Raw genomic sequence first — 230,686 nt, forward strand, 5'->3', positions numbered from 1 at the left:
CGACCGGGACGACCCGCTGTTCCTGTCGCTGGAGGTGGTCGGGGCGCACCACCCGTATCCACGACTCGACCACTTCGGCTACCTCGGTCTGACGAAGGAGACCGAGGACTGGCTCGGCGAACATGTTCCCGAGTCCGTCATCGCGCACTTGGTCGAGCGGCCCGAACCGCCGGCGCCGGGCGGCGACGATCCGTCGTCCGTCGCACAGGAGCACGTCCTCGCCGTGGCGCGGGGACTGAGACGCCCCGACGCGGGACATCGGCTGCTGCTGGCACCCATGCCGGTGGCCTTCGGTCCCGGACGCGGCTCGGGCATCGCCTACTCCTGCGACCCGGCCACGGGCGCCGCCGGGCTGCACGGCGGCTATCGGGTCGGCGCGGCCGGCGCCGAGTTCCTTGCGGACGGCGGGCAGGACCTGGACACCGACGCGCCTCACCAGCCGTGGGCAGGTCAACTCGCCGCCGTGGTGGGCGAGGAGGCTGAGCGGCGCCGGTTCCCGGTGCGCGTCGCGTTCACGGTGGAGCCGGGCCGTTTGTGGATCATGTCGGTCAACGAGGCACCCCTCGTGGGCCCCGCGCTGGTTCGGGCGCTTGCGTCACTGGTGCGTGCTCGCACCCTCACCGCGGACAGCGCCGTAGGCCTCATCGGCGAGACCATGTTCACCGAGGTGGCGGCGGCGCCCGTGACCACGGCGGGGATGCCGCTCGCCGCCCGGGGACTGGGGGTGTCGCCCGGAGTGGCCGGCGGTGTGTCGGTCTTCGACCCGGCCGACGCCGTCGCGGAGCAGGCCGCCGGGCGCCCCGCCGTCCTGGTGCTCGTCGAGTCACGCCCGGAGGATCTTGACGGACTGCTCGCGTCGTGCGCCGTGGTCACCGAACGAGGTGGGCGCACCGCACATGCCGCCGTGGTGACGCGGAGCCTGGGCATCCCCTGCGTCACTGCGCTCCGCGACTGCTCGGTCGACCGCGCCGCGCGAACCCTCGTCCTCGCCGACGGGCGCCGGGTCCCGGCCGGTACCTGGATCACCGTGAACGGCACCGCCGGCACGGTCCACTTCGGCGCGGCAGCACCGAGCGGGGCGTACTGCGAAGCCCAGGAGGACCTGAACTGGCTGGTACGGTCGGCCACCGCCCAGGGCTCCCTCGAGCTGCGCGTCAACGCCGACAGCGCCGACGACACGGAGCGTGGCATACGCGGCGGCGCCCGCGGCGTCGGTCTGTGCCGGGTGGAACATATGTTCCTCGGGGAGCGCAAGGCACTGCTCGAACGCGTGCTACTGCACTCAAGAGGGCCTGGCTCGAGGGAGGACATGGCGGCACTCGCCCGCGTGCTGCGGGACGAGTTCGCCCACGTACTGCGCGCGGCGGACGGACTTCCCGTCGCGGTACGTCTACTGGACCCACCGCGCCACGAGTTCCTGCCCGACCTGCCGGACCTCGCCGTGCGCGCATACCGGGAACAGGCCGGGGGCGACGGCGCCGAGGCGACCGAACTGCTCCGCACCGTCCGCGCGTTGCACGAGCACAACCCGATGCTCGGGGTCCGGGGTGTCCGCCTGGCACTCACCGCGCCGGAGCTGGCCGTTGCGCAGGTACGCGCGCTACTGGAGGCAGCCGCCCTGCTACGCGCCCAGGGCGCCGACCCACGTCCGGAACTACTCATTCCGATGGTTGCCATGCCGGGTGAGATCCGCGCCGTCCGCGGGCTCGTGGCGGAGGCGCGAGCGCAATTGGGCGCGGCCGGTGACATCGCGCTCCCGGTGGGCGCCATGGTGGAGACGCCGAGGGCCGCCCTGCTCGCTGGAAAGCTCGCCGGAAGCGCGGACTTCCTCTCCCTCGGGACGAACGATCTGACCGCACTCACCTGGGGACTGTCGCGCGACGACGCGGAACGCGAGGTGATCCCGCTGTACCAGGAGCTCGGAATGATGTCTGATTCACCGTTCTGCGAGCTGCTGGAGGACGGTGTGGGGGAATTGCTCCGATGCGCGGTGGAGAGGGCGCGAGAAGTCAAGCCCGAGATACCCATAGGGGTGTGCGGAGAGCAGGCGGGTGAGAGCGCCGCCGCCAGATTCCTGGCAGGTATCGGCGTCGATTATCTCTCGTGCTCTCCGGGGCGGATATCGGCGACCCGGTTCGCCGTGATCCGCGCCGGGAAGACCGACCGCAAAGCGGAACGATCAATTACATAAAAAATTCCCCGTACAGGTGCCACACTCTTCCGCTCAGCCATATGTCACTCTATGATGACTCCATGGATAATACAGGACCGGCCCACGGCGAATCGGGCCTCCCGCCGGAAAGCCGGCAGGACATCGAAGAACTGGAGTTCTCACCTCTTGAGCCGGAAGAGGCAGCGGCTCTGGATGACCGTCTCTACCTGCTGGGATGTCGTACCAATACAGTACGCAACGGCTGAATCAGGATCAGTGCGAAATCAGGTCAATCGCTGCGCGGGCACCGATACCGGGCGGCGATTGACTATCTTGTGCGCAGGGACTTGTGGTGCTGGATCCGAGTGGGCGGCAGCCCGGGTGGGATCCGCTTCCATGCCTCTCGAGAGGTATTTCTGAATGGCTGGCGACAGGACTGTGAGATGTGTTCAGAGCGCGACTCTTGATCGATTCCTCGCAGTGCATCGCGACCTCATGGGAAGGTGGCCATGGGAACGCTGCCTGATTCCACGCCCGGTTGAGGCAAGAATTCAAGGATTCCGCGACGGTATTCGCTCCTGGCGCGCCCGGGGAGTCACCACACTACCCTCCTTCATCCCAGAGTCGGAAACCGTCGGAGACATTCCGAAACTCGCATCCGAGGAACTCAGACCGGGTGCCGAAGCAGTGGCAGAAGCACTGAACTCAGCGGAATCTCATATACGGGACCCCCTGGCGGAATGGGTGGAGCGCAGAAATACAACCATCGCGGAATTCGAGAAACAATGCGAGGTGAACGGTGTTGCCGCCCGTCTGCACACCGCCCTCGGCACCTCTCCGCCCCCCGAACCTTTTCCGGTATATCTCGTCCCGTTCGCACCGACATCGCCGGGCGTGGGATTTCTGTCGGACGCCGGCGGGCCCGTCTGCGCCTACATCGACTGCCGCAGATTCACCGGAGCCGCGTTCGCGGACGGTGTGCTGACGCTGCTCGGCTGGGCGTTGCTTGCCCGGGTAACCCAAGGCCACGGCCTGGTGGCTGACCTTGCACGCAGGCTCCCCGGCACTGATCCGTACACGCGCAGGCTGCGCGCCGTACTCGCGAAGATCCTGGTGGAGATCACGGCCGGTGAGCTGGTCGACAGCAGCGGAAGAACGCGCCGGCCCGGCGTCGACGTCCTCGGCACGGCATGGCGGTATCCGCGTCTCTTCTGCGCCGCCGCCCGGCAGTGGCGCCCCTATCTGGACGGCCTGCTGCCCAGGGACACCGCACTCGACGCGATGGCGCGGGAGATCGGCGGCTGGCAGCCGCGCTGGTATGTGGACGAGGTCGACGCCTCGTCCCTGGCGGCCGACTTCTACCTTCTGGAATGGCTCACCGCCGAGGGAGACGACGGTGCGCGGCGGGAACTCGCATCGTGGACGCCACGGCTTGCCCAGTATCTCGCCGCGCAGTTGGACCTCATCATCGGCATGGAACTCTGCCACTACGAACGCGCGCACGGCGGCGGAAACGACCCCATGGCGGCATTTCTCGCGCTGGTCTCCGAACAGCGCAGCGAAATCGCGTGGGTCGAGGGGCGCGCGGAACTCGGCGGAAGCCGCGCCCTGGAACTCGCCGAGGCCGCGTTCGACGGCCCCGGCGGCGAGTTCGGCGGCCAGGCGTGGGCGCCCGTGGCCGCCACCCTTCGCCGCTATGTCCTCCGTGAGATCTCGCCCGCCGTCCTCATCGACCAGTGCTTCACCATGCAGCACAACAACGGCCCGCTTTTCGACAAGTTCTTCGACACCGGCCGCGTCCTCCAGGTGCTCGACGCGCAGGCAGCCGGCGAACTCGGCTTCCTCGCCGAGCACGCTTCTCCCGCGGTGCGCAGGCGCTGGCGTGCACACGACGAGGCGAAACTCGTGCAGCACGACCCGCGATGGCTGGGTTCCGCCGCCCTGTCACCACCAAGCCCGTACACCCAGTCGCAGGCCGGCGAGCAGACGGCCAAGGACGCCATGTCCCTGCGGACCTACCGCATCCACGTGCTGGACACGGAGCCCGGGACGCTGGGGTGCGGCAGCCGTGAGGAGGAGGCCGGCCTGCGGCGGGAGGAGGACACCCCGCCACTCGCCGACCCGGTCGCGACGCGTTCACGCCGACAGCAGCGCTCGAAGAAGACGAAACTCCCGCTGACACGCTTCGAGTCGGTCCGCGCGATCCTCCGGACGTCCGCGGGCGAACTCCGACTGGATCTGTGGCCCGACACCGCGCCGTACACCGTCGACAACTTCGTCCGTCTGGCCCGAGGGCAGCGCCCGTGGAAGGACCCCCTGACGAATCTGCCCGGCGTCGGCCTCTTCTACGAGGGAACCTCCTTCCATCGCCGGGTCCCCGGGTTCGTCATCCAGGCCGGAGACCGCAGCGGCACCGGTGCGAACGGGCCCGGGTACCGGATTCCGGACGAGATATCCAAGACCCTCAGCTTCGACCGCCCCTTCCTCGTGGCCATGGCAAACTTCGGGCCGAGCAGTGCCGGCTCGCAGTTCTTCATCACCCTGACCCCGGCGCCGCATCTCGACGGCAACTACGCCCAGTTCGGCGAGATCACCCACGAGGCCTCGCGTGCGAGGGCGCTGCGCATCGCGGAGGAGCCAGAGCCGGTCCGGCTGGAGTCCGTCACTGTGTTCACCACTGCGCCCGCCCCCGAGCCCGTACAGCGTCCGGCCTTCGACGCCACGCCCCCAGCCGCCTCCCTCACGTCCGGCGTCTGTGGGACCGACGGCCCGTAACCGCCGTGCCTTCTTCGCCACAGAACCGAGCCGCTCCGCTCACACGCGCCGCCCCGCGGCACCCGACCGCGTGACACTGCGCCTGCCGAATATTTCATCCGTGCAGGTCAGGCTGCGTGCTGGTACTCGTGGATTACTCCGTCGAGGCGGTCTCGGCGGCGTATGTCCAGACGGTTGATTCGCTCCGGATCGTTGATCGGTTCGGGAACCTGTAGCGCTCCAAAATTCCTCGTTGTGGGCTGACCTGGGGTTTCGTTAGATCCCTACGCTGCCCTGTGATACTCGTTGATCATGCCGCCGAGCACTTTTCGTCTGCGGATCGGCGCCTCCAGCGACCTGTTCCGAAGCTCGTCGAAGATGGGGGGTCGTTGTCTGCGGGACTGGTGTGGTCTGTGTTGGTTGTAGTGGTCGGTGTACTGGCTGAGCACTGACTGCAGGTGTTGGCTGTTGTAGATCAGCATCCGGTCGGTGCACTCGGCCCGTACGGTGCGCACCCACCGCTCGGCATAGCAGTTCGCTCGTGGTGTGCGCGGGGGAGTCTTGACTACTTTGATGCCTTCGTCGGTGAGGACCTCGTCGAAGGCGTCAGTGAACTTGGTGTCTCGGTCGCGGATGAGGAAGCTGAAGGAGCCGATCCGGTCTCCGAGGCTCATGGCAAGGTTCCGGGCTTGCTGAGCGGTCCACGTTCCACTCGGGTTGGCGGTCACGCCCAGTATGTGTACGCGCCGGGTTCTCACCTCCATGACGAACAGCACGTACAGCCGTTTCAGCAGGACCGTGTCGACGTGGAAAAAGTCGCAGGCCAGCAGTCCTTCGGCCTGAGTGCGCAGGAATGTGCGCCAGGAGGTGTCCTGTGCCCGCGGGGCGGCGCCATGCTGCCGGGCTCGCAGGATCCGTCGCACGGTGGACTCGCTGACCCTGTACCCGAGGCCGACCAGTTCACCGTGCACTCTGCGGTATCCCCAACGCGGATTCTCCCGCGCCAGCCGGCACACGAGGTCCTGAACGTCCCGGCTGACTCCACGGCGGCCAGGCCTGTGCGGGTAGGTCCACGTACGCGTGACCAGCCGACGATGCCAGGCCAGCAACGTGCCCGGCGTCACCAGCCGGTGGGATCGCAGCGCTGTAGGCAGCACCCGGGCCAAAGACGACAGGATCGCCCGGTCGGACCAGTCCGGCTTCGGGCGATCGACCTGCCGCCGCAACACCGCCACCTCATGCCGCAGCACCATGAGCTCCGCGTCTCTCGACGCCTGGCTACGCGCCAGCAGCATCATCCAGCCGAAAACTCGGATCGTGATCAGATACAAGAAACGAAACAGCACAGATCCGGATCTTCCCGCAACCCGGCCACCCACTCAAATCACAGGTCAGCACCACTGTGATGAGTTCTGGAGCGGTACAGGTGGTGGAGCGCTGCGGAGCAGGATCGATTCCGGCGGCGCGCAGGGTCTCTCCGATGGTGGGAGCTGCGAAGCTGATGCCGAGAGTGGCGAGTTCGCCGTGGGTCCGTCGGTAGCTCCGGTTCGGGTTCTCTTTCGCGAGCCGCAGGGCCAGAAGCCGGATGGAGCGCACGGTCCTTGGTCGTCCGGTGCGTTCGGGGCGTGAGCGGGCTGCATGATGACGCTTTACGAGGGCGCGGTGCCAGGGCAGCACGGGGAGCCAGCAGTCGCGTCCTGTGCAGGGTTTGTCTGGGCAGACGGTGGAGTACGGCGGCGAGGAACGCGCGGTCTTCGGGTGTGAAGTACGGCCGGGCGGTACCGAGCTGCCGTGCAAGGACTGCGAGCTGGTGCCGTAGAGCGAAGATCTCCACATCCTTGTCCCGATCGCTCATCGGCAACAGCCGCAGCACGGCGAAAGCGTTCGTGACCGCCAGATAGATCAAGTGTAGTAACACGACCGAACGCCGTGCCGGAGTTGAGCTGGCGCAAACGGTCGATCAGCCCTCTTGGGGACCCCATTGTTCAGCCAGGCTCTTTCACCAGCACGGATTGACCTAGCGGTATCGCACACGGTGATCCCCTAGTTTACCAGATCAATCTGGCCTGCCGTGACCTTCGGTGGGAGGGAGGCCTTCTTCGTCTGCTCAAGGGTGATGGCGGATTTTGTCATTGAGACCACCACTCGTGCTAATCAAGCTCGGTTGGCTCTTCCTGCTGGTTGATGAGCAAGCTCGCCGGTACACCCTTCGTGTTGACCGTTCAGTTTCGGCCAGAGTGGGGGATGTCCGGACCAAATCCGGCACATCTCTGCCTTGTCGCAGTCAAGATCGGCACAATACTGACGTGCCCGCTTACACGGAATTGACCCTCAATGACGGCGCAGTTGTCCGGATGGAGTTGGCCTCAGTCGGCGAACCGATGGAGGACTGCGCGGCCGGAGGGACGGACCTGCCGGAAGAGTTTGGCAGGGAGGCGCCGGTGAGTGCCGCCCAGGGACGGATGGCCACTCTCGCCAGGGACACGGTGCGGACTGTCCTCAGCCCGCTCGGGCCTCTCCTCCAAGAGGTTCACGATTCGATCACCACCATTCATGAGCCACCAGACGAGATCAGCGTTCAGTTCGGCGTCCAACTCGGCCAGGATCTGAAGATCGGCATCGTGGGCGCCCACGGCCAGGCCGCACTGACCGTCTCGGCGACGTGGCGGACGGATCGATCGCAGGGCTGACTAATGGGATGGTTCCGGTCAGGCGACACTCCGACCCCTGTTGTCTCCGTGCTGCGACATCGAGGGCCCAGGGCTGCGGGAGCCGCCGCTCTCATCTCTCGCAACAGGGTTCTCACGTGCGCCCATGTGGTAAATGACGCGTTGGGACGGGCCGAGCTTCTCAGCGCGGAACGTCCGCCCGCCATGGATATCGTCCTTATGTTTCACCATGGTCAGGAGGCACCTCAGCAGCGCACCGCCCGGGTGTCGTTGTGGATACCGCCGAACAACGGCTCTCCCTCACCCGGTGGAGATCTGGCTGTCCTAGAACTCACCGGAGTCGCTCCGGAATGGCTCACTCCCATCAGCTGGAGCGAGATGGTCGAAGGGCAGTCGTTGCGCGCCTGGCACGGCAGCGGGCAGCGCATCACCTACGCCGACACCGAGGTGAAACTGTGCGATGGGCAGGTGGCCTACCTTGATGCGTCACTGAGTGGCGCTGCTATCGGGCCGGGTTACAGCGGTGGCCCTTTGTGGTCGCGAGACCATGCCGTCGTCGTGGGCTTGGTGGTGGCGCACGTTCTGCCGAACGGAGGTACCTTTGGCGGCCAGCAGACGGTGCGACGCAGCCGCGCCATGCCGTGGCAGGCGGTGCGCAAGGAGCTGGTCAGGGCCGGGGTACCAGACTTACTCCGGGACTTCTCGAACCGCCCTTCGACAGCAGCATCGGGGGCCGAGGAGGAGCTGCTACCTCTGTTGTGGACGCTGCTCGCGGACCCCGCCGTGCGTGCGGACCATGCCCGTGTGCTGGCCCGGCACCTGGGTTATGCAGTCCCCGACGACAATTCGGTGCCGTCGGTCCTGGAGCTTGCGACCCTATTGACGACGCACCGCCGGGCGCTGGCAACCCTGAGCGAGTCCCTGGCACCGGGCCTGGCGGACGAGACGGCTCGGGCAGCGCTGAACCGTCTTCTCGTACGCGCCAGGGTTTGGGGGGTTGCTTCGCTCCTGTCGGTGAGTGAGCATCAAAGACTTCTGACCGCGTTGCGGGATATCGGCGAAAGGGATCCCGTGCTCATTCCGCGGGCGGCGCGTGAAGTCCTGCGCTTCACTCCGCTGCCCGAGGTTCTGCACGCGGCCCGGATCTCCGTTTCCGACATCGCACCTGCAGTGGCGGCGTTGGAGGTTACGACGGACAGCGGCCCGGTGCCGGCCGACACACCACAGGTGCCTGCCTTGCTGTATCTCGTCGAGTGTGTCGCCGCAGCCGTGGGCGGTCACGAAAGGGCCGGGTTGAGAGAATGGAGCGGGCGGGTTGCCGGCCGGCTCGGCATTCACCCTTCGGCACTTGCACAGCGTCGGACAGACGCAGACCGTTGGGCGTCACACCGGCCCGCGCTGGCCTTCCGCGTACAGATGGAGCTGTACCGCGACCACCACGATCCGGATGACCGGTTCCGTTGCAAACTGTGGCTTCTTCGCCGGGGCAGCCCGCCGACCCCGCTGCCTTCCTCGGAGGGCGCGCCGATCACGGCCGAGGAGGTGGCGATGCTGCTGCGGGAGACGATCGACGGCATTCGGGCGGAGTCGGATCAGCCGGACCCGGTTCCGCGTGTCGACGTCGTGGTGAACCGGGCCTGGCTGCACCTGCCCGTCGACGAGTGGAATCCGGGGCCGCAGAACACGTTTGTTCCGGGCCTGCCGATCGGTGTCGCCTTCCAGCTCACGCTCAGCTGCCCGGAGATGAGTGAACTGGTGCGCACCCGGCAGGGGGAGCAGCACCGGCGGTGGACGAGCGGGGACGGAACACCGCTCATCGTCGACCGCGACTTCACGCCCGAGCGGCTCGCCCTCCAGCTGCAGCACAGTCACCGCGATACGGCTCAGGTCGTTCTGCACGGGACACGCGCCGAGCGCACACGACTGCTCGAACTGTGCCTCGCGCTGGGCGTCCCGGTGGTGTTGTGGGACCGTGCGGCCGAAACGTACGACCATGCTGACCGGCTCGATGCGGTGCAGCCCACCGGATCCCTGCGCGATCTGCCCGAGCGCGTCCGATGTTTCAGGGGACAGGCCTGCGACGACTCCTTCCAGCATGAGGCCCGGCCATCGCTGGTGTGGGAGGAACCGGCCTCGGCACCCCCGGGCGGGCTGCGACTGCTGGACCCTCTAGAAGGAAGAACCCCCACGTGACGGCGACAGACATCCCAACGGACACCTCAGACGACGATTGGCGGCTGTTCCGTGGTGACGGCAGGACACGCCATGTGAGCTTTCCCGAAGCCCCCTCGTGGCGCCGCTTCACCTCATCCCGCGAAAGCGGCCCCCGGCCGGCGCCCTACCTCATCGGCGCAGCCGAAGTCGATGTGGTGAACGCCGCCCTCCACTTGCGCCGGCCTCTCCTGGTGACGGGCTTCCCGGGTACCGGCAAGTCCTCCCTGGCACACGCCATCGCTCACGAACTGGATATCGGCCCGGTTCTGCACTGGCCGATCAACAGTCGCTCAGCCCTGCAGGACGCCCTGTACCGGTACGACGCAGTCGGCCGGTTGCGTGAGGCGAACCTGCGCCGAGGCCGGCAACAGACGGAGCCGGGAATCGGCAACTACGTGCGACTGGGGCCCTTGGGCACCGCGCTGGTACCCAGTAACCGGCCCAGAGTGCTACTCGTCGACGAGCTGGACAAGGGAGATGTGGATCTTCCCAACGACCTGCTGACCGTCTTCGAAGAGGGCCAGTTCGAAGTGCCGGAACTCGCCAGGCTGCCGGAGGACGAGTCCACTGTCGAGGTGCTGACCGACGACCCGGACGACCGGATTCCGGTAGTACGAGGCCGGGTACGTTGTGCTGAGTTTCCCGTTGTGATCATCACCAGCAACGGAGAGCGGGAATTCCCTCCGGCGTTCCTTCGTCGCTGCATCCGGCTCGATCTGCCCGAGCCGAACGAGGAGCGACTGCGTGACATCGTCGAGGCTCATCTGGGAACCGCGGCCCTGGCGGACATCGACGACCTGGTGCGAGAGTTCCTGGGCCGGCGCGCACCGGGTGAGCTGGCCACCGACCAGCTTCTGAACGCGGTCTTCCTTCGCAAGGGCGGAGTCGATCTGGAAGTGAGCGGGCTCCTGGACGCGGTACTACACCGGCTCGGCAGGATGGTGTAGCAACGTGCCGGGGCGTCTGCGGCGCGTGCTGGCCGACTGCGGAGTCGACCTCTCCGACGAAGAACTGCTCGACGTCCTCTGGCTGGCCAGGCGCCTGCCAGTACACAACGAGGCGCCCGTGGCGCGGGCTCTGCAACGGTTGCGCTCTGCACACAAGGTCCGCGACGATGAGGATCCGTCTTCCTCAGTGGACGGTGGCCGGACGCTCCGGCATCCAGAATCGGAAGATTCCCAGCAGCCCGGCGAGTCGCTGCACGCTTCCGGTCTACATGACGCCACGGGTACTGATGGGCGGGATCGTGCGCAACAAAATGCCATGTCCGTGCGGGTACCCGAGGGCAAGTCCCTCGGGGCGTACGAGCTCCGGCTGGGTAGAGCGCTGCGTCCGCTCAAGCAGGAACTGCCCGACCTCCACAAATTGGAACTCGACGAGGGCCGGACCGTCACAGCCATGGCTGAGACGGGAGTGCCCGACCTCGTGCTGCGCCCCGCGCGCACCCGATGGCTCTCTCTCGTCCTGCTCGTGGACGATGGCGTCTCCATGCTGCTCTGGCAGCGTCTGGCTGCCGAGCTGCGAGCCCTATTCGAGCACAGCGGAGCGTTCCGCGGCCTGCGCGTGTATGGTCTGGACAGCCGGAGCATGGCGGCCCCCAGACTACGCAAACGCCCCTACAGCGAAGGTGACGCGGTTCTTCCCCCTTCCGTAGTGAGTGACCCCACAGGAGACACACTCGTCCTTGTCGTGAGCGACGGTGTCGGTGCGGCCTGGCAGGACGGACGCATGCACAAGACGCTCCGAACCTGGGCACTGCGGGGGCCCACCGCGAACGTCCACGCCCTGCCCACCCGCCTGTGGAAGGGATCGGGCATCCAGACACAGCAATGGCAGGTGACCACGCGGCGCAGGGGCGGGTCGACCAGCGCCTGGCGAGTGGCTGACCCGACGTTGCCTCCCCATGTGGTGGCCTTCGAGAGCGTCCCGGTGCCTGTAGTGGCACCCGAGCCCGCCGCGGTGGGTCACTGGGCTCGCCTGATCGCCTCGCCTGGCACCACGACCGTGCTCTCGCTGCTGGCGGACGGCGCAAGGCCTCCGTCACGTTCTTACGCCGACACACGCCAGGCCGATACAAAGGAAGCCGTGCTCCGGTTCCGCCACGCGGCGTCACCGGAAGCCTATCGGCTGGCAGCTCATCTTGCGGCCATTGCACCGACACCGGTGCCCGTCATGCGTCTGATGCAGGCAGCACTGGGCCCGCCGACTGACGTCGGACACCTCGCAGAGGTCCTGCTCGGCGGGCTGATGCGGCGTGCTGACGAGGCTGGTCCTGTCCGTCCGGCCCGGCACCGCCTCTTCGACTTCGACGAAGAGGCCCGACCGGTCCTGCTGGGGACGGTGCCTGGGCACGAACTTCTGCGCACCATCCGGACCACGATGAGCCAGCTCGGCCACCTGGTCGGCCGCTCACCTGATTTCCCCGCATGGCTCGTCCACCCTGACGGTCCAGACCAGCTCAGCGACAGAAGCCGCCCCTTCACATGGTTGGAGTCCCGACTGCTGGCCCGGCTGGGGGTCGGGCCCTCGATCCCCCAGCCCCCGGAGGAGCCCGAAATCCTACCGGAGGAACAGCCCGCCACGCCGAAGGAGAACGTCCGCAACCTCTTGGAGAAGCTTCAGCTGCACTCTCCGACACCGACAATCTCACTCAAACTATTGGCGGGTCGGTACCAGTTGCTGGAGGTGCTGGGGCGCGGCGGCATGGGCGAGGTGTGGCGGGCGCGGGACGAGGAGTTGGGCCGCGTGGTCGCCGTCAAGTGCCTCAAGCCGTTGACGCCGCAGCAGGACCGGGCGTCCGCCCGGGGGATGCTGGAGCGATTCCACCGTGAGGCACGGGTGGCCGCATCGCTGCACCATCGCGGGGTAACCGTCGTGCACGACTTCGGCGAGGACGAGGGCGTGCTGTACATCGTCATGGAGCTGCTGGACGGTCGTAACCTCCAGCAGCTCATGTGGGAACACGAAAAGCGTCAGCTGCCGGTGGTGGAAGTCGAAGACATCGCTGACCAGGTGGCCGCCGCCCTCGCCTACACCCATGATCAGGGCATCGTGCACCGCGACCTGAAGCCTGCCAACATCGTGCGACTGTCCAATGGCACCGTGAAGCTTTGCGACTTCGGCATCGCGCGCTTCGCGCAGGACGTAGGTTTCACAGGCCGGCTCACCGGCTCCGGCATCGCCGTGGGCACCCCGAATTACATGTCGCCCGAGCAGGTCGGCGGGGGTGAGGTAGACCATCGCAGTGACCTGTACTCGCTGGGCTGTGTGCTGTACGAGATTGCCACCGGAGCACCGCCGTTCGATGGTCAGAACGCTTGGGCGGTGCTTATTGGACACCGCGACACACCGCCCGAGCCGCCCCGCCGACGCCGCGAGGGACTGCCCGCCTACCTGGAGCGGGTCATACTCGACCTCCTTGCGAAAACCCCGGCTGACCGCCCGCAGGACGCCGGCGAGTTGTCCCGCCGGATTCGCGCGGGCCGTGCCCCGAGGAGGCAGTATCATGCGCCTGCGCCGCAAGGTGGACGCATCGTGGCTGCTGTGCCCATCGTCGGCGCCGGAGACTCAGGTCTTCCGCATTGGACGGCCGGTATGTCCGCCGGCCCTATGGCTAATACGGGTAGCCATATCACTCAGTCAACCACACGCTCCGGCGCCTCCAACCCAGCGGCGGGACACCAACTCTCCGCCCGAGTTGCGCTGCTCGCCTCCCGGCATGAGGATGGACTACGTCTGGGCCGCCTCGGCCGCTGGTCGGAGGCGGCCGAAGTCCACGGCACGGTCGTCGTGGAACGGGCCCGTCTATTCGGCCTCGATCATCCGGACACTCTTGTCAGCCGATATGAACTTGCCTTCTGCCTTAGCCGCGTCGGACGCCCCTCCGAGGCTCTGCGTGAGTACGCCGAGGTGGCCGCCAGCCGTGCTCGGGTCCTTGGTGAGGACCATCCCGACACTCTTGCAGCCCTGCAAGAGGCTGCGTTCGAGCTGGGCCAGCTCGGCCGCCACGACGAGGCGCACCAGATGTACACCGCCGTCGTCGCCGCCCGTGAGCGCACTGCCGGGCCCGACCACCCCGACACCCTGCGCTGTCGCCACAACCTCGCGTTCAACCTGAGCCGCCTCGGCCGGTTGGACGAGGCGTACCACATGGGCGCTGAGGTGGCCGAGGCTCGCGCCCGGATCCTGGGACCGGACCACCCGGACACTCTGACAACTCGTTACGAAACCGCCTACCTCCTCGGGATTTTGCAACGCTGGGAAGACGCCTTGCGTCTTTATCGTGAGATCAGTGAGGCTCGGGCCCGGATCCTGGGACCGGACCACCCGGATACACTCGCAGCGCGTTACGAAATCGGCATCAGCCTCGGTCGCCTCGGCAGCAGCGCCGAGGCTTTGGAGGTCTACCGCACTCTGACCGAGGACCGCATCCGGATAGAAGGACCTGGCGGGCCCGAGACGCTACGTGCTCGGCACGGAGCCGGCGTCAATCTCGGCCGGCTCGGACGCTGGGAGGAGGCGCTCGCAGAGGCCCGCGACGTGGCTGCAATCCGCGCCCGAGTGCTGGGCGTCGACCACCCCGATGCCCTCGTCAGCCGACGCGAGGTCGCCGTCGCGCTCGGTTGGCTCGGCCGCTGGACCGAAGCCCTGCCTGAGTACCGAGCTCTCGCCGCCGCCCGCGCCCGCTCCCTCGGCGCCGACCACCCCGACACCCTCGCCGCGCTCAACGACGAGGCCCACTGTCTGGAACAGCTGGACCGAGGCCCAGAGGCCCTCGGGTTGCTCCGCCGCGTGGCGGCATTGCGTGAACAGGACCAGACTCGGGAACAGAGAGAGGAGCGTTCGTGACGGCACGGCGCGACCAGGGTGCGCCCTTCCCGGGCTTCGGAGAAAATGCAGCTCTCCCGCTGCCCATGGCCGCGGTGACGAATGGTTGAAGTCCTGTGGGTGCCGGAAATTGTGTCACCTCTATGCGACCTGCGTGTATTCGTGGACGAGGCCGCCGAGTCGATCGCGTCGATGGATACGGGTGTTGGTGGTGGCGGTGAGAGTTTCGGGCTCGGTGAGTCGGTCCGGTGCCCGCTGCCTGAGGGATCGGTGGGGTCTGTGCCTGTTGTAGCGCTCGGCATACTCGTTGACGACGAGGCGTAGGTGGTGTTCTCCCGTGATCAGGATGCGGTCGGTGGTCTCCAGGCGGCATGATCCGATCCAGCGTTCTGCAGTGGCGTTCATCCGGGGCACCTGCGGCAGTGTCGGAATGACCCGCACGCCGATGGCTTGGAAGACGGCGTCGAAGGTGTCGGTGAAGTAGGCACCGTGGTCTCGGATGACGAATCTGATCGACTGGGCGTGGTTGCCGAGGTCCACGAGGTAGTTGCGTGCTTGCTGGGTGATCCCGGGGCCGGTCGGGTGTCGCTGTCGCAACTGCGGCTACGGGCGTCTCCTCGTTGTTGGTGGTGCCCTTTCACCGAATCTCCAGTCGGCCTGGGGGTGGTCGGGAAGAGCGTGGCTCGCCCTTCCCGACCAATGAGCCGGTGCAGGTCGATGGTGCGTCCCGCAGTCGCGGCAGGATTTTTCCCAACCTCTGGACGACATCGAGTGCGGTGCCGCGCACGCGACGCCTTGGTGATCGTTCCGCGCCGGCCGGGAGGCACCGAGGGGACGCGCCACGGCGCCCTGCACGTCGCCGCCCGGTTATGTCGTGAAACAGAAGGTTGCCGTGGACGCGTAGGGGGTAACACCCAGAGTCCGGAAGACTCGACCGGCCCATCTCCGACCACGCGCGCCGGTACGCGTGGGTGCGGCCGGGCGCACCGGCACGGCACTCACGGCCGAGTCCGGTGCCGCAGGGTCCGGGGGCGGGAAGCGGAATGATCGAGTTGGCCAGTGTGATCAGGGATCTCCGCGAGGAGCTGGAAAGAGCGGTGGCCGCGGCGGAAGGCGCCGCGCTCCGGTTCGAGCTGGAGACGGTCGAGCTGGAGGTCTCCGTCGCCGTCGAGCGGTCCGGCGAGGCCGGCGCGCGGGCCCGGTTCTGGGTGCTGGAGGCGAATACCGGCGCCGCCGCGAGGGCCACGTCCACACAGCGCCTCACCCTGGCGCTGCGGCCGACTCTCCGGGGAGCCGACAGCCCGCCGTACGTGCGTGGCGCCGCCGCTCCCTATGAACGGTGAGCTTCACCGACGGCGGCCGCCGCGCCACCGGACTCGACCCGCACCGTCTGGTGCAGATCGTCGTCACCCAGCGCACGGGGGAACGGTGGCGTGGCTCCGGATACCAGATGACCCGGACGTCGGTGCTGACCGCGGCGCACGTGGTGGGCGACGCGGAGTCGGTACTGCTGTGCGCCCTGCCCGCGGCGGGCGGCACGGCGGCGGACCGGGGGGTGTGGACGGACGGCGCGTCGGACGTCACCGTCATGGAGGCCCCGGGCCGGGTGGTGTGGGCCGACGACGAGCTGGACATCGCCGTGGTCGAGATCCTCCCGGCGGCCGGCCCGGGCGGCTGGCGGCCGGCGGACGTCCTCCCGGTGCGGTACGCCTCCGTCGCGGCGCCCGTGGGCTGCGAGGTGCTCGGCTTTCCGCTGTTCAAGTTGCGCCCGGGCACCGTGTCCCCGCCCGGGCAGACGACGAAGGCGGTCTGGTACCGCGACACCCACCACGCCCGCGGCACCACCACCCCCTGGTCGAACCTGATCGCCCGCGAGCTGGAGATCTCCCTCGACTCGCCGGGGCCCCGCGCCGAACCCGGACGTTCCCCCTGGGAAGGCATGTCCGGGGCCGTGGTGTGGAGCGGCGGGTGCGTCATCGGCGTCGTCACCCGGCACTACGACGAGGGCCTGCACCGGCTGACGGCGAGCAAGACAGAGCGCTGGTACCGCCTTCCGCCCGATCGGATCGACACTCTCCGAAGGCTGATCGGGCTGCCCACCCGCCCCGGTGGTCTCGTGCAACTGCCTCCGCGGAATCACCCGTCCGGCTGCGGCGCGCAGCCGGAGCGGCCCGGCGCCGCGGACGCCCGCTCGGTGGCCGAGAGCCTCGCGCGCGCGGTGCGCGACCAGTGGCGCCGCGAGGAGCAGCGGCAGCGGGCGACCAGCCGGTTCCGCATCCAGGTGCGCTTCGACTGCACCCGGCGCAACGTGTTCGAGCACTGGGCCGGCATCCGCACCCCGCTCGCGGACACCCTCGTGCCGCCCAGGGAACTGGCCGACCCGCTTCCGCTGGACGGCCGGCTCGACGAGATCGTGGACGTGTACCGGTCGGTGCCGTCCGGGCGACTGGTGGTGCTGGGTGGCTTCGGCGCCGGCAAGACGGTCCTCGTGTCCCGCTTCGTCCTCAGCATGCTGCACCAGCGCGCCCCGGGCGACCGGGTGCCCGTCGTCTTCCAGGTGGGCTCCTGGGACCCGTTACGGCACTCGCTGAAGGAGTGGATGCGCAGCCGGCTGCTGCGCGACTACCCGTTCCTGGAGGCGCCCGTCGACGATGGGCGGAGCCAGGCGCTCGCGGTGCTCGACGAGGACCTGGTGCTGCCCGTCCTCGACGGCTTTGACGAGATCGGCACCGTCCTCCAGGCGACCGCGCTGCGGGAACTCAGCCGCACCGACCTCCCGCTGATGCTCACCAGCCGTCCCGACGAGTACGGCTGGGCGGCGCTCCGGGGCGTGCTCGCCCGGGCTGCCGTGATCGAACTGGAGGCGCTGACGGTCCCGGACTACGCCGACTACCTGCACTTCGCCAGTCGCCCGGTCCGCAGCGACGGCGAGCGCAGCACCGTGTGGGAGCCGGTGCTGCACCGGCTGAACGAACAGCCGCGCAGCCGTGGCGCGGAGCAGCTCGCCCAGGCACTGTCCTCACCGCTGATGGTCACCATGGCACGCACCATCTACGACGGGACGTCCGGCCGGGACCCGCAGGACATGCTCGACGAGACGCGGTTCCACTCCGCCGAGGAGCTGGAGGAGCACCTGCTCGCCGCGTTCGTCCCCGCCGTCTACGAGAACGCCCACCCCAGGCTGCCGGCGCGCCGCCGCCATCACTGGACCCCGGAACTCGCGGAACGCTGGCTCGGTTTCCTCGCCGCCCACCTGGAAGGTCTCAGTACGGAGGACCGGCGCTACCGCGACATCGCCTGGTGGGAGCTGGGCACGATCCTGCCGCGTTCCGTGCGCATTCTCGTGATCGGTTTTCTGGCAGCGCTGGCCTTCGGAGTGACCACGGGAATCGGGAACATTCCCGTGGATCTCGTCACCACCTCGCCAAGCGTCTCTTTCGCCGTGGCGCGCGGCATTCTCGTCGGATCGCTGCACGGACTGGCAGTCGGAGTAGCTTTCGGCGCCGCGTACGGATACATGTCCCGCAGTGGGCCACCGGAGCCTTCCCGCGTCTCCATCGGCTTCTTCCGGAGTGGCGGAAAGCGTCGCACGTCCGACGCGCCACGGTTTTGGATCGGCTTCGGACTGGGCGTGTCGGCGGGCGTTGTACTGGTGCTGCTCGACCGGGGGCCCGTCAGCTGGCTGGGCTACGCCGACGCGAACGACGGCGGACTTCAGGGGGCGTTCGTCTTTCCGTGCCTGCTCGGCGTCGGTGCTTGGCTGGCGCTCTCCATCGCGCACTGGGCCCTGGCGCCGGTCGACCGCCGCTCCGCCACCAGCGTGTCCGGTTCCCTGGCCACCAACCGGATGAACACCCTGTTCCACATGGTCGTCTGGATGCTGGTCATGGGGGTGCCCGCCGGGTTGGGTGCCGGCCTGCAGAGGGGGCCCCTGTGGGGATTTCTGGCCGGACTCGTCTTCGGCCTTGAGGCGGCTTTCGGGGGAGGGCTCGGATACGGGCTGAGCTTCACCGCCTGGGGGCAGTGGGTGGCACTGGTGCGTATCTGGCTGCCGTTGCGCGGAAAGGTCCCGTGGGCCGTGATGGCGTTCCTTGAGGACGCCCTTGACCGCAACGTTCTACGCCAGACCGGAGCCGTCTACCAATTCCGGCACGTGCGACTTCAGGAACACCTGAATCACGCTTATCACGCGCACCACAAAATTGGCCAAAAACGCGATGCGCGGCGGAACCAAAGGCGACGGTAATCGCGTCGCTGCACCTATCGTGAGAAGACGGGGAGAACTATGCCCGCACCGGCATCAGGGGAGGAAAGAATGAAATCAACTGTCAAAATCATCGCGGCCGCGGGCATAATGGCCGCGGTCGTCGGGGTGGCGGGGGCGGGAAGCGCACAGGCTCAGTCCGTTTCCAGTACCCTGCCGTACTCCTGCAAACTAGGTACTGACGTGCCCATCAAGGGAGTGATCCACGCGCAGTTGCCCGACCGGGCCGAGGCAGGCCGGACCACCGGGAAATCGACCATCAGCGTGGAGACGACGGTCGACGCGACTTCCGTGAGGATTCTCAAGTTGCTGGGCGTGGCGAGTGCCAAGGCCACCCTGGATACCAACATCAAAGCCACCGGGGCGGGCGGCACGCGCAGCATTCCGCTGCGGCTCACGGCCCCGGAGCGTCACCTTCCGTCGTCCGGTTCCATGCGTGTGACCGCGTCAGGCACAGTACCGGGACAGAATTTCGCCATTCCGGGCAAGGTCACCCTGCATGCCGGGGACTTCACGCTGCATGCCACCGCGGTGACGAAGAACGGCGACCAGAACGTGAACGCGCCCTGCGCGCTGAAGACCAACAACGACGTCCTGGCCTCTGTCCAGGTGAAGGCCGCGGGAAGCGGAACGTCCGGCACCGACCCGTCCTCCGCGGCGCAGACCGGTGGCGCGGGCAAGGACGATGACGCGCTGGCCGACACCGGGCAGTCCACCGCCTGGCTGCTTCCAGTGTCCGCGAGCACCGCTGCGGCTGGTGCCACCGCCGTTGTTACGGTGTGGCTGCGCCGCCGGCGCTCCGGCCAGAGCGCCTGAGCCCGGCCTGGCATTCCTGGGCGATGAGGAGTACGCGGATACAGGTGAGGCGCTCCAGGTGCCCGAGCCCATGGCCTCTCCCCATTCGGCATCGGCCAGTTGGCACGGAGCAGGTGAGCGTTGAGGAAGGCCGTGTAGTCGTGGTCGCAACCGATGGTCAGGACGGTTCGGTAGAGGCCAATGAGCAGTTTTTCGTCCGCGAGGTCGAAGGTCTGCAATCCTGACCAGACCACATGCAGCGGCAGCTCGAAGACGCCTTCACGCGGACCGTGCAGCTTCTCCAGCTGCTGGGGCAGCTGCTGTGCCTCGGGAGCCGAGCGTGGCGGGGACACCCGCGTGGTGGTTGCGGCGTCTTTTGGGGCTGGGGCCTGCGGCTGCTGGGGCTGTGTCGGCTGGTGCAGCGCGTCGCCCATCGTCAGGCGATGAGGGTACGGTGCCGGCCCGAGCCGGCACCGGCCGTATGCCGTGTGTCAGACGTGAGGCGGGGCGGCGTGGGCCGGCTGTCGCTCTGCGATCCGCGTCGGTGCCGAGCGGACCGGTGGTCCGCTGCGTCCGGGTGTCGAGAAGGACGTTCGCCAAGGGTATGACGCGTACGTATCCGGATGTCCTGCGGCAGCGCTTAGAGACCGCGTAATTGCCTCTTCCGGCGTGTGTTGGATGCAGAGCGTTGTGTAGATGTCGCTGCCGCTATGTCCGGAACATAACCGGAGCGCGGGGCGGTGGCATCTGCGGCGCACTGTATACGCGTACGGTGGTGAGTGAGGGGGCGCATCCGCGAGTAGTAGGCGAGTTGCCACCTACATGTGCGTAGTTCTGAAGTTGCCGGTCCTAAGTCGCCTTGAGTGCGCCGAGGGCGCGCTGCAGCGTTCAAGGATCGTAACAGGGAGTGACCGCAGCGCTGGGGGTCAAGGGGTCGCAGGTTCAAATCCTGTCGTCCCGACTTTTCGGACAATCGAAAGTCGCAGGTGAGGGGCCGTTTATCGACGGTCCCTCGTTGTCTTTCTCGTGCTCCCAGATGGGAGCGAGGGAGTGGGAGCGTGCTCCCACGTGTCCCTATAACTGTTTGCTCCCACTCGGGCTGCTGCACGCTTACCCGGATTCTTGCGTGCGCGTTCACATTAGCGCCCGTTTTGTGACCCCCGGCTTTCCGTCGATCGGGTGGCCTTGTGGGTATGTGCTTGCGCTCTTGCCGCTGGTCATGCGTGCTCCCAGTGGGAGCGGGGTGGGAGCGCTGGCCCTATATCCGAATTCCGCGGTATGGGACCCTGCGAATTCTTGACCACATGTCCGATTCCGAATGTTGAGTATGTCGGTTTTCGGTGGTGGCGGCTGTGGGGGGCATGGAGAAGTTGAACGCGCTTGCCGGGTGGCGCTGCGGGAGGTGGGTGGCCGCGAACCGAGTGGATGGTGTTGGAGTCGACGGCCGGTCTCGGCCGCCAACTTGCTTGCCTACTGGGAGGAAGTGATCGAGGGTCCCGCGGCGGATGCTGCCGATTCTGCGCTCGCAGTGGCCATTCATCCGGGGTACCCGAGGCGCACTCTTGATCACGCCCACGCCCATTTCCTACAGGCGGCTGCCGAGCGCGGTGTCGATGGGGAGGAAGTCTGCTGCGATCATGCCCCGGCCTGGGCGTCGAGGGAATGGCGCCAGGTCTGGCCGGAGCGATGCGGTGCCGGGTCGATGCCGCCGCGTGCAGGACCTCCCACACTGTCGAGGCTGGGATCCGGTGCCCGAGCCGAGCCATCTCGCTCTGGCTCCGCCGGTGCCCCCACCGCGGATTCTCGCCGGCCAGTCGCAGGGCCAAGATCCTGATAGCTGCTGCCGTGGGTGGCCGGCCGGTGCGCCTGCGTGCGCTGTGGTCCCACTTCGCGGCGAAGAATCGGGGGTGCCAGCTGGGCTGGGTACCGGGCGTGATCGGGAAGATCTCGCGCCAGTGACGCCGGGGTGTCAGGGTGGCGAGGGCGGCGAACCAGAAGCGATCGGCTGGCTCGTAGCTCGTAGAGTAACTGCCGGCGTAGCACCGCGTTCTCGTGCCTCAACACGAGAAGTTCAGCGTCTTTCGCCGCCTCGCCGCCTCGCCGCCTCGCCGCGAAGCAGCGCCGACGGCAGGGACAGTAACTTCCGGGTCGCCTCGTACAGCAGGGACACGATCATCAGGATATGGTGCCAGCCGACGAGCCCTCACTGCTGCCACCAGCGACGATGACTTTTCGAGCGGCATACGCACGCGCCACGGGAGTCATCACCACCGTGAACTCCACCATCTGGAGCCTGTCCGAGGCCCTGAGCACTTTGCGCCTCGTGATCGCCATGGTCGGGTCTGTCACGCTCGTGGCCGGCTGGCTGATCGTAGACGCGCACCCTGTGGCATCGATCAACAGACGCCTCGCCGGAAGGGGGAAAGGACGAGCCTCTACAACGCCTCGACAGTCATGACCGTGGGTATCGGGGTGATCGTCTGCTATGGATGCTTGATCGTCATCAACTTGGTGTCGGCGCTGTTCATTCTTAACGACCGGGTGTTCAAGTCCATGACGTGATTCCCGCTGCATGCCCCGGAGTACTGGACATCGTCCTGGTTACTTCGATCGCCACCGTGGGCGGAGCGCTGGGATCCGGCTTCGAGCGCGCGGAGGCGATTCGCGCAGCCGCCTTCTCCAAGCGCGAACAGGAGCGTCGCGACACACTCCACGACGACCATGGTGACCAGCTCTCGCAGTGAACCGATATCGGTGTAAATAGTTCCGAGGTATGCATGCCGGCCTGGTCGCTCACCACTGGCCGGAGTGCCGCTGCTACGGGCTGCATACGGCGGTTCTTCAGACCTGCCCCTCGCCCGTTGAACTAGGCAGTTTCGCTTGAATGGCGTGATCGATGGGTGCGTGGTTGTTTCGCGTCGGGGGCCGACGGAGACCCGCACGGTACGGCGCCGGAGCGCCGAAGCTCCGCCTGGCGGGCCGGCGGCGGAACCACCGTTCCACTGATCCGGGTGAGCGGCCCGCAGAGGCGTGCCGGAGCCACAGACCTCGTCGCAGCAACTTCCAAGAGTCGGGCCTTTTGCGCCGCCTCATCATCGCCGTGCTGCGGTCATGCCGCGGCACCGAGGGGAGTCATCATGAAAGCGGCAATATATGAAGGACCTCGAACGGTCACGGTGAAGGACGTACCGGACGCGAAGATCGAGCACCCCTGCGACATCATCGTCAAGATCACCTCTACCAATATCTGCGGTTCGGATCTGCACATGTACGAGGGCCGCACCTCGTTCGAGTCCGGCCGCACCCTCGGACATGAGAACATGGGCCAGGTGGTGGAGGTCGGTTCGGCCGTCCGCAAGGTCCAGGTTGGCGAGTATGTGGTCCTGCCCTTCAACATCGCCTGTGGCTTCTGCAAGCAGTGCGAGCGGGGTCTGACCAATTACTGCCTGACCATGCAGCCGGAACCGGCCCTCGCGGGAGCAGCCTACGGATTCGCCGAGATGGGCCCCTACCAGGGCGGCCAGGCGGAGCTGCTGCGCGTGCCCTACGGCGACTTCAACGCGCTGCGTCTGGGCGAGGACGGTGCCGACCGGCAGACCGACTACGTGATGCTCGCCGACATCTTCCCCACCGGCTATCACGCCACCGAGATGGCCCACGTCAAACCGGGCGACCAGACCATCGTGTTCGGGGCCGGTCCCGTCGGGCTGATGGCGACCTACTCCGCGCTCCTCAAGGGTGCCGGCCGCGTCTGGACGGCCGACCACCAGCCCGACCGGCTGCGCAAGGCGGAGGAGATCGGGGCCATCCCGATCAACACCGCCGAGCAGAACGCGGCGGAGGTCGTCAAGGAGGCCACCCTCGGTCTGGGCGCTGACAACGGCTGTGAGTGCGTCGGCTACCAGGCGCACGACTCCCAGGGACACGAGGACGCCAGCCTCACGCTCAACGGACTGATCGACTCGGTCAGGTTCACGGGCGACATCGGCGTGGTGGGCATTTTCATGCCCCAGGATCCCGGCGGCGCGGAGGCTCAGGGTGAGCTGGAGGCGCAGGGCAAGGTTCCGATCGACTTCGGGATGATGTGGTTCAAGGGCCAGCACATGGGCACCGGGCAGGCACCGGTGAAGAGGTACAACAGGGTATTGCGGGACCTGATCGCCGGCGGCAAGGCGAAGCCGAGCCTCGTCGTCTCCCACGAACTCAGCCTGGACGAGGCCCCCACCGCCTACGAGCACTTCGACGCCCGTGACGAAGGCTGGACCAAAGTCGTCCTGCACCCCGACGGACACGGCAACGGCCACAACCAGTAAGGACCCTCTGGGCCGCCGTCCGCCTGCTCCCCGGACATAGCGGGCCGACGAACGGCGTCCGGCCCGCTAGTACGCCAGCAGCGTTTCGCTGTCTGGCCTGGTCAGAGGCATCGCTGGAAGCGTAGTGGCCAGGCGGTGGGCCGGTGGCGGACTCGGTGGAAGACCCCACCAACGAGGTCACCGTGGTACTGGCCGAGGCCCGGTACGGCAGTGCCCGAAGACGGGCGACGACACGGCGGACGCAGCCTGGGCTGCGGAACTCGACGACCTCCTCCTGACCATCGGCCGCCGCTTCAGGCGCGCGGACCTGCGTGCCCGAATGCGCGCCCACGTCCGTGGCCTGCTCGGCACCGTCGGCCTCGAGAACGGCTGGCAACTGGCCGAGTACGCCGGACACCGCACTCCCGACGGCCTTCAACGCCTACTCAACGGAGCCCGCTGGAACGCCGAAGACCTCCGCGACGACCTGCACAGCTACGTTGCCCAACACCTCGGCGAGGACGACGCAGTGCTGATCATCGACGACACCGGCTTCATCAAGAAAGGCACCACCTCCGCCGGGGTGCAACGCCGGTATTCGGGCACCGCCGGCCGCACCGAGAGCTGCCAGATCGGCGTCTTCGCCGCCTACGCCACCCGCACGGGCCGCGCTCTGGTGGACCGAGAGCTCTACCTTCCCAAGTCCTGGACCAGCGACCGCGAACGCTGCCGGGCAGCGAAGATCCCCGATGAATACGACTTCGCCACCAAGGGTGACCTGGCCAAACGCCTGGTCCTACGCGCCCTGGCCTCCCCGCTCCCACTGGCCTGGGTGACGGCGGATGCCGCCCACGGACAGCGGGACGCTTCCGCCGCCTGCTGGAGCAATCCGGTATCGGCTACGTCCTGGCCGTGCCGAAGCCGCAGCAGGTCTTCGGCCCGCGGGCCGACTACGTGTTCACCCAGGCTCCCGACGGGGCATGGGAGCCGCTGTCCTGCGGAGACGGCGCCAAGGGACCGCCTCTTTACGACTGGGTGGCGGTTCATCTCCCCGCGGTGCGGGAGTTCCACTACCAAGGGAGCCAACACATTCGCCGGCGGTGGGCGTTGGGCCGGCGCAGCCGCAGCAAGCCCGACGAGATCGCCTACTACTCGGCCTACTCTCCGAGGGAAGCCATGACCATCGATCTGGTGCGGATCGCCGGGACGCGCTGGAAGATCGAGGAGTGCTTCCAGGCCGCGAAGAACGAATGCGGCCTGGATCAGTACGATCCGCCGTTACGTCGGCTGGTACCGGCACATCACCCTGGCCATGCTCGCCCTCGCCTACCTCGCCGCGATGACGGCCGAAGCGGCAGCAAGGGGGCCGCAGAAACGGTTCCGACGTCTCGCGCCTGGCCCCACTCACCGTGGCAGAGGTCCGCCGACTCCTGGCACCTCGTCTCGTCCCACACCACCTCCACGGCCCGCCGCTTCACCACCATGCTCTGAACTGGTCACACTGGCGACGAGAGCACCAGGCGATCGCCCGCCACTGCCACCACCAACGTGGAACGACCTCGTTGGTGGGGTCTTCCACCCAGTCCGCCACCGGCCCACCGCCTGGCCACTACACTTCCAGCGACGCCTTTGACCAGGCCAGATAGCGAAACGCTGCTGGAGTACTAGCCGCCCAGTCCCATGAAGCGAACGGCGTAGGCGGCCATCTGGGTGCCCTGGATCGGCAGCTGGTGCCCGGCACCGGCGACGCTGTACGTCTCGACCTGCGTGCTGCCGGAGCTGTTGTTGTACCGGGCACGGTTCCAGTTGGTGACCGGGGTGTCAGTCGACGACGGGGCCTGGCTCACCCCGAGTACGTTCGTCCACTGCTTGGTCTCTTCGCCGAGGTTGTTGTAGTTCAGGATGGTGTCGGCGGTGCCGTGCCACAGCTGCACGCGGGGGCGCGGCCCGTTGTAGCCGGGATCGCCGACATTGCGCACCAGGTCGCCCCACTGCTGCGCGGTCATGGACACCTGGCCCCCGGCGCAAGGCCCGTTCCAGCCGCGCACGGTGCCCGTGTAGAAGCAGTGGTAAGGCACGCCCATGAAAGCCGCGCCCGCCTTGAACACGTCCGGGTAGTCCGCGAGCATGACGTTGGTCATCATCCCGCCGGACGACTCACCGGTGACGTACACGGCGTTGGAGTTCCCGCCGAAGTGCTGCTCGGTGTACGTGATCATCGACATCAGCCCGACCGGGTCGCTGCCGCCGCCACGCTTCAGCGCCTGGTCGGACGAGACGTCCCAACAGCTGCCGCCGGGGTTGCTCGAGGGATAGATGACGATGAACCCATACTGGTCGGCCAGCGACCCGAAGTCGGTGCTGGAGTACATGTAGGGTCCCGAGCCCTGGCACCCGTGCAGCGCCAGCAGGATCGACGGGTTGGCCTTGACGTTGTTCGGCACGTACACGTACATCTGCAAATTGGTCGGGTTGGTGCCGAAGTTCGTGACCTGGGTCAGCGAGGCGGCGGCGGCCTGGGGCGCGGCGGGCAGGCCCACCCCGATCGCAGCGCCGACCGCTAGGAGCACGCCGAGCAGGCGGGATTTCAGGTACCGGGATCGCAGCATGGGGTCTTTTCCTCCACGGGCTGTCGTGAGCCTGCCTGGGTCCGGACATGGCGCGCTCTCTTGGGTACGCCTCGACGCAGGCGTGCGGCGCTCATGCCCTGACGTCCCTCTGCTCGTTATCGGCTTGCAAAGAGTGTGAGCGCTCACATTCTGCGGTCACGCTGTCGGCGCTGCCACACTCCTGGCGCAGACGAGTTCGGGATAATGACGCTCCCTCATTGTCTGTGACCTGTCAAGAATCCGTGGGATGTATTTCTGGTTGCGTGATGTGTGATTTGCTCGAATTAATGGTGTATGTCAAGGACTCTTGAGTGGGCAACTGCGGGTTCGATCGTCGTGCTCCGGGCAGACATCCCATGCCCTGCCGTAGATGACGCACGGTGGAACGGCTTCTGGTGCGCCCAGTGTCCAGTACGCGCTCGACGAGGCGCTCCGGGTCGGGATCTCTCCATCGGGACCGACTTGGGTGCCGACGATTATCGCGAAGTCCGTGGAGATTCCTCCGCCTTTCGCGCCTCCGGTAGCGTTGGGCGCAGCGTTCGCGGGGCTCGTACCTCATTCTTACCGTGCGCCGGGTATGGGTGCAGAAGGCGGCCATGACCTCGGTATTTCCGCTGCGGTCACCTCGCTCCATCGGCGGTCGGGCATGTCGATATTTGATCCTGTATCGACCCGTACGACCGTCGCCTGGCAGGTCTTCCCGCTCAGACGTCGCGGTTCTGCTCGCTCCTCCGGTTCCGACCCCTGAGGTCAGCGCATTGCCGGGGAATCCGCGCCCAACGGCGGAGGTCACGGGCGCTGTTCAATCCGTCATCGGATTGCAATAATCGATTCGGCATCAACTTGTGAGCGTTAACAGTCGACTCTCTCCATTCCTACGGGAGGTGCGCATGCGCACAGCCAGGTCAGCGTTGAGAGGAACCGAGGCGATCCGGGTGCCGGGGCGGTGGTCGCGGGCGGTACGGGCGGTGGTGGCCACGGCGGCAGCAGCAGCGGTGATGTTCGTGGTGGCGCCGGCATCGGCGTCGGCCCGGCCGGTGCCGGACGCCGCCGCGCAGCAGGCCGCCCTGAGCAACCCGTACGAGCGCGGCCCTGATCCCAGCGTGTCCAGTATCGAGGCGTCGCGCGGTCCGTTCGCGACCGCGCAGACGAGCGTGGCGCCGGGCAACGGGTTCAACGGCGGGGTGGTCTACTACCCGACGGACACCAGCCTGGGCACGTGGGGGGCGCTGGCGATCATGCCGGGCTACTCGGCGCTGTGCGCCGACGAGGAGGCCTGGATGGGCCCGTGGCTCTCCTCCTTCGGGTTCGTGGTGATCTGCATCGAGACCAACAGCCGCACCGACGGCGCCGACGCCCGGGCCGACGAACTGCTGGCGGGGCTGAAGTGGCTGACCGCGCAGAGCCCGGTCAAGGCGGAGGTCGACCCGGATCGGCTGTCCGTACTCGGGCACTCCGCAGGCGGAGCCGGAGCGATCATCGCGGCGGAACGGCAGCCGTCGCTGAAGGCGATGATCGGCCTCGCTCCGGGGTTCCCCGGCAACGGCCTGAGCATGGCCACCGACACGGTGCCGAGTCTGATCATCGGCGGCCAGAACGACTCGGTTGTCACCCCGTCGTACCTCAGCAACCTGTACGGCACGCTGCCGGCCACCACGCAGAGCGCTTTCGCGCAGATCGCCGGGGCGGACCACGTGTACTACACGCACCCGAACAATGTGGAGATGAAGCTGCTGATCCCGTGGTTGAAGGTGTTCGTGGACAACGACACCCGCTACACGCAGTTCCTCTGCCCGGCCCTTCCGGACCCCTCCACCATCTCGATCTACCAGCCGAAGTGCCCCTACGTGCCCTCGGGCGAGTAGACCCTCGTCGCCGACCGGGAAATGACGTGGGGTTGACCGTATGACGGTGGTGCAAAGCCTGATCAGTATCGCGAGGGCCCTCCGTACGCCACGGAGGGCCCTTGTTCCGTCCAGGCACGGTACGGGCGGGCGCTCTGGTCGCTCCCCGCCGAAGTCCTCCCGCCCCGAAGGGGCCCCTCGAGTCCCGTAGGGGATGTGACCCACGCCGGGGTGGGGGAGCGGGTACTGGCGTTCCGGAGGATTCGCCGTCGTGTCGACCGTCGACGGTGAGGGCGGCGACGTCTCTGTCGTCGACGCAGGGCGACGCCGTTCAGGTGATGTGTCCGTCTTGATGCCGGTTCAGGCAGCTGACCTGACCGTGGGGTTCGCGGACCTGGCTGGAACCGAGGGAGGCACGGTCTCCGAGTGATCATGAGGTGTCGAGTGCCTGATCACCGTGTCGGTGGCCAGCGGGAATCCGCCGGCCGCGGCCACCGACGAAAAGTCGGGTGGCCGCGTATTTCGCTACAGTCAGTGACGGTCTCTGGTGGCTCAGGCGCGTGCAGTCGTACTCGGCTGCGCTGAGGTCGTGCGGGCCCGGTTCTCACGGATCTCGTCGTGGTGGGCGGCGGCCCAGCCGACCAGGGACGTTGTAGGTGTCAAAACTACGTCCGTGCTGGTCAGGCTGCGTGTTGGTATTCGTGCAGGATGCCGCCGAGGCGGTCGCGTCATTGCGCGTTGAGACCAGTGAGCCGCGCGGGTTCGGTGATCGGTTCGGGCAAGGAGCGTAACGGTGCGGCGTTTTGAAGGCTCCGGTGGGACCGGTGCACGTTGTAGAACTGCTCGTACTCGCGCAGCGCGTGAAGAAGGTGTTTTCGGTTCCAGATGAGGGTGCGGTCGAGGAGTTCGGTCCGGCAGGTTCGCACCCAGCGTTCCATGATGGCGTTCATGCGTGGCATCCGGACGCCGGTCTGGACGACTTCGATGTCTTCGGCCTGCAGGACGGTGTCGAAGGTGGCCGGGTAGCGCGCGTCCCGGTCGCGGATCAGGAACTTCACCTTGGCGTCTGCTTCGTGGAGGTCCATGACCGTGTTCCGGGCGAGTTGGGTGACCCAGCGCGCGGTCTGGCCAGGTGAGTCGGCATGTCGATTTGTCTGCGTATCACGGTGAGTTGGTGGCGCAGCGCCAGGATCTCAGCGTCCTTGTCGCGATCGGTCACCGCCAGGAGCCGTAGCAGGGTGAACATGCTCGTCAGGGCCAGGTAGGGCAGTCGCAGCAGCACTGGATCATCCTGGCGCCGACCAGGAGCACCCGGCATCACCAAAGGCCCACCATCACCCAAAGCCCACCATCACCATCGACTGGCAAGAGCTCGCGACAGCGCTTCTACACATCCTGACCTGCGTGGATGAGGTTTCTGACACCTACACCCTTCGCGGACGACGAAGGCCGACGAGGTCCGCATCTGGGCTCCCCGCGCCGATCGCTCTCATCCTCGTCGGATGCGGGGCTTCCATCATCTGGTCTGTTGGTCGGCTGTTACGAGTCCATGGCTCGTGCCGAGCGGTGTTCCGGCTTGGGCATATGGATGCCGTTTTCGAGAGTGCGGATGACAGTGGAGACGATGCCGTGCCTCGGCAGTCCGCAGGCGTCGGCGTCCTTGTATCCGGTGTACACCAGCGACCAGAGCACACGTTGGATCCAGGCGGGAGTGACATCCGGGTCGAAGGCGCCTTCGGCTTGCCCGCGCTCGATGAGCGCGATCACCGGGTCATCCAGAGGTTCCGGTGTGTCTGCTGCGCTGCGGCCTTCCAGAACGCGCGGATCGCCGAACAGGAATACCAGCCGGTCGCCGACCGCCACCATCGCGGGGACCAGCCTGCGCATGGCCTCGACGGGGCAGCCTTGGTCGAGGGCCGCGTCGGCCACCGACTGCTGGATCGCTTCGACGGAGTCCGCAATGGCGGCGTTGATGAGCCCGGTGCGGTCGGGGAAGTAGCGGTGCAGTGTTGTGCGGCCGACGCCGGCGGCGGCGGCGATGTCCGCCAGCGTGGCGTGATAGTCGCGGCCGAGCACGGAGGCAGCCGCGCTGAGGATGGCGCGGCGCGTACGACTGCGGGTTCGTGCTCCCGCGGTCTCGGGCCCAGGTTCATTCATGCCGGTCACCGTACTACCGGGTTCTAATAAGGGACTTCGTTGGTCCTAAATGGAACATCGATGTTCCATCGTTGGTACGGTAGTTCTCGTGGTGACCCTTTGCAAGGAGGAGGAACGACGATGGCTCGCGGAGACCGGCGCCACCCCGAGAGCGTGGCCGGAGGCTGGTTCGTCGACGATCGCTGTATCGGCTGCGGAGGTTCGGTCTCGCTCGCGCCGACGCTGTTCGGGCTGGCGAGCGACGGCAAGCACTTCGTCATGACGCGCCAGCCAGCCACCGAGGAGGAGGTTCTGCAGGCGCAGCTCGCTGCCGAGGTATGCCCGTCCCGGTCAATCAGTACCGAGTCCGGCGTGACGTGGCGGCGGCACCACCCCCTGGAGATCGCGCCTGCCATCTGGCGGACGGGCTCGAACTCGCCCAAGACCGCCGGCGGCAACGCCTTTCTCGTGCAGCGCGCAGCGGGGAACCTCCTGGTTGACGCGCCGCGCTTCACCCCGGCACTGCGGGCCTGGATGGAATCGCTCGGCGGGATCGTGATGATCTTGCTGACACACCGCGATGACGTCGGCGAGGCCGATCGCTATGCCGACGCGTTCGGTGCAAAGGTGGTCATCCATGCCGCCGACGCCGACGCCGCCCCGTTCGCAGACCGGGTCCTGACGGGTGCCGACACCTGCGAGGTCGCCGCCGGCGTGCTGGCGATCCCCACCCCGGGGCACACCGAGGGCCACATCATGTACCTGACCGACGATGGCACCCTCTTCACCGGCGACTCGCTCGGCTGGGACCCCTATCGCCACGATCTCGGCGCAGAACCGTATATGTGCTGGTACTCCTGGCCCACCCAGGTCGACTCACTCCAGCGGCTCGGCGGCTACGACTTCGCGCGGGTCGTCCCCACCCACGGCACGATAAGTCCGACGCTTCAACCAGGCGACATGCGCCGACGGCTGGAGGCGCTGATCGCCCGCCTACGGCGCGACCTGGCGGACGGGTAACACACCTCGCTCACGCGGGTTCGCGCGGGAGGTGGAGGACGGAATGGGCAATCCCCGCATCGTCCGGCGATGTCAGAGCTGGTACCCGGCGGGTGCGCGCCGCCGCTGAAGCCAACCCGGGGGCCGCCTGCGGACTGGTGCCTGCGCAGTGTCGTGGTTCCTGGCTCGCCGAGGATGGGTGGTCGCTGTCCGTTCGACGTCATCGACGTCATCGACGTCCGACCGGTCGGTTGAGGAGTGTCGCTGAGGGGCCGTCATGGGCTCGGATTATCGGGCGGAGCTGTGTGCCCAGTCGGACGTCTCGACGGACACGGTCCGACACAGGCTGTTCCCCGCACTCGACGGAGGCGACGCCGCATGACAATGGACCCGCGGCTCAAGGACGTCCGCGACATCCGGACAACGCACCTCTTCGACATGGTCGTCGACCTGAACCCCCGTTTGCTCATCGGTCCGGGCCGGTTCGGCCGACGCATCCTCTTCGGCGCGGCAGGTGGCACGTTTCCACGGCCCCAGGCTGCACGGCGATCTCCTCCCCGGCGGAAGAGACTGGGCGCTGTTCGGCCCTGACGGAACGATGAGCCTGGAAATTCGCCTGACCCTACGCACCCATCACGGCGCCCTCCTACAGGGACGCTGGGTCAGGTCTCTGAGATCTTTTGACGGGGCGTCATGGGCTCCCGCACTGGACTGAACAGACCGACGAAGATCGAGTGGTACGCTCGCCGGTCTCCCGGGCCGCCACACCGCCCGACCGGCGCGGTGGGCATCGCGCGCCGGCCGTCGCGACCGATCCGCAGGCCGACCCAGACCGCCGTGCCCGGAACCGCGCGCAGGCCACGCCCACCGGAGCAGGGAGGGCGGTGTGCACGACCCCGCGCAACGGGGCCGTGCACACCGTCCGCCTGCGGTGCCGGTCAGGAGCAGGAAGCGGTGCCCGTCGCCTCAGGAGCAGGAGATCTGGGCGTCCGCCCAGTCGGCGTGATCGCTGTCGGTGCCGTCCCCGCCGTCGCTGACGGCGAGCTGGACGAACTGCCTGCCGGTGACGTCAGCGTGCAGGGCCTTCGCGCCGTCCGCGTTGCGGAGGACTCCGCTGTCGGCGACCTGGGTGCCGTCCGCGACGATCCTGAACTGGACGCTTCCCTTGCCGTTCTTCTCGTCGTCCACGCCGACCTCGGTGTCGAGGGACGAGCAGCCGCCGCCGAGGTAGTAGGTGACCGTGCCAGGCGCGTGCACGCCGAGACCCTTGGCGTAGACGGTGCCGCCGAGGGTGATCGGGTTGCCGTCACCCGGGCCGCTCTCCCCGTTGCTGCGGTCCCTCTCGACCGGGCCCCAGCCGTTCGTCGCGGACAGCCAGTCCAGGTCGCTGAGGAAACTGGTGCCGGACGGCGGTGGCGACACCACGGTGATCGTTCCGGTCAGGGGGACCGTCACTCGCCGGTCTCCGGCCGAGCTGCGGTAGGTGGCGGTGCCGGCGAGGGGATAGTTGCCGGACCCGGTGCCCTCGGGGACGGTGACCTCCCAGGGGACGCTGGCGGTGTCCCCCGTGGGCAGCACCTTTCGGGTGGTGGCACCCGTGGCCCGTACCGTCCAGCCCTGCGGGGCGGTCAGCTTGACGCTGACGTCGGCGGCGGGAAGCGTCCCGAGGTCGGTGGCGTATGTGGTGACGTCCGCGGTCTGGCCCGGCTCGATGTGGTCGGGGGCGGTGACGCCGCTGTCCAGCAGCGGCGGGGACGAGGCGAGCGCGGCGGCGGCCTTGCGTGCGTCGGCGCTGACCCGGAGCACGACGCTGCCGTGCGCGGGGACGGTCGCGGCCAGGGCACCGGCGCTCTGGTACCCGGTGTGGCGCCACAGGTCCCGCACGGCGTAGCCACCGCGCGCCGGCAGCCCCGCCGCGGTCGCGGTGGTGGCGATGCGCTGCGCCTGGTCCCCGGCGTTGAACAGCACCACCGCGCGCTCGCCACCCGCCAGTTCCTTGGTGAGCACATAGCGGTCGTTGGCAGCGGACAGCACGGTCGCCTGCTTGCCCAGCGGGTCCTGGTTGAGCGCGATGATCTCGCGGTTGCGCAGGATGTCCATCGTCGCGGGCGACGCCTTGCGCAGATCGGTGCCGATCAGCAGCGGTGCGTTCATCGCCGCCCAGAGCGAGAAGTGCGAACGGTACTCGGTGTCGGTCATGCCGCCGTTGCCGATCTCCAGCATGTCCGGGTCGTTCCAGGCACCGGGGTGCGCGAACGGCGCGAGCGGCATGTTCGTCCTGGCGATGGTGAGCATGCTGTTCCAGTTGTCGCTGATGTCGCCCGTGGTGCGCCACAGGTTGCCGACGTCGCCCGCCCACTCCCAGGGCTGGGAGGTACCCCATTCGCAGACCGAGTAGACGATCGGGTGGCCGGTGGCCCGCAACGCGTCGCCCATCGTGGTGTAGCGGCGCACGTAGTCCGCACGCGAACCGTCGCTCTGGTTGTTGCAGTTGTCGTACTTGAGGTAGTCCACGCCCCAGTCGGCGAAGGTCTGGGCGTCGGTGGTCTCGTGGCCCAGGCTGCCGGGGTATCCGGCGCACGTGGCCGTGCCTGCGTCCTCGTAGATGCCGAGCTTGAGCCCCTTGGAGTGGACGTAGTCGGCGGTGCCCTGGATGCCGTCGGGGAACTTCACCGGGTCGGGGACCAGCCGGCCCTGCGCGTCACGTTGGTGGGTCATCCAGCAGTCGTCGATGTTGACGTACGTGTACCCGGCGTCTTTGAGGCCGCTGGTCACGAAGATGTCGGCGGTTTCCTTGATGAGCTGCTCGGAGACGTTGCAGCCGAAGGCGTTCCAGTCGTTGAAGCCCATCGGCGGCGTGCGGGCGAGTCCGTTCTCGGCGGCGGCGGCCGGGGTCGCGGTGGTCGCCACCTGCGTGGTGACGGTCGCTGCCCCCAGCGCACCGGCCCACAGAGCGCCGCTGATCACGCAGGCGAGAAGCCTGCGGACGGGTCTAGGCATGCGAGGTGCCTCTCTCTCCGATCGCCCGGAGCGAGCCGGGCTGGAGGGTGGGTTCGGCCACCCATCGGGTTGGGCGGGCGTAAATTCAGAGCCAGAGATGTGAGATCTTGGGGATCATGGCGTAGGGAAACCAACTGAATGCGACACGGTTGAGCATTCTCGCTCAACGCGCCACCGTAAGAGCCCGGTTGGCAATCGACAAGTCCCATGCGCGGATCGGTCCCGGCAGCGCAGCGGTGCGGGGACTTCCCTGCGCGTCCTGCTGGAGCGGGGTCGCTGGTGGTCGTCCGTCGACGGAGGCGGGCGCAGCGGCGCCCGCACGGAGGGTGCGGCGGGCGAAGAGCGCACCTTCCTGAGGGCCGCGGAGCCCCCGGGCCGTACCCGGGGCCGGATCCGGCCGTATCCGGGGCTGTTGGGAGCCCGGGAGCCGAAGGGCGATGAGTTTCGCCGTGGTAACCGGTCTGTACCCCCGACATGCGACCAACCGCACTCCGGGAGACCACCATGACCGCCACCTACACCTTCGACGTCTTTTCCAGCCTCGACGGCTTCGGCGCCGCAGGCGGCGACTGGACCGGCTACTGGGGCAAGCAGGGCCCCGAGCTCCTCGACCACCGCCTCGCCCTGTACCGCGAGGAGCAGCGGATGGTCTTCGGGGCCACCACGTACCGGCTGTTCGTGCAGATGCTGGCCGCAAGCACCGAGGAGTCCGACGTACGTGACCCATGGGTCACACGCATGAGGAACCTGCCGGCCACGGTGGTGTCGACCACACTGGAAGGCCCCCTTGACTGGCCGGATGCGACCGTCGTGAGCGGCGACGCCGTCGACGTCATCGCTCGGCTCAAGGAGGAGTCCGATGTGCCGTTGCGCTCGCACGGCAGCCTTTCGATGAACCGGGCGCTGATGGCCGCCGGTCTGGTCGACCGCGTCCAGGTGACGCTCTTCCCTGTGATCACCGGTCGGACCGGGCTGGATCCGATCTTCCAGGGTGCGGCCGACTTCGACCTCGAGCTGATCGAGCGCAGGACGCTCGACGGCCACATCCAAGAGCTCATCTATCGGCCCACCCTGCATGTCTGAACCAGCCCTCACCCCTCCATGCACCCCCCGTCGAGCAGCGTGGCGGTGGCGGCGCGGGTGGTGCTGCTTCCGGCGGCGCGGGTGGCGCTGCTTCCGGCGGCGCCGGGGTGTCCGAGGCAGCGGACCTTGTTGGCATCGCGCGTCGCCGGAGCAAGGATGGAATCGTATGCAGGCGAGAGTTCGAGTCGGGAGCGCAGCGCATGAGCACAGTCGCCGTCACGGGGGCCACCGGGAAGACCGGTCGGGTCGTGGTCGCGGAGCTGGTCGAGCAGGGGTACGAGGTGCTTGCCGTGGACATTGCGGTGGCACCGGCCGATCGGGCGTGGGCGAAGGGACTCGGCGTGCCGCTGCTGCGTGCCGACCTCACGGACTACGGTCAGGCCGTGGACGCCTTGAGTGAAGTCCGAAGCGTCGTCCACCTGGCCAACATTCCGGCCCCCGGCCTCCTCCCTGCCGCCCACACGCTCACCACGAACACGGCGATGAACAGCAATGTCTTCCTCGCCGCCGCGCAGAACAAGCTGGACCGCGTCGTGTGGGCGTCCAGCGAGACCACCCTCGGACTGCCCTTCGATGTTCCACCGCGCTATGCCCCCGTGGACGAGGACCACTACCCCTACCCCACCTCCACCTACGCCCTGTCCAAGGTCCTGGGCGAGACCGCGGCCGAGCAGGTCTCCGGCTGGTCGGGCATTCCCTTCGTGGCCCTGCGCCTGTCCAACGTCCACCTGGTGGAGGACTACACCCTGGTGCCCGGGTACTGGTCCGACCCGCACGCGCGCAAGTGGAACCTGTGGGGTTATGTGGACGCACGCGACGTGGCGCAGGCGTGCCGGCTCGGGCTGAACGCCGCTGTCGCAGGTTCGTCCAGCTACGTCATCGCCGCCGCCGACACGATCATGGACCGCCCGTCCGTGGAACTCCTTGCCGAGGTCTTCCCCGACGTGCGGCCGGTCAGGGAGATCGGCACGTACGAGACGCTGCTCAGCGTGCGACGGGCCCGTGAGGTCCTGGGGTATGAGCCGCGGCACTCGTGGCGGGACCATGTGAACAACTGAGGCAGGTTACCCGGGGCCGCGAGCGCCGTCCCTGCCCGGCTCAGGGCGCCAGCACAACCCCGCCGAACACCTCCCCCGCGTCCATCGCGCGGTGGGCCCGCACCGCCTGGTCACCTACGACGGCTCGATCTGGGTGTTGAAGGCAACGGCGAGCGGGGTGACACCGAACGGATCGATCACCCTCGGCGCCCGCGCCCTGGGGGTCACCTTGCACAACGGCGGCGGGCTCGGCTCGGAATTCTCCTCCTGATTCTGTGCCGTTCGACACGGTCCACCGACAGCGTCCGGCGGCCGGCTCAACGCCATCCGGCGCATTCGATGCCGCGGTCCCCCGGTCGGCTCGCAGCCAGAGCACCGCCTGGGCTCAGGGACTGCCACAGGCGGTCGCCGTTGACGGTGATCTTGTCGGGGGTGGTGGTGCTCGTCATGACCCTGTCTCCTGAAGAGGTGTCGGAAACGGTGGACGGTGGCGGGTACCGGTCAGGCGGAGGCAGTGGCTACCACGAGGGCGAAACCGATCAGGACGACGCCCGTGGTCCGCTCGAGAGCACGGGGGATCCGAGGCTTCTGAAGGACTGGCCAGGCCTTGGACAGCAGGAGCACGTAGCTGCCCAGCCAGGCGACGGTGAGGCTGGTGTGGAGGAGTACGAGGAGCGTCATGGCCGAGGAGGCGGGTAGTCCGGGCGGGGACAGCGTGGGCAGCAGTCCGGTGTAGCAGATGGCGATCTTCGGATTGAGGACGTTGCTGACCAGGCCGGTCCGCCAGGGGCTCCCGGCTATGGCAGGCCCCGTGTCCGTTCTGCCGGCCGGTGCCGAGCGGCGGTGCTGCACCAGCGCCTGCGCGCCCAGGAACACTAGGTAGCTGGCGCCGAGCAGCTTGACGGCCAGGTAGGCCGCAGGTGAGGCGGCGAGCACGGGCGCGAGTCCGGCGGCGGTCAGTGCGCCCCAGAGCAGCAGCCCGGTCGCGATCCCGCCCACGGTGCGCAGCCCGTCCCCGCGACCGGCCACGAGCGCGCGTCGGGTCACCACCGCCATGTCCGGGCCGGGCGCGATGGCCAGGAGGCCGAGGACCCCGACCGCGGCCAGGAGGTGGGTCAGCACGTTCTCGGCCCCCTCCTGGTCGAGCCGGTGGAAGCGGTGGGCGGTGGAGTGATGAAGGGCAGGTGGCTCAACGCAAGGGTCTTTCCGATGTCGCGTGTTCAGTGATCGGTGGTGGCATGCGGGTTGGCGGCCGTGCCCTCGGTGCTCAGCAGCACGACGACCGAGGAGGGCCCGAGCCCCAGTGCCGTACGGCGCTCCTCGGCTCCGATGCCGGTGAGCATCGTGCGCAGACCGGCGAGCGTCGCCGCCCCGCAAGGTCCGGAAGAGACACCGGCGGTGGCCAGATCACCAGCTGCGCGGGCGCTGTCGGCGTCAGCGACGGCGACCGCTGCGTCCAGCCCGGCGCGCAGGTACGGCCAGGCGATGCTGGACGGCGTGCCGCAGTTCAGCCCGACCATGGCGGTCTCCCCTGTGGTGACGCTGACGGGTTCACCACGGGTGAGGCTTTCCAGGACGCAGGCCGCGGCCTCCGGCTCCACCGACAGCAGCGCCGGGGCATGCCCCGTGGGACGGCTCCGGTAGTGCGTGACCACGGCCTGGGCCAACGACCCCACACCCACGGGTATGGAGACGAGGTCCGGACCCTCGGCGACTCCTTCGGCCGTCAACTGCTCATCGATCTCGGCGCAGAGGGTGGAGTACCCCTCCACGGTCCACCCCGGGATCCGCTCATAGCCCGGCCAGGCGGTGTCCTGCACCAGGACCGCGTCCGGCGCGTTGGCCGCCTCGGCAGCCAGGCACACGGCGTCGTCGTACGGCCCAGGAACCTCGGTGACCTTCGCCTGTTCGGCGACGATGGCCGCGACGGCCCGCGGGTGCACACCCTGAGGGACGAAAACGTGGGCGCGCTGCCCGAGGCGGCGTGCCATGTGGGCGACCGCACGGCCGTGGTTGCCGTCGGTAGCGGTCACCAGGGTGAGCGGGGCCGGTTCCTCGCCGTTCGCCGCCTGCTCGGCAAGGGTGCGATGCACCGCCCAGGAAGCACCCAGCGCCTTGAACGCGGGCAGCCCCAGACGGCACGACTCGTCCTTGACGAAGACACGGCCGACCCCCAATTCACCTGCTGCTGCCCGGAGTTCGGTCAGCGGAGTGGGCGAGTAATCGGGCAGCGAAGAGTGGAAGCCCCGCACGTCGGCGGACGCGGGTGCACACCGCCAGGCACGGGCGGCGGGACGTACGAACCACGGCAGCGTACGGAAGGAGGAGTTCTCAGGCACACGACCAGGGTGCGTCCTTCTCCTAAAATCGGTCCAGCGAATGTTTTCGATGAATACCAATCGGAGAATCCGACCATTGAGGTCGCTCCAAGAGGCCGAGGAGAGCGGAACTGCCCATGTTCGATCTGCACCGGCTCCGCTTGCTGCGCGAGCTCAAGCACCGAGGCACCCTGGCGGCCGTCGCGGCCGCCCTCTCCTACGCCCCCTCCTCCGTCTCCCAGCAGCTCTCCCAGCTGGAGGCCGAGGTCGGCGTCCCGCTACTGGAGCCGGTCGGGCGGCGGGTGCGGCTGACCGAGCAGGCCGAGATCCTCGTCGCCCACACCGAGGCGGTCCTCGAACGACTGGAGCACGCCGAGGCAGACATCGCCACCTCGCTGACCGATCTGACCGGCACCCTGCGCGTCGCCTCGTTCCAGACCGCCGCCCTGGCCCTCGTCCCGACGGCGCTCGGCCTGCTGCGCGACCAGCACCCGCACCTGCGCGTGCACGTCACGCACATGGAACCCGAAAAGGCCCTCCCCGCCCTGCAGGCCCGCGACTTCGACCTCGTCCTCGCCGAGGAATACCCCGGCAACCCCGAGCCCCGCCCGGCCGAACTCGAACAGGTGGACCTGCTCGACGACCCCCTGCACCTCGCCGTGCCGGATACGGCCGACGCATCGGACACCGCCGGCCCGACGAGAGCTCTGCACTCACTCGCTGACCATCCCTGGGTGATGGAACCTGAAGGCACAGCCGCCCGGCACTGGGCCATGACCCTGTGCCGCAACGCCGGCTTCGAACCGGACGTACGATTCGAGACGACCGACCTCCTGCTCCACCTCCGCCTCGTCGAGCGGAAACACGCTGCCGCATTCCTGCCGGGTCTCGTCTGGGGTGAACAGCCCCCGACCGTCACCCTGCGGCAACTCCCTCGCGGCCAACGCACACGGCGCATCTTCACCCTGGTCCGCCGCGGTCGCAGCCAGCATCCCGCCATCCTCGAGTGTCGGAACGCTCTCCGTCGCGCGGTCACGCTCCGCCCCAGTCCGGTATAGGCGCCGCCTCTCATCGAGGCCCCTACGACTCAGGCTGGTCGGGAGCCGCCTCAAACGGTGCGTGGGCGGTCTCCACAGCCACACCGTCCACGGAACGACCGACGGAAGTGGTAGCGCAAGCAGTACTGGGCGTATCAGCGTCTGTGGAACTTCGCCTACGCCTGCCCACCTCAGTGGAGCAAGCTTGTTGTCTACCTGAAGGTCGCTCCCGAGCACGTCGACCTCGTTCCCGGGTCTACCCCGGAGGTGTCCGGGCTTGGCCACCACGGGACGGGCGACGTGGAGGTGCAGCACGATCAGGTTCGCCGGCACGGAGGGCTCCAAAGCCCAGACTTCCTTCGTCCTCGACGACAGGTTGCCGACCGTGCGCTGAGGGTCCACAGCCGTATGCCCCCGTGGCGACGGGGGCACCGGTCGATGTGGCCGGGGCCGCGGGAGCTGGCTGTGGGTGCCGCGGGTGGACGCCTACCGGTGACGGCCTACCGACGGCCGCCGGCGTGAACGCCTGTCGAAGGGCCTGCCCGCGAAGGCCCACCGGAGCCCACCAGGGCCTTACCAGGGAAAGGCACCGTCGGCGCCGAAGTACCCCCCGGTCGGTCCGTCCGGGCCCGGCTGCGCCATGCGGACGATGATCTCGGCGCCCTGCTCGACGGTCTGGACGCCGGTCCCCTGGTTCAGGTCGGTGCTGGTGAAGCCGGGCTCCACGGCGTTGATCCGCATCTCGGGGAAGGCCTTCGCGTACTGGAGGGTGACCATGTTGAGCGCGGTCTTCGACGCCGCGTAGGCGACGCCCGGGTACGCGTACGCCGGGGTGCCCGGGGTGGCCATCAGGGTCAGCGAGGCCAGGCCGCTGCTGACGTTGACCACGACCGGGGACGCGGAACGCCGCAGCAGCGGGAGGAAGGCGCGGGTGACGCGGACCGTGCCGAAGACGTTCGTCTCGAAGGTCTCCCGCATCACGTCGGCGGTCACCTCGGCGGCGCCGACCTCGACCCGGCCGTCCCGCATCTCCGCCTGTATGCCGGCGTTGTTGATCAGTACGTCAAGCCCTCCGCCCGCCTCGACCACCTTGACCGCTGCCACCACGGACGCGTCGTCGGTGACGTCGAGCTGCACCGCTCGGGCGCCCAGCCGCTCCGCTGCCCTTCGCCCGCGCTCGGCATCCCGGCTGCCGACGTAGACGGTGTGTCCCGCGGCGACGAGCCGGCGGGCGGTCTCGAAACCGAGACCCTTGTTCGCTCCGGTGATCAGTGTTGCTGTCATGCCTCCACGGTGCGGGTGTCGCCGCGCGGTCAGCCAGGCGTCCGGTCTTCCTGGGACTACCGGTACCAGGAAGACGCGTGCGGTGCGGTGCACAGTGGAGTCATGGGGACCACGGAGTTCGGGCAGACGGTGCGGCGCTGGCGAGAGCGGGTCTCCCCGGAGGCGGCGGGGCTGCCCGCGGGTGGCCGGCGACGCGCCGCGGGGCTGCGCCGCGAGGAGCTGGCCATGCTCGCCGGGATCTCGGTCGACTACGTCACCCGCCTCGAGCAGGGCCGGGCGATTCATCCGTCAGGGCAGGTCGTCGAGGCCCTGGGCCGGGCCCTGCGGGTGTCCGGGGCCGAGCGCGAGCACCTGTTCCACGTCGCCGGGCTGGTACCGCCGGGGCAGGGCACGGTGCCCGCCCACATCACGCCGGGCGTGCACCGGATGCTGGACCGGCTGACCGGTACGCCCGTCGCGGTCGCCGACGCGGCATGGACGCTGCTCCTGGCCAACCCGCTGTACACGGCGCTGATGGGCGAGTGGCACGGCAAGGAGCGCAACGCCGTGTGGCGCAACTTCCTCGGATCCGGCACCACCCGCGCCCGCTACACCCCGCAGTCCCGGCGCGAGCTGGAGGTCACGCAGGTCGCCGACCTGCGGGCGACGGCCCTGCGCTACCCGTCGGACCAGCCGCTGCGGCGACTGATCGCGGAACTGCGCGCGAACAGCGAACGCTTCGCCGAGCTGTGGGACGCCGGGGCGATGGGCCAGCCCGAGGCCCCCTCGCACAAGACCATCGACCACCCGCAGGTGGGCACCGTGACGCTGGACTGCGACGTGCTCACCGTCACGGGCAGCGGCCTGCGCGTCGTCATGTACACGGCCCAGCCCGACACCCAGGACGCCGAACGCCTCGCGCTCCTCTCCGTGCTCGGCACCCAGACGCTCGTCGGCTAGCCATAGGTCCACCGGCGTCTCCGGAGGCTGCCTGGGGAGGCGGCGCCCGCATCTCGCGAGCGTGCTTGTTCCGTCAGGTGATGTACCGACGGATCGGCCTGCGCCAGGCTCCCGCCATCTGGCGCCGGATGACCGCCTGGAACACCCTGAGCGCCGGCGGATCGTCACGAGTCAGGCCAGGCCGTAGTCGGCTCCATAGCCGGTGCGCCCACAGAGCCGCCTGGATCAGCTGAGACGAGTTCTTGGCGCAAGGTCCAGGTAGCAGCGCAGTCGTACACCCCGCTCGCCAACCTGCCGGATCACCTGGTTGGTCCGTAACGGCTGTCACCAGCCCCGGCAGGTCACCGCCGCGGTCGGGGCGGTCGAGCAGGCGGCCGACGCGTCGGCGCCGCCCCGATCACCGGTGAGGTTCCGGGACGGCCTTCTCCGCTGACCCGGCTCGCGTGGTCAGACCTGGCCGGAGCACGGCGGCGGGAGTCGCCGGTACGGCCGGCTGCGCCGCTGGATCGGTGATGAAGCGCGCGGCGGCGGTGCCGAGTTCGGTCAGCGGCAGCGTCACCGTCGTGAGACCGAACACGGCGCTCGCCCGGGTGCCGCCGATCCCGGCGACGGAGATGTCCTCGGGCACTCGATAGCCGTTGGTCCACAGGTGCGCGAGCGCTCCGATGGCGACCTCGTCGTTCGTGCAGATGATCGCGTCGGGGAGCCGGGCGCTCCGGGTGAGTTCGGCCATCGCGGCCTTGCCGGAGTCCTTGGTCATCCCCGAGAAGGCGACGACTCTGGGCACCGCGCCCGCCTGGAACATCGCGGAACGGTAGCCGGCCACCCGCTGTTCGGCCGCGGAGAGTCCGGGGATGCCGCCGATGCAGACGATGTCGCGGTGCCCCAGGGACAGCAGGTATTCGGTCAGACGGACCGCAGCAGTGGCGTTGTCGACGACGATCGAGGTCGAGCTGAAGCCGCGCGGCGCGAGCGCGACCACCCGGGTGCCCTGATGCACTGCCGCGTTGACCTCACGGGCGAGCTGAGCGGTGCCCGAGGCTCCTTCGATATCGCTGCCGCAGAAGACGATCCCCTGCGCACGGTGCTCGCGCAGCACGCGGAACTTCGTCCGCTCCTGCTGGGGATCGCGGTTGGCGTTGGCGATGACCGTCGAGTATCCGGCGCGGGCGGCCTCGACCTCTATTCCACGGGTCAGTTCGGCGAAGTACGGGTCCAGGATGTCGCTGGCGATGACGCCGATGATCCTGCTGCGCTGTTGTTTCAGGGCTCGGGCCGCGGCGCTGGGCATGTAGCCGAGCGTGGTCGCCGCCGCGCGCACCGCCGCCTGGATCTCCGTGGAAACGGGGTGGTGGTGCGTCGATCCGTTGAGCACCCGGGACGCGGTCGCAACGGATACGGACGCCAACTCGGCGACTTCGCGCAGGGTGGCCATGGGTCCCGTCCTTTCACAGCGGTAGCAGGGTAGACCGGGTCACCCCCGGCTCCCAACAAGACATCCCTTGACACTCTCCAGAAGTGTACCTAGCGTTCCGGCAAACGTTTTCCATCGGGTACCTCATCCCTGTTAGGCGTATGGATAACGTTCTCCGTTCGCAAACCGTTGAGGAGAGCTGAGCATGCCGGACCTTACGTCGTCATTCGATCTCGTCGTCGTCGGAGGCGGCGCCGCGGGCCTGGCGACCGCCAACCGCGCGGTCGACCTCGGAGCACGGGTCCTCCTGCTGGACAAGGCCGACGCGGTGGGAGGTTCGGCGGCGCTGTCGGCGGGGATCCTGTGGACCGCGCCCAACCGGGAGGTTCTCGACCGGATCCAGCCCGACGCCGACCCGGTCCTCGGTCCGCTCGTGGTCGAGGGGTACGAGCAGGCGGTCGCCGACGTCCGCGACGCGGGGGCGGACGTCAGCGACGAGTGGCTCGACCATCTGGAATGGGGCCGCGCCTGCAAGGTCGACATCAAGGCGCTCTTCACGGTCTGGACGCGGAAGGTGGAGTCCTCTGGGGCCGTGCTGACCGGGGTGTCGGATGTCGGTCTCGTGACCGACGACGGCGCGGTGACGGGGGTGCGGTTCCGTCATGACGGGACGCACCAGTCGATCCGGGCGCGGGGCGTGGTGCTGGCGACCGGTGGGTTCCAGGGCGACCCCGAGCTCAAGCAGATGTTCATCGGCCATGGCGCGGACGACATCGCCGTGCGCAGCAACCCGCAATCGGTGGGTGACGGCTTCCGGCTCGGCCGGTCGGTCGGAGCCGCTGCCAGCCGCCACCTGTCCGGCTTCTACGGGCACACCCTGCCGAGCCCGCTGCCGGTGAACCCTGATGTCTTCCTGCGTCTGACCCTCTACTTCTCGGCCTACGGGGTCATCGTGAACCGCCTCGGCCGCCGGTTCACCGACGAGTCCCTGGGCGACGAGGTGTCGAACCAGTTCCTCATCCGGCAGCCCGGTCACCGAGCCGTCCTGATCTGGGACGACACCGTGCAGCAGAACCGCGCTCTGGCCGTTCCGTATCCGAGCGGGATGGCGCTGGACCGGCATGCCGAGGCCAAGGCACTTGAGGCCCGCACCGCCGAGACCGGCACCCTTGCGGAACTCGTCGACACCGTCGCCACCTGGGGAGTGGACCGTGCGGCCCTCCTCACGACCCTCGACGACTACCGGCGTGCGGCCCGCGGCGAGGACGTGGCCCTGGACGCGCCGCTTCCCGAGCGGCCCAGCCCGCTCAGCACGGGGCCGTTCAGGGCGCTCGAGATCCAGCCCTGCATCACGATCCCCTTCGGCGGTCTTCGGGTCGACGGCGACTGCCGTGTGCTGGACCGGGACGACCGGCCCGTTCCCGGGCTGTTCGCGGCCGGCGCGGATGCCGGCGGCGCACAGGACCTCAGGTATGTCGGCGGGATCGTCTTCGGATTCGTCTTCGGCCGGCGAGCGGCCGACGCGGCACTGGCGCAGGTCGGCTCGCCCGAGCGGCTGGCCGTGGCGCGATGACGGCGACGTCGGCCCTGCCTCGGGCGATCACCTGGGAGGGGCCCGAGAGGCTCGGGGTACGGACGCAGGACGTGCCCCGGCTCCGGCCCGGCCAGGTCCTGGTGCGGGTCGAGGGCGTGGGCGTCTGCGGTACCGACGTGGCGGTCTGGCGCGGTGACGGGGACCGGGGCGTCCCGGGTACGGTGATCGGCCACGAGTTCGGCGGCACGGTCATGGACCGCGGCGACGGCGTCAGCGGCATCGACGTCGGAGCGCATGTCGCCGTCGATCCGAACCTGACCTGCGGACGGTGCGCGAGCTGCCGTTCCGGGGCCCGAGGGACCTGTCCGGAACGCCGCCTCATGGGGATCGACGTCGACGGCGGCCTTCAGGAGGTTCTCGCCGTCGACGCCGGCCAGCTGATCCGTGTCCCCGGTGTCGTCGATCCCCGCGCACTCGCGCTGGTCGAGCCGATCGCGGTCGGTGTGCACGCCTGTGCCCGGGCCGGCAGCGGGTCCGCAGGGCGGGTGGGGATCATCGGCGGCGGCGCGATCGGCATGGCCGCCGCCCTCCAGGCCCGTGAGCAGGGCACCGAGTGCGTGGTCCTGGAGCCGGACGCCACCCGGCGTGCGGCGATCGCCGGGTATGGAGTGGCACCGGTCACCGATCGGAGCTGGCCGTGCCGGGCGTTCGACGCGGTGATCGACACCGTGGGCTCCGCAGGCTCCGTCGCGACCGCGGTCGACGGCGCGGCCGACGGATCGACGATCTGCGTGGTCGGACTCGCCCACGGGGGTTCCATGCCGTCGTCCGAGCCGTTCGTCCGACGGGAACTGAGGCTGGCCGGATCCTTCTGCTACACCTCGGCCGATCTGGAGCGAGCCGCCCGCCTGGTGGCCCGGCACGGTCTCGACGCCCTCCCCGCCGACGTCGTCACCGGGTTCGAGAACGCGCCCCGCGTCTTCCAGTCCCTTGCCCGAGGACGGCTCGGCCGGGGCAAGACGGTCATCGTGCCCGGCAGAACCGATGGATCACGGCACTGAGCCGATGGCACTGAATCTGCAACGAAGGAGACCGCAGTGACAACGGTCCACAACGAGTCCGCGCCCCGGGAGAACAGCCCGGCGCGGGCCGCGACCGCCAGCCTGGTCGGCGGAGCGCTCGAGTACTACGACAACTACATCTACGCGCTGGCCGCGGCCCTGGTGTTCGGCCGGGTCTTCTTCCCGGAGTCCGGCTCAGGCGCCACCCTGGCGTCACTCGCGACCTTCGCGGTCTCCTATGTCGCCCGGCCCCTCGGAGCGGTCCTGCTCGGGCACCTCGGTGACCGCGTCGGCCGCAAGCAGGCCCTGGTCCTGATCCTCGTCATGATGGGCTCGTGCACCTTCCTCGTGGGGTGTCTGCCCGGGTACGGGACCATCGGCGTAGCGGCGCCGATCCTGCTGGTCGTGCTCCGCGTCCTGCAGGGTGTCTCGGTAGGCGGTGAGACGGCCGCGGCGACCACGTTCACGATCGAGGTGGCTCCCGACCACCGGCGCGGCTTCTTCACCACCTGGACGACCGGCGGCATCGTCGGCGGGTTCGTGCTGGCCAGCCTCGTCTTCATCCCGGTCTCCGCGCTCCCGGACGATCAGCTGGAGAGCTGGGGATGGCGCATTCCCTTCCTGCTCAGCCTCGTCGTCACGATCGCCGGCCTGGTCATCCGTGTGAAGCTCACCGAGCCCGAGGTGTTCCTCGAAGCCAAGGAGGAAGAGGAACTCGTCAAGACTCCGATCGTCGAGGTCCTGCGGTCGCACTGGCGCGACGTGATCAGGGTGACGTTCTGCTCCTTGGCGTTCTCCGTCGACACGGTCATCAAGGTCTTCGCCCTGTCCATGGCCACGACCGTCTACGCCATCCCGAAGAGCACCATGCTCTGGGCCCTCATCGTCAGCCACACCGCCGCACTGTTCACCCAGCCCCTGCTCGGCGTGTTGTCCGACCGGGTGGGACGCAAGCCGGTCTTCATTGGCGGGAACATCGGCTGTGCGGCAGCGCTGTTCGGGTACTTCGCCGCGATCCAGTCGGGCAGTGTCCCCTGGCTGTACGTGACCGCCTTCCTCTCCGTCGCGTGCGGTTACGCGGCCATCAACGCCTCGTATCCGTCGTTCTTCGCCGAGATGTTCCATCTGAAGGTCCGGCAGTCCGGAATGGCGATCGGCCTCCAGATCGGGCTGATCGCGGCGGGCTTCGCACCCTCGATCTACACCGCCGTCACCTCGGGCGACCCGGGGAACTGGCTTCCCGTCGCCGCCATCTCGGCCGTGATCGCCGTCATCGCGGTGATCGCGACGCTGACCGCCAAGGAGACGGCGCACACCCCGCTGGACGATCTCGGCATCCCGACCGCCCCCGGCCGCACCGCCGCCACCACCGCACACGGGAGCGCCCCCGGCCGGGCCCCGGCCAAGGACGCCAGCCGGACGGGCCTGTGACCGACGCGAAAACAGGCCTGCGACCGGACGCGAAAACAGGCCTGCGACCGACGCGAAAGCCGGCAGCCCCGTCCCAGGAACACGGAGACACCTGTGAAACTCAGCCTGAACCAGGCGACGACCCGACCGTATCCGCTCGTGGACACCGCAGAGGAGGCAAGCCGCGCCGGCATCGGGCACATCGGGCTGTGGACGGAGCCGGTCCTGGAACTCGGCGTGGCACGGACCCGGCGGCTGCTGGCCGACACCGGGCTCACCGTCAGCTCCGTGTGCCGCGTCGGGTTCGTCGCCGACAAGGAGGGCGCGGCGCTGCGTGCGGCCCTCGACGACGTCAGGCGCGCCCTCGACCTGTCCGCCGAGGTGGGCAGCCCCGTCCTGACCTTCATCGCGGGCGGTCTGCCGGCCGGTGACCGCGACGTCCGCCGGGCCGAGGGCCGGGTCCACGACGCGCTCGCCTCGCTCGTCCCGCACGCGCGGCAGAGCGGGGTCCGGCTCGCGCTGGAACCCCTGCACCCGCTGTTCGTCACCAGCCGAAGTGTCGTGACCAGCGTGGGGCAGGCGCTCCGTGTGATCGGGCAACTCCCCGCCGAGGCGGCGGGTGTCCTGGTCGACGCGTACGCGACGTTCTGGGACGCGGACATGCCCGCGGACCTGGCGGCGGCAGGCCCGCGCATCGCGGGCTACCAGGTCAACGACTTCGCCCTGCCGCTCCCCGTCCCGGAGAACATGAACGGTCGGCTGCTGCCCGGCGAAGGCGAGATCGATCTCGCCGGCCTCACCCGCCATGTGGCACGGGCGGGGTACCGGGGGCCGATCGAGGTGGAGGTCTTCAGCGACGAGCTGTGGCGACTTCCGCTCAGGACGATCGTCGCGCGGACCGTCGAGGCGTTCTCCCGAACCGTCACGAACTCCCTGGAGGAATCGCAAGCGTGACCGGCATGATCACCAGTACCACCATCGAACTCCCCGCCCCTGACGGCGGCACCCGACGCGTCGAGCTGGCCGAACCGGCGCGGCTCACGACCGCCTCCGCGCCGCCGTCCTCGCGCATCGTCTACTCCGCCGCGCACGTGGTCGCCGACCCGCTGCGGTCGAGCGCCGGTTCCCCCACCCTGATCGACTGGGAAGCCACCCTGCGCATCCGGCACCGTCTCTGGGACCTCGGTCTCGGCGTCGCCGAAAGCATGGACACAGCACAGCGCGGAACGGGACTGTCCTGCGCCTCGGCCCTGGAACTCGGCAAGCGCACCCTGGCTGAGAGCCGCTCCCGCGGCGGTGGCGCCGTGCTGGTCGGCATCTCGACCGACCAGCTCAACACGGGCCCGCACACCCTCGGCGAGATCACCGACGCCTACCTGGAACAGCTTTCCGACATCCAGGACGCCGGCGGCAGTGTGGTGCTGATGGCCAGCCGGCACCTCGCCCGTGCGGCCGGACCTCCCGAGGACTACCTCCGGGTCTACGACGCCGTGCTGAGCGCCGCCACCCGGCCCGTCGTCCTGCACTGGCTGGGCGACATGTTCGACCCGGCACTGACCGGATACTGGGGGAGCCGGTCCCCGGCGGACGCGAGCGAGACGGTTCTCTCGCTGATCTCCACCCACCGCAGCCGCATCGCCGGGATCAAGCTCTCGCTCCTCGACGAGGCCCTCGAACGCGCCTTCCGGAGAAGGCTGCCGCAGGGCGTTCGCATGTTCACGGGCGACGACTACCACTACGTCGACCTCATCGCCGGTGACGAACACGGGCACAGCGACGCCCTGCTGGGTGCGTTCGCCGCCGTGCCGAGGTTCGCCTCCGCCTCGTTCCTGCGCCTCGACGAGGGGGACGTGGACGGCTACCGCGCCCTGCTCGGTCCGACGCAGGCGCTCAGCCGGCTCGTCTTCGAGGCGCCAACCCGGTACTACAAGGTGGGTGTGGCCTGGGTGAGCTACCTGACCGGCTGGCAGGACCACTTCCGCATGGTCGCCGGGTTCGAGACCGGCCGTTCGCTCCTCCACCTCGCGGAGGTGTTCGAGGCGGCCAACCGGATCGGACTCTTCCCGGACCCCGACTTCTCGGCTGCCCGTGCAGCCGCCTATTTCCGAGGACATGGACTGTGAACGACTCGCTCAGCTCATTGCGCTGCCTGATCATCGGTGCCGCCTCCGGGATCGGCCTGGCCACCGCGGAACGTCTCCGTGGCCGCGTCGCCGGCCTGGTGGCAGCCGACCGTCCCACGGCCGATTGGAAACCCGACGGCGTAGCACGCGTCGCGATGGACGTGACCGATCCGGCGTCCGTCACCGCCGGGGTACAGGAAGCCGTCGGCGTCCTCGGCAGCCTGGACGCGGTCGTCAACACCGCAGGCGTCCTCGGCACCGTGCAGCCGTCCACCGACGAATCCCTGGAGGAGTTCCAGCGCCTCGTCGCCGTCAACCTGACGGGCGCGTTCATCGTCTCGACGGCCGTCCTCCCCCTCATGGCCGACGCTGGTTTCGGGCGTCTTGTCCACTTCTCGTCCACGGCCGGCAAGGAAGGCGTCGCCGGCATGACCGGCTACTCCGCGAGCAAGGCGGGTGTCATGGGCCTCGTGAAGGCGCTCGCCCGCGAGTACGCCGCGCGTGGCGTCACGGTGAACGCGATCGCCCCCGGCAAGATCGAGACGCCACTCATCAGTGGTCACCCACCGACCGACGCCGACCTCGCCCGCATCCCTGTCAGCAGGCTCGGTACCCCACAGGAAGCCGCGGCGCTGATCGAGTACATCGTGTCCCCCGAAGCGTCCTACACCACCGGATTCGTCTACGACCTGTCCGGCGGACGCGCGACGTGGTAACCGCCCCGAACACGGTCGGTCCGCTCATCGGGGAGTCACTGGACCCAACTCCCCGCTCGCTCACCCGTGGAAGGCGACGCCTACGCCGAGGATCGTGGCGACGGGGCGCGGTTGACCGGCCGCTGGGCGTGCGACACGGCGCCGGCCCGGTCGCCGAGGTCCGCGAGCTGGCCGAGCACTGGTTCGCGGTGCCCGCCGAGCTGGTTGAGCGGACCGCGGCGGGCGATCTCAAGGTCGGCGGCTTCACCCCCGCTGACTACCCGCTGCTCGACCTGACCGCAGAACGGACCCGCGATACCACCTCACCCGCCGCGACTACGAACGCCTCATGCACAAGCCGCCGCACGGCGCGCGTCCCGGAGAGGAGCGCGACCACGCCACCACCCTTGAGAACTACTGGAGGCACGGCGAGGGCGCCACCAAGATCCGATGGGGCACCCCCGGCGACTGGACCCGCTGCTACCGCGAACTCACGCGCCGCGTCGGCGACGATCCCGCCCGCCGCATCTGCCCACAGTGGCACCACGACACCACCGGCCTATGGCCCCGGCGACCAGAACAACCCGTAGGCGGCCACCGCATGCCCTGGAACACCAGCAACCGAGCGAAGTGCCTGCCGCCTAACTGGCCCATCCTGCGCGCCACCATCCTCCGCCGGGACAACGGCATCTGCCACGTCTGCGGCAAGCACGGCGCCGAGGCATACCTGATGGGATGGCGGTGCGACTGCCCAAAACTCTGGTGAGTGGCACAAGTCGTTCGCCGTACGCATGTCGCTGCGCTACATGCCATATGCATATGGCAGCCCTTTGCCTCCCTGCCGGACCATCCCTCTACCCGGGTGTGTTTCTGATCGCACCGTCATAGCCGCTCTGGCCGTACGTGCGGTTCCGCCGCGTTTTCACTCAGCATTCGGGCAGGTCAGGGGGTGGTCGTCGTGACCGACTTCGATGCCGGGTGGCCCAAGCCGCGCCCGCCCGCGAAGCTCGGCCCAGCCGGGCGCCGGTCGTGGCGCGAGGTCGTCGACCGCTACGAGCTGCGCCCGGACGAGTCGCGCATCCTCGGCGACGCCTGCCGTGAGGCCGACATAGTGGAACGGATCGAAGCCGAGCTGACCGACGCGCCCCTGACGGTCAAGAGGTCCATGGGGACGGCTCGTCGCTTCCCCGTTGGTCTCCGAGGTACGGCAGCACCGCTCGGTCCTCGCCGCACTGCTGAAGTTGCTCAAGCCCCGGACACCCCGGCCGACGTGCAGCGCAAACGGACCGCCGTATCGGCACAGGCGCGCGCCGCCGTGCGGGCCAGGTGGGGGCGAGTGAAGGGGGTGTGAGCCGTTGCGCTGCCGCCGTCGACGACCGTCTGTTCCTCCCGCTCGGCATCTGGGAACGCCCCGGGGGACCGGACGGCAAGGGACGGGAAGCCGACCGAGCAGCGGTGGACACCGCAGTCCGTGACGCCTTCGAGCACTTCGACGTGGCCGGTCTGTCCGCGGATGTCGACCACTGGGAAAGCTACGTCGGGCGGAGTTCTTGGCCCACACCGCCGTCGACGCAGGCCACTACCACCATCCGGTGCAATTCCACCGCTTGCGCGAGAGGCTTACCCCCGAACAGCTGCCACCCTGGCTGGCTGACCTGGTCCCGGAGCGGTTGCGGTCAGATGCGCGGGGCGGTGCCGGCCGGTTGGCGCAGGATGTCCTGGCACAGGCTCACGCAGTCGGCGCAGATCCACGCGTCGGGTCCGGCCACCAGACGGCGATCCTCGCTGCGCGGGTGCCCGCAGAAGGAACAGCGCGCCTGCCGCCGCTTGCCTCCGCGACGTGAGCGGCGGCCGAGGGCGGTGCGGGGGACGTTGATGTAACAGTGCAGCAGGCGCTTGATGTCCGCCACGTCGACCCCGAGGTCGTTCAGTACGCGTCGGCCGCGGGAGCCGGGGTTGGTGGCGATGACCGCGAGCAGTTGCGGTGTGGTCGCCACGACGGGTGCGCACGTGGGGGTGCGCTCGGTCGCCAGGTGTTCGGCGGTGGCCAGCGCCGCCTGCGCCTCGCCGGAGAACACCGTGTTGGTCGTTGGCGCCGCGGCGTCGGGGTAGGTGAAGAGGCGCCTGCTCGCCTCGCGGATCTTGTCGCGGCTGAGGCCGAGCTGTTCCAAAGTGGCGGCGGCCACGCCGTTGGTGAGCAGGCCGAGCAGTAGATGCTCGGTGCCGGCCTCGGCGAGGCGGTCGGCCTCGGCCGCTTCCAGCGCGGCGGTGAGCGCGCCCTCCAGGTCCCGGCCGCGGATCAGACCGACCGTCGGCGGGGTTTCCTCGACGCGGTCGGCGTACCGCTGGCGGGCGGCCTGGCGGGTGATGCCCAGGCGCTCCCCGATCACCGTCCAGGAGTGGCCGGCCTGGCGCACCATCCGGACGACCTGGTCGGCGGCGGCGTCCGCGCGGGTGGACACGTTCTTGCTCACCGCGACGACGGCGTCCAGCAGGGCAAGCTCGTCGCCGTCCCCGGCACGGGCATGGGCCGCTTCGATGAGCTGCTCCACAGTGGGCTCTTCACTCATGCTGACAACCGTAGATTGCGCATGAGTTGATGACAATGACCTGTTGTCACTTGGTTGCCGGGTCAGCGATGATGTTGCAGATGCGGGCCTCGGAGCAGGCGTCCGGATCCGTGCTTGCTGCACGTTCAGCCAGCGTGCGCAGGGCGATGCGGGTCTTGCGCAGCTCGGCCATCCGCTGCTCGATGTCGGCGAGACGCTGCTGGATCAGTTCACTGACGTGACCGCACGGGGCCAGTGCCCGCCGATGGACGCGGCCGGCCGCGGAGGGCAGGGCCGTCTCGCTCCGCAGGTCGGCGGGCTCCCACCGCCGTCGGATCGTGCTGACCACGGCGGCACTCGCCGCGTTGGAGCCGCACGCGCCCGAGGCGGTCATCGCCCACGAGCGGGCGCACATCCGGCAGCGGCACCACCTTGTACTGGCCTACGCCGAGGCATCTTCGGCTGCTCACCGCCCATCACAGGGGTGGCGCCCAGATGGCACGGGCCGCCCCCGGCCTCGCGGACACCGAGGAGGTCTCGAACCTTGCGCAAGGCATGGTCCGAAGCCGGGAGTCGGAGATGAGGCTCATGGCGGACATGCTCGCCGAGCGCGGTGCCCGACCGTGAGCCCGCTCGGCCTTCCGGCCCGCAGCTGACAGCCCCAACATGGGGCGGGCGCCAGGCCGTGCGCTGTGTCCTGCGCCGGCCGGCGCCCTCACCCGGCCGGGGCCCAGGCCGGAACCGTATGGCTTCCCGGAGCGGTACGGCTTGCCACCTGCGCGAGCGAATGAGGCAGGGTGGGACGCATCCGAATGCGTACTACGGTTGGGTAGTGGCCAAGGGTCCGGGAAGGTGGTCGCGGTGGCGCTGGGGTCGCTGGAGGCGGAGGTCATGCGGGTCTGCTGGGACGCGCAGGTCCCACTGACGGTCCGCGAGGCTCTGGACCGGCTCAACGCGGGCAGGTCGCAGCCGCTCGCGTACACCACCGTCATGACGGTCATGGGCCGTCTCACGGAGAAGGGCGCGCTGAGCCGGGAGCCGCGTGGCCGGCGGTACGCCTACACGCCGACGGTCGCAGACGAGGCCGCCCTCGCCGTGCAGGAGGTGCTGAAGACCCACGGGGATGCGGCCGTCACGCACTTCGCGGCGCAGGCTTCGCTCGATCCGGGCCTGCGTGCCAGGCTGCGCCAGCTGCTGGAGGACTCGCCGTGACCGATGTGGCCGATGCTGCGTCTCCGGGCGCCGGGAGCCGCGCATTGTGGGTGCTGGTGGGAGTCTCGGTGGTGATACGGGCCGCCGTCGCGTACGTGGCCTGCTGCCTGACCGCTGCGCTCATCTGGCAGGCCGTTCACCACGGGATCGGCGTGGTGCTGTCCGGTACCGCCTGGGCAGGCGCGGTATTGCTTGCCCTGTCCGCTGCGGGGACGGTGCGTTCGGCGCGGCGGCTGTGTCGAGGGCTGCGGGCCACCGGGGCCGTCGCCCGGGAGGTGAAGGCACGGTCCTTGGAGGCGAAGGCCGTGGATCCGGCCGTGTGTGACGCCGCCGTGGGCGCCGGTCTGGCCGGTCGCGTAAGGGTGATCGAGGCCGCCGCCCCGTTCGCGTTCACCTACGGTCTGCTCCGTCCCCAGGCGGTGGTGAGCAGCGGTCTTGCGGCTGTCGCCGCGCCCGGAGAGCTCTCGGCCGTGCTGGTCCACGAGTGCGCGCATGTGCGCGGCCATGACCCGCTCAAGGCCCTGGTGGCGGCCACGCTCACGGCGCGCCACTTCGCGTTCCCCCTGCTGGATCAGCTGCGCGAGACCTTTGCTGCCGACCGTGAACTGGCCGCTGACCGGCGCGCGGTGGCCCACTGCGGCACACGTGCCGTCGCGGGTGCGCTGTTGAAGGCCGCCGGGACTCCTCGGTGGGCGGCCATGGCTCCGGCCGCAGCCATGGGAGGCCGGGATCTGCTGGAAGCGCGCATCGCCCAGCTGGAGAAGGGCCGGCCCCCGCGGCCCGCGCGCCCGGCGCCGCGGCGTGTTGCGGTCACTGTCGTCGGCGTTGCGGCCTACAGCTGGGCACTTACCGGCTCCGCGGTGCTGATTGCGGCGACGCCGCTGGCCTGCATGGGGAGCTGAGCCTGAGTCGAACAACTAGCTACTACGATCACATAGTAGGTACTACGAGTGCGTAGTAGGCTGAGCGCGTCAGACCGGAACGGTAAGGAGTTGCCGTCATGACCATGACCGTCGCCAGGCAGCGAAAGGTGAGCCACCCGTTCTTCGCCCGCATCTACCCGAAGATCAACGCCGTGGCGGAGGCCCACGGGGCGATCGAACACCGTCAGGAACTGCTCGTCGAGGTGTCCGGGCTCGTCGTGGAGATCGGCGCAGGCGCCGGATCCAACTTCCGCCACTACCCGCCGGAAGTCGACCGTGTGATCGCGGTGGAACCCGAACCGCGACTGCGTGCACAGGCCGAGAGCGCGGCGACCGGCGCCTCCGTACCCGTGGAGGTCCGCGCCGGGCGAGCCGAGGAACTGCCCGTCGCCGACGGCTCGGCGGACGCGGTGGTGGCCTCGCTCGTGCTGTGCACCATCGCCGACGTTCCGAAGGCACTGGCGGAGGCCGCACGCGTCCTGCGGGCGGGCGGACGCCTCTTCTTCTACGAACACATTCGTTCGGCGGACCCCCGCTTCGCCAGGAAGCAGCGCATCGTCAACGTGGTGTGGCCCCTGCTGGGCGGCGGCTGCAACCTCACCCGGGACAGCGAACAGGCCATCAAAGACGCCGGTTTCACCATCGAGCACGCGCGGCACTTCGACTTCGTCATCAAGGGCCGCACCGCGCCCAGCGCCCCATGCGTCATCGGCGTCGCCCGCAAGGCCACGTCTGACGTCGCCTGACTGTTGACCACGGTGTTCCGCCGGGACGGCGTGAGCGATCGTGCAAGAGATCATGACTTCTCGGTCGCGATGCCCTCCGGATATTGACCACCACGACACCGCCATGCATCCGCGCGGTGGCGACTTGCTCTCCGGTCAGGGGTCGTACCCCTGAGAGCGGGGGTGAGGGTTCGCTGGCCGGTTTGAAGTAATGCGAGGAGCTGCCATTTGCCGCACCCGGGTTCGTGTCCTGGCTTCTGTTGTCCGGGCTCTGGAGGCTGCCGCAGGCGGTGAGGGCGCCGGTGGCCCGGGCGAGGAGAGTGGCCAGGGCAGTGCGCCGCGGCGTCCGCGCAAGGCGGGGTGGCGCTGGGGGCTGCTCGTGGCTGTGTGGACCTGATGTTCAGTGTGGCTCGCCCTACTGGAGTGGGACGGCAGTCCGTTTGCCGCCCCGGGCGCGCAGGTCGAGCTCGGTGCGCAGGAGCCGTACCTCCTCGCGCAGCCGGGGCGCCGCCGTGATCCGCGCGCCACTGGATCTCCCGTCGGGGCCGACCAGGACAAAACTGTGGCCGTCGCGGGAAGTGCTCGCACAGTTGTTCACGGGTACACGCCCCCGGGCGTGTCCGTGGACCGCACACCACCGTCGCGCGGAAGGCTGAAAGGATGCACGCAGTACTGCACGCCCTGTCCATTGCCGGTTCCATGACCTGGGAGATCACCTGGGCTCTGGTCCTTGGCTTTGCCCTGTCCGCGGTGGTCCAGGCGGTGGTGCGCAAGTCGACCGTCGTCTCTCTCCTCGGCGACGACCGGCCCCGCACCCTCGCTGTGGCCGCCGGTCTCGGCGCGGCCTCGTCGTCGTGCTCCTACGCCGCGGTGGCGCTGGCTCGCTCGCTGTTCCGCAAGGGAGCGGACTTCACCGCGGCGATGGCGTTCGAGATCGCGTCGACCAATCTGGTCGTCGAGCTGGGCGTGATCCTGGCCCTGTTGATGGGCTGGCAGTTCACCGCCGCTGAATTCACCGGCGGCCCCATCATGATCGTTCTGCTCGGGGTGCTCTTCCGGCTGTTTCTGCGTGACGAGCTCCTGCGGCACGCCCGTGAGCAAGCGGAACGAGGACTCGCGGGAGCGATGGAGGGCCACGCCGCAATGGACATGTCCGTGCAGGGCGAGGGGCCCTTCGTCCGTCGGCTGTTCTCCCGCGCGGGCATGACCTCAACTGCGCACGTCTTCGTCATGGAATGGGCGGCGATCCTGCGGGACCTGGTGCTCGGCCTGCTCATCGCAGGCGCCATCGCGGCCTGGGTACCGGAGGCGTTCTGGCGCACGTTCTTCTTCCACGGTCACCCGCTCGCAGCCAGGCTCTGGGGGCCTGTTGTCGGGCCACTGGTCGCGATCGCCTCGTTTGTGTGCTCGATCGGCAACGTGCCGCTCGCAGTGGTGCTGTGGAAGGGAGGGATCAGCTTCGGCGGCGTCGTGGCGTTCATCTTCGCCGACCTGCTGATCCTGCCCATCCTCACCATCTACCGGAAGTACTACGGCGCCCGGATGGCCGCCTTCCTGCTCGGCACCTTCTACGTGGCCGTGGTCATCGCCGGGTACATCGTCGAAATCGTCTTCAGCGGCCTGGGGCTGATTCCTGACCAGGCTGTTGCGAAGATCCCGACGGAGGGCGTGACCTGGAACTACACCACCTGGCTCAACATCGCCTTCCTCCTGCTGGCCGCCACCATCCTCATCCGCTTCTTCCGCACCGGCGGCATGTCCATGCTCCGCATGATGGGTGGTCCCGCCGACGCCGAGCATGCCCGGGCAGAGCACGAAGAGAGGTAACCGATCTGTTCCGGCGTGGGACCGGATGCCTGGAGTGGGGAGACGGGCGTGATGATGTGTGTCTGGCGCGACCGTTGACCGGCCTGGGCTGAGCTCAGTTGAGAGCCTGGATGACGTAGAGGGTGGCGAGGGTGCCGAGCAGGAGCCGCAGCGTGTTCTCGGGGAGGAGGGGCCGGAGGCGGGCGCCGAGGTAGCCGCCCATCAGCCCGCCGGCGCCGCATGCGATGCCGAGCCAGTAGTCGGGGTGCCACGTCGCCGGTGCCGGCGAGGGAGAGTGCTGAGTAGGCGGCGGCAGGCACCGACGACGGAGGTTGCGAACGTCGCGGCGAGCGCGGCCGGTGCGACCCGTGCGACGGGCAGGCCGCGTCCGGCGAGGAGCGGCCCCAGCAGGGAGCCTCCTCCGATTCCGTAGCTCCCGCCGACGACCCCGACCAGGAGCGCGGGGGTGGTGAGCGTCCGTGCCGATGGCACATTGGCCGCCGCAGGCCGGGCGCGGACCGGGGGAGGGCGCGGGTGCACAGCCACAGCCCGAGCAGCAGGAGGAATGCCGCAATCAGCAGCCGGAAGACAGTCGGCCCCGGGGGGCGAAGACGCGGATGACGGCGCTAGTACGACGCCGGGCAGAGTCCCAGCACCAGGCGCTGCACCAACGGCCGGTGCAGGGCGCCGCTGCGCCGGTAACGCCACAGGGCTCCTGGCCCGGCGGCGACGTTGAACAGCAGATTCGTCGGCGTGACCGCGGGGCTGGGCACACCGAAGACACTCAGCTGGACCGGGAGGAGGAACACCGCCCCTGATACACCGACAGGAGCGGTCACGGTCGCGATCAGCAGACCGGCGCCAATCCCGCCCAGCACCGGCCACCCGTCCACTTTGGCCCCCGCCCCCTGATCGTTGCACCAGTATCGGCGCATCAAGGGGCGGAGGCGTCGGCCTGCGATGGGTTGTTCACGAGCAGCAGGTACAGCCCGGTTGGCAGCCGCACGTGTCCCCGGCGGTGGACTGGCGCGGTGGCTGCTCCCGGGGTCGGTGCGCAGCAAGCCCTTGCCCTCCCAGGCGTCGCGGCCCTCCTTGAGGGCGACGGCGGCGATGGCGAGGGCGGCGATGGGGTCGGCCGGGGACCAGCCGAGGGTGGCGTTGAGGATCAGGCCGAAAGGGCGTCGAAGACCTGATCCGACATGTCGCCGAGGCTGGAGACACCAAATGATGGAACGCCTGGCTGAGATGCGATTGCAGGCGGGGGATAGGGAGGCTGCCGAAGTGCTGTACTAGGTCCTGTCGTCAAACTCGCGTCGTTGCCCGAAGGGCGGCTCGGCGGCGTCAGGTGCGTGCTCTGGGGGTCCCCCCTGCTCGAAGAGCTTGGGGGAGTGCCGGGCGCGAGTCCGCGTACTGGATGTACGTGGGCTTGTGCCCGGTGCGGCGAGAGTGCTTGCATGGCGTCGCCGAGCAGACGGGAGTTTGACGACAGGGCCTAGCGGGCTGGCGACGCCGGCGACGTCCTGGCCCTGGCGATGCCAGCGCAGCAACGTGGCAGGGCTGACAAAGAAGCTGCTCCAGCGGTCTCTGGGCAGCAGCCGGGAGAGAGCCGCCAGTATCACCCGCGGTCGCTCGGCTTCGTCTTGGCCGGCCGACTTGGCGCTGCAACACGGCGACCTCGTGCCGCAACACAAGCAGTTCGACGTCGTTCTCCGGCTGCTCAACAACCGTAGGCCTGCGAGCTTCAACAATTTCCGTACTAGGAGATAGATCCACGACCACCGCATGGACTCCGATCACCCTCGCCCAGCCGCGCTCCCGCAGAGATACGACCCAGGTCAACCGAACGAACCGGAGCTTTCACGCGGGACAGCCCCAAAGGCTTTTCCCAGGACACCGGGCCGGACAACCCATGGCCCCAGAGGCTCTCGCGCCTCGGCTCTGCCATCTCGGCTTCCCAACCCGGGCAAGCTGCACAGCCGCGATCCGCCAACTTGTCCTCCAGGGTCCCCACCCCGGTGATCGCCCGCATGCGCGGCTACAACGACAAGACCACACAACCCGGACCGCCGAAGCAGCAGCCGGAGGGGCCTGGCGTCACTACGCTCCCGGCCACCACTCACAGTGAGCCTTTTTCAACCTGACGGGGTGGTGGGGTGGTTGGCCGGGTGGGGGTCAGTGCGGAACGCGAGGAAGCTCCTGGTAGGGGCCCACTTCGTAGGCGCCGTCGGCGGAGGCGCTGGGCGCCTGACCTGCGGGGTTGCCGCCCTGCGAGGCGTAGGGCGAGGGGGCTGGTCGGCAGTGCTGACCAGCCCCGTCGGGCCGATACCGCGACGTGAGCCATGTGATGTGACGATCACTCGATAGGCTGATTGGGGGCGCGTGGGCGGGTGGTGTGGGGGTGCTCTCGGGAAGCCTGTGGGGGTTCTGCAGACTCTTCCCGGAGGGGGACTTCATGGGTTCACGACGGACCTGGGTGGTTGTCGTGGCAGCCGCGCTCACCGCGCTGGGGGTGGTGAGCACGCCGGCGTCGGCGGCGCCGGCCGCTCCCGGCAAGCAGGTGTTCACCACGCCCGGTGGGCACCGGTTTACCGTGCCGGAGGGCGTCACCAGCATCCACGTCGTCGCCATCGGTGGCGGCGGCGGTGGCGCCGGCGGCGGTGGCAACAACAAGGGCTCGCTCAGCGGCGGTGGGGGCGGCGGAGGTGGCGGCGCCGGCGCGGTCTCGTGCGACTTCCGCGTCAAGCCCGGCAACCCCGTCTACGTCGGCGTCGGCCGGGGCGGCCAGGGCGGTCGCGCCGGGAGCGGCAAGTACAGCAACGGGCAGGCCGGGAGTGCGGCCGAAGTCAGCCAGGTCATGCTCGCCGCCGGCACGGGCAGCCCCCAGTGGGCCCAGGCCACAGGGGGTCGGCCGGGGAGCGGCGGCGAGGCGTCCGGCAACTGGGAGAGCGGCTACGGCGGCTCCGGCGGGGCGCCTGCGGACGCTGGCTCCTGCCTTGGCACCAACGTGCACAAAATGACTGGTGAAGGCGGTGAGGTCGGCGGCGAGGGGTTCCGCAACGCACCCGGCTCGGGCGGCTCCGGCGGCGTAGTCACCGCTCCGCGTGAGCTGTGCCGTGGGGCAGGGTTCGGCGGCTTCGGGGGGAGGGGTGCCGGCAACTCCGGCGGCGACGCCCCCCACCAGTTGCCCGCACGCTCCGGCTCGGGCGGGAACAACGGGTGCGTGGTGCTGACCTACTGACGGCCGGCCGCGCCTGACGGCGTCTGGCACGGGAGCGCCCCCGCGGCCCTTGTGCGTGCGTGGTTCCTCGCGGAACTGCGCGCACGCGCAGGGGCCGTCTGCCTGTCGTGGCCCCCGCCGGGGTCGACGCCCGCCCTCAGGCGCCGCCCGCCGGCCGGGCTCCGCGCAGGAACTGGGTGACCGCGGTGTCGAGGAGGGTGTCGAGGCGGGTGGGGTCGACCATGCCGCCGTTGATCACGGTGGTGATGCCCAGGACGGTGGCGTAGATGATGATCCCGACGTCCTCCGGGTCGCCGCCCGCCAGTTCGCCCCGCGCCTGGCCGTGCGCGATCAGGTCGCTGATCTGCTCGAACGCCGCCCCGGCCGCCTCTGCGACCGCCGGGGACGCGCCCGGGCGGTGCTTGCCGGCGGTCATCAGGGCCGTCAGTGCGGCGTTCTCCGTGGCGAAGCGGGCGTAGGCGCGGGCGAAGGCGTGCAGCCGGGCCGGCAGGTCGCCCCCGCTCTCGCCCTCGTCCCCGCTCCCGTCCCCGCCCTCGTCGTCGATGCCGTCCACCGCCGCCCGCAGCCGCGCGCCCAGGCGGCGGAAGCCTGACTCGGCGAGGGCGTCCAGCAGGGCGCCGCGGTCGGCGAAGTGGGGGCGCGGGGCGGCGTGGCTCACGCCGACGTCGCGCGCCAGGTTCCGCAGCGAGAGCCCCTCGACCCCGTGCGCCCGCAGGCTGCGCTCCGCTGCGTCAAGGAGCTCCGCGCGGAGATTGCCGTGGTGGTACGGGCGCTTGGCGGGGGCGTCAGGCATGGGGGCAGTGAGCCTTTTTCATCGTGGGGTTGAGGTTGTGGCGATGTGGAGGGTGAGGATGGCTTGGACGATGGTGGTGATGCGGGTGGTGGAGCATCGGAGTTTTCGCAGGAGTCGCCAGGTTTTGAGGGTGGCTATGGCTTGTTCGACGAAGGCCCGGATCTTGGCCTGGGAGCGGTTGACGGCCTGCTGGTTCGCGGAGAGGTGTCTCCAGGGTCCGCGGTAGGGGACGCGGACGGTGCCGCCGGCGCCCTGGTAGCCCTTGTCGGCCCAGCAGGTGACGCCCGCCGCGGTGAGGGGCTGGGGGATGCCGTGGGTGCGGGCGGCGCGGATGTCGTGGACGGCTCCGGGCAGTGCGGGTGAGACCCAGATCAAGCGGCCGAGGGAGTCGGCGAGGACCTGGACGTTCATGCCGTGCCGGCGGTGTTTCCCGGAGTAGTAGGGGCGGTCGGCGGCCCTGCGGTCGATGGGGAGGAGGGTTCCGTCCAGCAGCATGAACCCCTTCCTCACCGCGGTGTGGACGGCGTCGTGGAGGGTGGGGGCGAGGCCGGCCAGGACCTCGACCGCTTCACGTATGTAGCGGAAGACGGTGCTGGTGCCGATGCCGAATCCCGCGGCGAGCTGGGCGTAGGTGGGGCCGTTGCGCAGGTGGGCCAGGGCAAGGAGGGCCTGGCGGCCGGCGGGCAGACGACGCCACCTGCTGCCTATGCGCCGGCGGTGCTCGCGCAGGCGCGCGGCAAGGAACCGCAGGTGCGAACTGGACAGGTCGAGCCCGGACGGGTAGGCAAGCACGCGGAAGCTCCTGGTGGAATGGGTGATCTTGGTCGTGAACCCTCCTACCAGGAGCTTCCTCACGTTCCGACACCGACCCCCACCCGGCCAACCACCCCACCACCCCGTCAGGTTGAAAAAGGCTCAGTGACCACACTCCGACACAATCCGAGGAATACCGCCAGTGCTCTGAGTCATCTCTCTCAAGATCGCTTCACCCGTCCTCGAATCGCGAGCGCCGCGAGACCCAGTAAGAGCGGCTCGGTGAAGCGGGAGGCCATCTCGATCCACGTGCCTGCATCGGTGAGATTTTGACCGCTTGAACGGAAGACGACGGAGTTCAACACGAGCTGACTGGCCTGCTCCGCCCGCTCGGCTGTCCATCGGTCAGCGAGGGGCATAGCCAGGCGTGGCTCGGATACGTCGATCTCGGTGTCTGCCTGAACAGCATGCACGGCCAGATACTGCGGTTGGTCGTCAGGCAATCCCCATCCCATGATCAGCAGGACAGTCGCCGTCATAGCCACCATGAGCCAGCTCAGGGCCCGAGATGCCCGTAGCCCGTAGCCTGACACCACCCAATAGGCGTGGAGCAATCCGCGCTCGGCGCGAGGGGTTTCTGGATCGCGGCGTCGCATCTCCATTTCTCCGTAATAGAAATCCGCTGCACCTGGTTCATGTAGAGAATCTTCGAGTGCTTTGCGCAGTTTCCGGTAGGCAGTCGCAACGTCGGCCGGCGCAGCGACCCCTTCCCCTGAAGTGTGGAGAGGATGCTGTTTCCATCCTCTGCGATTGAGCTCACCGTGCATGGGCGCAGCCCGCCAATAGTGTTCCTCGGCGAGGACTCGACGCCGTGTCCAGCGGCGCACGGGGAACCAGGCACGTCCCAGGGTGGTACCTGCCGGCGGTACATCAAACCGACACCGGCCGATCAAGGATATTTGATCCAGGTGATAGGCGCCGACCAGCGTGCACGAGCTCAGGTCGATGTCTCTCAGTACCAGAAGCGACGTGTCCACGCCGCTCAGATCGACGATCCTGACGAGGCCCTCCCCGTTCACCTGCTGACCCCCAGCCACAGAAGCAAGTTTCCCGGTAAAGGGCACGGGGTGGGTGGCGATCGTCACGGGCTGGGACAACCGGGCATCCGCGAAATCCACTGTGGCTTGGCGTAACCAGAAAACGGATGTCTCCCTGAGATGGATTCCGCGAGCGTCCATTCCCGGCGCTGCGATTTTTATTCGGATCGGACTGTGGAATGTTGTGCGCACCAGGTGAACCCGACTCGCACACGCAAACGGCCCTGTCCACTTTCCATAGAATGCGGCCCGGTTGAACCGCGCGTCTTGATAGAACCTCGCTCCGCCGAATACGGAGTTCCCCTCAAAATGCACCCGGGAGAATAATGCCTCACCGTTGAACCGGACGCCATCAAAGCGGGCTTCGCCGTCGAACCTTGCTTCACCGAAGCGGGCCATCCCGTCGAACGTGGCTGCCCGGAGCCACGCTCTGCCAGTGAACTGTGCACGCTCGAAACGCGCATCGCCGCGGAAGTGCGTTCGCCCGAAACCTGCGTAGTTATCGAACCGCGCGTTAGTGAAGGCGACGTCCTTGTTAAACTTACAACCATGGAAGAATGCCGCGCCCTTGAAATGGACACCGTCGAACTCCGCTTCTTCCTCGAATGTTGCCCCATTGAACCGAGCGGTTCCGAAGACGCTCTGAGTTCCGTCGCGCAGGTTGCTTAGCAACTGCCGGGTGAACGAGACGCCTCGGACATCTATATCCCCACCAGGTGATAGCGCCAACTGCCGTGCCTCTGTGCCGAGGTGAGCGAAGCAGCGGTCAGACGAGCCGAAAGGAGCTCCACTACAGTTGCTTTCGGCAGCACATCTAGGCCGTTTCTTTCAGATCATCGGATCGTTGGTCTGGGTGTGGCCTTAACCGACGCGCAGTGGGCGCGTATCGAGCCGTTGCTGCCGGACCGGACGCCTCGGCGGGGTGGGCGGTGGCGTGATCACCGGCAGGTGATCGACGCGATCGCGTTCAAGTACCGCACGGGTACGCCGTGGATGGACCTGCCCGAGCACTTCGGCTCGTGGAAGGGCGCTCACAACCGTCTGCGCAAGTGGGCCGCCGATGGCACCTGGGAGAAGATCTTCACCGCCCTGCTTGCCCAGGCCGACGCCGAAGGCGATCTGGACTGGGTTGTCGCGGTCGACTCCACGATCGTTCGTGCGCACCAGCACGCCGCCGGGGCCCGTCAAAAGGGGCCCCGGTCGGCGAGCCGGCAGACCATGCCCTCGGCCGCTCCCGCGGTGGACTGACCACGAAGATCCACCTTGTCGCAGACGGTCGCTGCCGGCCGCTGGCGTTCGTCATCACGCCGGGCCAGGCCGGTGACGCGCCCGCATTCGAGCAGGTCATGGCCCGGCTACGGGTGCCCAGACGGATCGGCCGCCCCAGGGTCACGCCGGACGTGGTCTTGGCCGACAAGGCGTATTCGTCCCGGGCGATCCGCCTTCATCTGCGGCGACGGAAGATCCGGGCGGTGATCCCGCAGCCGGCGGACCAGGCCGCGAACCGAAGGCGACGCGGTCGGCTCGGCGGCCGTCCCCCAACCTTCGACCGCGAGGCCTACAAGCAGCGGAACACCGTCGAGCGGTGCATCAACAAGCTCAAGCAATGGCGCGGCCTAGCCACCCGCTACGACAAGACCGCCACCATCTACCAGGCCGGACTGCACCTCGCCGCCATCTTCATCTGGTCGGCGAGGTGATCCGAAGGAAACGCCCTAGGCCATGAGGACGCAGTCATGCCCTCTGTCCTACCACTGCCGACAAGCCTCGAATCGGGCCCTGCCTACGCCGGTGTCCTGGACCCATGCCCTCACCGTCGACCTTCGAACGAACGAGTCACAGGGGCGTGGAGACGACATACCGCGAGCGATGACACACGGTCACCTGCACGCTGGACTCCTCGGAGGACTGGCGACAGTTGAATACGCTGACACATACCCGCCAGCGGCCGTGTCCCGGGATGCCAGCGGCGACCAGGTGGTCGAGGTCGACGAGGCCTCGCGCCTGTTGGACGTGCAGCTCGACGAACGCGCCGATGCGGGCGAGCCTCTGCCCCTCGAAATGCAGTTCAGTCCTGTGAGCTGCGGTGATGCGGTGCGGTCAGGCAGCGAGTCGGTATTGCTTTATCAGGCCATCGAGAACTGGTAGTCGCCGGATGCGCTGGAGCTGGAGATCGGTGACGGCGACCGGGACGGGCGATTCGCCGCTGCCCGGGGGTAGTTGCTGCCGGGACTGGTGGGGGCGGTGCTCGTTGTAGTGCCTGGTGTACGCGGTGAGTACTACGTGGGCGTGGGCCTGGTTGTAGATGAGGATTCGGTCGAGAATCTCGCGTGGCAGAGGGTGCTCACGGCCCTTTCGCAGACCGCGTTTGCTCTCAGTGCCTGGGCGGGCTGAGGTGGACATCCATGCCGTCCGCCTGGAAGAAGGCTTCGAAGGGCCGAGTGCACTTCGCGTCCCGGTCCAGGAGCAGGAAGCGCGGTGAGTGCATCCGGGAGCCCAAGCAGAGGTGTTAGCGCTCCGGCAGGAGAAGGCAGTGTTGCACTGTCAGGTCGAGAAGGCAGTGTTGCACCGTCAGGTCGAGAAGGCAGTGTTGCACCGTCAGGTCGCTCGGGTTCGTTGCGAGCCGGCCGATCGGATCTGGCTGACCGCGCTGTCGCGGTTGGTCCCTCGCGATCGCTGACCGTCCTTGGCCACGCGGCTGCGCAGCACGGCGATGGGACCATGACCAGGTTCCTGGCCAGCGCGGTGACGATCGACAGCACCATCGAGGGAGCGTCCCAGATACCGTGCGGGCTCTGGTGGAGAAGCACGCAGGGCACATCCGGAATCGTGTTTCCGAGCGGGACAGGGGTTGGAGGGCGGTCGGACGGCGGTGACCGACCGTCCAGGCCAAGGTCACGGCGAGTCCCCGCGCGTTCCTGCCACCCGACGAACCGGCCGCGCCGCGCCGTCCGGAGCGGTATCCGACGGCACGGCGCGTGACTCCAGGGCACGATCCCTACTGCGACGCCGGTCAGCGTGCCTTCCACGCGGCGGTGAACATCTCATGCAGCGGGGCCGGGGGCAGCAGTCGGCTGAAGGGGCCTTCGATCTCCTTCTTGTCGGTCACCGTGGCCATGTGGGTGTGGAGTTTCGCAGTTTCCAGCGGCAGCTCCGGGGCCTTCGGAACGGTCCATCCGCCGGGGAGGAACACGCTGCGTCCCGCACGGGAGCGCTTGGCCTCGACCACCAGGCCGTGGTCGAGCAGTTCGGCCTGCACCTTCTTGTGGTGCGTGGGCCTCCAGCCGTTCCAGGTGCGGACATTGCGGTCGGTGGGACGGGCCAGGGTGAGCAGTTGCAGGTAGAGGGCGGCGGCGTCGGTGCCGGTGCCCAGCTCGTCGGCGGCCTGCTGCACCAACTCGGGCACGCTCAGCCTCGGGTCGGCCTCGTGGCCGCCGGGCGGCACGGGGGTGTCCGCCGCGCGCGTCACCATGCGGGACAGCCCGCCGTCGTAGTACACCCGCAGGCGGTCGAGGTCGGCCCGAAGCCCGTCAAGGCCGTGGTCGCGGCAGATGCGCAGGGTGCGCTCGACGGCGTCGGCGTCGGAGAACCCGGAGGGGCGCACGAGCGGCCACTGTATGGCCTTCCTCCCGTCGACGACCAGGAGCCCGGTGTCGTAGGCCACCGGGTGAGCGGCCTCCTCGTCACGGGGTTCCTTCGGAGGTTCCACGGGGTGGGTGCGCGGACCGAACACCCCCGCCAGGTCGTGGGGCAGTCTGTGGATGCCCAGCGGCAGCAGCAGTTCGGGGGCGTCGAGCCGGGCACGCAGCCTTGCGTACAGCTCCCCGACCGCTGCCGTGGCGGGGGTGCCGACGGGGCGCTCGGTCAGCGCCCAAGCCAGCAGGGTGGCCAGTCGGGCGTAGGGGCGCCGAAAACCGTAGAGCTTCCGCCGGGAGGCGTCCGCGCTCACCTCGTAGGGCTCCACCTGACCGCGGTGGTCCGCCGCCAGGACGCAGCGCATGTCGGTGGTGGCCAGGAGCGCGGCGGGGTCGGCGAGCGCCGCCGCCTCCTGGGCCCCCTGGCCGAGGTCGTTCTCCAGCGCGACGACGGTCTCCTCGTCGACCGGGATCCCACCGCCCAGAAGTTCCCGCCACACCTCGGCCATGCGCCGTGCCGCGGCCACGGTGCCGCCCTCGGTCCACAGCTCGGCGGGATCGTCGGGGACCGCGGCCGCGAGCAGCCGGTGCCGCCCGGCCACCCCCAGCCTGGACGAGAGGTCCTCGGCCGTCTGTGCCAGCAGTTTGCTCGCCTGGAACGGCTTGGACCGCAGCATCCTGTTGTGGGCGTCGAAGTTGCTCGTGTAGTCGCTGCCGTGGTTGGCCCTGCGCGGTAGCCCGGCCAGCACCAGGGCCGCCACCGCCCGCCGCACCCCGGTGCGTTCCTGGAACGCGGCGACGGCGGCCTCGTCCAGCGGGAGCCGGCCGCGGGTGGCCAGCAGCTCCAGCAGCCGGCGCAGCCGGGCGGCGTCGTCGCGGGTGACGGTCACGGTCGTGACGTCCTCCGCCTCTTCGGGCGCGGCAGCGCTGACGGGCTGCACGAACCGGTACCGCGCCGTGGGGTCGAGTGCCTCCGTGGCCGGGGCCCCGGGGACGAGGGCCCCGCCGGCGCTGCACAGGGGTGCCAGTGCGGCGCCGGTGGCACGGCCCCGCCGCCACTCGCCCGGTGCGGCCCAGGGCTGCTCCGCCCAGACGCGCAGCAGCGCGGTCAGCGCGGCGTGGTCCTCGTCGCTGGTGAAGGCGGCGGCCGCGCGCCAGGCGACGGCGTCGATGCCGCCCAGCAGAACCGTCCAGTCGTACGGGGTGTCCGGCAGGCTGAGGCGGCGTATCCGGTCGTCGACGGCGCCGCGCAGGTACTGCCCGTCGGCGGCGAGCGCGGTCAGGGTGGCCGGCTGCCTGGTCGGCTGCGAGGGCCTGGTGACGGGCAGCAGGCCGCGCAGCGCTCCGAGCAGCGCGCTGTCGGGGACGTCTTCCGGTGCGCTCACCAGGGCCCCCGAACCAACGGTCGCGATCCTTTCGGACAGCACCCGGCGCCGGCCGAGAAGCAGGGCGGCCTGCTCGACGGCGGCCACCACGCCCTGAACGACGCGGGGTTCGGTGACGCCGGGCAGCACCTTCGCCAGCGCCGCGCGGACCGTCGCCGAGGACCCGCCTTCGGGAGCCGCTGCGGTGGACTTCTCCCCGGGAGCCGCTGCGTCCAGCAGGACCCGCACCGCGTCCCGGGAGACCGTGCGCAGTGCCCGGGACGAGTCGAGGTCACGAGGGCGCAGGAAGTGCCAGAACGCAGGCGGCGGGAACGGCGGGTGGTCGTCGGGGCTCGGGTTCCTGCGGGGGAACGGGCGCACTTCCCACAACAGGGACTGGTCGTCGGCCGCGTAGCAGGGTATGACGACGTCCGTGAGCCAGTTCCTGGTCTCGTCGAACACGGTGGCCACCAGGTCCGCGCCGCCGGCGGGCATCCGCACGATGCCCCACGGGTCCCCGTCCCGGTGGTCCGGCACTGCGCTCTCGCGGCGGTAGGAAGCGTGCCTGCCGTCTGTTCCCTCGAGCCTGTAGTGCTTCCCGCGGTGGCTGGTCCCTTCGTCCGCGTGACACACCCGGAACCCCGAGAGCCCGTCCGCGTGGCCCAGGACCGAGTCCGCCACCTCGTCGGGCAGCCCGACCAGGGTCAGCTCGTCCGCGCTCCGGACCCAGCCGTCGGGCAGGTGCGCGGTGGTGTGGAAGTCCGGGAGCGCGATCCCCGGACGGCGCTGTCCCGTGTCCGGGTCCACCTCGGCCCAGTACCGGTCCCGGCGCTGGGCGGAGTCGTCGCTGAGGTACTCCTCGCTCCACACCCGGGTGCCGTCGCTCATCTGCTGGTCGAAGTGGCCGATACCGTCGCGCTCGCCGGGGTGCAGGACGCGCTCCCCGTCGTGCCGGCCCCGGCCGTCGGCGGTCGCGAACTGGTAGCCGAGGCCGCCGTCGAGCCCGCTGGCGTACCGCCTCAGGCCCATGGTGTTCCCGGGGCGGAACACCTCGTCAGGGGTGCTGGCCCAGTAGGCGTGATGTGCTCCGTTGTACCGGCCTCCGATCCGCCAGCCGACCAGGAAATCCCCGCCGACGTGGAAGACCGTGTGGGTCTCGGCCTCCGCGGGCACCGCGACGTCGCAGGCGCCGCGGCGTCCCCGGTGGTCCACTGCGATCGCCCGGCCGCCGCCGTAGAGGGTGAGCACCGGCCATGTGCAGGTGACCCCTTCGACCTGCGCTCCCGCCGCTTCCAGCTCGGCCACGGCCTGCTCAAGGGCCGGCCAGCCCAGCTCGGCGGGGATGCCCGCGCGCAGCGTGCGCAGCAGCGGGCCGGTGAGATCCAGTCCGGCCAGCGCCTCGCCGATGCCTCGCAGTGCGGCGCTGGTGGGCGTGTCCAGCAGCGAGTCGAGCCGGGACAGCGCCTCCCTGGCGGCACCGAGTCCGCCGTGGGCAACCTGGTCGAGCTGCCGGGCGATACGGTCGCGTACGGCCTTCTCCACCCCAGCGGCCTCGGGCAGCCGCGTGACGGCCGTCCCCCGCTTCCCGGGTTCGGCGGCGCCGGCGAGCAGATGGCGCCACTCGGGGTGGGCGGCCAGTGCGGCCAGGTCACGCCGGCACCCTTCGGTCTCCAGGCGCGCCACGGCCCCGGGGTGCTCCACCGGGATCTCCAGGGCGAGACAGGCGTCCACCAGGTCGGCGTCGAGCCGCGTGCCGAGCCGCACCGGGGTGCCCTGCCCGCGCAGCCGGCCGGCCAGCCGCGGCAGCACGTCCTCGTAGAGCTCGTCCGGCATGGCCTGGCGGTAGCCTCCGCGGACCAGGCCGCGCGAGCTCGGTCGGACCACGGTGTACTCGTAGGTCTCCACGAACCGGGCCAGCCATGCGGCGAGTCCGCCGGGGGGTTCCACCCAGCCGTCGGCCATGGCGTCGACGGTGCCGCTGTCGCGCAGCAGCCGCAGGAACGCGCCGCCGATGGTCCCGGTGGGCGGGAACAGCCCGGCCAGCACGGCCTGCACGGCACGGGGCGGTGGGGACTTCGCGAACACCCGGGCGGCCCCGTTCAGAAGCGCGGCGGGGACGGTGTCGCCCTCGGCCGCGACCAGCGCCTCGCCCAGGATCCGCGCCTCCTCCTCGACTCCCAGCCCTGCGCCCCGAGCGGAGGCCCGCACCCTGCCGTGCAGATCCGGCGGTGGCGTCACCCCACCGGCGCCGCACGCCCGCAGCAACTCGGTGAACCGCTCATGGGCCGCCTCCGGTGGCAGCGCGGTCGCCAGCCACTTCTGGTGCGCGCTCACCTCCGCCCCGCTCAGGGCGCCGCAGCGGGCGAACAGCAGCGCGTTCGCCACGGCGTAGTCGGGGTCGACCGGAAGGGAGTGGGTGCGCTCGGCCTCGCGGGCCAGCGCGTACGCCTTGGCCGCATGCCGGGGGAGGCCGAGGCACAGCCGGTGGCCGACGGTGTCCCAGAACCACGGCAGATGCTCCGGTGGCAGGTCGCGCGCGGCTCGCTTCTGGTCGTCCATGAACCGGCCCGGCTTGGAGTGTGCCCTTGGAATCCCCTCACTCACCCGGGCGAGGAGTCTCTCCGCGCCGTTCTCCCCTGCGGAGGCGTGGCAGCGGACCCATTCCGGATAGAGGGTCGATGAGGCGGGGTTGGCGGGGAGCAGATCCAGCATGGCGGGAGCCTAGTGGCACGCTCTGACACGCCGGGGTCATGCCTCCGGCCATGTGCGACGTGCCGTCACGAACCGCCCCTGCGCATGCGTCGTGAAGCCCTCTGACGAAGTTGCAGAAATTTGCAGCAAGTTCTTGCTGCAATGGTGGCAGCCTGCTTTACTCGGCCGCCGATGACGGCCCGAGAGGGGACCATGGCCAGCGACACCGACACCGATGTCCTCGTCCTGGGCGGCGCAGGAGTGGACACGATCGTCCACGTTCCCGAGCTACCGCTCCCCTTCGCCGACAGCTACATGATTCGCCCCGGCATCGAGACCCGCGCGGGACAAAGCGGTGATTTTGTGGCACTCGGGCTGACCGCGCTGGGGCTGCGCACCCATCACCTCGACATGGTCGGCGATGACCACGAGGGGGACCTGGTCCGTGCCCTGCACCGCGACCAGGGCATCCCGCTCACGGCGATCCCGCAGTCCGCCGGCACCAAGCGCGCGGTCAATCTCGTCGGCCCGGACGGGCAGCGGCTGTCCTGCTACGACGGCACACGCGCCGGTGCGGACGACCGGCTGCCCGAGCAGACGGTGCGCCAACTCGCCGCGGCCAGTCGCCATGCGCACGTTGTCATCACCCATCCCTGCGCGCACGCACTGCCACGGCTGCGGGAGACCGGGCTCACGGTCTCGACCGACTTGCACAACCGGGACGGCGTCAACCCTTACCACGAGCCGTTCGCCTTGGCGGCGGACGTCGTGTTCCTGTCGGCCACCGCCCTGGCGGATCCGCAGCACGCGATGCGGGACATCGTCGCGCGTGGCCGAGCCCGGATCGTGGTCGTCACCGCGGGTGCCGCGGGTGCCTATCTGCTGTCCGCAGGAGAGCTGACGCATGTTCCCGCCATCGCGCCTCCCGCGCCGGTCGTGGACTCCAACGGCGCGGGCGACGCGTTCGCCTCCGCGTTTCTGTTCGGCTGGCTGAAGGGCGAGGACCCGCTGCGCTGCGCACTGTATGGCGTCTCCATCCCCACCAGCTCCAGGGTGTCGCCGAGCTTGCCGACCGGCGCCTGCGTGCTGCCGGCGGTGGCGCCGGGCGACTCCTCGCCGGCCGGCTGGGCGGTGCTGCTGGAGCCGGCGCCCTTCGTGGGCCCTGTGGGCCCGGCCTTGGCGCTGCCCCCGTCCGAACCCCCGCATGCCACGGGGGTGGCGGTGAGCGTGACGACTGCGGCGGCAGCCGCGATGGAACGGCGCATGACTCGCCGGACAGCCCCTGGCTGGATGGGCGGACTGCGGCACGTCGACAGGGCGAACACGTGATGAGACCGTCCTGACGCAGGTAGCCGTGATGCTGCCTGGGGCGGCTGTGACGGGCCACTGCTGCCAGGGTGCCTCCCAGGATCGCACTCCCTCCCGCCTGTCGTTCATGATCGCCTGTCGTTCGTGATCGTCGAGGGCGCGTAGATGCTGTCCGGATTGGCGAGGTGCACCGCGCTCCGGGCGGCCCGCGGAGGCCGCCGTGTCCGAGGTCGCGGTCATAGAGCTTCGTGCTCGTCGTCGCCTCCGTTGGTCCTGGGGGGCCGATCTGGACCGCTGGCCTTGACCCTGTCCGCTGAGTCACCATCCATACTGGTTTATGAGGTTATATCGCTATTACCCTGTTGGTGTGTTTCAGCGGGGGAAGACTGACACACCCGCTGCTTCGTGACGCCATTGGCGAGCCGGCGGCTCCCCGTGACGCTGAACTGTGTCGCCGATCTTGCGTGAGAGGGCGCACCGCACGAGGCAGGCTGCGCCGACCAGGGCGGAGGCGGGCCCGGGGATCGCTCCGGGCGCCAGGAGCGTGGAACGGCGGCATCACAATCAGGCCACCGATGGGCGGAACACCGACGCACGCCCCGCACATCTGTACACGGGCTTCGACGAAGGAGTACCTCATGGCCAAGGCAGTCGGGATCGACCTGGGGACCACAAACTCGGTGATCGCGACGTGGGAGGGCGGCGAGGCGACGGTGCTGCCCAACTCCGAGGGCAGCCGCACCACACCCTCCGTGGTGGCGTTCACCGATACCGGTGAGCGATTGGTTGGCCAGCTCGCCCGCCGGCAGGCGATCCTCAACCCCAAGGGCACCGTTTACTCGTCCAAGCGTTTCATCGGCCGCCGTTTCGACGAGATCCCCGAGGAGGCGAAGGCGGTCGGCTTCGACGTCGTTGCGGACGACCAGGGCAATGCCCGCTTCGATATACGCGACAAGCTGTACGCCCCGGAGGAGATCAGCGCGCTTGTGCTGCGCAAGCTTGCCGATGACGCCGGCAAGCAGCTCGGCGAGCGGGTGACCGAGGCCGTCATCACCGTGCCCGCCTACTTCAATGACGCCCAGCGCACCGCGACCAGGGATGCCGGGCGCATCGCCGGTCTTGAGGTGCTGCGCATCATCAACGAGCCGACAGCCGCCGCGCTCGCCTACGGCCTGGACAAGAAGGGACATGAGACCGTCCTCGTGTTCGACCTCGGTGGCGGCACCTTCGATGTGAGCCTTCTCGACGTCGGCGAGGGTGTGGTCGAAGTGCGGGCCACAGCTGGTGACGGCCACCTTGGCGGCGACGACTTCGACCGGCGGCTGGTGGACCACCTGGCGGATCGTTTCCAGCAGGACAACGGCATCGACCTGCGCCAGGACGCGCAGGCTTTGCAGCGCCTCTTCGAGGCTGCGGAGAAGGCCAAGACGGAGCTGAGCTCGGTCACCCAGACGCAGGTCAGCCTGCCGTTCATCACAGCGGACGCCTCCGGCCCCAAGCACCTCACCGAGACGGTGATGCGCTCCACGTTCGAGCAGATCACCCAGGACCTGCTGGAGCGGACCATGGAGCCGGTCAAGCGGGCCATGGAGGACGCCAAGATCGGCGAGAGTGATATCGGCGAGGTCATCCTCGTCGGCGGAGCCACCCGGATGCCGGCCGTGCAGAGCGTGGTGCGGCGGCTCACCGGCGGCAAGGAACCGAACATGAGCGTCAATCCGGATGAGGTCGTGGCGCTGGGCGCCGCGATCCAGGCCGGGGTGCTGAAGGGCGAGGTCAAGGACGTCCTGCTGCTCGACGTCACACCGCTGTCGCTGGGCGTGGAGACCGCGGGTGGCGTGATGACGAAGATCATCGAGCGGAACACCACGATCCCGGTGCGCCGCACCGAGACCTTCTCCACCGCCGAGGACAACCAGTCCGCCGTTGACATCGTGGTCCTGCAGGGCGAGCGCGAACTCGCCGCGGACAACCGCGTGCTCGGCAGGTTCCGCCTGGAGAACATCAGGCCGGCCTCGCGCGGCGAGCCGCAGATCGAGGTCACCTTCGACGTCGACGCGAACGGCATCGTGAATGTCGCCGCACGCGATAGGGACACCGGCGCGGAGCAGAGCATCACGATCACCGAGGGCTCCAACCTCGACCGCGGCGAGGTCGACCGGATGATCCAGGAGGCCGAGGAGCACCGTGGCGAGGACCGGGCCCTGAGGGAGGCCGTGGACGCCCGCAACGAGCTGGACGCCGCCGCCTACCAGGTCGAGCGCCAGATCAACGAGCTCGGTGACGCCGCCCCGTCCCACGAGCGGTCCCGGGCCGAGATGCTGGTCGGCGAGGCCCGTGACGCTGTCAGGGACGAGGCGCCGCTGGATCGGGTCAGGTCGCTGACCTCCGAGCTACAGCAGGTGTACGCCTCGCTCGCGGCCCATCGGTCCGGCGCCGGCGGGCAGGCCGAGGGCGGCGCGGAGCGCGGCGAGAGCGGTGCTGGTCAGGCGGACGACGACGTGATCGATGCCGACTTCGACAAGAGCTGAGGCCTCCATGTCCGCCGAGCAGGACCCCACCACGCAGGGTGAACCGCGCCGGGATCAGCCCCGGGGGCAGGAGGCTACTGCGCAGGCCGCCGGGCAGGAGCAGCCCGCCGCGCAGGAGGAACTGCCCGTGCGGCGGCCGGGAGAGCAGCCGTCCGCAGCACCGGAGCAGGAGCAGGAGCAGGAGCCGGCTGCGGCGCAGGGGGATCGGGGTGCCGAGGAGGTCGCCGAGCTCCGGGACCGATGGCATCGCGCCGTCGCCGACCTGGACAACCTCCGCAAGCGCCACGCGAAGGAGCTCCAGCAGGTGCGGGCGGAGGAGCGTGCCCGCACCGCCGCGGCGCTGCTGCCCGTCATCGACAACCTGGAACTGGCCCTCGCGCACGCCGGATCCGAACCGTCCGCCGTCCTGAAGGGTGTCGAGGCGGTGCGCGACCAGGCAGTGGAGGCGTTCGGCCGGCTCGGCTACCCGCGGTACGAGGAGACGGGTGTGCCCTTCGACCCGGCCCGGCACGAGGTCGTCGGCGTCGTGGACACCGACGATGACACGACCGAGCCGAACACCGTGGTCCAGGTCGTGCGGCCGGGCTACGGAGCGGGCGACGATCTGTTGCGTCCTGCGGCTGTCGTGGTCAGCAAGCGGCAGGAGTGACGTCCATGGCACGGGACTTCTACAGCGTTCTCGAGGTACCGCGTGACGCCGGCCAGGACGACATCCAGCAGGCCTTCCGCAGGCTGGCGCGCCGATACCACCCCGACATCAACAAGGATCCGGAGGCCGAGGAGCGTTTCAAGGAGCTCAATGAGGCCTACAGCGTGCTCTCCGACCCCGAGACACGGCGCCGCTACGACCGCTTCGGAGAGGACTTCCGGCGTGTCCCGGAGGACTACGAGGAGCGGGTTGCCGCCGGTGCGGGCGCCCGTGGCGGGGTCGGCGGCCGGCCCGGCGGCGGGGGCGTGCGCACGGGCTTCGGGGGCGGATTCGAGGGCGTGGACATCGACGACCTGTTCGGCGGGATCTTCGGCCGAGGCGCCGGACAGGGCGGGGCCTGGGGCCCCGTGCCCGGCGCCGACCAGGAGGCTGAGCTGCCGCTCAGTGTCGAGGAGGCCTACCGCGGGGGCCGCCGCTCCGTCACGCTCACCGGCCCGGAAGGGGAGCGTACCTACGAGGTCAATGTGCCCCGGGGGGTGATCGACGGACAGCGCATCCGGCTGGCCGGCGAAGGCGGACGGGGCAGCGGCGACGCCCCGTCCGGCGACCTCCATCTGCGGGTGCGTATCCGGCCGGACTCCCGGTACCGCCTGGAAGGCCGCGACGTCCACGTCGCCGTACCGGTGGCGCCGTGGGAGGCGGCACTCGGTGCCAAGGTGCCCGCTCGCACGCCCGGCGGCACTGTCAAGCTCAGCGTCCCCGCCGGTTCCTCCAGCGGTCGCCGGCTTCGGCTGCGCGGCGAGGGGATGCCCAATCCGCGCGGTCGCGACGGCGACCTGTACGCCGAGGTCCGCATCATGGTGCCGCCCGAGCCGAGTGACCGGGAGCGTGAGCTCTTCGAGGAACTGGCGGCCGCTTCCACCTTCAATCCGAGGGAGACAGGATGAGCAACCACTCGCGGCGCTCCGTCGCACTGGTGCGCGGGCGCCCCTCGAACGTCCTCGTCCGCAGGTACGCCACGATGCCCCTGGACCGGCTCAGCCTGGATGCCACCGCCAAGCGCTCCGGCCTCCATCCCGACCTCGTTCGGCGTATGGCGGCGCTCGGCGTCGTGGAGGCCACGCGCGACGCCGACGGCCGGTTGTGGTTCGGCCTCGGCGCCCCCGCCACTCTCGCCCGTGCCCAGCGGCTGCGGGCCGGACTGCAGCTCAACTACGCCTCCGTCGGACTGGTGCTCGACCTGCTGGAGCGGATCAGCCAACTGGAGGCCGAGCTGAGGCGCAGCAACGCCGGCTGCAGGAGTGATGAATCATGGATATGAACCGCCTTACCGAGAAATCGCAGGAAGCTCTCCAGCAGGCGCAGACCATCGCGGCCCGGCTCGACCAGACCGAGGTCGACGGGGAGCATCTGCTGCTCGCCCTCCTCGACCAGCCGGAGGGCCTCGTGCCCCGGCTGTGCGAGCAGGCGGGTGTGGACACCGAGGGACTGCGTACCGCGGTGTCCGGGGAACTCTCCCGCCGGCCCAAGGCGACGGGACCGGGTGCCGCACCCGGCCAGGTGTACGTCACCCAGCGACTCGCCAAGGTGCTGGACGCCGCGGAGCAGGAGGCCAAGCGGCTCAAGGACGAGTACGTGTCCGTCGAGCACCTCGTGCTGGCCCTCGCCGATGAGGGGTCGCGTACCGCGTCCGGCCGTCTGCTGAAGGAGTACGGCCTCACCAAGGACGCGTTCCTGAACGCCCTGACCCGGGTCCGCGGCAATCAACGGGTCACCTCAGCGACCCCCGAGGCCGCCTACGAGGCGTTGGAGAAGTACGGCCGCGATCTGGTCGCCGAGGCGCGCGGCGGCAGGACGGATCCGGTGATCGGCCGGGACGCCGAGATCCGCCGCGTGGTGCAGATCCTCAGCCGGAAGACCAAGAACAACCCGGTGCTGATCGGCGACCCGGGCGTCGGCAAGACGGCCATCGTGGAGGGCCTCGCCCAGCGCATCGTCCGGGGCGACGTGCCGGACGGGCTGCGCGACAAGACCATCTTCGCGCTCGACATGAGCTCACTGGTGGCCGGCGCCAAGTACCGCGGCGAGTTCGAGGAGCGCATGCAGGCCGTGCTCGGCGAGGTCAAGGGAGCCCGGGGTCGCATCCTGCTCTTCATCGACGAGCTCCACACGGTCGTCGGCGCCGGCGGCGGCCCCGAGGGCGCGATGGACGCCGGGAACATGCTCAAGCCCATGCTCGCCCGCGGCGAGCTGCACATGATCGGCGCCACCACACTGGACGAGTACCGCAAGCACATCGAGTCCGACGCCGCGCTCGAACGCCGCTTCCAGCAGGTCATGGTGGACGAGCCCAGTGTCGAGGACACCCTCTCCATCCTGCGCGGCCTGCGGGAGCGCCTGGAGGTGTTCCACGGTGTGAAGATCCAGGACACCGCCCTGGTCGCCGCCGCCACCCTCAGCCACCGCTACATCTCCGACCGGTTCCTGCCGGACAAGGCCATCGACCTCGTGGACGAGGCGTGCGCCCGGCTGCGCACCGAGATCGACTCCATGCCCGCCGAACTCGACGAGATCACCCGCCGGGTGACCCGTCTCGAGATCGAGGAGGCGGCTCTGGCAACGGAGGAGGAGCCCGCCAGCCGTCAGCGCCTCGACGACCTCAGGCGAGAGCTGGCCGATCTGCGTGCCGAGGCCGACGCCATGCACGCCCAGTGGGACGCCGAGCGCCAGGCCATCCGGCGCGTGCAGGAGCTGCGCCAGGAGCTGGAGCAGGCCCGCCGGGACGCCGAGGAGGCCGAGCGCCGCTACGACCTCAACCGCGCGGCGGAGCTGCGCTACGGCAGGATCGCGGAACTGCAGCGCCGGCTGGAGGCCGAGGAGGAGGCGCTCGCCGCCAAGCAGAGCGAGAACCGTCTCCTGCACGAGGTGGTCACAGAGGAAGAGATCGCCGAGATCGTGGCCGCCTGGACCGGCATCCCCGTGACCCGTCTGAAGGAGGGCGAGCGCGAGAAGCTGCTGCGCCTGGACGAGATCCTCACCGAGCGGGTGATCGGCCAGGAGGAGGCCGTCAGGCTGGTCAGCGACGCCGTCATCCGGGCCCGCTCCGGCATCCGCGACCCGCGCAGGCCGATCGGCTCGTTCATCTTCCTCGGCCCCACCGGCGTCGGGAAGACGGAGCTGGCCAAGGCGCTCGCAGCGGCGCTCTTCGACAGCGAGGAGAGCATCGTCCGCCTGGACATGAGCGAGTACCAGGAGCGCCACACCGTCAGCAGGCTGGTCGGCGCCCCGCCCGGATACGTCGGCTACGAGGAGGGCGGCCAGCTCACCGAGGCGGTACGCCGCAAGCCCTACTCCGTGGTCCTCCTCGACGAGATCGAAAAGGCGCACGCCGACGTGTTCAACACCCTGCTCCAGGTACTGGACGACGGCCGCATCACCGACTCCCAGGGCCATACGGTCGACTTCCGCAACACCGTCCTCATCATGACCTCCAACATCGGCTCCGCCCACCTGCTGGACGACGCGACCGCGGACGGCGAGATCAAACCGGACGCCCGTGCTCTGGTGCTGGGGGACCTGCGGAGCCACTTCCGGCCCGAGTTCCTCAACCGTGTCGACGACATCGTGTTGTTCAAGCCGCTCGCCATGGACCAGATCAAGCAGATCGTCGAGCTGCAGTTCAACGACCTGCGGCGGCGCCTGTCCGAACGGCAGATCACCGTCGAGCTCACCGAGGACGCCCGCGAACACGTCGCCCAGCAGGGCTTCGACCCCGTCTACGGTGCCCGGCCGCTGCGCCGCTACATCTCGCATGAGGTCGAGACCCTCGTCGGACGCGCCCTGATCCGCGGTGAAGTGCAGGACGGCGCGACGATCCGGGTGGACACCCAGGACGGCGAACTGAACGTCACCTATGACAGGCCCGAGCACCGGGCCCCTGTCGGTAAGGCAGCGTGAGACCAGTGGCCGACACAACGGGCAGGGTGACGGCCTGCCAGGCCTGCGGGCGGAAGAACCGGGTCTCCGCGGTGGGCGAGGGACGCCCGCGCTGTGGCAACTGCGGCGCGGAGCTGCCCTGGATCGCCGACGCCGGCGACCAGGATTTCGCGGAAATCGCCGAGCAGGCCGAGCCGATCGTCCTCGTCGACCTGTGGGCCACCTGGTGCGGGCCCTGCCGCAAGGTCAGCCCCGCGCTGGAGGAGGTCGCACGACAGATGGCCGGTCAGATCAAGCTCGTCAAGGTCGACATCGACGCGGCACCCCGCCTGGCCCAACGCTTCGAGGTGCAGGCGGTGCCGACCCTGCTCCTGCTCGATCGGGGTGAGGTGATCGGCCGGCAAGCGGGCGCCGCACCCGCAGCAGCCCTGCGCCAGTGGGTCGAGGGGACCATCGCAAGCCGGCCCGGGGCCGGGGCGACACCGCAAGGATGAAAGGGATGACGCCGATGACACTGCAAGGCGATCCGCACCTCCAGATGGTGCGACCGGTGACCCCGAACACCCCGCAGGGCTGCGAGGAGTGCCTGGCCCAGGGAACCGGCTGGGTGCATCTGAGGATGTGCCTGACCTGCGGGCACGTGGGCTGCTGCGACTCCTCGCCGGGCCGGCACGCCCGGCGGCACGCGGCCACCAGCGAGCACCCCATCGTCGAGTCCTACGAGCCCGGCGAGGACTGGCGGTGGTGCTTCATCGACGAGGCGATGGTGTGATGGGGACCGACGGTAACCGCGACCACGGCGGCCTCACCGAGACCCCGGACCGGCACGGCGCCTTCCCCCGGCTGACGCCGGAGCAGCTGGACGCACTGGCTCGGCACGGCGAGCGCCGCCGGGTCGAGGAGGGCGACGTGCTGTTCCGCGAGGGACAGCAGTGCGAGGAGTTCCTCGCCATCCTCAGCGGGCTCGTCGAGGTCGTGCACGACCTCGACGGCATGGAGCAGCGCACCGTGGCCGTCCACGGTCCGGGCCGGTTCCTGGGCGAACTGGGACTGCTTGCGGGCCAGGCGGCGTTCGACACGGCGATCGCGCGGGAGCCCGGCGAGGTGCTCGCCGTGCCGGTGCAGCGCCAGCGGTCCCTGGTCGCCGAGGACCCGGTCCTCGGCGACCTTGTGCTGCGCGCCTACCTCGGCCGGCGCTCCATGCTCATCGGCCTGGGCGCGGGCTTTCGGATCCTGGGCTCCTGCTACTCGCCCGAGACCAGGAGATTGCGCGAGTTCGCGGCCCGCAACCGGCTGCCGCACCGGTGGATCGACCTGGAGAAGGACCACGAGGCCGAGGCGCTGCTGCGGAGGTTCTCCATCCGGCCGGAGGAGACTCCCGTCGTCATCTGGAAGGGTCGTGAGGTGCTGCGCAACCCCAGCCTCACCGAACTCGCCCGGCTGATCGGCCTGCCCGCGCCCACGCCCGACATCACCCGCAGCGATCTGCTGGTGATCGGCGCCGGACCCGCCGGCCTTGCAAGCGCCGTGTACGGGGCCTCCGACGGGCTCGACACGCTGATCGTGGACGCCCTCGCCACCGGCGGCCAGGCCGCGGCCTCCTCGCGCATCGAGAACTACCTCGGCTTCCCCTCCGGGATATCCGGCGGCGAACTCATGGAGCGGTCCGTCATCCAGGCCCGCAAGTTCGGCGCGCGGATCACCGTGCCGCTGGAGGCCAGGGGCCTCGAACGCCGCGACGACCACTACGCCGTCCACTTCACCGACGGAACCCGCATCGAGGCGCGTACCGTCGTCCTCGCCCCCGGCGTGCGCTACCGCAGGCTGGCCGCGCCCGGCATCGCCCGCTTCGAGGGCATCAGCGTGTTCTACGCGGCCACGCTGCACGAGGCGCACCAGTGCGGCTCGGACCCGGTGGCCGTGGTCGGCGGCGGCAACTCCGCCGGGCAGGCCGCGCTGTTCCTCGCCGAGTACACACCCGAGGTGCGCCTGATCGTGCGCGGCGGCGCCCTGGGCAAGGACATGTCGAGGTACCTGGTGGACCAGGTGGAGCGCCATCCGAGGGTCCGGGTGCTGCTCCACCACGAGGTGCAGGAGGCGCTCGGCGATGACGTCCTGCGGTCGCTGACCCTCAGGGACAACACCACCGACCGGGTCGGGGAGGTGCCGGCCAGGGCCCTGTTCGTCTTCATCGGGGCCCGCCCGCACACCGACTGGCTCGTGGGCGCACTGGCGATGGACCGGCGCGGCTTCGTCCTGACGGGCTCCGACGCACAGGCGGCGGCCGACCCCGACATCTGGGCGGCATCGGGGCGCTCGCCGATGATGCTGGAGACCACGCTGCCGGGCGTGTTCGCGGCGGGCGACGTCAGGAGCGGGTCCGTCAAACGTGTCGCCTCGGCGGCCGGCGAGGGTGCCATGGCGACCCGGCTCGTCCACGAGCACCTGGCCGAGGAGGGCAACCTCGTCCGCACCCCCGCCACCGGGGACCGCATGCCCGGCGGCGACTCCGGCGACCACACCCGCCGGCCCGGCGGCCGGCAACCGGCGATGGGCGGCGTGGCACAGCACTGACCCACCCCTCCACGTGCCAGGCGGAGGCCTGGGGCATGACCGATGCCGATGCCGGCTGTCCCCAGGAACCGGTGCCGGGCCGGCGTCGGACGCTCAGGTCAGTTCAGGCTTGCCGAGCAGCGCCGCGTAGCCCGACGGCAGCTGGCTGATGACCTGGTTCAGCTCTCCCCCGGAGACCGCCTGCCCCAGAGTCGACAGCACGGCCTTGGCGTCCTTCTCGGCGCTCTCGGGCGAGGCGCCCTCCTGCCGGGCCAGGCGCCGGAGGAACTCCGTCACCCCGAACGACTCGGGTGTATCGCTGCGGGACCGCAGCACGACCTCGCCCAGCGGGTCTGGCAGCTGGGAGGCCAGGTCCTCCGCCTCGCCGGCCGTGATTCGCTGCCCGAACAACTGGAGCACGTCCGTCATCGCCCGCTCGGACTGCCTGCGGTCGTCGTACTTGCCGCGGTCCTGCACTTTCGCTACGAACTCATCGTATTTCATGGGGCATCGATCCTCTTCGTCGCTCAGCGTTCCCGATCGCGGCCGGGCGGGCGGTAACGGTTCTTGGTCATCCGGTTCGCCCGGGACTCCCGCACGGTCTGGCGCAGTGCGGAGCGGAACCGCCCGGGCCCCCAGGAGCGGCCGTGGACGACCTCCTTCAGCTCGTCGCGCCCGGTGCTGCCGCGCCGGTCCAGGGTGCCGGCCAGTTCCTCGACCTCCCGGTCGAGGTCCCGGTCGGCCATGGCGGCAGTGCGGCTGCTGCGGTCCCCGGTACCGATCATGCCGGGGGAGTACATGAAGCGGCCCGGCCCCGGGCGGAAGCGCCGCACACCCCGACGCTCGCGGGACAGGTTCCTGGCGCTGCGGGCCGCCACCCGCGCGGACACCTCATCCGAGGGGGCGGGCGCACCGCCTCGTTCGAAGTCCTTCTCGGCCTCCTCCGCCGTGAGCGGCACCGCGATGTTCTCCAGCGACTGCTGCTCGGCGCGCACCCCGAAGAGCACCTCCGCGATCCCGCCCAGGATCATCACCGCAGCACCGATCAGGAAGCCGATCGCCACCTGGTTGATGCTGCCGCTGTGGATCAGCTGGCCGAAGAGCATCGGGCCGCTGATACCGCCGACCGCGGTGCCGATGGCGAAGAACAGCGCGATGCACAGCGCCCGGCTCTCCATCGGGAAGACTTCGCTGACGGTAAGGTACGCCGAGCTTGCGCCCGCCGACGCAAGAAAGAAGGTGAAGCCCACCAGCCCGAAGAACTGCCAGGCGCTCAGGGTGACGTTCATCATCAGCACCGCCGTGGCGATGGCCATCAGCCCCGTGCCGACATAGCTGGCCGTGATCATGGGCTTGCGCCCGATGGTGTCGAAGAAGCGGCCGAGCAGTACCGGGCCCAGGAAGTTGCAGACTGCGAAGACGATCAGGAACTGCGGCACATGGCCGGAGTTCACTCCGAAGTACTGGCCAAGAATGGTGCCCAGGTCGAAGGTGACCGCGTTGTACATGAAGGCCTGGCCGACGAAGAGGGCGAGGCCGAGCAGGGCCCGCCTGGGATAGCGCCGCGCCGCCGTCCCCGCGATCTCCCGGAACGGGATAGCCCTGCGCTGCCGTACCCTGATCGACCAGCTCGGGCGCGGAAAATCTTCGCCGGTCTCCTCGCGCACCTCGCGCTCGATCCCGTCGACGATGCGCTCCGCCTCCGCCTCGCGGCCGTGGATGAACAGCCACCGGGGACTCTCCGGCACGCTGCGCCGGATCAGAATGATGCCGAGGCCGAGGATCCCGCCGATTCCGAAGGCGAGCCGCCAGCCCACATTGCTCGCGAGCAGCGAGGCGTTGAGGAGGAGCAACGATGCGGCGCTGCCGATCGCGGCACCCAACCAGTAACTGCCGTTGATCGCCAGGTCGACCCGGCCCCGGTTGCGGGCCGGGATGAGCTCGTCGATGGCCGAGTTGATCGCCGCGTACTCACCGCCTATGCCCGCCCCGGTGAAGAACCGCATCAGGAAGAAGTACCAGGGGGCGAAGGAGCCGGCAGTGGCCAGCGTGGCGAGGATGTACAGGCCGAGCGTCAGCATGAAGAGTTTCTTGCGCCCGAACCGGTCGGTCAGCTGGCCGAAGAAGAGCGCGCCCGCACAGGCCCCGGCGACGTAGATGCCGGCCGCGAGGCCGATGTCGGCGGCGTTCAGGTGGATACCACTGCCCGGCTCGGTCATCCGCTGGGCGACCGCCCCCACGATCGTCACCTCCAGGCCGTCCAGGACCCAGACGGTGCCGAGCCCCAGTACCACCCGCCAGTGGAACCGGGACCATGGCAGCCGATCGAGGCGCGCGGGGACGTCGGTACGGATCGTGCGCAGTTCTGAAGTCTCTGACATGGGTATCACCCCGATCACTGGACGGGTGTGCGCCACCTGAGTGGGCTCCGCGGCCGCTTGCCGTGGGCAGCCCGGGGTACCTGCCTACACTCGTGATTGATGCTCCGCTGCCGCCTTCTCGGCCACCGCTACCGCTTCTTCAGCGTGGGGAACTCGCTGGAGTGGCGGTGCGCCCGCGGCTGCGGGGCCGAGGGCAGTAAGAAGTACGCGTCCGCGCAGGACGCAGACCGCTACGCCCGGGCCTTCGACCTGGAGGACCGCGCCGATCTAGGCCGGCGAGCACCGCTCGTCGGGCTGTTCCCGCTGCGTCTGTGGCGGGCGCTGCGGTCCCGCAGACAGCAGTCCTGAGGCCACGCGCGCCGGCCCGGGGCGGGGAGCGAGCTCTCGCCCCGGGCCGCCGTCCACAGGCCCGGACTATTACAGCAGCAGGTGAAACAGGTCGAAGACGTGCTCCCACTGCGGGGTCAGCGGATGCCGGCGCTCCGGGTCCACCGTCCGCAGGGCACGAGCCAGCGCGACGCTCAACCCACCCGCCAGGTCAGGAAGCCGCGCATTGGTCTCCTCGCTCGCCGACAGCTCCAGCGCAGGCCGGGCCGTCAGCTCCTCGAGCAGCGGCCGCAGCTCGATGTCCTGATCGATCTTGTGGAAGTCGCGGATGCACTCCTGGAGGCCCTTGGTGACGGGCAGGTCCTGCGGCTCGATCAGATCCCGGCCGTTTGCCTTCGCCCTGGTGGCGCCGATGAGGAAGAAGTCGTAGATCTTGTCGTTGACGAAGTCGTTGTAGGCCTTGACGTCGTTCTTGTCGACGGTCAGGCCCGCTGCCTCACGGAAGAAGCGCTCGAACCTGTGCACGCCCATCACGGGCATCGCGATCACCTCCGGCGAAGCATCCACGGGTCGGTTCTGATCGCCAACCGCCTCCTGCGGACGGCGAGCCCCTGCTCTCCTGGTGATCGCGGTGGGGAGGGCCTCGCCACGACCATGGCCTCCACTATGGACGAGCCCCTCGGGCCCCGCACGTCGGGCTCGGAACCGGGCCCGTCCCCGGCATCAGCCGCCACCGTCTACAGCTCACGCACTCCGAGACGCCCGCTGTCCGCGGCGGAGATTCATGCCCTGGTCACCGAGGTCCGACGAGTACTGCGGCCGGGCGGCTCCTACGTCTACACCGTGCGTCACACCGGGGACGCGCACTACCAAGCCGGTACCAGGCACGGTGACGACACCTGGGAGCACGGCGGCTTCGCCGTCCACTTCTTCCCCCGCGCTCTGGTCGACGACCTCGCTTCAGGGCTGGACGCTCGAGGAAGTCCACGCGTTCGGGGAAGGCAGCCTCCCGCGGCGCCTCTGGCGAGGCACGCAAACCGCCCCCGGCGGACCTGCCGGCACGGCGCGCGAAAACCCACGCCGCCCGTCAGCCGGATACCAGTCGGCGAAGTCAGCATCCGTGCAGACCATCCAGCGATCATGTACCCACATCGCCGCCGTGCCACGAGGATTGCCGGCCCGCGCTATCCGCACCGTCAACGGCGGAATCACCCGCCCAACCCCGGACCTGTTGCCGCTGCTGCCACCGCCGACCGCCGACACCGCCCACTCCCACCAGAGCAGCGTCACAAAAACATCAGCGCGGGCTTCGTAGGTGATCTTCACCCCACCGGGCGAAGATCGCCAACAGCATTCTGACCTGCGGACAGCGGCGTTTTAAGTGGTGTCCAGTGCCTGCGTTGGTGAGGCGTCGGACTATCACATGGGTCATGGCCCGGTAGACGCGGGAGGACGAGGACGTGGTGGTGGTGCTCATAGCCGCGGACCAGACGCTGGCGCAGCAGCGGGATCGCCCGGCAGCGCGCGGCACTGTACAACGTAGCCACAGTACCCACCCTCTACATTGGGATCGCCTGCCTGTACGCCGCGCTATACGTTCTCGTCATTCTCACGGCGGTGTTCGTACTCACCCCGGAAGGGCTGAGCCCCGTGATCCGACACCGATCCGCGCACCGGTTGTTACCTGTCCCTGGCGCGGCTCATCACGTCCATGGGCGCGCTGGGCGTCGGACTTGAGGAAGAAAGCGCGGTCCGTAAGTCGGCCTGCGGTGAGCGCCAGCGGCAGAGCCAGCGCCAGGACGCCGATTGGCCGGGAGCCGGCTGAGCCACTCCCGATTGGCACGGAGATGCAGGAGCGACCCGACCCACGAGGAGGCAACGATGGATCCCAGCGTGTCTTCCAGGGAGTGTGTTCTGGTACTCGACGCCGGCTCCTCAAGTCTGCACATCACCCTGTTCGGGGCGGACAACACACCGATCGCCAGTCACGACGCCGAGAGACCGCCAGGGCCCGAAACGATGGAGGAGTTGCGCGGCTTCCTGGCCACCGTGCCCACGCCATCGGCCGTAGGACATCGCCTCGTCCACGGTGGCCCGCGTCTGACGGAGCACACTCTGATCGACGGACCGGTGCGTGCGTTGCTGGAGGAGGCCGCGCCTCTGTCACCTCTGCACATGCGCCCCGCACTCGCCGTAGTGGACGCTGCCGGTGTGCTACTGCCGGACATTCCCCACGTCGCCTGTTTCGATACGGCCTTCCACGCGGAGCTGCCTCCCGCCGCTTATGAGTACGCCATCCCTGAGCAGTGGCGCGTGCAGTACGGGTTGCGCCGCTACGGCTTCCACGGTCTCTCCTACAGCTGGTCCCTGGCGCGCACTGCCGACGTGCTGGACCGCCCCTCCGGCGCCCTCCACGTCGTTATCGCCCACCTCGGCGGTGGCTGCTCGGCCTGCGCCGTGCGCAACGGCCGCAGCGTGGACACGACCATGGGACTGACTCCGTTGGAGGGGCTGGTGATGAGCCGTCGCAGCGGCAGCATCGATCCGGGAGCCCTTGTGTGGCTGCAACGTCAACACGGACTGAGCGCGAAGGAGATCGAGGAGGCGCTCCAACGGCACTCCGGTCTTCTCGGCCTCTCGGGCACCTCAGGGGACACGCGCGACCTCGTGCGCGCGCGTGCCGAAGGAGACGCGTCCGCCCAGGGCGCTCTGGCCGCCTTCGTCCACAGCTGCTGCCGCGGCATCGCAGCGATGGCTGCCTCGTTGGACCACCTCGACGCTCTGGTCTTCACCGGCGAAATCGGCGAGGATCAGCCCGAGGTGCGCGAGGAAATCTGCACGCGCCTGTCCGTCCTGGGAGTACGCGGCGGGCTGTCCGTCCCCTCGGAGCAGGAGCTGCGCGAAGTCGGAGCACGCAGGATCGACGCACCGGGCACGGGAGCGCCGATCATCGTGGTCACCACCGGGGAGACTCAGCAGATCGCCGCGGAAACGCGCCGCGCCCTTATCCGCCGTTAGAACTGCGGCAGGATGGCGGCCAGGGTAGCGGGAAGAATGGCCTCCAGGCCCTCCCACTCGCCGCTGGCGACGTACTGCTGAGCGCCTTGAGGACCGTACTTGCCAGTGCTTCCGAGGGGTTCCACCGATCGTGGTAGACGTCCCGCAGCAACGTCGGCAGCTGTGCGCCGAATGGACGCACTCCTCCACCGTCAAGCGATCCCGAACCGGGTGCAGCACCGCGCGCAGGGCGGCGTAAGACTGCTTCCGGCGGGCCCTGGCCGCCCGGGGCCCCACGATCCGGTAACGCCGAACGGCGCGGACCTTCCGTACTCGCAGAAACTCCTGTTCGGAGTCTTCCGTCAATGGAGAATGCTCACAGCGCGCGCGATCACGAGGAGTGAGGTCACCAAGGCGGCGATAGCCTGCATGCCCATCATCACCTTGGCACGAGTGGACAGCGGCATGGTGTCCGTAGGACTGAAGGCAGTCGAGTTCGTCACGGAGACGTACAGGTAATCGATCAGGACGGGCATCCAGTCCGAGGTGGCGCTTGCGCCGTCCGCGACTTCCTGAACCGCGTCGTCGTCCTCGTCCTGGGGGAAACGGAAGTCCGCCAACGGCAGGTCGCCGCGCCGGGCCTGGGTGCGGATGACGGGGCCGCCCCGGTCCAGTTCCCAGTACGCCAGACCGAAGACGATGATGTTGGTGAGCCAGACCTGCAACGCGGCCACCAACAAGGCGCGCCCGTCCTTCACTCCCGCATAGACCAGGTCGTGGATCAAGATGCCGAGTGCGACCAGATTGCTGGCGGCGATGACCAGCACGAGCGTCAGGGACAGGACACGGAATACCTTGCTCGTCCGTGTCAACCGTTTGGGGTTGACCGCGATGAGCGGTACAAGCAGCAACATCTCCAGAGCAGGCAGCACATAGCGCGGTGCGACCAGCAGTCGTTGCGGAAGGCCCACGTAGAGGGCGATTGCGGAGAGGATCGCGATCACACCGGGCAAGCGGGCCTCTCCCCGGCGCTCGTGCCGGGGACGCCTGGTCCGGGCATAAGCGAGCCTGTGCATCATCGCCTGCGTCCCTTTCGTCGGCCGTTGCCCGCTGTAGCTCGTCTTCCCTCAGGTGCGGTAACCGGTGGCTCAGAGGCTCGACGGAACCGGCGGGCTCGCCCCCCGAACCGGCAGGAAGCCCGGCCGGCTACCCCGGTCACGCATCGGCCGTACGGCCGCAGACTGGGGCAGCGGCCTGGGGGCACCGCAGTCGCCCCGCCCCGTCAGCTCGCCGCCTCCGGCCTCGATTCCGTGTACCCCTTCAACCGCTTCGCGACCTCCGTCGGGCATTCCGGATCGCCCATCCGGACGGCATCGAGCCGCAGCCGCTCAGGCTGAACAGGCAGCGCCGAGGCTGTGGCCACTGGCTCCGCCGGGTGGCTCGCGCCCGCCGGAGGCGACGCCGCAAGGAGGCGGTAAGGCCATCGACGACGCAACGAAAGCGACGGGCATCACCCAACCCAGCGGTACGGGTACGCGAAGGCAATCGCGCCAGCGCAGGTCGGAATACCGCAACATGTGGATAAGTGCTCTCCACCAGTCCAGGGGATGTCGCGCTGGAGGCCGCCGGATTACGGTGTGGGACGTAGTTCGAGGTTGCGGCTGGGGCCGTGCCATTCCAGGCAGAGCACGGTGGCGTCGTCGGCCGGCCGCCCGTCGTGGTGGTCGAGTACGGCGCGCATCAGGCGTCGCAGGGTTTCGGGAGCGGTCAGGCCGTCCGCATGGTGGCGGATGACCAACTCGATGAAGCTCGCCAGGCCGAACTCACGGCCACGGGAGTCGCGGGCCTCGGTGACGCCGTCCGTGTAGAGCAGAACACGGTCTGCCGGCTCCAGCTGCTCACGGCACACGGTGGCCGCAATGCCCAGTTCGGTGCCCCGCGGGTGCGCGGGTGGGCACTGGAGCGTGGTGACCCATCGGCCGCCCCTGATCAGCACAGGCGGGGGATGGCCATAGTTGGTCCAGGACAGCACCCCGGTGGTGGCGTCGAGGACGGCGAGGACGGCGGTGACGTACGTGTCGTGGCCGAAATGCTCGACCAGGACATCCTCGACCTTCTCGCCGGTGGTGAGCAGGTCCGCATCCTGGCGGCGCTGGTTGCGGCAGGCGGCCACCGCCAGGTTCGCCGTCAGCCCGGCGCGGCTGTCGTGCCCCATGGCGTCGAAGATGGCGAGGTGTACTTGGTGACCGGCGGCCGCATGGTCGAAGGCGTCCCCGCCGATCGCGTAGGCGGGCTCCATCGCCGCGGTGAGCACGACGTCGCGATTGGCGAACGACCGCGGGGGCATGAGGTTCCACTGCATCTCGGCGGCCACGGTCATCGCCTCGGTGCGCAGCAGGCGGGCATAGGAGTCGCTGTGCGGCCGCTTACTTACCAGCAGCAGACCCACCAGCGAAGCCAGTGCGTTGGCGCTGTCTGACCCGAGGCCGTCGGCAAGGTCGACCCGCAGCACGCCCAGTCGCTCGGTGCCGTTCAGGATGGGCACCCACCATCTGCGCGTCTGCCTGTCCTCGTCCGGCAGGGGGCGGGTGTCGGCGAACGCCCGGCCCGGCAAGGTCCTGTCGACGTCGTAGACCTCACCTCCGTCGCCGGCGGCGTGCCCTCGGCCGGTGACCTCCCTCAGCACCTGCTGGCGCAGGTCGGCGAGGAAGATCCGTGCATCGTCCATCCCGGCCCGTGCGGCATGTCCGGCCACCAGATCAGGTAGCTGAACGAAACTGCTCAGATGGCCGGCGCTGAGCATCTCGGTGAGCATGTGCAGCTCATGTTCGTGCCCAGCCACTGCAACCACCTCCGTCCCGCCAGCCATGGCCTGATGCCTCTACCACCCAGCCTCGCACCCGGGCCCGGGCGGCGCCTCCGCCGCAAGCCGCGTCGGCGACCTTGGGGTCTCCGCCTTCGGCGGCCGGGGTCCAGGTAGCTAGTGGAGGGCGGCGCTGAGGGCGGGTTCGCGCCGCTGCGGCACTCACCCAGGCGATTGCTCCTTGCTTCCTCGCAAAGGTTGAGCAGCAGTTTCCGAGACGCGATTCGCCTGAATGGCCGAGTCTCCGGCGATGATCACCCCGTTCAGCGGCAAAACGTGCCATTAGACTGATGGACTGATATGGCTCATGCCAATGGTATTTCGTTGTGCGATGATCTACATAAGTGCATCATCCACTACGGGATCGTTGTGGAGTTCATGAATACAACGAACGGTATGTCAGCTGCATTGCAGCATGAGTTCGACGAATCCTCTCAGCGGTCCCCCTTGGCTCTACAGGTCTTGGATACCGAGCTACGGCTTATGTGGTCCAACACCGCTGCCCGTGCCATTCATGCATTCCGATCAGACGCTCAAGGCCATCGCATCCGGGAGTGGGCAGGCGCTTTCTACTCCCAGCAGCTCAAAGCGATGTTGCGGGGTGTTTTGGCGAGCGGGGTACCGAAGATCGATGTCCAGTTGAGGGGACGAACCGACGCTGACTCCCGGGAGGTGGTGGTTTCGGCCTCATGGTTCCGGCTAACGGACGCTTCTGGCCGCGTGCTGGGGCTGGTGGCCCAGCTGGTGGACGTGACCGCACGGGACCGTGCGCGCGCCGCTCGCGATCTGCTCCGGCGGGCGCATGCCCGCGTCGGCACCACACTTGACATCTTCAGCACGGCTCAGGAGTTCGCCGACACCATGGTTCCCGACCTGGCAGACACCGTGGTCGTGGATCTCCTGGACTCCGTGCTCCGCGGCGAGGCCCCGCCCGCCGGCGCACCGCTGGGAGAACATCTCGTGCGATGCGTGGGTCACCAGTCCGTCGCCCACGGAACGGTCGCGGTCGGTGAGGCGACAAGGTTGACTTCCTCCAGCCCCTACGCCCAAGACCTGGCAGACCTACAGCCGCGATTGGTGCCTCGTCCGGAGGCTGATCCCGGACGGTTGGAGCACGTCCCAAGCGCCGGCCCCGCGCTGGGCGCTGATGCGCACTCGCTGATGGTGGTGCCGCTGACTGCACGCGGCGTGACCCTGGGGATGGCCCGCTTCTACCGGTCCAATAACCCCGAGCCTTTCGACCATGAGGATCTGGAACTGGCTGCCGATCTCGTCGGTCATACCGCACTATGCCTGGACAACGCCAGGCTCTACACACGTGAACGGTCGATCGTCCGCCTCCTCCAACTCGGTTTGCAGCCTGCCGAGGTGCCAGCCCATGCTGCGGCGGAGATTGCCCGCAGCTACCGGCCCGCCGGCTCCGGCGCGGACTGGTTCGACGTCATTCCGCTGCCGAGTTCGCGGATCGCATTTGTCGTCGGCAGCACGGCCGGTCGCGGCATCCGCGCTGCCGCCGCCATCGGCGAGATGCGAGCGGCGATCAGTGCCCTGGCCACCTTGGACTTGCTGCCAGATGAGCTCCTCGAACGTCTTTACGCCTTGGCTGTTCGCTTCGACGAGGATCAACCGAGCCGTCCCGAGGACGAGGTGGGGGATTACCTCTCGGGAGCCACCTGCCTGTACGTCATTTACGATCCCGTCTCCCGCCAGTGCAGCCTGGCCAGTGCCGGGCACCCACCACCCGTCCTTGCCCACCCGGATGGGCGAGTAGCGTTCGCCGACATGCCGGTCGGCTCACCGTTGGGACGCGGCACCGCGAGATACCGAGCGACTGAGATCGAGTTGCCTGAAGGCTGCATCATCAGCCTGTTCAACACCACAGTGCCGGCTTCAGAAGGGATCGAGCCTGAGGAGCAATTGTCTCGGATCACCGCCGCATTGCAGCCTCGTAGCCGTCCGCTGAAAGAGCTATGCGAAGCCGTCCTGTCTGCCCTTACACCCGACCGCCCCACGAACGACGCCGCCCTTTTGATGGCACGGACACGCGTTCTGGGTTCTGACCAAGTCGCCTCTTGGCCCCTTCCCAACGACCCTGCGGCTGTCGCTGAAGCGCGCGCCCATGTCGAGCGCCAACTGACGGCATGGGAGCTCGGTGACTTGATGTTCACCGCTGTCCTGGTGGCCAGTGAACTCGTCACCAACGCCGTCCGGTACTCCGCCGACCCCATCAGGCTTCGCTTGATCAGAAACCAGTCCCTGGTCTGCGAAGTCACCGACGGCAGTACCGCCGCCCCCAGTTTGAGGCATGCCGAAGAGGAGGACGAGGGGGGACGCGGCCTCTACATCGTCGCGCAGTTCACGACGCGGTGGGGTATTCGACCCGAACGCCACGGGAAAACGATCTGGGCTGAGCTGGAAACGCCGGAAGCCACAGGCGAGGAAGGCCCGCAGGGATCGGGCATTGCCCGGGAAGACGGCGGCGATAACGATGCAGCCCTGCGGGACCAGAGACAGCGCGTCAGTGAGCAGTGACCACCCAGCCCCGGCCGCCGCCCCTCCAGAAGCGGGAGAGGGAGATCACCGCACAGGCCGAGGCGTTGATCGGCACGGCTGGGTCGGTGAGCAGCGCCCGCAGGGCGCGGGCGGGGTTCGCGTGTGTTGGTGGCGCAGCCGTCATCACGCCGTCCCGGTCAGATAGAGCCATGTGGTCGGCGCGACGACGCCGTCGACCGTGAGACCGTGGCCTGATTGGAAGTCGACGACGGCGTTGTAGGTGAGCGAGCCGAATTGGCCGTCGACGGTCAAGGCAGCGCCGTGCTTGTTGAGCTGGTGCTGGACGCCGCTCACCGCCTTGTTGGTGTCGCCTTGACGCACCGTGGCGATCAGGTCCGGCCAGCTGTCGGGGCTTACGCTTCCGGTGGGGCTCAGCCCGTTGGCCTGCTGGAAGCTCTTGACGCTCGCCTCGGTGGCGGGACCGAAGATGCCGTCGGCGGTGGTGGCGAAGCCGTGATGGGTGAGCAGGAACTGGATGGTGTACACGTCGGTTCCCTGGGCGCCTGGGCTCACGGTGGGCCAGGTGACGCTGCCCTGGTCCGGGTGCGGCTTGTAGAAGAAGCTGTACAGGCGGTCGCCCGACACGCCAGAGGCGAAGCCCATGTGCAGTTGGGCGGGGGAGACGCCCAGTCGGATGGCGAGACCTTCGGGTTCACGGTAGTTGAGTGAGTATCCGGCCTCCGTCTTTGACCGCTGTACTACCTGCTGGGTCGGCATGTGCACCGTCGTCAGATAGGTGTCGCCGCGCCCGGACGGCGGGTTGTCGCCGCTCTCGCTGGTGTAGTGGGTGCCGGTCATCTGGTAGAGGTAGTCGCCGAGCACGGCCAGACCCTGGGGGGTTTCGGTGTCGGCGATGCCGATACGCGGCAGATCGTAGGTGGGGCTCAGATCGCCCGACTTGGCCTGGTCCAGATCCAGAACGCGGTAGCGGTAGTTGCCCTCGTCGAGCATGTACTGCACCACCAGCCGGCCGCTGGAGACATCAATGGCGGGCCGGTTACTGGTCGAGCCGGGCATGACGTAGATCTTGTCCGCCAAGCTGCTGTCCAGGACCTGCCCGTTGGAGAAGGGGAAGCGGGCGACAGCCCGGCCGTAGCCGGTCTCCGGATTGGCGTCCGCCTCGGTCCAGATGTACGAGGTGTCGCCCTCGGGTTCGACGCCCATGGAGGCCCCATGGCCGAAGCCGCGCAGATACATGTGGCCCAGCACGCTGCCGCTGAGCGACAGCTTCGTAAGGCACATGTCGCCTCGGGCACTGCGCTCGGTCCCGGAGACGACGCCCGGTTCGCCCGGGAGCTGAATCCCGCCTTCCATCAACTGCACCGCGTAGATGCAGAGGTGGACGTCGTCGAAGGCGAAGGACTGCAAAATCGTATTGTTGAAGAGCCTCTTCTCGCGAATGTACTCTTTGGACGCCACGTTGAGATCGAACGGGTCGGTCAAGCCCGCCGACGCGGAGGGTGCCGCGGCCGACGCGGTGGTACCACCCGCCCAGGTGCCCGCCGTGGCGAGGCCAGCCGCCGCGGCGAGCATGAAGGATCTTCGGTTCAACACGTTGGACTCCCTGCCTCATCTGTCATTCGGGCCGCGAACACATCAGCAGCAGTACATGCCTTCGCGTGGCTCGTGTGTAACTCGTTTTCGGCCATCAAACGACCGTGACTCCGTGCCCGACGCTGCGCCTTCCGCATCTTGCTGTCGCACCTCCCGAGCCGGCCGCGGTGCATAACGACATCCTGAAGGTCCTCGTCGCAGCCGTCCGCCAAGCCGGCGTCGACTTCGGCACCACCCAGAGTGCAACCATCCAGAGCGCAACCATCACGCTGATGTACTCCCGGGCCCGGGCCGCCGGATACGGGACGGTGGGCGTTCCTCACGGGCCCGTCCACGTCAGGCGAACCACGGCCCAGGGGAACGGCTGGTTCGCGACGCTGAACAGGTGCGGGTGCCGATTATCCCGTCCGCCCAGGTCAAGCAGCATGTTCGTACTTGCGGAGCGGGATCCGAAGCAGCAGGTCAAACCGGGCGACATGGTTTCCGGCTCCCCGCACCCTTGGCCGTCGCCGACGGCGGCTGCGCAGACACCGCAGCCTTCCCGGCCCGGCTTTCGAAAAGTTTCGGATGAAGAGCGGAAATTCTTTCGGCGAGAGTATTGACGATCCATCTCCAGTGGCTCAATCATCTCTGTCTGGGAAGCCGACCGTACTTCGAAATTTCGAACGACATCGACCCTGGGCAATCCGTATTGCACGGCAGATCCACGCACCACAGCACCTGCGCCACCCCGTTTCGTTCCGGTGAGGTTCGCACCAACGCATCCTGGCTCTTCGCGCAAGTGGAGAGGTACGCGATGCCGCGCGGCGGCCCCCGGCTGAGCCGCGATGGAGTATCCCCGTGCCTGTGTCGAACACGGCCACCGCCGTACGTCACCCGACGGCCGACCGGGTGCGGCTTGTGCCGGTTGAGACCGTCCCGGTCCCATGACCGTGGTGTCCGGTGACTCCGTGTTGCCCGGGCTTCGGCCCACCCCGTCCGTCTGCCGAGTGCGAGCGGACGATGCAATCCCTCGCGCTTCAGTCCTTTCGTGATCCCTACCTTGGAGGCATAGTCATGACCTCGTTTGCCCGTCTCAGACCCGCACCCCGGCGGAAAGCCCGCGGCCTGCTGTTGGCGTCGTTCGTCGCCCTCGGTGCCGTCGCCGCACTCATCACGCCGCCGAGCGCACAGGCCGCCGAGAGCACGCTCGGCGCCGCGGCGGCGCAGAGCGGCCGCTACTTCGGCACCGCCATCGCCTCGGGCAGGCTGAACGACTCGACGTACACGTCGATCGCCGGCCGCGAGTTCAACATGGTGACGGCCGAGAACGAGATGAAGATCGACGCCACCGAGCCCTACCAGAATCAGTTCAACTTCAGCGCCGGTGACACCGTCTACAACTGGGCGGTCCAGCACGGAATGCAGGTGCGCGGCCACACCCTGGCCTGGCACTCCCAGCAGCCCAGCTGGATGCAGAACATGAGCGGCAGCTCGCTGCGCTCGGCGATGATCAACCACATCAACGGCGTCATGTCCCACTACAAGGGCAAGATCGCCATGTGGGACGTCGTGAACGAGGCCTTCTCCGACGACGGCTCGGGAGGCCGGCGCGACTCCAACCTGCAGCGCACCGGCAATGACTGGATCGAGGTCGCCTTCAAAACCGCGCGTCAGGCCGACCCGAACGCCAAGCTCTGCTACAACGACTACAACATCGAGAACTGGTCCTGGGCCAAGACCCAGGGCGTGTACAACATGGTCAAGGACTTCAAGTCGCGCGGTGTACCCATCGACTGCGTCGGCTTCCAGTCGCACTTCAACAGCGGCAGCCCCTACAACAGCAACTTCCGCACCACCCTGCAGAGCTTCGCCGCCCTCGGCGTCGACGTGGCCATCACCGAACTCGACATCCAGGGCGCCTCGGCCAGTACCTACGCCAACGTGACCAACGACTGCCTGGCCGTCTCGCGCTGCCTGGGCATCACCGTCTGGGGCGTGCGCGACAGCGACTCCTGGCGGTCGCAGGACACGCCGCTGCTGTTCAACAACGACGGCAGCAAGAAGGCTGCCTACACCTCCGTCCTCAATGCGCTCAACGGCGGCTCGACCACGACGCCCCCCGGGGATTCCGGTGGGATCAAGGGCGTCGCTTCAGGCCGCTGCCTGGACGTGCCGAACTCCAGTACCACTGACGGCACCCAGGTCCAGCTGTACGACTGCAATGGCGGCACCAACCAGCAGTGGGAGCAGACCTCCAACGGCGAACTCAAGGTCTATGGCAACAAGTGCCTGGACGCCGCCGGCACAGGCAACGGCGCCAAGGTCCAGATCTACAGCTGCTGGGGCGGCGACAACCAGAAATGGACCGTCAACTCCAACGGATCCATCGTCGGCGTCCAGTCCGGCCTCTGCCTCGACGCCGTCGGAACAGGTACCGCCAATGGCACCCTGATCCAGCTCTACTCCTGCTCGGGCGGCAGCAACCAGAGCTGGACCCTCAGCTGATCGGGCCTGCCGCAGACGAATAGGGGCATGGATGAAGACCTACGGTGAGACTTCTCCCGCCCCTCCACGAAAACAGCGTTGATGGTCCAGGGTCGCCGCCTTGCCGGCGGCGACCCTGGCGGTCGGCATGCTCGCTGCGGTGAGTCCGGCGCCCGTCGAGGCGGTGACGTTGGACTGAGCTTGCTCCTGTGCCGCTCGAAAAGTCGTCGCTGTAGCTCGCGCTGTCATCGTTCAGCCAGGCCCTTCACCAGCGCGGATGGGCTTTTCCGCAGGCACGGCGCTCGATCCGGCAGGGCGGGACCTCAGGGCGTGCGGCATTACAGGCGCCGGGGGGCGGTGTCTTCAGAGGGATTGTGCCGGCCAGTCCAGTAGTCGGGCGCCGATGACGGCGGTCTGTAGCGTGTAGCGGTGCACGGGGTCGGCAGGGTTCGAGCCGGTGAGCTTCTGGATGCGTTCCAGGCGGTAGGTGAGGGCGCGCACGCTCAGTGACAGTCGACGGGCTGCTTCCGCTGCCACGCAGCCGGAGTCGAAGTAGGCGGTGAGGGTGTCCAGAAAGGGCTGAGCGCCGCCGCGGGCCTCGCGCAGCGGGCCGAGGGCGCTGTGCACCAGGTCTGCCATGGCCTGCCGGTCACGGGTGAGGACGGGGTAGACGAGCAGGTCGGCGGAGTGCAGGACCGGATCGTCGAGTTCCAGGCGTTCGGCCAGGTCGAGGGCGTTCAGGGCCTCCTCATAGGACTGCACGACGCCGGCCGCGCCGGGGTGCGGGCGGCCGATTGCCACCTGTCCGCCGCTGGTGGCGGCGAACGCCTGTTTGGCGAAGTGCGCCAGGATGTCGTCCTGGTCGCCGGGGGCGACGCAGACGAGCCGGCCGTCCTTGGTGGTGAGCAGGATGCTGCGGTCGCCGAAACGGCTGATCATCGCCTGTTCGACTTCCCGGGGCACGGCGTCTCCTTCGCCATGGGCGCTCCTGCCGCGGGCCACGGCGACCGCGTGCTCGTACGACAGGCGCAGTCCGTACCGTTCCGCGCGCTGGGCCAGGAGTCCCAGGTCGCTGCGGCCGTACAGCAGGTCGTCGATGAACTCGCGGCGGGCGGCTTCCTCCTGGCGTACGGCGTGCCGTTGGGCCCGCTCGTAGCCTTCGGTGAACGCGTCGACGGCTTGGGCCGCGGCGGCCAGCACGCTGTCCACGAGGGCGGGACTGCCGGTCGGCCAGTGTGCTCGAGTGGCCGCGAAGTGCGCGCCGACGAGAGCGCGCAGCCCGAGCCCTGCTTCCGCGGCCTGCTCGCCCAGGACTCGACGTGAGTCGAGTTCGTCCCGGGTGAGGCGGCGGCCCGTCGCGGAGGCCTCCGCGAGGATGCGGGCATACCCCTCCAGGTACTCATCGGATATGTCTCGCCCCGCCATGCACACTCCCGGATGCCGTGCAGCACTCTTGACGCATTTCTAGCGCATACGCCGGGGAGGCGAGACCTCGCGGCGCAACGACCTTGCCGGAAACCCGCAACACGCCGATGCTGACGGGGCAAGTGAGTCCCGGTCGCCCTCAACGGCGCGATGCACCCCCCGTCGGGCAGAAAAGCGCTCATGCCGTTGCGGGCGCGATCGGTAGACCGCCGCCCAAGCACGGGCGCGACCGTCGCACTATGCCGGAATCCGGCAGTCTTCATGCCTTCTATGTGCTCGCAAAGAACATGTCAGTGCGGCGTAAAAATCATGTACTGTTCCCAGCGGTGTGCCGGGAAGCCTGGTCGGCGATCTTGACAGAAGTCTCTTCGCCGGACCGGAGGTCGTGCCCATGGTGCTCGTCGTCGTCTTCGGGGTAGCGCTGCTTGTCGCGGTGCTGCTGTCGGGCCTCGCGGCCCGGACCGTCCTGTCGACCTCGTTTCTCTTCCTGCTCGGTGGAGCGCTCGTCAGCGACGGGTTCCTCGGGCTGATCCACATCACGCCCGACAGCGAGATCGTGTCCATGACGGCCGACCTGGCGCTGTTCGCGGTGCTGTTCACCGACGGGATGCATGTGTCCTTCCCGAAGCTGCGCGAGAACTGGAAGCACCCGGCTCGCGCGCTCGGGCTCGGCATGCCGCTGGCGTTCGCCGGTATGGGACTGGTCGCTCACTTCCTGGTGGGTCTTGACTGGACGACGTCCTTCCTCGTCGGCGCTGTACTGGCCCCCACCGATCCGGTCTTCGCCTCGGCGATCGTCGGACGCAAGGACGTTCCGGCGAAGCTGCGGCAGCTCTTGAACGTGGAGAGCGGTATCAACGACGGGCTGGCCCTGCCGGTCGTCCTCATCCTGATTGCCGCGGTCGGTCCGGCCTCCGGGCATGCCGAGGACTCGCTGGCGAGGATCGCACTGGAGCTGGTCCTCGGGCTGGTCTTCGGAGGCGTGCTGCCTCTGGTGGTGATCGGACTCGTGCGGTTCCGGTTGCTTGGTGCCGAGGCCAGGCTCCAGCCGCTGCTGCCCCTTGCGGTGGGCGTGATCCTCTACGCGATGTGCCACCTCACCCATGCCAACCCGTACCTGGCGGCGTTCTCCGCAGGTGCCGTGCTCGCCGCCCGCTCCCCGGAGGGCCGGGACGCCTTCGAACCGCTCGGGGAGGCGCTGGCGGAGCTCGCCAAGTTCGCCGGTCTGCTGGTGTTCGGCGCCCTGCTGACACCGCGATTGTTCGGTGACCTGTCCTGGGGCGGCTATGTCGCGGTCGCTCTCGCCATCGTGCTGATCCGCCCGGTTTCCCTGCTGCTCTCGCTGCTCGGTGCGCGGCTGCCGCGTCAGGAGAAGCTGGTGGCGGCGTGGTTCGGCCCGAAAGGCTTCGCCTCGGTGGTGTACGGGCTGCTGGTGCTACAGGCCGGCATTCCGCAGGGCGAGCAGGCGTTCACCCTCATCGCCGTGTGCATCGCCTTCTCGATCGTCGCGCACAGCTCCACCGACGTGCCGATAGCCCGCCTCTTCCACGTCGGCGACCTCGCCGGTGTGGACGGCGGTGACACCGCACGGCGAGCCGCCGCGGAGGTGGGTCATGCCTCCGCTGTGTGAGCCTGCCGGGTCCGGTCCGCACGCGCCCACCGGCCGGCCCCGGTGACGGGGCATGCGGCACCCGCCGGTCCACACCGTCGTCACCGGCTCAGGCCGTCACGTCCGGCGGGCGCGAGGCGATCACCGTCCGTCCCGGAACAGCACATGGGAGGAACATGAACGACTGGCAGAGCTGGGCGGCGGTCGTCGTCTTCGTCGTCACCTACGGTCTGATCATCAGCGAGAAGATCCACCGCGTGGCGGCGGCGCTCGGCGGCGCCGCGCTGATGCTGGCGATCCGTGCGACGGACGACAAGTCGGCCTTCTTCTCCGAACACAGCGGCATCGACTGGAACGTCATCTTCCTGCTGATGGGGATGATGATGATCGTCGGGGTGCTCAAGAGGACCGGCCTGTTCGAGTACCTGGCGATCTGGGCCGTGAAACGGGCGCGGGCCAGGCCCTACCGGGTGATGGTCATGCTCGTCGTCATCACCGCCCTGGCTTCGGCGCTGCTGGACAACGTCACCACCGTCCTGCTCATCGCCCCGGTGACCCTGCTGGTGTGCGAGCGCCTCGCGCTGCCCGCGGCGCCGTTCCTGATCGCGGAGGTGATGGCCTCCAACATCGGTGGTCTCTCGACCCTGGTCGGTGACCCGCCCAACATCATCATCGCCAGCCGGGCCGGCCTGACCTTCAACGACTTCCTGGTGCACCTCGCTCCGCTGTCCGCGGCCCTGATCGTGGTGCTGATCGTCCTGTGCCGCTTCCTGTTCCGCAGATCCTTCGGCTATGACGAGACCCGGGCCGAGGAGGTCATGGCGCTTCAGGAGCGCGAGGCGATCAGGGATCCCCGGCTCCTCCTCCAGGGTCTGGCGGTGCTTGCCCTGGTGGTCGTCGGCTTCGTGCTCCACCCGGTCCTGCACTACGAGCCCAGTGTCGTCGCCCTGCTCGGCGCGGGACTGCTCATCGCGGTCTCCACCGCGCAGACCAGCGAGGTCCTCACCGAGGTCGAGTGGCCCACCCTGGCCTTCTTCGCCGGGCTTTTCATCATGATCGGCGGTCTGATCGAGACCGGTGTCATCGGTGAGGTCTCGCGGGTCCTCGCCGACGCCATCGGCGATCAGGAACTCGGCGGCTCCATGCTGCTGCTGGGGGCGTCGGCGGTGCTCTCCGGGATCGTGGACAACATCCCCTACGTCGCCACCATGGCCCCGATCACCAGCGACCTGGTGCAGAACATGGGCGGCGGAGCCGATCACGCCATGTGGTGGGCGCTGGCCATCGGGGCGGACCTCGGCGGCAACGCCACCGCCATCGGGGCCAGCGCCAACGTGGTCGTCCTCGGTATCGCCGAACGCAACCGGCAGCCCATCTCCTTCTGGCACTTCACCAAGTACGGTCTGGTGGTCACCGCCGTCACCGTGGCGATCTCGGCCGGTTACATGTGGCTGCGCTACTTCGCCCTCGCATGACGGGCAGCCCCGGTGGCAGCCTGCGGCGGGACGCGTGGCGTATGTTCCGCGTCAACGATCTCGCCCTCACCCCTTTCGGTACACGAAACTGGTATCAGGTTCGTCTTTCATCTGATGAGGAGCCCGCCGTGCGTGCTCGTGACCTGGCGGTCGGATACAAGATGGTGAGCGTCGACAGCGACGTCATGGATGCGGCCCGGCTGATGGCCGACCGTAATCTGCCGGGCCTGCTGGTGGTCGACGAGCGCGGTGGGCCCCAGGCGGTGCTGCCCGCGTCCCAGGTGGTCAAGGCACTGGTGCCCGGCTACGTGATCGAGGATCCGACGCTTGCGGCCGTCGTGGACGAGAAGCACGCCGACCGGTTGTGCCGGGCTCTGGCAGGCCGCCGCGTCGGGGACTTCCTGCCCCGCGAAGCGACACCGCCGCCGGTCGTCGACCCGGACGACACCGCCTTGGAGGTGGCTGCCCTGATGGCGCGGGTGCACAGCCCCCTGGTGGCGGTCGCCGAGAAGAACGGGACCGGACCGGACCGGCGGAAACCGGAAAGCGGCCGCCTGCTGGGTGTGATCACGGCTTCGCATCTTCTGCAGGAGCTGCTGCGTGCCGGAGGGGCGTTGGACAAGGACTGACCGGGCCTTGGTCATCTGCGGTGGTCGTTGCCCGGGCCCGGTCCGTCCTGCCCCCGGTTCCGGAGGGCGCCGCGTCCGCAACGAAACGCCGTCTCGCCGTGCTGTACGTCCTGCCCTTCGCCAGGATGGTCGCGGTCGCCGCCGTCGATGTCGCCGTGGGCCGGTCGGGTGGGGTTCCTGCCGCTTGGTGACACTCGGGCCGGCCTTCGCCCCGCTCGTGGGCAGCTGGCGGCGCACCCTGTGCGTCGGCGGACGGCGCTGCTGCTCTGCACCGGACTCGGCCTGTACGACCATCTGCTCGGTGCTCGGCGTGGCTCAAGCCCGTGCCTCGGGGCCCGTCGGCCCCGCGATGCGTTCTTCGTGGCAAACCGGCATACGAGTCGGGCGGGATTCTGCCGGGATCCGGCAATGCGCCCCGGCGGGCTGAACAGGAAGGATGAGTGCGGGGGACGCGAGGAGCGGTCCTGGTGAGGGATGCCGACGGGGCACCTCACCAGGACCCGGGCTTCTGCCGCGGACCCCGTTGCCGGGTGACGAGGAGCCAGGGGGTGGGTATGCGCGCTTTTCCCGTAGCAGCGGAAGACCCTCCCACCATCTTGTCCGCCGCCGTCCGCGCCATGATCCGGCCGCTGCCCGCCCACCGCGCCGCCGCTTCGGTGCCGTCGCGGCCTGCCAGGATCGCAGGCTGGGCCGGTGACGGTCCGGGGCGGGGGCCTCACGATACCGACGGCCCCGCCTGGCGCCTGCCGCCCGGGCCGGGCCGCAGGCAACCGACCGGAGCGCGCCGCAGGGCCGTCTGAAGCACTGGCCGCAGGGCCGTCTGAAGCGCTGTCCGAGCCGCACCCCCGAGCCGTCGCACGGGTCGTCTCGCCCTCTTTGTCTTTGTATCATCACATTCACGCCTCAAGGACGTATGTCTATGGATGCCGTCACCGTGGGCATCGGCGCACTCGTCGCTGGTGTCCTGCTCGTCGCGATCGTCTCGTTGCTCGTCGTCTCCCGGCTGCTGCGCAAGGTGGAGCAGGGCAAGGCGCTGATCGTCTCCAAGCTGCGCAAGGTCGATGTGAGCTTCACCGGGCAGGTCGTGCTGCCGGTGCTGCACAAAGCCGAGGTGATGGACATCTCGGTGAAGACCATCGAGATCACCCGGGCCGGCCGGGAGGGGCTGATCTGCCGGGACAACATCCGTGCGGACATCCGTATCTCGTTCTTCGTCCGGGTCAACAAGACCGCCCCGGACGTCATCAAGGTCGCTCAGGCCGTCGGGACCGCACGCGCCAGTGACCAGGCCACGCTGCAGGAACTGTTCCACGCGAAGTTCTCCGAGGCGCTGAAGACCGTCGGCAAGCAGATGGACTTCACCGACCTGTACACCAAGCGCGAGGAACTGCGCTTCCAGATCATCGAACTCATCGGCGTCGACCTCAACGGCTACCACCTGGAGGACGCCGCCATCGACTACCTGGAGCAGACGCCGCTGACCCAGCTCGACCCGGCGAACGTCCTGGACGCCCAGGGAATCCGGAAGATCACCGAACTCACGGCCGACCAGCATGTGCGCACCAACGAAGTGCAGCGCACCGAGGAGAAGGAGATCACCCGGCAGAACGTCGATGCCCGCGAGGCCATCCTGGAGCTGGAGCGCCGCCAGGCCGACGCGGAGATCAAGCAGAAGCGGGAGATCGACACCGTGCGGGCCAGGGAGGAGGCCGAGACGGCGCGGGTGGTGGAGGAGGAGCGGCTGCGGGCCCAGGGCGCGTTCCTGAAGACCGAGGAGCAGCTCGGTGTGCAGCGGGAGAACCAGGAACGCGAGGTCGCCGTCGCGCAGAAGAACCGCGAGCGCGTCATCGCCGTCGAGAACGAGCGCATCGAGAAGGACCGGCTGCTGGAGGTCATCGCGCGGGACCGCGAGACCGAACTGACGCGCATCGCCGCCAACAGAGAGGTCGAGGCGGAGAAGCGGGAGATCGCGGAGGTCATCCGCGAGCGGGTCGCCGTCGACCGCACGGTCGCCGAGCAGGAGGAGTCCATCAAGAAACTGCGCGCCGTCGAGGAGGCCGAGCGGCAGCGGCAGGCTGTGATCATCGCCGCCGAGGCCGAGGCGCAGGAGAAACTCGTCAAGGACATCAAGGCCGCCGAGGCCGCCGAGCAGGCAGCCACCCACCGGGCGGCCGAGGAACTCACCCTGGCCGAGGCACGGCTCAAGGCGTCCGACCTTCACGCCCGGGCGAAGCTGCGCCTTGCCGAGGGTGCGCAGGCCGAGGCCGCCGCCGAAGGACTCGCGGCCGTCCAGGTCCGCGACAAGGAGGCCGAGGTCATCGAGAAGGCCGGGCGTGCCGAGGCCGAGGCCACGGGGGCACGGATGCGCGCGGAGGCGGAAGGCACCGAGGCCCGACTGCGGGCCGAAGCGGAGGGCGCGCGGGCCAAGGCGCTCGCCGAAGCGGAGGCCGTCGGCAGCCGGCTGAAGGCCGAGTCGGCGGGCCTGACCGAGAAGGCCGCCGCGATGGCGGCCCTGGACGACGCCTCGCGCGGACACGAGGAGTACCGGCTGCGCCTGGAGGCCGAGAAGGACATCCGGCTCGCCGGCCTCGATGTGCAGAGGCAGGTCGCCGAGGCGCAGGCCACCGTGCTCGCGACCGGTCTGGAGAACGCCGACATCAACATCGTCGGCGGGGAGTCCGTCTTCTTCGACCGGCTGGTGTCCTCGATCGCGCTCGGCAGCGGCGTGGACGGCTTCATCGAGCACTCGAAGACCGCGCAGGTGCTCGCGAAGCCCTGGCTGGACGGTACGCGGAACATCGCCGACGACCTGGGCCGTGTCCTGGGCTCGATGTCCACAGCCGATGTGCAGAACCTGACCGTCTCCGCGCTGCTGATGCGCCTGATGCAGCACGACCCGGCCGACGCCGGCCGGCTACAGCAACTGCTGGACAAGGCGGGCGAGCTGGGTCTGGCCGACACCCCGCTCGCCGCGGTGAACGGCAGCGCCACGGTCTGACCGGCCGGCGTGATCCGGCTGCTGCCGCGCAGGGGACGGCAGCAGCCGGATCACGCACCCTGACGTGTGGAAGAGGGAACCATGACAACCGGCCCGGACACCGGTGTGCACCACGGGCTCGACGTGGGCACCTACGAGGTACTGCGCGACCGGCTCGCCGCGCAGGCCGCCGAACTCACCCGGCGCACCGAGGCGCTGAACACCCGGCGCGGGGCGGAGTTCGGCACACCGCGGCTCGAACTCACCGCCGCCGGACAGCTGTGCACCGAGTCGGCCTGCGTGCCCCGCGCCGTCGTCGCTGTCGGCGAGGGGCTGCTGCTCGGATACAACGCGGAGTCCGGCGACGCGCCGGAGGCGACCGCCGGTGACGTCTTCGCCCTTTACGACCGCTCGCTGAACCGGCTGCCCGAGGATGCCGCACCCGGTCTGCTGGACGACCCGGACTTCGTGCGGGAACTCACCGCGCTGTACCGCTACTACCGCCAGACGCGCCTGCTCGGGCTGCGGAGGGCCGGCGACAGGCTGCTGGCCCTCTTCCAGACGGGGGAGAGAGCCGATGACATCCGGGTCCTGCGATGGGCGCTCCGGGCGGACGGCGCGGCTTCGTTCCTGGACGCCCGCGGTGAACGGGACGACGTCCTCCCGCCGGCGCACGACATCAAGTGGACGGTGACGACCAGGGAAGACCACATCCCCGGCCGGCACCCGCACGTCTGCGTCCAGGACGAGGTCTTCGTCGACACCCTCGAAGGCACTCTCACCGTCAAGGCCGAGAACGACACGGGAACGGGCCAAGGTGTCTACGCCGAGCCGGTCGACGATCCCCTCCAGTCCCTCGCCGACGCCGACATCGCCCACGCACGCGCCGGCGCCACCCTGATCCTGCTGCGCGTCCGCCCGTACCACGAGGACACCGACCGATACCTGGTGTTCCACACACTCACCCGCACCGTCGTGCGCCTCGACGGCATCGGGCAGTCCTGCCGCCTGCTGCCCGAGGGACAGGGGATCGTCTTCCCCGGCGGTTACTGCCTCGCCGACGGCACCCACAAGGTCTTCGAACTGGACAGCCGCGGCCTGGAGTTCGAATGCACGGTGCGTTCCCCCCATGGCGAGGACGTGCTCTTCGCCTACCGTGCCCGCGCTCAGGGCCGCAGCCTGCTGCTGTCCTACAACACGATCCGCAAGGAGATGGCCGCCCCGCTGTCCTGCCACGGCTGGGCGCTGTCCGGCGACGGGACACTGACCGTGCTGCGCACGGTGGGCGACGAGGCCGCCCGCGTGCACCCGGCGCAGATCTGGCGTTCCCCCTACGTGTCCGAGACCCACGCCGCGGCGACGCCCACCGGCACGGGGGCGCTCGCGCGCGTCGGCAACGCCGACCTCGTCCGCGGCATCTCCGACTGCCTGTCCGTCGCGGGCACGGTGGCCGGGATGGCGCCCTCGACGCAGCTGTACGAGGGGCTCGTCGCCGACTGCGTCCGCGTCGCCGACTCCTACCACTGGCTCGGCGACGCCGATCTCGGCGACCTGCGCACCCCTCTGGACGGTGTGCGGGACACGGCCGAGCAGGTGACGGCCGAGTTCGCGGCCGTGCAGTCCCTCACCCGGCAGGCGGCCGAAGCACTCGAAGAGGCCACGGCGGGCCGGGCTGCGCTCACCCGGCGGCTGCGCGGCGAGGTTCCGCACTCCGCCATCGCCTGGATCACCGGGCTCACGGACCTGCGTCGCACCCTCGGGCACCTGCTGACGCTGAAAGAGATGCGGTATGCGGACACCGCACGGATCGACGAGGCAGCCGCGGAGACCGAGGCGGACCTGGCCTCCTTCGGGCAGCGCGCGGTCGCCTTCCTCGCCCGCGAGGACGCCTTCGCCGACCATCACGCGGACATCGAACAGCTCACCGCCCGGGCCGCCGAGATCGCCACCACGGCCGAGGCGGCGCCCCTTCTCGCCCGGCTCGACGCGCTCTCCGAGAGCCTGGAAACCGTCACGGAGATCGTCACGGGGCTCGACACGCAGGACGCCACTGTCCGCACCGGCATCCTGGAACGGATCTCCCAGACCGTCGGTGCCCTGGCCCGTGCCAGGGCCACCCTGGGCGCCCGCCGCCGTGCTCTCCTGGAGCAGGAGGGCCGGGCCGCCTTCGCGGCGGAGTTCTCGCTGTTCGGCCAGGCCGTCAGCAACGCCCTCGCCACCGCCGACACCCCGCAGCGCTGCGACGACCGGCTCGCGCAGCTGCTCGTGCAACTGGAGAACCTGGAGTCGCGCTTCGCCGAGTTCGACGACTTCGGCACCGAGCTCGCGGACAAGCGCACCGAGGTCCACGAGGCGTTCTCCGCCCGCAGGCAGACCCTCGCCGACGCCCGTGCCCGCCGCGTCGAACGGCTCGCGGACGCGGCGGACCGCGTGCTCCGGACGGTCTCCGGCCGTGCGGCCTCGCTCACCGACACCGAAGCGGTCACCACCTACTTCACCTCCGACCCCCTGGTCGCCAAGGTCCGCCGCACCGCGGACGAACTGCGCGATCTCGGAGACCGGGGCCGCGCCGAGGAGCTGACGGGCCGCCTCGAGGCCGCCCGCCGGGAAGCCGCACGCGCGCTGCGCGACCGCACCGACATGTATGCCGACGGCGGTAGGACCCTGCTCCTTGGCCGACACCGCTTCGCCGTCAACGCCGAGCCGCTGGACGTGGCCCTGGTCCCGGACGGCGAGGGCCTGGCCTTCGCGGTGACCGGCACCGACTACCGCGCCCCGATGACCGCACCGGACGCCGCCGCCTTCCACCGCTACCGGGACCGCCCGCTGCCCTCCGAGTCACCCGGCGTGTACCGGGCGGAGCATCTCGCCGCCTGCCTGCTCGACGAGCACGGGTCCGCCGCGCTGGCCGCAGCCGACCTTCCCGACCTGGTGCGCCGGACCGCCCAGGCACGGTACGACGAGGGCTACGAGCGGGGGGTCCACGACCACGACGCCACCGCGATCCTCACCGCGCTGCTCCGGCTGCACGAGGCCGCGGGCCCGCTGCGCCACGAGCCCGCGGCCCGCGCCACCGGCCAGCTGTTCTGGGCGCACGGGACCACCGCCGAGACCCGGCAGACGTGGCGGCGGCGCGCGGTGTCCCTCGCCCGCGCACGGGACACCTTCGGACCGACCGCGGAGATCGACGAGCTACGGGCCCAGCTGGCGGAGGCGATCACCGCGTGGGCGGGGGTGCCTGACGCACCGGCGGACGGCGGCGCTGCCGCAGCTGCGCCACGGACGGGTACGGGCGCGGCCCACCCCGTGCACGGCGCGACGGGTGGCGGACCAGCCGGGCACGCCGCGGCCGCCGCGTACCTCTTCGAGGAACTGACCAGTGGTCCCGACGGTTTCGTCCTCAGCGCAGCTGCCAGGACACTGCTCGACGCCTTCCGTGATGCGGTGGGCACGCCGGCGTACGACGACGACCTCGCCGCCCTCGACGAGCTGCCCGCACGCAAACAGCTCGTGGCGGCATGGCTGTCCTCGTACTGTGCCTTCCTCGGCCGGCACATCGCTCCCCAGGACCTGGCCGAGGCGGTGGCCGCAGAACTCTGCCCTGATCTGCCGCGCCATGTGTCGGACGCCGACCTGACGGAGACCGTCGACGGACTGCTCGGCACCCACCCCCGCATCGTCCAGGGGGAACTCACCCTCCGCATCGACGAGTTCCTGGCCCGCACCGAAGCCTTCCGGGCCCACGACGTGCCCGACCACCGCGCCTGGCAGCACCGCCGTACCGTCCTGGTGGCGGCCGAGCGCGACCGGCTCCACCTGGACACCCACCGGCCACGGGTCATGTCCGCCTTCGTGCGGACCAGGCTGATCGACGAGGTGTATCTCCCGCTGATCGGCGACAGCCTCGCCAAGCAGCTCGGCACCACGGGCGACGCGGGGCGCCCCGGCACCGGCGGCCTGCTGCTGCTCATCTCGCCACCCGGCTACGGCAAGACCACGCTCATGGAGTACGTCGCCGACCGTCTGGGCCTGCTGCTGGTGAAGGTCAGCGGTCCCGCCCTCGGCCACGCGGCGACCTCGCTCGATCCCGCCGACGCCCCGAACGCCACCGCCCGCCACGAGATCGAGAAGATCAACTTCGCGCTCGCGGCGGGCTCCAACACCCTGCTGTACCTGGACGACATCCAGCACACCTCCGCCGAACTGCTCCAGAAGTTCATCCCGCTGTGCGACGCCACGCGGCGCGTCGAGGGAGTCCTGAACGGCGAGCCGCACACCTTCGACCTGCACGGCAAGCGCTTCGCGGTCTGCATGGCGGGCAACCCCCACACCGAGTCCGGCAGCCGCTTCCACGTCCCCGACATGCTCGCCAACCGCGCCGACATCTGGAACCTCGGCTCCGTCCTGGCCGGCAAGGACAGCACGTTCGCACGGAGCTTCGTCGAATGCGCGCTGTCCGCGAACCCGGTCCTCGCGCCGCTCGCCGAACGGGACCGCGCGGACCTGGACCTGCTGATCCGCCTCGCCGAGGACGACCCCACGGCCCACGCCGACCGGCTCTCCCACCCCTACGCCCGCGCCGAACTGGAACGCACTCTCGCGGTCCTGCGCCATGTGCTCACCGCGCGCGCCACGGTCCTCGCCGTCAACGCCGCCTACCTCGCCTCCGCCGCGCAGAGCGACACCACACGCACCGAACCGCCCTTCCTGCTCCAGGGCTCCTACCGCAACCTGAACAAGATCACCCAGCGCATCCAGCCGGTCATGAACGACGCCGAACTGGCAGCCGTGGTCGACGACCACTACACGGCCGAGGCACAGACCCTGACCACCGCCGCCGAGGCCAACCTCCTCAAACTGGCCGAACTGCGCGGCACACCGACCGACCGGCAAGAAGCCCGCTGGACCCAGGTGAAAGCCGCCTACGTGCGCTCGCAGACGGGCGGCGAGCCAGCAGAGGACGAACAACTCACCCCCGCCCGGGCCGCCGACCCCGCCCACCCACGGAAGACGTCCCTCGTGGCCGCCCTCGGCCTGCTCGCCGACCGGGTCGCCGCCGTCGAATCGGCGATCACACGCGCCACCGACCCGCGCACCCTGCTGACCGTGCCGCGAGCCCGAACATGTCCCGAACCAGAGGAGCAGAAGTGATCTACTTCCTGATACCCGCCACCATCGCTGTCCTGATCATCGCGATGGGCACCGCCGTCCTGATCCGTCGCGACCGGCGACGCATGGCGGGCGACTCAGCAACCATGCGCGTCGAAGCAGCCGCCACACGCGGCATTCGAGACACCCGGCGCCGCGCTCGCGCCCACCAGCTGCGCTTCCTGCGCGAACGCGAATGACGCGGCGCACGGCACGGCTGGCTGCGGCGGTCCGCGGCGCCGCGCTCCAAGGGGTCAGGGCCGGTGCGCCGGAGGACCGCCCGGCTCGGTCATCGGCGCACTCGCTCCGGTACCCCCGGACACCGACCCGGCGTCCGCATCCCCTGCCGCCCGCTTGCGATCGGGTGACCACGCGGACAGCCGGGGCCAGGGCCAGCGCCTGCGCTTTCGTTGGCTGCGGTGACGGCGACGCGGGCGGTGAGTGGTGCGTCAGACGTTCACGCCGAAGTCGGCGGCGATGCCGGCCAGGCCGGAGGCGTATCCCTGGCCGACCGCACGGAACTTCCACTCCGCCCCATGCCGGTACAGCTCGCCGAAGACCATCGCGGTCTCGGTCGACGCGTCCTCGGACAGGTCGTAGCGTGCGATCTCCTGGCCCTGCGCCTGGTTCACGATCCGGATGAAGGCGTTGCGGACCTGACCGAAGCTCTGGCCACGGTTGTCGGCGTCGTGAATGGAGACCGGGAAGACGATCTTGTCGACCTCGGAGGGTACGGCAGCGAGGTCCACCTTGATGCTCTCGTCGTCCCCCTCGCCCTCTCCTGTGAGGTTGTCGCCCGTGTGCTCGACCGAACCGTCCGGACTCGTCAGGTTGTTGTAGAAGACGAAATGCCGGTCGGACAGGACCTTGCCGGATGCGTCGAGGAGAAGCGCGGAAGCGTCGAGGTCGTAGTCGGCGCCCGTCGTGGTGCGTACGTCCCAGCCCAGCCCGACCAGAACGGCCGTCAAGCCCGGGGCTTCCTTGCTCAGCGAGACATTGCCACCTTTGGACAGGGTGACTCCCATGCCATCTCCTCCTCGGAACCTGTCCGGAACAAGCTTGCCTGTGCAGGCACGACGTGATGACTCTACATCACTGTAGAAAGATGTGAGGGTTGAAGGAAGGTTGAAGGAAGGGAGCAGGGCCTGTCGAACCATCCGTGCAGAGGAGGGAATTGCTTCGACCGCGTGGCTGAGCGGGTTGTGTACTGCGCGTGATCGGCGGCGTCGTGCCGGAAGTCCCTACGATGTACTGCTCATGAACGTCATGCAGTGGGTGGGAAGGGAGAGCGGGTGTGACGCACCAGCGGCAGCGACCTCGGCGCCGGGGACAGGGTGAGCTGGAAGGGCTGGTCCTGTCGGCCCTGCGCGAGACGGACACTCCGGCGACCGCGGGCTGGGTGCAGGAGCGGCTCGGCGGTGACCTCGCTTACACGACGGTGATCACCATCCTGACGCGGCTGTTGGCCAAGGGTGCGGTGGCCCGGGAGCGTGCAGGCCGGTCCTTCGCCTGGACGCCGGTGTCCGACCAGGCGGGACTCGCCGCTTACAAGATGCGCAAGCTGCTGGACGGCGAGAGCGATCGGGAAGCGGTCCTCGCCAGCTTCGTCACCTCGCTGGACCCGGACGACGAACGCCTGCTGAGGGATCTGCTGAGCCAGGCGACCACCGAGGGAGAAGACTGAAGCCGCATGGGGGTGTTCGTCTTTCTTCCGCTGGTCCTGCCGCTCACGGCGTGGCCGATCGCCCGACTGGCCGAGCAGCACCTGCATCCCCGGACCGCGACGCGGCTGCTGACCGGTCTTGCGGGGGCCATGGCAGTGTGCAGCTTCGTGTGCCTGGGGCTGCTGATGGTGGTGGGCACCGCCCAACTGCCGGGCAACCCGCTGCCCGACGGCTGGTCCGATCCGGAGGTACGCGAGGCGGTGCCCTGCGACGAGGTCGCCGGCCGGGCGGCCGTACCGGCCCTGCTCGCGGTGGCCGCCGCCTGCGGAGCGACCCTGTGGCGCCATTGGCGGGTGCGTCGTGCGGCCCATCGGGCGCTGGCCGGCCTGCCGGACAGGGAAGTGGCCGTGCTGCCGGGCGAAGAACCCTACGCGTACGCGCTGCCCGGCAGAGCCCGGGACCGGATCGTGGTGACGGCGGCCCTGCTGCACCGTCTCGAACCGGCCGAGCGTCGTGCCCTGTTCGCCCACGAGCGCGCGCACCTGTCCGCCCGACACCATCGCGTCCTGCTGGTGGTGCGACTGGCCGCGCTGGCCAATCCGTTCCTGCACCCGCTGCGTGCGGCCGTGTCGTACACGACGGAGCGGTGGGCGGACGAGGAAGCGGCCGAGACTGTCGGCAGCCGCCGCACCGTGGCCCGTGCGATCGGCAAGGCCGCGCTGGTCGCCGGCGGTGCTCCTGTGCCCACGCTTGCGGGACTGGCCGTGCCCGGGCCCGTGCCGCGCCGAGTGGCCGCCCTCCTCGCGCCGGCACCCAGTGCGCGTACCTGGCCGTCCGCGTTCACGGCCGTGGGTATGGCCGCGTGGACGGCGGCTGTCGGCACGGCTGTGTCCGCCATGTCGTCCGCGAACTCCGCGCTGACGCTGGCGCTCGTGCTGCACGCGGCGACACCCCTGTAGGCGCCGCGCCGACGGGGAGGCACGTCGGACCGGTGCCTCATCGGAACCGGCCCGACGCGGGCGTGCGCTCGGTCAGAGGTCGAACTCGTGTGGCGGCAGGTCGAGCGTGAAGCACGCCTCGCGGACGACGGCCCGCTCGGACTTGTCGAAGTCGCCGTCGGCGCCTCCGATGACGATGCCGATCTGGATGACGGCGCGGGCCTCGGCGGGCTTCTTCTTGGCCTTGGCGACCTCCTGCAACACGCTGACCTTGCCGAAGTCGAAGTCGGCGGTCAGCTTGTCGAGGTTGTCGTCGAAGCGCCGCTGCAGGTCCGCCGCATCGAAGTTCTGCAGCACCTCGTTGGTGGCGATGAGCTGGGCCACCCGCCGCCGCTCCGCCGGGTCGACGGTGCCGTCGGCGGCGGCGACCAGGGCGCAGATGGCCATGCTGGCGTCGCGGAAGGCACCGCTCTTGAGGTCGTTCTTCTTCGCCACGAGCTGGGTCTGCATCGTCGATGCTGACTCCTTGAGGCGGTCCCACAGGGCCATGAGCACTCCATATTTTCGGTCGACGATCCTGCCCGCCGGACCGGCGGGCAGACGCGGCGTCGATATCCACAGCAACTGTCTACGGCAACTATCTACAGCAAAGTAGAAACTAGCGGGGCGGCAGATGAGTTCCGGGCGATTCGCGGATGTCGTCTGGAGAGCGGCCTCCACTTGGTCCGGGCCGCTCACGACATCACCGTGCTGCTTCTTACGATGACCGGCATGGCGAGGCGCAAGGTGCATCGGCGGGCGAAGAAGATCCCGGGCGAGGAGCCGCTGGCACTGGTCTGGTGCGGGCTGCGCGCGGACATACCCGCTCCGCCCGAGGACGTCCACCGGGCGGCGGGCAGGGCACGCCTGAAGCCGGGCAGGCACTGGCTGCACCACACCGGCTTGGTGCTGGCCGCAGTGATCATCATTCCGTATTTTCTCGTCGAGCAGCTGATGAACAGGATCGCGTGGCTGCTGAGCCCCGAGCGAGACCGTCAGGCACAGGCACAGGCCCGGCGGCGGGCGGCGCGCGAGGCGAACGAACCCGGGGCGAGCGCTGCGGCCGGTCGCCCCACTGCCCCCGCACCGGCCGACGGCGTGTTCGACGGCGACTGGTCCCGCACGGCGGGACAACTGCTGTTGCGCTGGTACGTGCACTCGCCGAACCCCAGGCGGTTGCTCCCGCTGACAGGGGGCCGCATCTGTCTCGCAGCTTCGCCGGGGCGCCGTCTGTCGCCCACCAAGGCCGACGACTTCGACATCGTCATGGAGTTCGCCCACCATGCGGCCCGGCTGCAACGGGAACCGGGGCAACGCCACTTCTTCGTGCGTTTCGCGGACGGTTCCTGGCTCGGTTTGGGGCGGTTGGCCGATTCGGAGGACGCCGACCACTTCCTACGGACGATCAGCACCTGACCGCCCGCCGGGGTGGCCGTACGACTCAGTCCTCGTCCTCCTCGTCGCCTTCGAAGAAGTCACCGATCTCGTCGACGGCTCCGGCCGCGACCATGCCGCCGACGACGCCCACCGCCAGACCGGCGGCCCTGGCGGCGACCGCGGTGCCGATGCCCGGGCGGTTCGCTGCACGGCGGCGTCTGCCTCCGGCGCCACCACGAACATCACGGCGACCGCTGCCGCCGCGCGCGACGTCTGAGCGGGCGAGCTTGTCACGCGGCGGGCGGGCAGCTCGGTACCGGAGCAGATGCCGACATGCCTGATCGCCGATGGAGCGAGGTGTCCGCAGCGGAATGCTAGGGTCATGGCCGCCTTCTGCGCTCATACCCGGCGCACAGTAGGAATGAGGTACGAGCCCCATGGACATTGAGCCCGACGCCACCGAAGGTGCGAAGGGCGGAGGAATCTCCACGGACTTCGAGATCGTCGTCGGCGCCGACGGAGAGATCCTGGCCTGGAGCGCCGCGGTCGAGCGCGTACTGGGCTACGGGGCACATGAGTTCGCGGGCGTGAGCGCTGACGACCTGTTCGCCACGGAGCTGCCCGATCCGGCACGCGCCCACATGTCCGCAAGGAAGCCTTGGACGAGCCAGGCCGCTCTGCGGCACCGAGACGGGTACCGGGTCGCCGGAAAGCTACAGGGCATGCCGCTGAAGGACCCGAATGGAGGGGCTCTCTGGCTTGTGACCGGAGCGGCGCCGACGTACTCCTCGGGTCCGACCGACGCGTCGGCGGCGGAGCTGTGGGACTGGACGCTGGCGCAGCTGCCGCTGCCCGTGGCCGTCTACGGACGTGATGCGCGGTTGGTGACCTGCAATCAGGCGATGAGCACTGCCATGGGCCTGACGCCCAAGGAGATGCGGGGCCTGACGGTGCGGGAGATCCAGGCATCCCACGACGAGATCGACCGCCTCCAGCGGCAGGTCCTGCGGACCGGTGAGCCGATTTACCGTGAGCGGGAACCCAGCCGGGCCACCGGCGAGGTCCGCGATCACGCCTGGTCCATTTTCATGTCGCCGTTGAAGGACGGTACCGGCACGGTGCAGGGCATGTCGGCCCTGGTGGTCGATACGACCGAGCAGTACTGGGCCCGCCGCCATCTGGCGGTGCTCAACGACGCCACCTCGCGCATCGGCAGCACGCTGGACGTTTCCAAAACCGCGGAGGAACTCGCCGAGGTGGCGGTGGGAGGCTTCGCGGACTTCGTGACCGTGGACCTTCTGGAGCCGGCCGCGTGGGGTGACGAGCCGGAAGCAGTGTCACCGACCGAGCCGGTGATGTTCCGCTGTGCCGCGCAGCACTCGGTGCTCCCGGGCTGCCCGGAGTCGGTGGTCCCGCCGGGGAGGACCGGCGTGTATCCCGTGGGCTCCCCGCCGATCCAGGCGCTGCTCACCGGCCGGGGTACCCGGCACAGGACCGGCGACCTGCCCATCCGGGAGTGGATGCTGGCCTCCCCGGCCCGCGCCGAGAGCATGAGGCGCCACGGGGTGCACTCGCTGATGCTCGTCCCGTTGCGCGCCCGAGGGGTCACCCTGGGTCTGGTCCTCTTCCTGCGGCATCGTACCGACGACGCCTTCGGCCGCGACGACCTGCTGCTGGCCGAGGAGATCGCCGCCAGGGCGGCGGTGAGCATCGACAACGCCCGCCGTTACACGCGCGAGCGCGAGACCTCTCTCGCCCTGCAACGCAGCCTGCTGCCCGACCGCCTGCCCGAGCTTGCGGCCGTGGACCTCGCCCACCGGTATCTGCCCGCGAGTCGGGAGAACGACGTCGGCGGGGACTGGTACGACACCATCCCGCTCTCCGGCGGTCGCGTCGCCCTGGTCGTGGGCGACGTGGTCGGCCACGGTGTACGCGCGTCGGCGACGATGGGCCGCCTGCGAACGGCCGTGCGAAGCTTTGCGGACGTCGATCTCGCCCCCGATGAACTGCTCACCCGGCTGGACGACCTCGTCCTGCGCCTCGACCGGGGCGAAGGGCCCGACACCCGGGGGGAGATCCACGACACCACCGGTGAAGTGGGGGCCACCTGCCTGTATGCCGTGTACGACCCGGTCTCCCGCCGCTGCCAGGTGGCCCGGGCCGGCCACCCCCCGATGGCCGTGGTGAGCCCCGACGGCAACGTGCAGTTCCTGGACATGGCCGCCGGTCCGCCACTGGGTCTGGGCGGCCTCCCGTTCGAGGTGGTCGACATCGAACTGGCCGAGGGCAGCGTGTTGGCCCTGTACACCGACGGCCTGGTCGAGGCCGTGGGACGGGACATCGACGTCGGTCTCGACCTGCTGGAGGACGGGCTGCGCAACGCCGGCCCCTCTCTGGAGGAGACCTGCGCGCACGTGATGCGCAAGGTGCGGCCGGCCCCCGCGGCAGACGACGTCGTCCTGCTCCTGGCCCGCACCCACGCCCTGGACGCCGACCGGGTACGTACCTGGCAGCTGCCCTCCGATCCCGCCGCCGTCGCCAGGGCCCGCCGGACAGCAGTAGAACAGGTGACCGACTGGGGCCTGGGTGAGCTCATCTTCTCCATCGAGCTGATCGTCAGCGAACTGGTCACCAACGCCATCCGCTACGGCCACACGCCCATTCAGTTGCGCCTCATCCGTGCCGACGCGCTCATCTGCGAGGTGTCCGACGGCAATATCGCCGCCCCGCACCTGCGGCGAGCGCGGACCTTCGACGAGACCGGACGCGGGCTCCTGCTCGTCGCCCAAGTCGCCGAGCGATGGGGCACCCGCCAGACCCCCACCGGTAAGACCATCTGGGCCGAGCTACCGCTGCCGGGCTGAGCCGAGCCGCTCGGCCCACGCCCCGAAGCGAACGGCCAAAGGCCCCTGTGCGGGACGGACGAGCGAATCGTGCTACGGCTCCGCACGGGCGAAAAGCCGTCACCGTCATGGTGTGGACCCCGAGCAGGTCCTGACCCACGTGAAAACGAGCGGTGGCTATTGCAACCTTCCGGTTGCATGTACGGGCGCAGATGTGCAATCGTCGAGTTGCACATTGGCTTACGAGGGAGGATCCGTGACCGACGCCACCTGCACCACCGCGGAACTGGCCGAGCTCGACCGGATTGCGCGGCAGATCGACATCGACGCCCCGGCCGAGCGGGTATGGGAGCTGGTCATGCGGCCCGGCTGGTACGTCAACGACGGCGTGGTCGAGGCCGATCCGGACCTGCGCTACGAGGGTGATGTGGCTGTGGTGCGCCATCCTTCGCTGGGCGAGTTCCGATTCCGGACGGTGGAACTGGACAAGCCGCGCTACGCGGCGTTCCGCTGGATCGGAACCCCGTTCCGGGACGAGTCGACACCATCGACCCTGGTCGAGTTCTGGATCGACGAGCGCAGCGGCGGTGGGGTAACCCTGCGCGTAGTGGAGAGCGGGTTCTCCGGCCTCGCCGACGATCCGGCCGCGTGGCTGAAGGAACGCGAAGGCAACGACAACGGGTGGCTCGTCGAACTCGAGGTCGCCAAGGCGTTCGTCGAGGCGAGGGCGTCGATTTCGACGGCGCGCCCGTGACGGCCGCCCTTCCCGTCGTGTGTGCCGCGCTCGGCGACGCGACGCGCTGGAAGATTCTCACCCGGCTCGGCGAGGGCCCGATGTCGGCGTCCGCGCTGGCCAAGGTCTTGCCGGTGAGCCGGCAGGCGATCGGCAAGCACCTGGAGGTGCTGCGCGACGCCGGGTTGGTTGAGTCCGAGCAGCGCGGGCGCGAGGTCGTCCATATCGCCGTCGGCACCCAGCTCGGCGCGCTGGCCCGGGAGCTCGACCGGATAGGTCGCTCCTGGGAGACCCGTCTTCTGCGCATCAAACAGCTGGCGGAGCGCCCTTCCCCTGACGCGGCCGGCGAAGTGACGAAAGGACAAGGTCATGACTGATCAGGAGAATGGGACGGCTGACCGCGCGCCGGCGTTGCCGGCGGTGGCCGACCGGGCCACCTTCCAGGCAGAACTGGAAAAGCTGCGAGTGCGGGAGAAGGCGCACACCCGGGAAGGCGACGCGATCGCTGCGGCTCGACGGCGCCTGCCGATGGTCGAGGTGGCCGCCGATCTCGAGCTGATCGGGCCCGACGGGTCGGTCACCCTGCTCGAAGCGTTCGAGGGACGCCGCCAGCTCATCGCCTACTACTTCATGTGGCACCACGGCCACCCCGCGGCCGAGCAGTGTGAAGGCTGCACGTGGGTCACCACCCAGGTCGAGGAGCTGTCCTACCTTCACTCGCGGGACATCACCTATGCGGTCTTCTGCCAGGGTCCCTACGAGGAGAGCCGTCGCTACCGTGACTTCATGGGCTGGGACGTGCCGTGGTACTCGGCAGTGCCCTCCCAGGACGCGCTCCTGGTCGGGCGCCATGTCGGCATGATGCACCTCGTGTGCTACCTGAGGGACGGTGACCGCATCTTCGAGACCTACTGGACGACCCTGCGTGGCGTAGAGGCCATGGACTACAGCTACGCGCTCATGGATCTCACTGTGTACGGACGTCAGGAGCTGTGGGAGGACTCGCCCTCCGGCTGGCCCCGCACTCAGGGCACGCCGGCCGATCACGTACGCCTGCGGAGCGACGGGCGGCCCATCCCTCAGTGGTCACGACTCGAGGCCGGCCGCCGCGACGACCTCACACCGGGCCCCTGACGCTCAAGCGGCCGCGCCGGGCCTGGTGGTCGACGGTGACCGTGCAGCCCGCGGCGATGGCATTGACCTGGCCGGGACCGAGCGAGACGTGCGCGGTCGGACGGCACCTGAAATGATCACGCGGATCCGCATCGGGAGGACCAGGCGTCCGCCGGGGGCGAGCCGGTCGAGGATCTTCACGGGTCCGTCGCCGGCGCCGACGGCGCTGTGGCCAGGTGAGTCCGAGACCCTGACCGGCACGAGTCCGAGATCCTGACCGGCATGTACGACTCCGCCGATCTGCACGGCGCGACCCCGGTGGCCGGTGTCTCCGGCCGGGACGTTCCGAACGCGGACGTGGTGGCGGACTGAATCGTCCGGCGCGCAGTTCGCGGCGGCTGCGGGCGGGCCCACCAACCCCGTGGGGGGCGGGCGGCGGTGGCCGGGCCTGGCCTGCACCCCGGTCGTGACCGCGGTCGTTGGACATGCTCGCCGCGCCGGCCCCCACCGGCGTGATGAGGATTCCGTGGAGCGTGGAGGCCGTGCTGGCGGGACGTGCGAGAGGCCCGATTCCGCCACAGCGCGTGACTGATCGGTTTCGTACTGCGCTCCTGGGTGGCATATTCTATTTTGATAGTTTTTGTCCGCTCTTTGTCGCAGGCGCTGGGTCCTGCCTGGGGTCGTACACGCTCCGTCTCGGAGGAGGGAAGGAAGTGGTGCGATGACCGGGACCCAGCGCGTCACACCTGCTCCCCTTCAGCGGCGCGTCACCGCTGGCCGGTGGATCCGGGGAGGGGAGGCGTGGTGTGCGGTGGTGGGGGCCGTCTTCGCGGTGGCCCAGTGCGTGCTGGTGCGTCCGGACATGGGGCTCGGCTGGGACGAGACGGTGTACATCAGCCAGGTCAGCGCGCACGCCCCGGCGGCCTTCTTCAGCGCACCGCGCGCCCGTGGTGTCTCCCTGCTGGTGGCACCGATCGTCTCGTGGTCGTCGTCCACACCCCTGCTCCGCATGTACCTCGCGGTGCTGTCCGGGCTGGGCCTGTTCCTGGCGTTGCGCGCCTGGCGCGGGGTCTTCCCGATGCGGGCGGTGGCGCTGGGTGGGGGACTGTTCGCCTCGCTGTGGGTGACGTTGTTCTACGGCCCGCAGGCGATGCCCAACCTCTGGGTGGCGCTCGGCGCCCTCGCTGCGGTGGGGTGCTTCCTGCGGGCACAGTCCGACCGGAGCCGGTCCGGGGCGCTGTGGGGGGTCGCGGTGAGTGTGGCGCTGATGGCGCTGATGCGGCCGACGGACGCCGCATGGGTGAGCCTTCCGCTGCTTCTGGTGCTGCTCGCCGTGGACAGGTGGCGGTACCTACGGCTGCTGGCCGCGCTCGTTGGCGGACTGGCGGCCGGCGCGGCGGAATGGGTGATCGAAGCGTACGTCAGCTACGGCGGTCTGGCCCGCCGGCTGTCCGACGGCTCCCGTATCCAGGGCGGTCTGAGCTGGCACAACGCCACCGCTGACCAGTTGCGCAGCCTGGGCGGGCGTACCCTGTGCCGGCCATGCGCGGGGGCGATGCCGAGCGTGATCGTGACCCTGTGGTGGTTTGCGCTGCCCGTCTTCGCGGTGCTCGGTCTGCTGGTGGCCGTGCGGGCGCGGCGGGCCGCCGCCACCGTGCTGCCGTGCGCATGTGCCGTGGCCGTTGCGGTCCCGTACCTGTTCTTCGTCGGCTACGCCGCCCCCCGCTTCCTGCTGCCCGCCTATGCCCTGCTGTCCCTGCCGGCCGCCGGTGCGCTGGTCTTCCTGGTGACCGCGGAGGGAGGGCTTGGGCGGCCGCTCGTGGCGACCGCGGTGGTGGTCGGTCTGCTCGGGCATCTGGCCGTGCAGGCCGTGGTGCTGGAACGTCTGGTCGGTCGGGTGACGGAGGGACATCGGCGCTGGGCGCGCCTGGCGGCCGTACTGCACTACAACGGGGTACGGCCGCCCTGCGTGGTGACCGGCCATGCCCCCGAGGCGCCCTCGGTCCCGATCGCCTTCTATGCCGGGTGCGCTTCCGCCGACACCGGTGGGCACAACGTGAACACCACCCCGGCCGCCCTCGCGCGGACCGCACGTCGGACACCGGTCGCCGTCCTGACCGCCCACGGCGTGCGGGCGCCGTCCTACGCCCGCACCTGGCGGACGGTGCACCTGGACGGACAGGTGTACGCCCGCCTCGCTCCCACCGCCCAGGAACGCTCCATTCCGCCCGTGACCGACCCCGCCCCCGACCAGGGCCGGCCGGCTCCAGCACCCTCCCCCCGTGGGTGCCCACCGGTCGTTTCCCGGCGATGAGAGGGACGGTTCGAGGAGGGAGAGGCGAAGGGGGCGGCCTGGGCGCGCTGGGGCGGGAGATCACCAAGTTCGGCGTGGTCGGTGGCCTGGGCCTGGTGGTGAACTTCGGAGTGTTCAACCTCTTCCGGTTGTGCACCCCGTTGTCCACGGTGCAGTGCGGTCTCGCCGGCACCGGCGTGGCGGTCGTCGTCAACTACCTGGGCTACCGCTACTTCACCTACCGCGACCGGGACAAGAGCGGCGTCGCCCGGGAGTTCTCGCTCTTCGTACTGTTCAGCGCCGCCAGTCTCACCATCGAGAACGGGGGTCTGTACGCCGCGCTGCACTGGTTCGGCTGGGACACCGCGCTCCAGGACAACCTGGTCAAGGCGCTCGGTATCGCCGTCGCCACCGTCTTCCGTTTCTGGTCGTACCGGACCTGGGTGTTCCGGCTGTCACCGCCGGCGGAGGAGCCGACCTGACCCCAGGCGGTGAGTGCCGTCCCCGCCTCGGCGGGCGCCGTCAGGGTGAGGACGGCGCGAGCACCACCAGGTAGGCGCCGTACACCACCGAGACCGCGGCCAGGGCACCCGTCAGCACCGCCCGGGTCCGTGGCCGGGCCCGCGCCAGCGCGCACGCCGGCGGGAGTAGCAGGGGAAACGCCGGGAGCAGGAAGCGTGGGCGCGAGGCGAAGTAGTTGGTGCCGCCGAACGCGATCGCAACCAGCACCACCGTATAGACCAGCAGGACGGGAGGTGGCCGATCGCGGACCAGGAGCAGCAGCCCGAGCAGTGCCGCTGCCAGCGTGACGGCCGCCCCGTACTGGAAGAGCTTCCCGCCGTGCAGGGCCAGCCGCCCCACGAAAGCGAACGTGTAGTGGCCGAAGTCGAAGCGTGACCCCCATGTCCGCTGGACCGTGAAGTATCCCAGGACGGACCCCGACCGCAGCCCCGCCCAGAGCACGTAACCCAGCCATCCCAGGGGCGCGATCACGGGTGCCGCCCACACCCGCGGGCTTCGGCGGCACTGCGGACGGCGCCACAACTCCACGCAGGCGGCGCAGGCGACCGCAACGGCGACCGCGATGCCGTTGGGACGCGTGAGCCCTGCGAGCAGCGCGAGACCGGCGGCCCAGACCCATCGTCGGGTGAGCGCCGCGTAGAGCGCCCATGCGGCGAGGGCGGTCAGTACGGACTCGCTGTAGGCCATGGTCCCCACGACGGCGTGCGGGAGCACTCCCCAGAGCACCACGAGCATCAGGCCGACCCGCCGGCCGTGGAGTCGCGCACCGATGGCATACATGCCGCAGCACGCGCCCCCGGCCGACACCCAGGCGACGAGGAGACCCGCGTTGACCATGCCGATCGGAAGGGCGGTCGTCACGGCCCGTTCGAGGCTCGGGTACAGCGGGAAGAAGGCCAGGTCGGTCTGGATCACGCCGCTCTTGTCCGGGAGCGTCATCACGCCGTAACCGCTGCGCGCCACCCGTTCGTACCAGAGCGCGTCCCAGTGCGCACCGAGCCGCGAGCGGGGGTGTCTGCCCACCGACCAGGCGGCGGCCACCACCACGAGCAGGCAGGTCAGCCGTACCGCGGCGTAGACGCCCAGGGCCGGTGCCACCGAACCCAGCAGGCCGCGTACCCGGACGACCTTCCTGGTGCGTTCGAGGGTGGGCGTGGGACCTGCGGGCACGGCGCACCTCCGAGACGGTGTGGCGATGGGCCCCCTGCGGGCGTGCCGGAGCTCGGCCCCTGTGCCTCGGTGCCAGTATGTGTTTTCGGCGGGCGACCGGCCATCCGGCGTCCAGCGGACACCGCGTTCGGGTGACGGTCCCGCAGAGCGGGCAGGGGAGCTGCGAGGATGCGGCAAAGAGCGCCCTGTCCGATGGGGGGACGTCCTCGGCACGCCAAGGAGCACGACACATGCCCGCAGCGTTGGCGCAGGCCCTCATCCTGGCCGGTGGCCGGGCCACCCGCCTGCGACCGTATAGCGACCACGCCCCCAAGGCCATGGTTCCGGTGGCCGGCGCCCCCATCATCTGCCACCAGTTGCTCTGGCTCGCGGCCCACGGCGTGACATCGGTGACCGTCTCGTGCGGCTACCAGGCCGAGCGAATCTGCCAGTACGTGGAGGACGGCGCACGCTTCGGGATCGTGGTCCGGTACACGATCGAAGAGGAGCCGCTGGGGCGCGGCGGGGGCCTCAAGTTCGCAGCCCGGCAGCTGGCCGACCCCGACGCGCCGTTCCTCGTCCTCAACGGCGACGTGATCAGCACCTGCTCGCTCAGCGACCTGGCCGGGTACCACCGAGGGCATGGCGAACCGGCCACCGTCGCGCTCTCGCCGTACCGCTCGCAGTGGGGCGTCGCCGACCTGGACGACGCGAACCGCATCCGTGGCTTCGTCCAGTCCCCCGAACTTCCCTACTGGATCAATGCCGGAATCTACGCGTTCGATCCCTCCGTGATCGATCTCCTCCCGGACCGGGGCGATCACGAGGACAGCACGTTTCCCGCACTGGCGCGGGAAGGCCACATGGTCGGCTACCGCATCTCCGGTTACTGGCGAGGAATCGACACCCCGAAGGATGTGCTGGAGGCGTCCAGAGAGTTGACGAAGGCTGGACGTGTCCCGGCCCCCGAATTCCATGTTCCGGAACCCGAAGCCGTGGAAGCCGGCGGGGAAGAGGCACCGGACGGCACCGGAGCCTGAGGGACGGCAGGCCGACCGTACCGGTGCTGCCCCAGGAGGCGGTGGACACCACGATCGGCCGCCGCTGACTGTGCTGCCTCTCGGTTGGATGAGGCGGAGGTGAAGCCGGAGGGAACGTAGTACTGCGCGCTGTAGTCCGCATGGCATTCCTGGGCGTAGAACCATCCGCCCGGCGCGGAGTTGCTGATGCTGATGTGCGCCCGCTTCGCACCGCACGACGGGCTGTACCGGAGCTCGACCAGTCAGGGCGGATCTCTGCTCAGCCGGGCACGCCGTGGTCGCGAAGTGGTCCGACGCGCCAGCCTCGTGTGGTGCAGGTGTCCAGGATGCGGGGCAGGGCTGCCAGGGTGTTGCGCCAGGAACCGGGGGCGGAGGTGCAGTCGCTGTCGTGCAGCAGCACGGTGCCTCCGCCGGTGAGGTCGCGGGCGACGGTGTCGTGGACGGAGCGGGGGGTGGCCCGGCGGCGCCAGTCCTCACCCCACGCGGTCCACAGGACCGGCGTCAGATCGAGTCGACGGCAGGCGAGATGAGCGGCCGTCGTCAGCACGCCGTAGGGTGGCCGGAACAGCCTGGGGGGCTCGCCCGTGATCCCGGCCACGGCGTCACGAGCCCGTGCCAGGTCCTCGTGGGTGGCGCGGGGGCCACGCAGCAGCAGGGGCCGGTGGTGCCAGCCGTGGATGCCGATCTCGTGGCCGGCCGCGACCATCTCGCGCGCCACACCTGGTGCGCGCACCAGCATGGAACCGAGCACGAAGAAGGTGGCGTGGACGCCGCGCGCGTCCAGGGCCTTCAGGAAGTGCGGAGTGGAGAGGCGGTCGGGCCCGTCGTCGAAGGTGAGGGCGACGTGGTCGGCGCGTCCCTGACCGGCCAGGCGGGGCATGACCCGGTTGCGCAGCGGACCGAACGTCGAGACGACGGGTGCCGCGTGCACGATGAGCGACGCGGTCGCGAGAACGGGAGGCCCCAGAAGGCCGGCGCGCAGCATCGGTTTCACAGACTCACCCTCGCGATGTGCGGTGGCACGTCGGCCGACCGTTCGGAGCCCTCCGCGTGGCGGCTGCACTGGGCGCCGATCCCCGAGGAGAGAGCAGCCGCGCTGGCTGCCGCCGAGGAGATGACGTCGGTTGCGCCGGGCAGACGGGCGTGCAGGGCGAGACCGGCCTTGCGCTGTGCCCGGCCGCGTCGACCGTCGATGAGCTCGCCCAGCAGCAGGCCGAGGTCGCCTGGGTCCTGAACCCACACCGCCAGGCCCGCCTCGTCGAGGGCGGCCGCGTTGGTCTGCCCGTGGCCGGGTATGCACCGGTAGCTGGCCACGGGAAGTCCGCAGGCGAGCGCCTCCAGTGCGGTGAGGCCACCGGCGTTCTGCACGAGGACATCGCACGCGTGCATGAGGCCGGGCATGTCCGTGCACCAGCCGTGCACGTGTTCGATGCCGTCGGCGCGGAGCCGGTCGGTGAGGGACCGGTTGTGGCCACACACCACGACGGGCGTCGCGACACCGCTGTGCAGGATCTCGGTGGCTGCCTGCCGTACCGGTCCGACTCCCCAGGAGCCGGCGACCAGCAGGGCCAGCGGCACCTGCTCGGGTAGCCCGAGCCGGACGCGCGCCGCGCGGCGTTCGGCAGGAGTGGCCGGGGTGAAGCGTGGGCCGGCAACCGGGCCGGTGACGGCGACTCCGGCCGCGCCCTGAGCACGGGCCTGCCGGGCAGGCACCGCATGGGCGGCGAGATGGCCGTCGATCCCGGGTGCCACCCACAGGGGATGCACGGAGAAGTCGGTCAGGTACGTGAAGGTCGGCACCGTCAGCCTGCCGCTCTCGCGCAGCGCGCCGAGGGCCTGGCTGGCTCCCGGATAGGTCGAGACGACGGCGTGGGCACCGGGGGAGACGGTGTCGAGCACACGGCTCTCGGCGGTGCGGAGCAGCGCCCGCACCAGCGCGCCCGGGCGCCCGGCGTGCTCGGTGCTCTCGTACATCCGCTGGTAGCCGGAGGGCGCCAGGGTGAGCAGGCGGTGGTAGGCCCCGGAGAGGAGTCGTCCGAGCCGGGCCGGGAGGAGATCGAGGAAGTCGTGCCGGTCCACCAGGAACCCGGCGTCGAGCAGGCGTCGGGCGAGTTCGGTGGCGGCCCCGTCGTGCCCGGCACCCACGCTCGCCGAGATGATGACGATCCGTGAGCTCTCTCGACCGGCGCCGGGTGCCGCAGGATGGCTTGGCCGGTGCTCGGGTTCGTTCGCCGGGTGTGCGGGGTGTGACATGGCCGAACGGCCTCCTGACAGGTGCGTGCGGGAAGGGACACTCCGGCTGGATGCGGGCCGGAGGCGCGCTGGGATGCGCGAGGTGGGACGGACGCGACGGGACGGACGTGCGGGGTCGCGGTGTTGGTCCGTGCCCCCGGCCGAGGCAGCGCCAGGGGCGGTGACAAGGCACCAACGGCAGCCGCGAGGGTGGTGGGGAGACGGGCGCACACCCGTGGTGCGGCCAGCTGTGCACCGCCCCAGCGCCGTGGTCGCGGCCTAGTCGGGCGTCGCCGGCCGCTTCCGGCCCGCACGCGCCACGCGCCGCAGGTGGCCGGCCGCCCACCGTGCCGCGCCCAGCAACCGGAGCCACCGCAGGACGTCACGGACGCGGGCACGGGCGGCGCCGCGCGCCCGGGCTCGGGCACGTTCCCCGCGCGTACCGTCCAACTCGACGAAGAGTGCCCCGTACCGCTCGGCGACGAGAGCAGGGTCGAAGCGTGCTGCGTTCGTTCGGGCCGTCGCCGCCATACGCCGCCGCCCGTGCTCGTCCTCGATGAGTTGGATCAGCGCTTTGGCGAGGGCGGGCGCGTCGCGCACGGGCACGAGCCGCCCGTCGACCCCGTCGTGGATGATCTCGGCGGGGCCGTGCGGGCAGTCCGTGCTGACCACGGGGACCCCGCAGCGCATGGCCTCCACGATCGTCATCCCGAAGGATTCGGCGTCCGAGGCGACCGCGACGAGGGACGCCTTGGCGAACTCCGGTTCCAACGGAGCGTGCACGCCCATCAACCGGACGGCGTCCTGGAGGCCGGAGTCGGCGATGAGCCGCGCGAGGGATTCTCGTTCCGGCCCCTGTCCGTAGATCCGCAGGCGCCAGTCCGGATGCTTGTCCGCCACCACGGCGAAGGCATCGACGAGCACGTCGTACCGCTTCCCCCGGGCCAGCCGGCCACCAGCGGCCACCACTTTGGCGGTGCCGTCGGAGGGCGCGACCTGTGGTTCGGGCACGCTGTTGGGCACGGCAAGGACACGCACCCCCGGCAGGGGCATGCGCCGGCGGTACACAGCCGCGTCCGCCTCGGTCATGGTGACGAGAGCGTCCAGGCGGCGGTAGTGGGGAGCCAGTTCGGCGCGCAGGCGCTTGCGGTGCGCGTCGTGGCTGAGGTGCTCCTGGGCGATGCGCAGCGCACCGGGCGGGCCGAAGCGCGCGAGGTAGACGTTGACACCCGGCCGGGTTCCGATCAGTACGTCCGCATCGCAGTGCCGCAGGTACTCCCGCGCCCGGGCGTCGGTGAGCAGGCTGTACTGGCGGTAGCGCGACTCGGCGCTCGGGAACACCCGTGCGGGCCGGTCGTGCAGCGGGTCGCTCAGGTCCGGACTGCCCTTCCGGGTGTCCACCAGGGGTGTCAGCCGGATGCGTGGGTCTATCGAGAACCGCGGCTCGGTGCGGTGCCGCCGCATCGAGACGATCTCCACTTGGTGGTGGTCGGCGAGTGCGCCGGCGAGGTTGAGCGTGGTGCGGATCGTCCCGCCGATCCCGTAGACGTCGTGCAGCAGGAACGTGATCTTCATGCTCGGTCTCTCCGGGGCGGGTGGCGATCCGGGGGACGCGGACGCCCCGCCGGCTTGGCCGCCACCTTGGAGCAGGCAGGTAAGCCCATGACGTGACGAAGGTGAGAGGAGGGTAAGAGGCGCCCGTCACACCCTGTGGGCGGCTTGGCCAGGCAGTTCACCGTGCACACTGGCCGTGTGAAGAACACCGTGCTGCTCGCCGAGGACGACCGCGCGATCCGTACCTCGCTGGTGCGCGCCTTGGAACTGGAGGGCTATCAGGTCACGGCCGTGCCCGACGGAGTGCAGGCACTCGCGGTGATCCATCAGGAACGGCCGGACGTTGCCGTCCTCGACGTGATGATGCCCGGCATCGACGGCCTGGCGGTGTGCCGCGTGCTGCGTGCGGAAGGCAACCGCATCCCGGTGCTCATGCTGACGGCGCGCGTGGAGACCGCCGACCGGATCGCCGGACTCGACGCGGGCGCTGACGACTACGTGGTCAAGCCCTTCGAAGTGGAAGAGGTCTTCGCCCGGCTGCGAGCCCTGCTCCGCCGGATCACACCGGACGCCGAAAGCCTCAACGAGCACGTCGTCGAGGCCGCTGACCTACGCCTTGACCCCTTTGCGCGACGTGCTTGGCGGGGGCAGCGGGAGCTGAACCTGACCCGGACGGAGTTCGACCTGCTGGAGCTGCTGGCCCGCAACGCGGGGATCGTGCTGGACCACACCACGATCTACCAGCGCATCTGGGGGTACGACTTCGGGCCTGGCTCGAAGAACCTCGCCGTCTACGTCGGCTATCTGCGGCGCAAGGTCGACCTTTCGAACGTGCCGCAGCTCATCCACACGGTGCGCGGAGTCGGCTACACCCTCAGAGAGCCGTGCACATGACCCGCGTCAGCCTCCGCACCGCGTTCGCCGTCTCCTTCGCCGCCATGGCCGTCGCCGTCACCGTCCTCGTCGGCTACCTCGGCTATGACGCCGCCGCTCGACTGGTACGGGTCGACGAGCAGCACGTCTTCGCCGAGGTCGTGGACGACCTGCGCCGCGAGGTGACGCAGCGGCCACTGACCGTGCAGGAGTACAGCTCCGACACCGACCACGACGGGCCACGCGACGAACTCACCCGCCTCTTCCGGTCCGATGTCCAAGTGCTCGGCCCCAGCGGCCGGATCGCAGACCCTGGCAGTCCGGTCCTGCCCGTCTCCGCTGCCGATCGTGCTGCGGCCCAACAGGACACGGCCGGCGGCACCGTCCGCAACCAGGCCAGAATCGACGACGACCACTACCGCGTCGCCACCGTCTCACTCGGTGACGGCCGCGGTGCCGTACAGGTCGCACAACAGCTCAGTGACACCGAGGACCTGCTGCGCAATCTCCAGGAGCACACCGTCCTGCTCGCCAGCGTCGTGGTACTCGGGGCGGGGGCGGTCGGCTGGTGGCTGGCCCGCCGGATCACGGGCCGCCTCGTACGGTTGACCGGCGTCGCGGAGGGGGTGGCGCGTACCGGGCGGCTCGACGTGGAGGTACCGGTGCGCGGCCAGGACGAGGTCGGACGACTCGGCCGTGCCTTCGACGACATGCTCGGCCGGCTCGCCACGGCCGAGGACGACCAGAAGCGCCTCGTCCAGGACGCCGGTCACGAGCTGCGGACCCCGCTCACCTCACTGCGGACCAATGTCTCGCTGCTGCGCCGTCTGGAGGAGCTGGCGCCCCGGGTGCGGGCAGAGCTGATCGACGACATGGCGGAGGAGACCCGCGAACTCAGCGACCTGGTCAACGAACTCGTGGAGCTGGCGGCCGGGGCCCGTGACGCCGAGGAGCCGGTGGAGGTGCCGCTCGGTGACATCGTCGCCAAAGTGGCGGACCGTGTCGGCCACCGGACCGGCCGTGAGATCGTCGTCCGAGCCGACGCAGGTGCCGTCGTCCGAGGCCGGCCCACCGCGCTGCAACGCGCCGTCTCCAACCTCCTGGAGAACGCCGTCAAGTTCGACACCGTAGGCAGCAAGTCGATCGAAGCGGAGGCCAGTGGCCTACAGGTGGCGGTACGCGATCGAGGACCCGGCATCCCGGACGCCGCCCTGCCCCGGATCTTCGACCGGTTCTACCGGGCACCCGACGTGCGCAGCCTGCCCGGCTCCGGCCTCGGTCTGGCCATCGTTCGTGACGTCGCCCAGAGCCACGGGGGTACCGCCTTCGCCCGCAACCGGCCGGGCGGCGGTGCCGAGGTCGGGTTCACGATCGCCCCGGCCACGTCTGGGGAATCGGCCAGCCTCCCACCTGCCGGCGACCGCCGACAGGGCCGTGCCCCGGCCCGAACGACTCGTCGGTAGGTGCGGGTCAGTTCCCGGTCGCCCGTGGCGTGTGCGGCGGCTCGTCTGCGGCGCGTTCGGCCGCGAATGAGACGTGGGGGTGACGGTGGTGAGTGCGGGGTGGCACCAGCCGGCGAGTTGGGAGGTGGCGAGGGAATACCGCTCCTACGGCCAGTGCCGTCGAAGCCGACGTGAGCGTCCACAGGGCGATGTCGGGCCGTACGTGTGTCATTACCCGCCGGGCCAGCGGTGGTAGGGCGAAGGGCAGGATCAGTGGGACCAGCAGGAGCGTGATCACCGTTCGTCTTCCCCCAGCAGGCGGCGAAGCTCCGCCTCGTCGTCCGGGCTGAGCCGTTCGACGAACCGGGCCAGCGCCATGCTGCGGTCTCCGTCCTGGTTGAGTTCGCGGTGCATGCGCCGGGCGGTCAGGCCGTGGGCGTCCTCCACGGGGGAGTACACGAAGCCGCGTACGCCCTCTTCGCGTTTCACTGCGCCTTTGTCGTGGAGGCGGGCGAGCAGGGTGGCCACGGTGGTGCGGGCCAGTGACTGCGGTAGGGCCGTCCTGACCTGCGCAGCCGACATCGGTTCTCGTCCGGCCCAGAGTGCCGCGAGGACGCTGGCCTCCAGTTCGCCCGCTGGTCTGCGCTCGCTGTCGGAATCCGGCATGGAACCTTCCACTCCCCGAGGTCGTCTACAGTGGCGAGAGGCGACTACAGGACTGTAGACGCTAGACGCGCCGGTATGGCCCGTGGCCAGCAGGCTGGCGTGGGTGACCCTCGGTACCCCAGCCAGCATCCACCATCGAAAGGGAATGAGCCGATGGCCCTTGCGTATCTCGCCGCATCGCCTCCGGCGGTCCACCTTGCGGTGAACCTGCTAGATGCCCACTCCTTGCTCTCCGCCTTCGGTGCCATCGGTATCGCCGTGGTCCTGTTCGCCGAGACCGGCCTCCTCATCGGGTTCTTCCTGCCGGGCGACTCGCTGCTGTTCACCGCCGGCCTGCTCTGTGCCGGCTCGGCAGCCTCACCGGGACACCTGTCGTTGCCGTGGGTCCTGCTCGCCTCGGCGGCCGGAGCCCTGGCAGGCGCCCAGACCGGGTACCTGCTGGGGCGGCGCGCCGGGCCCGCCCTCCTCGCCCGTACGAAGTCACGCAAGATCACCGACGGCGCGAACAGAGCGTCCGACATCCTCGAACGCTACGGGTATGCGAAGGCGATCGTGCTGGCCCGTTTCGTGCCGGTGGTGCGCACCGTGCTGAACCCGGTGGCGGGCGCCCTCGAGGTACCTGCCCGGACGTTCACCGTGTGGCAGGTCACCGGTGGACTCGTGTGGAGTCTGGCCCTTCCGCTGGGCGGATACGGGCTCGGTTCCTCGGTGCCGAACGTGGATCGTTACCTGCTGCCGGTCATCGCGGTCATCGTCGCCGTGTCGCTCACTCCACTGGCGGCTGAAACGTACCGTGCCCGCAAGGCTGCCCTGCGGGAGAGGGCGGCCCAGCGGTGACGTCGGTCACCCGGATCCGGCGGACGTGTGCCACGTCGCGATGCCGGCCGAGGGCGGCCGCTCCATGACGCGTGCGCAGACCGCCCGGCGCGCCGGATGGGTCACGCTGGGTGCCGCGGCGACGTTCGTCGCACTGGCCGGATGCGTTGCGGGTGGTGGCCGTGGCGGCCTCTTCCCTGACGATGCGCTCCTGAGGTGGCCGGTCGATCACCGTCCGGATGTGGCGGTGGCCTTGGCCCGCGGTCTCACCGACACCGACACCGGCACGGGCGCCGTCCCGTACGTGCTGGGCGCCGGACAGGCGCTGCGGTACGCGACGATGGCCCTGATCGCCCGCCCCCGGCCGCCGCAGGTGGACTGGGCGGGGCACGCGTCCAGGTGGGCCTTTCCCGCCGGCCACACCACCACCGTGGCCCTCACCGCGGGACTGCTGATGATCGCCGTTCTCGTTCGAGCCCCCCACGGCAGCACGCCGGTAGTCCTCCTCATCGGCTGCTGGGGTGCCGCGGTCGGGCTGACCCGGGAGGTGGAGAACCATGCTTCCCAAGATCCTCATCGTTGAGGACGATCACGCCCTGCGTGATGTCCTCCGTCGCGGGTTGCGCGACGAGGACCTGGACGCTGTGCCCGCGCCGGACGGCGCGACCGCGTTGCGCCTGGCCACGGAGGGCATCGCTGCGGCCGTCGTCGACGTCGCCCTGCCGGACGCGGACGGCCGTGACGTGTGCCAGGCGATGCGTGCACATGGCTTCCTTGCACCCGTGATCTTCTTGACGGCGCACCACCGCCTCGTCGACCGGCTCACCGGTTTCTCCGCGGGCGGTGACGACTATTTGCCCAAACCCTTCCATCTGGCGGAACTCGCCGCCCGGCTCAGGGCCGCCATCAGGCGCACCGGCTCTCATCCGGTGACCACTGCCGGCGACCTGGTCCTCGACCCGGCGCGGCACAACCTCACCGTCCGTGACACCCGGGTGGCCCTGACCCCCACCGAGTTCCGCCTGCTGGCCGTGCTGATGGCAGCGTCCGGGAACATGGTGCGGCGCAGCGAGCTGATCAGGGCGGGCTGGCCCGACGGCGCTCAGGTCAGCGACAACACCCTCGATCAGTACCTGACCCGGCTGCGTCGCAAGCTGCGTGCCGCGGGTAGCGAGCTGACGCTGAGCACCGCCCGCGGGGTCGGTCACCGACTGTCATGATCACGTTGCCGTCGCGGTTCGCACCCGGCACCCTGCGAGGCAGGCTGTCCCTGGTGGCGCTCACCACCGCCACCCTGCTGATGGTCGTCCTCACCGTCTCCTTCAACGCCGTCGTCCGTCACCACCTCCGATCCCAGGGCGACGACGAGCTACGCGCCCGCACCGCCGCGGTCGCCGCCACCGTCGAGACCGGTGGCGCGAGCGTGCGGGTCCTGGAGACGCCCGACGACCGTCTTCTCGACGCCAACGTCTGGATCTACGCCGGCACCCGGCTGCTCGAACGGCCCACGTCCGCGCCGACCACCGGCCGTCTCACCCACGTTGCCGACCAACTCGTCAAGGACGGGCACACCAAGCACGGAGCCGGCCGACACCGCGTCCGGCGGTGCGTCGACATCGAGGGAAGCCGCCCCGTCCGGTTGTGTGCCCAGCCCGTGGGCGATCACAAGGCGGCGGCCACGGTGGTTGCGGCCCTGGACCTGTCTGCGTACCGGAGTTCCGCCGACGCCCTGCTCGGGGGGTCGATCGCCCTGGACGTCGTGATGCTGGCCTGCACCTACGCCCTGACGCGGCTGGCCGTGGGCCGAGCGCTGCGCCCCGTGGGTGCCATGACCGACCGGGCCACGCAGTGGAGCGCTGTCGGCTCCGCCCGACGGTTCGGGGGAACGGCTCGCCCCACAGAGCTCGCCCGGCTGGGATCGTCACTCGACGCGCTCCTGGACCGAACCGACGCGGTGCTGCGCCACGAGCGGCAGCTGACGGGCGAACTGTCGCACGAGCTGCGCACCCCACTCAGCCGGATCATCGCCGAACTGGACTGGTGGCGGTCCAAGCCACGCTCGCCCCAGGAAACCCTGGCCACACATGAGGTGATCGCCGACGCGGCCCGATCCATGGGCACGATCTGCGACACGCTGCTGAAGGAGGCCCGCGACGGCTCCGCCACCCTCCACGGCACCGCCGAGATCGTGCCCACGCTGCGCCGGCTCGCCGTCGATCTCGCCCCTCCCGCCCACCTCAGAATCACCGTCACCGGCGTGGCCGAGCACCTGGAGGCCGGCGTCCGGCCGGCACTCCTCGAACGCATCGTCAGCCCGCTCCTCACCAACGCCATCCGGTACGCCCGGGAGGGCATCGTCGTTGCCGCACGGCGCGAAGCGGACGGCGTGTGCGTCGACATCACCGACGACGGCCCCGGCGTACCTGCGCAGTTCATCGAGCACCTCTTCCAACCCGGCCGCCGCGCCGACCCGGACGACGGACACGGTGGAGCGGGCCTCGGACTGCCGCTCGCGCGACGCCTGGCCCGCTCCACAGGGGGCGAGGTGCACCACGACGAGCGGCACGCCCCGGGCGCCCGGTTCGTGGTCACCCTGCCGGCCGGCTGACCTTCTCCCGCCCTGGGCCCTGCTCCCGCCGATCCTCCTGGTGAGAGGGGAGGGAGAGCGCCCTGCGCTCGTTGTGGTGCGCAAAGCCCACCATGCCGAGCAGAACCACCAGGAGCACGGCCGACGAACCCGCCGTACCGAGGTCGAGGCCGCCCTTGTCGACGGGCTTGGTGAGGAAGTCGCCCGCGGTCGCGCCGAGCGGCCGGGTGAGCACGAAGGCGATCCAGAACAGCAGTACGTTCGGTACCACCGGCACCCGCATCAGGGCGAGCAACACCACGAGCCCCGCACAGACGGCCAGTGCGCCGCCGGCATACCCGAGCCCGGAGCTGTCGGAGAGGAAGTCGCCCATGGAGGTGCCGAGCGTGTTGGAGACGAGGATCGCCGACCAGAACATGGCCTCCCCGCGAAACGAGACGATGTCCCGGAAGCGGAACGTCATCCCGGACATTTTCCAGACCAGGAAGATGGCCAGCAGGATCGAGGTCAGGATCGCGGCGCCGGCGGGGTAACCGATGCCCAGGCCCTGCGGTCCCCATCCGAGCGATGTGGCGCCGTCGGAGAGGTACTTGGCGCTGGCGTCGCGGTTCATGAAGTCGGACATCGTCGTGCCGGCCGTGCTGGTCGACAGGATGACCGTCCAGTAGAAGAACGGGTTGTAGCGCCGTGATCGCAACTGCACTACCAGGGTCACCACGAAGATCAGGAACAGCGCGATCGTGGTGAGGAAATAGCCCAACTCGAGTGTCTGGGCGAAGAGGTCACCGGCTGTCTCTCCCAGGGTCGTCGCGGCGATCTTCATGATCCAGAAGGCCAGCGTGACCTCGGGCAGTTTCTTCATCACCGACGTGGTCGTACCGGCGACGTCCAGGTCGGTGAGGACGTCGGATTTCTCCACTTGCAATGCACTCCTGTTGTAGGGGTGGGTCTCGTTCGACCAGGCCTGACCGGTTCCCCCCGACCGAGGCCGGGCCGACCGAGTGGTCACGTTCTCCACGCTGACCGAGCGGTCCTGAACTTTTCCTGAACGCCCGAGCGCCGCTCGGCGCGCACGCCCGGCGCCGACACGGGCAGCCGCCGGCGGCGACCGGCCGCCCTCACGCCCGCCGTGCGACGGCCCGGTCGGATTCGGTGACGTCCTTGCGGGTCACCGTCAGGAACGTGACCAGGCCGAGGATCACTGCGAGGAAGAGCACGCTGGTGACCACGGTGCCGAGGCCCAAGCCGTTGTCGGCGGTGGGTTGGGACAGGTAGTCACCCATCGAGGCGCCCAGCGGACGGGTGAGTACGTACGCGATCCAGAAGCTCCAGACCGCGTCCAGGCCGAGCGCGAAGTGCGCCACCGCGACCGCGGCGATCGCCGCGGCGAACAGCAGTGCGGAGATCCAGTACCCGAGGGCCATGCGCTCGGCCAGCAGATCGCCGGCTGCGGTGCCCAGCGCGAAGGTGAACAGGACCGCGAGCCAGTAGAACGCCTCGCGGCGCGTGCTGTCGACGCTGTGGATGGACAGCGTCCGCTCGCTGCGGTACCAGACGACGAACACCACCGCGAGCACGATCGCGAACGCGGTGGTGCTGGTCGTCAGCGGCACGCCCAGGTTGTCGGTGAGATTGTCGCTGATCAGGGTGCCGACGATGCTGATCAGGGCCACGGCGAGCCAGTACACGCCCGCCTGGTAGGCCCTGGTGCGGAACTGCGCGACGAGCACCGCCGCCAACAGCACGCTCGTCAGCAGTGACACGCCGGTCAGGCCCAGCCCGAGCTTCTCGTTGAGCAGATCGGCCGCGGTCTCGCCGACCGTGGTGCACAACACCTTGATCACCCAGAAGTAGCCGGTGACCTCCGGCACCTTGTTCCAGCGGATACGGGCACCGGGTGTGGCAGCGGCGGAGTCCCCCGGCCCCGGGGATACGGTCTCGGACGTCTCGTGAGTCATGCGGCCGACCGTGCCACCGCGAGCCTGAACACATCCTGACCGGTTGCCGCCGCCGCGCGTGCCGTCAGCCGCTGCGGCGGCGGATGCCCACCGTGATCACCAGGTCGGCGCAGAACAGCGTCACGCCGATCAGCAGGGCGCCGGCGAAGGTCACCGCGGCGAAGCGTTCGGGGGAGTCGACCTGTCCTGCAAGGCCCACGGCCGCCCAGACGTCCGCGCGCAGCACTGCTGACGCGGGAAGGCCCAGGGCGAGCGCGATCACGGCGATGCCGCGGGCGTGTCGGAGCGCCGAACCCTGATGGAGCGCATCGGCGCTTCGGTCGGTTTCGACGCGCTGCCGGGGGACGGCGATGTGCAGGACCGAGTTGCAGATCATGCCCAGGGCGAACCATCCGCCCGTGCCGATGGCGAAGAAGGTCAGCCACAGCAGCGGGCTGGTCCAGCCTTCGCCGACGCCTTGCATGACGGTGATCCCCAGCGATCCGGCGAGCCCCAGGGCCGCGATGACCGCCGTGACATGGTCGCGTACGAAGTCGGCGGCGCGCTCGACCCTGGCGCCCACCGGCTGGCTCGCGGGTTGGTGTCCGCGATCGGCCTGGCCGGCGTGAGGACGCCGACCGGCCGGACCGCGCAGGGACCGGGACGCCACGGAGCCGAGCGTCGTCAGCACCGCGGTCAGATCGTCGAGCCAGTCACCTTCCGCGTCCGAGTGCTGCACCCGTCCTGAGCTTTCCGCGGGTGCGAGCGTCCGGCCGGTCCGACGGAGCAGCAGGTATCCGGCGGTCAGCGCGCCCGTGAGGAGGGCTAGCGCAGTGATCAGCCAGGTGGTGGTGCCGTTCCAGTCGCGCCGGTGCGTACCGGCCGCCACGGCGAACCAGTCGACCCCGATCGTGACACCGACCAGGGCGAGGCATACGTGTGCCGCATGCAGTAGCTGGCGGACGCGGGCGCCGCGGCCCTGCATCCGCCGCCAGGCCAGGGCGCGTAGCGCCATGAGCCCGACGAGGATCGGCACGAGGAACAGCGTGAATGACACCACGCCGGTGTACGGATCGTCCTGCCATGGACTGGTGGCCCGGACGGACTTGTCCTGCGTGGTGAGGACGGCGAACAGGGTGAAGGCCACCGCACACACCCCGGTGGCCAGCAGCGCCGGTGTCACGGCACGTCCCGTCCCGTCGCGGACAGCACGCTCCCGCTCCTCGGCACCCTGCTCCGGGCGTCGTCTGTTGCTCTCGCTGTTCTGGCTGCTGCTTTCCCGCACCACGGTTCAGCTCCCTTCTTCCCGTTGCATCGCACCACGATATATCGACGCACGATGTATCGTAGCCCGTAGTAGAGCTTGGATGTGCGGGGCGGCAGCGAGGTGGGGCGTAAGAGAATGGCTGCGGTACGCGATGCGACGGGATGGACGATGACTGCTGAGACCGATCCGACCGTGCTGGTGCTGACCAGCCTTGCCGACGGGCCCAAGCACGGGTACGCGATCACGCTTGACGTGGCCGACACGGTCGGGGTCAGCCTCGGGCCCGGCACCCTCTACGGGGTGCTGTCCCGTCTGGAGGACGGCGGACTGGTCGAGGCGTTGCCCGCCGAGGGGCGGCGCCGGCCCTATCGACTCACCGCCGCCGGCCGGCAGGTGCTGACGGAGCAGGCCGAGCGGATGCGTACCGTCGCTGAACTCGGCCTTCGACGACTGGGAGCGGCAGGAGCCGGGTCATGAACGGGGGGTCGCCCTTCGAGCCGCCCGACCGGCCCGAAAGCCGGCATCCCGTCCCACCGGCCGTCGAAGCGTCGTCGGTCCGGGACGTCGACAAAGGCGGCGCACCGGGGCGGTGGAACACCACGGAGCGGCGGGCGCGGGTGCTCGTCCGGCTGTATCCACCGGCCTGGCGGGCGCGGTACGGAGAGGAGTTCCGTGCCCTGCTGGAGGACTCCGGGGTCGACACCCGGGCGGTACGCGACGTCCTGCTCGCCGCCGCCTCCGCGTGGGCGCGCCCGTCGCGGCGGCTGCACGACCGGGACGGCAGGCTGCGTGCGACGGTGGCGACCACCTGGTATGCCTGGGCACTGATGGCGGCCGGTGCGGTGCTGTTCGCCAAGCTGACCACCGACGGCGCATGGCACGCATCGGACGGCGCCGCCCGTGTGCACCCGGTGGCCGGGTGGTGCTACGACGTCTTCGTGCTGGCCTGCTGCGGGTCGGTGCTGTTGCTGACCGTGGGTGCGGCACCGCTGGCCGTCGGCGTGCTGGGCGCCGCACGCGGGGCGGGCGGGCTGCGCGCGGTCGTGGCGCTGCTCTCACTTCCCGCCACTGCCTCCCTGGGTTTTCTCGGGGTCGCGGCGGTGACCACCGCGGTCGCGGCGCGGAGCGGACCGGGCGGTGAGGGCGTCTCTGCCACGGTGTTCCTCGCCTTGGCCGTGCTCGGTACCGGCGCGGCCGTAGCCGGCGCTGCCGGGCCAGCAGCAACCCTTTCCCGCACATCACTCCGCGGGCCGGCGCTCACCACGGCGTTCGTGACGGGCGCCTGTGCGACCGCGCTCTTGGGCGTGGCGACGGTCGCGGGAATCGCCCACGAACTCATCGGCCAACCGTCCCCTTCGCGCCCCTCCTCCGCACTGACCGCGTATGGCGCCGTGATGACCACGGTCTTCTGCCTGGTGGTGACCTCCACCGTCCGCGGAGTCGGCGCCATGCGGAGGGGGAAACCCGGCCCGTGACTCTGGTCTTCGGCCCAGGCCCGCGCACGCACGGCAGGGAGTGGCACCTTGAGCTGGCGGTCGAAGGAAGGCCTCGCGTGACGTCATCGGCTATCGCTGCCCTGTCGAGAGCCGACGAGGAGGGAGGCGTCCCGAAGGCCCGGGTGAAGGCGGCGGCGATGGAGGGCAGCGTGGTGTCGCGCCTTCGAAACGGCGCTGCTCCACCGGGATGCCCAGAGGATCGGGCGACCTGCGTCATCACCGTGGCGACGCCGGTGCCGAAAGTCGGGCGCGGCGGCCTGGACGGCGGCGGTCCACCCGCGTACGGCCGGGCGCGGGCGTGTTGTGGGTTGTTCGGCCCGTAGACGGAGCAGAATGGAGCAACGGCGGGACCGTCCCCGCATGCGTCAACCCCGCGGCCGGCCCCCCGACGGCATGGGCAACCTCGGGAGGTGGCGCCCGCTATCTCGCGACAGGAGCGGGCCATTCCGTGCGATGTCCCGTGTTGAGGGCGGGCCCAGGCGGGCGAATCGGTTGGTGATCGGCGTTATCTTGTCGGGGTGAGCGATGATCCCTGGGCCAGCGCCGACCTGGCCGGCCGCTTTGTCGACGGGGCTTATGCCTCGGTGAAGGGGTACGTGCGCACCTATGTGCTGCACCGGCAGCTGCTGGAGCACCTGCCGCAGCCTCCAGCGACCGTGCTGGACGTCGGCGGCGGCGCGGGTCATCAGTCGTTTCCGCTGGCCCAGGCCGGTTACGACGTGACGTTGCTGGACTCGTCGCCGGCGATGCTGGACAAGGCTCGACAGCGACTCCAGCGCCTGCCTGATGAGGCCCGGCGCCGGGTCACCCTCGTGCAGGCCGACGGAGAGAACGCCGACGAGGCGGTGCAGGGCCGACGCTTCGACGCCGTGCTCTGCCATGGTGTGCTCGGATACCTGGAGCAACCGGAACCACTGGTCAACCAGCTGTGCCAGTGCACTGCCGACGGTGGCGTGGTCTCGATCATGACGGGCAACGCCAAGGCGAGCGCGGTGCGCCCGGCCCTGGAACGACGGTGGGACGACGCTCTGGCCTCGTTCGACGCCACGACCGAGATCGGGGTGCTGGGAGTGTCGGGTCGAGCCGACACCGTAGAAGAACTCAGCGAGCTCACGCGCAGCCGCGGAGTGGAGCCCCTGCGCTGGTACGGCGTATGGCTGTTTGTCGACTGGCTGGAGTTCAGCGGAGCCGAGCTGGACCCGACCGACTCACCACAGGTGGCGGCGACGGCCGCAGTCGAACTTGAGGCCAGCCGACGAGACCCCTACCGCCAACTCAGCCGGGTCTTCCACCTCGTGGGGCGCAAAAAGCTCCAAGCTGACGACTGACAGCTGCTCAGGGCGAGAACTGGTCATTCGCGCGGCCGGCGGGAGTTCGTGCCTGCGAAAAGCGCGGTGATGTCCGGTTCGTGATTGTGGTTGCAAGCAAAATCACGTGCCTTCGTGGCCGAAGCGACCCGGGCGGACGGCGCCACAGCGATTCTCAAGGTGCTGGTGCCAGGCGTGGGGAACGACTCCTCCAATGAGGCGGTGGCACTCCGCATCGTCGGAGGAGAAGGATGCCCGGCGCTCTACCGGTATGACGCCGACCGGGGTGCCCTGCTCATGGAACGACTGGGGCGGCCGTGCCACGCTGACCGAACCCGCCGTGCTGGCAAGGCCGCTCGGGGACCTCCCGGCGACTTACGTCAAGTGCACGCTCGGTGATCCCGAGCCGAGCGACGGCGTAGCCGAGTTGCTGACCAGCGGGCGCTGGCGGCTGATCGAGTTGGACACGGGCCACTGGCCGATGTTCTCCCGGCCACGTGAACTGGCCCAGGTCCTCCTCGACATGGCAGGGGCTTGACCGCAGTTCCATGCGGCTCGTTGCCCCCGTGCCAGGGCAGGGCGCCGCAACCGCCCAGTTGTAGTGACCACCCTTGCCTCATCCCCTGACATGTGATCATGTTCATGATCATGAGTCATACCATTGAGGCAGCAGGGGCACAGGCGTGCAGAGTGGCGGTTGGCCCGTGAACCGCCGCAGCCCCGCACGCGAGAGCCCCGCACGCGAGCAGGGCCGGATATCGCGGATGCTCCGTGATCACCCGGAGCTGCGGCTGCTGTCGTACATGACGCTGGTCAACATGTTCGGCACCGGCATGTTCCTGGCCACCCAGGTGATGTTCTTCACCAGGGTCGCCGGGCTCACCGCGGGTGAGGTGGGTCTCGGGCTTGCGGTCGCGGGGACGTGCGCGGTGTTCGCCGGTGTGCCGCTCGGTCGTTCGGCGGATCGCCTGGGGCCGCGGCGGGTGCTGCTCGTGCTGCTGGTCACCGCCGGCGTGGGCACGGCCGGCTATCTCGTGATCAGTTCACTCGTGATGTTCATCGTGCTGGTCGGGGTCGTCAACGCGGTCGGCCAGGGCAGCAACGCCGTACGGGGCGCGTTGATCGCGGCCGTGGTCCCGGGCGCCGAGCGCGTCACCGTGCGGGCGTGGCTTCGTACGGTGGCCAACATGGGGACCGCTGCCGGGGCGGCAGTGGCGGCGGTCGCGCTACAGATCAACTCCCGTGGCGCCTATGACGTCGTCATCGTCGCCGACGCGCTGACGTTCCTCGTGACCGCCGCCATCCTGGTGCGGCTGCGGATACCCGAGGGAGCACTCGGCGGTGTCCCGCGGCAGCGAGCAGGGGTGGCCACACCACGGCGCCGGCGCGCCCTGGCCGATCGGCCCTATCTCCTCGTCGCGGCGCTGAACGGTGTGATCGCCGCCCATTCGGGGGTCCTGGAAATCGGGGTCCCGCTGTGGATAGCCGGCTCCACGAACGCCCCCAGGTGGCTCATCTCGGCGTTGCTGGTGGTCAACACGGTGATGGTCGTGACGTTGCAGGTGCGTGCCAGTCGCGGCATCGACGATCCGGGCCAGGCGGCGGTGGCGCTGCGTCGGACGGGGATCCTGCTCGCGGTCGCGTGCGTCGCCTTCGGCCTGGCACAGGGGCTTTCGGTGTTTCCGGCGGTGCTGGTCCTGCTGGTGGCAGGAGCCGTCTACACGGTCGGTGAACTGCTGTCGGCCTCGGCCGGGTGGGTGCTCAGCTACGACCTGGCCGACCCGGCCGCACACGGGGAGTACCAGGGCGTCTTCACCAGTGCGACCGCGGCCGGAGCGCTGGTGAGCCCACTGCTGGTGACCGGGACGGCCATCCGGTACGGCATGCCGGGTTGGCTGATGCTGGCAGGGCTGTTCCTCGCGGGAGGCTTTGCGTGCGGGCCCGCCGTGCGCCGCGCCGAGGCGCACGTCCTGGCCGAAACCGACAGGGTGAAGTGAGGATCCGACCGATGCGCACACTGCTGATCGACAACTACGACTCCTTCACCTACAACCTGTACCAGCTGCTCGGCGAGGTGAACGGCGAACCACCCACGGTGGTGCGGAACGACGCCGACTGGGCATCCGTGCCGCTTGACGACTTCGACAACGTGGTCATCTCGCCCGGACCCGGCAGGCCCGATCGCGAGCGGGACTTCGGCGCCAGCGCAGCCGCCATCCGGGACTCGAAACTGCCGGTCCTGGGGGTCTGCCTGGGACACCAGGGGATCTGCCACCTGTTCGGCGGGCGGATCGCCCACGCACCGGTACCCATGCACGGCCGCATCGACAAGGTGCACCACACCGGCGACGACCTCTTCGCCGGGATCCCGAGTCCGTTCTCGGCGGTGCGCTACCACTCCCTTGCCGTGACGACCCTGCCCGACGACCTGGAGGCCGTCGCCTGGACCGAGGACGGCGTGCTCATGGGAGTGCGGCATCGTCACGCACCGATGTGGGGCGTCCAGTTCCACCCGGAGTCCATCGGTACCGAGTACGGCCGTGAGCTGCTGGCCAACTTCCGGGACCTGACCCGGGTCCACGGCCGCACGGTCGAGCCGCTGCACCTGCACGTCCGCCAACTGGATCACCTCCCTGACGCCGAGGCCGCCTACAGCGAGCTGTTCGCCGGCCACCCGTACAGCTTCTGGCTGGACAGCAGCGACCGCACCGCGGACCGCGCCCGGTTCTCCTACCTGGGTGACGGCGCCGGCCCGCTGGCCGAGTTCGTCACCTACCGGGTCTCCGAGGAGCAGGTCACCGTGCATCGCGCGGGTGGCGAACCCCGGCGCGTGCGCGCACGGGTCTTCGACTACCTCGACGAGCGGCTGCGCAGCCGGGCCACCACGGCCGACCCGACGCTGCCGTTCGACTTCGAGTTGGGCTACGTCGGCTTTCTCGGCTACGAGCTGAAGGCCGAGACCGGGGGCGATGCCGTGTACGAGGCACCGACCCCGGATGCCGCGTTCCTGTTCGCGGACCGGGCCCTGGTCATCGACCACGCCGAACGCTCCAGCTACCTGCTGTGCCTCAGCCACAGCGAGTACGACGGCGAGGCGACCCGGTGGCTCGACACCACGGCCGACCGGGTGCGGTCGTTGCCCACCGAGACCGGCATCCGTCCGACACCCCTGGTGGCCCCACCGGTCGAGCAGCTCGCGCTGCGGCACGACCAGGAGGCGTATCTCGCCCTCATCGGCGCATGTCTCGCCGAGATCCACGACGGTGAGACCTACGAGGTGTGCCTGACCAACATGGCCGAGTCACGCCTGACGATCGACCCGCTCGCCACCTACAGCCGGCTGCGCCGGCTCAGCCCGGTCCCCTACGGTGCCCTGCTCGCGTTCCCCGATCTGGCGGTGCTGTCGGCCTCGCCGGAACGGTTCCTGACCATCGGGTCCGACCGTGTCGTGGAGTCCAAACCCATCAAGGGCACCCGTCCGCGCGGCACCACGGAAGCCGACGACGAGGCCCTGTGGAAGGAGCTGGCGACCAGTGAGAAGGACCGTGCCGAGAACCTCATGATCGTCGACCTGATCCGCAACGACCTGGGCATGGTCTGCGAGCAGGGCTCGGTGACCGTACCGAGGTTGTTCGACGTGGAGACGTACGCACCGGTCCACCAGCTGGTCTCCACCATTCGCGGCAGGCTGCGCGACGACACCTCGTCCGTCGACTGTGTCCGTGCCGCGTTCCCCGGCGGCTCCATGACCGGGGCGCCCAAGAAGCGCACCATGGAGATCATCGACCGGCTGGAGAACGGCCCACGCGGCGTCTACTCCGGTGCCCTCGGGTGGTTCTCCCTGACCGGCTCCGCGGACCTCTCCATCGTCATCCGCACCATCGTCGCCACACCGTCCGGCACCAGTTTCGGCATCGGTGGCGCGATCGTGGCGCTGTCGCAGCCGGGCGAGGAGTTCGAGGAGATCATCGTGAAGTCGCGCGCCATGGCCGCGGCCATGCACAGATGCCCCCAGGAACCCGACCCCGCCACGCGGCAACCCCGGCCAGCACAGTCCACGCCGACTCCTGACAACGGAAAGGAAATCCATGAGTGATCTGGACGCACTGCGTGATCGGCTTGACGACGCCGACCGGCGCATCCTGGAGGCCATTGCCGACCGGTTCGAGATCATCCGCGCGATCGCCGCCTACAAGGGCGCGAACGACGTCCCCATGATGCAGCCGGCCCGGGTGTCGGTCGTCCAGGAACACTACGCACAGGCCGCCGACCGGATCGGCATACCGTCGGAGCACCTGCGTTCCGTCGCCACCTCCCTCATCGCGGCCGCATGCGATCTGGAGACCCGGCTGATGGCGGACGGCGAACCGCTGAACACCCCAGAGCACGGTTGAGGACGGCCCATGCGAGTTCTGGTGATGTGCCGGGTGTCCGACCGGCTCGCGCGCTACGCCGACGGAATCGACCACACGACGCACGACGTCACGTACGTGGGCACCGCCGAACAGGTCGCGAGGCTGCCGCCCGATCTGCCCGGCTCCCGTCTCGTCCGTCCAGGCGTCGCGAACAGCGCCGACGAGATCCTGACCGCCCTGTCCGGTCGGTCACGACCTGACCTGGTGGTGGCGCTGTCCGAGTTCGATCTGATGGACGCCGCTCGCGTCCGCCAGGAACTGGGGGTCCCCGGGGACGATCCGGCTCAGGTGAGGCTGGTGCGCGACAAGGTGGCGATGAAGACCGCGGTACGGCAGGCCGGGCTGCGCGTACCACGGTTCCTTCCGCTGCCGGACGCGCTGGCGCGGCAGGACGGCGTTCCCTGGACCGGCGCCACCGTGGTCAAACCGCGAGCCGGCCTTGCCAGCATCGACGTGGACGTCTTCGACACACCGGACGCCGCACTCGCCGCGCTCCGGGGCGGGGCGCATGCGCGGGCGGGCGTCGACGACTTCGAGATCGAGGAGTTCGTCGCCGGTCCGATCATCCACGTCGACGGCGTCGCGGTCGCGGACAAGCCGGTCGCGCTCCAGGTCAGCCGGTACGTGGGCACGTGCCTTGGGTACGCGCGCGGGAAGCCCCTGGGGTCGGTGCAGATCGACACCGATCCGGCCCTTGTCGAGTGGGCCACCGCATGCCTGCACGCAGTACGCATCGGCACCAACATCTTCCACCTCGAAGCCATCCACGGCCCGGACGGACCGGTCTTCCTGGAGGTCGCCGGCCGGTTCGGTGGGGCCGGTGTCGTCGAGACGTTCGAACTGGCCACCGGGGTCCACCTGCCGTCGACCGTGCAGAAGTACTGGACCAATCCAGAACACGTCGACATCAGCATGCGTGAACCCCGCCCGGACGGGCGTTACGGCTGGTTCGTCTGGCCCGGTCACCACCTCGACGGCGACTCCTGCGCCATCGACGATCCGACCGGCACGCTCACTCACCCGCTCGTCCGACGCCACGTCCGACGGCGCCCCACCGAGCCCCTCACCAGGGACATCACCTACCAGGAAGACAGGGCGCCGCTGTCCGGCACGATCGGCCCGGCGTCGTCGGAGCAACTCGAACGGTACCTGCACCGGCAGTTCACCACGGCCCGCATCTCGGCCCGCGCGCCCGGTCGACACCCCTGACCGTCGCGGTGGCGGCACAACCGCCCACGGCGGGGCGGACCGTTCACATCCGCCCCGCCCATGCCGGATCCCTCGAACCCCTCGCCTGGTGCTGGTGCTGTGACCGCGAAGGTTTCCCGGGTTCCCGGCCGGTCCCGGAAGCAGCTCCCAGCACTCGAGCTATGGTTCTGGCCATGTCTGGACCAACTGCCGCCCCGTTACCTGTCACTGCGGACGACGTTGTGCAAGCAGTCCGACTCGCCGTCGCCACTCTCCGGGAGGTACCCCCGGGCGTCTGGGACGGCAAGGCCGGCTCGCTGGAGTGGGACTGCTGGGAGACAGTCGAGCACATCGCCAACGACCTGCTCTACTACGCCGTCCAACTAGGCCCCGACAACCCTCCGCTGGACACCCACGTCCCCTTCGAACTGAGGCACAGGAGGCCGGGCGCTCCGGCGAGCTTTGCTTTCGCGGAGCGCGACTCCGGACCGGCCGGCCTGCTGCAAGTGCTGGAGGCCACCGGCGCGCTGCTGGTCGCCATGGTGCGTACGACGCCGTCGGAGACCCGAGCCCACCACGGCGCCGGGGTGTCCGACCCAGAAGGGTTCGCCGCGATGGGCGTCGTGGAGACCCTGGTGCACATGCACGATCTCGCTGAGGGACTCGGTCTCGCCTGGACCCCGCCCGCGGATCTGTGCTCGCGCGTGCTCACCCGGCTGTTTCCGGATGCCCCGTCGACCACGGACCCCTGGCCCACCCTGCTGTGGGCCACCGGACGCGCCGAACTCCCCGGCCAACCTCGCCTCACCACATGGCGCTGGCACAGCACGCCCCGGTCATAGCTCTCGGACGGATCCGACACAGCCCGTGATGTCGGGTGGGACGCGGGCCCAAGGGCCTCGGCCGGCCGCCGGACGGACCCGCCGTGTGCAGCGGAGACCGGCACACGGCGCGACGGGTTCGACCCCCTCCGTACCGTGTGAGGCTCCTCAGGTCAGGCGGAGCTCGCAGCGGGCGCTCGCAGAGGAGTCGGTGCCGACGTACAGGTCGATGCGGCCGCGCTCCACGACATATGTTCCGGACGGGTCGTTGGTCCAGAAGCCGAGGTCCTCGGCGCCGAGGCGGAAGCGCACCGCGCGCTCTTCGCCGGGCCCGAGGGTGACGCGCTCGAAGCCGCGCAGCCTGCGCACCGGCTGGGTGACGCTCGCCGCCACGTCGTGGACGTACAGCTGGACCACCTCGTCGCCGATCCGTTCGCCGGTGTTGGAGACCGTCACGGTCAGCTCGACGCTCTCGCCTCGCGCGAGCGCATCCACCGCTATCTCCTCGCGGCTGAGCTGCGGTTCGCCGGTCGCGAACGTCGTGTAGCTCAAGCCGTACCCGAAGGTGAACTGCGGCCCACCGGGCAGGTCCAGGTACTTCGAGACGTACCTCTCCACCGGGTCGTACGGGCGGCCGGTGGACTCGTGGTTGTAGTAGAGCGGGATCTGCCCGACGCTCCGCGGGAAGGACACCGGCAGCTTGCCCCCGGGGTTGACGGCCCCGAAGAGGACGTCGGCGATGGCGTGGCCGGCTTCGATGCCCGCGTGCCACGCTTCCAGGACAGCGGGCGCGGCGTGCAACCAGCCGCCGATCGTGAGCGGACGCCCGTTGACGAGGACCACCACGAACGGCTTACCGGTGGCGGCCACCGCCTCGATCAGCCGATGCTGGCCGTCCGGTAGATCGATGTCGCTGCGGGCCGCGGCCTCACCGCTGAGGCCCGAGTGCTCGCCGACCACGACGACGGTCACATCTGCGGCGCGTGCGGCGGCGGCAGCCATGGCGGGGTCGGCGCCCGAGTGGCGGACGTCCGCACCGGGTGCGGCCTCGCGGACGGCGTCCAGCACGCTGACCGTCTCGAAGCGCAGCCGGCCGGGGCCCGCCCATGTGCCGTGCTGGTCGGCGCAGTCGGCGAACGGACCGACCACGGCGATCGACGTGGCGGAGGGGGCGAGGGGGAGTACCGCATCGTCGTTCTTGAGCAGCACCATCGAGCGCGCTGCGGCGGCGCGCGCGGCGGCCCGTGTGGCGGCGGTGGGCCCGGTGATCTCTGCGGACTCGTCCGTGTACGGGTTGGTGAACAGCCCCAGGGCGAACTTCAGGCGGAGGACACGGGCGACGGCGTCCTCCAGGCGGTCCATGCCGATGCGGCCGGCGGCCAGCAACTCGGCGCCGTGGTCCGCGAGGTGGGTTGAGACCATCTCCATGTCCAGGCCATGGGTGAGCGCGAGCGCGGCGGCCTCCGCGCCGTCCTCGGCGAAGCCGTGCGCGACCAGCTCGGCGACGCCGGTGTAGTCGCTCACCACGAACCCGTCGAAGTCCCACTCCTGTTTCAGGATGGTGGTCATGGTGTGTGCGTTGGCGTGTGCAGGTACTCCGGCGACCGTGTTGAACGCGGCCATCACGGTGGCGGCGCCGGCGTCGATCGCGGCCTTGAAGGGCGGCAGGTAGTGGTTGCGCAGCCGCTGCTCGGAGACGTCGACGGTGTTGTAGTCACGGCCGCCCTCAGCGCCGCCGTACGCGACGAAGTGCTTGGCGCAGGAGGCGATCCGGTCCTTCGAGGCGAGGCCGGAGCCGTCCGCCGGTCCCTGGTACCCGCGTACCTTGGCCACTGCGACCACCGCGCTGAGGTACGGGTCCTCGCCGGAGCTCTCCGCGATGCGGCCCCAGCGCGGCTCGTGGGTGACGTCCATCATCGGGGAGAAGGTCCAGTGCACCCCCTGGGAGCGGGCCTCGGCCGCTGACACCTCGGCGTCCGCCGCGGCCACCGCCGGGTCGAAGGCCGCGGCCTGGGCCAGCGGAATGGGGAAGGTCGTCCAGAAGCCATGGACCACATCGAGGCCGAACAGGATCGGGATGCCGAGCCGGGACTCCTCCACGGCAAGGCGTTGCAGGTCGTTGGTCCACTTCGCGCCGTTCAGGTTGAGCACTGAGCCCAGCCGTCCGGCGCGGGCCGCAGCTTCGATCTCTGCGGTCTGGCCGCCGCCGGGGCCGGTGTCGCCGGTCCACGTCAACTGCTGTAGCTGCCCCAGCTTCTCCTCCGCAGTCATCCGGCCGAGGAGTTCCTTGACCTGGTCGTCGTGCGATCGGAGCATGTCGAGCCTTTCGTTGCCTGGTGCCGGACGGGAAGACGTGACGCTGCCGTGCGGACCAGGCGAGGTCCGGTGCAGTGGTCGACCACACCCGGCCTGCGGGGCGGGGGAGAGGCGACCTCCCTGGGCCATGTCCCAGGGGAAGCGACCGCCCCGATGGCGCTGCGGTCGACACGCACTATGTTGCGGCTCTCCTTGTGAAGCGATTAGCGTCGTCCGCAGTTGAATGTAAGCGCATTCAGACGGTGTGGCAAGAGTCCGCAGTGCGCGCGTCGCAGGGCGGCGCGCGCGCCTCACGGGCCGGGAGCTGGGAGGTACCTCCATTGGGCGAGAGCGAGCACCCGTTGCGGGTCATGACCTTCAACATGCAGGTGGACCGGGGAGACCCGCCGCACAACTGGCGGGAACGCCGGGCCTCGGTGGTGGCGATGCTGCGCCGCGAGCGACCTCATCTGCTCGCCACCCAGGAAGGCCTCCGACACCAGGTCACCGACGTGCAGGACGGCCTCGGCGAGCAGTACGCGTGGACCGGCGAGGGCCGCGAAGGGGGTTCCAGGGGCGAGCACATGGCTGTCTTCCACGACCGCGAACGGCTCGCGCCGGTGGCCCACGGCCACTTCTGGCTCTCCGACACACAACAGGTGGCGGGCTCGGAGACCTGGGGCGGAGCCTGTCCTCGCATGGTCACCTGGGTCCGCTTCCGCGATCTGGCCACCGGGGCGCAGTTCCTGCTCGCCAACACCCACTTCGACCATGTGAGCGCTTACGCCCGGTCCCGGTCCGCCGACCTGCTCGCCGAACGCCTCGAGGTCCTGGCGCCCGCCATCTCCCGTCTCGTCACCGGCGATTTCAACACCCCGGCAGGCGATCCCGAGGTGCATGGCCCGCTCCTCGGGAGGGCCTCGCTCGTCGACAGCTGGGAAGTCGCTGAACAGCGCGGTCCCGCCCACGGCACCTTCCACGACTACCGGCCGCCCGAGCCCGACGGTCCCCGTATCGACTGGATCCTCGCCTCGCAGGGCACTCGGGTGCGCTCCGCCGCCGCCGTCCTCCCCGCGCCCGGCGACCGCGCTCCGAGCGACCACCTACCCGTCACCGCCGTCCTGCACCCGGCCACCCTGCCCTGACCTCTGGAGGAACCCCTTTCATGCACCCTCGCCCACCCGCCACCGAGTGGCTCGCCGCCGCCGTCCTCTACCAGATCTATCCGCAGTCCTTCGCCGACTCGGACGGTGACGGCATCGGCGACTTCGCGGGCATCGAGGCCAGACTGGACTACCTGGAATGGCTCGGTGTGAACACCGTCTGGTTCAACCCCTGCTTCTCCTCGCCGTTCAACGACGCCGGCTACGACGTCGCCGACTACCTCAATGTCGCCCCGCGCTACGGCACCAACGAGGACCTGACCCGGCTCACCGAGGCCGCAGGGCGCCGTGGCATACGCGTGCTGCTCGACCTGGTCGCCGGCCACACCTCCGACCAGCACCCCTGGTTCAAAGCCTCGGCGAACGACCCGTCCGACCAGCGGTTCATCTGGGCCGACAGCACCGAGGCACCCGAGGGGTTCGTCGCCTCGCCCGGCAGCCGCCCGGGCTTCTACCAGCCCAACTTCTTCGCGTCCCAGCCCGCCCTGAACTTCGGCCACGCCCGCATGCACCCCGACGAGCCCTGGCGGGTGCCCGTCGACGCGGACGGACCGCGAACCAACCGTCAGGCGCTGCGCGACATCATGGACCACTGGCTGAACCTCGGCCTGTCGGGCTTCCGCGTCGACATGGCCGCCTCTCTCGTCAAGGACGACCCAGGTCACGCCGAGACGGCCGGGTTGTGGCGCGAACTGCGCGGCTGGCTGGACGAGAAGCATCCCCACGCGGCCCTGCTGTCCGAGTGGGGCGACCCGAAGCACGCAGTGCCGGCCGGGTTCCACGCCGACTTCTTCCTCCAGTTCGGCTCCCGCGCCGACGGCCTCCCGCTGCGTTCGCTGTGGAACAACTGGGAGGGCACCGTCAACGAGGCATGGACGCCGCTGGAGCCGTACTTCGGCGCCAAGGGCGAGGGCACGCCCCGGCTCTTCCTCGACGCCTGGCGCGAGACCACCGAGGCCGTCGGCGACGCCGGATTCATCTCCCTGCCCACTGCCAACCACGACTTCTCCCGGCTGGCCTGCGGGCCCCGCACGGCCGAACAGCTGCCCGCGGCCTTCGTGTTCCAGCTCACCTGGCCCACGCTTCCCGCGATCTACTACGGCGACGAGATCGGTATGCGGTACGTCCCAGGCACCCCGACCCGTGAGGGCAGCCGGCTCGGCCCGCGCTACGACCGGGCCGGCTCACGCACCCCCATGCAGTGGGACCACTCGCCCAACGCGGGCTTCTCCACCGCCTCGACCGATGACCTGTACCTACCGCTCGACCCGGACCCGGCCCGTCCGACGGTCGCCGCGCAGCGCGCCGACGAGGGTTCTCTGCTGCACCTGGTCCGCCGGCTGATCGCGCTGCGCAAGGCCACGCGTGAGCTGGGCGCCCGAAGCGGCACGGAGGTGCTGCACGAGGGCTACCCCCTGGTGTACGTGCGAGGGGGACGCTTTCTGGTCGTGGTCAACCCCCGCAGCGGGGCGGCCGAGTGCACTGCCCCAGCGTGCGCCGCCACCGCCGTGGAGGCTTCCGGTGTCGAGGTCGACGACGGCCGGATCCGTGCCAGCGGCTTCGGCTTCGGCATTTTCACCATCGAAGCCACCTGACCGTTCCGGACACCGCTCGCGCCTGCCCCGGACCCTGCTCCGTCCGGGGTGGACGCCGTCCCGGCGCCAGAACGGTATAGCGGGCGAACCGGCCGCGCACGAAGGTCCCGAGGGTGGTCATCGAGCTGGTCGCCGAGGGTCGTGTCGAGCCAGCCGTTGAAGTCGGTCAGCACGACGTCAGATGTGCTCGGGCGTGTCCCCGAAGCGCAACTGGAGTGCCGTGAGTTCCTCGGTGAGGCGCTTCACGAGCTGCGCGCACTCGGGGTCGGCATGGCGGTTGTGCAGCTCGTCCGGATCCGCGACCAGGTCGAACAGCTCCCACTCGGGCGTGCGCCGCTCGTCCCTGGCGCCGACCTGGCCGGAGCCGTGGCCGGGGTAGTGGATCAGCTTGTGGGTGTGGGTGCGGATGCCGTAGCTCGCCTGCACGTTGTGGCAGACGTCGAGGTGCTCGAAGTAGCGGTAGTACATCGACTGCCGCCAGTCGTCGGGCACTTCGCCGCGCAGCAGCGGCAGCAGGCTGCGGCCCTGCATCCGTGGATGCGCCGGCGCGCCCGCCAGGTCGAGGAAGGTCTGTGCGTAGTCGACGTTGATGACCAGCTCGTCGCAGGTCGAACCCGGTTGCACCACGCCCGGCCAGCGGACCACGAGCGGGATGCGCAGGGACGGGTCGTACATGAACCGCTTGTCGAACCAGCCGTGTTCCCCCAGGTAGAAGCCGTGGTCCGAGGTGTAGGCGACGGCCGTGTCGTCGGTGAGCCCGGTGATGTCGAGGTAGTGCAGGACCCTGCCCACGTTCTCGTCGAGGGCGGCGACGACCCGCAGGTACTCCTTGATGTAACGCTGGTAGCGCCACTCGCGCTCCGCGCGCTGAGAAAGCCCTGCCGGCACGGGCGCCTTGAGGTCCTGCGGCTGAAGATCACTCATCCGCATCTCGGCCTCGCCCGCCGCCCGTGCGCGCTCGCTGTAGTCGTCGTGCAGCGTCGCCGGCGCGGGGACGTCCACGTGCTCGTAGAGATGGCGGTGCCGCTCAGCCGGCTCGAACGCCCGGTGCGGGGCCTTGTGCTGGATCAGCAGGGCGAACGGCCTGTCCGGGTCCCGCTTGTCGAGCCAGTTCAGGGCCAGCTCGGTGATGATGTCGGTGACGTAGCCGGAGTACTGGCGTGCACCGTCGCGCGCGACGAAGCGGCTCACAGGGCCGGGGGCGGAGGGCAGCCGCAGCTCTCGCGCAGCGTCACGGAGACGGGCAACTGCCGGTACTCCAGTGGCCGTTCACGATTCGCCAGGCGGGCCGCCAGCAGTTCCACCGCCGCGACGCCCAGCTGCCCCATCGGCTGCCGTACGGTCGTCAGCGTCGGGCGCACCAGGCGGCTCAGCGGGATGCCGTCGAACCCGGTGACCGCCATGTCGCGCGGAACCGAGATGCCGCGCTCCACCAGGGCGTGCAGTCCTCCCACCGCCATCTGGTCGTTGGCGAAGACCAGGCCCTGCGGCCGCTGTGCGGTGCCCCGGTCAGCGTCGAGCAGCTCCGCGACCGCCTTGCGTCCCGCGGCCTGCGTGAGGTCGCCACGCGCGTCGGGCGCCTCGGGCAGCGGCAGCCCTGCCTCCAGGTGCGCCGCCTGGAAGCCGCGGAAACGTCCCTCGCCGTCCGGGGAGTCCGGCGGGCCGCCCACGAAGGCGAGACGCTGCAACCGATGCGCCAGCAGCAGATGACGGGTGAGCTCCAGGACGCCGTCGAAGTTGGCCACCTCGACATGGTCCAAGCCGTCGAAGCGCTCCCCGGCCAGCATCACGACGGGGATCCGGCGCGTCACCACGTCCAGGTCGTCGGCGCGCATCGGCTGGGCCAGCACGGCGAGCCCGTCCACGCGTCCGGCGACCTCCGTGAGGCGCCGTCCCGCCTCGTCGGCGTGCGCGGCGGAGATCAGCAGGGCGTAACCGTGCCGCCGCGCGGCGCGCTCCATGCCGCGCACGACTTCGTCGGAGTAGAGCGTCAACTCCCCGGAGTCGGCCGTCGGCGAGTTGTCCGCCTCGTTGTCGTGGAAGTCGGGGTAGCACAGTCCGAGCACTCCGGTGGAGCGGCTGGCCAGGCCGCGCGCGCTGCCGCTGGGCACGTACCCGAGGTCCCGCGCGGCCGCGAGGACGCGTTCACGCGTCTCCTTGCGCACCGAGTCGGGGTTGCGGTAGACGCGCGACACCGTCGCGATGGACACCTCCGCCCGCTCTGCGACGTCGTACACCGTGGGCGTGCTCATCTGGCCGAGTCACCTCTCCTGACCGTGTCTGTGCCGCGATGGTGCCATACGGTGCGGACACTCGTGAAAGCGCATTCAGCTTAGGTGTGAATCCTGTACGGCGGCAGCGGGGTTTCGTAGGTCGTCAGCAGGCCGACAGCAGGTCGTCAGCAGGTCGTCAGTGACGAGGGCGGACGGCTGGACGGCGTGGCGACTCGCCGCGGTCCGAGGGCGTGCTGGGGAAAGTTCGCGTGCCCCGTTGCGGAGTGGGCCGGTCACGTATCCGCCCCGACGGGTGCGTGTGGACAAGATGGCAAGACAAGATCGCAAGACGTACGCCCTCCCGCACGAACCGCGCCCGCTGCGCAGACGAGGTGTCCACCGCACCATCCCGGACCAGGCCGATCAGGCGTGTCACCGCAAGCAGCGCGGTTCCCCGCGGTTCGCCCCGGTCGACCACCGCGAGCGTCACGCGGTCGAGGCGGACGGACGGCCGCTGCACCGGCAGCCTCATCGCCCGCTGCCCGACCGCGCTCGCCCTGGTGCCGGCGATCGTCACACGGCAGCGGCATGCGTGGTTTCGCGCTGCCCGAGCGGTGGGCGCTGGACCGGTGGGTGGAGTAGTGCGCGGCGGCAGGTGCGTGCCCAGCGTTCCGTGATCGCGTGCATTCCGGGCATGCGGATACCGGTGAGCACCACTTCGATCCCGATATCCGCGAGGCTCGCGTCGAACAACTGGGGATACTCGCCGTCCTGGTCCTGGTCCTGGTCCCGGTCCTGGTCCACCGCGAAGACGGATCATCGATGTCCGGTTGCTCGGCCAGGTACTCCACCGGCTCCGGCGGCATGGTGGTGTCGGCGGTGTCGCTGGGATCGCCGAGATGAGGACCGGACCGCCAGTGGTCCCCGCGGTCAGCCGGGCGGGTTGCGACGGGTGCGCAGCGCCAGTACCAGGCAGACCGTGGTCGCGGCGATGGCGAGTGAGGCGGGCAGACGTGCCCATGAGGTGCCAGCGACCGGCGCCTGGGCGGCCAGCAGTACTGCTGCGGTCGCGGCGGCGGCCGTCAGGGCGGGTGTGGTCTGCGGGCGGCTGGGCGGGGCGGTGACACCGGCCGTCCACGCGTCGGTGACGAGCAGGTAGGCGAGTAGCAGGACGGCTGTGCAGACGACCAGCCAGAGCGCGGGGCCGGTGGCCGCGGCGACCACGATCGCCGCGGCCGGCAGCACGGTCGTCCTGCGACGGGCCGCGATGCTCCGCCAGCGCATGGCGGTCGAGACGGGGCGCGCGTCCACCATCGGCGCGGCCCACCACGCGGCCGCCGCCGCCCCGACCACCAGCACCTTGACCGGTAGCGGTGCGTAAAGGGCGGCCGGCGGGTTGCAGGCGGCCACGGCAAGAGCCGTTCCGAGCAGCCGGTCGGTGATGCGGGAGGTGAGACGTCCGAAGAGCAGGGCGGCACGGCTGCCAGCGGGGCGCCGGCCTGGCCGGGCGATCCGGGTGGGGGCGGTGGTCATCGGGTCCCCCCGTGGATGCGGGTGCGCAGCAGCGGCGCAAGGGCAAGGTCGAGGGTCTCACCGGGCCGATGGGCGACGACCGCGATGCCGCGCTCCACCAGGGCGAACCGCATGGCGTCGCGGTCGGCCCGCCACAGCCGCAGCGCGAGTTCGGCTTCGGTGTCGCCGGGTTCCACGACGGGGTCGCCGGTGGCGACCTCGACCACGACCATCGGGTTGGCCCGTCCACGCACCTGGTGCAGGATGTCGAAAATCCGCTGGTCGGTCAGCGGCGTGATGACGTACACCAGCGCTCCTTCGGGCAACGCGGGCAGTGGGAGCCGGCTGAGTCCCTCCGTACGGTATGCGAGGTCCTTGCGGACCTCCAGCACGCTCTCGACGATGCGGTAGAAGTACCCCTGGCCGCTGCCCGGTTGCAGCCAGCGGGTCGCGCCCCCCACCGACACGACGCCGACCCGGTCGTGGGTGCGCAGGTAGGCGCGGACCAGCCCGGCAGCGGCCCGGAAGGTCTCGTCGAGCGAGGACGTGCCGGTGACCGGGTCGACCACGTCGGCGAGCGCGTCCAGCAGTACCACGGTGTCGGCGGTGCGCTCCGCGGCGAACTGGTGGACCTGTAGGGTGCCGCGGCGTGTGGTGGCCGGCCAGTGGATCCGCCGCTGCCGTTCGCCGCGCACATACGGGTGCACGCCGGTGACCTCGACGCCCTCGCCGCGCTGCTCCGCAGCGTGCTCGCCGAGCCGTTGCGGCAGCCGGACCGGGATGGGCGTGAGGCCGGCGTGTGCGGCCAGCGGGAAGACGGCGACCTCTCCGAGTTCGGCCCGGACGGTGCGCCGGGCCAGCCCGCCTTTGTCGTAGACGTCGACGTCGACCGTGCCGAGCGTCCAGCGGCCCCAGCGCTGCACGGCCAGGAGGAGATCGACGCGGTGCGGGCCGACCGCGAGATGGTCGAGCCGGACCCCGTGACCGAGGGTGACGCCGGGGTCCAGGCGGCCGGGCGCACCGTCGTAGGACACCGTGATCCGCACCGTCACCTGCTCGCCCTCGAAGCACCGCCGCGGCTCCACCTCGGCCTCGGCCGTCACCGCCTCCGGGCGCGGCCCGCTCGGCAGGGCGAGGGCGAGCAGCACCAGGGGCGCGGCGGCCAGGGCGAGTACCCAGGGGCGCCCGGTGACCAGCGCGGCGGCCAGCGCGACGACGACCAACGTGCCCAGCCGCAGGGCGCGTTCACCGGCGCGCCAGCCCAGCGGGGGCGGCGGGGGTGGGGCGGTCACGCCGTGGCGGCCGTCCAGGGCCCGTTGCACGGCGGCGGCAGCTCTGCGGGCCGGCACGGGCCCCGTCATGACGCGCTTGGCGTGCGCGGCAAGGTCTGCGGGGCGTGCACGGACTGCACGATCTCGCGCATCACGTCGTCGCCGTCGATCTGCCGGACCCACAGCTCCGGTTTCAGGGTGACGCGGTGCGCGAGGGCCGGCACCGCCACGGACTTGACGTCCTCCGGGGTCACGTAGTCCCGCAGGTCCAGGAGGGCACGGGCGCGGGCGAGCTGCACCAGGGCCAGGCCGCCGCGCGGAGAGGCGCCGACCTGGATCTGCGGGTGCGCCCGGGTGGCGCGGACCAGCGCGATGACGTACTCCAGCAGGTCGTCGTCCACCTCGACACGTTCGACGGCGGCTCGCATGGCCAGCACCTCGCCCGGGCTGCTGAGCGTGCGCAGCACGGCTTCGGGCGCCGCCCGGTCGAGGCGCGCGCGTAGCATGCCCGCCTCCTCGGGCGCCGTCAGATATCCCATACGAACCCGCAGCAGGAACCGGTCGAGCTGGGCCTCGGGCAGGGTGTACGTGCCCTCGTACTCGATCGGGTTGGCGGTGGCGACGACCACGAAGGGCTCCGGAAGCGACCGGGTGCTGCCGTCGATGGACACCTGGGCTTCGGCCATCGCCTCCAGCAACGCGGCCTGGGTCTTGGGCGGGGTGCGGTTGATCTCGTCAGCGAGCAGCAGGTGGGTGAAGACCGGTCCGGGCCGGAAGACCATGTCGGCGGTCCGCTGGTCGTAGAACGGAGCTCCGGTGACGTCGGAGGGCAGCAGGTCGGGGGTGAACTGGATGCGGCGAAAGTCCAGGCCGAGCGTGGTGGCGAAGGAGCGTGCCAGCAGCGTCTTGCCGAGTCCCGGCAGGTCCTCGATGAGGACGTGGCCGCCGGCGAGGATGCCGAGCATCACCAGTGCCAGCGGTTCCGTCGTGCCGACCACGGCCGTGTGGATCTCGTCGAGCACGGCCGCGGCCCTCTCGCCCGCCTGTCGGGGCGTCAGGGCGTCGTGGTCCGGTATGGGGTGCGGGCTGGTCACGGTCGGTTCCTCACGGGGCGGGGTCGGGATGCGCGGGCTGCGGGGGTCGGGCGCAGCACCATCGGTCATAGGGCTTCCAGGCGGTCGAGCAGGGAGCGCAGGACGGGCTCGGGGAGAGTGGGCTGCGGAGCGGTCGCCTCAGGATCGATCCACGGCCACAGGTCGGCTCCGACCAGCGACCTGGCCCGCTGCGGGTTCCGGTACATCGCCACGCCGTGCCGTTCGGCCAGCCGGGCGGCGAACAGCCGCTGCAACTGTGGCCGCAGGACGGTGTCGAAGTGCGCTTCGCCGTCGTCCGCCAGGGTCCTGGCCACGATGCGCCGCCACGCGCCCAGCGCCGGGGCTCGGCCGCCCAGCAGGCGCACCGGCCCGCGATAGCTGCTGTCCTGGGCGCCGCCGCCTGCGGCATAGCGCCCCAGGACCAGCGCGACCGCGGTGATGAGGGCGAGGCCGGCGGCGGCCGCGGCGGCACCGTCGGCCAGGGCGAGTAGCACTTCGGCCCCGACCGCGACGATGCCCAAGGCGGCCAGCGAGTGACGTACGGAACCGGGCGTTGGCCGCACGGAGCCGACGAAGGCCCGTATCCGGGTGGCCGCCTTCACGAGGCACTCGTCATGGCTTCGGGCCCGGACGTCCGCGAGCGCAGGCCGTCGGCGATCGCAGCGAGCGCGGCCGCGGCCCGGTCACGGTGGCTGCCGTCCATCGGGTGCGTGGAGTAACGGGCCTCGCGGAACAGGGCGGTGAGCTCGGTGGCGGCCGCCCCCATCGGCAGGCCGGCGGTGACGGCCCGCTCCAGCAGGTCCTGCGGGCTGTCCGAGGCGCGCCGGGTCACGCCGGATTCGACGAGCGACTTCTCCATGGCGGCATAGCAGGCGATGACGGCTGCGCGGGCGTCGGTTCCGTCCAGCAGGGCACGGCGCCCGGAGTCCACGGCCTGGGCCAGGCGTTCCTGCTCGTCGTCGAGCGTCGCGTACGTCGCCGCGGTTTCGAGCGCCGGCGGCCGGGTCAGATACCGCCACAGGTGCAGCCCGGCGATCACGAGGACCACGACAAGCAGGGCGACGCCGAGACCGAGCAGGATGCGCATGAGCCCGAAGTGCATGCTGTGGTCAGCGCGCCCGGCATGCTGTGCGGGTGGCAGGCTGGGCACCCCTTCCTGCCGCGGGCTGGGCGGCAACGACTCGTGCCCGCCCCGGTGGTCGCTGCCGGACGAACCGAACCGGTGCAGGACCAGGACGAGCAGCGGGACGACCAGCACCGCGGCCAGCAGGACATGGCTTACGGCGTCGACCACCCGCTGTTCCACCGGGTTGAGTTCCCGGGCGGCGCCGACCTGCTCCCGGTACTTCTCGCGCAGCGCCAAGCCGCCGAAGAGCGACAGCAGGGCGAGGCCGACCACGAGGACGGGATTGCCGCCGAGCGGCCCGCGGCCCTTGGCCAACAGTCCCGTGTCGGGGTGCAGCAGCAGTGCTCCCAGGGCCGCTCCGCCCACCACCAACACCGTCAACGCGGCCTGTGCGGTGCCGATCGTGCTGTGCCACCGTCGCCCGCGCGTCGTACGCTCCCGCCCCACCGCCGCCCCCTCCCTTGTGATCGGCAGCTTCGCACACCAGTCGGCGGCGTGTCAGTCGGTGCCCGCCGGACTCGTCCGGTCCAGGCCGGGGGACGGCGGCATCGACGAGCGGGCGCAGGCCCGGGCTGCACGGTGCACGGCTGCATGGCTGAAGGTCGCCGCTCACCCAAGCTGGCCGCTGCACGCGGCGGCCATCGGCACCTCGCGGTCCGTCTGATCGACCTGCGGCAGGCTGATTGACCCACTGACGGCGCCCTCCTACGAAGGTTCGGCCCATCCGGGGGAGTGCCCCGGCCGGCCTGGGCGAGCAGTGCGCCGCGCCTGGCGGCGTACCGATTTGTTCGATTTTCGAGGCCAGGGCCGCGCCCCTTCGGCGACTGCCCCGTGGGACTGAGCGTCCTACTCGGCCGCCGCGAGCTTCGGGCGGCCATTCCGCCTGCCGACGCGGCCATACCCTTTGACCTGTGCAAACGCGCATCTGAGGCAATCCGGGGTCGACCGTTTGCGGTACGTCCGACGTGCCGCTTCGGGCGCGTCCGGCACACGCTTCGGACGTGAGCGATGAGTTTGGGCGGCGGATCGGGTCTGTCCTGGCATGACTCGCATCATCGCTGAGAGCTCGATCTCCCTGGACGGCTTCGTCACCGGGCCTGCCCCCGGCCCGGACAGCGGCAAGAACCCCGACGTCGTCCTCAGAGGCGGCGCCACGATGGGACCGGCGCGCAACGCCGGGCCGGTCGACGCGCTGACGCTGCACCTCCCGCCCCCGGTGCCGGGTTCCGGGGCGCCACTGCTCACCGGCACAGTGCCGCGCACGCTGGCGCGGCGGAGCGTGCCCCCGACACCGACCGCGACGCACCTGACCTACGGCCTCCTGGGGTGATCCGATGACCACAGTCAACGCCAATGAGATCGCCTTGGGCATCGAGTCGTTCGGCGACGACGACGCACCACTCGTGCTGCTCGCGGGCGGGACGACGATGCTCTCCTGGCCCGACGCGCTGTGCGAGCGCCTCGCCGCCGGAGGTCGCCGCGTCGTGCGCTACGACCTGCGCGACAGCGGGGGGTCGACGACGATGGACCCGGAGGCGCCCGCCTACACCCTGCGCGACCTCGCCGCCGACGCGGCGGCCCTTGCTGACGCGCTCGGGGGCGGGCCCGCGCACCTCGCGGGGATCGGCGTCGGCGGAATGGTCGCCCAGGTGGCCGTGCTCGACCACCCGGGCGCGTTCTCGGCGCTCACCCTGGTCGGCACCCGCGCGGTTGCCCCTGGCCCACCCGACGATGACCTCCCCGACCATGACCAGGCGACGATGAGCCGGCTGTTCGCGCATCCGATGCCCGACTGGACCGACCGCGAGGCAGTGGCAGAGTTCGCGGCCACCGGCGCGGAGATCCTCGGCGACGACCCCGCCGCCGCGCGCGCAATCGCCGCGCGAGTCTGGGACCGCACGCCCGGCACCGCACCCCCGGTCCAGATGGCCAACCAGATGGGCATGGTGTTCTCCAGGCTCGACTGCAAACCCCGCTGGCGGGAGCGTCTGCACGAGATCGCGGTCCCCACGCTCGTCGTCCACGGCCGCCGCGACCGGTTCTTCCCCGTCGGCAACGGCGAAACGATCGCGCGCGAGATCTCCGGGGCACGGCTGCTCGTCCTCGAGGACGCCGCCACAGCGATCCCCGATGCGGCGGCCGGCGAGGTCGCCGAGGCGATGCTCGCGCTCGGGTAGAGGACGCGACGACCGCGCCTTCCGCGCTGCGATGAGCGCCACAAGGACGTCGACCCGGCGTTGCCTCGACCCGGTCCGGCACATCCAGGGCGGCGACGCCGTCCTGGACGAAGGGGAGCAGGCGGTGGGGGGAGATCGAGGACGCCGTCGAGCGGGCCGACCGGGAAGATCGACGACGCGGTAGGCCAGCGCTGGCAGCCGCAGGTGCGCAGGCGCCGGCGGCGCCAGGCGGCCACCACGGGCGGGATCACGGTGGAGACGAGGGCCCGGTTCGGCTACACCGCGCCGATCGGCACGACCGACGACGGCCGCTTCCGCCGCTTCACCGTGCACCGCCTCACCGTGCACCTCCCTCCGGCGTACGCACAGCGCCTCTTCGACCACGTCCGGTCACGTGGGCGAGGCGCGGTGGCAGGGAGCGTCCTCGAAGGCGCGCACGGTCAGGGGTCCGCCGGCGTCAGGTCCTGCAAGCCCACCACCCGCAGCAGCTGCAAGCGCTCGTACGACTCCGTGCCCGGGCGGGCCGTGTGGATGACGAGCTGCTGGTTGTGGTCGGAGTTGACGAGGACCTCGCAGTCGAGTTCGAGGATGCCGATCGCAGGGTGCCGGAAGCGTTTCGTGGCGGCACGGCGCACGGCGACCTCGTGTTCGTCCCAGAGGCGGGTGAACTCCTCGCTTGTGGCGCGTAGTTCGGCTACGAGGGCGGCGGGTTCGGGGTCCGTGGGGCGGGCCGAGGCCACTGCTCGCAGGCCGGCCACCTGTTCGCGGGCGCGCTCGGGGCGGTCCTCGGGCGGGAACAGCTCCTGGGCCGTCGGGTCCAGGAAGAAGCGGCGGATCATGTTGCGTCCTCGGGGCGGGCGGGCGAGGACGTCTCCGCTCAGCGCCCGTGACAGCGCGTTCTGGGCCAGGACCTCACCGCAGTCGGTCACCACCATCGCCGGGGTGTCGTGCAGCCGGTCCAGCACCAGGAGCAGGCCCGGGCGCACATGCGTGCTGGTCGCCTCGCGGCGCGGCGGCTGTTCACCGGTGAGGTGGAAGAGGTGGTCGCGTTCGTCCTCCGTCAGGCGCAGGGCGCGGGCCAGCGCGGTGAGCATCTGGCGGGACGGGGTCGGGCTCCGGGACTGTTCCATCCGCGTGTAGTAGTCCACGGACATGCCGGCCAGCTGGGCCACCTCCTCGCGGCGCAGCCCCGGCGTACGGCGCCGGGCGCCGGCCGTGAGGCCCACGTCGGAGGGGTCCAGGCGGGCGCGGGCGCGGCGCAGGAAGTCAGCGAGTTCGGCTCGGTTCACCTCTCCAGGGTGCGGGAGGCCGGTCGGCTTATCCAGGGACTCCCGATCCCCTGATGAAGAGGTCTCTCCCGGTCGCGCCCGCATCCGCCGAGGCTGGTCGTCAACGACAGGCGACACCGTGCGTGAGGAGCACATCATGCTGACTTTGGTGACCGGTACGACGGGACAGGTCGGACGCCGCTTCGTGCCGAGGCTGCTGGTACAGCGGCAGCCGGGCGAGCAGGTGCGGGTCCTGGTGCGGGACGCGGCGCGTGGCGAGCGCTTCGCGGAGCTGGGCGCCCAGGTCGCCGTAGGAGACATGCGCGATGAGGAGACACTCGGCAAGGCGCTCGTCGGCGTGGACGCCGTCGTGAACGTCGCCGCCGCCTTCCGCGGGGTGCCGGACGAGGAGGCGTGGGCCGTCAACCGGGATGCCGCGGTGGCCCTGGGCCGCGCCGCGCAGGCCTCCGGCGTGGAGCGGTTCGTGCAGGTCAGCACGAACAATGTGTACGGCGTCGGACGGGGCCGCCCGCTGACCGAGGAGGACGAGAGCCGACCGGGCGGAGAGATGTGGGGCGCCTACCCCGAGTCCAAGGCCGAGGCCGAGCGCGAACTGCTCGCGCTGGAGGGCCTGGACGTACGCATCGGGCGGCTCCCCTTCGTCTACGGTGAGGGCGACCCGCACCTCGCCAACTCCTTGCACTGGGCCGCTGGTTGGGCGCCGCACCAGCGCCTTCAGATGGCTCACCACGCGGACGTCGCCCAGGGCCTGATGCGCCTGCTGTACGCGCCGGGCATCGCCGGCCGGATCTACAACATCGCCGATGACGCCCCCGTCACGACGGTCGAGCTGTACCAGCTCAACGGTGTCGAGGTGCCCGCCGGGCTCCACGAGCTCACGGACCCCGACCCGTGGTTCGGGATCACGTCCAACCAGCGGATCCGCCGGGAGCTGGGCTTCCGGCCCATCTACCCGAGCGTCTGGACGGCCCGGGACGCCGGAGCCCTGTGACGATCACTGCGCAGGGTCAGTCCAGCCAGGAAGTCGCGCCATCTCGGGCCGGTTCCTACTGTCGATGGCATGACTTCTGCCTCTCGTGATGAGTCCCGCCGCACCGTGACCGTCGCCGTCGCCCAAGCCGCCGCCCCGTTGTTCGACACCCCGGCCGCAATGGCCCGGGCCGAAGAACTCATCCGCGAGGCCGACCTCCGGGGAGCCGAAGTCGTCGTGCTCCCCGAGGCGTTTCTCGGGGGCTACCCGAAGGGACTGGACTTCGGCATCACGGTCGGCAGTCGCAACCCGGCCGGCCGTGATCTCTTCCGCCGCTACCACGCCGCGGCGATCCGGATCCCCGGCCCGGAGAGCGAAACCCTGGCCGCCCTCACCCGGGAGCTCGGATGCCACGCCGTGGTCGGCGCGGTCGAACGTCAGGGCGGCACCTTGTACTGCGTCGCGCTCTTCTTCGGCCCCGACGGTTATCTGGGCCTGCACCGCAAGTTGATGCCCACCGCCGCCGAGCGTTACCTGTGGGGGCAAGGGGACGGCTCCACCCTCCCCGTCATCGACACCGGGGCCGCCCGCATCGGCGCGGCCATCTGCTGGGAGAACTACATGCCGCTGTTCCGCACCGCGATGTATGCCAAGGGCGTGGATCTGTGGTGCGCACCGACCGTCGACGACCGCGACGCCTGGCAGGCCACGATGCGGCACATCGCCCTGGAAGGCCGCTGTTTTGTCCTCAGCGCCAACCAGTACCTGCGGCGCGACGCCCTGCCGGCCGACCTCCACCCCGTCCAGGGCGACGACCCGGACACGGTCCTGATAGGCGGCGGCTCCGTCATCGTCTCCCCGCTCGGCGAGGTCCTGGCGGGGCCGCTGCGCGACGGCGAGGGCATCCTGACCGCGGAACTGGACCTCGACGACCTCGCCCGCGCACGCTTCGACCTTGACACCACGGGCCACTACGCCCGCCCCGACGTCTTCACCCTCCGTGTCGATGAGTCCCCCCATCCCACCGTCACCGCCATGTGACCGGCCATCGGCGGAGCCGCGATGGGCCCGCTCTCCCTACACCCTGCCGCACGCGGCCCACTTCGCCGGCTGGCCCGCCGCACGAAGGGAAAGTCCACCAACGTCTACGGATCGGTGGGGAACCAAGCTGAGCGGGCCGGGCGGCGCTCGCGACGAGGCCGCGCGGCGGTTCAGGCCACGAGCAGGCGGGCCCGACTCCGCCGCGTCGAACGCGAGCGGGTCCCGGTTGCGCTCGGCCCACCGGCCGAGTCGAAGTCGGCGCGCAGGCTCTTGACCGCCCGGCGCGGGGACATGCGCCGTGGGCTCACCAGCGGTTCAGCGCGGCCCGGGTCACCGCGATGGCGTCGCCGCCGCGCGCGAGGGCGTCCGTGGCCTGGCGCAGCAGAGCCGCGGTGAGCGTGAACGCGGCCTCGCTGGAGGCGAGGGCGTCGAAGCCCGAGCGATCCACCCGCAGCACCCCCGGCGGCAGCGGCGGGTCCGCGCCCGTGCCCGCCAGGGCGTCGAGCACGGCGGGGGCGAAGTCCGACGGCAACCCTGCGAGCAGGGGCGTACCCAGTTCGCTGCGGCAGGTTCCGGGCTCGCCGAGTTCCCAGGGGGTGCCGTGGCGGACTTCGAACACGGTGCCGGTGCCCGGCGCACCGGGGACGAAGACCGCGCCGAGCAGGGCCCGCATCGTCATCCCGCCGTAGGACCTGCGCACTTCCAGGACAGTGCGGGCAGGCCGCCCGCGCCGGTCGGAGCCGGGCCGCTCACGCCGTGCGGTGTGCGGGCCGGCGAACACGGCCGAGTTCTCCTCGGGGCGGATCGCGGCACGCCGCCCGCCCAGCCTGCTGACGATCATCGCGGGTCCATTCCCCAGGCGCGGCGCCAGGCGTTGTTGAACAGGTCGGGGAACCGGTCGATCACATCGGGGCTGTAGTTGCGTGCCGCCGGATGGCTGCGCAGCGCCGCTTCGTACGCGTCCTCGGCACTCGCGCCGCCGTCCATCAGCGCGCTCTCGGTGAGCTGGTGGCGCAGGAAGTTGACCTCGCCCTCCGCCAGCGGGCGCCCGGTGGTCAGGGCCCGGCGGATCGCGTCGACCATGGCGTCGTTGGGCCCGAAGCGGTCGAGTTCGGGGCGGGTCAGGTGGCGGACGACCCGGGTGAGGTGGTCGAGGGTGAAGTCTCCGGCCTGCGGCAGCGGTTCCGGGCGGGGCGCCGCCGGCTTCTTCCTCACCGGCTGCGGGTTCAGCGCGCCGACCGGGTGGACGACGTCCGCCGCTTGCGGCGTGGCCTGCGTCCGTCCCGGCCCGCGTCCCGCCGGCGTTTCCGGCCCGAGGCCGGGTAGCTTCCCGCGGGGCCCCGGCCACCGGCGCGACCCCATACGGCTGCGCGCCGGTCGGGAGCTGTGGCCGGACCGCCGGAACGGACTGCTCCGGCCGGCGGGGCCCACGGCGGTGAGCCTGTGTCGTCGCCAGAACACCAGGACCAGTACGAGCAGGACCAGTCCGGGGAGCAGCCGGATCACGGGGACGAAGGAGCCTGCAAAGACGCCGCGCTGCGAGGAGTCCGTGGCGAGCTGCTTCGGGGTGGGAGAGCCGAGCCACACCGTGTGGGAGCCGCCGTCCGTGGCCGGCTTGTCGAGCGACTGACCGACCATCTCCGCCAGTTGCGGGTAGTCCTTCGTGAAAGCGCTGTCGTCGACCTTCTTGAAGGGGACCTTGGTCAGGTCGACGCCGCCGTACACGTAGGTGCGGGTGTAGACCGTGTTGCCCTCGGTGGTCTTGCGGGTGACGTTGAACTCGCCCTTGGTGTATGAGTTGACGTAGTCGTGGAAGGTGTCGGTCGGCTTCCAGTTCGTCGCGGTCGTCCAGTCGTCGATGTTCCCCTTGCCGACGAGGTCGCCGTACGCCGTGTGCTTGTTGGCGCTCAGGTCGCGGTACCACTCGGCACCGATCCTTGCGAGGTACACCCGGCGCAGGTCGGCGTACTCGGGCGCGGTGTTGATCGCGTGCTTCAGCTTGGGCAGCACCAGGCTGCGGAACAGCTTCTCGTTGTGCGACTGGGTCGCCTTGTCCTGCTTGGGGCACGACGCGGTGGCCGAGGAGCCGTGGAGTTCGAGGTACTGCGTCTCCATCTCGACGTTGAGGGGCGCGTCGAGGATGTAGAGCTTGTCCCCGTCCTGGTGCACCTTCGCGGGCTCGGGCACGATCCATGTGCGGTACGACATGCAGTTGCCCGCCATCCCACCCCAGACCTGCTTGCCCAGCGCGGTGTCGGGGTGGATGAGCTTGCCGATGCTCTTCTTCATCTGGAGGTCGGCCTGGAGCATGACCCGCCCGGCGTCGGTGCGGCCCAGCTTGCTGTCCACGATGCGGTCGGGCTCGGTGGGGTTGAGGTTGACCCAGAACGCCGAGGGGTTGAGCTCCAGCCACGTGAAGAACGCGTCGGAGCTCAGGCTCGCCGCCGAGGCGCCCGTGGACGGGCGGTTGTCGCCGCGCAGCGGATCGAGGCCGGCGCTGAAGGAGTACTGGAGGCCGCTGCCGTCACCGGGGTCCGCGAGGTAGCGCAGCTCCAGGGTGGAGAAGTCGATGCCGCCGTTGGAGAGGCCGGGGCGGGTGAGCGCGGGGCCGAGGCCGGTGGACTTCGCGGCGCCCCCCGACTCGTCGTCCTCCCCGCCGCAGGGCCCGGCGGCCCTGATCGTGGCGGCCGCGGGCACCAGGTCGAGCGGCGAGGCCCCGCCACCGGCGGCACCGGGCTCTGGCAGGGCGCCGGCGCCGTGGCAGGGGGACTGCGATGGAGCGACGAAGAGCCGCTTCGGCATGTTGTCGGGAAGCTTGTCCATCTCCGCCCGCACACCGCTGAGATCGGTCGACAGCCGGTCGAGTGCGTTGCCGTTGCGGGTGTCGCGGATCGCGTCGAACTTCCGCTCGATCTTCCCCTGGGCGACGTCCTCGGATTCGCCCTTCGCGGCGGCCTTCTTGCGGGCGGCCTCGATCTGCTGCTGCTCCTGCTCGATCTCCGCGGCGTTGAGGTCGTACGCGCGCCCGAAGACCAGTGGCGTCTCCGGGTGGTACAGCGGGGCGCAGACGCCGCACTGCTGGCGTTCCGACCCCGCCAAGGCGATCGCCTGCCACGGGATGCCGAGCTCGTCGAGCAGTACTTGGATCGACGGCTCGGAGTGCGTCCCCTTGGAGCGGTCCTCCCCCTGCCGCTTCGCGGGGGTGTTCAGCGCTGCGAGGGTCAGCAGGTGCTTGTAGCCGGCGTTCCGCAGCTGATCGACCAGTTCGGGCGGCAGAAACTCCTTCAGCTGGTCGAGCGGGGCGACGGACGCGGCCCACGCCGCCGTGTGGCCGTAGTTCGCCTGGTAGGAGCTCAGCTTGGCCAGTTGCTCGGGTGTCAGCAGCAAGGGATTGAGGAAGACGACGGCACCGTTGCGGCTGTGCGAGAAGGCCGAATCCCTGTCGTCCTTGAGGTTCTCGTACAGGGCCATCCTGAGGTTCTCCACCGGCAGGAGCGGCGGACTCAGCAGGGGGTTGGGGTAGGTCTTGGAGAGATCGGTGCCCTCTGCGGCGGGAGGACGCGGCTTCTTCGCCGGGCTCTCGGTCGGCTTCGGACTCGAACTCGCCGCAGGGGACGCCTTGCCGTCCGCCACTCCCTGTGGTGCCACGCCGACGGTCGTCACCAGGGCCAGCAGCACCCCCGCGCACGCACGCGTCCACGTCCGCGCAGCGGAGACCGCCTGCCCCTGACTGCTTTCCCCCGGTAACCGCACTCTGTTCACACCGACTCGCCCCCCGTGCCGATGGCCCGCCGCACGCCCCACCGCCGCAAGGCCCGTGTGTAACGGCACCCGCAGCGTGCCTGGTCGCGACTCGCCGCGACCAGTGTCCCGCTCGCGCAACACCCCCACAAGTCGGGCAGCGATAGGCGACGCCGCCCTTGTTGCCCTTGGCCTCGGCGGCGCGCATCTGCCGTTGACGAGGTTCTGCCGGGCGGTCGAGACCCTCTTGTGGACCAGTCGCCACCGAGGGGTCCCTTCCGTACGGAGAGTCGGACCCTACGTGTCCTCGAACTCTGTCGTCGATAATCATCTGACTTGCCGTGCCGAGCGGAGCACGATGGACCCGGTCTCGCATTGTCAATCCAATTGAGGTGCATGTGATGCACAAGCTCCGATGCGTCACCCCGGCCACGCGTGAGCACGAGCTGGTCGACGGCGACCCCACCCCGGCTGACGTCCTGCGATACCTCCTCCATCTGCCGGAGGACTACCACTCCGATTCCGAGCGCAGATGGCCGCTCGTGCTGTTCTTGCACGGCGCCGGCCAACGCGGCTCCGATCTGGACTCGGTGACGGACCAAGGCATCCCGAAGCTGGCGGAGGCCGGCCACGAGTTCCCCTTCGTGATCGCCACCCCGCAGTGCCCCGAATCCAGCCAATGGGTCACCGAGGTGACCACGCTCGCCGGGCTCCTGGACGACGTCGCCGCCGACTGCCGCATCGACCCGTCCCGCATCTACGCCACCGGTTTGAGCATGGGCGGCTTCGGCACCTGGAGCCTGGCCATCCGCTACCCCGAGCGCTTCGCCGCCATCGCCCCGATCTGCGGAGGCTTGTGGAATCAAGGCGTCGACCCCATTCGTCACCTGCCGGTGTGGACGTTTCACGGCGAGGAGGACAAGACCGTCCCGATCGAGTTCACCGAGGAGATCGTGGCAGGCCTTGAGGCTCTCGGCGCAGACGTGCGCTTCACCCGGTACCCGGGTGTCGAACACGACTCCTGGACCCGGGCCTATGACAATCCCGATCTCTACGCCTGGCTCCTCGCCCATCGCCGCCCCCAGACTGACTGATCGTTTCAGAATGCCGTCCTGCGGAGACGACGGTGGGCCCCCTGGAACGATCCCTTCGGCCACGGGCTCAGGGGGGTGGCGCCGTGCGGAACGGTCGAGGGCTGCACGGGACCTCGTGCTCGGTTATGTCAGCGATCTGAGAGCGGTTGACGAGGCCATGAGGGTGGCAATCCCCTCACTTGAGCGACTGGCAGATGTCCTCGGCCTGGTCCGTTCGCGCCAGATCAACGGGAGCGGGCACGTCGGCACCTACTCCTACTCGGTTCATGGGGCAGGATGCCGCTTCGTGTTCGGCAACGGCACCGAGGTCGATGTGGACTTCGCAGCCGACGGAAGCGAAGTCTTCGACCTCTGGCGGCTGCGCTGGTACGGGGTGAGCCTGCCGAAGCCGCTTGACGTCACGGATCAGGACCTGCGGGCCGCAGTGCGGTCGCTGCAACCGCTTCTGACCGAGGTGCGGCCGGGGTGGTTCAGCGTAGTCAACTGATCGCTTCAGGATGAGGTTCGCACGCGGCGCAGGCGTGCTCATCCGTCAGGCGTTCCCCGGCAGATCAGACGGGATCGAACTCGTGCGCTGGTTCCCCGAGGCCGCCCGGACGATCGACACTTACCCGAGGTTCTGGGCTCTGCCCTCGCTGCCTCCTCGGCCCGCCGGGCGGCCTGACGGAGCCGTTCCTTGCCGCGGAGGAACTCGTCGTCCGTCAGGTTTCGCATGGTGGTATCGGCCTGGCGGAGGGTGTCCACCCGGGCCAGGAACTCGGCGAGGCTGGTCGCGGCGGCCTGTGGGACCCGTTCAAGTGCTTCCTGGCGGAATCCGGAGGCTGCGAACGCCCCGCAGGTCTGCTCGATTGATTGGCCCATGAAATCAGCTTTGAAATGACCCAAAATCACGGCCTATTCGGCCGTAAGGTCGACGTCATGACCACGCAAGGCCGCAAGCGTCTTATCGAACTGACGTCACCCACGTCATCGTGTTGAAGGCTGCGGCCAGCGCGTGGGTCCCAGCCGTCGAACGGGACAGTGAGGTCCATGACGGCGCTTGGGTCCTCGACGGTGACTGCCTCGAGGGCGGCCCAAGGCGTTCGGTGAAGAAATTGCCTGTTTGCATCGGCAGGATTCGAACGTAATCAACTTGAAAACGGCTTCTCGCGGCCGTTTGAATCGCAAAGGGGTAAAAGCATGCTCAAGAAGAGCTACATTGCTCGCGCGGCCGGACTCGTACTGGTTTCCGGAGTCCTCGTTCTCGCGACTGCCGGTTCTTCGAGCGCGGCTACGACACGAACGGCAAGTTGTTCCACATCTGGAGCAAGCGGCTACTCCAAGACCGCCTGGACTGGTGATCCTTATGACGAGTTGTCCGTGACTCTCAGCGTCACGGACACCGTCGCCAACGATCACCATGTCCAGATCAGATACCTGACCCAGCAGGACAGCGGTTCGACGCGCTACTGGCCCTGGCACAGCAACACCAGCGGTGAAGGCAAGACCGTCGTATGGAACACGACAGCGAAATCCGATTACGGCATCTGGGGTTTCGGTGTCGAAGTTGCCCAATTCGAAGGTGACACCTTGATGAACTCCTGTGTTGACTGGGGGTAATCCAAGGGCCCCCGGCCGACTGGCCGCTCTTGGGGCCAGAACGTGAACATGATGGTGCGCTTCTCATCACGAGCCAGGTCAGGCGGTGGTCGGCTTTATGGCCGATCCTATGGGCTCGGAAAGTCGTCGCTGTAGTCAAGCGGTGTAGGGGTACTCAAAAACGCTTGAAACAGAGGCGCGGCATCGCCACTCGCCACGAAGCGACCGCCCAGAACCACCACGCGGCCGTCACCCGCCCATCCTGCTGATGTCGGCCTGACAATCGACGACACCACCTAGCCGGCGGCCCGGGGCCCGCGCGCGAGCATCCGCTCGCTCAGCTCCCACAGGCGGCGCGCGGACTCCGGGTCGATCGAGTGCGGCACGACGGTGGAGGGGATGTCCTCGTCGGCGCCGAAGCGGATGGGCTTCGGGTCGGTGTCCAGTGGCGAGATGTCGTTGTCCATGAGGTAGACCCCGCCGATGTCGGCGAGCAGCGGGCTGGTCGCGGCGAAGACGCTGGTGCTGGCCCCTTGTTGCGGTGTCTTTTTCTCGCGTTGGGGGTCGATGACCGGCCGGCCGGAATCGTCGATGATCCCCATGGCCCGCAGTTCCTCGTCGCTCAACCAGGGTGTCCTGTCCTCGCCCTCGGTGAGGAGCGGTCCGAGGTTCGTCCCGAAGACGACGCCCGGGTGCACGGCGTAGCCGCGGATCTGGTCGGCGGCCCATCGTCGGTCCAGTTCCACGGTGAACAGGACGTTGGCGGCCTTGGACTGCCCGTAGGCCATGATGGGGTCGTAGCCGGTGGTGAAGTGCGGGTCGTCCCAGCGGATGCCGGTGATGCGCTGGGCGCCGGACGACAGGGTCACGACGCGGGCACCCTGTGCGGCGCGCAGCGCGGGCAGCAGGCCCAGGGTCAGGTGGAAGTGGCCGAGGTGGTTGAGCGCGAAGTGCGACTCGTAGCCGCGCGCGTCGCGCACCAGGGGGCCGCCCATGATGCCGGCGTTGTTGACCAGGATGTGCAGGGGGCGGCCGGAGGCGAGGTACCGGTGCGTGAAGGCGTCGATCGATGCCGGGTCGAGCAGGTCGAGTCGGCTGGTCTCGACGCGCTCGGTGTCGGCCAGCGCGGCAGCGGCGCGGTCCGGGTTGCGTGCGGCCACGACGAGGGACGCGCCGGCCCTGCTGAGCGCACGACTGGTCTCCAGGCCGATCCCGCGGTGACCGCCGGTGACGATCACGTGCTTGCCTGACAGGTCGATGCCCTCGAGGACCTCGTCGGCCGTCGACGCCGCGGTGAATCCCGAACCGATGGGGTGCTGTTGATGCGTCATGTCCTCACTGTGCACGGGCCCGTCCCGTACTTTGAATCATTGACCGTCCGCATTTCTTGCGCGAAAGTACGGGCATGGTCGGCGATCAGTTGTCTGAAGTGTTCGACGTGGTCGAGGTCCACGGACAGCTGACGGGCGGGTTCGCCGTGCGCGGCCCCTGGGTGTCGCGGGCCGCCGTGGACGCCCCCATGAAGTTCATCGCGATGGTGCGCGGCCGGGCCCGGCTCACCACCGACGGCCTCGACCGCCCGATCCCGCTCGAACCGGGCGACGTCGCCATCCTGAACGACCGGTCGTGGCTGGAGGTGCGCGGCGGCACCGGCGACGGACCGCCCCGTGAGGTCGTCCCTGACACCGGCTTCCCCTCCGCCGACCTCGCGGGTGCCGCCCCCGGTACCGACGACGTCGTCCTCGGCGGCCGCGTCGACCTCAACCCCGCAGGCCGGGCGCTGCTGGCTCAGGCGCTCCCGCCGGTGGGACACGTCCGGGCGTCGGCCGCAGCGGCGACGAACCTGCGCGCCAGCCTCGACCGCCTGGTGGACGAGGCGACCGGCGACCGGATCGGTGCGGCCTTCGCGATCCGGCAGTACGGCCAGCTCCTGCTGTTGGAGGTGGTGCGCGCCTACATCGACCAGGCCGAGCTCCCGCCGGGGTGGCTGCGGGTGCTGACCGACGAGCGACTGCGTCCCGCGCTCAGCCTCATGCACGGGCGACCGGACAAGCCCTGGCAGCTCGCGGAACTGGCGCGGGCGGCGGCGATGTCCCGGACGTCGTTCACCGAACGCTTCCGGACGCTCGCCGGCGTACCGCCGCTGACCTACCTGAACCGCTGGCGGATGCTGCTGGCGCAGCGCGCCCTGCGCCACGACGACGTCCGCGTGGGCACCCTGGCGGTGGAACTGGGCTACGGGTCCGAGAGCGCGTTCAGCACCGCGTTCAAACGCGAGGTGGGCGAGTCGCCGCTGCGCTACCGGCGACGCGTGCGCGAGGAGCAGCCCGGCTGAGCGCGGACGGCAGCCCACCCGCCCCGCCGGCACACGCGGTCACCGCGCGCGTTCGGCACGCGGTCGCCTTTGCAGGAACGAGGGGGAGTGTTATGCAATGAACAATGAAGGGGCATGGTCGGATATCGCATTTTCCACACTGATTCGTTCATTCCTCGGGGTATCTGCCGGGTCGGCCAGTGAGCTGGAAGAACCGCATGGACTCACCGTCATTCCCCCCGTCCTCGGCGTCGTTCGACCTGGTCGGCCGCGCCTTGCGGGACTACATCCGGCAGGACGGAACGGACGCTGCCGACAGGCCGGCCGTGCCGCAGGACGACCGGAGCGACCTCGTGGCCCAGCGTCCCGAACGCGCCGAAGCCACCGGCGACGCCCAGGAGCAGATCCTCGGCGCCGTCAGTCTGGACCGTGACCTGCGCATCACCCGCTGCAACCTGGACGCCCCCGCATTCGGGGGACTGACCGTGCAGCCCGGGAACGCCTTCGTCGACCTGCTGCCCCCCGGGGACGTGCCGACGGTGACGCGCCGGTTGCGGCAGGTCATCGAGACGGGGGAGGCGCACGTCGCCCGCGTCCAGCGGCTGCGCCGGGACGACGGCTCGGAGCTCGTCGTCTCCATGAGCATCCTGCCGGCCGCGGCACCTCAGGAGTGCCTCACCGTCTCCCTGATCGCGATGGCCAAGAGGCTGCACCTGTACGCCTCCGAGACCGCGATCGGGACGTCGCTGGACATCGGCGAGACCGCGCAGTCCCTGGCGCAGTCCCTGCTGGCCTGGGGGGACGTGGTCGCCGTCGACCTCGACTACGCGGTGTGGTCCGGCGAGGCCGTCGTCGAGCAGGCCCAGGAGCGCATCCGGCTCAGGCGTGCGGCCCTGGTGCCGGACCGGGTGTGGCCGGCGGGCTATCTGACGCCCGGCGACGACCTCCCCCGCGAGGCCGCCCGCCTGCTGTCCCGTGCGGTCAGGCGTGACGACGTCGCGCAGGCCATCGTGATTCCCGATCGGGAGACGATCGAGCGCACGCTAGGCAGCCCCCAGCTGGTGAGCGCCTTGGTCCCCACCGACCGGCCGGTGAGCGTGGCGTGCGTACCGCTGGTCCTGGACGGCCCTCACGGTGAGCCGCCCGTGGTGCTGGGCGTGGCGGAGGTGTGGCGGCGGCCGGACCGCCCTTTCCACGACAGCGAGCTGCTCGACCTACAGGAACTGGTGGCCAGGACGGCCCACCACGTCGATCTGGCCCGCCAGCACCAGCGCGAGCACGCCCAGGTGCTGGCGCTGCAACGCCGGCTGCTGCCGCGGGCCCGCGACGACACCATCGAGGTCGCCACCGTCTACCAGCCCACCACCCCCGACAGCGCGGGCGTCGGCGGGGACTGGGTGAACAGCTTTCCGCTGCCCGGCGGCCGCACCGCACTCGTGGTCGGCGACGTCGTCGGGCACGGCCTGGGCGCGGCCGCGGCGATGGGCCAGGTCAGCATGGAGGCCCGTGCACTGCTCTCGGCGGGGATGGCGCCCGACGAGGTGCTGGGGCACCTGGACGAGACCGTCACGATGCTGGACGACACGGACGCCGGCCTGGCGACCGGCTACAGCGCGCTGGGCTCGACGTGCTGCATCGCGGTGTACGACCCGGTCAGCCACCAGGTGGTGGTGTCCAGCGCGGGCCACCTCCCGCCGGTCCTCGTGCTGCCCGACGCGACCGCGAAGACGCTGACGGTGCACCCGCACCCCGGTCTGGGGGCCGAATTCGCCCTCCGGGAACCCTTCGACGTGCACACCTTCGACGCGCCTCCGGGCTCGCTGCTCGCCCTGTACACCGACGGCCTGGTGGAGGACCCCGCGGTCGCCATCGACGAGGGCCTCGGCCTGCTGCGGCAGGCGGTGAGCCGGGTGCATCCCTGGGACGACCTGCAACAGGCCGCGCGGCGGGTGGTCACCGAGCTGGCTCCGCAGGGCCGACAGCGCGATGACATGACGCTGCTACTGGCCCGGATGGCCGGCCGGCGCAAGCGGGACACCGCTTCCTGGCACCTGCCCGCACGCGACGACGCGGCGGTCCGAGCCCGCTCACTGGCCGCTGCGCTGCTACAGCGGTGGAACGTCAGGCAGCACACCCGTGACAGCGTCCTGCTGCTGATCAGCGAGCTGGTCACCAATGCCGTGCGGTTCGCCACCGGGCCCGTCAGCGTGCGGCTGATCAGGACCGGTCACGGCCTGCTGTGCGAAGTGGGCGACACCGGCAACGGCCGGCCGCGGCTGCGGCGCGGTGGCCCGTTCGACGACAGGGGGCGCGGCCTGCGCGTCGTCCACAAGCTCACCACGCGCTGGGGGGTGCGGTGGACCGACACCGGCAAGGTCGTCTGGGCGGAGCTGGCGCGGTAGCGGCACGGGCGTCGCCGTGGCGCCCGGCTCGACGCGGTGGCCTGCGCGCCCGGCCGGGGCGCTGGGTCACGCGGGTGGCACGGCGCGTACGCGGGGCGCGCCCCAGCCGCCTCCCGCGTGGCTACAGCCACTCTCCCTCCACGGCCGTGGCCGTGAGCCCCGGCGCCGCCGCGTAAAGCACCGTGCGGCTTCCCGGCTGCTGTCCTGCGTCGTGCGCGCGCCGCAGGATGTCGAAGACGGCGGCACCGCCGCGGTTTCCGCTGGTGTAGCTGGACCGGCTGTGGGCCAGCAGCCCGGACGGCCAGGTGCCGGGCATGGTCTGCTCCATGTACTCCAGCACCCGGGTCCCACCGGGGTGCGCGAGCAGCAGGTCGGGGTGCCAGGGGCGGTCGTCGTCCTGGTGGCGCAGGCGCAGCCACTCCCACATCGCGGTCACCGTGTCCTGCACGGCGCGCGGCCCGCGCCGGTCCATCACGAAGTGCGTGCCGTCGGCGCGGGTCTCCAGCCGGTGCAGGTCCCGGGTGCCGGGCAGGGTGTGGTGCCAGGCCGCGTCCAGCCGCAGCACGGACTCCGGACGGGGGCGGCCGGTGACCACGGCCGCGACCGCGGTGTCGGCGAACAGCAGCCGGACGATCAGGGACTCCAGGCTGTCGTCCGCGGGCTGGTAGGTGGTGCTCAGCGCCTCGGATATGACGACCAGGACCACCCGGTCCGGGTCGGCGGCCACCAGGTCGGCCGCCAGCGCCAGGCTCCGGGTCCCGGCGATGCAGGCCCACTGCGTGGCCGGCAGGAGCAGCGTGTCAGCGGGCAGCGGAAGCCGGTTGGCCAGCGCCACGTCCAGGCCCGGCAGCGCCGGGGTGGTGGAGTTGCTGGTGATCAGGCAGTCGACGTCGGCGGGGTCGAGACCGGCGATCTGAAGGGCTCCGCGCGCGGCCCGCTCGCCGTAGTCCTGCACGGCGGCCCAGGCCGGCGCGGTGCGCTCTTGGACGGTCTGGGGTGCGGGCACCGCTTCCAGGGCCGCGATCACGCGTGCCACGTCCCGCTCGGTGAATCCGTCGCGCGCCAGGGCCTCCCGGGCCGGTCCGGGGCCGGGGGTGCGCAGGCCGCTCCCGTTGCCGGGGGCGACGGCGGTCTCCAGCGGCGCCATCCACCCACGGGAGGTGATGCCCGTGCTGGCGGCGATGCCGTCGATCCGCGACAGCCACGGCGCATCGGGGTGCCGGTCGCGCACTTCGGCCAGGATCTCGCTGGTCCCGACGGTGTGCTCGCCGTGTATCACCGCGGGAGAGGACAGGTAGGCGGCCACGCTTCACACCTCTCTACACAGAATCAGGGAATGCGGTACAGAACCGGGGCATCGGTGAGCGCTATGACGCGGGTCACCTCGGCGGTTCGCCCGCACGCCGGCGCCCGGGCACCTCGGGCGCCACCGCCCGCTCCAAGAATGCCCTCCAAGCGGACATTTACGTGTGATCCACGCAACTCGGGCCGCTTCTGATGGGTGTGAAACGAGCCACAGGACATCCGGCTGGGCCGGTTCGCGTCCACCTCTCACCCGGGCTCGCCCGGCGAGGAGTTGACGCGGTCGTCGCATCCCGGGCCCCACCGCTCGGGACCGGGGCGACGGCGGCCTGGGCGGCCGGTGCGGCGGCGCCAGGGACGGGTCTGAGGACCCGTCAACTGAGACCGGATCGCACACCGCTGCGGTCACCTCGACTGCCCGCTCCACTGAGGGCCCGCCCGCCACCGTCCCGCCCAGGCCGGACCAGGACCGACGCGGCCGCCGTCTCCGGACGGCGGGCGCGTCGGGTCGGCCGCGGTGGTGCCGGTTCCGTCGAGCTCACCCGCACGGTGTTGACTTCGCCCTCCCTATGGGCCGAGGCTGCGCGGGACGGGACGAGGCAGTCACACGAGCACGTCTCGTCGCGCGTCGGTTGACTGCCCAGACGAGGAGTGCGCAGAGGGCGAAGGCAGCGCCGAGGAGGCTGGATCCGGCCCACCCTGCGGCCGAGTACACCGCGGTGGTGCCGGTTGCTCCGACGGCGGAGCCGAAGGAGTAGAAGAGCATGTAGCCGCCGATGACGCTGCTCGTCCGGTGTGGGTATGCGGCCGTGAGCAGGTGTTGATTGCTGACGTGCACCGCCTGCACCGCGAAATCGAGAACGATCACGCCGACGATGACCGGCCAGAGCGACCAGGACGCCTGTCCGCTCGCCAACCATGAAGCGGCCAGGAGCGCGAGTGCACCGCCTGTGATGACGTTGGCGCGGCCGGCGTCGGCCCCCTGCCCGGCCCGGGAGGCGCCCAGCGCCCCGGCGAGCCCGGCGATCCCGAAGAGACCGATCTGGGCCGTGCTCAGACGCCATGGCGCGGCCGCGAGCGGCAGGGCCAGGCCGCTCCACAGCGTGCCGAAGGAAGCGAACAGGAAGAACGCAATCACTCCACGCGAGACGAACAGGCGCTCGCGGAACATGCGGCCCAGCGACATCAGCACCGCGCCGTACGTTGCCCGGACGTCGCGCGGATCGGATGGCAGGAGCCTCAGCGCGAAGCAGGTGAGCGCGATGAGGAGCACGGCGAACACCGCGTAGATGCTTCGCCATCCCCAGAGGGCGGCGAGACTCCCGGCGAGCACGCGCGCTCCGAGAATGCCGATGGTGACACCGGAGGTCACGGCTCCGAGCGTGCGGCCGCGTTCCGCTGCCGTGGACAGGTCGGCGGCGAAGGCGACCGTGGTCTGAACGACGACCGCGAACAGGCCGGCCAGGGCCAGCCCGGCAAGCAGGAGCCATAGCTGGGCAGCGACCGCGGCCAGCGCCATGCCGACCGCAGCGAGGAGGAGATGCCCGGCAATGAGCATGCGCCGGTCGAACATGTCTCCCAGAGGGACAAGAAGGGCCAAGCCGACCAGGTAGCCGAGCTGCCCCGTCGTGACGATCCATCCCAAGTCGGCTTCCGGCAGGCCCAGGTCGCTACCGATCTGGGCCAGTACTGGCTGCGCTACGTAGATGGTCGCGACCGCGACCGCGCAGATCACGGCGAACAGCATCCTCCGGCCAGGCGTGAGACTCACTGAACGCACCCCCAATGAGTAGCAAATTGCAACCGAAATGAAGGTACGGCAGAATGGTTTCGTTCCGCAACTCTTCAGGAGGAGTGATGGCTCGCACAGCGCCCCGTGCCGAGGGGATGTCCTGGACCGACCCCGCCTGCCCCGTCGCACGCACGCTCGACCTGGTCGGAGATCGTTGGAGCCTGCTGATCATTCGAGACGCGATGGACGGTGCGCGAGCGTTCACCGACTTCCAGCACCGCACCGGAATCGCTCGAAACATCCTCACCGACCGCCTGCGACGCCTGATCGAACGAGGGATCCTCGACCGGCGGACCGCCCCGACAGGGCGGCGACAGCACTACGTCCTCACAGACGCGGGCCGAGACCTCTTCGCCGTGATCGTGGCGGCGCGTCAGTGGGGCGAACGGCACGCCTTCGCACCAGCTGAAACCCACTCAGTTCTCGTTGATGAAAGCGGTCTCCCGCTTCCGGAGCTGCGTCCCACCGACGCGCACGGCAGGCCCGTGAACGTCGATACGACCTCCGTGCTGCACGAGCGCTGACCGCACGGGAAGCCGCCTGACACTCCCAGCCGGCCCTACAGGCTGAGCAAGCGAGGCATCCGGCACCGCATCGCCCGCAAGGGCAGCGCAGCTCGGCCGCGACGGCGGCGGTCATGACCTGGCTGCCGAGCAAGGACGTCCAAGCTGTGCGCCCGGTCTCACCGGTAGTCGCCAAACTCGGCGGGGTGGGGACGAGGCGCGTTCGGAGCCACCAGGAGACCCCACGGCCTGCCTGCGCATCTCACGATCCCCGACAGCCTCAACGAGCCACCGCTCAAACCTCGGTGTCACTTACTCAAGACGCGATGTCACAGGACACAGAACGCAAGACACAGAACAGAGGACACAGGACACAGGACACAGGACACAGGACAAGAGGACACAGAACACAGGACAGAGGACATAGAACAAGAGGACAAGATCGGCTCTGCCTGCCTCGAGTACAAGATCGGCTCTGCCTGCCTCGAGTACTGTGACTCCGCATGATCGCATCCGAGATCGAGACCAGCGAAGATCTGGTCCGCGACCTGCTGCGGGAGCAGCATCCGGACCTGGCCGAGCTGCCCATCCGCGAGGTGGCGGGCGGCTGGGGCAACCAGATGTGGCGCCTCGGGGACGAGCTGGCCGTCCGGATGCAGCGGATGGACAAGGGCCCCGATCCACAGCTCAAGGAGCGCCGCTGGCTGCCGGTGCTGGCCCCGCGCCTGCCGCTTCCGATCCCGACTCCGGTGCGCAGCGGCGCACCGTCCGAGCGCTTCCCCAAGATCTGGACCGTCATGACGTGGGTTGACGGCACGCCCCTGGACCACGGCTCGATCACCCGCGGCGACCACGCGGCGGACACGCTGGCGGCCTTCCTCGAAGCGCTGCATGAGGAGGCGCCCGCCGAGGCGCCGGACGCCTCGGACCGCGGCGGTCACCCCAAGGAATGCACGGCCGGTTTCGAGAACTTCCTGACGGCCGTGGACCTCGGCCGCTTCGCCGAGTACGACATTCGGGCCGTGTGGGACGACGCGGTCGCGGCTGGCGAGTGGGAGGGCCCGCGGGTGTGGGTGCACGGCGACCTGCATCCCGCGAACGTCGTCGTCGCGGACGGCACACTGGCAGGCGTCGTCGACTTCGGCGCGGTCTTCGCCGGCGACCCGGCGTGGGATCTTGCGGCCGCCTGGCTACTGCTCCCCGCGGGCGGCGCCGCACGATTCTTCGAGCGCTACGCACAAGCGGATGAGGCGGCGGTCCGACGGGCGCGTGGGCTGGCCGCGATGAAGAGCCTGTTCCTGATGTTGATGGGCCAGAACGGGGACCGCGGCCTGCCCGGCGGCAAGCCGAACTGGGGGCCCGCAGGCCGGTCGGCACTCGATCGCGTCCTGAAGGGCCTTTGACGTCGCCATGTCGGCATATCGGCATATCGACCCGGCTCTCCCCGGCTGACGAGACGGGAGCGTCCGCCACCGGCTACTGAACTTGAACTCGTGATGTCGGGCGGCGCAAGCCTTGGTTCCGGGGCAGCGTGGGGCCGAGGCACGGTAGCTGTCTCATCGGCAGACTCGTTGTCACCGCGGCTCGGGCGGGTGGTGGGCCTTGCGGTCGGTTGCGCGTCGATGCCGATCGAGATGGCTGGGGACTGTCGGTGGCCGGTGGCAGGATCACCGGCATGGTCTACGTACGTACGACTCCGCCGCGGCCTGTCGAGATGACCGCGGTCTTTCCCGAGCTGGCTCCGTTGGCGCGGCCTGCGATTCGGCTGCACCCCCGTCCCGGGTCGCCCTCGACAGGGGAGAGCTCGGTCGGGGGGCCGTTGCTGTGGCCAGCTGAGGAGCCGTGGCCGCACTGCGAAGGCGAGCACCTGGACAGCGGGTTCCGCCGGTCGCCGGCAGACGTGCGGCTGTCGAGGCGCAGGCTGGCTCGGCTGCACCATGATCCCCATGGCCCCGAGTTCACGCCCGAGGAGGAGGCGATCAGGGAACAGAATGCCGCGCGGCTCGCGAAGCGACTCGACACCGGCCCTCCTCGGCCCGCGGAGTGCCCGACCCCCATGTTGCCCGTGGCTCAGCTGTATCTGCGCGACATACCCCTGTTGCGGCCGCCCGGAGAGGCCGATCTGCTCCAGGTCCTCTGGTGTCCCTACGACCACGCTCCGGATTGGAAGCCCGCGACTGCGGTGTTCTGGCGGTCCGCCGCCTCGGTCGTCGATGTCCTCGCCACGCCACCGGAACCGTATGAGGCGAACTACCCGGGCTATGTGCCGGAGCCCTGCCTGCTGGCACCAGAAGCAGTCACCGAGTACCCCAACAGCCTTGATCTGAGCCCGGAGATGAGGCGGGCGGTGGGGGACTGGAGCAGATGGCAGACAGCCGGCGTGGACGTGGACTGCTCGTACGCGGAGTATCCGGGGGAGTTCTATGACGGCAATCTGGCCGACGCTCCCGGATGGAAGGTCGGGGGCTGGCCGCCATGGGGCCGCACCGACCCGTACCGCCGGTACTGCACTGTCTGCGACGCCCAGATGGCCCCGCTGCTGACCATCGCCTCCTTCGAATGGGACGGTGGTGAGCGACGCGGCTGGGCGCCGTACGAAGACCAAGCCGCCGCCTACGCTGCCGGTCATCGCGCCGGCCAGGACCCGGCGCAGCCGACGAAGGTCGAAGTGGGCAGCACGGACAACATGCAGCTCTACGTTTGCCCGACCTCTCCCGAGCACCCACACACCGACCTGATCCAATGAACTGCCGGGCCTGCCACACCCTCCCCTCCAGTAGGGCCTTCCTCCAAGCGCCGTACTTCCAGCAGGAGCGCAGGACGACGACGCGCTGATCTTCTGGCTGGACTGACACCGACCCAAGCCCGATGCCAGGAGGATCTAGGTGACGGCACCGAAGGGCGGCAGGTCCGGCTCGCGGCCGACGGAGACTCGAGCGCGACGACCACGCCGGGTCACGCCGAAAACGCTTTGCCCGGTCTGGGGAGAGGTCGCTACCGTCACGCCAGCGCGAGAGGCGCGCGATCACGGGACGGGGAGGTTGATGAATATGGCCGCCGTCGGCCGTCTTCAGCATGCCCTCGTCCGGCCCGCGCGTCAGCGGCGCTCGCAGAGCGCGGTCCGGGTCGTTTCAACGACCAGGAGTGACACATGTCTTCCTCCACTTCAGCGCCTCGCGATCAACTGACCACCGAACACCTCGTTCTCCGGCCCTGGACCATGGCCGAGGCCACCGCAGTCCTCGACGACACCAGGTGGGCCCAGTGGGCGGACGATTTCCCCGCCGAAGGCGACCGCGTCATCGCGGGTCTTCTCGGCCAGAACCCCGCCTGGCTCGGTGAACATGGCCACCGTCTGATCATCGAGCGTGACAGCGGCCTGGTGGTCGGCTCGATCGGCCTGTTCTGGCCGCCCAGCGAGGGAATCCTCGAAATCGGATACGGCATCGTGGCTTCCCGCCGCGGTCGGGGCTATGCCACCGAGGCCACCGAGGCCCTGACCGAGTTTGCCCTCACCGCACCGGACGTCCACACCGTGTCCGCCAGCGTGGAACTGTCGAACCCGTCCTCAATCCACGTGCTGGAGAAGGCCGGCTTCCACCGCTGGGCCACCGAGGAGAACACAGCCCGGTTCAGGCTCACAAGCCAGGACCGCGACCAGCGCTGAGCCCCGGGGCCCTGGAAGCACGCCCCTCCAGGGCCCCGTCACAGTCGCGCGGCCAGCGGGGAGCAAAGCGGGGAGCAAGGTGAGTGCGTGATGCAACAGGGAGCGACCGAGCCCAGCACCGCTGCCATCAGGCCAGCCGAGTTCGATGCTTGTCTCGTGCCGTCCGGCCAGGCCATTGGCCAGTGTGGCGAGGCCGCAGGCCGCAGGCCGCAGGAACCTCGGCCGCTCGTGGGAGGAATGGGCAAGACCTGTGGATGTGGATCGGCGTGTCATACGACTTGTTGGTCGAGTCCTGGTCGAGTCCTGGTTCCTGGCTGGTTTCTTCGGCGCGTCGTTCGATGAGTATGGGCCCAGCGGAACCTCTCTGGTCCTAGGATCGGGCCATGAGCAGGACCGACCGCGCCAGCCGGGTGATCGCGGCACCACCGGCGACTGTCTACGGCGCCCTCCTCGACCGGGAGTCGCTGGAGGCCTGGCTGCCGCCGGACGGCATGCGCGGGCGGGTCGAACGGTGGGATCCCCGGCCTGGCGGCGGGTTCCGGATGGTCCTCACCTACCTCGCCCCCACCGACAGCCCGGGCAAGACCTCGGACGCGACGGATGTAGTCGACGTCCGGTTCGCCGACCTGGTGCCACCGGAGCGCGTGGTGCAGCGGGCGGTGTTCGAGGCCGACGACCCGTCGTACGCGGGCACCATGACGATGACCTGGCAACTCGCCGTTGCCGGTGACGGGACCGAGGTGACCGTCACCGCCACGGACGTGCCACCCGGTATCGACCAAGCGGACCACGAAGCAGGGATCGCCTCCTCGCTGGCCAACCTGGCGTCGTACGTCGAAGCGGTCGGCTGACTCGAGTCGGTTGCGCCCCGGATTCGTCGTGCACTGATGAACCCAGCGAACCCAGTGAACTCAGTGAACCCAGTGTTCCGCGGGGAAGTCGTAGAACGCCGGCAGCTCATCGACGCCGTCGGTGAGCCTCTTGACGGCCATGGGCCGAGCCAGTTGTCAGGAACGCTTCGTGATCTGTAGTACGAACGGGTAGCCGTCGCCGTTCGGGTTGCGGCTGGGAAGCTGGACTTCCACGCCGGAGTCGGTATTGCGGAAGGGGATTCGGTGTCCTTCCGCGCCCAGCAGCCGCATCCGCGAGCCGGAGTCGAGCGGCAGGTCTCCCGGCAGTGTGAGCAGCGTGCCGGGCCAGCTCAGACCGAGGACGTTGAACGAGTGCTCGGAGACGGTGTAGCGCAGATCACCGTCCGCGGCGCGACTCCAGGGAACGGTGTCGTAGATGGCGGCACCGTTTCTGTCGAGCCATGCACCGACGTCCAGCAGCCGCTCGGATTGCCAGGACGGAATCGACCCGTCGGCTCTCGGACCGATGTTGAGGAGCAGGTTGCCGTTCTTGCTGACGATGTCGACGAGCAACTGCACGATCCGCGGTGACGATTTGACGGAGGCCGGGTCCTCGTTGGTGTCATAGCCCCATGAGCGGCCCAGCGTCAGGCACGCCTCCCATTTGTCGGCCCGCAGCGAGTAGCCCGACTTGTCGCCCTCGAGCGTCGCGTAGTCGCGGTGACTCGCCTCGAAGCGGTCGTTGACGAGAACCTCCTTCGGGTGGGGCCGGGAGGCGGCCTGGTTGTAGTAGTAGGCGAGGATCTCGTTGCCGCGCCAGTCCATGTCCTCAGGTTTGAATACCGGGCCCGCGCCGAGATCTGCGTGCCAGTGCTCGCCGTCGGCCCACAGAAGGTCGGGGTCGTAGCGCTCGACCAGCGTCTTGAGCATGACGTGCAGATAGTCGTCGACGTAGTTCTGGACCGGCTTGTAGCCGGCATACGGTATCGGTGCCTTGGTGTACGGGTTCCACGGAGGCGTTTGCAGCGCGGGGTTGAAGAACTCGCCGAGCGAGTGGTAGATCCCGCGCTTGAGGTGGCTCGAACGCGCGGCGTGGAACAGCTCTCCGACCAGGTCGCGTCGGGGCCCCAGCACGACCGAGTTGCGGTCGGACGCGGTGTTGGGGAAGAGCTGGAAGCCGTCGTGGTGCTTGGACGTCAGCACGAAGTACCGTGCGCCGGCGCGCTCGATGAGCTCGATCCAGTCCCGGGCGTCGTAGCGCTCGGCCCGGAACCGCGGGATGAAGTCGTCGTAGTTGACGTCCGCGCCGTAGGTCTCCAGGTGGTGCTGGTAGCTCTGGTCGATGCCGGGGTCGCCGATGTGCATCGCGTACGAGTACCACTCCGCGGCGTGGTAGGCGACGTTGGTGCCCCAGGCGGGGACCGAATAGACGCCCCAGTGGATGAAAACGCCGAACTTCGCGTCGCGAAACCACCGGGCCGCCGTGTGTCCCGCGAGCGACTCGGGCGTCGGGACGTACGGACCGGGTGCGTGCAGGAGCGGGGCAGCGGTGGATGCGGACGCTGCCTGCCGGCCTGCGAACGATGCGATTGCGGCGCCCGCGCCGATTGCGCCTGTTCTATGGAGGAAGTTGCGCTTGGTGGCATTATGTCCGGACATGGGAGGTCCCCTTCGTCGAATGTCAGGGATGACGAGAGTGAAAGAAACCATGAACAGATCCGATGAATTGTTAACTTGTGGTTACGGAGGCGTCAAGGGGTTCCGCGGTAGGCGCCGGGTCAACCTTCATGTGCAGTCGGCTCTCGTCCGATTCCGTGCGCAGATGCCAGGGGGCGGCGGAGGTGCGGTGATCAGCAGGTCGCTCTGACCGACCTCGATACATCCTATGTATCGTCGGGGAGTCGAACTTCGCCACACGGCTGCCGCAAGAGGCCCGTGCCACTCGCTCGAGCGGTGGGCCGAGGCGGATCGCTGCTTGCCGGGAAAGGGCGACACGTGACCGGGCGGGAGGAGGCGCTCGCGGCCGAGGTGCCGCACCGGTGCCCGAGCGCACCGCGGCGGCCTCCGCGGTGTCCGGCCGCAGGGCGCGCAACTCCGCGGCGCTAACCCCGCCACCGCACCCCGTGCCGCCGCCGCAGCCGGTGGATCTCCCACCAGGCCAAGGCGGTCACCGACACCGGCCCTCCGAGGAACACGCAGACCGCGAGCGGCACCGGGCCCGGCGGCAGCCCTCCCGACGGCAGACGGAGAAAGGCGAACACCCAGACCAGGACGGTGGTGACCAGCGCGGGCAGCGCCGCGTGCACGGCGGACAGGTTGAAGGCGTGCCGCAGCAAGGGGCCGGTGGCGAAGCAGAGGAAAAAGATCACCCACCAGAACGGCGCCCAACACCCGAACATCACGGACACCCAGAGCAGCAGCCCGAACCACCCGTCGACGGTGCTGGGCAGCAGCTCCATCCCGTGGCCCGCCGCTGTGAAGATTATCGGCACCAGCGTCCAGGCGCCGAAGTACCACAGGGCCGACTTGCCGGCCGGCCACAGCTGTGTCCGCATGGCCCGCCGTGTCCCGGGCCTGGCTGCCCAGAAGAGCAGCGTCACCACCACCACGGCACTCACCAGCGCCAACCAAGGCGCGAATACGAGCTGTTGCAGGAACTGTCCGGGCAGGTCCTGCCAGCCTCCGAACGCGGACAGCAGCGCCACCGAAAGGACGAGGGCCAACCAGGCCCTCACCCGCTGCACCCGGGACACCTCGGGATCCTCGCGCCGTCCTGCCGGGCGTACGGGAAAGACCCGGCGCGCCATGCGGCGGGCCGTACGGGCCAGCTGGTAGCCCACCAGCAGCGGCACGGTCAGCCACCACAGGCACGGGAAGACCAGCACCAGCAGCACCCCGGGGCGTACCTGCGCCCGCCGCCCCCTCAACACCTCACCCGGCGACGGCCATTCATCCTCACGCAGCCGTCGCCACAGCGGCGTGTACGGCAGCGGCGGGTCGCCCGCGGGCCGCGGCACGGAGGTGCTGGGTGGGTCGATGCTCATGGGCGTCACGGGCGTCCCTTCCACGGTCCCGGAGACAGACGCGCCCAGCCCGGCCACGGTTCCGGACGACAAACCCCGTACTACCGGGCGCGCAGTCGGTCGGCAGCCGCTCCCCGGGCCGCCGGCTCAGCTCTGACCTCGTGAGCTCACCGAGGCCATCCGCGCTGCCCGTGCACAGCAAGAGGACGGAACCTGGCAAGGGGCTACGCGCTCCGCGCCGGCATCGAGGGCACGTCCACCAGGCCGCCCACAGCACCGGAGCACGCCGAGCCCGCTGCCGCGGCCTGGCCGAGACCCACCTCGATCACACCAGCAGCGCCACCGCCCTCAACCGCACCGACCAAAGCCATCTCGGCAGACTTCAACTAGGCCTCGGCGCACGGTGGTTGATGGCACTTACCAAGATCGCGCACTGTCAGCTCACCCCTCACTCAGTGGGCCGGTAGCGGCTGAGCAGTTCTTCAAGGCCGTCGATCCATGACTCGAGCTGTTCGGCGGTGCGAGTACGCACCGAACACGCATACCTCTGGCCATGGCTCGTATCGACGGACACGGTGAGTGCGTAGCCGAGGGTGCGGATGGTTTGGCCGTACGTGACCTGGGCGATGAGCGGCCAGGGCAGGTCGACGGTGGTTCCGTTCAGGCCGAGGGACATGCCGTTGGTGTCCGCCAGGATCGCGTTCTTGCGGTCCATCGCCAGAAACTCGGGTTCTCCCTGACCGGCTGGCGCCCGCGAGAGGACGGTTGGCGCGTGCTGAATCCCAGGAGGCCCGAAATCAGGCGTCGGTGTCGGGGACGCGACAGTTGGGGCGTAGTGCGGTGGGCCCGGCGGGAGGATGACGGGTGCTGCCGGCGGTGGTGCATCGCCGGTCAGGGTTTCGAGAAGGTGCTCGGGCGTTGGGCGTCGGCCGGGGTCTTTGGCCAGGCACGCCTCGACGACAGGTCGCAGGGCCACGGGGACGGTGCTCACGTCGGCGTCGTGGTGGACCGACCGGTACATCAGTGCCATGGGCGTGCCGTCGCCGAACGCCTTGCCGCCTGCTGCGGCGACGAGGACAGCCCCCAGGGCGAACACGTCGGCCGCGCCGGTCACGTCGAGGCCCTCGGCCTGCTCGGGGGCGAGGAAGCCGGGTGTGCCCATGCCGGTGCCGGTCATGGTCAGGCGGGAGTTCTCGACAGCCCGGGTGATCCCGAAGTCGAGGACGCGTGGGCCGTCGGCGGCCATGATGATGTTCCCGGGCTTCAGGTCACGGTGGACCAGTCCGCAGGCGTGGATTGCTTGCAGTGCCTCGGCGAGGGCGGCGCCCAGGGTGCGTATCCGTGCCTCGTCCATGGGGCCGAGCGTGGTGAGCAGGGTGGCGAGTGTGGGGCCCGGGATGTAGGCGGTGGCCAGCCAGGGGGTCTCGGCGTCCGGGTCGGCGTTCACGACCGGCGCCGTGTGGAAGCCACCGACCTTTCGGGCGGCCTCCACCTCGGCGCGGAACCGGTCACGGAAGCCGGGGTCGCGGGCGAGTTCGGAGCGTGCCACCTTCACCGCGACCTGGCGACCACCTCGTGATCTCGCCAGGTAGACGACCCCCATGCCGCCTTCGCCGAGTAACCGCTCCACCGTGTACGGACCTATGTGGGTGGTGGCATGCGACCCGGTTCCGTCCACGCACTTTTCCTTCTCCCTCGCCCCAATGCCTCCGATGGTCAGATTACTTGTCCAAGCGTGTGCGCGGGTACGGGCTGGGCTTGTCGTGCCAGCTGGTCTACCGGCTGTCCCGGGCCCTGGTCGCGGTGGTGGCCGCCAACCCGAGCGAGACGTCCGGTGGCTTGTTGCGGTGTGCGGTGACGTTTCGTCAGCGGGTCCGGTGGTGTGGTGGGTGGGTTGATCCATATGCGCTACGGCAGGGGCGGCGGGGCGGACCGGCGGTGGGAGCGTTCCGGGTGGGAGCCTGTGATCGCAGGTCCGTCTTTCGGAGAGTGGCTGACGTGGAGGTGGCGATGAGAGTCGTGTTCGTGCACGGGGCGTGTGTGCGGGACGGATCGTGGTGGTGGCATCGCACCGCCGATCTGTTGCAGGAGCGGGGGGTGCCGAGCGTGGCCCCGGCGCTACCGAGTTGCGGCGAGGCTGGCCTGCCCGGCGGCGTCGGCGGTCCGGGGCTTCCCGAGGATGTTGCCGCGGTGCGGCAGGTGTTGGAGGCCGGCGACGAGCCGACCGTCGTGGTCGCCCACAGCTACGGAGGCATCGTCATCGCGGAAGCCGCCGCGGGAATCGGGTCGGTGCGCCACCTGCTGCTGGTCTCCAGTTATCTGCCCGAGGTCGGGCAGAGCCTGGCGGACTTCGGGGACGGCAGCCCCGCCCCGTTCCTGGACGTCGACCCCGACGCCGGCACGTTCGGGGTCCGCACCGAGCTGCTCGTGGACACGTTCCTGCATGACTGCGACCCCGAGGTCCAGGCACAGGCGGCGGACCACCTCGCCCGGCAGAGCGTGCAGGTGACCGGCCAACCGGTCGGGACGGCCGCATGGCAGCAGCTGCCCTCGACGTACCTCGTCTGCGCTCAGGACCGGGGCACCCCGCCGCAGATGCAGCGCGAGTTCGCCCGCCGGGCCGGCAGCGTCGTCGAGCTCGACGCCGGCCACCACCCGTTCCTGTCCCAGCCTGCGGCGGTCCGGGACCTGCTGCTGAGCCTGTGACGGCAGCCGCGTACCAGCCGCCTCGATTCACTGGCCCACCAGCACCCGGTACGGCACCGTCGCCTGTTTCTGGCGTACTCCGGCTGCCGCACTTCATCGTCCCGCTACGACCGACGGCAGGCGAAGAAAGCCCCCACCCTGCGCCGTACCTCAGCGAGCGTCGCCACCGCGTCGCCGGTGCCGACGAGAGCGGCCCGCGTTGCCGCCGTCACCAGACCGGTGCTCTGGAGCTGCGGGACGAGCGAGCCGTAGTCGGTGAATGCCCAGTGGTTCGCGTCGGCGAGCAGCGCGCGATGGCCGGGAAGGCTGGCCCAGGAGGACTCGATACGGGCGGCGCCCTCGAATCCTCCGGTGCGGAACAGCAGCAGCGGCCGGTCGGAACCGGCCGGTGTCGGGTACAGGTCGAGATAGCCCTCCAGGTTCGCCACCGCGCCGACCCGGCGGTCGTCACGCGCCGTGTACACCACCGCCGTGCCACCTGCGGAGTGTCCGTACAAGCCGACCCGGCGGGAGTCCATGACCGGGGCGAGCGGCAGGTCGCCGAGCCGGTCCAGGACCAGGCGCAGGTCTGCGATCCGCGTGTCTGTCATCGTGCGGAACGTCGCCGGGTCCGGCGGTCCGATCAGGGCAGTCGTCCGCATCCCCGTCGGTAGCTCCACCTGAGAGGCGTCACCGGGGTGGTCGACGAGGACGACCACCCGTCCGTGGCTCGTCAAGTCCTCGGCGAGGCTTGTGCCAAGCGTGCGGGAGTCGCCGCCGCCCGGTGAGTACACCAGCACCGGGCGCCGTCCGGGCAGCGGTGGCGCGCCCACGTGCCCGTGGGTGAGGACCGCGCCCCAGTCCACCGTTCCCGGCTCCGGTAGCCCTGGGTGGACGTGTGGCGCGTACTCGGCGAACACCGCGGCCTCGTCCGGGGTGAGCTGAGGGGCCCGGGAGAAGCCGCGTACCGTTCGGGCCGGGTACAGGACGGTCAGCATCAACTCCCGCACGCCGCCCACCCACGGGTCGGTACGGGCCGGGTCCGTCAGATGAACCGTCTGCATGCCCACGGGGTACGGGCCGGTGGGCGCGGGGAGCCGGAGGAACGGTCCGCCGCTCGAGGCGGACGCGCCCGTGGGCAGCAGGGCGGCGGCACTCCCGAATAGGGTGCCTTTCAGAAAGGTGCGTCGAGGAGTCATGCGGACATCCTTGGGATGGGGGCATCACGACGCGAAGGTTCAGGCCTCCGCCGAAAGGCTGGCCCAGGACGAGGAGCTGTGCGGGTGCTGCGAGTCCACTTCACGGCGGAGGACTTCGCCCGGGTCCGCTTCGCACCCCGCCCGGCGCCGCTCCAGGAGTTGCACGCCGCCCTGACGACTGCCGTGACCCGCCGTGGCGGGCCGCTGTTCGCACCGTGGCGCGGCCGTACCCTGCGCTCCCTGCCGGCCGCCGCTGACCCGCTCGCTGACCTGGTTCCCGCAGGCCGCCCGCCTTTCTTCCTCGACGTCCTCGGCGAGACCATGGCCGACGGCTTCGAACAGATCCGCGCCACCGGCCCAAGCCTCGTCCGCTCCGAGCTGGAGCGGGTCTACGGGGCGAGACTCGCGCCTCGTTGGGTCCGCGGCCTGCATGCGGGCGACGAGACGGCCTGGCGCACCCTGCGCCGTGCCCAGCAGGCCGCGTATGAGACGGTCCTCGCTCCGGTCTGGTCCGTCGTACAGGATCTGCACCGTGCGGAGTTCACCCGCTACGCCCTGGCCGTTGCCGAGCACGGCGTGGCCGCCACGCTGAGCGACCTGGCCCCGGGCAGCCGGCTCCACGAGGGTGTGTGGGAATGGCCGGACGCAGCGCCGGCCCGGGACGTTCGTCTCAACGGACGCGGCCTGGTTCTGCTGCCGACCTTCCACCACCCGCAGGGCCCGCTTCTCCAGGACACCCCAGGCCGTTCCGCAGTCCTGACCTATCCAGCCGGTCCCGGTCTGCCGCCCACCGCAGGCCGCCTGACCGCCCCCGCGGAGGCCCTGGCCGCCGTCCTGGGCCGCACCCGGCTCGATGCCCTACGCCTGCTCGCCGAGCCGCACACCACGACATCCCTGGCCCGCGCCCTCCACGTCAGCAATGCGACGGCCTCATCCCATGTGACGGCGCTCAGATCGGCAGGCATGGCGACGACGACCCGCACAGGGCGCTCGGTCACCCACCGGCGCACGGCTCTCGGCGCACTGATCGCGGGTGCGGGCCGGCCGCGGTAGTTCGCCGAAGAACCTGGCCCCAAGCGCAGGCCGAACACGCCTCCCTGCCGGCCTCCCCGCCGGCCTCCGGCACCGGCAGGAGGTCCGGAGCAGGCAGCTTGGTGAGCCAGGGATACACGGGGGTTGTGCCCGGAGACTTGTGCGATACAGGGCACGTCGCCGAGTGAATCCCGACCCGCGCACTATTCGGCCAAGTCCGATGGCTTTGTGCCATTCGTCGGTGATCCGCCTCCTAGATCACCGCGGTGCGGCTACACAAGAAGTCCGGGGGAGGTGTGCTGCGTTTCCCGTGGTGATGGCCGGTCTTCGGGGAGGTGGGGACGGTTGCTGACCATTGACGTGGCGGTGCTGCTCGCCGTCGTCGTCATCGTGCGGCTGCGGCGACGTACGCAGGCCCGCAGCCGCTTCGACGAGAAGCTGACCGTCGTCATCGTCCTGGCGCTGGGCGTCCTGATCGCCCCCACTGCGGCAGGCCAGGGAATCCTGAACATCCTGGAGCAGCTCACCGACGGCATCACGCAGGCCAGCCGATGAGCCCCCGCAACCGCAAGGGCCGCATGATGCCGGCGAAGCGTCCGCCGAGGCGGCGCCGCAGCCGTAGGCCCGGCAGGCGGCTGCGGCGCCGCGCGGATGACCGGTTGATCGGGCTTCTCGTGGCCGTGTCCCTGGTCGTCGCCCTGGTGGTGACGGTCGTCAACTGGCTGCTGGCCCACTGGTGGATCCTGGTCGTCATCGGCGTGCTCGCGGTGCCGGCCGCCGGCGGCTGGCTGTACCAGAGGCAGCAGAGAGCGCGGTGGGAAACGGTCCGCGCGCAGGGCCTGCGCTACCAGATGGGCCAGTTGGACGCCCTGCACCACTCTCGCTTCGAGGAAGCGGTGCGGGACCTGATGCGCCGTGACGGCTGCCAGGACGCGGTCCGGGTCGGCGGCGGCGGTGACCTGGGCGCCGACGTGAAGGCGACCGATCCCTTCGGGCGGCACTGGGTGATCCAGTGCAAACACCGGCGCAACGGCCTCGCCGGCTCCGCCGTGGGTACACCGGACCTTCAAGTCCTCAACGGCACCGCCCGCCAGGTCCACGGCGCCGACGTCGCAGTGATCGTGACGAACGGCCGGGTGACCGCACCGGCCGTCACCTTCGCCAAGCAGCAGCGGCTCCACGTGGTCGACCGGCACACCCTCGCAGTGTGGGCGTCGGGCTCCCGCCCCCTGTGGGAACTGCTCCGCACCGTCCCCCCGCCTCGCAAACCGACCGCCCTCTCCTGAGCCGCCTCCCACCCCGCTCCCGCGACACGGCCACGGCCGCCACCCTGCCCACCGCCGAGACCGTCGACCACGGCCAAGTGACAACGGCCAAGTACGGTCGAGGGTTGAACGGCGGGCCTACGGGTTCACCGGGGTGCCGTACACGCTCACCTCCGTCAGGTGGAACGTGCTGTTGGCGGTGTTGGTCAGGCCGACCACACGGATGTACCGCGCGCGGGCCTCGGTGTTGGTGGTGTCCCCGGTGTCGGTGGCCGGGCTGGTTCCCGACTTGCCGCCGAGGGTGAACCACGTCTTTCCGTCGACGCTGCCCTCGACGCGGTAGGTGTAGCTGCGGCTGCCGTCGACGTAGTTACGCACGTTGATCTTCGACACGTCGTCGACTGCACCGAGGTCGACCTGCCACCAGGTGCCTCCGAGGGTGAGCGGACCGCCCCAGTACGGGGAGTTCGCGCGGCTGCCGTCGTTGGCGGCGGTCGGCGGGTGACCGCCCTCCGAGGCCAGCGCCGTCACCGGCTTGTTCAGGCTCTGAAGGGTGTCCTTCGAGGCGTCCCGGGACGTCGTGGGCGCCGCCGTGATTCCACCGGTGAAGGTCGCGATGGACTCCTGCCCGGTGAGCCGGTTCATGGCAGTGTTGAACAGACCCACGTCCTCGGTCGCCGCCGCACCGGGGACGGTGCCCGTGCCGACGATCGTCCAGTTGGTGCGGTCGCTGCTACAGGAGCCGGTGACGCGGTCGCCGGACTTGGCGAGGCGGACGTAGACGCGGGGTGCGAAACCTCCGGCCTCCGTGGAGCTGTCGAGCGTGCCGTTGCCGTCCGAGTCCCAGCTGAACACGCACCCGTGACCCGGCGTGACGGCGATGTCGGCGAAGCCACCGGTGCCCTGGGCGGACAGGTCGTTGCCGGCGATGAGACCGGCACGGGTGTACTCGGAGGAGCCGTCCTGGAAGGTGACCTCGGTGGCCATGGCAGAGTCGTCGGAGAGTGCCTTCTGGAGGTACGCCGTGGCGTACTGGGACGTGCCCGTCCCCAGGTCCTCACCGCCCCCGGCGATACTGATGTCGTCGCCGCGGTGCGCGAAGGTCGCATGGGTGTTGTCCCACGTCAGGTAGCCGTCCGGCACGGTACCTTGCCCGACGAGCACTCTCGTGGCATCCGTCGCATCCCCGGTGCCCGCGCCCGAGGCCCAGCTGGCGTGCGCCGACAGGGTACTGATGGCTCCCGGTTCCGCGTCCTCGTGTGCGCTCAGCGTCCAGGTGGCGGTGAACTCACCGCCGGCCGGGACCGACTCGGTGGAGACCGGCGTGGCTGCCGAGACATCGAACCCCTGGGGGGCGTCGAGGCTCAGGGCGAGCTTGCCGGTGGCCCGGAGGACGTTGGTGTTGGTGAAGGTTTCCGTGACCGTGGCCGCGTCACCGGGCTTCAGGCCCTTGTGGTCGATGCTGATGTGGAGGTCACCGGCCGCCTGGTCCGCGACCTTCGACGCCTCCTGGTGGCTGTCGCCCTTCGGCGTCGCCGGGTACGCGGTGCCGGCACGGGCCCACTTCTCGGCGTAGGCCATCCAGTCGATCGGCGCCGGCTGCTCACCGGTGCGCAGCGACGTTGCCAGGGTGTCGAAGTACAGCTGCCACCGTTTCAGGTAGTAGTCACCGACCAGCCCGTTGAACTCACGCCTGGCGTAGTCCTGGAGGCTGGCCCCGGTCTGCCAGAAGGTGACGAGGGACTTGAGGTCGTAGTCGAGCGCGGCAGCCTCCGTGGCGTTGCCCGCCTGGTGGGTCGCCTGCTTCTGCCAGGCACCGAGCAGGAAGCTGCTCTGCGTGCCCAGCAGCCGGTCCATGAGCCGCATCTGGTCGAGCCACTGCCCGCTCAGCTTGTTGAAGGTCGCCTGGTCCCGGGCCGTGTAGGCGGCACGGATCCGGGGCAGCAGCAGCCGGCTGTGGTTGGCAAGGACCTGACGTGCGACATCGACCAGGTCGTAACGGTAGGCCTCGGAGTTCCTCAGATCCGGTGCGACCTGGAGCAGTTCCCCCAGGGCGTGGTCGAAGGTGGTGCTGTCGTACGGCAGCGCCGTACCGGTGTCGCTCAGGGAGGGCTGGTCGTCGAAGAGCGCGGTCACGTGCCGCGAGTCCTTGTCGGCCGGCCAGCTGTAGGCGGTGTGCGCGAGGGTGCGCCACGCCTGCTGTGCGTGCGGGTCGACACCGCCGTAGCGTGCGGTGGCGTAGTCGTCGAACCAGGAGTCGAAGTCGACGGGCCCCTGCTCCCAAGGCATGTCGGTGAAGAACGCGACGGCCGCCGGGTTGTTGTCGATTGCCTCGGGCATCAGGGCGATGCCGTTCACGGCCGACCCCGGCCGGTCCCGCATCTCGTAGAACTTCTGGTTCCACACCGACAGCCGGGCGCCGATGTTCGTGTGGCCGCCGAAGTTCCAGATCGTGCCGAAAGCCCATGAGGTGCCGGCGAAGTCCTTGTCGCGGTCGGTGACGGCCGGCTCGTCGGTCATGCCGTCGACGATGAACACCTTCGACGTGTCGATGGCCTGGAGCACCTCGGGGAGCGGATTCTTCTCCCAGCCCAGGATGGCCCACAGCGCCTCGGGATGTGCGACGTTCAGGGCGTGCTGCACCGCCTTCGCGGCCAGCTTGATGTCGATGTCGCCGGCCGTCCCGCCCTCGTGGACGAGGTCCATCTTGTACATCGTGGTGTCGCCGAAGAGCCTGCTCTGCACCTGGTAGAACGTGGCCGCCAGCTTCGCGAAGAGCGGATCGGTCGGGGCCAGCCAGTCGGGTCGCTGAAGCCCGTCCCAGTTGCCCTGGGGGACGGTGTCGGCACCGGGGTTGCGCTGTTCGAAGTCCGTGGGGACGGTTCCGAAGTAACCCGGCAGGACCGGAGTCATGCCGAGCGACCTCAGGCGCCCGGTCATCTTCTGCGCGAGCTGGACACGCCGATCGATCAGCTGCTGGGAGATGGGGCTACCGCTACAGCACATGTTCTCCAGCAGCCACCAGGACTGGTGAGCCGGCTGCGGAATCCACGCGCGCGCGTCCTGCGCCGAGTATCCGTACCGTTGGAGCGTCTGCTCGTAGACGGCTTCCTGGCCCTCGTAGACGAGGACCTCGTTGATACCGTGCAGGGCGAGCACGTCGATCCGGTGCTGCCATTCGGGCCAGCTCAGGTAGGCGCCCGCGTACCCCTGGTCGGTGTCGTTGAGAGCGAACCGGTGGTCGACGGAGGAGGTGTGCCGGATCGGTTGGTCCGGCAGCGGGAGGACGGCAGGCAGGTTCAGCTGCGAGCCGGTGATCGCCACGTCGGCGTGCGCGACATGGCGCAGGTACCAGCCGAATCCGGTGAGCTGCACCGCCGGGCTCGTCCCGGAGACGACGAGCTTGCCGCCCTGCGCCACCACCTCGAACCGGTCCGGTCCGTCGCCGCGGTCCAGCGTCCTCAGGCTGACCTGACCCGCCCGGTCCCCACCGATGAGTCGGACCAGGGCATCGTGGCTCGGAGCACCGTCGAATGCCTGGCCCTCCCGGGTTGCCGCGGCGGAAGTGGTGCGTGCGGCGTGCGGCGTGGTTCCGGCGGGGGCCTGCGGCGTGGCGAGTGCCGGCACCGAGGTGCCCAACAACGTCACGGTGACGGCTGCGGCGAAAAAGCCCCACGCGCGACCGACGCGGGTGAGGAACCCACGAGAACCTCGGTCACCGTGCGGCTGTGTGCGGCCTGATGATGTGGTCACATTCACGGACGATGTCCCCAACTCTCCCTTGTGAAAGCGACCTTTCAAAAAGGGCCACATGCTGACAGCGGCTTGTATACACCGTCAACCAGGCTTCTGGAAATAGCGTTTGCCCGCCCGCCCCGACCGTGGGTTTACTCGGCGCGACGCCCTCCACCGTGGCCGATGCCGTCCCCGCGACCGTGCCGGTCCTCCGGTCAGCCCAGCGATGCGCTCGCCGCACGCAGCTCGTCCAGGGCCGCCAGGATGTGCCCGGCAAGCTCGTCATCGGCATCACGGTCGCCCTCGGACCATGCGGCGTACCCCCGTTTGAAGGCGAGGATGCCCAGCTCACCCGCGAGCGCCGCAGTCGGATCGGGTACACCGCGGGCGACCAGGGCGGTTGTCACCGCGGCCGCGAGACTGACGCTCTTGAGGGCGTCGCGTTCCTGAAGTTCGGCGCTGGCGGCGACGGCCGCCTTCAGACGAGGCGCGAGCTCGCGGTTCACGGGGCCCATCGCGCTCGAGGCGCGTTCGAGACCGGCGGCGACGGCTTCGAGCGGACTGGCGTGACCGGGCGCCTCGGCGATGCCCTCGGCCAGCAGCCGGCTCAGCGTCTCCTGCCCTGCCACCAGCAGCTCGCGCTTGTCGGGGAAATGCCGGAAGAAGGTGCTCTTGGTGACCCCGGCGCGCTCGGCGATCTGCGTGACCGTCGTGGCGTCGTACCCCTGCTCGGTGAACAGGTCGACGGCGGCCATGACGAGGCGTTCGCGCGCTCCTGGTTCCCATCGACCCATGGGGCCATCATATGTGATGGGACTCTTGTCCCATCACCTTGCTATAGTGATGGGACAAGAGTCCCATCACTTGTGGAGGGTTACATGCGCGTTTTTGTCACCGGTGGTACCGGTCTGATCGGGTCCGCCGTCGTCGCCGAGCTCCTCGGCAACGGTCATACGGTCCTCGCGCTCGCCCGCTCCGAGGCGTCGGCCCTGGCCGCTGAGGCGTCCGGCGCCGAGCCGCTCCGGGGGGCGCTCGCCGACCTGGACATCCTTCGCGCCGGCGCCGCTCAGACCGACGGGGTGATCCACCTGGCCTTCACCAACGACTTCAGCAGCCCCGGCGCCCTCGCAAAGGCGGTCGCCGAGGAAAGCGCCGCCATCGCGACCCTCGGCGAGGAACTCGCGGGCAGCGAACGCCCCTTCGTCACCGTCTCGGGTACGCCCAGCGTGCCGGGCCGCGTCTCCACCGAGGCCGATCCGCTGCCGACCGGCGGGCCGGTCGGTGGTCGCGGTCGCGCGGTCACCGCGGTTCTGGGCCTGGCCTCACGCGGGGTCCGATGCACGGCCGTGCGCATGCCGCGCACGGTTCACAACCAGGGCGCGGGCGGGTTCGCCGGCCTGATGACCAGCATCGCGCGCCAGACCAGAGTGTCCGGCTACCCGGGCGACGGCGCACAGCGTTGGCCGGCCGTACACGCGCTCGACGCGGCAGTTCTCTTTCGGCTCGCCCTGGAGCAGGCGGAAGCCGGTACCTCCTGGCACGCCGTGGCCGACGAGGGAGACAAGGTGCGTGACATCGCGGAGGTCATCGGCCGAAGGCTGGGCCTACCCGTCGAGTCGGTGCCGGCGGAGACCTACGGCACCCTCGGCCCGATCTTCGCGACCGACCAGCCCTCATCCAGCACCCACACCCGGGAGACGCTCGGCTGGGAGCCGAAGCACCCCAGCCTTCTGGAGGACCTCGAGAACATCCGGCCCTGAGACCTGTGAACATCCGGCCCTGAGAAGAAAGGCGGCGAGGAATGCACGGTCCTCGGAAGCGAAGGCCGGCCGGGCCGTACCGAGCTGCCGCCCCTGACCCGAACGACTCTGCCGGCGGCAGCCCGCTCGCGGCCGGCCGGTCACCTGCGCTCGGGACGCAGCAGGACCTCGCTGCCGATGGGCGTGAATCCGCAGGCGAGGAAGGTACGCAGGGAGCGGGCGTTGCCGGGGGAGACGGCGGCGAAGAGCGGTTCACCCTCGGGGACCAGCGAGAGGGCATCGGACAGGAGCGCCCGTCCATGCCCTCGGCTGCCGTCCTGAGCGTGGTGGAGTTCGATACTCAGCTCCCGCCGCCCGGCAAGGCCGTCGGCCAGGGTGATGAGGCCACGTTCGTCACCGTGGACCTGGACGTTCGTCCGCAGCCATCGGGCGTGGCGGACACGTGGATGGTCGTCTGCGCCGGTCAGTTCCGCCAGACGCGGGGGGCCACCGGTGCCGCGGGCCGTGAGTGTGGCGTCGGTGACGCCGATCCATCCCTTGGGCCCGGCGAGGTGGCGCAGGAAGTCCGCAGAGAGCGACTCGCCGAAACCGTCCGGGCTCCGGGCGTACACGGCTTGCTCGGTCATGGCGGTGGCGACGACGGCGTGACCGGTGAAGGCGACCGAGCATTCGAGCCCCCCGGGCAGGGGCGGCAGCACCGTCACCCCGCCGTCGGCCGGCGGGAAGCAGTTGTCGGCAGCGTCCATGAAGAACGTCAGGAGCGGGTGTGATGCACTCACGGTTGCCCATCTGCGTGTTGAGGAAGCCCGGAAGAGGGTGAGGGCTGTCCCTTGAGTGGTCGTGGTGGCGGGCCTGCGGGACGAACTTGGCGGACCGGGCGACGTGTGCTGCTGCCGGCCCCGGCTGGAGGGTCTGCCGGGCGCCGCAGCGGGCCATCGGCACACTTATGTGGAAAGGGCGCCTCCCGCCTCATCGTCGGTGAGTTCGCTCAGCTCAGCCGCGGCCGGATCGAGCACGCGGGCCAGGAAGGACCGGGTACGGGCATGTCGCGGAGCGCCGATCACCTGTGCGGGGTCTCCCTCTTCGACGATGACCCCGTCGTCCATGAAGACGACACGGTCCGCGACCTCCCTGGCGAAGCTCATCTCGTGGGTCACCACGAGCATGGTCATCCCGTCGTCGGCGAGTGAGCGCATCACCGCGAGGACATCCCCGACCAGTTCCGGGTCGAGCGCGGACGTCGGCTCGTCGAAGAGCATCAGCTCCGGGTCCATGGCCAGCGCACGAGCGATGGCGACCCGCTGCTGCTGGCCGCCGGACAGCTGAGCCGGGTAGGCGGAATCCTTGTCGGTCAATCCGACCCGGCGAAGCTGCTCTCGGCCGATCCGCTCGGCTTCCTCCTTGTCGCGGCCGAGTACGCGGCGTTGGGCGATCGTCAGGTTCTGAAGCGCCGTGAGGTGCGGAAAGAGGTTGAACGACTGGAAGACCATGCCGATCCGCCGGCGCACCCGATCGATGTCGACATCGGGGTCGGTGACCTCGGCGCCGGCGACCGTGATCGTCCCCGACGTCGCCTCCTCCAGCCGGTTCACGCAGCGCAGTAGCGTCGACTTGCCCGAACCGGACGGTCCGATCACGCAGACCACGTCCCCCTTGGCGACCGTGAAGTCGATGCCGCGCAGCACCTCCAGCTCGCCGAACGACTTGCGCAGTCCACGCACCGCTATGGCCGTTGCGGATTTCCCCGTCGCCGTTTCGTCAGTTCCAGGCACGGTAGGCACCGCGCTCACCTCGCCCTCGCCGTACGTGCTTCGAGCCGCCGGACCAGATGGCCGAGCGGCAAAGTGATGACCAGGTAGCAAAGCCCGGCGATGAGGATCGGTGTGAGGCTGCGGTTCTGATTCAGCGCGTCCCTGCCGAATTTTGCCAACTCGTACTGATCGAGCGACAGACCCAGCAAATACACAAGTGACGAGTCCTTCGTCAGCAGGATCAGTTCGTTGGTGAGTGGCGGCAGCACGATCCGCAAGGCTTGCGGAATGATTATGGACACCATCGCCCGGCTCTGCGACATTCCGAGCGAACGCGCAGCCTCCAGCTGTCCCTTGGGTACCGCCTGGATCCCCGCGCGTATGGTCTCCGCCATGTAGGCGGCGCCGACAAGGCCGAGAGCCAGCATGACGGTCACATACTGGTTGAGTGCCACCTGGAAGGCGAGCGGGACCCCGAAGCCGAGAGCGATGAAGACGAGGAGCGCCGGGACACCCCGGAAGAATTCGATGTACGCGACGGCCAACCAGCGGTAGGGCGGCACCGTCGACAGCCTCATCAGTGCGAGAAGCAGCCCGAGAACCAGCCCGAAGCCGAACCCCAGCAGCGTGTAGATGACTGTGTTGACGAGGGCTGTGCCGATGATGTCGGGGAACTGCGCCTTGGCCACCCCGACATCGAAGAAGGCGCGGCGTATCTCGCCCCAGTCCGCGGAGAGGGCGAGCGCGAGGAGTGCGGCGGCCAGCACGGTGTATTGGAGGGCCCGGACGACGCGGGCCCGCTGTTTGCGAGATATCGGCATCGGTAGTGGATTCCTCACTTCTTGGGAGCGGTGGGGAACCACTTCTTGTAAATCCGGTCGTAGGTGCCGTCCGCCCTGGATTTCTTCAACACCTTGTTGATTTCCTTGCGCAGCTTGTCATTTCCCGTGCGTACTCCGATGCCGTATCTCTCGCCCGTTTGGAATTCCGTCGCCACCGCGGTGTCCGGGTTTTTCTTCACATACTCGAAGAGGACGCCATTGTCATTGATGGCCGCGTCGACCTGGCCCGTTTTCAGGGCGGTGAGCAACAATGTCACATCCTCGAACTCCACCGTGGTCACACCCGTGGCATGCTTCTTCGCGTAGGTCTCACCCGTGGTGCCCTGCTGGATCCCGAGCTTCTTCCCCTTGAGGTCGGCCATCGAGTGGTACGGAGCGCCTTTCTTGACCAGTAGCGCCTGTGTTGCATCGAAATAGGGGTCGGTGAAGTCCAGGTTCTCCTCGCGTACCGGGGTGATGGTCATGCCGGCCGCGGCGAGGTCGCATTTGCGCGTGTTGAGATCCTCGCCGGTCTGGATTCCCTCGAAGGGGGTGTCGACGATCTCCTGTTTGACCTTGAGGTCCTTGGCGACCAGGTCGACGAGGTCGACATCGAAGCCGACGACGGTGTTGCCCTTGCGGGACTGGAAAGGCTCGTAGGGCAGGTGTGTGCAGGTCTTGAGCTTGCCGGGCTCCACCAGATCCAGTGTCGAGCCGCCCGTATCGGAGGACTTGGTGCTCGTACAGCCCACCAGTACGGCGAGGGCGGCGGCGGTGGTTATGAGGTGTGACGCGGAGCGAGTGGACATGGGCGCCTCCATAACTACGGTCGGCGAGGGCCTACCTGTGCCAGTGAGTGGCGCCGATCTTGCCACCGGAGGTGTCGGATGTCTCCCTCTGACGTGGTCTTCCTCGCCGTTGCGTCCGCTCGTGCTGCGTCTCGACGGGTTGGGAGTAGCTGCTCTGCCCAGATGGTCTTGCACGATCAGCTTCGGTGGGGCCCCCTCCCGAGCGACGGCTCCTACTCTGCGCCCATGACAGCGCAACGAGTACGCGTCTCCGCGGCGGTCGTCGCATGGGCGACGGCCGCCACACTGATGACGGTGGGCTGTTCAGGCTCTGCGGGCTCGGACTCTCCGGGATCGAGGGCGAAAGCCCACGCCGCGGCGTCCTCCGCCTCACCCGGTCCCTCGAAGCCCTCGCCCTTCTGCGATGAGTTGACACGCTTTCATCTGGGCTTGACCAGCTACCGCGGCGATCTGGCCGATGCGGTGCACAGCCAGCGCATGGACTTGAAGAAACTGCAGCAGGAGGCTGCCTCGACCATTCGCCTCGGCGACGGGGTTCAGGCGAGCGCGCCACCGGCCATCGCCAAGGAGTTCCGCGCGGCGCTCGGCGCGCTCAAGACGTCATCGAGCAAGCTGAAGCCGGACTCGCGGATGTCCGACGTGACGGAGCCGGTCTTCAACAAGAAGATCCAGCCGTCCTTCGACGTGCTGGAGAAGTACTTTCTCGACTGCAACAACACGAACGAATGAAACGAGATGTGTGCCAGCGGCGTTCAGTTGTCGGGTGGTGCTCGAGAGGGGCGTTTCAGGATGCCTCGTGGCCGGCGGGCTTCTCGATCTCGGTGCTCACCCGTGCCCCTCGGAAGAGCACCGGAAGCCACAGGAGACATGCCAGCACGGGAACCGCGGCGTAGCCGGCCATGCCCACACCGGAGCCCAGCCCGTCCATGAGCGCACCGAGGACGAGATAGCCGACGCCGATGAGCGCCGACTCCACGAATGCGATCATCGACAGCAGGCTCGCCCGGTGGCGCGACGGCACGGCCTCGTTGAACACGTTGTCCACGAGCACGGCGGTGATCTCGGGAACCCCGACCAGGGCCAGGAACGCGGCGACGGTGATCCAGACAAGGCCGAGGCCGCTGAGGCCGAGAGCCGCGGCGAGCGTCAGGAGAGACACCGGGACCATGACCCGGTACCCGATGCGCCGGTCCGCGCGGTCCGACAGCAGCGGGGTGAGCCCGCCGACGAAGAATCCCGCCGATATGACCACGCTGACCGATGCGGTACCCGCTCCCTGATCGGAGAGGGTCTTCTGCGTGAAAATGATGTACGGCGTCAAAGTCGCATGCATCATCGCCGACACCACGACAAGCGTCACGAGCGCCGGCGTGGCGACCCGAAGCATCGCCCGCCACGCCGTGGCGTCGCCGTGCTCCCCCTCGGTTCCGTCCTGCTCGTCCACCGCGTCCGCGCCGCGGATCTCGGGCACCCGTGACATCAGCACCACTACGGCCAGGGCGAGACACGCCGCAGAACCGACGTAGACGACCCACCAGGAAATCTGTTGCAGTTGGCCGCCGAGGACGATGGCGGCTCCCGAGGTGACCGTCCCGAGCATGGTGAACCGGGACCTGATCCTTACGTAGCCGGCGGTTGCACCACGACGCACGAGCAGGTCGTACAGCAGGGCGGTGTCCGAGCCGGACACACACGCCATGCCCACGCCCTGCCCGATGAAGAGTGCCAGGAACACCCAGTAGTCGGAGAACGCCACCTGACCGAGCAGACATCCGGCTATCAGCATCTGGCCGATCACGATGCTGGCACGCCTTCCTATTCGGTCGGCGATGACTCCCGTCGGCAACTCCGCAACTCCACTGACCAGGTAGAGCAGTGTCTGTAGCAGGGCCACTTGCCCGGCGGAGAAGCCTCGCTGCTGAAGGAAGAGGACGAACACGCCCCGCTGGAACAGCGTGTTGGTGAGCACGGCGTATATGTAGAACGGGCGCGTGACACCTCGTGCCGCCTCGTCGACTACAGCCGACCCGCCAAGGGCCTTCGTGGTGCCGGTCATGCTGCGGGCTCCCTGGTGGTTCCGGTGATCATGGGTGGTGGGCCTCCGCCGCCGACCGGAACCTCCAGTCCATACGTCGCGCAGGATTGTGGGACGGCCGTCCGGGAACCGTTGCCGGCGCCGTGGCCATCTTCGGTGGCGGTGTCGCATGCCCTGCCCGAGTGCCCCTCCCGCCCCTCACGCCACACCTGTGACCTGCGGCTTCAGGATGCACACCGCTCACACTGGCCTCAAGATATACGCACCCTTTTCCAGGAGATGCACGCGGTCGCCCGTTTCGGGTCGGTGCGGAGCGGCCGCGTGTCACCTCGGCGACCTGCTCGCTCATCCGCCGACGACGGGGACCGCGCGAGCAGGCGATGCGGGCCCCGACTGGGCCGGTGGGGTGAGTGCCCCTCGGGAACCTGCTCCGCAGGGCAGGAATCGTGGCATCCATAGGGGGACCGCGCCGGAATCCATGGTGTCTGGTTTACGGAGAGTGAGGGATTGCGTGTGCTTGGACTGCGACTCGGCCTGGCCGAAGGGGAGGAACGGGTTGAGCCCCCGAGCACCGCCTCCGACGCCATCAAGCACGTCGAGGCCGTGCTGGGGCGTGTCCTGGACACGAGAATGCGTGAGGCCCGCGCGACCGACCCGGTGTTCGCCCGTGACGTGGCCGGCCGGGTCGCTGCGTTCGTCAGGCATGGAGGCAAGCGGCTGCGCACGGCGTTCACGTGGTGCGGGTGGCGGGCTGCGGGCGGCTCGGGCGACGCGGCGGCGGTCCTGGACCTGGGAGCCGCTCTTGAACTGCTTCAGGCGTGCGCGCTCGTACAGGACGACGTGATGGACGGGTCACCGCTGCGCCGGGGAGCGCCCGCGCTGCACGTGGACCTGGCCAGAATGCACCGGGCGGCCGGGATGAGCGGCTCGCCGGAGTCGTTCGCCACGTCCGCCGCAGTGCTTGCCGGCGATCTCGCGCTGGTGTGGGCGGACGACTTGCTGACGGAGACGGCGCTCGGCTCGCCGTACGGTTCACGTCTGCACGACGAGTGGCGGGCGATGCGTGAGGAGATGGTCGCGGGCCAGTACCGGGACATCCACGCGCAGGCGACCGGCTCGTCAGGCGTCGACGAGGTGTTGGCGACCGCCGTGCTGAAGAGCGCGCTGTACACGGTCGCGCGGCCGCTGACCCTGGGGGCTTCGCTGGCCGGCGCCGACGAGCACACCATGGAGGCGCTCCGCTCGGCCGGCCGGTGTGCGGGGCTGGCCTTCCAGCTCCGCGACGACCTCCTCGGTGCGTTCGGGGACCCGGCAGCGACCGGCAAACCGGCCGGGGACGATTTGAGTTCCCACAAGCTCACCTATCTCCTGACCGTCGCGCTCGGGCTCGCGCGCGCCGACGGCGACGAGGAGGCAGCCGCAGTGCTCGCCGCCGGCGGGGCCGCGCGGCAGGAGCACACCGTCGAGTGCGTGCGAGCCGCGCTGGAGCGGACCGGAGCCCGGGCCGTGGTGGAGTCGAGGATCGCGGAACTCGCGGTCGACGGCCTGCGGCACTTCGCGCGAACGGATGCCGCCCCCGCCGTGCGGCGGGAGTTCGCAGCGACGGTCCAGCGCGCGTCGGGCCTCGCCGGCTGCCACATCGGGGAGGTCGCGTGAGGAGGGTGCCGGGTCCAACGGACCACGTCGTGGTGGTGGGGGCCGGGCTGTCCGGTCTGGTCTGCGCCCTGCACCTGCTCGGCGCGGGGCGCCGGGTGACGGTCGTGGAACGGGACGCGGTGCCGGGCGGCCGGGCCGGCCGGGTGGAGCTCGGCGGGCATCATCTGGACACCGGTCCCACCGTGCTGACCATGCCGCACCTGGCCGACGAGGCGTTCGCGGCCGTCGGGGACAGCCTCGCCCACCACGTCGAACTGGTGGCTCTGCACCCCGCTTACCGGGCCTGCTTCGCCGACGGTAGCGGGCTTGATGTGTACACCGACGGCGAGGCGATGGAGGCGGAGGTGCGACGCTTCGCCGGGCCGGCCGAGGCCGCCGGCTACCGTGCGCTGCGGAACTGGCTGAGGCTGCTGTACCGGACGCAGGTGCGCCGCTTCATCGACGCGAACTTCGACTCCCCCCTCCAGCTCCTCCACCCCGACCTGGCCCGGCTGGCGGCGCTCGGCGGTTTCGGGCGGCTCGACCGGCGCATCGGCCGCTTCCTCTCCGACCCCCGGCTGCGCCGCGTCTTCTCCTTCCAGGCCCTGTACGCCGGAGTGGCCCCCGCTCGGGCCCTGGCCGCCTACGCCGTGATCGCCTACATGGACACGGTGGCCGGCGTCTGGTTCCCCAAGGGCGGTATGCACGCGCTGCCCCGGGGCATGGCGGCCGCGGCCTCCGGCGCGGGTGCCGGCTTCCGCTGGTCGTCCGAAGCCATCGCGCTGGAGCGCTCGGCCGGCCGGGTGCGTGCGGTCCGGCTCTCCTCCGGCGAACGGATCCCCTGTGACGCGGTCGTTCTGACCTGCGAACTCACGACCTCGTACCGTCTACTGGGGGGCGCCCCGTGGCGCCCGGTGCGGCTGCGCCACTCGCCGTCCGCCGTGGTCCTGCACGCCGGGACCGACCGCACCTGGCCCGGCCTCGCCCACCACACTCTCTCCTTCGGCGCGGCCTGGGAACGCACCTTCGACGAGTTGACCAGGTCCGGGCGGCTGATGAGCGATCCATCCCTGCTGATCACCCGGCCGACGGCACACGATCCCACGCTGGCACCCCCGGGCGAGCACCTGCACTACGTCCTCGCGCCCTGTCCGAACACCACGATCGGCCCCTCGGCCGCGGCCTGGCGGGACCTCGGGCCGCGCTACCGCGACAGCCTGGTCGCCGAGCTGGAGAGCCGGGGCCTGGCGGGGTTCTCGGCGAGCATCCGGCAAGAGCAGCTGGTGACGCCGCTGGACTGGGCGGCGCAGGGCCACGCTGCCGGCACCCCCTTCTCCGTCGCTCACACCTTCGCCCAGACCGGCCCGTTCCGCCCGCGCAACCTGGTGAGCGGCGTCGAGAACGTCGTGCTCGCCGGCTGCGGCACCACTCCCGGTGTCGGGATCCCGACGGTGCTGATCAGCGGCAGACTCGCCGCCGAACGCATCACCGCGGGCACGCCAAGCCGCTCCGTACGAAGACCGACCGCCGTCCGCCACGCCCCGCCGTGCACCCCGACCGCGGCTGGTGCCCATGACCCGTCGTGAACTGGATGCCGCGGGCGTCACCGATCCCGGGCTGCGGGCCGCCTACACCCACTGCCGGAAACTCAACGCCCGGCACGGCAGGACCTACTTCCTGGCCACCCGCCTGCTGCCGGTGGAACACCGCTCGGCCGTGCACGCGCTGTACGGCTTCGCCCGGTGGGCGGACGACATCGTGGACGATCTGAACCAGCGGGCGGCACCCGGCGAACGCGAACGGCTGCTGGACCGTCTGGAGCGCGACCTCGCGCAGGCACTGCGCAGCGGCGGCGGGCACGAGCCCGTGGTCCGGGCCGTGGCCGACACCGCCGAGCGGTACGCCATCGACCACGCGCTGTTCGCCGCCTTCCTGGCATCGATACGCAGCGACCTGCACGTCACGGACTATCCGACCTACGCGGACCTGCGGGCCTACATGCACGGCTCGGCCGCCGTGATCGGGCTACAGATGCTGCCGGTCCTGGGCACGGTCGTGCCCCGTGAGGAGGCGGCACCACACGCGGCGGCCCTCGGGGAGGCGTTCCAGCTCACCAACTTCCTGCGGGACGTGGGCGAGGACCTGGACCGCGGCCGTGTCTACCTGCCGGCGGACCTGCTCGTCGCCCACGGTGTCGACCGTGCGCTGCTGGAGTGGAGCCGCGGCACGGGACGGCGCGACTCGAGGATCCGCGCGGCGCTGGTCGCGGCCGAGACGCTGACGAGGGACGTGTACCGGCAGGCGGAGCCGGGCATCGCCATGCTCGATCCGCGCGTACGGCCCTGCATCCGCACCGCGTTCACGCTCTACAGCGGCATCCTCGACGCGATCGCGGAACAGGACTACGCGGTGCTGCACCGCAGGGCCGTGGTGTCCCGGCGCCGCCGTGCGGCGTCGGCCGCGGCCGGTGTCGTCCAGGTGGCGGGCGCACGCTGGCGCGCGCGGGTCCGGCAACGGACAGCGCCTGCGGGTGGTGCGGCACTCCAGTGGAAGGGACCGGTGCAGTGACCGATCGAAGAGGCCGGACCGGATGGACGCCGCCGTTGCGGCGCCGGGGCCCGTCGGCCTGGGCGACGCAGAGGCCGACCTGGCAGGAGGCACGCCCGGCGCTGATCGCCGACGCGGTCAAGCGCGCCTCCTTGCGCCCGGCCGGCAACTGGTTCGTCGTCGGCGCCGCACGGGACGTCCGCGCTGGAGGCCCTCCGCGCGGCAGGACCGTCGGCGGTGTCGAGGTCGTGCTGTGGCGCTCGGACAGCGGTGAACTGCACGCGGGGCCCGGCGCCTGCCCGCACCTGGGGGCGCCGCTGCGGGACGGCCGGGTGGCCTGTGGCACGCTGGTGTGCCACTGGCACGGACTGGCCCTGGACGGTGAGGCGTTCGCGGGCTGGGACCCGTATCCCGTCCACGACGACGGGGTGCTGATCTGGGTCAGGCTGGACGCGGTGGGCGACGAGGAGCCACGGGCAAGCCCTCCGGTACCGGAGCGTCCGGTGGCGGGCAGCGCGGTGGATGCCGTGTTCGTCGCCGTGGGACGCTGCGAGCCACAAGACGTGGTCGCCAACCGTCTGGACCCGTGGCACGGTTCGTGGTTCCACCCGTACGCGTTCGCGGACCTGAAGGTGGTACGGGCGCCAGTGGACGAGGAGGACGACACGTTCGTCGTCGACGTCTCCTTCCGGGTCACGAACCGGCTGGTGGTGCCGGTGAGAGCCGAGTTCACCGCTTCCGGGCCGCGCACGGTGCTCATGCGCATCACCCGGGGCGACGGAGCCACGTCCGTGGTGGAGACCCATGCCACGCCGCTCACCGCACCGACGGACGACCAGCCGCTGACCGCCGTCGTCGAGGCCGTCGTCGCCACGTCGGACCGGCGGGGCTTCGCGCTGGCGCGGGCTGTCGCACCCGCGCTGCGCCCTCTGATGCGCCGGACGGCCGCCCGGCTGTGGCGCGACGACCTGGCGTACGCGGAGCGGCGCTGGGCGCTGCGCAGCGCCGGCCGGCTGCCCGCGTGAGCCAGCCGCGCGAGCGGCGGTCGGTGCGGTCGGCCTTCCTGCCGGTCCGCCGCCCACCCGACAGGCCCACCGCACCGGCCCGCACGGCCGCGGCAGGGCTCACCCGCCGCGTACGGACTCGCGGAACTCGGGACTCAGCGTCGACCGGCAGCGCCGAGTGCCCGCAGTGCGGCGGAACGGCCCGTCCGGGGCACGGTCCACAGCACCTGGCCCCGCACACCCCATCGGGCGAGCAGGGCACCCGCCGCCAGAAACCCGGTGGTGGCGGCGCGTTCCATCAGGGCCACCGGCAGGTCGCAGCGGATCGCGTCGCCGGCAAGGGTCACCTGGGAGTGGGGCGTCGACACGGTGGGCCGCCGGGAGTGTGAGCCGACCGGGAAGAGCGGGCAGTCGGCACGCCACTCGTGTCTGGCGTCCACCATCCGTGCCCCGCCGGTCTCGGGGTAGACCCGGTGCAGGCCGTCGAGCAGGAGCTTTTGGACCTGCTCCCGGTGTGCGTCGGATCCGACGGCATAGGCGTGCAGTTCCACCACAGAGCCCCCGGTCCTGGCGGCCCAGCGGGCAGCCTCACCCTCGTAGCGGTCCAGGACGCTGATGTTGTCCAGGCCCTCGTAACCGCTGGTGCCGAGGAACCCCGGCCGGTCGGCGCGGACGGGCCGGTCGAGCCAGAGCCGGGAGACGAGGAAGGGCGGGGCGGAGCGCAGGCCGGCGATGCCGTCGCGCCAGGCGGGCGTGCCCAGGTCGGGCGAGGCCGCGACGGTTTCGCGCAGCGCGCCGACGTCGAGCGCAAGCACCACCGCATCATGCCGGTGGAGCGCCTTCTCGGTCCGCACCGCCACTCTCCCGCCGTCCGCCGGGTGCACACCGCACACGGGGGTGCAGGTGCGCACATCGGCTCCCAGGCGCTGGAGGTAGTCGCCGAGGGGCTCCCACAGGGCCTGCGGGAAGGGATCGTCCGGCACGTCGAAGAGCAGGCCCTCCGCGGAACCCAGGAAGTAGATGTGGAACATCAGCAGGAGCTCCGCGGCGGACAGCTCGCGGGGATCGGCGAAGAAACTGCGGGAGAACACCTCGAAGGCGAGGTGATGAGCCGCCTCCGGGAAGCGTACGCGGTCGAGGAACGCTGTCGCGGCGAGCGAGTCGAAGCGTTCGTACACCTCGGGCACGCGGACGTCGAGGAGCGGCAGCGCGGCACGGGGGTTCATGGCAGCGAGGTCGCGCCAGCCGAACGTCGGACTGAGGGCGACGAAGCCGAGCGCGCTGAAGGGCGGCGTGCGCGGGACACGGGCGAACCCGTCGGTCAGCCCGCCGCTGTGTCGCAGCGGGTAGTCCGGCAACGGTCTCAGACGGTCGAGTCCCGGGTCGGTCCGGCGCAGCAGACCGCGCAGGTTGTAGTACTGGCGGAAGAAGGCGTGGAAGCCTCGGCTCATGGTCGCCGTGGATCCGTCGGCCAGACGCGTGTGCCATCCGGCGAGACGGCCACCGAGGGAATCCTCCCGTTCGTAGAGGGTCACCCGGGCGCCGCGTTCGGCGAGCAGGACGGCGGCGGCGAGACCGGCGATCCCGCCGCCGACCACGCCGACGCCGGGCGCGTCGGTCCGTGCGAAGCGGTCCCGGCCGGGCGGCGGCATCACGATCTCGGCCTTGCGGTCGCGGCCCCGCCGAGCCGCGCGGTTCGAGGCGTTCACCGGGTCTGCTCCATCGCCGCGGTGAAACCGTTGCGGGCGAGGAAGGTGTGCACGATGCCGGTCTGCCAACCGGCGACGGGTGCCGCCTGCGCGCCGGTGAAACCCGGGGCCAGCAGCCGGGCGGTGAAGGACGCGGCGGTGTCGAAGTCGAGAACGCTGCGCCGCAGGTGATGGTGGAGAGCACGGTCACCGGTGAGGGTGCCGGCAGGGGTGATCACCGCTCGGCACCCGGCGCGGGTTAGGTCACGGTCGCGCAGCACGGTCATCAGGGGCTCCCTTCGGCTCGGGCGCGGGATGGTGGCGGCGGGGCAGGAAGGGCAGCTCGACGGCGGTCCGGAGCATGGCACCGACGGGCGTGCGCAGGCCGATCCCGCATTCCTCCCGGAGCGAGGTCGCTCCGTCGAGGAAGCGCAGCAGACGGTGTGGCGGAACGCGCCGGAACAAGGCGGTGAAGAAGTCGGGGCCGTTGATCCGACCGGTGTCCAGGGCCCGCAACAGCACAGCGTCCATGGCGAGGGCACGCCGTCCGTGCGGTGGCGGCACGTGTGCGTGGCCGCCCTGCAAGGCGGCGGCAACGGCCCGGCTCTGCCGCTGGACGGCGGCGAACGTGTATCCGGTCGCGGGGCGGGTGGCGCCGCCCGCCATCCCGATACGGAAGACGGCCGGCCCCACCTGCCGGGGGAAGCGCCCGTCCGTCATGGGGATGACGCCCTGCTCCGCCGTCTCCACACGGTAGGAACCGAGTCTCAGGGTGTCGCCGCAGTAGCGGGTCAGCGCCGCCTCGTACGCAGTCGTGGTGAGGGGCGTCCTGGAGAACTCGGTGTACTCGACGAGGGCCCGGTCCGGTGTCAGCGGGAGCACGTATCCGAAGGCGAGCCCATGGCAGGGCTGTCGCACGCGGAAGTCCATCAGATCGGCGACCCTGGTGTCGAAGCGGGCGGTGTCCGTGCGCACGAACCAGCCTCGAAAGTGCTGCATGAGCTGTGTACGGGCCGGCGGCAGGGTGCACGGTGGACGGGAGTCGAACACGTGGCGGGCGCGCAAGGTCAGCGTCCGTCCGTCGGCCGTCGTGCATCGGACTTCCGCCCCGTCGGGCGTGCCGCGCACCGTGTCCGCCGTCGCGCGCAGCAGGCGCCCGCCTGGGGAACGGGCCAGCCGAGCATGGACCAACCGCTCGAACACGGACGACCGGATCATGCGGTAGTGCAGCGGCGACGGGTTCACGGTGACCGCGTCGCCTTCGGCGTCGTGCACCCGCAGCCGGGACCAGGTGGCGCACACCGCTTCGTCGAAGTCGCCGGTGCCCTCGTCCCAGTAACACCAGGTACGCTCCGGGGCTCGCCGGGGGCCGCCCGGCGCTTCCACCACGGTCACGGCGCGGGAGCCCGTCGCCGTCAGGCTGTGCGCCAGGCTGAGCCCCGATGCGCCGCCGCCGACGATGACCACGTCGCAGGCTTCGCGGGAAGGGCCGTCGGGTCGGTTCACCTGGCGCGCCGTTCGACGACGGGCGTTCCGTCCCTGCCCGTGCGCGGCAGCGCTGCGTCAGCCGCCATCGCGTCGGCTGGGGCGGCGACGACCTGGCGTGGGTCGCCTCCCTCGGGCGTCGACGGCGCATGCGGGGCTTGAGCGGCCACGCCGGTGAACGCGGCGACGAGGGAGCCGGGTGCCATGAGGGGGAGTGCCGCGCGGAAGAAGGCGGCGGGCGCGAGGAAGCGGTGGGCCGAAGCACCCGGGAACGCCTCGGAGGCCCGGGCAAGGCGTACCGGATCGTGCCCGGCAAGCGTCGGGCGCACTCCCCGCACAGCCAGCTCGGCGGTCAGGGGGCGGCCGAGGATACCGGTGGCACCGGCCACCGGCACGCGAGCGCCGTTGAGGTCCACGTCCGACTCCCGTTCGTTCGGCGAGCCCGCTGCCGGTGCATGTGGCGGATTCGGTTGCCCTCAAGTCAACCGCAGGTCAGGCCGCTCACCGCCGTCCGTCCCGCCCGTGTCGCCGACGCCACGGAATCCCGTACGGAGCCGGCGACCTGCTCCGGCGGAAGCCTCGGCGAGGGGCACGTGGGCGTCAGGGTGGTGGGGGACGCAGCCCGGCCAGGGTGATGGAGACGAGTCGGTGGACGGCGTCCTCGGAGTGCAGGCTGCCGGCTGCGGTGAGGGCGTGGAGGCAGTAGCTCGCGAGTTCGTCGGGGGCGATGTCATCCCGCAGGGCGCCGCTCTCGGCGGCTTCGGCGATCAGGTCTCGTACGAAGGTGTGGAGCTGTTTCTGCGCCTGGGAGACGTGCTCGTCCATGTGCAGGAACGCGGCGATGCCGGCGCCGTGTTCGTGGCGGTGGTGGCGCGCCCGCTCTTGGTGGATGGCGGCGTAGGCCTCCAGGACCGAGGTGAGGCGCTCGCCCGCGTCGCCGGTCCGGTCCCGGATCTCTGCGAGATGTGTGAGATGGCGGCTGACCTGGCGTTCATGCCAGGCCAGCAGGATCGCGTCGACGTCCGGGAAGTACTTGTAGAGCGTGGCGCGGCCGATGCCTGTCCGTTCGGCGATCTTCGACATCGTCACCGACGCCAGACCGAACTCGGCGACCAGGGTCGCGGTGGTGTCCAACGTCGCGTCGCGCACCGCCTGGCGATGCGCGTCGATCGTCTCGTTCCACAACTTCGGCACGGCGTCAGTATACGCACTGACGTGTCCAATACAGAATGGATTGACAGAGACGAAGTGTGTCGATAAAGCTGTGGTGTCGCCTCTGGACACCGTCCAGTTCGGTCATCCGGATGTCCTGGTCATCCGGATGGGCAAGGCAAGGGGAAGGATCTCCGTTATGGCCGACATTGCGCGCCACCATCTGCTCGGTTCCGGACGGCCGTGGGAGCGGCCCGACGACATGTACGTCACTCCTCCGCCGTGGGACATCGGCCGTCCGCAGCCGGCGTTCCTCGAGCTGGCCGAGTCGGGTGCGGTCCGGGGACGGGTGCTGGACGTGGGCTGCGGCACGGGTGAACACACGCTGATGTGCGCCGGACTCGGTCTCGACGCCACCGGCGTCGACCTCGCTGCCACAGCACTGCGAACAGCCGAGGCAAAGGCGCGTGAACAAGGCCGCACGGTCCGGTTCCTCCGCCAGGACGCACTGCGGCTTGCCGATCTGGGGGAGCTGTTCGACACGGTCCTCGACTGCGGTCTGTTCCACATCTTCGGCGGCGAGGACCGTAGCGCCTTCGTCGGCAGCCTGTACTCGGTACTGCGGGCGCAGGGCCGCTACTTCATGCTCTGCTTCAGCGACCAGCAGCCGGGTGACGAGGGGCCGCACCGGGTGTCGCAGGACGAGATCAAGGCGGCGTTCGCCGACGGATGGCGGCTCGACTTCATCGAGCCGGCCACCATCGACATCACCACCGACCCGGACGGCGTTCGGGCCTGGCTCGTCGCGGTCACCAAGATCTGAGCTTCCGCGGGGCACACGGTCGTCGCGGTGCACTTCCACCGCGTGTCGGAGCCCGTCCACGTCACAAGACCCCGTCGACGCTCGTGCGCGGATCGCATCAACACACGTGCAGTCGGCTGGCCATCGGGGCCGCGGCGGACGCGGAACCGGAAGCACTCCCGAAGAGAGAAGGAGCATCATGCTGTCCGCGGAAGCCCGCGTTGCCACCGATCGACCGAGTCGGTACCTCGTGCAACTGTGCAGGCACATCGACCATATGCGCGGACAGCTGCACCGCGAGGCACCCGCCCACGGCGACGGTGACGCGGCTTTCACGGTGCGGCAGGCCGAGTGGGCCGACGATCAGGGGCTCGTCGACTTCGGCTGGGGCCGGTGCATCATGCGCGCCGGACCCGGAGAACTGGTGCTGCACGTCGAGGCCGACGACGAGGACGGCCTGCGGCGGATCCAGGAAGGCATCGCCCGACGCCTCGAAACCATCGGGAGGCGCGACGCGGTGCAGGTGCACTGGCAGCAGGCGGACGACGGCCGGCAGGCGCACACGCCCCCGGCCCTGCCCCGTGACGCTGCGGCGAGCACGCCCGAAGGACGGACCACACGACACCGGCCGCGCCTGGGAGCGGTGGGCCTGGCAGCGGTCGTGGTGCTGGCGCTCTCCGTGCACCTGGGACTGCTCGAAGCGCTGCTGGGGCAGGCACGGTGGGCGGGCTGGGCCGCCGATGTCGTCGTGGTGCTCGTCGTCGTGAAGATCCTCGTCGTGGGCCGGTTCGCCGTCCTGCGCAGCAGGAGATCCAAGGCACGCCTGCGGTAGTGATCCGTGCACCCGGCGGCCGTGGACTGATGGGCGGAGCCCGCGAGCGGCGCCAAGCCGGGCTTGTAGCCGCCCTTCTGGGACCACGGACCGTCTCCTGCGGCGTCTCCTGCGGCCGTGTTCATGCCCGGCTTGGAGGCGTCGTAGGGGAAGGGGCGCGGGCCTCGAAGCCGGCTGGGAGAACGGCCCTGCGGCAGATGCGGCTATGGGTGGAAAGAGCGCAGCCTGGCGCATGGCTCCGGTCTCAATGCCCACCTTGGTGCTGCCGTCAGGGTGTGGCGCATGCTGGCCCGCACGGATTGGTTGCTGATCGGTTCTGGGCCGCGCGCGGTGGTGCCCCCGGGGGCCATTTCTTGATGGGGCCGGTGAGCGTTGTGATGCTGCTCGAACTGGCGAAGGGCATGGCGCAGCCGGTGTGTTCGTTCCAGATCCGCGAACTTGACTCGGTTCGCTGCGAGCGGCCGCTCAAGGACCATGATCTGGTGGCGCAGGACAGGATCCTCGTGCCCTTGTCGTGGTCGCACACTGGCAGTAGCCGCATGGCGAACGTGTGAGTGACGGTCAGGTAGGCGGGACGAAGCAGCACACGTGCTCATCCTGCCCGAGCACCGCACCGAACCGACGCCCGAGTTGCACGGACGGCATTCTCGACAGGCCCAGAGTCGGCGCCTCCGGCTACCACCTGCTGCAACGACGCCCTGTTCCAGACCGGCCTGCTTCAGCGGAAGTCGGAGGCCTGTCTGCGTAGGGCAGCCACGCGGCGGTAGAGCTCGGCGGCTTCCGGGCCACGGCCCAGTTGTTGCAGGCAGTGTGCCTCGTCGTTGAGCGCGGCGAGGGTGTCGGGGTGGCCGGGACCGAGTGATCTGCTGCGTGCGGCGGCCACGGTGCGGTATTCGGGCAGGGCGTCGGCCCAGCGGCCAAGCCAGCCCAGGGCGACGGCGATCTCCCGTCGGCTGACCAGGGTGTCAGGGTGGTCGGCGCCCAGCACCCTGGCGCGGGCTGCGGCCACGTCTCGTGCCTCGGTCAGTGCGTCCTCCCAGCGGCCCAAGCGGCCCAGGTTGACCCCCAAGCCGTGTCGGGCACGCAGCGTCTCGGGGCTGTCGGGGCCTTCTACTCGGGTGCGGTCGGTGACCAGGCTGCGGTACAGCTCGAGGGCTTCGGTGCTGCGTCCGAGTCGGCCCAGGCTGACGCCGATCTCGTGGCGGGCGGCGAGGGTGTCGGGGTGGTCGGGGCCCAGTGCCTCGGTACGTGCCGAAGCGAGGAAGCTGTAGGTCTCCAGTGCTTCGGCCCAGTGTCCGATCAGTCCCAGGATGTGGGCGACCTCGTGCTGGGTGACCAGGGTGTCGGGGTGGAGTGCGCCCAGTACCCGGGTGCGGGCCGCGGCGACCTCGTACGCCATGCGGCAGGCCTCTTCCAGGCGGCCCAGGCGGCTCAGGTTGAAGGCGAGGTTATGCCGGCAGCGCAGCGTGTCGGGGTGGTCGGGACCCGCGGTGCGCTCGCGTGCGGCGAGCACCGCGGTGTATACCTCCTGCGCCTCCCCGTGCCGGCCCGCCCGACCCAGTTCGAACGCGGTCTCCTGAAGGGCGGCGAGCGTGTCCGGGTGGTCGGCGCCCAGGACCCGGGCCCGATCCGCCGCCACGCGGCCGTACTCCACGAGAGCCGCCGCGGCCTGACCGGTACGGCTCAGGCTGAAGGCCACCTCGTAGCGACTGGCGAGGGTGTCGGGGTGCTCCGGACCGAGGACCCGGGCCCGCTCACCGGCGACCGCACGGTGCACGTCGCCCGCCTCAGCCCAACGACCCGACCTGCCCAGACTCAGACCCGTCTCGTGCCGGGAGGCCAGCACTGCCACCGGGTCGGTGACGGAGGTGTCGGCTGGACCCGGGTGGACCGGTGTTGCGGGACCGGTACCGGCGGTAGGTGGAGCGCTGCCGGCAGGGAACGTCCCCCCGGGTGGGACGGCGGGTGCGCTTTCGCCGGGGAGCGGCGGGGCCGGGCGACCGTACCCGGCCCGCGGGGTGGGCGGTGTGCCGGGGCCGCCGGATGCCGCGAGGTACGGGTCCGTGTCGGCGGTCCATGTGGCCGTGAGGCCGGCGGCTGCGTCGGACGGTGGGGTCCGGGGAAGGCCCGCGGTGGTCGACTTCGGACCGTCGGTCATGCCCCGGGTCCAACGCGGCAGGTCCTTCGCCCCGTCCGGCCGCGGTTCGCCGAGCCCGCCACCCGGCGCGTCCTGACGCTGCTCTTGGGCCGACGACCACTGCTGGCGGGCGAGCGCGAACTGGCCGGCCTGGTCGGGGGAGGCGGCCAGTGCTGTGGTCACGACGCGGCCCGCGCGGAGCCGGTGCACCAGTTCGCGGGCATCCCGTGGCCGGGCGTCGGGGTCCTTGGCGAGCAGGTCGAGGATGATCTGCTCCAGGTACGGGGGGAGTCCGGCGCGCTTGGTGCTGGGCGGCGCCGGCAGGGTGTCACGATGCCCGACGAGCACCGCCCAGGCGTCGTCCAGGTCGAAGGGCGGCGCCCCGGTGGCGATCTCGTACAGCACGCAGCCCAGCGAGTACAGGTCACTGCGGTGGTCGATCTCGATGCCGCCGATCTGCTCGGGCGACATGTAGTGCGGCGTGCCCATCGCGATGCCCGAGCCGGTGAGCCTCTGGGTGAAGCCGACGTCGTGGCCGAGCCGGGCGATACCGAAGTCGCAGATCTTCACTGTGCCGTCGGCGAGCCGCATGATGTTGGCGGGCTTCAGGTCGCGGTGGAGGATGCCCTGCTCGTGGGTGTAGGCGAGGGCGGTGGCGACCTGGTCCGCGATCTCTTCGACCTGGGCGACCGGCAAGGCGCGCGGAGGACCCTCCTGGCGAGACATCAGCTGGTGAAGGTTCTCCCCCTCCAGCAGTTCCATGACGAGGTACAGCACACCGTCGTACTCACCGAAGTCATGGACGACCGTCACGCCACGGTGCTGGAGGGACGCGGCCATCCGCGCCTCGCGACGGAAGCGCTCCTGCAACACCCGGCTGAACGACTGGTCCTGCTGTGGCGTCAGCGGCTTGAGGCACTTCACGGCCACCCTGCGGCCCAGCTCCTCGTCCCGAGCACGCCACACCTCTCCCATGCCGCCGCGGCCGATCATGCTGAGCAACTGGTAGCGGCCCCGGATGAGCTCTTTGACAGCACCGCGATTCCGCCGGCCCTGCCGGGATGCGGCCGAGGTGACAGGGGCGGTCAGAGGGGCGTGACCTGATGCTGGGGGCGGCTCGTCGAGAGGGTGGGTCCGCGCGTTCATCTGCCGGCGTGCAGCGCGCAAGAGCTCTGCGGACAGCAGGCTTGTGGCGTGTCGCTGCCCGAGCACGTTCACGTTCTGCCGGTGTACTTCCTCGAGGCTCCGTATGGTGTGTTCCAAAATGTGGCCGGAGGAAGTACGCCGGGCTGTTTCCAGTTCGGCGTGGGCCTTGTTGGTGAGGGCGGCAAGGGACAGCTGATGCAGCGGTCCGAAACAGTCCGCGGCCTTCTGGGCGGCGGTCCGTAAGGTGGGCAGCGATCGGCCCAGGCGAGCGGCGTCGCCGCCGAGGCGAGCGGTCTCGAACTCCGCGCAGGCCAGGTTGGTCAGTGCTATGACGGTTTGCGGGTGATCCGCGCCGAGAACGGCCGCGGCCCTGGTTGTGATGACGTCCAGGGTGTCCACGAGTTTCTCCATACGTTCCCGGCCGTGCCGGGACCTGGCCGCCTCGAACTCCAGAGCGGCTCTGGACGTGAGGAGGGATATTTCACGGGCGTCTATTCGCTCGCCGATTTCCACGACAGGGGAAGCGAGCGCCCTGCGGTTGGAGACCCGAAACTCCGCTATGGCGCTGTCCAACTGTTCGCGATCGCTGACCAGCCGGGCAAGGGAGGCGTTAACGGCGGCCAGCAGGTTGAGTACGTCCCATTCTTCGACGGAGTACCGGTGGGTCTCGTCGCCAAGGACCTCCCTGGCCGACCGGGCGGCCTCGCTGGCCGCGTCACCGTTTCCGGCGCGAGCTTGGACAGATGCCAGATTGGCGTACGTCCGTGCCCGGAGTAGCGGTGCGGCCAGGTCGGGAATGAACTCGATCGTCCTCGTCAGCCAGCTGGCCGCCATCTCGAGGTCACCCAGGGTGGCGGCCATGACGGACAGCCGGTTGAGTGTGGCGACGAACGTGGTGATATCGGTTGGCGACGAAGACAGCATGGCAGCGGCCGCAGCCCGGAGGACACGCTGGGCCCCCTCGTGTTCCCTGAGGGCCTGGAGAAGCGCAGCCAGATAACACACGGACTCCATGGCATTCGGTTCACGCCTGACGATGTCGGCGGCGGCCTCGTCCGAAAGGCCCGCAAGCGAGGTGCTTTCGAACGGAGTACGGCTGGTCAACGCGGTCTCGGCACTGCTGATCAGCTCAGTCAGTAAGGTCGTCACCAGAACCACCTAGCGCCATGTCGATCACACCCCTCGCTACCTGCGCTTGCAGGGTGAGGAGGTGCGTAGGATCGAGCAGGTCCTGGCTGGACCATTCTTTGAGGGCGGCGAGCAACGCCTCGCCCTTCTTGAGTGCAGCTCCCAGACTGCGGTCCTCGGGGATCTCGGAAACCGTGACCGGAGCCTCTGCGTTCGAGTCCAGAACCTTGAGCAGATGACCGGTCTGAAAGTACTCGAATCGCGCCATGACTTCGCGAATCGTGGCCGCGAATAGCACGTTGGTCGAGCGCTCACCGCCTTGGCGATCGGGATACTGCTCGACGAGAACGCCCAGGACGGCCTCTTCCTGACCTGGTGTCACGCGCTCGACCGGACCACCCGAGTACCCTGAATAGTCGCCGAGCCCCTGTGCGGCCAGAAGCTGAATGACCTCGATACAGCCGCCGCCCTCGCACGCGTAGTCCATGGTGCCGTTGTCGACTCTTCCGCCCAGATGCGGATCGTCGAAGGACGGTCGATGGAGGCCCCGCCAGAGATCTCCTTGCCGGGCCAGATCCGCCTTGGGTGGCGCTATCGGAACGATGCCGGGCTGAAGAATCTCGATGAGTGCCAAATCGGCCTCTTCCGCGCGGCGTAACACACGCCCTTCCACATGGTGACCTCCTTCGAGTTCCACAGTCACTCGTTCGTCCGTGGGGGACAGGTAGCGGAGACAGTGGTTCGCGGTCACGACGAAGCAGCGAGTCAGGAGGAACCCCGCGCCTAACGCCGTCCCACCCTGCTGAAGGTCGACTGCGTAGCCCCCTCCCCGGCATCGGGCACCCTCAGGCCCGCTCGACGGTGAGGGTCACTTCGAACGAGGCTTCGGCTGAAGCCTTGGAGAGGATCACCCCGGCCTCGGCCGCAAGGGTCACTCCGAACGTGAGTTCCACACTGGCGACCCGCCAGCCGTCACTCGGGGCCATACGGGCCAATGAGCCCTGAGCGATTTCCGACGCCGAGACGATCGCCTGTTCCAACTCGTCGGAGCGGTCCTGCAAAGAAGCGGTACTGCGATTTCTGTTGCGGATCTGACGGGAGCCCTGAGCGTCCACTTCCACCGTCTCCACCCGCACCACCGAAGCTGACATTTCCCCCGCACCGTCCCGGATGTAGTCAGACTCGCCTAACAGGCCTACCTGCCAGCGTAGCTGGCATGGTTTCCCGGTGCGGCCTCGTCTCGGAAACCGTGTGTCCGCGCCGATCCGCGTAACGCGTATGACGTGTGATCACAGGAATGAGGTTTCAGCTGCCAGCGATGATTCGGCGGGGTGGGGAGTGGCGGGCGGTGGGACAGTGGGGAAGCCCTTCTGTATTCCGAGCGGTCACAGGACCGAGCGGGCACGCACCGACAGCCACGCTGGGAGCACCATCGGCCTGTTCGGTGGCCTGCTGAGGTGATGACCGTTGAGCGGCTGGGCCGGACGAGCTTGGGGAGTCGGCGCCGGTGACGGGCCACGGGCCGTACATCATCGGCTTCGCGAGCTTGGGAACGACCGTCCGATAGCGGTTCGTCCAGGCAGGTGAGGTCGCCGGGAGGGGCCTGCGAGAGGGGAAACTTTTCGCGCCGCCAGGCAATAGGCATGCCACAGACCCCGCCCCTACACGAGTGAGGCCACGTCGTGTATGCCTACACCGCTTCCTTCATGAACAAGTACGACCTGCTCGTGCATGCCGTGAACTGCCCCTTGTTCTGGCGGTGCCCGACCCGGCACATCGTCGATCTCTACCGGCGTCACGCCGGCGGCAGGCACCTGGACGTCGGGCCGGGGACGGGCTCGCTTCTGCGGCGCTCCGCCCTGCCGACCGGGACCGCGGTCCACCTGCTGGACCGTCATGAGGCCCCGCTCGACATGGCGCGCAAGGCCCTGCCGGGCCACCGGGTGCGAACGTACCGGCAGGACGTGCTCAAGCCGTGGGAGGTGGACGAGGCGAGCATGGAGTCCGTCGCCATGTCGTTGGTCTTCCACACCCTGCCCGGTCAGGGCATCCCGGCGAAGTCGCACCCGGTACGGGAGGCCGCCCGGGTGCTCTCGCCCGGCGGCCGGTTCTTCGGTGCCACCGTCGTCGGCCGGGGCCAGGCGGTGCGGGTGCCTGCGCAGGCCCGGTGGCTGATGGACGTGTACAACCGACGCGGCATCTTCGCCAACGCCGGCGACGACGCCGACGACCTCGATGCCGTGCTGCGGACGTCTTTCAGCACGGTGCGGACATGGTCGCGGGGGTGTGTGGTGCTCTGGGTGGCGTGGAAGTGAGCCCGGCGCTCTGTGTCGACGGTATGGCCGTGGTCAGCCCGGCACCTGGTGCGACGGTGCTTCCTCGACCAGGCTGCTGAGGATCCGGGCCGCTTCGAAGAAGGAGGTGTCCACGCCGAAGCGCGCCCGTGGCACGGGGACGCCGATCCGTGCGGCGATGCGGCTGCGGATGCGCGACGCGGTGAGGGAGTCGACACCCGCCTCGGGGAAGGTGAGATCGGGATCCAGGTCGTCGGTGCCCGGGTAGCCGAGCACGTGCGCGGTGCACTCCGTGATGACGTCGAGCAGGATGCGTTCGCGTTCGGCGTCCGGCATGGCGCGCAGGCGGACACCGAGGGGGAGGTGGGGATCGTTCGGCAATAGTGGCTCCTCAGATGGGGATGGGATCCGCGCCGGCTGTCCTGCCCAACCAGGTGCGCAACGCGGCCAGGAAGCCCTCGAGCTGGTCGTGGTGGATCAGGTGACCGGCGTCCGGGACGGTGGCCGTGTCGAAGCCGGCTTGCCGTAGCGCGGCCTCGTCCAGTTCCGGCGCCACACCCGGGATCCCGGCCCGCAGCACGAGGGACGGCACCGCGGCACCCGGTGGCGCGCCGGGCATGTCGAAGGTGTGGAGGTCGGTCATGGTGCGCGGGTCCCAGCGGGCTCTGCCCGCCGCCTCGGCGGTGACCGCATGCCGCGGCCATGCGGGGTACTGGGCGGCGATCTGCCGAGCGCTCGCCGCCATCAGCCGATTCGCACGGGATGCTGCGGGTGGATCGGGCACGGCGGTGATCCCCCAATAAGGCTCCGCGTAGACCAGCCGCGCCGCTGCCAGCCGCTGCGCCGCCAGGGTCAGCACCGCGGCGCCCACGGAGTGCCCGAGGGCGAGGTCGGCGCCTGCGGGCAGGGTGTGGACGAGATCGTCGGCGAGCGCCTGGGGGCTGTAGTAGCCGCGTGGGCTGCGACCGTGGCCGCGCAGGTCGGGTGCCAGCACCCGGTAGCCGAGTTGGACGAGGCCGGGCGCGACCGCTTCCCAGGTGCCGGAGTCGGACGCCAACCCGTGCACGAGCAGCGCCGTTCGTCGGCCGTTGCCCCAGGTCCTCACGTGCAGCTTCACTTCGCTTCCTCGCGCAGCCGAGCCACGACGCGAGCCGCCAGCTCTGTCACTGACGGCCCTGAGGAGACCTCTACCAGGGCCAGTTCGCAGCCGAACTCCTTGCGGATCGCGCCGATCAACTCGGCCGCCATGATGGAATCCACACCGAGCTGGTCCAGGGAGAGCGAACGGTCGATGCCGCCGGCCGGTGAGCCGAGAATGCGGCCGACCAGCCGGCACAGCATGTCTTCAGCCACCTCTCGAGCCTCCTGGAGCGGAGCCTGCGCCAGCCTCCGCCGCTGCGTCTCCAGCACCGCGTAGTCGACGTGTTCACCGAGCGGCACGAGATGGCGCAGCCTCGGGCGATCGCGGAAGTAGGGTCGGACGTCGGCCAGACGACCCCAGTCGATGTTGAGCACGGCGGCGACATCGGCGTCGCGGTCGAGGAGTTCTTCCAACGCCGCGAACGCCTGCTCGGTGCTGATCAGACCCAGGCCCCGGTTGACGGCGTTCCGTGCGATGGCCTGGTCGGCGAGCGCGCCGACCCCTTCGATGCCGCTCCACTGGACGGCCAGACCGGGCAGGCCCGCGGCGCGGCGCTCGCGGACGACGGCCTCCGCCATGGCGTTCCCGGCCGCGTACGTGGCCTGATGCAGATGGCCGATGGCACTGGTGATCGAGGAGTAGACGATGAAGAAGTCCAGGCCGAGCGTTCTGGTCGCGATGTCGAGCACCCGGGTTCCGCCCAGTTTCGGCGCCAGCACGGCCCGGTCCTGCTGCGCATCGCCGTCGGTGAACGCGGCGTCGTGCAGGACGACGGCGGAGTGGACCACGCCGCGCAGCGGCCCCTCGTGCTCCGCCAGCTCATCGAGGAGCGCTCGCACCTTCTGCGGGTCGGTGACGTCGACGGCATGGGCGGTGGCGCGGGCGCCGTGCTCCCGCAACCGGGCAAGAAGGGCGTCGGCACCCTCGGTCGCCGGCCCGCGGCGGCTCACCAGGACCAGGCGTCGAGCCCCGCGCGCGGCGAGCCATTCGGCCGTCGCGGCGCCGAAACCGCCCAGCCCTCCGGTGATCAGGTAGCAGCCCTCCGGATCCAGGACGAGAGGACGGTGGGTGCGGCGCACCGGGGGCAGAGCGGAGAAGTCGAGGACGGTTTCTCCGATAGCGGCTCCGGTGCGCAGCCACTGGAACGCCTCGGCTGCCTGCGTTGCCACGTGGCAGGTGAAGGGCACCGGGCCGTAGGTGCCGTCGGCAACCCGCGTGGCGACCGTGGCGAAGAGGGGGGCCACCGACTCGGGCTGCGTGGTGACCGCCCACGCGGCGTCCACCGAGGCGAACAGGGTCTCGCTGTGCCGCAGCTGCGGCGTCTCCGCGTCCTGCGTGCCGTGCACGACGCGGATGAGCCGGCCGCCCGGCGGCAGGATGGCCACGGTGTCGGCGGTGTCGGTACCGTCACAGTCCAGCACCACGTCGGGGCCCGGTCCGGTGCGGTCGCGCAGGTGGCGGTGGAGCGCCGGGTCGGTGCTGTCGAAGACGTCCGCCGCGCCGACCGCCCGCAGCATGTCCCGGTCGGCCTCCTGCTCGGCGGCAGCCAGGACGCGGGCCCCGGAGCGCCGAGCGTGGACCGTGGCCGCCAGGGCGAGCCCCCCTCCCGTGCCGCGGATGAACAGCGTTTCGCCGCGATGCAGCCGGGCGATGTGATCCAGGGCGCGATGGGCCGTCAGGAAAGCCGCGGGCAGCGCCGCCGCCTCGGTGAAGGCCAGGCCGTCGGGGACGGGCGCCAGCATGTCGACGCGTGCCCGCACCCGGGAAGCGCAGGCGCCGGGCGCGAGTCCGTAGACACGCTCCCCGGGTGCAAGGCCGGCGACATCCGGCCCCACCTCGACGACCACGCCCGCCAGTGCGCAGCCGACCCGGCGGCGCGCCCCGGTGGCGACCTCCGTCGCACGTGCCGCGTCCCGGGGGGTCACCGATGCGGCCCGTACCTCGACGACCACCTCACCCGCACCAGGGGGCTTCACCTCGACCTCCTCCCACGACAGGCGGTGACCGGGCCCGGCGTCCTCCACCAGCAGGGCGTGCGCTCCGTCCGGCGCGTCGGACGGACGGGTGGTGTCCTGCCGCAGCCGCGAGACGAAGCGGCCGTGCTCGGTGAGCACGATCTCGTCCTCGTCGTCCGGGCAGGCCAGTTCCCGCACGAGGATCCGGGCGTCGGTGTCCGCGTCCCCGCTGGTACGGAGCGCGATGTGGCGGGCTGTCAGGTGGGGGCGTTCGCCGTCGAGCACGCGGGCCACCCCCCACGTCGCCGCGTCCACGGGAGCGGGCCGGGCGCCGAGCGTGGGCATGGCGCCAGTGGAGGTGTTGACGATCCACAGGTGAGGTGTGACGCCTGCGGTGTCACCGCCGTCGAGGAAGGCACGCAGCACGGCGATGCGGGTGAGCGCCACGGCCATCTCCTCGCCGCCCGTCGCTTCCCGGGGGTGCCGGAGCACCAGTACCACATGGTCGGGGCGCGCCGTGTCGAGCAGTGTGGCCCACTCCGCCTGGTCGGCGTGCGTCGGCATGCGGGTCGCCTGGCCGCCGGCCTCCTCCAGCCGGGACCGCAAGGCGTCGGCGAGGGGCCGGGCCGCGTCCTCGGCGGCCACGACCCAACGCCCTCCCAGCGGGACCGGCTCCTGTTCCGGTGCCGGTCCCGGTGCCTGATCGTCCGCCCGCTGTGCGAGCAGGACCGACTGCCCGCCGGAGTCCGGTGAGGGGCCGACCGGGGCGAGGGCACCGAAGCCGCACTCGCCCAGGACACGCCGCCACCCCGGCGCGTCGAGCAACGGCGACTGCGTGCGGAGGTCGGTGTCGCGGTAGCTCCAAAAGCCCTCGAGCAGACCGAAGACGAGCGCGAGAATGCGCGGATCGTGGTGTTCCACCACCAGCAACTGCCCGTCCGGGACGAGCGTGGCGGCCACCCGGCGCAGGGCCTGACGCAGGTCCGAGGCGACGTGGAGCACGTCGGCCGCGACCACGAGATCGAACTGCCGTCCCGTCAGGTCCTGTTCGGCCAGGGACAGCTCCAGGTCGAAGGGCTTGTACTGCACGAAGTCGTAGTCCTCGAAGCGTTTCCGCGCCGCCTGGAGCAAGTGCGTGGAGACGTCGGTGAAGACGTACTCGGTGCGGTCCGCCGGCAGCAGGGGCAGCAGGGCGGAGGTGATCGATCCGGTGCCGCCCCCGACCTCCAGGACGCGCAGCGGACGGTCGGGGGGCCAGCTGTCGGCCAGGGCGGCCACGGCGGTCGCTGCGCGCCGGGTGGCTGCGCGCGCCATCGGCGTCGACTCGTAGCAGTACTGGGCCTGGTGGATGGCGCCCTCAGGGAAGACCGCCTGCACCGCGTCGATCTCACCGGTCAGGACCTGGCGCAGGTGCCGGGCGCACCGCTCGTACAGCACGCGCACCGGTGCGATGCCGGGGAGGTGCCGGCTCGTCGCCGCAAGGCTCCTGTCCGGATCGATCCCCGCGAGCGGCCGCCACCTGGGCGGCTGTCCAGCCGGCGAGACGTTCTCCAGCAGGCCGTGGTCCTCCGCGGTGGACGCGAGCAGGGCGACCAGCCGGTCGTACTGCGGCAGCACTCCGGCACCGATCAGGCCGGGCACGTCGAAAGGCGCACCGTCCGGCGCCAATTCGGAGAGCACCCGGGCACCGTGATGGGCGGTGAACTCGACGGTGGCCTCGGCGGTCGCCGCTGCCGCCGCGCCCGCGTCCTCCGTGGTGGCGGCCGACGCCAGGGTGGCCGGGCTCGGCGCCGTGGAGCGCGGCCGTGCTCCCGGACGGGAGGCTGACCGCAGTACGGTCGTGTAATCACGCGGTCGGTGCGCGGCGCTGTGCCAGCGCCTGCCTCGGTAGCCCTCGATCTCCACGGCCACCGTGCCGTCGTCGTCGGTGACGGTCAGGTCGAAGGTGGCCTCGTCAGCGGTGACCTCCCGCAGACGGACGTGGATGTGTCCGGCCCCGGCGGGACGCCGCCAGCGGCGCAGGGACCCGATGGAGTGCGGGAGGAACGGGTCCGTGTCGGTGTCCGCCAGCAGGACCGCGGTGGCTTGCAGCGCAGCGTCCAGCAACGCGGGGTGCACCAGGAAGCCCTCCTCGGCGTCCTGCTCGGCGCAGTCGTCCGCAAGCTCGTAGTCGGCCACCGCGCGGTCTTCGAGAGTGTGCAGCACGCGAAGCGGGCGGAACGCCGGCCCGTAGCCGATTCCGAGCGCCGCCATCCGCGCATAGTGTTCCGCGGCGCTCCAACGGCGGGCGTGCGGGGAGCCGACGACGTCACCGAAGTCGCCTCCGGCCGGTGGCGGGCCGTCTCCCAGGGGCCGGACGAACGCTTGTGCATGCGTTTTCCAGGGAGCCCCACCCGCGCGAGCAGCGATACGCACCAGGCCGCCGTCGTGCACGGACACCTGCGTGCGCACGTCCATCGCCGGGTCGTCCCACGGCAGCGTCAGCAGGCGTCGCAGCCGCAGGTCGCAGACTTCGGCGGGGCCGCCGAGCGCGCGGCGGCCGGCCGCAGCCGCCATCTCCGCGAACGTCGCACCGGGCATCACCACCTCGTCACCGAGGCGGTGATCGGCCAGCCACGGCAGGCGCGCGGGCTCCACCTCACCGTGCCACCCGGGCTGCTGCAACGGCGCCCGCACACCCAGCAGCGGGTGCTCGTACCTGCCGTGTCCGCTCCCGGTCAGCGGCGCCCACCACTCGGCCGCGCCGTTCCAGTGCCGGGTTCGCTGCCAGGGGGTCCGGGGCAGCTCGGCGACCCGTCCGCGAACGGGGAAGAAGGTCTGCCAGGAGACTTCGGCGCCGGCGGCGAGCACGGCGCACGTGGCGTCGTCCAGCTGTGCGGCGCCGCCCTCGCCGCCCACGGGCCGCGCCAGTGTGGGCACGACGGCGGCCCGGCGGTGCCCGGCGGACGCCGACCGCTTGAGGTAGCCGCGCAGGACGGGGTGCGGGGCGATCTCCACGAACACGTCGGTGCCGTCGTCGGCGAGCGCCCGGACGGCCTGCGCGAACAGCACGGGTTCGCGCACGTTGCGGCACCAGTAGTCCGCGCCGCCGTCGCCCGGCTCCAAGAGGCCGCCGGTCACGGTCGAGATCATCGGGATGCGCGGCGCGTGTGCGACCAGCCCGGCCAGAGCGTGCCGCAGGGGCTCCACCACGGAGTCCATGCCCCTGCTGTGAAACGGGTGGTCAAGGTCGAGCTCGCGGAAGAAGACGTCTTCCAGTGCCAGCCGCTGACCCAGCTCCCGCAGGGCTGCGGACTCGCCGGAGACGGTGACGTTTCGCTCGTCGTTGATCCCGGCGATCTCCAGCCGCCCCCGGAAGGCGGCCAGCTTCTTCTCGACGCGGGCGGGCGACAACCCGACGGCAGCCATCCTGCCACTGCCCGCCGTACCGGCCTGGGCCCGGCTGCGTTCGACCACCACGCGCGCCGCCGACTCCAGGGTCAGCACCCCGCAGGCGTAGAAGGCGGCTGCCTCACCCACACTGTGGCCTGCGACGGCGGCGGGGCGCACGCCCCGCTCGGCGAGTTCGGCGACGAGTCCCGCCTGGACCGCGAAAAGCGCGGGTTGGGCGTACTCGGTCCGATCCAGTCGCGAACTCTTCGCCGACGTGCGCAGCTCGTCGATCACCGACCACCCTGCGAGTGAGCGCACGGCGACGTCGACGCGGGCGACCTCCTCGCTGAAGGCGGGCAGGACACCGAGCAGGTCGGCACCCATGCCCGCCCACTGGGCACCGTTGCCGGAGAAGACGAAGGCCACCTTCCCGTTCTCCGCGGCCGTGCGTACCGCGTCCGTACCACCCGCTGGTCGGGCCACCTCCGCCAGGCGATCGGCCGCTTCCGCCGCGTCGGAGGCCAGCACCGCGGCGCGGTAGGTGCGGTGCCCCCTGCGGGTGCAGGCGGTCGACGCCAAGGCGTAGAACTCGTCGGGGGCGGCCGCGCTGAACCGCTCGGCGAACGAGCCGGCGGCCTGTCGCACCGCCGCCTCGGTGTGTCCGGAGACCACCACCGGCAACCGCCGTCCCGCGTCGACCTTCGGGGGCTTCGTCGTCTCCTCGGGAGCGGGCGGGCCCAGGATGACATGGGCGTTCGCACCGCCAGCGCCGAACGAGTTGACTCCGACGAGTCCGCGCCCCGGCGCCCTGACGGGCCGTAGCGCACGCACCGGTTCGATCCCCAGCCCGGCAAAGTCGATGTCCGGATTCAGCGTGTGCGCGTGGAGCGAGGGCGGGACCTGGCGGTTGCGGATCACCGTGATCGCCTTCAGCAGGCCGACGATCCCGGCTGCCGCCTCCAGGTGCCCGACGTTCGTCTTGACCGATCCGATCGGCAGCGGTCCGCCCTGGCAGCGCCGGGTGCCGAGCGCCTGGCCGATGGCGGTGCACTCGACCAGGTCGCCGACGCGCGTGCCTGTGCCGTGCGCCTCCAGGTAGGCGAGGTCGTCGGGTGCCACGCCGGCCCGTGCGTAGACCTCGCGCAGGAGGTCCCGCTGGGCGTCCACGCTGGGGTGGGCCAGACCAGGGGTGTGGCCGTCGCAGTTCGTACCGGTGCCCAGGATCACGGCATGGACGCGGTCCCCGTCGGCTACTGCGTCGCGGAGCCGCTTGAGCACGACGAGGCCACCGCCCTCGGCCCGCACGAACCCGTCCGCGTCAGCGGAGAAGGCGCGGCTGCGGCCGGTTGGCGAGAGCATCTGCGCCTTGCTGGCGACCACGTACTCGTAGGGATCGAGGACGGCGTTGACCCCGCCGGCGAGCGCCAGCCGGCAGCGGGTGTCCTGCAACGTCTCGCACGCCTGGTGGACGGCGACCAGGGATGACGAGCACGCGGTGTCCACCGTGAGGCTGGGCCCGCGCAGGTCGAAGTGGTAGGAGATCCGGTTGGCCACGACGGTTCCGGTGTTGCCCATGGCGGTCGGCGCGTCGATCGACGCCACGTCGCGCGATTGGAGCGCGCCGTAGCTTTGGGCGTATACGCCGATGTGGACGGCGGTGACGGAGCCGCGCAGCTCCGCCGGATCGACGCCCGCATCATCGAAGGCCTCGACGGCCATCTCCAGCGCCATACGCTGCTTGGGGTCGATCCGAGCTGCCTCACGGGGGGAGATCCCGAAGAAGGCGGGGTCCCAGTCCTCGATCCGGTCGAGGAAGCCGCCGGCGAAGGTGTAGCTCTTGCCCGGCCGCCTCGGGTCGGGGGAGTGGAACCACGCCTTGTCGAACCGATCGGGGGGCACATCGGTGATCAGGTCGCGGCCCTCGCTCAGGGCGTCCCACAGCACGTCGAGACCGTCGATCCCGCCGGGGAGACGGCAGGCCGCTCCGATGACGGCGACCGGCTCGTGACATGCGGGATGTTGCCCGTCATTCATGCGGTTCCTCCTGTGCGGGGGCGGAGCAGGCAGGGACGTTGTGGGCGAGGTCGGGCGGTGCGCGTCGGCGGCCAGGGAAGGCGCCGGGGTGAGCGGGTCAGTCGCTGCTGACGGCGCTGGGCAGGGGTTCGGGCGGGCAGCCGCGCCCCTCCACCAGCCGCCGCACGGCCGCCTTGTCGACCTTGCCGACGCCGACCCGCGGAAGTTCCTCGGCCAGCAGGAGCCGGTCGGGAAGTTTGTAGGGGGCCAGGCCCTGCTCG

At 69.9% G+C, this 230,686-nt stretch carries 179 protein-coding genes and 12 pseudogenes (1 of these 191 cut by a window edge); 115 read left to right on the forward strand and 76 right to left on the reverse strand.

Annotation, left to right across the window (positions count from 1 at the left end):
- The 3 genes from NQO67_RS00005 to NQO67_RS00015 form a co-directional block, all read left to right on the forward strand.
- Nucleotides 1-2,191: putative PEP-binding protein (locus tag NQO67_RS00005; RefSeq protein ID WP_255945017.1), on the forward strand; the 2,191-nt coding region annotated here is incomplete at its 5' end.
- A gap of 62 nt (nucleotides 2,192-2,253) precedes the next feature.
- Nucleotides 2,254-2,418, forward strand: coding sequence for a hypothetical protein (locus tag NQO67_RS00010; protein WP_255945019.1), 165 nt, complete (start codon nucleotides 2,254-2,256; stop codon nucleotides 2,416-2,418).
- A gap of 628 nt (nucleotides 2,419-3,046) precedes the next feature.
- Nucleotides 3,047-4,927, forward strand: a complete 1,881-nt coding sequence (locus NQO67_RS00015; RefSeq protein WP_255945021.1) for a peptidylprolyl isomerase — start codon at nucleotides 3,047-3,049, stop codon at nucleotides 4,925-4,927.
- A gap of 263 nt (nucleotides 4,928-5,190) precedes the next feature.
- Here the strand turns inward: NQO67_RS00015 and NQO67_RS00020 are convergent, their stop codons facing one another.
- On the reverse strand, nucleotides 5,191-6,252 hold the full coding sequence (locus NQO67_RS00020; protein WP_255945023.1) for an integrase core domain-containing protein: 1,062 nt from the start codon (nucleotides 6,250-6,252) through the stop codon (nucleotides 5,191-5,193).
- A gap of 960 nt (nucleotides 6,253-7,212) precedes the next feature.
- Between NQO67_RS00020 and NQO67_RS00030 the strand changes: the two genes are divergently transcribed.
- The 5 genes and pseudogenes from NQO67_RS00030 (at nucleotide 7,213) to NQO67_RS00045 (ending at nucleotide 14,637) form a co-directional block, all read left to right on the forward strand.
- The gene (locus NQO67_RS00030) at nucleotides 7,213-7,596 is read left to right on the forward strand and encodes a CU044_2847 family protein (RefSeq protein ID WP_255945025.1); all 384 of its coding nucleotides are present in this window, start codon (nucleotides 7,213-7,215) and stop codon (nucleotides 7,594-7,596) included.
- Between the two features lie 3 nt (nucleotides 7,597-7,599).
- A complete protein-coding gene (locus NQO67_RS00035; RefSeq protein ID WP_255945027.1) occupies nucleotides 7,600-9,768 on the forward strand; it encodes a VMAP-C domain-containing protein in 2,169 nt (722 codons plus the stop codon).
- Nucleotides 9,765-10,736: an AAA family ATPase gene (locus NQO67_RS00040; RefSeq protein WP_255945039.1), complete on the forward strand. Its 972-nt coding sequence runs from the start codon at nucleotides 9,765-9,767 to the stop codon at nucleotides 10,734-10,736. Before NQO67_RS00035 ends, NQO67_RS00040 begins: the two co-directional genes overlap by 4 nt.
- Nucleotides 10,737-10,761: 25 nt before the next feature.
- Nucleotides 10,762-12,156: pseudogene (locus tag NQO67_RS43630) on the forward strand (SAV_2336 N-terminal domain-related protein); the annotation flags it as partial.
- A gap of 276 nt (nucleotides 12,157-12,432) precedes the next feature.
- Nucleotides 12,433-14,637: a serine/threonine-protein kinase gene (locus NQO67_RS00045; protein ID WP_255946628.1), complete on the forward strand. Its 2,205-nt coding sequence runs from the start codon at nucleotides 12,433-12,435 to the stop codon at nucleotides 14,635-14,637.
- Between the two features lie 120 nt (nucleotides 14,638-14,757).
- On the opposite strand, the gene NQO67_RS00050 is transcribed toward NQO67_RS00045, so the two are convergent.
- A complete protein-coding gene (locus NQO67_RS00050; protein ID WP_255945041.1) occupies nucleotides 14,758-15,156 on the reverse strand; it encodes an integrase core domain-containing protein in 399 nt (132 codons plus the stop codon).
- Between the two features lie 503 nt (nucleotides 15,157-15,659).
- On the opposite strand from NQO67_RS00050, the gene NQO67_RS00055 reads away from it, so the two are divergent.
- From NQO67_RS00055 to NQO67_RS00080, 6 genes and pseudogenes are all read left to right on the forward strand, one after another.
- Nucleotides 15,660-15,959 carry a trypco2 family protein gene (locus tag NQO67_RS00055; RefSeq protein WP_255945043.1) on the forward strand — a complete coding sequence of 100 codons (300 nt, stop codon included), beginning with the start codon at nucleotides 15,660-15,662 and terminating at the stop codon, nucleotides 15,957-15,959.
- Entirely contained in the window at nucleotides 15,956-18,862 is a 2,907-nt protein-coding gene (locus NQO67_RS00060; RefSeq protein WP_255945045.1) for an NACHT domain-containing protein, read from the forward strand. The genes NQO67_RS00055 and NQO67_RS00060 overlap by 4 nt, the downstream gene beginning before the upstream one ends.
- Nucleotides 18,863-18,931: 69 nt before the next feature.
- Nucleotides 18,932-19,696, forward strand: coding sequence for a DUF6801 domain-containing protein (locus tag NQO67_RS00065; protein ID WP_255945047.1), 765 nt, complete (start codon nucleotides 18,932-18,934; stop codon nucleotides 19,694-19,696).
- Between the two features lie 2,161 nt (nucleotides 19,697-21,857).
- A pseudogene (locus NQO67_RS00070) lies at nucleotides 21,858-22,419 on the forward strand (hypothetical protein); the annotation flags it as partial.
- Nucleotides 22,420-22,812: 393 nt separating this feature from the next.
- A complete protein-coding gene (locus tag NQO67_RS00075) occupies nucleotides 22,813-23,988 on the forward strand; it encodes a glutathione-independent formaldehyde dehydrogenase (protein ID WP_255945049.1) in 1,176 nt (391 codons plus the stop codon).
- 274 nt (nucleotides 23,989-24,262) lie between these two features.
- Nucleotides 24,263-25,458 (forward strand): annotated as a pseudogene (locus NQO67_RS00080) (IS701 family transposase).
- Between the two features lie 173 nt (nucleotides 25,459-25,631).
- On the opposite strand, the gene NQO67_RS00085 reads toward NQO67_RS00080, so the two are convergent.
- A complete protein-coding gene (locus NQO67_RS00085) occupies nucleotides 25,632-26,576 on the reverse strand; it encodes an extracellular catalytic domain type 1 short-chain-length polyhydroxyalkanoate depolymerase (RefSeq protein WP_255945051.1) in 945 nt (314 codons plus the stop codon).
- Between the two features lie 890 nt (nucleotides 26,577-27,466).
- Between NQO67_RS00085 and NQO67_RS00090 the strand changes: the two genes are divergently transcribed.
- Nucleotides 27,467-28,441 carry a poly(ethylene terephthalate) hydrolase family protein gene (locus NQO67_RS00090; protein WP_255945053.1) on the forward strand — a complete coding sequence of 325 codons (975 nt, stop codon included), beginning with the start codon at nucleotides 27,467-27,469 and terminating at the stop codon, nucleotides 28,439-28,441.
- Between the two features lie 707 nt (nucleotides 28,442-29,148).
- On the opposite strand, the gene NQO67_RS00095 is transcribed toward NQO67_RS00090, so the two are convergent.
- Nucleotides 29,149-29,505 (reverse strand): integrase core domain-containing protein, encoded by a 357-nt coding sequence (locus NQO67_RS00095; protein ID WP_255945055.1) that lies wholly within the window; start codon nucleotides 29,503-29,505, stop codon nucleotides 29,149-29,151.
- 454 nt (nucleotides 29,506-29,959) lie between these two features.
- Nucleotides 29,960-30,577, reverse strand: coding sequence for a TetR/AcrR family transcriptional regulator (locus tag NQO67_RS00100; RefSeq protein ID WP_255946630.1), 618 nt, complete (start codon nucleotides 30,575-30,577; stop codon nucleotides 29,960-29,962).
- A 120-nt stretch (nucleotides 30,578-30,697) separates the two neighbouring features.
- Between NQO67_RS00100 and NQO67_RS00105 the strand changes: the two genes are divergently transcribed.
- Nucleotides 30,698-31,576 (forward strand): 4Fe-4S domain-containing protein, encoded by an 879-nt coding sequence (locus NQO67_RS00105; RefSeq protein WP_255945057.1) that lies wholly within the window; start codon nucleotides 30,698-30,700, stop codon nucleotides 31,574-31,576.
- Between the two features lie 493 nt (nucleotides 31,577-32,069).
- Entirely contained in the window at nucleotides 32,070-32,270 is a 201-nt protein-coding gene (locus NQO67_RS44500; RefSeq protein WP_374118874.1) for a DUF3237 family protein, read from the forward strand.
- Nucleotides 32,271-32,521: 251 nt separating this feature from the next.
- On the opposite strand, the gene NQO67_RS00110 is transcribed toward NQO67_RS44500, so the two are convergent.
- Complete coding sequence (locus NQO67_RS00110; RefSeq protein WP_255945059.1) at nucleotides 32,522-34,555, reverse strand: NPCBM/NEW2 domain-containing protein; 2,034 nt, start codon at nucleotides 34,553-34,555, stop codon at nucleotides 32,522-32,524.
- A gap of 504 nt (nucleotides 34,556-35,059) precedes the next feature.
- Between NQO67_RS00110 and NQO67_RS00115 the strand changes: the two genes are divergently transcribed.
- The 3 genes from NQO67_RS00115 (at nucleotide 35,060) to NQO67_RS00125 (ending at nucleotide 36,946) form a co-directional block, all read left to right on the forward strand.
- On the forward strand, nucleotides 35,060-35,638 hold the full coding sequence (locus NQO67_RS00115; RefSeq protein ID WP_255945061.1) for a dihydrofolate reductase family protein: 579 nt from the start codon (nucleotides 35,060-35,062) through the stop codon (nucleotides 35,636-35,638).
- Nucleotides 35,639-35,838: 200 nt separating this feature from the next.
- Nucleotides 35,839-36,696: an NAD-dependent epimerase/dehydratase family protein gene (locus NQO67_RS00120; RefSeq protein ID WP_255945063.1), complete on the forward strand. Its 858-nt coding sequence runs from the start codon at nucleotides 35,839-35,841 to the stop codon at nucleotides 36,694-36,696.
- 91 nt (nucleotides 36,697-36,787) lie between these two features.
- The gene (locus NQO67_RS00125; RefSeq protein ID WP_255945065.1) at nucleotides 36,788-36,946 is read left to right on the forward strand and encodes a hypothetical protein; all 159 of its coding nucleotides are present in this window, start codon (nucleotides 36,788-36,790) and stop codon (nucleotides 36,944-36,946) included.
- 46 nt (nucleotides 36,947-36,992) lie between these two features.
- Here NQO67_RS00125 and NQO67_RS00130 read toward each other — a convergent pair whose 3' ends face one another.
- From NQO67_RS00130 to NQO67_RS00140, 3 genes are all read right to left on the reverse strand, one after another.
- Nucleotides 36,993-37,124 (reverse strand): hypothetical protein, encoded by a 132-nt coding sequence (locus NQO67_RS00130; protein ID WP_255945067.1) that lies wholly within the window; start codon nucleotides 37,122-37,124, stop codon nucleotides 36,993-36,995.
- A 52-nt stretch (nucleotides 37,125-37,176) separates the two neighbouring features.
- On the reverse strand, nucleotides 37,177-37,797 hold the full coding sequence (locus NQO67_RS00135; protein WP_255945069.1) for a LysE family translocator: 621 nt from the start codon (nucleotides 37,795-37,797) through the stop codon (nucleotides 37,177-37,179).
- 98 nt (nucleotides 37,798-37,895) lie between these two features.
- Nucleotides 37,896-39,014 (reverse strand): diaminopropionate ammonia-lyase, encoded by a 1,119-nt coding sequence (locus NQO67_RS00140; protein ID WP_255945071.1) that lies wholly within the window; start codon nucleotides 39,012-39,014, stop codon nucleotides 37,896-37,898.
- 116 nt (nucleotides 39,015-39,130) lie between these two features.
- Here NQO67_RS00140 and NQO67_RS00145 point away from each other — a divergent pair, with 116 nt between their 5' ends.
- Together NQO67_RS00145 and NQO67_RS00150 are read left to right on the forward strand one after the other, a co-directional pair.
- Nucleotides 39,131-40,051 (forward strand): LysR family transcriptional regulator, encoded by a 921-nt coding sequence (locus tag NQO67_RS00145; protein WP_255945073.1) that lies wholly within the window; start codon nucleotides 39,131-39,133, stop codon nucleotides 40,049-40,051.
- 114 nt (nucleotides 40,052-40,165) lie between these two features.
- A pseudogene (locus NQO67_RS00150) lies at nucleotides 40,166-40,342 on the forward strand (DUF5655 domain-containing protein); the annotation flags it as partial.
- Between the two features lie 261 nt (nucleotides 40,343-40,603).
- Here NQO67_RS00150 and NQO67_RS00155 read toward each other — a convergent pair.
- Nucleotides 40,604-41,314, reverse strand: a complete 711-nt coding sequence (locus tag NQO67_RS00155) for an SDR family NAD(P)-dependent oxidoreductase (protein ID WP_255945075.1) — start codon at nucleotides 41,312-41,314, stop codon at nucleotides 40,604-40,606.
- A gap of 102 nt (nucleotides 41,315-41,416) precedes the next feature.
- Between NQO67_RS00155 and NQO67_RS00160 the strand changes: the two genes are divergently transcribed.
- Nucleotides 41,417-42,253 carry a helix-turn-helix transcriptional regulator gene (locus tag NQO67_RS00160; RefSeq protein WP_255945077.1) on the forward strand — a complete coding sequence of 279 codons (837 nt, stop codon included), beginning with the start codon at nucleotides 41,417-41,419 and terminating at the stop codon, nucleotides 42,251-42,253.
- Nucleotides 42,254-42,478: 225 nt separating this feature from the next.
- Here the strand turns inward: NQO67_RS00160 and NQO67_RS44505 are convergent.
- Nucleotides 42,479-42,559, reverse strand: a pseudogene (locus NQO67_RS44505) (hypothetical protein); the annotation flags it as partial.
- Nucleotides 42,560-42,650: 91 nt separating this feature from the next.
- Nucleotides 42,651-43,688 (reverse strand): LacI family DNA-binding transcriptional regulator, encoded by a 1,038-nt coding sequence (locus NQO67_RS00165; protein WP_255945079.1) that lies wholly within the window; start codon nucleotides 43,686-43,688, stop codon nucleotides 42,651-42,653.
- Nucleotides 43,689-43,872: 184 nt separating this feature from the next.
- Between NQO67_RS00165 and NQO67_RS00170 the strand changes: the two genes are divergently transcribed.
- The 8 genes from NQO67_RS00170 (at nucleotide 43,873) to NQO67_RS00205 (ending at nucleotide 51,841) form a co-directional block, all read left to right on the forward strand.
- Complete coding sequence (locus NQO67_RS00170; RefSeq protein ID WP_255945081.1) at nucleotides 43,873-45,240, forward strand: FAD-dependent oxidoreductase; 1,368 nt, start codon at nucleotides 43,873-43,875, stop codon at nucleotides 45,238-45,240.
- Nucleotides 45,237-46,262: a zinc-dependent alcohol dehydrogenase gene (locus tag NQO67_RS00175; protein ID WP_255945083.1), complete on the forward strand. Its 1,026-nt coding sequence runs from the start codon at nucleotides 45,237-45,239 to the stop codon at nucleotides 46,260-46,262. The genes NQO67_RS00170 and NQO67_RS00175 overlap by 4 nt, the downstream gene beginning before the upstream one ends.
- Nucleotides 46,263-46,298: 36 nt before the next feature.
- Entirely contained in the window at nucleotides 46,299-47,693 is a 1,395-nt protein-coding gene (locus NQO67_RS00180) for an MFS transporter (protein WP_255945085.1), read from the forward strand.
- A 93-nt stretch (nucleotides 47,694-47,786) separates the two neighbouring features.
- Nucleotides 47,787-48,626 (forward strand): sugar phosphate isomerase/epimerase family protein, encoded by an 840-nt coding sequence (locus tag NQO67_RS00185; protein ID WP_255945087.1) that lies wholly within the window; start codon nucleotides 47,787-47,789, stop codon nucleotides 48,624-48,626.
- Between the two features lie 5 nt (nucleotides 48,627-48,631).
- Nucleotides 48,632-49,795, forward strand: coding sequence for a dihydrodipicolinate synthase family protein (locus NQO67_RS00190; RefSeq protein WP_255945089.1), 1,164 nt, complete (start codon nucleotides 48,632-48,634; stop codon nucleotides 49,793-49,795).
- Nucleotides 49,792-50,511, forward strand: coding sequence for an SDR family NAD(P)-dependent oxidoreductase (locus tag NQO67_RS00195; protein ID WP_255945091.1), 720 nt, complete (start codon nucleotides 49,792-49,794; stop codon nucleotides 50,509-50,511). Before NQO67_RS00190 ends, NQO67_RS00195 begins: the two co-directional genes overlap by 4 nt.
- Before the next feature lie 328 nt (nucleotides 50,512-50,839).
- On the forward strand, nucleotides 50,840-51,256 hold the full coding sequence (locus NQO67_RS00200) for a hypothetical protein (RefSeq protein ID WP_255945093.1): 417 nt from the start codon (nucleotides 50,840-50,842) through the stop codon (nucleotides 51,254-51,256).
- Between the two features lie 192 nt (nucleotides 51,257-51,448).
- Entirely contained in the window at nucleotides 51,449-51,841 is a 393-nt protein-coding gene (locus NQO67_RS00205; RefSeq protein WP_255945095.1) for a hypothetical protein, read from the forward strand.
- Between the two features lie 325 nt (nucleotides 51,842-52,166).
- Here NQO67_RS00205 and NQO67_RS00210 read toward each other — a convergent pair whose 3' ends face one another.
- Nucleotides 52,167-53,060 carry a ClpX C4-type zinc finger protein gene (locus NQO67_RS00210; RefSeq protein WP_255945097.1) on the reverse strand — a complete coding sequence of 298 codons (894 nt, stop codon included), beginning with the start codon at nucleotides 53,058-53,060 and terminating at the stop codon, nucleotides 52,167-52,169.
- A 317-nt stretch (nucleotides 53,061-53,377) separates the two neighbouring features.
- Between NQO67_RS00210 and NQO67_RS44100 the strand changes: the two are divergent.
- The 6 genes and pseudogenes from NQO67_RS44100 to NQO67_RS00245 form a co-directional block, all read left to right on the forward strand.
- Nucleotides 53,378-53,428, forward strand: a pseudogene (locus NQO67_RS44100) (hypothetical protein); the annotation flags it as partial.
- A gap of 43 nt (nucleotides 53,429-53,471) precedes the next feature.
- A complete protein-coding gene (locus NQO67_RS00225) occupies nucleotides 53,472-53,666 on the forward strand; it encodes a DUF305 domain-containing protein (RefSeq protein WP_308295600.1) in 195 nt (64 codons plus the stop codon).
- A 234-nt stretch (nucleotides 53,667-53,900) separates the two neighbouring features.
- Nucleotides 53,901-54,251, forward strand: coding sequence for a BlaI/MecI/CopY family transcriptional regulator (locus NQO67_RS00230; protein WP_255945099.1), 351 nt, complete (start codon nucleotides 53,901-53,903; stop codon nucleotides 54,249-54,251).
- Entirely contained in the window at nucleotides 54,248-55,153 is a 906-nt protein-coding gene (locus NQO67_RS00235) for a M56 family metallopeptidase (protein WP_255945100.1), read from the forward strand. Before NQO67_RS00230 ends, NQO67_RS00235 begins: the two co-directional genes overlap by 4 nt.
- A 98-nt stretch (nucleotides 55,154-55,251) precedes the next feature.
- On the forward strand, nucleotides 55,252-55,920 hold the full coding sequence (locus tag NQO67_RS00240) for a class I SAM-dependent methyltransferase (protein ID WP_255945101.1): 669 nt from the start codon (nucleotides 55,252-55,254) through the stop codon (nucleotides 55,918-55,920).
- 639 nt (nucleotides 55,921-56,559) lie between these two features.
- Entirely contained in the window at nucleotides 56,560-57,726 is a 1,167-nt protein-coding gene (locus tag NQO67_RS00245; protein ID WP_255945102.1) for a permease, read from the forward strand.
- Nucleotides 57,727-57,820: 94 nt separating this feature from the next.
- On the opposite strand, the pseudogene NQO67_RS00250 reads toward NQO67_RS00245, so the two are convergent.
- Together NQO67_RS00250 and NQO67_RS00255 are read right to left on the reverse strand one after the other, a co-directional pair.
- Nucleotides 57,821-58,640: pseudogene (locus NQO67_RS00250) on the reverse strand (TSUP family transporter).
- A 34-nt stretch (nucleotides 58,641-58,674) separates the two neighbouring features.
- Nucleotides 58,675-58,877 (reverse strand): annotated as a pseudogene (locus NQO67_RS00255) (cation transporter); the annotation flags it as partial.
- A 1,280-nt stretch (nucleotides 58,878-60,157) separates the two neighbouring features.
- On the opposite strand from NQO67_RS00255, the gene NQO67_RS00260 reads away from it, so the two are divergent.
- Nucleotides 60,158-60,943 (forward strand): glycine-rich domain-containing protein, encoded by a 786-nt coding sequence (locus NQO67_RS00260; protein ID WP_255946784.1) that lies wholly within the window; start codon nucleotides 60,158-60,160, stop codon nucleotides 60,941-60,943.
- Nucleotides 60,944-61,079: 136 nt separating this feature from the next.
- Here the strand turns inward: NQO67_RS00260 and NQO67_RS00265 are convergent, their stop codons facing one another.
- From NQO67_RS00265 to NQO67_RS00275, 3 genes are all read right to left on the reverse strand, one after another.
- Nucleotides 61,080-61,736, reverse strand: a complete 657-nt coding sequence (locus NQO67_RS00265; protein WP_255945103.1) for a TetR/AcrR family transcriptional regulator — start codon at nucleotides 61,734-61,736, stop codon at nucleotides 61,080-61,082.
- Between the two features lie 18 nt (nucleotides 61,737-61,754).
- The gene (locus NQO67_RS00270; RefSeq protein WP_255945104.1) at nucleotides 61,755-62,528 is read right to left on the reverse strand and encodes an IS5 family transposase; all 774 of its coding nucleotides are present in this window, start codon (nucleotides 62,526-62,528) and stop codon (nucleotides 61,755-61,757) included.
- 182 nt (nucleotides 62,529-62,710) lie between these two features.
- Entirely contained in the window at nucleotides 62,711-64,258 is a 1,548-nt protein-coding gene (locus NQO67_RS00275; protein WP_255945105.1) for a pentapeptide repeat-containing protein, read from the reverse strand.
- A gap of 168 nt (nucleotides 64,259-64,426) precedes the next feature.
- On the opposite strand from NQO67_RS00275, the gene NQO67_RS00280 reads away from it, so the two are divergent.
- Nucleotides 64,427-65,286 (forward strand): IS5 family transposase gene (locus tag NQO67_RS00280; protein WP_374118894.1). Its coding sequence is split into 2 segments (ribosomal slippage): nucleotides 64,427-64,795 and nucleotides 64,798-65,286, totalling 858 coding nucleotides; the frame shifts between segments, so codons are not numbered across the junction.
- A gap of 250 nt (nucleotides 65,287-65,536) precedes the next feature.
- Nucleotides 65,537-65,734 (forward strand): hypothetical protein, encoded by a 198-nt coding sequence (locus NQO67_RS00285; protein ID WP_255946786.1) that lies wholly within the window; start codon nucleotides 65,537-65,539, stop codon nucleotides 65,732-65,734.
- Here the strand turns inward: NQO67_RS00285 and NQO67_RS00290 are convergent.
- Entirely contained in the window at nucleotides 65,687-65,989 is a 303-nt protein-coding gene (locus NQO67_RS00290) for an integrase core domain-containing protein (RefSeq protein WP_255945106.1), read from the reverse strand. The genes NQO67_RS00285 and NQO67_RS00290 overlap by 48 nt on opposite strands.
- Before the next feature lie 610 nt (nucleotides 65,990-66,599).
- Nucleotides 66,600-71,297 (reverse strand): hypothetical protein, encoded by a 4,698-nt coding sequence (locus NQO67_RS00295; protein ID WP_255945107.1) that lies wholly within the window; start codon nucleotides 71,295-71,297, stop codon nucleotides 66,600-66,602.
- 192 nt (nucleotides 71,298-71,489) lie between these two features.
- Here NQO67_RS00295 and NQO67_RS00300 point away from each other — a divergent pair, with 192 nt between their 5' ends.
- From NQO67_RS00300 to NQO67_RS00340, 9 genes are all read left to right on the forward strand, one after another.
- Nucleotides 71,490-72,605: an adenosine kinase gene (locus NQO67_RS00300; RefSeq protein WP_374118875.1), complete on the forward strand. Its 1,116-nt coding sequence runs from the start codon at nucleotides 71,490-71,492 to the stop codon at nucleotides 72,603-72,605.
- Nucleotides 72,606-73,222: 617 nt separating this feature from the next.
- Nucleotides 73,223-75,115 (forward strand): molecular chaperone DnaK, encoded by a 1,893-nt coding sequence (gene dnaK / locus NQO67_RS00305; RefSeq protein ID WP_255945109.1) that lies wholly within the window; start codon nucleotides 73,223-73,225, stop codon nucleotides 75,113-75,115.
- Between the two features lie 7 nt (nucleotides 75,116-75,122).
- On the forward strand, nucleotides 75,123-75,764 hold the full coding sequence (locus NQO67_RS00310) for a nucleotide exchange factor GrpE (protein WP_255945111.1): 642 nt from the start codon (nucleotides 75,123-75,125) through the stop codon (nucleotides 75,762-75,764).
- Between the two features lie 5 nt (nucleotides 75,765-75,769).
- Complete coding sequence (locus tag NQO67_RS00315; RefSeq protein ID WP_255945113.1) at nucleotides 75,770-76,711, forward strand: DnaJ C-terminal domain-containing protein; 942 nt, start codon at nucleotides 75,770-75,772, stop codon at nucleotides 76,709-76,711.
- Entirely contained in the window at nucleotides 76,708-77,085 is a 378-nt protein-coding gene (locus tag NQO67_RS00320; RefSeq protein WP_255945115.1) for a chaperone modulator CbpM, read from the forward strand. The genes NQO67_RS00315 and NQO67_RS00320 overlap by 4 nt, the downstream gene beginning before the upstream one ends.
- The gene (gene clpB, locus NQO67_RS00325; RefSeq protein ID WP_255945117.1) at nucleotides 77,076-79,721 is read left to right on the forward strand and encodes an ATP-dependent chaperone ClpB; all 2,646 of its coding nucleotides are present in this window, start codon (nucleotides 77,076-77,078) and stop codon (nucleotides 79,719-79,721) included. Before NQO67_RS00320 ends, clpB begins: the two co-directional genes overlap by 10 nt.
- 5 nt (nucleotides 79,722-79,726) lie before the next feature.
- The gene (gene trxA, locus NQO67_RS00330) at nucleotides 79,727-80,194 is read left to right on the forward strand and encodes a thioredoxin (protein WP_255945119.1); all 468 of its coding nucleotides are present in this window, start codon (nucleotides 79,727-79,729) and stop codon (nucleotides 80,192-80,194) included.
- 14 nt (nucleotides 80,195-80,208) lie between these two features.
- Nucleotides 80,209-80,472, forward strand: coding sequence for a UBP-type zinc finger domain-containing protein (locus NQO67_RS00335; RefSeq protein WP_255946634.1), 264 nt, complete (start codon nucleotides 80,209-80,211; stop codon nucleotides 80,470-80,472).
- Nucleotides 80,472-82,274 (forward strand): FAD-dependent oxidoreductase, encoded by a 1,803-nt coding sequence (locus tag NQO67_RS00340; RefSeq protein WP_255945121.1) that lies wholly within the window; start codon nucleotides 80,472-80,474, stop codon nucleotides 82,272-82,274. Before NQO67_RS00335 ends, NQO67_RS00340 begins: the two co-directional genes overlap by 1 nt.
- A 93-nt stretch (nucleotides 82,275-82,367) precedes the next feature.
- Here NQO67_RS00340 and NQO67_RS00345 read toward each other — a convergent pair whose 3' ends face one another.
- Nucleotides 82,368-82,757 carry a DUF2267 domain-containing protein gene (locus tag NQO67_RS00345; RefSeq protein ID WP_255945122.1) on the reverse strand — a complete coding sequence of 130 codons (390 nt, stop codon included), beginning with the start codon at nucleotides 82,755-82,757 and terminating at the stop codon, nucleotides 82,368-82,370.
- A gap of 23 nt (nucleotides 82,758-82,780) precedes the next feature.
- Nucleotides 82,781-84,634, reverse strand: a complete 1,854-nt coding sequence (locus NQO67_RS00350; protein WP_255945123.1) for an MFS transporter — start codon at nucleotides 84,632-84,634, stop codon at nucleotides 82,781-82,783.
- Between the two features lie 99 nt (nucleotides 84,635-84,733).
- Here NQO67_RS00350 and NQO67_RS00355 point away from each other — a divergent pair, with 99 nt between their 5' ends.
- Nucleotides 84,734-84,982: a hypothetical protein gene (locus NQO67_RS00355; protein WP_255945124.1), complete on the forward strand. Its 249-nt coding sequence runs from the start codon at nucleotides 84,734-84,736 to the stop codon at nucleotides 84,980-84,982.
- Nucleotides 84,983-85,051: 69 nt separating this feature from the next.
- Here the strand turns inward: NQO67_RS00355 and NQO67_RS00360 are convergent, their stop codons facing one another.
- Nucleotides 85,052-85,528 (reverse strand): DUF1931 family protein, encoded by a 477-nt coding sequence (locus NQO67_RS00360; RefSeq protein WP_255945125.1) that lies wholly within the window; start codon nucleotides 85,526-85,528, stop codon nucleotides 85,052-85,054.
- 1,314 nt (nucleotides 85,529-86,842) lie between these two features.
- On the opposite strand from NQO67_RS00360, the gene NQO67_RS00365 reads away from it, so the two are divergent.
- Complete coding sequence (locus tag NQO67_RS00365; protein WP_255945126.1) at nucleotides 86,843-87,979, forward strand: acetate/propionate family kinase; 1,137 nt, start codon at nucleotides 86,843-86,845, stop codon at nucleotides 87,977-87,979.
- 341 nt (nucleotides 87,980-88,320) lie between these two features.
- On the opposite strand, the gene NQO67_RS00370 is transcribed toward NQO67_RS00365, so the two are convergent.
- Both NQO67_RS00370 and NQO67_RS00375 read right to left on the reverse strand, forming a co-directional pair.
- Nucleotides 88,321-88,962: a hypothetical protein gene (locus NQO67_RS00370; protein ID WP_255946636.1), complete on the reverse strand. Its 642-nt coding sequence runs from the start codon at nucleotides 88,960-88,962 to the stop codon at nucleotides 88,321-88,323.
- A gap of 626 nt (nucleotides 88,963-89,588) precedes the next feature.
- On the reverse strand, nucleotides 89,589-90,800 hold the full coding sequence (locus tag NQO67_RS00375; RefSeq protein ID WP_308295601.1) for a PP2C family protein-serine/threonine phosphatase: 1,212 nt from the start codon (nucleotides 90,798-90,800) through the stop codon (nucleotides 89,589-89,591).
- Between the two features lie 321 nt (nucleotides 90,801-91,121).
- On the opposite strand from NQO67_RS00375, the gene NQO67_RS00380 reads away from it, so the two are divergent.
- Nucleotides 91,122-93,353: a SpoIIE family protein phosphatase gene (locus NQO67_RS00380; RefSeq protein WP_255945127.1), complete on the forward strand. Its 2,232-nt coding sequence runs from the start codon at nucleotides 91,122-91,124 to the stop codon at nucleotides 93,351-93,353.
- A 144-nt stretch (nucleotides 93,354-93,497) separates the two neighbouring features.
- Here NQO67_RS00380 and NQO67_RS00385 read toward each other — a convergent pair whose 3' ends face one another.
- Nucleotides 93,498-94,928 carry a peptidoglycan-binding domain-containing protein gene (locus tag NQO67_RS00385; RefSeq protein WP_255945129.1) on the reverse strand — a complete coding sequence of 477 codons (1,431 nt, stop codon included), beginning with the start codon at nucleotides 94,926-94,928 and terminating at the stop codon, nucleotides 93,498-93,500.
- A gap of 1,056 nt (nucleotides 94,929-95,984) precedes the next feature.
- On the opposite strand from NQO67_RS00385, the gene NQO67_RS00390 reads away from it, so the two are divergent.
- On the forward strand, nucleotides 95,985-97,415 hold the full coding sequence (locus tag NQO67_RS00390) for an endo-1,4-beta-xylanase (RefSeq protein WP_255945131.1): 1,431 nt from the start codon (nucleotides 95,985-95,987) through the stop codon (nucleotides 97,413-97,415).
- A gap of 342 nt (nucleotides 97,416-97,757) precedes the next feature.
- Here the strand turns inward: NQO67_RS00390 and NQO67_RS00395 are convergent, their stop codons facing one another.
- Nucleotides 97,758-98,819 carry a PucR family transcriptional regulator gene (locus tag NQO67_RS00395; protein WP_255945133.1) on the reverse strand — a complete coding sequence of 354 codons (1,062 nt, stop codon included), beginning with the start codon at nucleotides 98,817-98,819 and terminating at the stop codon, nucleotides 97,758-97,760.
- Between the two features lie 391 nt (nucleotides 98,820-99,210).
- On the opposite strand from NQO67_RS00395, the gene NQO67_RS00400 reads away from it, so the two are divergent.
- The 6 genes from NQO67_RS00400 to NQO67_RS00425 all read left to right on the forward strand — a co-directional run bounded on the left by NQO67_RS00400 (nucleotide 99,211) and on the right by NQO67_RS00425 (nucleotide 110,857).
- Nucleotides 99,211-100,449, forward strand: coding sequence for a cation:proton antiporter (locus NQO67_RS00400; RefSeq protein WP_255946650.1), 1,239 nt, complete (start codon nucleotides 99,211-99,213; stop codon nucleotides 100,447-100,449).
- 155 nt (nucleotides 100,450-100,604) lie between these two features.
- On the forward strand, nucleotides 100,605-101,903 hold the full coding sequence (locus tag NQO67_RS00405) for an ArsB/NhaD family transporter (protein ID WP_255945135.1): 1,299 nt from the start codon (nucleotides 100,605-100,607) through the stop codon (nucleotides 101,901-101,903).
- Between the two features lie 128 nt (nucleotides 101,904-102,031).
- On the forward strand, nucleotides 102,032-102,532 hold the full coding sequence (locus tag NQO67_RS00410; protein WP_255946652.1) for a CBS domain-containing protein: 501 nt from the start codon (nucleotides 102,032-102,034) through the stop codon (nucleotides 102,530-102,532).
- 919 nt (nucleotides 102,533-103,451) lie between these two features.
- Nucleotides 103,452-105,530: an SPFH domain-containing protein gene (locus NQO67_RS00415; RefSeq protein WP_255945137.1), complete on the forward strand. Its 2,079-nt coding sequence runs from the start codon at nucleotides 103,452-103,454 to the stop codon at nucleotides 105,528-105,530.
- An 81-nt stretch (nucleotides 105,531-105,611) separates the two neighbouring features.
- Nucleotides 105,612-110,660, forward strand: a complete 5,049-nt coding sequence (locus NQO67_RS00420) for a DNA repair ATPase (protein ID WP_255945139.1) — start codon at nucleotides 105,612-105,614, stop codon at nucleotides 110,658-110,660.
- A complete protein-coding gene (locus tag NQO67_RS00425) occupies nucleotides 110,657-110,857 on the forward strand; it encodes a hypothetical protein (RefSeq protein ID WP_255945141.1) in 201 nt (66 codons plus the stop codon). Before NQO67_RS00420 ends, NQO67_RS00425 begins: the two co-directional genes overlap by 4 nt.
- Before the next feature lie 249 nt (nucleotides 110,858-111,106).
- Here the strand turns inward: NQO67_RS00425 and NQO67_RS00430 are convergent, their stop codons facing one another.
- The gene (locus NQO67_RS00430) at nucleotides 111,107-111,682 is read right to left on the reverse strand and encodes a TerD family protein (protein WP_255945143.1); all 576 of its coding nucleotides are present in this window, start codon (nucleotides 111,680-111,682) and stop codon (nucleotides 111,107-111,109) included.
- A gap of 269 nt (nucleotides 111,683-111,951) precedes the next feature.
- On the opposite strand from NQO67_RS00430, the gene NQO67_RS00435 reads away from it, so the two are divergent.
- Nucleotides 111,952-112,341, forward strand: a complete 390-nt coding sequence (locus tag NQO67_RS00435) for a BlaI/MecI/CopY family transcriptional regulator (protein ID WP_255945145.1) — start codon at nucleotides 111,952-111,954, stop codon at nucleotides 112,339-112,341.
- 6 nt (nucleotides 112,342-112,347) lie between these two features.
- Nucleotides 112,348-113,280, forward strand: a complete 933-nt coding sequence (locus NQO67_RS00440) for a M56 family metallopeptidase (protein ID WP_255945147.1) — start codon at nucleotides 112,348-112,350, stop codon at nucleotides 113,278-113,280.
- 72 nt (nucleotides 113,281-113,352) lie between these two features.
- On the opposite strand, the gene NQO67_RS00445 is transcribed toward NQO67_RS00440, so the two are convergent.
- On the reverse strand, nucleotides 113,353-113,808 hold the full coding sequence (locus NQO67_RS00445) for a tellurite resistance TerB family protein (protein ID WP_255945149.1): 456 nt from the start codon (nucleotides 113,806-113,808) through the stop codon (nucleotides 113,353-113,355).
- A gap of 222 nt (nucleotides 113,809-114,030) precedes the next feature.
- Between NQO67_RS00445 and NQO67_RS00450 the strand changes: the two genes are divergently transcribed.
- Complete coding sequence (locus tag NQO67_RS00450; protein ID WP_255945151.1) at nucleotides 114,031-114,714, forward strand: hypothetical protein; 684 nt, start codon at nucleotides 114,031-114,033, stop codon at nucleotides 114,712-114,714.
- 25 nt (nucleotides 114,715-114,739) lie between these two features.
- On the opposite strand, the gene NQO67_RS43635 is transcribed toward NQO67_RS00450, so the two are convergent.
- A complete protein-coding gene (locus NQO67_RS43635) occupies nucleotides 114,740-115,078 on the reverse strand; it encodes a hypothetical protein (protein ID WP_305125243.1) in 339 nt (112 codons plus the stop codon).
- A 34-nt stretch (nucleotides 115,079-115,112) separates the two neighbouring features.
- Between NQO67_RS43635 and NQO67_RS00460 the strand changes: the two genes are divergently transcribed.
- The 6 genes from NQO67_RS00460 to NQO67_RS00485 all read left to right on the forward strand — a co-directional run bounded on the left by NQO67_RS00460 (nucleotide 115,113) and on the right by NQO67_RS00485 (nucleotide 122,139).
- Nucleotides 115,113-117,539: a SpoIIE family protein phosphatase gene (locus NQO67_RS00460; protein WP_255945153.1), complete on the forward strand. Its 2,427-nt coding sequence runs from the start codon at nucleotides 115,113-115,115 to the stop codon at nucleotides 117,537-117,539.
- A gap of 235 nt (nucleotides 117,540-117,774) precedes the next feature.
- Nucleotides 117,775-118,272 (forward strand): SRPBCC family protein, encoded by a 498-nt coding sequence (locus NQO67_RS00465; RefSeq protein WP_255945155.1) that lies wholly within the window; start codon nucleotides 117,775-117,777, stop codon nucleotides 118,270-118,272.
- A complete protein-coding gene (locus NQO67_RS00470) occupies nucleotides 118,269-118,628 on the forward strand; it encodes an ArsR/SmtB family transcription factor (RefSeq protein ID WP_255945157.1) in 360 nt (119 codons plus the stop codon). Before NQO67_RS00465 ends, NQO67_RS00470 begins: the two co-directional genes overlap by 4 nt.
- Entirely contained in the window at nucleotides 118,621-119,385 is a 765-nt protein-coding gene (locus NQO67_RS00475; RefSeq protein WP_255945159.1) for a DUF899 family protein, read from the forward strand. The genes NQO67_RS00470 and NQO67_RS00475 overlap by 8 nt, the downstream gene beginning before the upstream one ends.
- Nucleotides 119,386-120,085: 700 nt before the next feature.
- Nucleotides 120,086-121,678 (forward strand): hypothetical protein, encoded by a 1,593-nt coding sequence (locus NQO67_RS00480; protein ID WP_374118876.1) that lies wholly within the window; start codon nucleotides 120,086-120,088, stop codon nucleotides 121,676-121,678.
- The gene (locus NQO67_RS00485; RefSeq protein ID WP_255945161.1) at nucleotides 121,675-122,139 is read left to right on the forward strand and encodes a GtrA family protein; all 465 of its coding nucleotides are present in this window, start codon (nucleotides 121,675-121,677) and stop codon (nucleotides 122,137-122,139) included. The genes NQO67_RS00480 and NQO67_RS00485 overlap by 4 nt, the downstream gene beginning before the upstream one ends.
- Nucleotides 122,140-122,179: 40 nt before the next feature.
- Here the strand turns inward: NQO67_RS00485 and NQO67_RS00490 are convergent, their stop codons facing one another.
- Nucleotides 122,180-123,349: a hypothetical protein gene (locus tag NQO67_RS00490; RefSeq protein WP_255945163.1), complete on the reverse strand. Its 1,170-nt coding sequence runs from the start codon at nucleotides 123,347-123,349 to the stop codon at nucleotides 122,180-122,182.
- Nucleotides 123,350-123,579: 230 nt separating this feature from the next.
- Here NQO67_RS00490 and NQO67_RS00495 point away from each other — a divergent pair, with 230 nt between their 5' ends.
- Nucleotides 123,580-124,368, forward strand: coding sequence for a nucleotidyltransferase family protein (locus tag NQO67_RS00495; RefSeq protein ID WP_255945165.1), 789 nt, complete (start codon nucleotides 123,580-123,582; stop codon nucleotides 124,366-124,368).
- Nucleotides 124,369-124,627: 259 nt separating this feature from the next.
- On the opposite strand, the gene NQO67_RS00500 is transcribed toward NQO67_RS00495, so the two are convergent.
- The 3 genes from NQO67_RS00500 to NQO67_RS00510 form a co-directional block, all read right to left on the reverse strand.
- Nucleotides 124,628-125,353, reverse strand: coding sequence for a polysaccharide deacetylase family protein (locus tag NQO67_RS00500; protein WP_255946654.1), 726 nt, complete (start codon nucleotides 125,351-125,353; stop codon nucleotides 124,628-124,630).
- A gap of 5 nt (nucleotides 125,354-125,358) precedes the next feature.
- A complete protein-coding gene (locus NQO67_RS00505) occupies nucleotides 125,359-126,621 on the reverse strand; it encodes an MGDG synthase family glycosyltransferase (protein ID WP_255945167.1) in 1,263 nt (420 codons plus the stop codon).
- A 258-nt stretch (nucleotides 126,622-126,879) separates the two neighbouring features.
- Nucleotides 126,880-128,175 carry a glycosyltransferase family 4 protein gene (locus NQO67_RS00510; RefSeq protein WP_255945169.1) on the reverse strand — a complete coding sequence of 432 codons (1,296 nt, stop codon included), beginning with the start codon at nucleotides 128,173-128,175 and terminating at the stop codon, nucleotides 126,880-126,882.
- Between the two features lie 177 nt (nucleotides 128,176-128,352).
- Here NQO67_RS00510 and NQO67_RS00515 point away from each other — a divergent pair, with 177 nt between their 5' ends.
- Together NQO67_RS00515 and NQO67_RS00520 are read left to right on the forward strand one after the other, a co-directional pair.
- The gene (locus NQO67_RS00515; protein WP_255945171.1) at nucleotides 128,353-129,048 is read left to right on the forward strand and encodes a response regulator transcription factor; all 696 of its coding nucleotides are present in this window, start codon (nucleotides 128,353-128,355) and stop codon (nucleotides 129,046-129,048) included.
- On the forward strand, nucleotides 129,045-130,490 hold the full coding sequence (locus NQO67_RS00520) for a sensor histidine kinase (RefSeq protein WP_255945173.1): 1,446 nt from the start codon (nucleotides 129,045-129,047) through the stop codon (nucleotides 130,488-130,490). Before NQO67_RS00515 ends, NQO67_RS00520 begins: the two co-directional genes overlap by 4 nt.
- Nucleotides 130,491-130,763: 273 nt before the next feature.
- Here the strand turns inward: NQO67_RS00520 and NQO67_RS00525 are convergent, their stop codons facing one another.
- Complete coding sequence (locus NQO67_RS00525; RefSeq protein ID WP_255945175.1) at nucleotides 130,764-131,135, reverse strand: BlaI/MecI/CopY family transcriptional regulator; 372 nt, start codon at nucleotides 131,133-131,135, stop codon at nucleotides 130,764-130,766.
- Between the two features lie 153 nt (nucleotides 131,136-131,288).
- On the opposite strand from NQO67_RS00525, the gene NQO67_RS00530 reads away from it, so the two are divergent.
- From NQO67_RS00530 to NQO67_RS00545, 4 genes are all read left to right on the forward strand, one after another.
- Complete coding sequence (locus NQO67_RS00530) at nucleotides 131,289-131,972, forward strand: DedA family protein (RefSeq protein WP_255945177.1); 684 nt, start codon at nucleotides 131,289-131,291, stop codon at nucleotides 131,970-131,972.
- A 64-nt stretch (nucleotides 131,973-132,036) separates the two neighbouring features.
- Entirely contained in the window at nucleotides 132,037-132,534 is a 498-nt protein-coding gene (locus NQO67_RS00535) for a phosphatase PAP2 family protein (protein ID WP_255945179.1), read from the forward strand.
- Nucleotides 132,509-133,171 (forward strand): response regulator transcription factor, encoded by a 663-nt coding sequence (locus tag NQO67_RS00540; protein ID WP_255945181.1) that lies wholly within the window; start codon nucleotides 132,509-132,511, stop codon nucleotides 133,169-133,171. The genes NQO67_RS00535 and NQO67_RS00540 overlap by 26 nt, the downstream gene beginning before the upstream one ends.
- A complete protein-coding gene (locus tag NQO67_RS00545; RefSeq protein WP_255945183.1) occupies nucleotides 133,168-134,559 on the forward strand; it encodes a sensor histidine kinase in 1,392 nt (463 codons plus the stop codon). The genes NQO67_RS00540 and NQO67_RS00545 overlap by 4 nt, the downstream gene beginning before the upstream one ends.
- Here NQO67_RS00545 and NQO67_RS00550 read toward each other — a convergent pair.
- The 3 genes from NQO67_RS00550 to NQO67_RS00560 form a co-directional block, all read right to left on the reverse strand.
- Nucleotides 134,540-135,457, reverse strand: a complete 918-nt coding sequence (locus NQO67_RS00550) for a COG4705 family protein (protein WP_255945185.1) — start codon at nucleotides 135,455-135,457, stop codon at nucleotides 134,540-134,542. The genes NQO67_RS00545 and NQO67_RS00550 overlap by 20 nt on opposite strands.
- A 199-nt stretch (nucleotides 135,458-135,656) precedes the next feature.
- Nucleotides 135,657-136,496 carry a COG4705 family protein gene (locus tag NQO67_RS00555; protein WP_255945187.1) on the reverse strand — a complete coding sequence of 280 codons (840 nt, stop codon included), beginning with the start codon at nucleotides 136,494-136,496 and terminating at the stop codon, nucleotides 135,657-135,659.
- Between the two features lie 64 nt (nucleotides 136,497-136,560).
- The gene (locus NQO67_RS00560; protein ID WP_255945188.1) at nucleotides 136,561-137,763 is read right to left on the reverse strand and encodes a hypothetical protein; all 1,203 of its coding nucleotides are present in this window, start codon (nucleotides 137,761-137,763) and stop codon (nucleotides 136,561-136,563) included.
- 147 nt (nucleotides 137,764-137,910) lie between these two features.
- Here NQO67_RS00560 and NQO67_RS00565 point away from each other — a divergent pair, with 147 nt between their 5' ends.
- The 9 genes and pseudogenes from NQO67_RS00565 (at nucleotide 137,911) to NQO67_RS00610 (ending at nucleotide 146,990) form a co-directional block, all read left to right on the forward strand.
- On the forward strand, nucleotides 137,911-138,219 hold the full coding sequence (locus NQO67_RS00565; RefSeq protein ID WP_255945190.1) for a PadR family transcriptional regulator: 309 nt from the start codon (nucleotides 137,911-137,913) through the stop codon (nucleotides 138,217-138,219).
- Nucleotides 138,216-139,217, forward strand: a complete 1,002-nt coding sequence (locus NQO67_RS00570) for a hypothetical protein (protein ID WP_255945192.1) — start codon at nucleotides 138,216-138,218, stop codon at nucleotides 139,215-139,217. The genes NQO67_RS00565 and NQO67_RS00570 overlap by 4 nt, the downstream gene beginning before the upstream one ends.
- 539 nt (nucleotides 139,218-139,756) lie before the next feature.
- Nucleotides 139,757-140,566 (forward strand): class I SAM-dependent methyltransferase, encoded by an 810-nt coding sequence (locus NQO67_RS00575; RefSeq protein WP_255945194.1) that lies wholly within the window; start codon nucleotides 139,757-139,759, stop codon nucleotides 140,564-140,566.
- A gap of 298 nt (nucleotides 140,567-140,864) precedes the next feature.
- Nucleotides 140,865-141,083, forward strand: a pseudogene (locus tag NQO67_RS00585) (alpha/beta hydrolase); the annotation flags it as partial.
- 166 nt (nucleotides 141,084-141,249) lie between these two features.
- The gene (locus tag NQO67_RS00590) at nucleotides 141,250-142,542 is read left to right on the forward strand and encodes an MFS transporter (protein ID WP_255945196.1); all 1,293 of its coding nucleotides are present in this window, start codon (nucleotides 141,250-141,252) and stop codon (nucleotides 142,540-142,542) included.
- Between the two features lie 11 nt (nucleotides 142,543-142,553).
- The gene (pabB, locus tag NQO67_RS00595) at nucleotides 142,554-144,641 is read left to right on the forward strand and encodes an aminodeoxychorismate synthase component I (protein ID WP_255945198.1); all 2,088 of its coding nucleotides are present in this window, start codon (nucleotides 142,554-142,556) and stop codon (nucleotides 144,639-144,641) included.
- Nucleotides 144,634-144,939 (forward strand): chorismate mutase, encoded by a 306-nt coding sequence (locus tag NQO67_RS00600; protein ID WP_255945200.1) that lies wholly within the window; start codon nucleotides 144,634-144,636, stop codon nucleotides 144,937-144,939. The genes pabB and NQO67_RS00600 overlap by 8 nt, the downstream gene beginning before the upstream one ends.
- A gap of 9 nt (nucleotides 144,940-144,948) precedes the next feature.
- Nucleotides 144,949-146,169, forward strand: coding sequence for an ATP-grasp domain-containing protein (locus NQO67_RS00605; RefSeq protein ID WP_255945202.1), 1,221 nt, complete (start codon nucleotides 144,949-144,951; stop codon nucleotides 146,167-146,169).
- Nucleotides 146,170-146,342: 173 nt separating this feature from the next.
- A complete protein-coding gene (locus NQO67_RS00610; RefSeq protein WP_374118877.1) occupies nucleotides 146,343-146,990 on the forward strand; it encodes a hypothetical protein in 648 nt (215 codons plus the stop codon).
- A gap of 147 nt (nucleotides 146,991-147,137) precedes the next feature.
- Here the strand turns inward: NQO67_RS00610 and NQO67_RS00615 are convergent, their stop codons facing one another.
- The gene (locus NQO67_RS00615; RefSeq protein ID WP_255945206.1) at nucleotides 147,138-149,285 is read right to left on the reverse strand and encodes a glycoside hydrolase family 3 N-terminal domain-containing protein; all 2,148 of its coding nucleotides are present in this window, start codon (nucleotides 149,283-149,285) and stop codon (nucleotides 147,138-147,140) included.
- A 320-nt stretch (nucleotides 149,286-149,605) separates the two neighbouring features.
- Between NQO67_RS00615 and NQO67_RS00620 the strand changes: the two genes are divergently transcribed.
- Nucleotides 149,606-150,409 carry an endonuclease/exonuclease/phosphatase family protein gene (locus NQO67_RS00620; RefSeq protein WP_255945208.1) on the forward strand — a complete coding sequence of 268 codons (804 nt, stop codon included), beginning with the start codon at nucleotides 149,606-149,608 and terminating at the stop codon, nucleotides 150,407-150,409.
- Between the two features lie 20 nt (nucleotides 150,410-150,429).
- Nucleotides 150,430-152,022, forward strand: coding sequence for an alpha-amylase family glycosyl hydrolase (locus tag NQO67_RS00625; RefSeq protein ID WP_255945210.1), 1,593 nt, complete (start codon nucleotides 150,430-150,432; stop codon nucleotides 152,020-152,022).
- A 177-nt stretch (nucleotides 152,023-152,199) separates the two neighbouring features.
- Here NQO67_RS00625 and NQO67_RS00630 read toward each other — a convergent pair whose 3' ends face one another.
- The 8 genes from NQO67_RS00630 to NQO67_RS00665 all read right to left on the reverse strand — a co-directional run bounded on the left by NQO67_RS00630 (nucleotide 152,200) and on the right by NQO67_RS00665 (nucleotide 159,685).
- Nucleotides 152,200-153,213, reverse strand: a complete 1,014-nt coding sequence (locus NQO67_RS00630; protein WP_255945212.1) for a sulfatase/phosphatase domain-containing protein — start codon at nucleotides 153,211-153,213, stop codon at nucleotides 152,200-152,202.
- The gene (locus NQO67_RS00635; RefSeq protein WP_255945214.1) at nucleotides 153,210-154,274 is read right to left on the reverse strand and encodes a LacI family DNA-binding transcriptional regulator; all 1,065 of its coding nucleotides are present in this window, start codon (nucleotides 154,272-154,274) and stop codon (nucleotides 153,210-153,212) included. Before NQO67_RS00635 ends, NQO67_RS00630 begins: the two co-directional genes overlap by 4 nt.
- Before the next feature lie 534 nt (nucleotides 154,275-154,808).
- Nucleotides 154,809-155,039, reverse strand: coding sequence for a hypothetical protein (locus tag NQO67_RS44105; RefSeq protein WP_308295602.1), 231 nt, complete (start codon nucleotides 155,037-155,039; stop codon nucleotides 154,809-154,811).
- 126 nt (nucleotides 155,040-155,165) lie between these two features.
- Complete coding sequence (locus NQO67_RS00645) at nucleotides 155,166-155,768, reverse strand: hypothetical protein (protein WP_255945216.1); 603 nt, start codon at nucleotides 155,766-155,768, stop codon at nucleotides 155,166-155,168.
- Nucleotides 155,765-157,108 (reverse strand): DUF58 domain-containing protein, encoded by a 1,344-nt coding sequence (locus tag NQO67_RS00650; RefSeq protein ID WP_255945218.1) that lies wholly within the window; start codon nucleotides 157,106-157,108, stop codon nucleotides 155,765-155,767. The genes NQO67_RS00645 and NQO67_RS00650 overlap by 4 nt, the downstream gene beginning before the upstream one ends.
- Nucleotides 157,105-158,112: an AAA family ATPase gene (locus NQO67_RS00655; RefSeq protein WP_374118878.1), complete on the reverse strand. Its 1,008-nt coding sequence runs from the start codon at nucleotides 158,110-158,112 to the stop codon at nucleotides 157,105-157,107. Before NQO67_RS00655 ends, NQO67_RS00650 begins: the two co-directional genes overlap by 4 nt.
- Nucleotides 158,113-158,177: 65 nt before the next feature.
- Complete coding sequence (locus NQO67_RS00660) at nucleotides 158,178-158,714, reverse strand: hypothetical protein (RefSeq protein WP_255945222.1); 537 nt, start codon at nucleotides 158,712-158,714, stop codon at nucleotides 158,178-158,180.
- Nucleotides 158,711-159,685 (reverse strand): DUF4129 domain-containing protein, encoded by a 975-nt coding sequence (locus NQO67_RS00665; protein WP_255945224.1) that lies wholly within the window; start codon nucleotides 159,683-159,685, stop codon nucleotides 158,711-158,713. Before NQO67_RS00665 ends, NQO67_RS00660 begins: the two co-directional genes overlap by 4 nt.
- A gap of 595 nt (nucleotides 159,686-160,280) precedes the next feature.
- Here NQO67_RS00665 and NQO67_RS00670 point away from each other — a divergent pair.
- From NQO67_RS00670 to tpg, 3 genes and pseudogenes are all read left to right on the forward strand, one after another.
- Entirely contained in the window at nucleotides 160,281-160,568 is a 288-nt protein-coding gene (locus NQO67_RS00670; RefSeq protein ID WP_255945232.1) for a hypothetical protein, read from the forward strand.
- A gap of 4 nt (nucleotides 160,569-160,572) precedes the next feature.
- Complete coding sequence (locus NQO67_RS00675; RefSeq protein WP_255945233.1) at nucleotides 160,573-161,415, forward strand: alpha/beta fold hydrolase; 843 nt, start codon at nucleotides 160,573-160,575, stop codon at nucleotides 161,413-161,415.
- Nucleotides 161,416-161,544: 129 nt separating this feature from the next.
- Nucleotides 161,545-161,796, forward strand: a pseudogene (tpg, locus tag NQO67_RS00680) (telomere-protecting terminal protein Tpg); the annotation flags it as partial.
- Nucleotides 161,797-161,855: 59 nt separating this feature from the next.
- Here the strand turns inward: tpg and NQO67_RS00685 are convergent.
- Complete coding sequence (locus NQO67_RS00685; protein ID WP_255945234.1) at nucleotides 161,856-162,704, reverse strand: helix-turn-helix transcriptional regulator; 849 nt, start codon at nucleotides 162,702-162,704, stop codon at nucleotides 161,856-161,858.
- 136 nt (nucleotides 162,705-162,840) lie between these two features.
- Here NQO67_RS00685 and NQO67_RS00690 point away from each other — a divergent pair, with 136 nt between their 5' ends.
- Nucleotides 162,841-163,695 carry an NAD-dependent epimerase/dehydratase family protein gene (locus NQO67_RS00690; protein ID WP_255945235.1) on the forward strand — a complete coding sequence of 285 codons (855 nt, stop codon included), beginning with the start codon at nucleotides 162,841-162,843 and terminating at the stop codon, nucleotides 163,693-163,695.
- A gap of 69 nt (nucleotides 163,696-163,764) precedes the next feature.
- On the forward strand, nucleotides 163,765-164,715 hold the full coding sequence (locus NQO67_RS00695; protein WP_255945236.1) for a nitrilase-related carbon-nitrogen hydrolase: 951 nt from the start codon (nucleotides 163,765-163,767) through the stop codon (nucleotides 164,713-164,715).
- 304 nt (nucleotides 164,716-165,019) lie between these two features.
- Here the strand turns inward: NQO67_RS00695 and NQO67_RS00700 are convergent, their stop codons facing one another.
- Both NQO67_RS00700 and NQO67_RS00705 read right to left on the reverse strand, forming a co-directional pair.
- On the reverse strand, nucleotides 165,020-165,556 hold the full coding sequence (locus NQO67_RS00700) for a hypothetical protein (protein ID WP_255945237.1): 537 nt from the start codon (nucleotides 165,554-165,556) through the stop codon (nucleotides 165,020-165,022).
- Complete coding sequence (locus NQO67_RS00705) at nucleotides 165,553-168,363, reverse strand: hypothetical protein (RefSeq protein WP_255945238.1); 2,811 nt, start codon at nucleotides 168,361-168,363, stop codon at nucleotides 165,553-165,555. The genes NQO67_RS00700 and NQO67_RS00705 overlap by 4 nt, the downstream gene beginning before the upstream one ends.
- Before the next feature lie 494 nt (nucleotides 168,364-168,857).
- Between NQO67_RS00705 and NQO67_RS00710 the strand changes: the two genes are divergently transcribed.
- From NQO67_RS00710 to NQO67_RS00720, 3 genes are all read left to right on the forward strand, one after another.
- Nucleotides 168,858-169,550 carry a carboxylesterase family protein gene (locus tag NQO67_RS00710; protein WP_255945239.1) on the forward strand — a complete coding sequence of 231 codons (693 nt, stop codon included), beginning with the start codon at nucleotides 168,858-168,860 and terminating at the stop codon, nucleotides 169,548-169,550.
- Between the two features lie 115 nt (nucleotides 169,551-169,665).
- Entirely contained in the window at nucleotides 169,666-170,037 is a 372-nt protein-coding gene (locus tag NQO67_RS00715) for a DUF6896 domain-containing protein (RefSeq protein ID WP_255945241.1), read from the forward strand.
- Nucleotides 170,038-170,729: 692 nt separating this feature from the next.
- Nucleotides 170,730-171,149: a hypothetical protein gene (locus NQO67_RS00720; RefSeq protein WP_255945243.1), complete on the forward strand. Its 420-nt coding sequence runs from the start codon at nucleotides 170,730-170,732 to the stop codon at nucleotides 171,147-171,149.
- A 275-nt stretch (nucleotides 171,150-171,424) separates the two neighbouring features.
- On the opposite strand, the gene NQO67_RS00725 is transcribed toward NQO67_RS00720, so the two are convergent.
- A complete protein-coding gene (locus NQO67_RS00725) occupies nucleotides 171,425-172,459 on the reverse strand; it encodes an SDR family NAD(P)-dependent oxidoreductase (protein WP_255945245.1) in 1,035 nt (344 codons plus the stop codon).
- A gap of 74 nt (nucleotides 172,460-172,533) precedes the next feature.
- On the opposite strand from NQO67_RS00725, the gene NQO67_RS00730 reads away from it, so the two are divergent.
- Together NQO67_RS00730 and NQO67_RS00735 are read left to right on the forward strand one after the other, a co-directional pair.
- Nucleotides 172,534-173,463 carry an AraC family transcriptional regulator gene (locus tag NQO67_RS00730; protein WP_255945247.1) on the forward strand — a complete coding sequence of 310 codons (930 nt, stop codon included), beginning with the start codon at nucleotides 172,534-172,536 and terminating at the stop codon, nucleotides 173,461-173,463.
- A gap of 197 nt (nucleotides 173,464-173,660) precedes the next feature.
- Nucleotides 173,661-175,844: a SpoIIE family protein phosphatase gene (locus tag NQO67_RS00735; protein WP_255945249.1), complete on the forward strand. Its 2,184-nt coding sequence runs from the start codon at nucleotides 173,661-173,663 to the stop codon at nucleotides 175,842-175,844.
- 121 nt (nucleotides 175,845-175,965) lie between these two features.
- On the opposite strand, the gene NQO67_RS00740 is transcribed toward NQO67_RS00735, so the two are convergent.
- Together NQO67_RS00740 and NQO67_RS00745 are read right to left on the reverse strand one after the other, a co-directional pair.
- On the reverse strand, nucleotides 175,966-177,150 hold the full coding sequence (locus tag NQO67_RS00740) for a beta-ketoacyl-[acyl-carrier-protein] synthase family protein (protein ID WP_255945251.1): 1,185 nt from the start codon (nucleotides 177,148-177,150) through the stop codon (nucleotides 175,966-175,968).
- A gap of 534 nt (nucleotides 177,151-177,684) precedes the next feature.
- Nucleotides 177,685-178,893 carry an MFS transporter gene (locus NQO67_RS00745; protein WP_255945253.1) on the reverse strand — a complete coding sequence of 403 codons (1,209 nt, stop codon included), beginning with the start codon at nucleotides 178,891-178,893 and terminating at the stop codon, nucleotides 177,685-177,687.
- A gap of 110 nt (nucleotides 178,894-179,003) precedes the next feature.
- On the opposite strand from NQO67_RS00745, the gene NQO67_RS00750 reads away from it, so the two are divergent.
- The 5 genes from NQO67_RS00750 (at nucleotide 179,004) to NQO67_RS00770 (ending at nucleotide 183,959) form a co-directional block, all read left to right on the forward strand.
- Nucleotides 179,004-179,462 (forward strand): winged helix-turn-helix transcriptional regulator, encoded by a 459-nt coding sequence (locus NQO67_RS00750; RefSeq protein WP_255945254.1) that lies wholly within the window; start codon nucleotides 179,004-179,006, stop codon nucleotides 179,460-179,462.
- A 482-nt stretch (nucleotides 179,463-179,944) separates the two neighbouring features.
- Nucleotides 179,945-180,844, forward strand: a complete 900-nt coding sequence (locus NQO67_RS00755) for a phosphotransferase (protein WP_255945255.1) — start codon at nucleotides 179,945-179,947, stop codon at nucleotides 180,842-180,844.
- A gap of 272 nt (nucleotides 180,845-181,116) precedes the next feature.
- The gene (locus NQO67_RS00760) at nucleotides 181,117-182,187 is read left to right on the forward strand and encodes a YwqG family protein (RefSeq protein WP_255946656.1); all 1,071 of its coding nucleotides are present in this window, start codon (nucleotides 181,117-181,119) and stop codon (nucleotides 182,185-182,187) included.
- A gap of 405 nt (nucleotides 182,188-182,592) precedes the next feature.
- Nucleotides 182,593-183,108: a GNAT family N-acetyltransferase gene (locus NQO67_RS00765; protein WP_255945256.1), complete on the forward strand. Its 516-nt coding sequence runs from the start codon at nucleotides 182,593-182,595 to the stop codon at nucleotides 183,106-183,108.
- Nucleotides 183,109-183,491: 383 nt separating this feature from the next.
- Nucleotides 183,492-183,959, forward strand: coding sequence for an SRPBCC family protein (locus NQO67_RS00770; protein ID WP_255945257.1), 468 nt, complete (start codon nucleotides 183,492-183,494; stop codon nucleotides 183,957-183,959).
- 156 nt (nucleotides 183,960-184,115) lie between these two features.
- On the opposite strand, the gene NQO67_RS00775 is transcribed toward NQO67_RS00770, so the two are convergent.
- From NQO67_RS00775 to NQO67_RS00785, 3 genes are all read right to left on the reverse strand, one after another.
- On the reverse strand, nucleotides 184,116-185,618 hold the full coding sequence (locus NQO67_RS00775) for an alpha-L-fucosidase (protein WP_255945258.1): 1,503 nt from the start codon (nucleotides 185,616-185,618) through the stop codon (nucleotides 184,116-184,118).
- Between the two features lie 443 nt (nucleotides 185,619-186,061).
- A complete protein-coding gene (locus NQO67_RS00780; protein WP_255945259.1) occupies nucleotides 186,062-187,003 on the reverse strand; it encodes a hypothetical protein in 942 nt (313 codons plus the stop codon).
- Nucleotides 187,004-187,430: 427 nt separating this feature from the next.
- Entirely contained in the window at nucleotides 187,431-188,660 is a 1,230-nt protein-coding gene (locus NQO67_RS00785) for a protein kinase domain-containing protein (RefSeq protein WP_255945260.1), read from the reverse strand.
- 332 nt (nucleotides 188,661-188,992) lie between these two features.
- Here NQO67_RS00785 and NQO67_RS00790 point away from each other — a divergent pair, with 332 nt between their 5' ends.
- Nucleotides 188,993-189,688 carry an alpha/beta hydrolase gene (locus NQO67_RS00790; protein ID WP_255945261.1) on the forward strand — a complete coding sequence of 232 codons (696 nt, stop codon included), beginning with the start codon at nucleotides 188,993-188,995 and terminating at the stop codon, nucleotides 189,686-189,688.
- 104 nt (nucleotides 189,689-189,792) lie between these two features.
- Here the strand turns inward: NQO67_RS00790 and NQO67_RS00795 are convergent, their stop codons facing one another.
- A complete protein-coding gene (locus tag NQO67_RS00795) occupies nucleotides 189,793-190,731 on the reverse strand; it encodes an alpha/beta hydrolase (RefSeq protein WP_308295604.1) in 939 nt (312 codons plus the stop codon).
- Between the two features lie 219 nt (nucleotides 190,732-190,950).
- Here NQO67_RS00795 and NQO67_RS00800 point away from each other — a divergent pair, with 219 nt between their 5' ends.
- The 3 genes from NQO67_RS00800 (at nucleotide 190,951) to NQO67_RS00810 (ending at nucleotide 193,184) form a co-directional block, all read left to right on the forward strand.
- Complete coding sequence (locus NQO67_RS00800; RefSeq protein WP_255945263.1) at nucleotides 190,951-191,919, forward strand: ArsR/SmtB family transcription factor; 969 nt, start codon at nucleotides 190,951-190,953, stop codon at nucleotides 191,917-191,919.
- Between the two features lie 324 nt (nucleotides 191,920-192,243).
- Nucleotides 192,244-192,453 (forward strand): hypothetical protein, encoded by a 210-nt coding sequence (locus NQO67_RS00805; RefSeq protein WP_255945265.1) that lies wholly within the window; start codon nucleotides 192,244-192,246, stop codon nucleotides 192,451-192,453.
- Nucleotides 192,450-193,184 (forward strand): restriction endonuclease, encoded by a 735-nt coding sequence (locus NQO67_RS00810; protein WP_255945267.1) that lies wholly within the window; start codon nucleotides 192,450-192,452, stop codon nucleotides 193,182-193,184. The genes NQO67_RS00805 and NQO67_RS00810 overlap by 4 nt, the downstream gene beginning before the upstream one ends.
- A gap of 117 nt (nucleotides 193,185-193,301) precedes the next feature.
- Here the strand turns inward: NQO67_RS00810 and NQO67_RS00815 are convergent, their stop codons facing one another.
- Nucleotides 193,302-196,802 carry an alpha-N-acetylglucosaminidase TIM-barrel domain-containing protein gene (locus NQO67_RS00815; RefSeq protein ID WP_255945269.1) on the reverse strand — a complete coding sequence of 1,167 codons (3,501 nt, stop codon included), beginning with the start codon at nucleotides 196,800-196,802 and terminating at the stop codon, nucleotides 193,302-193,304.
- 311 nt (nucleotides 196,803-197,113) lie between these two features.
- On the reverse strand, nucleotides 197,114-197,692 hold the full coding sequence (locus NQO67_RS00820) for a TetR/AcrR family transcriptional regulator (RefSeq protein ID WP_255945271.1): 579 nt from the start codon (nucleotides 197,690-197,692) through the stop codon (nucleotides 197,114-197,116).
- Between the two features lie 84 nt (nucleotides 197,693-197,776).
- Between NQO67_RS00820 and NQO67_RS00825 the strand changes: the two genes are divergently transcribed.
- Nucleotides 197,777-198,658: an SDR family oxidoreductase gene (locus NQO67_RS00825; RefSeq protein ID WP_255945273.1), complete on the forward strand. Its 882-nt coding sequence runs from the start codon at nucleotides 197,777-197,779 to the stop codon at nucleotides 198,656-198,658.
- 140 nt (nucleotides 198,659-198,798) lie between these two features.
- Here the strand turns inward: NQO67_RS00825 and NQO67_RS00830 are convergent, their stop codons facing one another.
- From NQO67_RS00830 to NQO67_RS00845, 4 genes are all read right to left on the reverse strand, one after another.
- The gene (locus tag NQO67_RS00830; protein WP_255945275.1) at nucleotides 198,799-199,437 is read right to left on the reverse strand and encodes a hypothetical protein; all 639 of its coding nucleotides are present in this window, start codon (nucleotides 199,435-199,437) and stop codon (nucleotides 198,799-198,801) included.
- A gap of 165 nt (nucleotides 199,438-199,602) precedes the next feature.
- Entirely contained in the window at nucleotides 199,603-200,430 is an 828-nt protein-coding gene (locus NQO67_RS00835; protein WP_308295605.1) for an amino acid ABC transporter ATP-binding protein, read from the reverse strand.
- Nucleotides 200,431-200,444: 14 nt separating this feature from the next.
- The gene (locus NQO67_RS00840; protein ID WP_255945277.1) at nucleotides 200,445-201,230 is read right to left on the reverse strand and encodes an amino acid ABC transporter permease; all 786 of its coding nucleotides are present in this window, start codon (nucleotides 201,228-201,230) and stop codon (nucleotides 200,445-200,447) included.
- A gap of 14 nt (nucleotides 201,231-201,244) precedes the next feature.
- Complete coding sequence (locus NQO67_RS00845; RefSeq protein WP_255945278.1) at nucleotides 201,245-202,039, reverse strand: ABC transporter substrate-binding protein; 795 nt, start codon at nucleotides 202,037-202,039, stop codon at nucleotides 201,245-201,247.
- A gap of 429 nt (nucleotides 202,040-202,468) precedes the next feature.
- Here NQO67_RS00845 and NQO67_RS00850 point away from each other — a divergent pair, with 429 nt between their 5' ends.
- A complete protein-coding gene (locus NQO67_RS00850) occupies nucleotides 202,469-202,768 on the forward strand; it encodes a hypothetical protein (protein ID WP_255945279.1) in 300 nt (99 codons plus the stop codon).
- Between the two features lie 55 nt (nucleotides 202,769-202,823).
- On the opposite strand, the gene NQO67_RS00855 is transcribed toward NQO67_RS00850, so the two are convergent.
- Nucleotides 202,824-204,095: an MFS transporter gene (locus NQO67_RS00855; RefSeq protein WP_255945280.1), complete on the reverse strand. Its 1,272-nt coding sequence runs from the start codon at nucleotides 204,093-204,095 to the stop codon at nucleotides 202,824-202,826.
- 492 nt (nucleotides 204,096-204,587) lie between these two features.
- Here NQO67_RS00855 and NQO67_RS00860 point away from each other — a divergent pair, with 492 nt between their 5' ends.
- From NQO67_RS00860 to NQO67_RS00875, 4 genes are read left to right on the forward strand one after another with little or no spacing between them, the layout of a single operon-like run.
- On the forward strand, nucleotides 204,588-205,730 hold the full coding sequence (locus NQO67_RS00860; protein ID WP_255945281.1) for a polyprenyl synthetase family protein: 1,143 nt from the start codon (nucleotides 204,588-204,590) through the stop codon (nucleotides 205,728-205,730).
- Nucleotides 205,727-207,295, forward strand: coding sequence for a phytoene desaturase family protein (crtI, locus tag NQO67_RS00865; RefSeq protein ID WP_255945282.1), 1,569 nt, complete (start codon nucleotides 205,727-205,729; stop codon nucleotides 207,293-207,295). Before NQO67_RS00860 ends, crtI begins: the two co-directional genes overlap by 4 nt.
- Nucleotides 207,282-208,277, forward strand: a complete 996-nt coding sequence (locus NQO67_RS00870; protein WP_255945283.1) for a phytoene/squalene synthase family protein — start codon at nucleotides 207,282-207,284, stop codon at nucleotides 208,275-208,277. Before crtI ends, NQO67_RS00870 begins: the two co-directional genes overlap by 14 nt.
- Complete coding sequence (locus NQO67_RS00875; protein ID WP_255945284.1) at nucleotides 208,274-209,281, forward strand: DUF5914 domain-containing protein; 1,008 nt, start codon at nucleotides 208,274-208,276, stop codon at nucleotides 209,279-209,281. Before NQO67_RS00870 ends, NQO67_RS00875 begins: the two co-directional genes overlap by 4 nt.
- Nucleotides 209,282-209,415: 134 nt before the next feature.
- On the opposite strand, the gene NQO67_RS00880 is transcribed toward NQO67_RS00875, so the two are convergent.
- The 5 genes and pseudogenes from NQO67_RS00880 to NQO67_RS00900 form a co-directional block, all read right to left on the reverse strand.
- Nucleotides 209,416-210,912 carry an FAD-dependent oxidoreductase gene (locus NQO67_RS00880; protein ID WP_255946658.1) on the reverse strand — a complete coding sequence of 499 codons (1,497 nt, stop codon included), beginning with the start codon at nucleotides 210,910-210,912 and terminating at the stop codon, nucleotides 209,416-209,418.
- A 53-nt stretch (nucleotides 210,913-210,965) separates the two neighbouring features.
- Nucleotides 210,966-211,217 (reverse strand): annotated as a pseudogene (locus NQO67_RS00885) (ubiquinone biosynthesis methyltransferase UbiE); the annotation flags it as partial.
- A complete protein-coding gene (locus tag NQO67_RS00890) occupies nucleotides 211,213-212,454 on the reverse strand; it encodes a lycopene cyclase family protein (protein WP_255945285.1) in 1,242 nt (413 codons plus the stop codon). The pseudogene NQO67_RS00885 and the gene NQO67_RS00890, both read right to left, overlap by 5 nt.
- Complete coding sequence (locus tag NQO67_RS00895; protein WP_255945286.1) at nucleotides 212,451-212,849, reverse strand: SDR family oxidoreductase; 399 nt, start codon at nucleotides 212,847-212,849, stop codon at nucleotides 212,451-212,453. Before NQO67_RS00895 ends, NQO67_RS00890 begins: the two co-directional genes overlap by 4 nt.
- Nucleotides 212,850-213,033: 184 nt before the next feature.
- Nucleotides 213,034-213,627 carry a TetR/AcrR family transcriptional regulator gene (locus NQO67_RS00900; RefSeq protein ID WP_255945287.1) on the reverse strand — a complete coding sequence of 198 codons (594 nt, stop codon included), beginning with the start codon at nucleotides 213,625-213,627 and terminating at the stop codon, nucleotides 213,034-213,036.
- 157 nt (nucleotides 213,628-213,784) lie between these two features.
- Between NQO67_RS00900 and NQO67_RS00905 the strand changes: the two genes are divergently transcribed.
- The 3 genes from NQO67_RS00905 to NQO67_RS00915 all read left to right on the forward strand — a co-directional run bounded on the left by NQO67_RS00905 (nucleotide 213,785) and on the right by NQO67_RS00915 (nucleotide 215,773).
- Entirely contained in the window at nucleotides 213,785-214,408 is a 624-nt protein-coding gene (locus NQO67_RS00905) for a class I SAM-dependent methyltransferase (RefSeq protein ID WP_255945288.1), read from the forward strand.
- Between the two features lie 178 nt (nucleotides 214,409-214,586).
- Nucleotides 214,587-215,219 carry a DUF2218 domain-containing protein gene (locus NQO67_RS00910; protein ID WP_255945290.1) on the forward strand — a complete coding sequence of 211 codons (633 nt, stop codon included), beginning with the start codon at nucleotides 214,587-214,589 and terminating at the stop codon, nucleotides 215,217-215,219.
- A 365-nt stretch (nucleotides 215,220-215,584) separates the two neighbouring features.
- Nucleotides 215,585-215,773 carry a hypothetical protein gene (locus NQO67_RS00915; RefSeq protein WP_255945292.1) on the forward strand — a complete coding sequence of 63 codons (189 nt, stop codon included), beginning with the start codon at nucleotides 215,585-215,587 and terminating at the stop codon, nucleotides 215,771-215,773.
- A gap of 164 nt (nucleotides 215,774-215,937) precedes the next feature.
- Here the strand turns inward: NQO67_RS00915 and NQO67_RS00920 are convergent, their stop codons facing one another.
- From NQO67_RS00920 to NQO67_RS00930, 3 genes and pseudogenes are all read right to left on the reverse strand, one after another.
- Nucleotides 215,938-218,349: a serine/threonine-protein kinase gene (locus NQO67_RS00920; protein WP_374118895.1), complete on the reverse strand. Its 2,412-nt coding sequence runs from the start codon at nucleotides 218,347-218,349 to the stop codon at nucleotides 215,938-215,940.
- A gap of 1,282 nt (nucleotides 218,350-219,631) precedes the next feature.
- Nucleotides 219,632-220,438 (reverse strand): annotated as a pseudogene (locus NQO67_RS00925) (trypsin-like peptidase domain-containing protein); the annotation flags it as partial.
- Nucleotides 220,439-220,475: 37 nt separating this feature from the next.
- Nucleotides 220,476-220,781, reverse strand: coding sequence for a CU044_2847 family protein (locus NQO67_RS00930; RefSeq protein ID WP_255945296.1), 306 nt, complete (start codon nucleotides 220,779-220,781; stop codon nucleotides 220,476-220,478).
- Between the two features lie 555 nt (nucleotides 220,782-221,336).
- Between NQO67_RS00930 and NQO67_RS00935 the strand changes: the two genes are divergently transcribed.
- Entirely contained in the window at nucleotides 221,337-221,945 is a 609-nt protein-coding gene (locus NQO67_RS00935; protein WP_255945298.1) for a class I SAM-dependent methyltransferase, read from the forward strand.
- 33 nt (nucleotides 221,946-221,978) lie between these two features.
- Here the strand turns inward: NQO67_RS00935 and NQO67_RS00940 are convergent, their stop codons facing one another.
- The 4 genes from NQO67_RS00940 to NQO67_RS00955 form a co-directional block, all read right to left on the reverse strand.
- Nucleotides 221,979-222,305, reverse strand: coding sequence for an acyl carrier protein (locus NQO67_RS00940; protein ID WP_255945300.1), 327 nt, complete (start codon nucleotides 222,303-222,305; stop codon nucleotides 221,979-221,981).
- A 10-nt stretch (nucleotides 222,306-222,315) separates the two neighbouring features.
- Nucleotides 222,316-223,041, reverse strand: coding sequence for an alpha/beta fold hydrolase (locus tag NQO67_RS00945; RefSeq protein ID WP_255945302.1), 726 nt, complete (start codon nucleotides 223,039-223,041; stop codon nucleotides 222,316-222,318).
- Nucleotides 223,038-230,426: a type I polyketide synthase gene (locus NQO67_RS00950; protein ID WP_255945304.1), complete on the reverse strand. Its 7,389-nt coding sequence runs from the start codon at nucleotides 230,424-230,426 to the stop codon at nucleotides 223,038-223,040. The genes NQO67_RS00945 and NQO67_RS00950 overlap by 4 nt, the downstream gene beginning before the upstream one ends.
- 97 nt (nucleotides 230,427-230,523) lie before the next feature.
- Nucleotides 230,524-230,686: the 3' portion of an AMP-binding protein gene (locus NQO67_RS00955; RefSeq protein ID WP_255945306.1), read on the reverse strand. The gene runs 1,499 nt beyond the window's last position; only the last 163 of its 1,662 coding nucleotides appear in the window; its start codon lies beyond the right edge, outside the window; its stop codon occupies nucleotides 230,524-230,526.

It is taken from the genome of Streptomyces odontomachi, from assembly GCF_024435355.1.
In the GTDB taxonomy this organism is placed as follows: Bacteria; Actinomycetota; Actinomycetes; order Streptomycetales; family Streptomycetaceae; genus Streptomyces; species Streptomyces odontomachi.

Bases quoted from the DNA above. Each gene is read 5' to 3' on its own strand.
- NQO67_RS00755 (WP_255945255.1), top strand. From the start codon at position 179,945: ATGATCGCATCCGAGATCGAGACCAGCGAAGATCTGGTCCGCGACCTG.
- NQO67_RS00155 (WP_255945075.1), bottom strand. From the start codon at position 41,314: ATGACAGCAACACTGATCACCGGAGCGAACAAGGGTCTCGGTTTCGAG.
- NQO67_RS00075 (WP_255945049.1), top strand. From the start codon at position 22,813: ATGAAAGCGGCAATATATGAAGGACCTCGAACGGTCACGGTGAAGGAC.
- NQO67_RS00905 (WP_255945288.1), top strand. From the start codon at position 213,785: ATGGCCGACATTGCGCGCCACCATCTGCTCGGTTCCGGACGGCCGTGG.
- NQO67_RS00730 (WP_255945247.1), top strand. From the start codon at position 172,534: ATGGTCGGCGATCAGTTGTCTGAAGTGTTCGACGTGGTCGAGGTCCAC.
- NQO67_RS00165 (WP_255945079.1), bottom strand. From the start codon at position 43,688: ATGGCCACCCTGCGCGAAGTCGCCGAGTTGGCGTCCGTATCCGTTGCG.
- NQO67_RS00780 (WP_255945259.1), bottom strand. From the start codon at position 187,003: ATGAGCATCGACCCACCCAGCACCTCCGTGCCGCGGCCCGCGGGCGAC.
- NQO67_RS00100 (WP_255946630.1), bottom strand. From the start codon at position 30,577: ATGAATGAACCTGGGCCCGAGACCGCGGGAGCACGAACCCGCAGTCGT.
- NQO67_RS00350 (WP_255945123.1), bottom strand. From the start codon at position 84,634: ATGTCAGAGACTTCAGAACTGCGCACGATCCGTACCGACGTCCCCGCG.
- NQO67_RS00265 (WP_255945103.1), bottom strand. From the start codon at position 61,736: ATGCCTGACGCCCCCGCCAAGCGCCCGTACCACCACGGCAATCTCCGC.
- NQO67_RS00445 (WP_255945149.1), bottom strand. From the start codon at position 113,808: ATGGCCCTGTGGGACCGCCTCAAGGAGTCAGCATCGACGATGCAGACC.
- NQO67_RS00310 (WP_255945111.1), top strand. From the start codon at position 75,123: ATGTCCGCCGAGCAGGACCCCACCACGCAGGGTGAACCGCGCCGGGAT.
- NQO67_RS00520 (WP_255945173.1), top strand. From the start codon at position 129,045: ATGACCCGCGTCAGCCTCCGCACCGCGTTCGCCGTCTCCTTCGCCGCC.
- NQO67_RS00130 (WP_255945067.1), bottom strand. From the start codon at position 37,124: ATGACGAGCACCACCACCCCCGACAAGATCACCGTCAACGGCGACCGC.
- NQO67_RS00315 (WP_255945113.1), top strand. From the start codon at position 75,770: ATGGCACGGGACTTCTACAGCGTTCTCGAGGTACCGCGTGACGCCGGC.
- NQO67_RS00055 (WP_255945043.1), top strand. From the start codon at position 15,660: ATGATCGAGTTGGCCAGTGTGATCAGGGATCTCCGCGAGGAGCTGGAA.
- NQO67_RS00110 (WP_255945059.1), bottom strand. From the start codon at position 34,555: ATGCCTAGACCCGTCCGCAGGCTTCTCGCCTGCGTGATCAGCGGCGCT.
- NQO67_RS00345 (WP_255945122.1), bottom strand. From the start codon at position 82,757: ATGAAATACGATGAGTTCGTAGCGAAAGTGCAGGACCGCGGCAAGTAC.
- NQO67_RS00760 (WP_255946656.1), top strand. From the start codon at position 181,117: ATGGTCTACGTACGTACGACTCCGCCGCGGCCTGTCGAGATGACCGCG.
- NQO67_RS00810 (WP_255945267.1), top strand. From the start codon at position 192,450: ATGAGCCCCCGCAACCGCAAGGGCCGCATGATGCCGGCGAAGCGTCCG.
- NQO67_RS00485 (WP_255945161.1), top strand. From the start codon at position 121,675: ATGAGAGGGACGGTTCGAGGAGGGAGAGGCGAAGGGGGCGGCCTGGGC.
- NQO67_RS00505 (WP_255945167.1), bottom strand. From the start codon at position 126,621: ATGTCACACCCCGCACACCCGGCGAACGAACCCGAGCACCGGCCAAGC.
- NQO67_RS00430 (WP_255945143.1), bottom strand. From the start codon at position 111,682: ATGGGAGTCACCCTGTCCAAAGGTGGCAATGTCTCGCTGAGCAAGGAA.
- NQO67_RS00855 (WP_255945280.1), bottom strand. From the start codon at position 204,095: ATGACCGGCACCACGAAGGCCCTTGGCGGGTCGGCTGTAGTCGACGAG.
- NQO67_RS00750 (WP_255945254.1), top strand. From the start codon at position 179,004: ATGGCTCGCACAGCGCCCCGTGCCGAGGGGATGTCCTGGACCGACCCC.
- NQO67_RS00320 (WP_255945115.1), top strand. From the start codon at position 76,708: ATGAGCAACCACTCGCGGCGCTCCGTCGCACTGGTGCGCGGGCGCCCC.
- NQO67_RS00615 (WP_255945206.1), bottom strand. From the start codon at position 149,285: ATGCTCCGATCGCACGACGACCAGGTCAAGGAACTCCTCGGCCGGATG.
- pabB (WP_255945198.1), top strand. From the start codon at position 142,554: ATGCGCACACTGCTGATCGACAACTACGACTCCTTCACCTACAACCTG.
- NQO67_RS00400 (WP_255946650.1), top strand. From the start codon at position 99,211: ATGGTGCTCGTCGTCGTCTTCGGGGTAGCGCTGCTTGTCGCGGTGCTG.
- NQO67_RS00200 (WP_255945093.1), top strand. From the start codon at position 50,840: ATGCACAAGCCGCCGCACGGCGCGCGTCCCGGAGAGGAGCGCGACCAC.
- NQO67_RS00920 (WP_374118895.1), bottom strand. From the start codon at position 218,349: ATGATCGGCCGCGGCGGCATGGGAGAGGTGTGGCGTGCTCGGGACGAG.
- NQO67_RS00545 (WP_255945183.1), top strand. From the start codon at position 133,168: ATGATCACGTTGCCGTCGCGGTTCGCACCCGGCACCCTGCGAGGCAGG.
- NQO67_RS00725 (WP_255945245.1), bottom strand. From the start codon at position 172,459: ATGACGCATCAACAGCACCCCATCGGTTCGGGATTCACCGCGGCGTCG.
- NQO67_RS00420 (WP_255945139.1), top strand. From the start codon at position 105,612: ATGACAACCGGCCCGGACACCGGTGTGCACCACGGGCTCGACGTGGGC.
- NQO67_RS00935 (WP_255945298.1), top strand. From the start codon at position 221,337: ATGAACAAGTACGACCTGCTCGTGCATGCCGTGAACTGCCCCTTGTTC.
- NQO67_RS00845 (WP_255945278.1), bottom strand. From the start codon at position 202,039: ATGTCCACTCGCTCCGCGTCACACCTCATAACCACCGCCGCCGCCCTC.
- NQO67_RS00825 (WP_255945273.1), top strand. From the start codon at position 197,777: ATGCGCGTTTTTGTCACCGGTGGTACCGGTCTGATCGGGTCCGCCGTC.
- NQO67_RS00570 (WP_255945192.1), top strand. From the start codon at position 138,216: ATGAACGGGGGGTCGCCCTTCGAGCCGCCCGACCGGCCCGAAAGCCGG.
- NQO67_RS00245 (WP_255945102.1), top strand. From the start codon at position 56,560: ATGCACGCAGTACTGCACGCCCTGTCCATTGCCGGTTCCATGACCTGG.
- NQO67_RS00065 (WP_255945047.1), top strand. From the start codon at position 18,932: ATGAAATCAACTGTCAAAATCATCGCGGCCGCGGGCATAATGGCCGCG.
- NQO67_RS00610 (WP_374118877.1), top strand. From the start codon at position 146,343: ATGTCTGGACCAACTGCCGCCCCGTTACCTGTCACTGCGGACGACGTT.
- NQO67_RS00720 (WP_255945243.1), top strand. From the start codon at position 170,730: ATGCTCAAGAAGAGCTACATTGCTCGCGCGGCCGGACTCGTACTGGTT.
- NQO67_RS00500 (WP_255946654.1), bottom strand. From the start codon at position 125,353: ATGCTGCGCGCCGGCCTTCTGGGGCCTCCCGTTCTCGCGACCGCGTCG.
- NQO67_RS00930 (WP_255945296.1), bottom strand. From the start codon at position 220,781: ATGTCAGCTTCGGTGGTGCGGGTGGAGACGGTGGAAGTGGACGCTCAG.
- NQO67_RS00290 (WP_255945106.1), bottom strand. From the start codon at position 65,989: ATGTCCACCTCAGCCCGCCCAGGCACTGAGAGCAAACGCGGTCTGCGA.
- NQO67_RS00440 (WP_255945147.1), top strand. From the start codon at position 112,348: ATGGGGGTGTTCGTCTTTCTTCCGCTGGTCCTGCCGCTCACGGCGTGG.
- NQO67_RS00540 (WP_255945181.1), top strand. From the start codon at position 132,509: ATGCTTCCCAAGATCCTCATCGTTGAGGACGATCACGCCCTGCGTGAT.
- NQO67_RS00790 (WP_255945261.1), top strand. From the start codon at position 188,993: ATGAGAGTCGTGTTCGTGCACGGGGCGTGTGTGCGGGACGGATCGTGG.
- NQO67_RS00675 (WP_255945233.1), top strand. From the start codon at position 160,573: ATGACCACAGTCAACGCCAATGAGATCGCCTTGGGCATCGAGTCGTTC.
- NQO67_RS00295 (WP_255945107.1), bottom strand. From the start codon at position 71,297: ATGCTGGATCTGCTCCCCGCCAACCCCGCCTCATCGACCCTCTATCCG.
- NQO67_RS00565 (WP_255945190.1), top strand. From the start codon at position 137,911: ATGACTGCTGAGACCGATCCGACCGTGCTGGTGCTGACCAGCCTTGCC.
- NQO67_RS00085 (WP_255945051.1), bottom strand. From the start codon at position 26,576: ATGCTGCGATCCCGGTACCTGAAATCCCGCCTGCTCGGCGTGCTCCTA.
- NQO67_RS00605 (WP_255945202.1), top strand. From the start codon at position 144,949: ATGCGAGTTCTGGTGATGTGCCGGGTGTCCGACCGGCTCGCGCGCTAC.
- NQO67_RS00380 (WP_255945127.1), top strand. From the start codon at position 91,122: ATGGCTCATGCCAATGGTATTTCGTTGTGCGATGATCTACATAAGTGC.
- NQO67_RS00190 (WP_255945089.1), top strand. From the start codon at position 48,632: ATGATCACCAGTACCACCATCGAACTCCCCGCCCCTGACGGCGGCACC.
- NQO67_RS00260 (WP_255946784.1), top strand. From the start codon at position 60,158: ATGGGTTCACGACGGACCTGGGTGGTTGTCGTGGCAGCCGCGCTCACC.
- NQO67_RS00710 (WP_255945239.1), top strand. From the start codon at position 168,858: ATGCACAAGCTCCGATGCGTCACCCCGGCCACGCGTGAGCACGAGCTG.
- NQO67_RS00690 (WP_255945235.1), top strand. From the start codon at position 162,841: ATGCTGACTTTGGTGACCGGTACGACGGGACAGGTCGGACGCCGCTTC.
- NQO67_RS00395 (WP_255945133.1), bottom strand. From the start codon at position 98,819: ATGGCGGGGCGAGACATATCCGATGAGTACCTGGAGGGGTATGCCCGC.
- NQO67_RS00415 (WP_255945137.1), top strand. From the start codon at position 103,452: ATGGATGCCGTCACCGTGGGCATCGGCGCACTCGTCGCTGGTGTCCTG.
- NQO67_RS00555 (WP_255945187.1), bottom strand. From the start codon at position 136,496: ATGACTCACGAGACGTCCGAGACCGTATCCCCGGGGCCGGGGGACTCC.
- NQO67_RS00735 (WP_255945249.1), top strand. From the start codon at position 173,661: ATGGACTCACCGTCATTCCCCCCGTCCTCGGCGTCGTTCGACCTGGTC.
- NQO67_RS00695 (WP_255945236.1), top strand. From the start codon at position 163,765: ATGACTTCTGCCTCTCGTGATGAGTCCCGCCGCACCGTGACCGTCGCC.
- NQO67_RS00510 (WP_255945169.1), bottom strand. From the start codon at position 128,175: ATGAAGATCACGTTCCTGCTGCACGACGTCTACGGGATCGGCGGGACG.
- NQO67_RS00120 (WP_255945063.1), top strand. From the start codon at position 35,839: ATGAGCACAGTCGCCGTCACGGGGGCCACCGGGAAGACCGGTCGGGTC.
- NQO67_RS00910 (WP_255945290.1), top strand. From the start codon at position 214,587: ATGCTGTCCGCGGAAGCCCGCGTTGCCACCGATCGACCGAGTCGGTAC.
- NQO67_RS00095 (WP_255945055.1), bottom strand. From the start codon at position 29,505: ATGGACCTCCACGAAGCAGACGCCAAGGTGAAGTTCCTGATCCGCGAC.
- NQO67_RS00405 (WP_255945135.1), top strand. From the start codon at position 100,605: ATGAACGACTGGCAGAGCTGGGCGGCGGTCGTCGTCTTCGTCGTCACC.
- NQO67_RS00105 (WP_255945057.1), top strand. From the start codon at position 30,698: ATGGCTCGCGGAGACCGGCGCCACCCCGAGAGCGTGGCCGGAGGCTGG.
- NQO67_RS00170 (WP_255945081.1), top strand. From the start codon at position 43,873: ATGCCGGACCTTACGTCGTCATTCGATCTCGTCGTCGTCGGAGGCGGC.
- NQO67_RS00390 (WP_255945131.1), top strand. From the start codon at position 95,985: ATGACCTCGTTTGCCCGTCTCAGACCCGCACCCCGGCGGAAAGCCCGC.
- NQO67_RS00645 (WP_255945216.1), bottom strand. From the start codon at position 155,768: ATGACCACCGCCCCCACCCGGATCGCCCGGCCAGGCCGGCGCCCCGCT.
- NQO67_RS00820 (WP_255945271.1), bottom strand. From the start codon at position 197,692: ATGGGTCGATGGGAACCAGGAGCGCGCGAACGCCTCGTCATGGCCGCC.
- NQO67_RS00765 (WP_255945256.1), top strand. From the start codon at position 182,593: ATGTCTTCCTCCACTTCAGCGCCTCGCGATCAACTGACCACCGAACAC.
- NQO67_RS00365 (WP_255945126.1), top strand. From the start codon at position 86,843: ATGGATCCCAGCGTGTCTTCCAGGGAGTGTGTTCTGGTACTCGACGCC.
- NQO67_RS00480 (WP_374118876.1), top strand. From the start codon at position 120,086: ATGACCGGGACCCAGCGCGTCACACCTGCTCCCCTTCAGCGGCGCGTC.
- NQO67_RS00530 (WP_255945177.1), top strand. From the start codon at position 131,289: ATGGCCCTTGCGTATCTCGCCGCATCGCCTCCGGCGGTCCACCTTGCG.
- clpB (WP_255945117.1), top strand. From the start codon at position 77,076: ATGGATATGAACCGCCTTACCGAGAAATCGCAGGAAGCTCTCCAGCAG.
- NQO67_RS00115 (WP_255945061.1), top strand. From the start codon at position 35,060: ATGACCGCCACCTACACCTTCGACGTCTTTTCCAGCCTCGACGGCTTC.
- NQO67_RS00775 (WP_255945258.1), bottom strand. From the start codon at position 185,618: ATGTCCGGACATAATGCCACCAAGCGCAACTTCCTCCATAGAACAGGC.
- NQO67_RS00300 (WP_374118875.1), top strand. From the start codon at position 71,490: ATGGCCAGCGACACCGACACCGATGTCCTCGTCCTGGGCGGCGCAGGA.
- NQO67_RS00090 (WP_255945053.1), top strand. From the start codon at position 27,467: ATGCGCACAGCCAGGTCAGCGTTGAGAGGAACCGAGGCGATCCGGGTG.
- NQO67_RS00160 (WP_255945077.1), top strand. From the start codon at position 41,417: ATGGGGACCACGGAGTTCGGGCAGACGGTGCGGCGCTGGCGAGAGCGG.
- NQO67_RS00600 (WP_255945200.1), top strand. From the start codon at position 144,634: ATGAGTGATCTGGACGCACTGCGTGATCGGCTTGACGACGCCGACCGG.
- NQO67_RS00535 (WP_255945179.1), top strand. From the start codon at position 132,037: ATGACGCGTGCGCAGACCGCCCGGCGCGCCGGATGGGTCACGCTGGGT.
- NQO67_RS00010 (WP_255945019.1), top strand. From the start codon at position 2,254: ATGGATAATACAGGACCGGCCCACGGCGAATCGGGCCTCCCGCCGGAA.
- NQO67_RS00450 (WP_255945151.1), top strand. From the start codon at position 114,031: ATGGCGAGGCGCAAGGTGCATCGGCGGGCGAAGAAGATCCCGGGCGAG.
- NQO67_RS00525 (WP_255945175.1), bottom strand. From the start codon at position 131,135: ATGCCGGATTCCGACAGCGAGCGCAGACCAGCGGGCGAACTGGAGGCC.
- NQO67_RS00650 (WP_255945218.1), bottom strand. From the start codon at position 157,108: ATGACGGGGCCCGTGCCGGCCCGCAGAGCTGCCGCCGCCGTGCAACGG.
- NQO67_RS00210 (WP_255945097.1), bottom strand. From the start codon at position 53,060: ATGAGTGAAGAGCCCACTGTGGAGCAGCTCATCGAAGCGGCCCATGCC.
- NQO67_RS00950 (WP_255945304.1), bottom strand. From the start codon at position 230,426: ATGAATGACGGGCAACATCCCGCATGTCACGAGCCGGTCGCCGTCATC.
- NQO67_RS00035 (WP_255945027.1), top strand. From the start codon at position 7,600: ATGGGATGGTTCCGGTCAGGCGACACTCCGACCCCTGTTGTCTCCGTG.
- NQO67_RS00340 (WP_255945121.1), top strand. From the start codon at position 80,472: ATGGGGACCGACGGTAACCGCGACCACGGCGGCCTCACCGAGACCCCG.
- dnaK (WP_255945109.1), top strand. From the start codon at position 73,223: ATGGCCAAGGCAGTCGGGATCGACCTGGGGACCACAAACTCGGTGATC.
- NQO67_RS00635 (WP_255945214.1), bottom strand. From the start codon at position 154,274: ATGAGCACGCCCACGGTGTACGACGTCGCAGAGCGGGCGGAGGTGTCC.
- NQO67_RS00880 (WP_255946658.1), bottom strand. From the start codon at position 210,912: ATGCCGCCGCCCGGCCGGGACCGCTTCGCACGGACCGACGCGCCCGGC.
- NQO67_RS00495 (WP_255945165.1), top strand. From the start codon at position 123,580: ATGCCCGCAGCGTTGGCGCAGGCCCTCATCCTGGCCGGTGGCCGGGCC.
- NQO67_RS00670 (WP_255945232.1), top strand. From the start codon at position 160,281: ATGACTCGCATCATCGCTGAGAGCTCGATCTCCCTGGACGGCTTCGTC.
- NQO67_RS00145 (WP_255945073.1), top strand. From the start codon at position 39,131: ATGTTCGATCTGCACCGGCTCCGCTTGCTGCGCGAGCTCAAGCACCGA.
- NQO67_RS00700 (WP_255945237.1), bottom strand. From the start codon at position 165,556: ATGATCGTCAGCAGGCTGGGCGGGCGGCGTGCCGCGATCCGCCCCGAG.
- NQO67_RS00335 (WP_255946634.1), top strand. From the start codon at position 80,209: ATGACACTGCAAGGCGATCCGCACCTCCAGATGGTGCGACCGGTGACC.
- NQO67_RS00870 (WP_255945283.1), top strand. From the start codon at position 207,282: ATGACCCGTCGTGAACTGGATGCCGCGGGCGTCACCGATCCCGGGCTG.
- NQO67_RS00460 (WP_255945153.1), top strand. From the start codon at position 115,113: ATGGACATTGAGCCCGACGCCACCGAAGGTGCGAAGGGCGGAGGAATC.
- NQO67_RS00625 (WP_255945210.1), top strand. From the start codon at position 150,430: ATGCACCCTCGCCCACCCGCCACCGAGTGGCTCGCCGCCGCCGTCCTC.
- NQO67_RS00355 (WP_255945124.1), top strand. From the start codon at position 84,734: ATGCTCCGCTGCCGCCTTCTCGGCCACCGCTACCGCTTCTTCAGCGTG.
- NQO67_RS00840 (WP_255945277.1), bottom strand. From the start codon at position 201,230: ATGCCGATATCTCGCAAACAGCGGGCCCGCGTCGTCCGGGCCCTCCAA.
- NQO67_RS00770 (WP_255945257.1), top strand. From the start codon at position 183,492: ATGAGCAGGACCGACCGCGCCAGCCGGGTGATCGCGGCACCACCGGCG.
- NQO67_RS00745 (WP_255945253.1), bottom strand. From the start codon at position 178,893: ATGCTGTTCGCCGTGATCTGCGCGGTCGCGGTCGCGACCATCTACGTA.
- NQO67_RS00475 (WP_255945159.1), top strand. From the start codon at position 118,621: ATGACTGATCAGGAGAATGGGACGGCTGACCGCGCGCCGGCGTTGCCG.
- NQO67_RS00795 (WP_308295604.1), bottom strand. From the start codon at position 190,731: ATGCAGACGGTTCATCTGACGGACCCGGCCCGTACCGACCCGTGGGTG.
- NQO67_RS00240 (WP_255945101.1), top strand. From the start codon at position 55,252: ATGACCATGACCGTCGCCAGGCAGCGAAAGGTGAGCCACCCGTTCTTC.
- NQO67_RS43635 (WP_305125243.1), bottom strand. From the start codon at position 115,078: ATGAGCGCAGAAGGCGGCCATGACCCTAGCATTCCGCTGCGGACACCT.
- NQO67_RS00175 (WP_255945083.1), top strand. From the start codon at position 45,237: ATGACGGCGACGTCGGCCCTGCCTCGGGCGATCACCTGGGAGGGGCCC.